212 protein-coding genes, 1 pseudogene and 1 riboswitch (1 of these 214 cut by a window edge) are annotated in these 227,269 nt (G+C 72.1%); of the genes and pseudogenes, 89 read left to right on the plus strand and 124 right to left on the minus strand.

Going from position 1 to position 227,269, the window contains the following annotated elements; all coding sequences use genetic code 11:
- The 5 genes from ACIOD2_RS04610 to ACIOD2_RS04630 form a co-directional block, all read right to left on the minus strand.
- Positions 1–1,050 carry the 5' portion of an MFS transporter gene (locus ACIOD2_RS04610; RefSeq protein WP_400534386.1) on the minus strand. The gene continues 420 nt to the left of window position 1, outside the view, so 1,050 of the gene's 1,470 nt are visible here — the first part of the coding sequence; the start codon lies at positions 1,048–1,050; the stop codon falls past the left edge of the window.
- A 166-nt stretch (positions 1,051–1,216) separates the two neighbouring features.
- Entirely contained in the window at positions 1,217–2,470 is a 1,254-nt protein-coding gene (locus ACIOD2_RS04615; RefSeq protein ID WP_400534389.1) for a glutamate synthase-related protein, read from the minus strand.
- On the minus strand, positions 2,467–3,462 hold the full coding sequence (locus ACIOD2_RS04620; protein WP_400534392.1) for an asparagine synthetase A: 996 nt from the start codon (positions 3,460–3,462) through the stop codon (positions 2,467–2,469). The genes ACIOD2_RS04615 and ACIOD2_RS04620 overlap by 4 nt, the downstream gene beginning before the upstream one ends.
- Before the next feature lie 35 nt (positions 3,463–3,497).
- On the minus strand, positions 3,498–4,784 hold the full coding sequence (locus ACIOD2_RS04625; protein WP_400534395.1) for a methylaspartate mutase: 1,287 nt from the start codon (positions 4,782–4,784) through the stop codon (positions 3,498–3,500).
- The gene (locus ACIOD2_RS04630; RefSeq protein WP_400534398.1) at positions 4,781–5,266 is read right to left on the minus strand and encodes a cobalamin B12-binding domain-containing protein; all 486 of its coding nucleotides are present in this window, start codon (positions 5,264–5,266) and stop codon (positions 4,781–4,783) included. Before ACIOD2_RS04630 ends, ACIOD2_RS04625 begins: the two co-directional genes overlap by 4 nt.
- Positions 5,267–5,707: 441 nt before the next feature.
- Between ACIOD2_RS04630 and ACIOD2_RS04635 the strand changes: the two genes are divergently transcribed.
- The 8 genes from ACIOD2_RS04635 to ACIOD2_RS04670 all read left to right on the plus strand — a co-directional run bounded on the left by ACIOD2_RS04635 (position 5,708) and on the right by ACIOD2_RS04670 (position 14,680).
- A complete protein-coding gene (locus ACIOD2_RS04635) occupies positions 5,708–8,563 on the plus strand; it encodes a type 2 lanthipeptide synthetase LanM family protein (protein WP_400534401.1) in 2,856 nt (951 codons plus the stop codon).
- Between the two features lie 39 nt (positions 8,564–8,602).
- A complete protein-coding gene (locus ACIOD2_RS04640) occupies positions 8,603–8,782 on the plus strand; it encodes a hypothetical protein (protein WP_400534404.1) in 180 nt (59 codons plus the stop codon).
- 49 nt (positions 8,783–8,831) lie between these two features.
- Positions 8,832–9,008 carry a hypothetical protein gene (locus ACIOD2_RS04645; protein ID WP_400534407.1) on the plus strand — a complete coding sequence of 59 codons (177 nt, stop codon included), beginning with the start codon at positions 8,832–8,834 and terminating at the stop codon, positions 9,006–9,008.
- A 42-nt stretch (positions 9,009–9,050) separates the two neighbouring features.
- On the plus strand, positions 9,051–9,224 hold the full coding sequence (locus tag ACIOD2_RS04650) for a hypothetical protein (RefSeq protein WP_400534410.1): 174 nt from the start codon (positions 9,051–9,053) through the stop codon (positions 9,222–9,224).
- Between the two features lie 68 nt (positions 9,225–9,292).
- Positions 9,293–12,193 carry an AAA family ATPase gene (locus ACIOD2_RS04655; RefSeq protein WP_400534413.1) on the plus strand — a complete coding sequence of 967 codons (2,901 nt, stop codon included), beginning with the start codon at positions 9,293–9,295 and terminating at the stop codon, positions 12,191–12,193.
- An 89-nt stretch (positions 12,194–12,282) separates the two neighbouring features.
- Positions 12,283–12,723, plus strand: a complete 441-nt coding sequence (locus tag ACIOD2_RS04660) for a MarR family winged helix-turn-helix transcriptional regulator (protein WP_400534415.1) — start codon at positions 12,283–12,285, stop codon at positions 12,721–12,723.
- An 8-nt stretch (positions 12,724–12,731) separates the two neighbouring features.
- A complete protein-coding gene (locus ACIOD2_RS04665; protein ID WP_400534418.1) occupies positions 12,732–14,117 on the plus strand; it encodes an MFS transporter in 1,386 nt (461 codons plus the stop codon).
- An 11-nt stretch (positions 14,118–14,128) separates the two neighbouring features.
- Entirely contained in the window at positions 14,129–14,680 is a 552-nt protein-coding gene (locus ACIOD2_RS04670; protein ID WP_400534421.1) for a cysteine hydrolase family protein, read from the plus strand.
- Positions 14,681–14,686: 6 nt separating this feature from the next.
- On the opposite strand, the gene ACIOD2_RS04675 is transcribed toward ACIOD2_RS04670, so the two are convergent.
- Complete coding sequence (locus tag ACIOD2_RS04675; RefSeq protein ID WP_400534424.1) at positions 14,687–16,120, minus strand: amidohydrolase family protein; 1,434 nt, start codon at positions 16,118–16,120, stop codon at positions 14,687–14,689.
- A gap of 145 nt (positions 16,121–16,265) precedes the next feature.
- On the opposite strand from ACIOD2_RS04675, the gene ACIOD2_RS04680 reads away from it, so the two are divergent.
- The 4 genes from ACIOD2_RS04680 (at position 16,266) to ACIOD2_RS04695 (ending at position 19,976) form a co-directional block, all read left to right on the plus strand.
- Entirely contained in the window at positions 16,266–17,072 is an 807-nt protein-coding gene (locus ACIOD2_RS04680) for an IclR family transcriptional regulator C-terminal domain-containing protein (RefSeq protein ID WP_400534427.1), read from the plus strand.
- Positions 17,073–17,144: 72 nt separating this feature from the next.
- Positions 17,145–18,314 carry a CaiB/BaiF CoA transferase family protein gene (locus ACIOD2_RS04685; RefSeq protein WP_400534429.1) on the plus strand — a complete coding sequence of 390 codons (1,170 nt, stop codon included), beginning with the start codon at positions 17,145–17,147 and terminating at the stop codon, positions 18,312–18,314.
- Entirely contained in the window at positions 18,307–19,104 is a 798-nt protein-coding gene (locus tag ACIOD2_RS04690) for a citryl-CoA lyase (RefSeq protein WP_400534432.1), read from the plus strand. The genes ACIOD2_RS04685 and ACIOD2_RS04690 overlap by 8 nt, the downstream gene beginning before the upstream one ends.
- 11 nt (positions 19,105–19,115) lie before the next feature.
- Entirely contained in the window at positions 19,116–19,976 is an 861-nt protein-coding gene (locus tag ACIOD2_RS04695; RefSeq protein ID WP_400534435.1) for a dioxygenase, read from the plus strand.
- Between the two features lie 60 nt (positions 19,977–20,036).
- Here the strand turns inward: ACIOD2_RS04695 and ACIOD2_RS04700 are convergent, their stop codons facing one another.
- Both ACIOD2_RS04700 and ACIOD2_RS04705 read right to left on the minus strand, forming a co-directional pair.
- Positions 20,037–20,570, minus strand: a complete 534-nt coding sequence (locus tag ACIOD2_RS04700) for a carboxymuconolactone decarboxylase family protein (RefSeq protein ID WP_400534438.1) — start codon at positions 20,568–20,570, stop codon at positions 20,037–20,039.
- 140 nt (positions 20,571–20,710) lie between these two features.
- A complete protein-coding gene (locus ACIOD2_RS04705) occupies positions 20,711–22,426 on the minus strand; it encodes a glycosyl hydrolase family 18 protein (protein ID WP_400534441.1) in 1,716 nt (571 codons plus the stop codon).
- 291 nt (positions 22,427–22,717) lie between these two features.
- On the opposite strand from ACIOD2_RS04705, the gene ACIOD2_RS04710 reads away from it, so the two are divergent.
- Genes ACIOD2_RS04710 through ACIOD2_RS04720 form a run of 3 tightly spaced genes read left to right on the plus strand, consistent with a single transcriptional unit; the run spans position 22,718 to position 26,665 of the window.
- Positions 22,718–25,294: an FtsX-like permease family protein gene (locus ACIOD2_RS04710; RefSeq protein WP_400535406.1), complete on the plus strand. Its 2,577-nt coding sequence runs from the start codon at positions 22,718–22,720 to the stop codon at positions 25,292–25,294.
- Positions 25,287–25,979 carry an ABC transporter ATP-binding protein gene (locus tag ACIOD2_RS04715; RefSeq protein ID WP_400534443.1) on the plus strand — a complete coding sequence of 231 codons (693 nt, stop codon included), beginning with the start codon at positions 25,287–25,289 and terminating at the stop codon, positions 25,977–25,979. The genes ACIOD2_RS04710 and ACIOD2_RS04715 overlap by 8 nt, the downstream gene beginning before the upstream one ends.
- Positions 25,980–26,002: 23 nt before the next feature.
- Positions 26,003–26,665: an ATP-binding cassette domain-containing protein gene (locus ACIOD2_RS04720; RefSeq protein ID WP_323328867.1), complete on the plus strand. Its 663-nt coding sequence runs from the start codon at positions 26,003–26,005 to the stop codon at positions 26,663–26,665.
- Here the strand turns inward: ACIOD2_RS04720 and ACIOD2_RS04725 are convergent.
- Entirely contained in the window at positions 26,662–27,501 is an 840-nt protein-coding gene (locus ACIOD2_RS04725; RefSeq protein ID WP_400534445.1) for an oxidoreductase, read from the minus strand. The two genes, ACIOD2_RS04720 and ACIOD2_RS04725, sit on opposite strands and share 4 nt — an antisense overlap.
- A 98-nt stretch (positions 27,502–27,599) precedes the next feature.
- On the opposite strand from ACIOD2_RS04725, the gene ACIOD2_RS04730 reads away from it, so the two are divergent.
- Positions 27,600–28,502 carry a LysR family transcriptional regulator gene (locus ACIOD2_RS04730; RefSeq protein WP_400534448.1) on the plus strand — a complete coding sequence of 301 codons (903 nt, stop codon included), beginning with the start codon at positions 27,600–27,602 and terminating at the stop codon, positions 28,500–28,502.
- Here ACIOD2_RS04730 and ACIOD2_RS04735 read toward each other — a convergent pair.
- Complete coding sequence (locus ACIOD2_RS04735) at positions 28,499–29,128, minus strand: FMN-dependent NADH-azoreductase (RefSeq protein WP_400534450.1); 630 nt, start codon at positions 29,126–29,128, stop codon at positions 28,499–28,501. The genes ACIOD2_RS04730 and ACIOD2_RS04735 overlap by 4 nt on opposite strands.
- 61 nt (positions 29,129–29,189) lie before the next feature.
- Between ACIOD2_RS04735 and ACIOD2_RS04740 the strand changes: the two genes are divergently transcribed.
- Both ACIOD2_RS04740 and ACIOD2_RS04745 read left to right on the plus strand, forming a co-directional pair.
- Complete coding sequence (locus ACIOD2_RS04740) at positions 29,190–29,825, plus strand: TetR/AcrR family transcriptional regulator (RefSeq protein ID WP_400534452.1); 636 nt, start codon at positions 29,190–29,192, stop codon at positions 29,823–29,825.
- A gap of 59 nt (positions 29,826–29,884) precedes the next feature.
- Positions 29,885–30,964: a GDSL-type esterase/lipase family protein gene (locus tag ACIOD2_RS04745; RefSeq protein WP_400534455.1), complete on the plus strand. Its 1,080-nt coding sequence runs from the start codon at positions 29,885–29,887 to the stop codon at positions 30,962–30,964.
- Between the two features lie 224 nt (positions 30,965–31,188).
- On the opposite strand, the gene ACIOD2_RS04750 is transcribed toward ACIOD2_RS04745, so the two are convergent.
- From ACIOD2_RS04750 to ACIOD2_RS04765, 4 genes are read right to left on the minus strand one after another with little or no spacing between them, the layout of a single operon-like run.
- The gene (locus ACIOD2_RS04750) at positions 31,189–31,488 is read right to left on the minus strand and encodes a hypothetical protein (protein WP_400534458.1); all 300 of its coding nucleotides are present in this window, start codon (positions 31,486–31,488) and stop codon (positions 31,189–31,191) included.
- Positions 31,475–31,699: a hypothetical protein gene (locus ACIOD2_RS04755; RefSeq protein WP_323328284.1), complete on the minus strand. Its 225-nt coding sequence runs from the start codon at positions 31,697–31,699 to the stop codon at positions 31,475–31,477. The genes ACIOD2_RS04750 and ACIOD2_RS04755 overlap by 14 nt, the downstream gene beginning before the upstream one ends.
- Positions 31,700–31,745: 46 nt before the next feature.
- Positions 31,746–32,201, minus strand: a complete 456-nt coding sequence (locus ACIOD2_RS04760) for an Lrp/AsnC family transcriptional regulator (protein WP_247051868.1) — start codon at positions 32,199–32,201, stop codon at positions 31,746–31,748.
- On the minus strand, positions 32,198–33,340 hold the full coding sequence (locus ACIOD2_RS04765; protein ID WP_400534461.1) for a M24 family metallopeptidase: 1,143 nt from the start codon (positions 33,338–33,340) through the stop codon (positions 32,198–32,200). Before ACIOD2_RS04765 ends, ACIOD2_RS04760 begins: the two co-directional genes overlap by 4 nt.
- A gap of 105 nt (positions 33,341–33,445) precedes the next feature.
- Here ACIOD2_RS04765 and ACIOD2_RS04770 point away from each other — a divergent pair, with 105 nt between their 5' ends.
- A complete protein-coding gene (locus ACIOD2_RS04770; protein ID WP_400534464.1) occupies positions 33,446–34,393 on the plus strand; it encodes a 5'-3' exonuclease H3TH domain-containing protein in 948 nt (315 codons plus the stop codon).
- A 712-nt stretch (positions 34,394–35,105) separates the two neighbouring features.
- On the opposite strand, the gene ACIOD2_RS04775 is transcribed toward ACIOD2_RS04770, so the two are convergent.
- The 5 genes from ACIOD2_RS04775 to ACIOD2_RS04795 all read right to left on the minus strand — a co-directional run bounded on the left by ACIOD2_RS04775 (position 35,106) and on the right by ACIOD2_RS04795 (position 41,755).
- On the minus strand, positions 35,106–36,323 hold the full coding sequence (locus ACIOD2_RS04775; protein ID WP_400534467.1) for a GNAT family N-acetyltransferase: 1,218 nt from the start codon (positions 36,321–36,323) through the stop codon (positions 35,106–35,108).
- A 43-nt stretch (positions 36,324–36,366) separates the two neighbouring features.
- Positions 36,367–36,714: a DUF4333 domain-containing protein gene (locus tag ACIOD2_RS04780; RefSeq protein WP_400534469.1), complete on the minus strand. Its 348-nt coding sequence runs from the start codon at positions 36,712–36,714 to the stop codon at positions 36,367–36,369.
- Positions 36,715–36,738: 24 nt separating this feature from the next.
- Positions 36,739–37,941, minus strand: a complete 1,203-nt coding sequence (locus ACIOD2_RS04785) for a GNAT family N-acetyltransferase (protein WP_400534472.1) — start codon at positions 37,939–37,941, stop codon at positions 36,739–36,741.
- Between the two features lie 78 nt (positions 37,942–38,019).
- Entirely contained in the window at positions 38,020–38,802 is a 783-nt protein-coding gene (locus ACIOD2_RS04790; protein ID WP_400534475.1) for a DUF4333 domain-containing protein, read from the minus strand.
- 157 nt (positions 38,803–38,959) lie between these two features.
- The gene (locus ACIOD2_RS04795) at positions 38,960–41,755 is read right to left on the minus strand and encodes a DEAD/DEAH box helicase (RefSeq protein ID WP_400534478.1); all 2,796 of its coding nucleotides are present in this window, start codon (positions 41,753–41,755) and stop codon (positions 38,960–38,962) included.
- A 193-nt stretch (positions 41,756–41,948) separates the two neighbouring features.
- Here ACIOD2_RS04795 and ACIOD2_RS04800 point away from each other — a divergent pair, with 193 nt between their 5' ends.
- Complete coding sequence (locus ACIOD2_RS04800) at positions 41,949–42,515, plus strand: hypothetical protein (protein ID WP_400534481.1); 567 nt, start codon at positions 41,949–41,951, stop codon at positions 42,513–42,515.
- Positions 42,516–42,535: 20 nt separating this feature from the next.
- Here the strand turns inward: ACIOD2_RS04800 and ACIOD2_RS04805 are convergent, their stop codons facing one another.
- From ACIOD2_RS04805 to ACIOD2_RS04835, 7 genes are all read right to left on the minus strand, one after another.
- Entirely contained in the window at positions 42,536–43,423 is an 888-nt protein-coding gene (locus ACIOD2_RS04805) for a diacylglycerol/lipid kinase family protein (RefSeq protein WP_400534483.1), read from the minus strand.
- Positions 43,423–44,397 carry a twin-arginine translocase subunit TatC gene (gene tatC / locus ACIOD2_RS04810; protein WP_400534486.1) on the minus strand — a complete coding sequence of 325 codons (975 nt, stop codon included), beginning with the start codon at positions 44,395–44,397 and terminating at the stop codon, positions 43,423–43,425. The genes ACIOD2_RS04805 and tatC overlap by 1 nt, the downstream gene beginning before the upstream one ends.
- Positions 44,398–44,480: 83 nt before the next feature.
- Entirely contained in the window at positions 44,481–44,810 is a 330-nt protein-coding gene (tatA, locus tag ACIOD2_RS04815) for a Sec-independent protein translocase subunit TatA (RefSeq protein WP_400534489.1), read from the minus strand.
- 31 nt (positions 44,811–44,841) lie between these two features.
- The gene (locus ACIOD2_RS04820) at positions 44,842–45,054 is read right to left on the minus strand and encodes a bacteriophage holin (protein ID WP_400534492.1); all 213 of its coding nucleotides are present in this window, start codon (positions 45,052–45,054) and stop codon (positions 44,842–44,844) included.
- 9 nt (positions 45,055–45,063) lie between these two features.
- Positions 45,064–46,044: a helix-turn-helix transcriptional regulator gene (locus ACIOD2_RS04825; RefSeq protein ID WP_400534494.1), complete on the minus strand. Its 981-nt coding sequence runs from the start codon at positions 46,042–46,044 to the stop codon at positions 45,064–45,066.
- Positions 46,041–47,033: a helix-turn-helix transcriptional regulator gene (locus ACIOD2_RS04830; protein WP_400534497.1), complete on the minus strand. Its 993-nt coding sequence runs from the start codon at positions 47,031–47,033 to the stop codon at positions 46,041–46,043. Before ACIOD2_RS04830 ends, ACIOD2_RS04825 begins: the two co-directional genes overlap by 4 nt.
- Positions 47,034–47,043: 10 nt before the next feature.
- A complete protein-coding gene (locus ACIOD2_RS04835; RefSeq protein WP_400534499.1) occupies positions 47,044–47,475 on the minus strand; it encodes a winged helix-turn-helix transcriptional regulator in 432 nt (143 codons plus the stop codon).
- 106 nt (positions 47,476–47,581) lie between these two features.
- Between ACIOD2_RS04835 and ACIOD2_RS04840 the strand changes: the two are divergent.
- Positions 47,582–48,491 (plus strand): annotated as a pseudogene (locus tag ACIOD2_RS04840) (NADP-dependent oxidoreductase).
- 20 nt (positions 48,492–48,511) lie between these two features.
- Positions 48,512–49,210, plus strand: coding sequence for an SDR family oxidoreductase (locus tag ACIOD2_RS04845; protein ID WP_400534501.1), 699 nt, complete (start codon positions 48,512–48,514; stop codon positions 49,208–49,210).
- On the opposite strand, the gene ACIOD2_RS04850 is transcribed toward ACIOD2_RS04845, so the two are convergent.
- Together ACIOD2_RS04850 and pafA are read right to left on the minus strand one after the other, a co-directional pair.
- Positions 49,207–50,232 carry a WD40/YVTN/BNR-like repeat-containing protein gene (locus tag ACIOD2_RS04850; RefSeq protein ID WP_400535408.1) on the minus strand — a complete coding sequence of 342 codons (1,026 nt, stop codon included), beginning with the start codon at positions 50,230–50,232 and terminating at the stop codon, positions 49,207–49,209. The two genes, ACIOD2_RS04845 and ACIOD2_RS04850, sit on opposite strands and share 4 nt — an antisense overlap.
- 114 nt (positions 50,233–50,346) lie before the next feature.
- Positions 50,347–51,705, minus strand: a complete 1,359-nt coding sequence (gene pafA, locus ACIOD2_RS04855) for a Pup--protein ligase (protein ID WP_400534503.1) — start codon at positions 51,703–51,705, stop codon at positions 50,347–50,349.
- A 143-nt stretch (positions 51,706–51,848) separates the two neighbouring features.
- Here pafA and ACIOD2_RS04860 point away from each other — a divergent pair, with 143 nt between their 5' ends.
- The 4 genes from ACIOD2_RS04860 (at position 51,849) to ACIOD2_RS04875 (ending at position 54,947) form a co-directional block, all read left to right on the plus strand.
- Complete coding sequence (locus tag ACIOD2_RS04860; RefSeq protein ID WP_400534506.1) at positions 51,849–53,330, plus strand: bifunctional phosphatase PAP2/diacylglycerol kinase family protein; 1,482 nt, start codon at positions 51,849–51,851, stop codon at positions 53,328–53,330.
- Positions 53,331–53,438: 108 nt separating this feature from the next.
- On the plus strand, positions 53,439–54,626 hold the full coding sequence (locus tag ACIOD2_RS04865) for an alpha/beta hydrolase (protein ID WP_400534509.1): 1,188 nt from the start codon (positions 53,439–53,441) through the stop codon (positions 54,624–54,626).
- 24 nt (positions 54,627–54,650) lie between these two features.
- The gene (locus ACIOD2_RS04870) at positions 54,651–54,818 is read left to right on the plus strand and encodes a hypothetical protein (protein WP_400534512.1); all 168 of its coding nucleotides are present in this window, start codon (positions 54,651–54,653) and stop codon (positions 54,816–54,818) included.
- Positions 54,819–54,821: 3 nt separating this feature from the next.
- Positions 54,822–54,947 (plus strand): hypothetical protein, encoded by a 126-nt coding sequence (locus ACIOD2_RS04875; protein WP_400534515.1) that lies wholly within the window; start codon positions 54,822–54,824, stop codon positions 54,945–54,947.
- Between the two features lie 54 nt (positions 54,948–55,001).
- Here ACIOD2_RS04875 and prcA read toward each other — a convergent pair whose 3' ends face one another.
- The 4 genes from prcA to dop all read right to left on the minus strand — a co-directional run bounded on the left by prcA (position 55,002) and on the right by dop (position 58,652).
- A complete protein-coding gene (prcA, locus tag ACIOD2_RS04880) occupies positions 55,002–55,811 on the minus strand; it encodes a proteasome subunit alpha (protein ID WP_400534517.1) in 810 nt (269 codons plus the stop codon).
- Positions 55,812–55,866: 55 nt separating this feature from the next.
- Positions 55,867–56,724 carry a proteasome subunit beta gene (gene prcB, locus ACIOD2_RS04885; RefSeq protein ID WP_323328326.1) on the minus strand — a complete coding sequence of 286 codons (858 nt, stop codon included), beginning with the start codon at positions 56,722–56,724 and terminating at the stop codon, positions 55,867–55,869.
- 144 nt (positions 56,725–56,868) lie between these two features.
- On the minus strand, positions 56,869–57,063 hold the full coding sequence (locus tag ACIOD2_RS04890; protein ID WP_013226725.1) for a ubiquitin-like protein Pup: 195 nt from the start codon (positions 57,061–57,063) through the stop codon (positions 56,869–56,871).
- Between the two features lie 86 nt (positions 57,064–57,149).
- Positions 57,150–58,652, minus strand: coding sequence for a depupylase/deamidase Dop (dop, locus tag ACIOD2_RS04895; protein WP_400534522.1), 1,503 nt, complete (start codon positions 58,650–58,652; stop codon positions 57,150–57,152).
- Between the two features lie 42 nt (positions 58,653–58,694).
- Between dop and ACIOD2_RS04900 the strand changes: the two genes are divergently transcribed.
- On the plus strand, positions 58,695–59,213 hold the full coding sequence (locus ACIOD2_RS04900; protein WP_400534525.1) for an NUDIX domain-containing protein: 519 nt from the start codon (positions 58,695–58,697) through the stop codon (positions 59,211–59,213).
- Here ACIOD2_RS04900 and ACIOD2_RS04905 read toward each other — a convergent pair.
- The 3 genes from ACIOD2_RS04905 to ACIOD2_RS04915 all read right to left on the minus strand — a co-directional run bounded on the left by ACIOD2_RS04905 (position 59,204) and on the right by ACIOD2_RS04915 (position 61,154).
- A complete protein-coding gene (locus ACIOD2_RS04905; RefSeq protein WP_400534527.1) occupies positions 59,204–59,815 on the minus strand; it encodes a hypothetical protein in 612 nt (203 codons plus the stop codon). The genes ACIOD2_RS04900 and ACIOD2_RS04905 overlap by 10 nt on opposite strands.
- A 68-nt stretch (positions 59,816–59,883) precedes the next feature.
- A complete protein-coding gene (locus ACIOD2_RS04910; RefSeq protein ID WP_400535409.1) occupies positions 59,884–60,813 on the minus strand; it encodes an aldo/keto reductase in 930 nt (309 codons plus the stop codon).
- Between the two features lie 5 nt (positions 60,814–60,818).
- Positions 60,819–61,154: a hypothetical protein gene (locus ACIOD2_RS04915; protein ID WP_323328337.1), complete on the minus strand. Its 336-nt coding sequence runs from the start codon at positions 61,152–61,154 to the stop codon at positions 60,819–60,821.
- A gap of 90 nt (positions 61,155–61,244) precedes the next feature.
- Between ACIOD2_RS04915 and ACIOD2_RS04920 the strand changes: the two genes are divergently transcribed.
- Together ACIOD2_RS04920 and ACIOD2_RS04925 are read left to right on the plus strand one after the other, a co-directional pair.
- Positions 61,245–61,580 carry a metalloregulator ArsR/SmtB family transcription factor gene (locus ACIOD2_RS04920; RefSeq protein ID WP_323328339.1) on the plus strand — a complete coding sequence of 112 codons (336 nt, stop codon included), beginning with the start codon at positions 61,245–61,247 and terminating at the stop codon, positions 61,578–61,580.
- Positions 61,581–61,646: 66 nt separating this feature from the next.
- Positions 61,647–62,540: a TIGR03620 family F420-dependent LLM class oxidoreductase gene (locus ACIOD2_RS04925; protein WP_400534530.1), complete on the plus strand. Its 894-nt coding sequence runs from the start codon at positions 61,647–61,649 to the stop codon at positions 62,538–62,540.
- Here ACIOD2_RS04925 and ACIOD2_RS04930 read toward each other — a convergent pair.
- The gene (locus ACIOD2_RS04930; protein ID WP_400534533.1) at positions 62,517–63,365 is read right to left on the minus strand and encodes a DUF3626 domain-containing protein; all 849 of its coding nucleotides are present in this window, start codon (positions 63,363–63,365) and stop codon (positions 62,517–62,519) included. The genes ACIOD2_RS04925 and ACIOD2_RS04930 overlap by 24 nt on opposite strands.
- Before the next feature lie 97 nt (positions 63,366–63,462).
- Between ACIOD2_RS04930 and ACIOD2_RS04935 the strand changes: the two genes are divergently transcribed.
- Positions 63,463–64,389: a DMT family transporter gene (locus tag ACIOD2_RS04935; protein WP_400534535.1), complete on the plus strand. Its 927-nt coding sequence runs from the start codon at positions 63,463–63,465 to the stop codon at positions 64,387–64,389.
- Between the two features lie 57 nt (positions 64,390–64,446).
- Here ACIOD2_RS04935 and arc read toward each other — a convergent pair whose 3' ends face one another.
- Positions 64,447–66,249 (minus strand): proteasome ATPase, encoded by a 1,803-nt coding sequence (gene arc, locus ACIOD2_RS04940; RefSeq protein WP_392771924.1) that lies wholly within the window; start codon positions 66,247–66,249, stop codon positions 64,447–64,449.
- A 361-nt stretch (positions 66,250–66,610) separates the two neighbouring features.
- On the opposite strand from arc, the gene ACIOD2_RS04945 reads away from it, so the two are divergent.
- Both ACIOD2_RS04945 and ACIOD2_RS04950 read left to right on the plus strand, forming a co-directional pair.
- Entirely contained in the window at positions 66,611–67,474 is an 864-nt protein-coding gene (locus tag ACIOD2_RS04945) for a hypothetical protein (protein WP_400534537.1), read from the plus strand.
- A gap of 13 nt (positions 67,475–67,487) precedes the next feature.
- Entirely contained in the window at positions 67,488–67,937 is a 450-nt protein-coding gene (locus ACIOD2_RS04950) for a hypothetical protein (RefSeq protein ID WP_400534538.1), read from the plus strand.
- Here the strand turns inward: ACIOD2_RS04950 and ACIOD2_RS04955 are convergent.
- The 3 genes from ACIOD2_RS04955 to ACIOD2_RS04965 all read right to left on the minus strand — a co-directional run bounded on the left by ACIOD2_RS04955 (position 67,934) and on the right by ACIOD2_RS04965 (position 70,787).
- A complete protein-coding gene (locus tag ACIOD2_RS04955; RefSeq protein WP_400534539.1) occupies positions 67,934–68,734 on the minus strand; it encodes a pentapeptide repeat-containing protein in 801 nt (266 codons plus the stop codon). The genes ACIOD2_RS04950 and ACIOD2_RS04955 overlap by 4 nt on opposite strands.
- Before the next feature lie 3 nt (positions 68,735–68,737).
- Entirely contained in the window at positions 68,738–69,568 is an 831-nt protein-coding gene (locus ACIOD2_RS04960) for a tRNA (adenine-N1)-methyltransferase (protein ID WP_392771934.1), read from the minus strand.
- A gap of 64 nt (positions 69,569–69,632) precedes the next feature.
- Entirely contained in the window at positions 69,633–70,787 is a 1,155-nt protein-coding gene (locus ACIOD2_RS04965; RefSeq protein ID WP_400534541.1) for a site-2 protease family protein, read from the minus strand.
- A 263-nt stretch (positions 70,788–71,050) separates the two neighbouring features.
- Here ACIOD2_RS04965 and ACIOD2_RS04970 point away from each other — a divergent pair, with 263 nt between their 5' ends.
- The 3 genes from ACIOD2_RS04970 to ACIOD2_RS04980 all read left to right on the plus strand — a co-directional run bounded on the left by ACIOD2_RS04970 (position 71,051) and on the right by ACIOD2_RS04980 (position 73,777).
- A complete protein-coding gene (locus ACIOD2_RS04970; RefSeq protein ID WP_400534543.1) occupies positions 71,051–71,986 on the plus strand; it encodes a RecB family exonuclease in 936 nt (311 codons plus the stop codon).
- Positions 71,986–72,777: a thioesterase family protein gene (locus tag ACIOD2_RS04975; protein WP_400534545.1), complete on the plus strand. Its 792-nt coding sequence runs from the start codon at positions 71,986–71,988 to the stop codon at positions 72,775–72,777. The genes ACIOD2_RS04970 and ACIOD2_RS04975 overlap by 1 nt, the downstream gene beginning before the upstream one ends.
- A gap of 64 nt (positions 72,778–72,841) precedes the next feature.
- Entirely contained in the window at positions 72,842–73,777 is a 936-nt protein-coding gene (locus tag ACIOD2_RS04980; RefSeq protein ID WP_400534547.1) for a ParA family protein, read from the plus strand.
- A 49-nt stretch (positions 73,778–73,826) separates the two neighbouring features.
- Here the strand turns inward: ACIOD2_RS04980 and hisG are convergent, their stop codons facing one another.
- The 6 genes from hisG to metH form a co-directional block, all read right to left on the minus strand.
- Positions 73,827–74,672, minus strand: a complete 846-nt coding sequence (gene hisG, locus ACIOD2_RS04985) for an ATP phosphoribosyltransferase (protein ID WP_400534549.1) — start codon at positions 74,670–74,672, stop codon at positions 73,827–73,829.
- 50 nt (positions 74,673–74,722) lie between these two features.
- Positions 74,723–74,986, minus strand: coding sequence for a phosphoribosyl-ATP diphosphatase (locus ACIOD2_RS04990; RefSeq protein ID WP_247023247.1), 264 nt, complete (start codon positions 74,984–74,986; stop codon positions 74,723–74,725).
- Positions 74,987–75,099: 113 nt separating this feature from the next.
- Positions 75,100–75,591 carry a methylated-DNA--[protein]-cysteine S-methyltransferase gene (locus ACIOD2_RS04995; RefSeq protein ID WP_400534551.1) on the minus strand — a complete coding sequence of 164 codons (492 nt, stop codon included), beginning with the start codon at positions 75,589–75,591 and terminating at the stop codon, positions 75,100–75,102.
- 23 nt (positions 75,592–75,614) lie between these two features.
- Positions 75,615–77,084, minus strand: coding sequence for an AlkA N-terminal domain-containing protein (locus tag ACIOD2_RS05000; RefSeq protein ID WP_400534553.1), 1,470 nt, complete (start codon positions 77,082–77,084; stop codon positions 75,615–75,617).
- 58 nt (positions 77,085–77,142) lie between these two features.
- Positions 77,143–77,775 (minus strand): HAD family hydrolase, encoded by a 633-nt coding sequence (locus ACIOD2_RS05005; protein ID WP_400535410.1) that lies wholly within the window; start codon positions 77,773–77,775, stop codon positions 77,143–77,145.
- A 49-nt stretch (positions 77,776–77,824) separates the two neighbouring features.
- On the minus strand, positions 77,825–81,367 hold the full coding sequence (gene metH / locus ACIOD2_RS05010; protein ID WP_400534555.1) for a methionine synthase: 3,543 nt from the start codon (positions 81,365–81,367) through the stop codon (positions 77,825–77,827).
- Between the two features lie 38 nt (positions 81,368–81,405).
- On the opposite strand from metH, the gene ACIOD2_RS05015 reads away from it, so the two are divergent.
- Entirely contained in the window at positions 81,406–82,311 is a 906-nt protein-coding gene (locus ACIOD2_RS05015) for a PAC2 family protein (protein WP_400534557.1), read from the plus strand.
- 1 nt (position 82,312) lies between these two features.
- Here the strand turns inward: ACIOD2_RS05015 and ACIOD2_RS05020 are convergent, their stop codons facing one another.
- Positions 82,313–83,260 carry a phosphotriesterase gene (locus tag ACIOD2_RS05020; protein WP_400534559.1) on the minus strand — a complete coding sequence of 316 codons (948 nt, stop codon included), beginning with the start codon at positions 83,258–83,260 and terminating at the stop codon, positions 82,313–82,315.
- 37 nt (positions 83,261–83,297) lie between these two features.
- Here ACIOD2_RS05020 and ACIOD2_RS05025 point away from each other — a divergent pair, with 37 nt between their 5' ends.
- Complete coding sequence (locus ACIOD2_RS05025; protein ID WP_400534561.1) at positions 83,298–83,849, plus strand: CGNR zinc finger domain-containing protein; 552 nt, start codon at positions 83,298–83,300, stop codon at positions 83,847–83,849.
- A 138-nt stretch (positions 83,850–83,987) separates the two neighbouring features.
- Here ACIOD2_RS05025 and ACIOD2_RS05030 read toward each other — a convergent pair whose 3' ends face one another.
- From ACIOD2_RS05030 to ACIOD2_RS05040, 3 genes are read right to left on the minus strand one after another with little or no spacing between them, the layout of a single operon-like run.
- Entirely contained in the window at positions 83,988–84,821 is an 834-nt protein-coding gene (locus tag ACIOD2_RS05030; RefSeq protein ID WP_400534562.1) for a metallophosphoesterase family protein, read from the minus strand.
- On the minus strand, positions 84,785–86,059 hold the full coding sequence (locus ACIOD2_RS05035; RefSeq protein ID WP_400534564.1) for an MFS transporter: 1,275 nt from the start codon (positions 86,057–86,059) through the stop codon (positions 84,785–84,787). The genes ACIOD2_RS05030 and ACIOD2_RS05035 overlap by 37 nt, the downstream gene beginning before the upstream one ends.
- Positions 86,056–86,643: an ArsR/SmtB family transcription factor gene (locus ACIOD2_RS05040; RefSeq protein WP_400534566.1), complete on the minus strand. Its 588-nt coding sequence runs from the start codon at positions 86,641–86,643 to the stop codon at positions 86,056–86,058. The genes ACIOD2_RS05035 and ACIOD2_RS05040 overlap by 4 nt, the downstream gene beginning before the upstream one ends.
- A gap of 145 nt (positions 86,644–86,788) precedes the next feature.
- On the opposite strand from ACIOD2_RS05040, the gene ACIOD2_RS05045 reads away from it, so the two are divergent.
- Together ACIOD2_RS05045 and ACIOD2_RS05050 are read left to right on the plus strand one after the other, a co-directional pair.
- Positions 86,789–87,265 (plus strand): MarR family transcriptional regulator, encoded by a 477-nt coding sequence (locus tag ACIOD2_RS05045; RefSeq protein ID WP_323328876.1) that lies wholly within the window; start codon positions 86,789–86,791, stop codon positions 87,263–87,265.
- Positions 87,266–87,422: 157 nt separating this feature from the next.
- Entirely contained in the window at positions 87,423–89,057 is a 1,635-nt protein-coding gene (locus tag ACIOD2_RS05050) for an ABC-F family ATP-binding cassette domain-containing protein (RefSeq protein ID WP_400534568.1), read from the plus strand.
- Between the two features lie 77 nt (positions 89,058–89,134).
- Here ACIOD2_RS05050 and mshC read toward each other — a convergent pair whose 3' ends face one another.
- Together mshC and ACIOD2_RS05060 are read right to left on the minus strand one after the other, a co-directional pair.
- Positions 89,135–90,373: a cysteine--1-D-myo-inosityl 2-amino-2-deoxy-alpha-D-glucopyranoside ligase gene (gene mshC, locus ACIOD2_RS05055; protein ID WP_400534570.1), complete on the minus strand. Its 1,239-nt coding sequence runs from the start codon at positions 90,371–90,373 to the stop codon at positions 89,135–89,137.
- Positions 90,374–90,443: 70 nt separating this feature from the next.
- Positions 90,444–91,202, minus strand: coding sequence for a MerR family transcriptional regulator (locus tag ACIOD2_RS05060; RefSeq protein ID WP_400534572.1), 759 nt, complete (start codon positions 91,200–91,202; stop codon positions 90,444–90,446).
- Positions 91,203–91,326: 124 nt separating this feature from the next.
- Here ACIOD2_RS05060 and ACIOD2_RS05065 point away from each other — a divergent pair, with 124 nt between their 5' ends.
- A complete protein-coding gene (locus ACIOD2_RS05065) occupies positions 91,327–93,444 on the plus strand; it encodes a tetratricopeptide repeat protein (protein ID WP_400534573.1) in 2,118 nt (705 codons plus the stop codon).
- Positions 93,445–94,227: 783 nt separating this feature from the next.
- Here the strand turns inward: ACIOD2_RS05065 and ACIOD2_RS05070 are convergent.
- On the minus strand, positions 94,228–96,192 hold the full coding sequence (locus tag ACIOD2_RS05070) for a VWA domain-containing protein (protein ID WP_400534575.1): 1,965 nt from the start codon (positions 96,190–96,192) through the stop codon (positions 94,228–94,230).
- On the minus strand, positions 96,189–97,586 hold the full coding sequence (locus tag ACIOD2_RS05075) for an ATP-binding protein (protein ID WP_400534577.1): 1,398 nt from the start codon (positions 97,584–97,586) through the stop codon (positions 96,189–96,191). Before ACIOD2_RS05075 ends, ACIOD2_RS05070 begins: the two co-directional genes overlap by 4 nt.
- 100 nt (positions 97,587–97,686) lie before the next feature.
- Here ACIOD2_RS05075 and ACIOD2_RS05080 point away from each other — a divergent pair, with 100 nt between their 5' ends.
- A complete protein-coding gene (locus tag ACIOD2_RS05080; protein WP_323328394.1) occupies positions 97,687–98,487 on the plus strand; it encodes a hypothetical protein in 801 nt (266 codons plus the stop codon).
- A gap of 245 nt (positions 98,488–98,732) precedes the next feature.
- Here the strand turns inward: ACIOD2_RS05080 and ACIOD2_RS05085 are convergent, their stop codons facing one another.
- Complete coding sequence (locus tag ACIOD2_RS05085) at positions 98,733–99,776, minus strand: ferrochelatase (RefSeq protein ID WP_400535411.1); 1,044 nt, start codon at positions 99,774–99,776, stop codon at positions 98,733–98,735.
- 87 nt (positions 99,777–99,863) lie between these two features.
- Here ACIOD2_RS05085 and ACIOD2_RS05090 point away from each other — a divergent pair, with 87 nt between their 5' ends.
- Positions 99,864–100,445, plus strand: a complete 582-nt coding sequence (locus ACIOD2_RS05090) for a TetR/AcrR family transcriptional regulator (protein WP_400534579.1) — start codon at positions 99,864–99,866, stop codon at positions 100,443–100,445.
- A gap of 68 nt (positions 100,446–100,513) precedes the next feature.
- Positions 100,514–101,680 carry a Cmx/CmrA family chloramphenicol efflux MFS transporter gene (locus ACIOD2_RS05095; protein WP_400534581.1) on the plus strand — a complete coding sequence of 389 codons (1,167 nt, stop codon included), beginning with the start codon at positions 100,514–100,516 and terminating at the stop codon, positions 101,678–101,680.
- A 3-nt stretch (positions 101,681–101,683) separates the two neighbouring features.
- Here ACIOD2_RS05095 and fabI read toward each other — a convergent pair whose 3' ends face one another.
- Together fabI and ACIOD2_RS05105 are read right to left on the minus strand one after the other, a co-directional pair.
- Complete coding sequence (fabI, locus tag ACIOD2_RS05100) at positions 101,684–102,451, minus strand: enoyl-ACP reductase FabI (protein WP_400534583.1); 768 nt, start codon at positions 102,449–102,451, stop codon at positions 101,684–101,686.
- Positions 102,452–102,487: 36 nt separating this feature from the next.
- Positions 102,488–103,192, minus strand: a complete 705-nt coding sequence (locus tag ACIOD2_RS05105) for a beta-ketoacyl-ACP reductase (RefSeq protein WP_323328402.1) — start codon at positions 103,190–103,192, stop codon at positions 102,488–102,490.
- A gap of 356 nt (positions 103,193–103,548) precedes the next feature.
- Here ACIOD2_RS05105 and ACIOD2_RS05110 point away from each other — a divergent pair, with 356 nt between their 5' ends.
- From ACIOD2_RS05110 to ACIOD2_RS05145, 8 genes are all read left to right on the plus strand, one after another.
- Positions 103,549–104,889 (plus strand): MFS transporter, encoded by a 1,341-nt coding sequence (locus ACIOD2_RS05110; RefSeq protein WP_400534585.1) that lies wholly within the window; start codon positions 103,549–103,551, stop codon positions 104,887–104,889.
- A 7-nt stretch (positions 104,890–104,896) separates the two neighbouring features.
- A complete protein-coding gene (locus ACIOD2_RS05115; RefSeq protein WP_400534587.1) occupies positions 104,897–105,565 on the plus strand; it encodes a response regulator transcription factor in 669 nt (222 codons plus the stop codon).
- A gap of 3 nt (positions 105,566–105,568) precedes the next feature.
- Positions 105,569–106,957, plus strand: a complete 1,389-nt coding sequence (locus tag ACIOD2_RS05120) for a sensor histidine kinase (RefSeq protein WP_400534589.1) — start codon at positions 105,569–105,571, stop codon at positions 106,955–106,957.
- Positions 106,954–107,898, plus strand: a complete 945-nt coding sequence (locus ACIOD2_RS05125; RefSeq protein ID WP_400534591.1) for a TAXI family TRAP transporter solute-binding subunit — start codon at positions 106,954–106,956, stop codon at positions 107,896–107,898. The genes ACIOD2_RS05120 and ACIOD2_RS05125 overlap by 4 nt, the downstream gene beginning before the upstream one ends.
- Positions 107,899–107,914: 16 nt before the next feature.
- Positions 107,915–108,340: an acyl-CoA thioesterase gene (locus ACIOD2_RS05130; protein ID WP_400534593.1), complete on the plus strand. Its 426-nt coding sequence runs from the start codon at positions 107,915–107,917 to the stop codon at positions 108,338–108,340.
- A 4-nt stretch (positions 108,341–108,344) separates the two neighbouring features.
- Positions 108,345–108,812: a tRNA (cytidine(34)-2'-O)-methyltransferase gene (locus ACIOD2_RS05135; protein WP_400534595.1), complete on the plus strand. Its 468-nt coding sequence runs from the start codon at positions 108,345–108,347 to the stop codon at positions 108,810–108,812.
- Positions 108,813–108,836: 24 nt separating this feature from the next.
- Positions 108,837–109,352 carry a hypothetical protein gene (locus ACIOD2_RS05140; RefSeq protein WP_400534597.1) on the plus strand — a complete coding sequence of 172 codons (516 nt, stop codon included), beginning with the start codon at positions 108,837–108,839 and terminating at the stop codon, positions 109,350–109,352.
- A 99-nt stretch (positions 109,353–109,451) separates the two neighbouring features.
- On the plus strand, positions 109,452–109,655 hold the full coding sequence (locus ACIOD2_RS05145; RefSeq protein WP_400534599.1) for a hypothetical protein: 204 nt from the start codon (positions 109,452–109,454) through the stop codon (positions 109,653–109,655).
- A 49-nt stretch (positions 109,656–109,704) separates the two neighbouring features.
- Here the strand turns inward: ACIOD2_RS05145 and ACIOD2_RS05150 are convergent, their stop codons facing one another.
- The 4 genes from ACIOD2_RS05150 to ACIOD2_RS05165 form a co-directional block, all read right to left on the minus strand.
- On the minus strand, positions 109,705–110,685 hold the full coding sequence (locus ACIOD2_RS05150) for a VWA domain-containing protein (protein ID WP_400534600.1): 981 nt from the start codon (positions 110,683–110,685) through the stop codon (positions 109,705–109,707).
- A complete protein-coding gene (locus ACIOD2_RS05155; RefSeq protein ID WP_400534602.1) occupies positions 110,682–111,626 on the minus strand; it encodes a DUF58 domain-containing protein in 945 nt (314 codons plus the stop codon). Before ACIOD2_RS05155 ends, ACIOD2_RS05150 begins: the two co-directional genes overlap by 4 nt.
- A 7-nt stretch (positions 111,627–111,633) precedes the next feature.
- A complete protein-coding gene (locus tag ACIOD2_RS05160; RefSeq protein WP_400534604.1) occupies positions 111,634–112,707 on the minus strand; it encodes an AAA family ATPase in 1,074 nt (357 codons plus the stop codon).
- Positions 112,708–112,868: 161 nt separating this feature from the next.
- Positions 112,869–113,414 carry a molybdenum cofactor guanylyltransferase gene (locus ACIOD2_RS05165; RefSeq protein ID WP_400534606.1) on the minus strand — a complete coding sequence of 182 codons (546 nt, stop codon included), beginning with the start codon at positions 113,412–113,414 and terminating at the stop codon, positions 112,869–112,871.
- A 29-nt stretch (positions 113,415–113,443) separates the two neighbouring features.
- On the opposite strand from ACIOD2_RS05165, the gene ACIOD2_RS05170 reads away from it, so the two are divergent.
- Positions 113,444–113,842: a DUF1801 domain-containing protein gene (locus ACIOD2_RS05170; RefSeq protein ID WP_400534608.1), complete on the plus strand. Its 399-nt coding sequence runs from the start codon at positions 113,444–113,446 to the stop codon at positions 113,840–113,842.
- A 2-nt stretch (positions 113,843–113,844) separates the two neighbouring features.
- Here the strand turns inward: ACIOD2_RS05170 and ACIOD2_RS05175 are convergent, their stop codons facing one another.
- Both ACIOD2_RS05175 and ACIOD2_RS05180 read right to left on the minus strand, forming a co-directional pair.
- On the minus strand, positions 113,845–114,555 hold the full coding sequence (locus tag ACIOD2_RS05175) for an SAM-dependent methyltransferase (RefSeq protein WP_400534610.1): 711 nt from the start codon (positions 114,553–114,555) through the stop codon (positions 113,845–113,847).
- 43 nt (positions 114,556–114,598) lie between these two features.
- A complete protein-coding gene (locus tag ACIOD2_RS05180; RefSeq protein ID WP_400534612.1) occupies positions 114,599–115,951 on the minus strand; it encodes an NlpC/P60 family protein in 1,353 nt (450 codons plus the stop codon).
- 292 nt (positions 115,952–116,243) lie between these two features.
- Here ACIOD2_RS05180 and ACIOD2_RS05185 point away from each other — a divergent pair, with 292 nt between their 5' ends.
- Entirely contained in the window at positions 116,244–119,075 is a 2,832-nt protein-coding gene (locus ACIOD2_RS05185; RefSeq protein WP_400534614.1) for an aconitate hydratase, read from the plus strand.
- 71 nt (positions 119,076–119,146) lie between these two features.
- On the plus strand, positions 119,147–119,944 hold the full coding sequence (locus tag ACIOD2_RS05190; protein WP_400534616.1) for an alpha/beta fold hydrolase: 798 nt from the start codon (positions 119,147–119,149) through the stop codon (positions 119,942–119,944).
- Here the strand turns inward: ACIOD2_RS05190 and ACIOD2_RS05195 are convergent.
- The 8 genes from ACIOD2_RS05195 to ACIOD2_RS05230 all read right to left on the minus strand — a co-directional run bounded on the left by ACIOD2_RS05195 (position 119,934) and on the right by ACIOD2_RS05230 (position 128,475).
- On the minus strand, positions 119,934–120,641 hold the full coding sequence (locus ACIOD2_RS05195; protein WP_400534618.1) for an MgtC/SapB family protein: 708 nt from the start codon (positions 120,639–120,641) through the stop codon (positions 119,934–119,936). The two genes, ACIOD2_RS05190 and ACIOD2_RS05195, sit on opposite strands and share 11 nt — an antisense overlap.
- 232 nt (positions 120,642–120,873) lie before the next feature.
- Complete coding sequence (locus tag ACIOD2_RS05200; RefSeq protein ID WP_400534620.1) at positions 120,874–122,478, minus strand: alpha/beta hydrolase; 1,605 nt, start codon at positions 122,476–122,478, stop codon at positions 120,874–120,876.
- A 140-nt stretch (positions 122,479–122,618) separates the two neighbouring features.
- On the minus strand, positions 122,619–123,041 hold the full coding sequence (locus ACIOD2_RS05205) for a nitroreductase family deazaflavin-dependent oxidoreductase (RefSeq protein WP_400535413.1): 423 nt from the start codon (positions 123,039–123,041) through the stop codon (positions 122,619–122,621).
- 46 nt (positions 123,042–123,087) lie between these two features.
- Positions 123,088–124,065: an L-histidine N(alpha)-methyltransferase gene (gene egtD, locus ACIOD2_RS05210; protein ID WP_400534622.1), complete on the minus strand. Its 978-nt coding sequence runs from the start codon at positions 124,063–124,065 to the stop codon at positions 123,088–123,090.
- The gene (gene egtC / locus ACIOD2_RS05215) at positions 124,062–124,820 is read right to left on the minus strand and encodes an ergothioneine biosynthesis protein EgtC (RefSeq protein ID WP_400534624.1); all 759 of its coding nucleotides are present in this window, start codon (positions 124,818–124,820) and stop codon (positions 124,062–124,064) included. The genes egtD and egtC overlap by 4 nt, the downstream gene beginning before the upstream one ends.
- 5 nt (positions 124,821–124,825) lie before the next feature.
- Complete coding sequence (egtB, locus tag ACIOD2_RS05220; protein ID WP_400534626.1) at positions 124,826–126,163, minus strand: ergothioneine biosynthesis protein EgtB; 1,338 nt, start codon at positions 126,161–126,163, stop codon at positions 124,826–124,828.
- The gene (locus ACIOD2_RS05225) at positions 126,160–127,428 is read right to left on the minus strand and encodes a glutamate-cysteine ligase family protein (protein ID WP_400534627.1); all 1,269 of its coding nucleotides are present in this window, start codon (positions 127,426–127,428) and stop codon (positions 126,160–126,162) included. Before ACIOD2_RS05225 ends, egtB begins: the two co-directional genes overlap by 4 nt.
- Before the next feature lie 120 nt (positions 127,429–127,548).
- Positions 127,549–128,475 carry a LysR substrate-binding domain-containing protein gene (locus ACIOD2_RS05230; protein ID WP_400534629.1) on the minus strand — a complete coding sequence of 309 codons (927 nt, stop codon included), beginning with the start codon at positions 128,473–128,475 and terminating at the stop codon, positions 127,549–127,551.
- A gap of 117 nt (positions 128,476–128,592) precedes the next feature.
- On the opposite strand from ACIOD2_RS05230, the gene ACIOD2_RS05235 reads away from it, so the two are divergent.
- Complete coding sequence (locus tag ACIOD2_RS05235) at positions 128,593–129,792, plus strand: Glu/Leu/Phe/Val dehydrogenase dimerization domain-containing protein (protein WP_400534631.1); 1,200 nt, start codon at positions 128,593–128,595, stop codon at positions 129,790–129,792.
- A gap of 47 nt (positions 129,793–129,839) precedes the next feature.
- Here ACIOD2_RS05235 and pip read toward each other — a convergent pair whose 3' ends face one another.
- The 5 genes from pip to ACIOD2_RS05260 form a co-directional block, all read right to left on the minus strand.
- A complete protein-coding gene (pip, locus tag ACIOD2_RS05240) occupies positions 129,840–130,787 on the minus strand; it encodes a prolyl aminopeptidase (protein WP_400534633.1) in 948 nt (315 codons plus the stop codon).
- Between the two features lie 77 nt (positions 130,788–130,864).
- Entirely contained in the window at positions 130,865–131,593 is a 729-nt protein-coding gene (locus tag ACIOD2_RS05245) for an ESX secretion-associated protein EspG (protein WP_400534635.1), read from the minus strand.
- Positions 131,594–131,627: 34 nt separating this feature from the next.
- The gene (locus tag ACIOD2_RS05250) at positions 131,628–133,013 is read right to left on the minus strand and encodes a WXG100 family type VII secretion target (protein WP_400534636.1); all 1,386 of its coding nucleotides are present in this window, start codon (positions 133,011–133,013) and stop codon (positions 131,628–131,630) included.
- Positions 133,014–133,016: 3 nt separating this feature from the next.
- Positions 133,017–133,655: a DUF3558 domain-containing protein gene (locus ACIOD2_RS05255; protein WP_400534638.1), complete on the minus strand. Its 639-nt coding sequence runs from the start codon at positions 133,653–133,655 to the stop codon at positions 133,017–133,019.
- 11 nt (positions 133,656–133,666) lie between these two features.
- The gene (locus ACIOD2_RS05260) at positions 133,667–134,062 is read right to left on the minus strand and encodes a hypothetical protein (RefSeq protein ID WP_400534639.1); all 396 of its coding nucleotides are present in this window, start codon (positions 134,060–134,062) and stop codon (positions 133,667–133,669) included.
- Positions 134,063–134,248: 186 nt separating this feature from the next.
- On the opposite strand from ACIOD2_RS05260, the gene ACIOD2_RS05265 reads away from it, so the two are divergent.
- The 6 genes from ACIOD2_RS05265 to ACIOD2_RS05290 all read left to right on the plus strand — a co-directional run bounded on the left by ACIOD2_RS05265 (position 134,249) and on the right by ACIOD2_RS05290 (position 141,100).
- Positions 134,249–134,833: a TetR/AcrR family transcriptional regulator gene (locus ACIOD2_RS05265; protein WP_400534640.1), complete on the plus strand. Its 585-nt coding sequence runs from the start codon at positions 134,249–134,251 to the stop codon at positions 134,831–134,833.
- A gap of 23 nt (positions 134,834–134,856) precedes the next feature.
- Complete coding sequence (locus tag ACIOD2_RS05270; RefSeq protein WP_400534641.1) at positions 134,857–135,423, plus strand: TIGR03086 family metal-binding protein; 567 nt, start codon at positions 134,857–134,859, stop codon at positions 135,421–135,423.
- Positions 135,424–135,648: 225 nt separating this feature from the next.
- Positions 135,649–137,004: a hemolysin family protein gene (locus ACIOD2_RS05275; RefSeq protein WP_400534642.1), complete on the plus strand. Its 1,356-nt coding sequence runs from the start codon at positions 135,649–135,651 to the stop codon at positions 137,002–137,004.
- Entirely contained in the window at positions 137,001–138,044 is a 1,044-nt protein-coding gene (locus ACIOD2_RS05280; RefSeq protein ID WP_400534643.1) for a hemolysin family protein, read from the plus strand. The genes ACIOD2_RS05275 and ACIOD2_RS05280 overlap by 4 nt, the downstream gene beginning before the upstream one ends.
- On the plus strand, positions 138,041–138,922 hold the full coding sequence (locus ACIOD2_RS05285) for a 3-methyladenine DNA glycosylase (RefSeq protein ID WP_400534644.1): 882 nt from the start codon (positions 138,041–138,043) through the stop codon (positions 138,920–138,922). Before ACIOD2_RS05280 ends, ACIOD2_RS05285 begins: the two co-directional genes overlap by 4 nt.
- Positions 138,923–139,048: 126 nt before the next feature.
- A complete protein-coding gene (locus ACIOD2_RS05290) occupies positions 139,049–141,100 on the plus strand; it encodes a hypothetical protein (RefSeq protein ID WP_400534646.1) in 2,052 nt (683 codons plus the stop codon).
- A gap of 3 nt (positions 141,101–141,103) precedes the next feature.
- Here ACIOD2_RS05290 and ACIOD2_RS05295 read toward each other — a convergent pair whose 3' ends face one another.
- Complete coding sequence (locus ACIOD2_RS05295; RefSeq protein WP_400534648.1) at positions 141,104–141,892, minus strand: aldo/keto reductase; 789 nt, start codon at positions 141,890–141,892, stop codon at positions 141,104–141,106.
- Positions 141,893–141,940: 48 nt separating this feature from the next.
- Complete coding sequence (locus ACIOD2_RS05300) at positions 141,941–142,750, minus strand: helix-turn-helix domain-containing protein (protein WP_400534650.1); 810 nt, start codon at positions 142,748–142,750, stop codon at positions 141,941–141,943.
- A gap of 189 nt (positions 142,751–142,939) precedes the next feature.
- On the opposite strand from ACIOD2_RS05300, the gene ACIOD2_RS05305 reads away from it, so the two are divergent.
- Positions 142,940–143,299 carry a nuclear transport factor 2 family protein gene (locus ACIOD2_RS05305; protein ID WP_400534652.1) on the plus strand — a complete coding sequence of 120 codons (360 nt, stop codon included), beginning with the start codon at positions 142,940–142,942 and terminating at the stop codon, positions 143,297–143,299.
- Between the two features lie 51 nt (positions 143,300–143,350).
- Here ACIOD2_RS05305 and ACIOD2_RS05310 read toward each other — a convergent pair whose 3' ends face one another.
- Entirely contained in the window at positions 143,351–144,505 is a 1,155-nt protein-coding gene (locus tag ACIOD2_RS05310; RefSeq protein ID WP_400534654.1) for an NAD-dependent epimerase/dehydratase family protein, read from the minus strand.
- Positions 144,506–144,684: 179 nt separating this feature from the next.
- On the opposite strand from ACIOD2_RS05310, the gene ACIOD2_RS05315 reads away from it, so the two are divergent.
- Positions 144,685–145,182: a GtrA family protein gene (locus tag ACIOD2_RS05315; protein WP_400534656.1), complete on the plus strand. Its 498-nt coding sequence runs from the start codon at positions 144,685–144,687 to the stop codon at positions 145,180–145,182.
- 65 nt (positions 145,183–145,247) lie between these two features.
- Here the strand turns inward: ACIOD2_RS05315 and ACIOD2_RS05320 are convergent, their stop codons facing one another.
- The 4 genes from ACIOD2_RS05320 to ACIOD2_RS05335 all read right to left on the minus strand — a co-directional run bounded on the left by ACIOD2_RS05320 (position 145,248) and on the right by ACIOD2_RS05335 (position 152,299).
- Complete coding sequence (locus ACIOD2_RS05320) at positions 145,248–147,416, minus strand: glycosyltransferase (RefSeq protein ID WP_400534658.1); 2,169 nt, start codon at positions 147,414–147,416, stop codon at positions 145,248–145,250.
- Between the two features lie 8 nt (positions 147,417–147,424).
- A complete protein-coding gene (locus ACIOD2_RS05325; protein WP_400534660.1) occupies positions 147,425–148,372 on the minus strand; it encodes an NAD-dependent epimerase/dehydratase family protein in 948 nt (315 codons plus the stop codon).
- Between the two features lie 151 nt (positions 148,373–148,523).
- Positions 148,524–151,400 (minus strand): aminomethyl-transferring glycine dehydrogenase, encoded by a 2,877-nt coding sequence (gene gcvP, locus ACIOD2_RS05330; RefSeq protein WP_400534662.1) that lies wholly within the window; start codon positions 151,398–151,400, stop codon positions 148,524–148,526.
- A 178-nt stretch (positions 151,401–151,578) separates the two neighbouring features.
- Positions 151,579–151,678, minus strand: a riboswitch (glycine riboswitch).
- 42 nt (positions 151,679–151,720) lie between these two features.
- Positions 151,721–152,299, minus strand: coding sequence for a MerR family transcriptional regulator (locus tag ACIOD2_RS05335; RefSeq protein WP_323328493.1), 579 nt, complete (start codon positions 152,297–152,299; stop codon positions 151,721–151,723).
- Positions 152,300–152,577: 278 nt separating this feature from the next.
- Here ACIOD2_RS05335 and ACIOD2_RS05340 point away from each other — a divergent pair, with 278 nt between their 5' ends.
- Complete coding sequence (locus ACIOD2_RS05340) at positions 152,578–153,210, plus strand: TetR/AcrR family transcriptional regulator (protein WP_400534664.1); 633 nt, start codon at positions 152,578–152,580, stop codon at positions 153,208–153,210.
- Here ACIOD2_RS05340 and trxA read toward each other — a convergent pair.
- The 8 genes from trxA to ACIOD2_RS05380 form a co-directional block, all read right to left on the minus strand.
- Entirely contained in the window at positions 153,162–153,536 is a 375-nt protein-coding gene (gene trxA / locus ACIOD2_RS05345) for a thioredoxin (protein WP_400534666.1), read from the minus strand. The two genes, ACIOD2_RS05340 and trxA, sit on opposite strands and share 49 nt — an antisense overlap.
- Positions 153,537–153,548: 12 nt before the next feature.
- On the minus strand, positions 153,549–153,950 hold the full coding sequence (locus ACIOD2_RS05350) for a MerR family transcriptional regulator (protein WP_400534668.1): 402 nt from the start codon (positions 153,948–153,950) through the stop codon (positions 153,549–153,551).
- A 41-nt stretch (positions 153,951–153,991) separates the two neighbouring features.
- A complete protein-coding gene (locus tag ACIOD2_RS05355) occupies positions 153,992–154,465 on the minus strand; it encodes a bifunctional nuclease family protein (RefSeq protein WP_009078856.1) in 474 nt (157 codons plus the stop codon).
- A gap of 216 nt (positions 154,466–154,681) precedes the next feature.
- Complete coding sequence (locus ACIOD2_RS05360) at positions 154,682–155,428, minus strand: MerR family transcriptional regulator (RefSeq protein ID WP_400534670.1); 747 nt, start codon at positions 155,426–155,428, stop codon at positions 154,682–154,684.
- Positions 155,425–155,895, minus strand: a complete 471-nt coding sequence (gene garA, locus ACIOD2_RS05365; protein ID WP_247051972.1) for a glycogen accumulation regulator GarA — start codon at positions 155,893–155,895, stop codon at positions 155,425–155,427. Before garA ends, ACIOD2_RS05360 begins: the two co-directional genes overlap by 4 nt.
- Positions 155,896–156,044: 149 nt before the next feature.
- Positions 156,045–156,431 carry a glycine cleavage system protein GcvH gene (gcvH, locus tag ACIOD2_RS05370; RefSeq protein ID WP_323328507.1) on the minus strand — a complete coding sequence of 129 codons (387 nt, stop codon included), beginning with the start codon at positions 156,429–156,431 and terminating at the stop codon, positions 156,045–156,047.
- A gap of 100 nt (positions 156,432–156,531) precedes the next feature.
- Complete coding sequence (locus ACIOD2_RS05375) at positions 156,532–157,143, minus strand: CDP-alcohol phosphatidyltransferase family protein (protein WP_400534673.1); 612 nt, start codon at positions 157,141–157,143, stop codon at positions 156,532–156,534.
- A 23-nt stretch (positions 157,144–157,166) separates the two neighbouring features.
- Positions 157,167–157,391 (minus strand): hypothetical protein, encoded by a 225-nt coding sequence (locus tag ACIOD2_RS05380; protein ID WP_400534675.1) that lies wholly within the window; start codon positions 157,389–157,391, stop codon positions 157,167–157,169.
- A 318-nt stretch (positions 157,392–157,709) separates the two neighbouring features.
- On the opposite strand from ACIOD2_RS05380, the gene ACIOD2_RS05385 reads away from it, so the two are divergent.
- Together ACIOD2_RS05385 and ACIOD2_RS05390 are read left to right on the plus strand one after the other, a co-directional pair.
- Positions 157,710–158,219, plus strand: coding sequence for a hypothetical protein (locus ACIOD2_RS05385; RefSeq protein WP_400534677.1), 510 nt, complete (start codon positions 157,710–157,712; stop codon positions 158,217–158,219).
- A 30-nt stretch (positions 158,220–158,249) separates the two neighbouring features.
- Positions 158,250–158,648: a hypothetical protein gene (locus ACIOD2_RS05390; RefSeq protein WP_400534678.1), complete on the plus strand. Its 399-nt coding sequence runs from the start codon at positions 158,250–158,252 to the stop codon at positions 158,646–158,648.
- Between the two features lie 18 nt (positions 158,649–158,666).
- On the opposite strand, the gene ACIOD2_RS05395 is transcribed toward ACIOD2_RS05390, so the two are convergent.
- Positions 158,667–159,638, minus strand: coding sequence for a helix-turn-helix transcriptional regulator (locus ACIOD2_RS05395; RefSeq protein WP_400534679.1), 972 nt, complete (start codon positions 159,636–159,638; stop codon positions 158,667–158,669).
- Positions 159,639–159,721: 83 nt separating this feature from the next.
- Between ACIOD2_RS05395 and ACIOD2_RS05400 the strand changes: the two genes are divergently transcribed.
- Entirely contained in the window at positions 159,722–160,114 is a 393-nt protein-coding gene (locus ACIOD2_RS05400; protein WP_400534680.1) for a RidA family protein, read from the plus strand.
- Positions 160,115–160,158: 44 nt separating this feature from the next.
- On the opposite strand, the gene ACIOD2_RS05405 is transcribed toward ACIOD2_RS05400, so the two are convergent.
- Entirely contained in the window at positions 160,159–161,868 is a 1,710-nt protein-coding gene (locus ACIOD2_RS05405; RefSeq protein WP_400534681.1) for an AMP-binding protein, read from the minus strand.
- Between the two features lie 12 nt (positions 161,869–161,880).
- Positions 161,881–162,723 carry a crotonase/enoyl-CoA hydratase family protein gene (locus tag ACIOD2_RS05410; protein ID WP_400534682.1) on the minus strand — a complete coding sequence of 281 codons (843 nt, stop codon included), beginning with the start codon at positions 162,721–162,723 and terminating at the stop codon, positions 161,881–161,883.
- Positions 162,724–162,857: 134 nt separating this feature from the next.
- On the opposite strand from ACIOD2_RS05410, the gene ACIOD2_RS05415 reads away from it, so the two are divergent.
- The gene (locus tag ACIOD2_RS05415; protein ID WP_400534683.1) at positions 162,858–163,736 is read left to right on the plus strand and encodes an alpha/beta fold hydrolase; all 879 of its coding nucleotides are present in this window, start codon (positions 162,858–162,860) and stop codon (positions 163,734–163,736) included.
- Here ACIOD2_RS05415 and cobA read toward each other — a convergent pair.
- The 9 genes from cobA to rpmB form a co-directional block, all read right to left on the minus strand.
- Complete coding sequence (gene cobA, locus ACIOD2_RS05420; protein WP_400534684.1) at positions 163,724–164,953, minus strand: uroporphyrinogen-III C-methyltransferase; 1,230 nt, start codon at positions 164,951–164,953, stop codon at positions 163,724–163,726. The two genes, ACIOD2_RS05415 and cobA, sit on opposite strands and share 13 nt — an antisense overlap.
- Before the next feature lie 52 nt (positions 164,954–165,005).
- Complete coding sequence (locus ACIOD2_RS05425; protein ID WP_400534686.1) at positions 165,006–165,134, minus strand: hypothetical protein; 129 nt, start codon at positions 165,132–165,134, stop codon at positions 165,006–165,008.
- Between the two features lie 37 nt (positions 165,135–165,171).
- Entirely contained in the window at positions 165,172–165,564 is a 393-nt protein-coding gene (locus tag ACIOD2_RS05430) for an ankyrin repeat domain-containing protein (RefSeq protein WP_400534687.1), read from the minus strand.
- Positions 165,565–165,576: 12 nt separating this feature from the next.
- Positions 165,577–167,463: a hypothetical protein gene (locus ACIOD2_RS05435; RefSeq protein WP_400534689.1), complete on the minus strand. Its 1,887-nt coding sequence runs from the start codon at positions 167,461–167,463 to the stop codon at positions 165,577–165,579.
- Positions 167,460–168,521, minus strand: coding sequence for an ATP-binding protein (locus ACIOD2_RS05440; RefSeq protein WP_400534691.1), 1,062 nt, complete (start codon positions 168,519–168,521; stop codon positions 167,460–167,462). Before ACIOD2_RS05440 ends, ACIOD2_RS05435 begins: the two co-directional genes overlap by 4 nt.
- A gap of 88 nt (positions 168,522–168,609) precedes the next feature.
- Complete coding sequence (gene rpsR, locus ACIOD2_RS05445; protein WP_400534693.1) at positions 168,610–168,867, minus strand: 30S ribosomal protein S18; 258 nt, start codon at positions 168,865–168,867, stop codon at positions 168,610–168,612.
- Positions 168,864–169,169, minus strand: coding sequence for a 30S ribosomal protein S14 (gene rpsN / locus ACIOD2_RS05450; protein WP_400534694.1), 306 nt, complete (start codon positions 169,167–169,169; stop codon positions 168,864–168,866). Before rpsN ends, rpsR begins: the two co-directional genes overlap by 4 nt.
- Complete coding sequence (gene rpmG, locus ACIOD2_RS05455) at positions 169,169–169,336, minus strand: 50S ribosomal protein L33 (RefSeq protein WP_285451482.1); 168 nt, start codon at positions 169,334–169,336, stop codon at positions 169,169–169,171. Before rpmG ends, rpsN begins: the two co-directional genes overlap by 1 nt.
- Entirely contained in the window at positions 169,336–169,572 is a 237-nt protein-coding gene (rpmB, locus tag ACIOD2_RS05460) for a 50S ribosomal protein L28 (RefSeq protein ID WP_400534697.1), read from the minus strand. Before rpmB ends, rpmG begins: the two co-directional genes overlap by 1 nt.
- A gap of 78 nt (positions 169,573–169,650) precedes the next feature.
- Between rpmB and mrf the strand changes: the two genes are divergently transcribed.
- From mrf to ACIOD2_RS05480, 4 genes are read left to right on the plus strand one after another with little or no spacing between them, the layout of a single operon-like run.
- Positions 169,651–170,901, plus strand: a complete 1,251-nt coding sequence (mrf, locus tag ACIOD2_RS05465) for a ribosome hibernation factor-recruiting GTPase MRF (protein WP_400534699.1) — start codon at positions 169,651–169,653, stop codon at positions 170,899–170,901.
- A complete protein-coding gene (locus ACIOD2_RS05470; protein WP_400534700.1) occupies positions 170,898–171,152 on the plus strand; it encodes a type B 50S ribosomal protein L31 in 255 nt (84 codons plus the stop codon). The genes mrf and ACIOD2_RS05470 overlap by 4 nt, the downstream gene beginning before the upstream one ends.
- Positions 171,152–171,301, plus strand: coding sequence for a 50S ribosomal protein L32 (gene rpmF / locus ACIOD2_RS05475; RefSeq protein ID WP_400534702.1), 150 nt, complete (start codon positions 171,152–171,154; stop codon positions 171,299–171,301). Before ACIOD2_RS05470 ends, rpmF begins: the two co-directional genes overlap by 1 nt.
- Positions 171,298–172,356: a GTP-binding protein gene (locus tag ACIOD2_RS05480; RefSeq protein WP_400534704.1), complete on the plus strand. Its 1,059-nt coding sequence runs from the start codon at positions 171,298–171,300 to the stop codon at positions 172,354–172,356. The genes rpmF and ACIOD2_RS05480 overlap by 4 nt, the downstream gene beginning before the upstream one ends.
- Before the next feature lie 2 nt (positions 172,357–172,358).
- Here the strand turns inward: ACIOD2_RS05480 and ACIOD2_RS05485 are convergent, their stop codons facing one another.
- Entirely contained in the window at positions 172,359–173,483 is a 1,125-nt protein-coding gene (locus ACIOD2_RS05485; protein WP_400534706.1) for an FAD-dependent oxidoreductase, read from the minus strand.
- Between the two features lie 106 nt (positions 173,484–173,589).
- Positions 173,590–173,886 carry a hypothetical protein gene (locus ACIOD2_RS05490; protein WP_400534707.1) on the minus strand — a complete coding sequence of 99 codons (297 nt, stop codon included), beginning with the start codon at positions 173,884–173,886 and terminating at the stop codon, positions 173,590–173,592.
- 146 nt (positions 173,887–174,032) lie between these two features.
- Between ACIOD2_RS05490 and ACIOD2_RS05495 the strand changes: the two genes are divergently transcribed.
- The 4 genes from ACIOD2_RS05495 to ACIOD2_RS05510 are packed head-to-tail and all read left to right on the plus strand — an operon-like array spanning position 174,033 to position 177,182.
- Complete coding sequence (locus ACIOD2_RS05495; protein ID WP_400534708.1) at positions 174,033–174,467, plus strand: MarR family winged helix-turn-helix transcriptional regulator; 435 nt, start codon at positions 174,033–174,035, stop codon at positions 174,465–174,467.
- Complete coding sequence (locus tag ACIOD2_RS05500) at positions 174,464–176,161, plus strand: MFS transporter (RefSeq protein ID WP_400534710.1); 1,698 nt, start codon at positions 174,464–174,466, stop codon at positions 176,159–176,161. Before ACIOD2_RS05495 ends, ACIOD2_RS05500 begins: the two co-directional genes overlap by 4 nt.
- Positions 176,158–176,898, plus strand: coding sequence for a dienelactone hydrolase family protein (locus ACIOD2_RS05505; protein ID WP_400534712.1), 741 nt, complete (start codon positions 176,158–176,160; stop codon positions 176,896–176,898). Before ACIOD2_RS05500 ends, ACIOD2_RS05505 begins: the two co-directional genes overlap by 4 nt.
- Before the next feature lie 11 nt (positions 176,899–176,909).
- Positions 176,910–177,182, plus strand: a complete 273-nt coding sequence (locus ACIOD2_RS05510; RefSeq protein WP_247051995.1) for a DUF6295 family protein — start codon at positions 176,910–176,912, stop codon at positions 177,180–177,182.
- Between the two features lie 52 nt (positions 177,183–177,234).
- Here ACIOD2_RS05510 and ACIOD2_RS05515 read toward each other — a convergent pair whose 3' ends face one another.
- The 6 genes from ACIOD2_RS05515 to ACIOD2_RS05540 all read right to left on the minus strand — a co-directional run bounded on the left by ACIOD2_RS05515 (position 177,235) and on the right by ACIOD2_RS05540 (position 185,034).
- Positions 177,235–178,650, minus strand: a complete 1,416-nt coding sequence (locus tag ACIOD2_RS05515) for a pyridoxal phosphate-dependent decarboxylase family protein (RefSeq protein ID WP_400534714.1) — start codon at positions 178,648–178,650, stop codon at positions 177,235–177,237.
- A complete protein-coding gene (locus ACIOD2_RS05520) occupies positions 178,637–179,950 on the minus strand; it encodes an MFS transporter (protein ID WP_400534716.1) in 1,314 nt (437 codons plus the stop codon). Before ACIOD2_RS05520 ends, ACIOD2_RS05515 begins: the two co-directional genes overlap by 14 nt.
- Positions 179,951–179,984: 34 nt before the next feature.
- On the minus strand, positions 179,985–180,935 hold the full coding sequence (locus ACIOD2_RS05525; RefSeq protein ID WP_400534718.1) for a sphingomyelin phosphodiesterase: 951 nt from the start codon (positions 180,933–180,935) through the stop codon (positions 179,985–179,987).
- Between the two features lie 11 nt (positions 180,936–180,946).
- Positions 180,947–182,962, minus strand: a complete 2,016-nt coding sequence (locus tag ACIOD2_RS05530) for a neutral/alkaline ceramidase (protein WP_400534720.1) — start codon at positions 182,960–182,962, stop codon at positions 180,947–180,949.
- A 119-nt stretch (positions 182,963–183,081) separates the two neighbouring features.
- Entirely contained in the window at positions 183,082–184,107 is a 1,026-nt protein-coding gene (locus ACIOD2_RS05535) for an LLM class F420-dependent oxidoreductase (RefSeq protein WP_400534722.1), read from the minus strand.
- Positions 184,108–184,116: 9 nt separating this feature from the next.
- Entirely contained in the window at positions 184,117–185,034 is a 918-nt protein-coding gene (locus ACIOD2_RS05540) for an oxygenase MpaB family protein (RefSeq protein ID WP_400534724.1), read from the minus strand.
- Between the two features lie 85 nt (positions 185,035–185,119).
- Between ACIOD2_RS05540 and ACIOD2_RS05545 the strand changes: the two genes are divergently transcribed.
- The 5 genes from ACIOD2_RS05545 to ACIOD2_RS05565 all read left to right on the plus strand — a co-directional run bounded on the left by ACIOD2_RS05545 (position 185,120) and on the right by ACIOD2_RS05565 (position 189,950).
- Complete coding sequence (locus ACIOD2_RS05545; protein WP_400534726.1) at positions 185,120–185,716, plus strand: TetR/AcrR family transcriptional regulator; 597 nt, start codon at positions 185,120–185,122, stop codon at positions 185,714–185,716.
- A gap of 48 nt (positions 185,717–185,764) precedes the next feature.
- On the plus strand, positions 185,765–186,550 hold the full coding sequence (locus ACIOD2_RS05550; protein WP_400534728.1) for an IclR family transcriptional regulator: 786 nt from the start codon (positions 185,765–185,767) through the stop codon (positions 186,548–186,550).
- A 106-nt stretch (positions 186,551–186,656) separates the two neighbouring features.
- Positions 186,657–188,480, plus strand: a complete 1,824-nt coding sequence (locus ACIOD2_RS05555) for a glycosyl transferase (RefSeq protein ID WP_400534730.1) — start codon at positions 186,657–186,659, stop codon at positions 188,478–188,480.
- Positions 188,481–188,500: 20 nt separating this feature from the next.
- Positions 188,501–189,364: a DUF4397 domain-containing protein gene (locus ACIOD2_RS05560; protein ID WP_400534732.1), complete on the plus strand. Its 864-nt coding sequence runs from the start codon at positions 188,501–188,503 to the stop codon at positions 189,362–189,364.
- Entirely contained in the window at positions 189,354–189,950 is a 597-nt protein-coding gene (locus ACIOD2_RS05565) for a class F sortase (protein WP_400534733.1), read from the plus strand. Before ACIOD2_RS05560 ends, ACIOD2_RS05565 begins: the two co-directional genes overlap by 11 nt.
- Here the strand turns inward: ACIOD2_RS05565 and ACIOD2_RS05570 are convergent.
- The 8 genes from ACIOD2_RS05570 to ACIOD2_RS05605 form a co-directional block, all read right to left on the minus strand.
- Complete coding sequence (locus ACIOD2_RS05570) at positions 189,947–191,098, minus strand: LLM class flavin-dependent oxidoreductase (RefSeq protein WP_400534735.1); 1,152 nt, start codon at positions 191,096–191,098, stop codon at positions 189,947–189,949. The two genes, ACIOD2_RS05565 and ACIOD2_RS05570, sit on opposite strands and share 4 nt — an antisense overlap.
- Positions 191,095–192,108, minus strand: coding sequence for an ABC transporter substrate-binding protein (locus ACIOD2_RS05575; RefSeq protein ID WP_400534737.1), 1,014 nt, complete (start codon positions 192,106–192,108; stop codon positions 191,095–191,097). Before ACIOD2_RS05575 ends, ACIOD2_RS05570 begins: the two co-directional genes overlap by 4 nt.
- Entirely contained in the window at positions 192,095–192,814 is a 720-nt protein-coding gene (locus ACIOD2_RS05580) for an ABC transporter ATP-binding protein (protein ID WP_400534739.1), read from the minus strand. Before ACIOD2_RS05580 ends, ACIOD2_RS05575 begins: the two co-directional genes overlap by 14 nt.
- A complete protein-coding gene (locus tag ACIOD2_RS05585; protein ID WP_400534741.1) occupies positions 192,799–193,623 on the minus strand; it encodes an ABC transporter permease in 825 nt (274 codons plus the stop codon). The genes ACIOD2_RS05580 and ACIOD2_RS05585 overlap by 16 nt, the downstream gene beginning before the upstream one ends.
- A gap of 58 nt (positions 193,624–193,681) precedes the next feature.
- Complete coding sequence (locus tag ACIOD2_RS05590; protein ID WP_400535415.1) at positions 193,682–193,762, minus strand: putative leader peptide; 81 nt, start codon at positions 193,760–193,762, stop codon at positions 193,682–193,684.
- Between the two features lie 96 nt (positions 193,763–193,858).
- Positions 193,859–194,569 carry an MBL fold metallo-hydrolase gene (locus ACIOD2_RS05595; RefSeq protein WP_400534742.1) on the minus strand — a complete coding sequence of 237 codons (711 nt, stop codon included), beginning with the start codon at positions 194,567–194,569 and terminating at the stop codon, positions 193,859–193,861.
- A gap of 164 nt (positions 194,570–194,733) precedes the next feature.
- Positions 194,734–195,831, minus strand: a complete 1,098-nt coding sequence (locus ACIOD2_RS05600) for a hypothetical protein (RefSeq protein ID WP_400534744.1) — start codon at positions 195,829–195,831, stop codon at positions 194,734–194,736.
- A gap of 290 nt (positions 195,832–196,121) precedes the next feature.
- On the minus strand, positions 196,122–196,634 hold the full coding sequence (locus ACIOD2_RS05605; RefSeq protein WP_400534746.1) for a DinB family protein: 513 nt from the start codon (positions 196,632–196,634) through the stop codon (positions 196,122–196,124).
- 84 nt (positions 196,635–196,718) lie between these two features.
- Here ACIOD2_RS05605 and ACIOD2_RS05610 point away from each other — a divergent pair, with 84 nt between their 5' ends.
- The 3 genes from ACIOD2_RS05610 to ACIOD2_RS05620 all read left to right on the plus strand — a co-directional run bounded on the left by ACIOD2_RS05610 (position 196,719) and on the right by ACIOD2_RS05620 (position 201,061).
- Positions 196,719–197,564, plus strand: a complete 846-nt coding sequence (locus ACIOD2_RS05610; RefSeq protein ID WP_400534748.1) for a hypothetical protein — start codon at positions 196,719–196,721, stop codon at positions 197,562–197,564.
- Positions 197,565–197,642: 78 nt separating this feature from the next.
- Complete coding sequence (locus ACIOD2_RS05615) at positions 197,643–199,313, plus strand: ABC transporter ATP-binding protein (RefSeq protein WP_400534750.1); 1,671 nt, start codon at positions 197,643–197,645, stop codon at positions 199,311–199,313.
- Complete coding sequence (locus ACIOD2_RS05620; protein ID WP_400534752.1) at positions 199,310–201,061, plus strand: ABC transporter ATP-binding protein; 1,752 nt, start codon at positions 199,310–199,312, stop codon at positions 201,059–201,061. Before ACIOD2_RS05615 ends, ACIOD2_RS05620 begins: the two co-directional genes overlap by 4 nt.
- A gap of 364 nt (positions 201,062–201,425) precedes the next feature.
- Here ACIOD2_RS05620 and ACIOD2_RS05625 read toward each other — a convergent pair whose 3' ends face one another.
- From ACIOD2_RS05625 to ACIOD2_RS05640, 4 genes are all read right to left on the minus strand, one after another.
- The gene (locus tag ACIOD2_RS05625; RefSeq protein WP_400534754.1) at positions 201,426–201,635 is read right to left on the minus strand and encodes an MbtH family protein; all 210 of its coding nucleotides are present in this window, start codon (positions 201,633–201,635) and stop codon (positions 201,426–201,428) included.
- A gap of 11 nt (positions 201,636–201,646) precedes the next feature.
- Positions 201,647–202,669 (minus strand): ABC transporter substrate-binding protein, encoded by a 1,023-nt coding sequence (locus tag ACIOD2_RS05630; RefSeq protein WP_400534756.1) that lies wholly within the window; start codon positions 202,667–202,669, stop codon positions 201,647–201,649.
- A gap of 112 nt (positions 202,670–202,781) precedes the next feature.
- Positions 202,782–203,192 (minus strand): aspartate 1-decarboxylase, encoded by a 411-nt coding sequence (gene panD, locus ACIOD2_RS05635; protein WP_400534758.1) that lies wholly within the window; start codon positions 203,190–203,192, stop codon positions 202,782–202,784.
- Positions 203,192–221,281, minus strand: a complete 18,090-nt coding sequence (locus ACIOD2_RS05640) for an amino acid adenylation domain-containing protein (protein WP_400534759.1) — start codon at positions 221,279–221,281, stop codon at positions 203,192–203,194. Before ACIOD2_RS05640 ends, panD begins: the two co-directional genes overlap by 1 nt.
- A 136-nt stretch (positions 221,282–221,417) precedes the next feature.
- Between ACIOD2_RS05640 and ACIOD2_RS05645 the strand changes: the two genes are divergently transcribed.
- From ACIOD2_RS05645 to ACIOD2_RS05660, 4 genes are all read left to right on the plus strand, one after another.
- Positions 221,418–222,455, plus strand: a complete 1,038-nt coding sequence (locus ACIOD2_RS05645) for a FecCD family ABC transporter permease (protein ID WP_400534760.1) — start codon at positions 221,418–221,420, stop codon at positions 222,453–222,455.
- 1 nt (position 222,456) lies between these two features.
- The gene (locus ACIOD2_RS05650; RefSeq protein WP_400534761.1) at positions 222,457–223,506 is read left to right on the plus strand and encodes a FecCD family ABC transporter permease; all 1,050 of its coding nucleotides are present in this window, start codon (positions 222,457–222,459) and stop codon (positions 223,504–223,506) included.
- Positions 223,507–223,510: 4 nt separating this feature from the next.
- Entirely contained in the window at positions 223,511–224,317 is an 807-nt protein-coding gene (locus ACIOD2_RS05655; protein WP_400534763.1) for an ABC transporter ATP-binding protein, read from the plus strand.
- A gap of 63 nt (positions 224,318–224,380) precedes the next feature.
- Positions 224,381–224,866 carry a DinB family protein gene (locus tag ACIOD2_RS05660; protein ID WP_400534764.1) on the plus strand — a complete coding sequence of 162 codons (486 nt, stop codon included), beginning with the start codon at positions 224,381–224,383 and terminating at the stop codon, positions 224,864–224,866.
- Here ACIOD2_RS05660 and ACIOD2_RS05665 read toward each other — a convergent pair.
- Entirely contained in the window at positions 224,853–226,175 is a 1,323-nt protein-coding gene (locus tag ACIOD2_RS05665; protein WP_400534765.1) for a lysine N(6)-hydroxylase/L-ornithine N(5)-oxygenase family protein, read from the minus strand. The genes ACIOD2_RS05660 and ACIOD2_RS05665 overlap by 14 nt on opposite strands.
- 115 nt (positions 226,176–226,290) lie before the next feature.
- Here ACIOD2_RS05665 and ACIOD2_RS05670 point away from each other — a divergent pair, with 115 nt between their 5' ends.
- On the plus strand, positions 226,291–227,235 hold the full coding sequence (locus tag ACIOD2_RS05670) for a methionyl-tRNA formyltransferase (RefSeq protein WP_400534766.1): 945 nt from the start codon (positions 226,291–226,293) through the stop codon (positions 227,233–227,235).
- The last annotated feature ends 34 nt before the right edge of the window (positions 227,236–227,269 follow it).

Raw genomic sequence — 227,269 nt, forward strand, 5'->3', positions numbered from 1 at the left:
CGCGCCGAGCGTCATGGCGGTGAGCAGCCAGCCGGCGCCTTTCTGGCCGCCGAGCAGGACGAGCCCGAGGTTGATCGGCCCGGCTCCGCTGAGCTCGAGGAGCCCGGTGACGATCATGGCGGTACGCAGTGCCGGCCGGACAGCGACGTAACGGCAGCCTTCACCGACGTCTTTCAGGAGCTGCTTGAACCGGACGCGTTCGCGGGGTTGTGCCGGTGCGATGGTCTTGGTGTTCCCGGCGGCGATGGCCGAGACGAGGAAGCTGACCCCGTTGACCACGGCGACGGTGACGAGCCCGCCGAGCCCGGCCAGCCACGACCCGAGGGCGCCCCCGGCAGCCTGCCCGCCGCGCACGGCGGCGAGGTAGACGGCGTTGCCCCGCACGAGGTGCTCGGGCGGCAGCAGGTTGGGCCGCAGCGCGTCGGAGGCCGGGATGAAGAAGGCGCTGGCGACGGCCATGACGACGATGAGCCCGGTCAGCAGCGGCAGCGAAGGCCCGGCGAAGAGCACGCAGACGGCCCCGGTGACCATGGCGGCCGCCCGGACGAGATCGGTGGTGATCAGGACCCGCCGAGGCCCGGTGCGGTCGGCGACCGCACCGCCGACGAGCAGGGTCAGCACCTTGGGCAGCGAGCCCAGGGCGAGCACGAGCCCGGCAACCGCGGGCCCGGCGGATCCGACGAGGGTGACGGAGAGGGCGATCAGCCAGACGGCATCCCCGAAGGAGGACAACCCCATGGCGAGCACCAGTCCGAGGAAGGGAGCAGGCAGCACAGACCGCGGCTGGCCCCCGGCCACCGCAACACCCGATCCGGCGGCGTTGCGCGGCCCAGCGGCGGCTCCGGATCCGGCAGCGCTGCGCGGCAAATCGGCAGCAGCACTCTCGGCCACCGCAACACCCGATTCGGCGACGTTGCGCAGCCCAGCGGCGGTTCCGGATCCGGCAGCAGCACTCCCGGCCGCGGCGACGCCCGGCTCGGCCAAGACAGGCAGCACCTTCGCCGGTCCGGCCGGGGAGACCGGCGGCAGGCTCGCCGGCTCGGCGGTCATGCCACACCTCCAGCGGAGTCCGATGTGGACAACCCGGCCGGGCAGACAACCCCACCCGGAGCACAGCCCCGCCTGGATGCGCCGGCCCGGGGTCGTGAGTGGGAAACAGGGTTAGAACACTGTTTCCCACTCACGACAAGCCGCGGCAGACTCCACAACCGGGCGGTCATGACAGCACCTGCTCACGAACCGCGTCCGCCTGGCCCGGGAACCAGACGTCTTCCGGGGTCAGAGCGTCCGCGCGGTACTGGCCCAGCGCGCTGATCAGCAACCGCAGTTCCAGCGCCAATGCCTCCACGAACCGGACCAGACCCTCGCGCGGGTCGGTGTCCACCGCCAGCAGTGCCGCCCGCCCCAGGCCGGCCGCGCGCGCTCCCAGGGCCAGGACCTTGGCGACCCGGGTCCCTTCCCACATCCGGCCGGACGCCAGCAGGCAGCCCTCCGGCGTCCCGATCCGCGAAAGGCACTCGGCCAGCGGAAGGCCGACGCCGAGGAACGCCGTCGGTGCCCAGCCGGTGCCGCCTTCGGCGCCGTCGACCGTCACGGCGTCCGCACCCGCCGCCCAGGCCACCGCGGCCGCCGCAGCGACGTCACGGCCCGGGAGCAGCTTCACCCACACCCCGGCACGCGGGAAGTTGTTGCGCATCAAGCGGATCTGCTGACGCAGGATCTCCGAGGTGAACGTCCCGGGGCTGCTGCTGCGCAGGACACCCTCGCCCAGCGCGAGGTCCACGGTGTACAGCTCGGCGAGCCGGTCCGCCGAAGAGGAGTCGACCAGCGTCATCCCACCCAGGCCGGGCTTCGCGCCCTGGCCCACCTTCAGCTCGAACGCCAGCCGCCCGGAGTCCAGCAGCGGGGCCGCCGACGGGTCCGAGTACACGAGGTTCCAGACCTCGGCGTCGGCGTCTTCCGTGCTCTGCTGCACGACGACGCCGCCGAGACCGTCCGGCACCGCGTCGCCGTAGGCCCGCAGGCGCTCCAGCAGCGTGCCCGCCTCGGCGCCACCGGTACGGCCGTGGCCGTGGACCGGGACGACGTTCTCGCCGACCACCATCGGGATGCCCAGACGCGCGGCCTGGGCGCTCGCCGCCGCGCCGAGACCGGCGCCGGCGACCTGCGTCGAGCCGAACGCCGAGAGGTACAGCGGCAGGGCCGAAGCGAACCCGCCGATGACGGTGTCCAGCGCGACGTCGCCGTACAGCGGCTCGCGGCCCAGCTCGATCAGCTTCTCCAGCCGCCGCGGCATGAACACCGGCGGCACCAGCCGGGCCGACTCCAACGAGTCAGCACCACGAAAGGAGGTAAACCCGAACAGCGTCGTCCCGTACTCGCCCGCGGGCGGGAAGACCGCGGCGGCACCCAGCCGGGCGCGCGCCCGGACGTCGTCCTCGGGGAAGCCCCCGGCGTGCAGCGCGGTCACGGTGACACCACGCCCGGCAGCTTCGGGAACGCCGTGGCCTGCCACACCGCGTCGAGCCCGGCGACGTAGCGGGTGAACCGCTGGACGCCGAGGCCGAACCCGGCGCTGGCCGGGATGCCTTCGCGGACCAGGTCGAGGTACCAGGCGTACTTGGCCGGGTTCTCCCCCGTCTCACGCATCCGCGTGACGATCCGGCCGTACTCATGCTCGCGTTCGCTGCCGCTGCACAGCTCGCCGTAGCCCTCCGGCGCGATCAGGTCGAAGTTGCGCAGGATCCCGGGCTGGGACGTGGCTTCGCGGTCGTAGAACCCGCGCGAGCCCTTGGGGTAGTCGACGAGGAAGAACGGCCGGGCGTGCTTCTCCGAGAGAATCGCCTCGCCCGCCCAGTCGATCTCGGCGTCGGCGCTCTGCGGGTGGCCCAGTTCGCGCAGGGTCTCGACGGCGGTGGTGTGCGACAGCCGGCCGAACGCGCCGCCGAGCAGGTCGGTGAACGCGCCCGAGTCGCGGCCGAGGGCCTCCAGGACGTCACCGGCGTCCTGGACGACCCGGCGCACGACGTGGGCGACGAGGTCCTGCAGGAGGTCGAGGACGTCGTCGCGGGACGCGCCGGAGACCTCGACGTCGAGCTGGTGGAACTCGGCCAGGTGGCGGCTGGTGTTCGCCGTCTCCAGCGGCTCGAGGCGGACGTTCGGGGCGACGTAGAAGATCTTGTCGAAGCCCAGCAGCGACGCCTGCTTGTAGAGGATCGCGCTGGTCATCAGCTTGTAGCGGTGGCCGTAGTAGTCGATGTCCACCTGCTTCGCGCCGCGGCCGCCCGGGTCGGTGACCGGGCCGATCACCGGCGGCAGCAGCTCGACGAAGCCGCGGCCGCCGAGGAACGCGCGGGCCTCGGAGACCATGCGGTGCTGCAGCCGCAGCACGTGCTTGGTCGTCTCCGCGGTCAGGTGCGTGCGCGGGTCCGGCGGCACGGCGGCGGGATCGGTGTACTCCATGGCGATTTCACTCCCAGCTGGGTCGGCAGAGGTGGTCAGGCGCGGGCGGGTTCGGCGCTCGGGCCCGGCAGGACGGGATCGAGCCGCCGCCGGTGGTAGGACAGGTCGGCGAGCATCCGGGTCGCGCTGACCCGGTCGCGGCTGCGGCGGCCGCCGAGCGCGGCCGGCAGCGGCATCCGCCCGGTGTGCCACCACTGCAGGCGGCCGTCGTCGTCGAGCACGCACCGGGTTTCGTTGCCGTTGTCGGGGTGCAGGCAGTACGGGACGTCGAGCAGGCCGCGTTCGAACGCGGCCGGCAGCGCCTCGGTCAACGTGGGCGCGAGCGAGCGCACCTCGTCGACGAGCAGGCGGGCCTGCAGGTAGACCTCGGTGTCGCCGGACGGCGGCAGCGCGGGCGCGGGCTGGTCGAGCGCGGTGGCGTGGGCCAGCCGCAGCGCGTCGACGTTCTCCTCGACGGTCGGGATCCGGTGGGCCTCGGCGGTGGTCTTGACGATCAGCCGCTCGGTGCCGGTGCGCACGGCCAGCCGCACGCTGTCGGCGAGCAGCTCCCGGGCCCCGGCGGGGCTTTCCGGGAACAGGCCCATGTAGGTGTAGAGGACGACGTGGTAGTCCACGCCTGCGAGTTCCTCGGCGCACAGCCGCCGCATCGCCCACAGTGCTTCGGCGTCCTGCTCGGGGCTGGTCTGCTGGGCGTAGCTGGCGGACACGCTGCGGACGCCGTGTTCGGCGAAGAACAGGCACTCCAGCACCGAAAGCGCGACGAGCAGGCCGGGCGGGCACAGCTGCCCGAGCATGCAGCCGCCGAAGCTCTCCAGGTGGCAGAGCACCCCGCGGTCGGCCTGGGAAGCCAGCAGAGTCGCCGACCGGGACCAGGACGCCGTCGCCGTCCGCAACGGCACGCTGCTGTAGGGCAGGCAGTAGGACACCGGGCCGCCTTCGGAGGCGTCCAGGCCGGATTCGAGCATCGCGGCGAAGATGTCCTCCGGCTGCGGCGAACCGTGCCGCACCTGGATCGGGAACCGCGGGCCGAAGAGGCCGTCCAGGACCTCGGCGGTGACGCCGGTGCCGAGGGCCACGAGCGGGTAGCCGTTGAGCTGGACGCCGGACTCGATCGACATCGCGGCGAGGTCGTGCTGCCCGGTGCGGGTGTAGCTGTCGAGCGTCACGGTGCCGACGGCCGGCACCCCGGCCCCGGCGACCGCGTGCAGCCCGCGGCGCATCATGGCGGGATCCGAGAACCCCATCCGCGGCTGGACGAGCAGCGTCCGGCTGCGGCGGTGCTCGGCCACGAAGCTGCTGAACACCGACCGGGCAGCGCTCACCGCAAGGTCCGGACGTTCGCGGCGACGAACTCGCGGAAGGACTCGATGGCCTGGCCGGAGTCGCCGGCGCCGACGTGGAAGACCGCGTCGTAGCCCAGGGCCAGCAGCTCGGCCTGCAGCTCGCTGTTGGCGTCGCCGCGGACGCCGAGCTTGCCGCCGATGACGGCGGGCAGCCCGGTCAGCCCGGGGTCGGCGCGCAGGGCGGAGATCACCCGGGCGCCGTCGACGTGGCCGTGGCCGTTGATGGTGCTGATCACCAGGCAGTCCGGCCGCTCGTCGCGGCAGGCGGCCAGCAGCCGCTCGACCGGGACGCAGGCGCCGAGGTTGACCACCTCGTGCCCCATCTCCTCCATGATCAGCTGGAGGGCGACGAGGTTCCACATGTGCGAGTCGGACTGGACGCTGGACAGGACGAACTTGAGCGGTGGCCGCCCGGCCACGCCGGGCCGGTCGGGGTGCTGCTCGATCTGGAAGGTGGTCATCGTGCGCTCGCTCCCTTGAGATCGGGGAACGTCCGCGGCGCGGCGGGTGCTGGCCACGAACTGTCACGACGAATAGTCATCGGCTCGCGGCCGGCGCACATGGGTGCCGCGACCCCGCATTCCGGCGGCGCCGCGAGCCCCCATGGCCGCCTCGCGCGCGGGCGTCGCGGCCGCGCGCGCGAGTGCGGAACCCGGTGCGCCGGGGTGCCCCACGTGGGTGATCCACGACATTCGCCGGGGGCTCGTGGCCCGCCCGCACCCGTCCAGGCCCGCCCGCCGAACGGCCCAACCGCCACGTCCGTCCGGCGCAGTCCGCGGGTTCGCGACCAGGCGTTTTCCCGCTCGCACCCCTATGAGCCCCCATGGCGCCCCCACAAGCCGCCGGAATGCGGGCGTAGCACCCCCATGTAACCCAGGTCACCCGCTGTCATGCTCGATCTCGTGACTCCCCCGCAGCCGAACCCGGCGACGACGACGCTCCCGCCCACTTGGTGGGCGGCCGGCCTGACCCCGCGTGAGCGGCGGTCCGGCGGCCTCCGCCCCGCGTGGGTGGACTTCGCCGAGGCCGCGCTCGCGACGGCGGCACCCGCCGCGCCGGCGCCGGGCCCGAGCTGGCGCACGGCGTTCGCGTCCGTGTTCCACCCGTTCGTCGGCGCGGTCCGCGCCGCGATCGCCGACGCCGCAGCGGGTGCGCCCGCCGTCGACGTCGCGCCGGTCGCGGACGGCTGCGCCGCGCAGCTGGGTCACCAGCTCGCCGGGCTCGCCGCCCGCACGCTGGTGCTGGAGCTGGGCCGGGCCCGCCGCGCCGACCGGCTCACCGGGGAGACCGGCGAAGAACGCTTCGCCGACTTCATCCGCCTGGTCGGCACCACCGCCGGGCTGACCGACCTGCTGCACCGCTACCCGGTGCTGGCGCGGCTCGTCGCGCAGGCCGGGCTGTACGCGATCGAGTCGGCCACCGAGCTGCTCGGCCGCTACACCGCCGACCGCGACGCGCTGGCCGGGCTGATCGGCACCGGCGAGCTCGGCCGGCTGATCGAAATCACCGGCGGCACGGGTGACGCGCACCAGCGCGGCCGCTCGGTCCGCGAACTCCGCTTCGACGGCGGCGCCCGGGTCGTCTACAAGCCGCGGCCGCTGGGCCTGCACGCCGCGTTCTCCGACGTCGTCGCGTGGCTCAACCCGCGCGTCCCGGGCCTGGAGCTGCAGACGGTCGACGTCCTGGTCCGGCCCGGGTACGGCTGGCTCCGGTTCGTCGAGCACCGGCCGTGCGCGGACCTCACCGAGGTCGACCGCTTCTACCGCCGCCAGGGCGTGCTGCTGGCCCTGCTGCACGCCCTCGACGGCACCGACGTGCACTTCGAGAACATCATCGCCGCCGGCGACCAGCCGGTGCTGATCGACATCGAGACGCTGTTCCAGCCGGTGCTGGCCGCGGAGGAGCTCGACATCAACGCCGATCCCGCGTCGATCCTGCTGGCCCGCTCGGTGCACCGCACGATGCTGCTGCCGCAGATGATCGTCGGCGAGCACGGCGCGGTCGACATCTCCGGCCTCGGCGGCGGGCGCGTCACGACCCCGGCGCTCGAGCGCGTCGACTGGCTCGACGCGGGCACCGACCGGATGCGGCTGGCCCGCGTCCCCGGCGGCCCCGGTGCTGGCGTCAACCGGCCCACCCTCGGCGGGGTCGACGTCGAACCGGCCGAGCACGGCGCCGCCCTGCTGGCCGGGTTCCGCGCCGGCTACGACGCCATCGCCACCGGCGCGGCGGAACTGGCGCCGCTGCTGGAGCGCTGCGCCGCGCACCAGATCCGGATCCTGGTCCGCCCGACCAGCTTCTACGCCCGGATGCTCGACGAGACGACCCACCCGTCGCTGCTGGCCGACGCCGCCGCGCGCGACGACGCCTTCGCGCTGCTGCACGACGACAGCACCGACGACGTCCGCCGCGCGCTGGTCGAGTCCGAGCTGACCGACCTGTGGGCCGGCGACGTCCCGATGTTCACCGGCGAGCCGGGTTCGGCCGACCTGCAGGACACCAAAGGCACGCGGCTGCCCGGGCTGCTCGACACGACGCCGCTGGCGTCGGTGCTGGCGAAGACCGCCGGGATGACCACGATCGACCGGCGGGACCAGGAGTGGCTGATCTCGGCCGCGCTGGCCACCAGCCCGGCCGAGGAGACCCACGCGGGCACCGGCGTCACCGACGGCGTCCTGCCGAGCAAGAGCCCCGAACCCGCGCACCTGCTCTCGGCCGCCTGCGGGATCGCCGACGCGATCATCGCCCGCGCGTCCTCGGCGGGCGGGCGCGTCAACTGGGTCGGGCTCGAGCTCGTCGACGAGAAGTACTGGACCGTGCTGCCGATGGGCGCCGGGCTCGGCGAGGGGTACACCGGGGTGGCGCTGTTCCTGGCCCAGCTCGCGGACCTGACCGGCATCGACCGCTACCGCGACCTGGCCGGGAAGGCGCTTTCCGGCCTGCCGTGGCTGGTTTCCACGCTCGAATCCGACCCGGAGCTGGCGGACGCGGCCGGGTGCGGCGGGCTGCTCGGGCTCGGCGGCGTGGCCTACGCCCTGGCCCGCCTCTCGCGGCTGCTCGACCGCCCCGGCCTGCTGGAGCTGGCCGCCCGGACCGTCGCGGTGATGCCGGCCGCGACGCCGGCGACGTCGCCGCGGTTCACCACCGGCCTCGCCGGCGGCCTGGTCGCGCTGCGGTCGGTCGCCACCCAGACCGGCCTGGAGAGCGCGACCGTGCTGGCCGACGCCTACGCCGCCGAGCTCGCCGGCCGCTCCATCGACCCCGACCTGGCCGACCCCGGGTTCGCGCACGGCGCGGCCGGCGTCGACTGGGCCCTGATCGGGCACCCGCGGGAGACCGCGACCCTGCCGCCGGCGACCGCGGCGACCGGCCACGGCTGGTGCTCCGGGCTGGCCGGGCAGGTGCTCGCCTACGCCGGGGACCCCGACGTGCTGGGCGGTCTCGACGAGCAGGTCCGGCGCCTGGCCGCCCAGGACCCGCTGCGCGACCTGAGCCTGTGCCACGGCGAAACCGGCATCACCGACGTGCTCGGCGTCCTGGCGGAGCACGGCCACGCCGGGGCCGCGGCCGCCGTGGAGCGCCGGACCGGGCAGCTGCTGACCGCCGTCGAGCAGGACGGCGCGCGCTGCGGCACCCCGGACGCCGTGCCGTCGCCGGGCCTGCTCACCGGCCTCGCCGGGATCGGCTACGGCCTGCTGCGCCTGGGTTTCGGCCCGCGCGTCCCGTCCGCGCTGCTGCTGCAGCCACCGACTCGCTGACCCTTTTCCCCACCCCACCCTCCAGAGGAGAAACGCACGATGCCCGAAATCACCGCCGAGACCGTCGAAGCCACCGTCGGCGCACTGGTGCTCCCGAGCGCGAACCGCTCCGGCGCGCGCAACCAGGCGCTGGCCGGGTCGCGGCCCCGGTTGTCCGGGGTCACTTTGGACACGCTCGGCACCCCGACCGTCGTCACCAACGGCACGTTCGCCCTCTGACGTCTTTCGCCCCGCACGCCCGAGAACTACCGAGAGCGGAGTCAGACCCATGATCGAGCAGGACTTCTCCGGCCAGGACAACCCGATCGGCGACTTGACGCTTCCCCGGACCTGCCGGTCCGGCGCCCGCAACCGCGCCCTGTCCGGGCGGACGGCGCGGCCGAGCCAGCACGACATGAGCACCCTGGACATCACGCCCGTTTTCACCGTCGGTTTCCCCAAGTAACCCCTCACCTGCCCCAGTACTACCGAGAGTGGAGCCACCCGCATGACCGAGCACGACTTCGCCGGCCAGGACAACCCGATCGGCGACTTGATCCTCCCCCGGACCTCCCGCACCGGCGCCCGCAACCACGCCCTCTCGGGCAAGGCGGCGCGCGTGAGCCAGAACTCCCTGACCACGATGGACATCACGGTCGTCACGGGCGGTTTCGCCGAATAGTGAGACGCTCCGGGCGTGGGCAATTCGGCCTACGTCCGGAGGCGTCCCGTCCGGTTATAGTGACCGCGATGGGCATCCGATCTACGCGCCTGATCGGGCGCGACAGGGAGCTCGACGCCCTGTCCCAGGCTTTGGAGGAGGCCCGCACCGACCACGGTGGGGCCTTCTTCCTTGTCGGCGAGGGCGGAATCGGCAAGTCCCGGCTCGCGGCCGACATCGCCTCGCGGGCGCTGGCGACCGGGCTGCCGGTGCTGCGCGGCCGGGCCAGTTCCATCGGCCCGATGGTGCCGTTCCGGCCGCTGGCCGAAGCGCTGCTGTCGCACTTCCGCGGCGGGCTCCCGCCCTCGGCGCCCGAGCTCGACCCGCTCGTGCCGGTGCTCGCCCGGCTCGTGCCCGACTGGTACCGCGGCGACCGGCCGCACGAGAACGGCAACCTGCTCGTGCTGGCCGAGGCGGTGTTCCGGCTGCTGTCGGTGGCCGGGCGCGACGGCGGCTGCCTGATCGTGCTGGAGGACCTGCACAACGCCGACGCCGAGTCGCTGTTCATCGTCGAATACCTCGTCGACAACCTGGCCTCGAGCCAGGTGATGCTGATCGGCACGCTGCGCAACGAGCCGGGTGAGGCGCTGCGCCTGGCGACCGCGGCGGCGCAGCGCTCGTCGAGCCACACCTTCGAGCTGACCCGTCTCGACGCCGGGCGCACCCGCGAGTTCGCGGCCGCCTGCCTGGAGACCGAGCCGGCCATGGTCCCCGCCGCCGTCGCGAACCTGTTGTGGCAGAACAGCGAAGGGGTGCCGTTCGTCGTCGAGGAGCTGCTGCACGGCATGCTCGGCGACGGCCTGCTCGTCGGCGGGCCGTCCGGCTGGCAGGTGGTCGGCGAGCTGCAGGCCCGGGTGCCCGAGGCGTTGATCAGCAGCATCGCCGCCCGGGTGGACGCGCTCGGCGCGGACGGCGAGACGCTGCTGTCGGTGGCCGCGGTGCTGGGCCGGCGGTTCCCGCTGTCGGTGGTGCAGGCGGTGACCGACATGGACGACCGCATGCTGCACAACCACATCAGCGCCAGCGTCGCCGCCCACCTGGTCACCACCGACGAGACCACCCCCGGCTGGTACGCCTTCCGCCACCCGCTGACCGCCGAGGCGCTGCTGGCCCGGCTGGTGCCCTCGACGAAGGCGAACCTGGCGCGCCGGGCGGCCGACGCCGTCGAGCAACTGCACCCGGGCCTGCCCGGTGAGCTGTGCGCGCTGGCCGCGGCGCTGCGGCTGACGGCGATGGACCATCCCGGCGCCGGCCGGCTGTACGCCGAAGCCGGGCGTCGCGCACTCGACGGCGGCGCGGCCGACACGGCGGTGACGATGCTGACCCGCGCCGTCGAGCTGCTGGCCACGGCGGGCCCCGACGACCGGGCCGACGCCCTGGAGTCGCTGCTGCACGCGCTCGGGCAGACCGGGCAGTTCGACCGGGCCGTCGAGTTCTCCGCCCGCTTCGCCGAGATCGGCCGCCTGGAACGGGCGGTGGACCTGCACATCCAGCTGGCGTGGGCGGCCTACATCGGCGGGCGGCACGACGAGTGCCTCAACCAGATCGAGCAGGCCCGCGCCCCGCTCGGCGGCGAGATCACCGAAGAGCAGAAGGCGGGCCTCGACGCCGTCGAAGCGTCGCTATGGCTCGACATCCCGGGCCCGGCGCACACCGAGCGGGCCCGGAAGCTGGCCGAGCAGGCGTGGGAGGTCGCCGAGCGCGCGGGCGTGCCGTTCGTGTCGTGCCAGGCGCTGCAGGTCCTCGGCATGGTGGCGCTGGAGACGGACCTGGCCGAGGCCGAGCGGTACCTGCAGCTGGCGCGGCGGATGGCCGAGCGGCACCAGCTGACGCACCTGCGCACCCAGGTGCTCGTCCGCCTCGGCGGGCACCGGATGCTCGCCGAGGGCGACGTCCGCACGTTCGACCTGGCCCGCGCGGAGGCCCAGCGCACCGGCGCGATCACGCTGACCTGCGCGGTCGACGCGAGCCGCGCGGTGCACGCGGTGATGCGGGGCGAGTTCGCGCAGGCCGAGACGATCCTGAGCGAGAACCTCGCGGTGCTCGGCCGGCTCCGGCTGGTCGCCCTGCAGCAGTACACGCACATGACCCGCGCGATGGTGGCCGCGCACCAGGCGGACCGGCCGGGGATGGAACGCGCGCTCGAGGACTTCCGCGCGGAGGGCGGCGCCGGCGCGCAGGAGCTCGTGCTGAGCGTCGGGCTGGCGCAGGTGTTCTGTTCGCTGCTCGAAGAGGACGCCGACCGCGCGCGCCGGGAGCTGGCGCAGGTCATGGCGCTCGAAGAGCAGCAGCCGAGCCGGTTCCACCTGGCGGGCCAGCACGGGTTGCGGCTGCTGATCGAGGCGCTCGACGGGACGGAGACCGATCCGGACGGCCCCCGGGCCGCGGTCAGCGGGATGCGCTGGAACCGCCAGTTCGTGTTGCTGGGCGAGGCGGTCCGGCACGGCCGCGCGGGTGAGGCGGGCCTGGCCGACGAGGCGCTCGCGCGGGCCGTCGACACCGCCGCGCCGTTCCCGGTCAGCCGGCACCTCGGGCTGCGCATGATCGCCGAGTCCGCCGCGGCCGACGGCTGGGGTGACCCGGTGACGTGGCTGAAGGAAGCCGAGGAGTACTTCCACCAGGCCGGCATCACCGCGGTGGCGAGTGCGTGCCGGGGTCTGCTGCGCAAGATCGGCGCGCCGGTGGGCCAGCGCCGTGAGGGCTCGGACCGGCTCCCCGCCGACCTGCGTTCCGCGGGGGTGACGGTGCGGGAGTACGAGGTGCTGCAGCTGCTGGCGGACAACATGGGCAACAAGGACATCGCTCGCCGCCTGCACATCTCGCCGCGCACGGTGGAGAAGCACGTGGCGAGCCTGATGGCGAAGTCGAACCTGCAGAACCGCACCGCGCTCACCGAATACGCGTCGAGCACGCGGAACGCCTCGAGGTAGCACGCGACGCACTCGTCGCGGTTTTGTCGAGCCCGAAAAATACGCAGGCAAGCTGGACAGTTTGAGGTGCGCAGCCTAAGCTGCACATTGTGAGTGAAGACTTTGCGCCGTCCTCCGTCCAGGGCTCCCAGGTGGTCCGCACGGTCATCGGCCGGCTGCGGCGCCGCATCCTCAACGCCGCGCAGGACGAGGACCTCACCTTCGGCCAGGCCTCCGTCCTCGCGCGCCTCAGCGGGTGGCAGGGCGTCACGGCCAGCCAGCTCGCCGCCGCGGAAGGGGTCCGGCACCAGTCGATGACCTCGACGCTCGCCGCGCTCGCCGCGCTCGGGCTGATCGAGCGCAACCCCGACCCCGACGACGGGCGGCGCGTGCTGATCGGCCTGACCACCGAGGGGCTCAAGCGGGTCGAGGAAGGGCGCCAGGCCCGCAGCGAATGGCTCGCCGGGCAGCTGCAGGAGCGGTGCACGGAAGAAGAACGACAGGTGGTGATCGCCGCCATGGACGTGCTGGAAAGGCTGACCGATGACTGAGCCGACCGATGAGTGAGCGGACTTCGACCGCGACCAGGTTCGACCGGCGGCTGCTGCCGCCGATGCTGCTGGGTTCGGTGCTGAACCCGATCAACTCCACGATCATCTCCGTCGCGCTGATCCCGATCGGGCGTGCGCTGGGGGCACCGCCGTCGAAAACGGCGTGGCTGGTGTCCGCGCTGTACCTGGCCACCTCGCTCGGGCAGCCGGTGATGGGCCGGCTCATCGACCTCTTCGGCCCGCGGCGGCTGTTCCTCGCCGGCACCACCCTCGTCGGACTGGCCGGGGTGCTGGGCACGTTCGCGCCGAACATGGAGGTGCTGATCGCGTCGCGGGTCCTGCTCGGGTTCGGGACCTGCGCCGGTTATCCCGCCTCGATGGCGTTGCTGCGCAGCGAGTCCCGGCGCACGGGCGAGGACAACCCCAACGGGGTGCTGACCGCGCTGGCCGTGGCCAACCAGACCATCGCCGTCATCGGCCCGCTGCTGGGCGGGCTGCTGATCGGGGTGGGCGGCTGGCGGGCGACGTTCGCGCTCAACGTGCCGCTCGCGGCCGCGGCCGTCCTCTTGGGACTGCTCCGCCTGCCCAAGCACACCGGCGAGTCACCCGGGCGCGGGCAGCTGGCCGCGCGGCTGGACCTGCCCGGTATGGGCCTGTTCGCCGCGATGCTGGTGTCGCTGCTGCTGTTCCTGATGAACCTGCACCTGCGCAACTGGTACCTGCTGGTGATCACCGTCGCCGCGGGTGCCGCGTTCGGGGTGCGGGAGCTGCGGGCCGCGAGCCCCTTCATCGACCTGCGGGTGCTGGGCGGCAACACCCCGCTGCTGGCGACCTACGCCCGCGCGGTCGTCGCCTACGTGGTGGCCTACTCCTTCCTCTACGGCTTCAGCCAGTGGACCGAGGAGGGGTTCGGGCTCTCGGCGTTCCACGCCGGACTGGTGCAGATCCCGATGTTCGTCACGGCGATCGGCGTCTCACTGGTGGCCGGGCGACGCCGGGGCGTGCGGGGCAAGCTCCTGGTCGGCGCGGTCGGGCAGATCGTGGCCTGCCTGGTGATGCTCACCCTGGGCGGGGAAAGTCCACTGTGGATGCTGCTGCTGGTCGCGCTGATCTTCGGTGTCCCGCAGGGGCTGAACAACCTGGCCCTGCAGAACGCCGTCTACTTCCAGGCCGATCCCGAGCGCACCGCGTCCTCGGCCGGGCTGCTGCGCACCTTCGCCTACGTCGGCTCGATGATCGCCTCCGCCACGACCGCGATCTCCTTCGGCGACCGCGCCGACACCGGCGGCATGCACGAGCTGGCCTGGGTGATGCTCGCCGCCGGCGTGCTCTACCTGCTCGTCACGCTCTTCGACCGCACCCTCGGCCGTGTCCGCGCGCCGGGAACCGACTGAAAGGCACCACCTTGTCCCGCACCGCCCTGCTGCTGATGGACCTGCAGCGCGCCAACCTCTCGCACGTTCCCGACGACTACCTGCCCCGCGCCGTCCAGGCGCTCGAGGCCGCCCGGGCCGCCGGGATCCCGGTCATCCACATCGTCGTCCAGCTGCGGGAGGGGCACACCGACGCCCACCCGCGCAACAAGATGTTCGGCTCCCTGCCCGGCCACCTGTTCACCGCCGACGACCCCAACGCCGCCATCCACGACGACGTCGCGCCCGCCGACGGCGAGCTCGTCGTGGTCAAGAACCGCGTCAGCGCCTTCGCCGGCAACAACCTCCGGCAGCTCCTCGACGCGCAGGACATCACCTGCCTGGTGCTGGCCGGGATCGCCACGAGCGGCGTCGTCCTGTCCACCACCCTGCAGGCCGTGGACCTCGACTACGCGGTCACGGTGCTGTCCGACGCCTGCGCCGACCGCGACCCGGCCCTGCACGACACGCTGGTGAGCGACGTCTTCGCCCGCCGCGGCGACGTCGTGACCGTCGAGGAGTGGGCGAAGAGCCTCGCCGGCTGACCGGTGTCAGCCGCCGTGGGTGGAGTCGCTCTGGTAGGTGGTGTAGGTGTACGGGTTGTCGAGCACCTTCGTCTCCGGGACGTCGGGGTTCATCCCCTGCCGCCACGCTTCCTCGCCCAGCCGGGAGCGCAGGTAGTCCACAGTGGACTCCACCTCGCGGCGGACCGCCGGGAGGTCCACGCCGACGAGCCGGCCGTCGGCCTTCACGATGCGGCCGTTGACCAGGACGGTGTGGACGTCGGCCCGCTGGGCCTGGAACGCCACGTGGCCGTACGGGTTCAGCAGCGGGAACGACACCGGCGAGGCATCGTTCTTCAGCAGCACCACGTCCGCCTTCTTGCCGACCTCGAGACTGCCCAGGTCATCCGAGCGGCCCAAGGCCGTGGCGCCGCCCCGGGTGGCCCAGTCCACGACCTGCTCCGCGCGCAACGCCGCGTGCGTGACGGTCTCGCCCAGCTTGTGGGCCTCCAGATGCTCGCGCGAGCGGTCCGCGCCGAGGGTGGAGCGCATCGCCGAGAACAGGTCGCCGCTCCACCAGACCGACGTGTCCATCGACAGCGACACCGGGATGCCGTAGGCGCGCAGGGCCCAGGTGGGCGGGTAGCCCTGGCCGGCGCTCTGCTCGCTTTCGGTCGACACCGACACCGAACCGCCGGTGGCCGCGATGCGGTGGTAAGAGTCGGACGAGAGGGACGCGCTGTGGACGTAGACCGTCTCCGGCGTCATGAAGCCGTTCTCGTACATCAGGCGGATGCCGTCGTCGCCGGTCGCGCCCCACACACCCGCGTGGGTCGTGACCGGCACGCCCAGTTCGCGTGCCACCTCGAAGGCCGGCTTCTCGGGGAACGCCGGGTCGCCGGTGACGTCGAAGGCGACCTGGAAGCCGAGGTCGCCGCCGGCGCGGCGGGAGACGAAGTCGCGGAACTCACGCGTGCCCGTCCACGTCGCCGGGGCGTCCTGGATGTTGCCGTAGGCCAGCACGAACCGGCCGGGCACGGCCTCGAGGGCGTCGGCCGCGGCGTCGGCGTGCTGGGTGGTCTGCAGGCCGTGTGACCAGTCCACGGTGGTCGTGACGCCCGCTTCGAGGGCTTCCCACGCACCGAGCAGGTTGCCGGCGTGGATGTCCTCGGGGCGGAAGATCTTGCCCCACTCCAGGTAGTACCAGACGAAGTACTGGGTCAGTGTCCAGTCGGCGCCGTAGCCGCGCATGGCGGTCTGCCACATGTGCCGGTGGGTGTCGATCATGCCCGGCATGACGATCCCGCCCGCCGCGTCGATCTCGACCGCGCCCGGCGGGGCCTCCAGGGCGGGGCCGATCGCGGCGATCCGGTCGCCGGTGACCAGGACGTCGGTGTCGGTGAGGACCCGCCGCGTCTCGTCGAGGGTCAGCACCGTGCCGCCCCGCAGGAGTACGGGTCTGCCGTCGGTGGGCTGCGTCATCGCTGCCTCTTCTCTGCGCATTTTCTGCGTACACTCGTCCGCTGGACGGACACAGGCTGGGCGCAGTCACTTTTGCCCAGTGCCGGGCCGGTGTCAATCCCCGCCGCTACGCTGCCCGTGGCGGCTACGCAAGAGGGAGGTCGCGATGCCACGCGAGGGAACCGGTCCCGACTTCATCGAAGCGCTCGCGCGCGGGCTCGAGGTCATCACGGCGTTCCGCCCGCACCAGCAGGCGATGACGCTGGCCGAGGTGGCCACGGCGGCGAACCTGGCCCGCCCGACGGCCCGGAGGATCCTGCTGACCCTCGAAGAGCTCGGTTACGTCCGCACCGACGGCCGCGGTTACTCCCTGACACCCCGGGTGCTCGACCTCGGGGTCGCCTACGTGCGCTCGGCCGGCCTGTGGGACGTCGCCCGCCCGCACCTGGAACGGCTGGTCGCGCGCACGAACGAGTCGTGCTCGATCGCCCAGCTCGACGGCTCCGACATCGTCTACGTGGCGCGGGTGGCGGTGCCGAAGATCGTGGGGCTCACCGTGCAGATCGGCACCCGGTTCCCGGCGCTGCCGACGTCGCTGGGCAAGGTCCAGCTCGCCGCGCTGCCGCCGGACGAGCTGGACGCAGTGCTGGCCGAGCCGACCCGTTCCGGGCTGGTCGCGCGCTGGCAGCCGGACCGGGCCGAGCGCGACACCGAGCTGCGGGAGGTGCGGGCCCGCGGGTGGGCGCTGACCGACGAGCAGCTCGCGCTGGGCATCCGGTCGGTCGCCGCGCCGCTGCGCGACGGGTCGGGCCGGGTGATCGCCGGGGTCAACGTCAACTGCCACGCCGCCGAGACGCCGGTCGACCGGCTGCTGGAGCACCACCTGCCGCTGCTGCTGCAGGCCGCCGGGGACATCAGCGCGGACTTCGCCCGGCTGGCCGACGTCCCGCACGTGACGGTCCCGGCGTCTTGACCGCGGTGAGCTACTCCCCCAGACTGAGCGGACATACGTCCGACTGACGGACATCGGAAGGCGAGGGTTCGGGTGGACAACAACGCGGCCGGTCCGTTGACCGGGCTGCTGGTCGCGGACTTCTCCCGGGTGCTGGCCGGGCCGTACGCCACGATGCTGCTGGCCGACCTGGGCGCGGAGGTCGTCAAGGTCGAGGGCCCGCAGGGTGACGAGACCCGCACGTGGATGCCGCCGGTGCGCGGCGACGTTTCGACCTACTACCTGGGGATCAACCGCGGGAAGCGCTCGATCGCGCTGGACCTGCGCGAGGAGGCCGATGCGGTCGTCGCGCGCGAGCTGGCGGCCCGCGCGGACATCCTGATCGAGAACTTCAAGCCGGGCGGGCTGGCCAAGTACGGCCTCGACTACGACAGCGTCCGGGCCGCCAACCCGGGGTCGGTGTACGCGTCGATCAGCGGGTTCGGCTCGGGCGAGGGCCGGCACGTGCCCGGGTACGACCTGATGGTGCAGGCGATCTCCGGGCTGATGAGCCTCACCGGCGACCCGGACGGCCCGCCGTACCGGGCCGGGATCTCGGTGTTCGACGTGATGGCGGGCAACCACGCCGTGATCGGCATCCTGGCCGCGCTGCGCCACCGCGACGCGACCGGCGAAGGTCAGCACGTCGAGGTGAACCTGCTGTCTTCGGCGCTGACCGGGCTGGTCAACCACAGCTCGGCCTACGCAGCGGGCGGGGTGGTGCCGTACCGGATGGGCAACGCCCACCCCAGCGTCTTCCCGTACGAGCCGCTGCCCACCGCGGACAACGACCTGATCGTCGCCGCGGCCAACGACGGCCAGTTCCGCCGGCTCTGCGAAGTCCTGGACCTGCCCGGCGTCCCCGACGACCCGCGGTTCGCGCGCAACGCCGACCGCACCAAGAGCCGCGAAGAGCTCCGGCCGATCCTCGTCGAGCGGCTCGCCACCCGCGGCGCGGTCGAGTGGTTCGAGGCCCTGACGAAGGTCGGCGTGCCGTGCGGGCCGATCAACACCATCGACGGCGGCTTCGCGATGGCCGAACGCTTCGGCCTCGACCCGATCGTCGAGGTCGGCGAGGGCGACCGCGCGGTGCCGACCACCCGCCACCCCATCCGCTTCTCCGCCACCCCGGCCGCCTACCGGCTGCCGCCGCCGGAGCTCGACGAGCACGGCGCCGAGCTGCGGGCGTGGCTGACCATCCCACGGGAGGACGGCGATGGCTGACCAGCCGGTCTACGAAACGGCGCTGGGTGCGTCCACTCGCGACAAGATCACCCTGCTCGGCCACGACCTCGCCCAGGACGTGATGGGCCAGGTCGGCTTCGGCGAGCTGGCATTCTGGCTCGCCACGCAACGACGTCCGTCCCAAGGCGAGACCCGGGTCTTCGAAGCGGTGCTGGCCGCGCTCGCCGACCACGGGTTCACCCCGACCGCGATCGTCACCCGGCTGACCTACCTCTCGGCGCCCGACTCGGTCCAGGGCGCGCTCGCCGCGGGCCTGCTCGGCGGCGGTTCGCGCTTCCTCGGCGTCACCGAAGACTGCGGCCGGTTCCTCCACGACGTGCTCGTCGAGGCGGAACCGCGGCCCACCGATGACGCGGGCTGGGACACGCTCGCCCTCAAGACCGTCGAAAGCATGCGGGCGCAACGGAAGTTCGTCCCCGGGCTCGGGCACCACGTGCACAAGGACGGCGACCCGCGCACGGCGCGGCTGTTCGAGATCGCCGCCGAAGAGGGCCTGCGCGGCCCGCACCTGGAGCTGTTCGCGGCGATCGGCCGGGTGCACCCGCGGGTGCTCGGCAAGACGCTGCCGCTCAACGGCGCAGGCGTCTGCGGCGCCGCGCTCGCCGACCTCGGCCTGCCGCTGGAGCTGCTGCGCGGGTTCGCGTTGCTGGCCCGGACGGCCGGGCTGATCGGGCAGCTCGCCGAGGAGCTGCGCCACCCCGTCGCGAACGACATCTTCCTGTCGGTCGACCTGAACAACCGGTCCGTCGCCCCGGACCCGGAATCCTGAGAGGAACGCCGATGCAGCTGGTCACCGAGGACAACATCACCGAGCTCGCCGCGCGGCGCTGGGCGAGCGCGCACGACCCGCGGACCGCCGAGCTCATGTCGGCACTCGTGCGTCACCTGCACGCCTTCGCCCGCGAGGTGCGGCTGAGCGAGACCGAGTGGATGGCCGCGATGAAGTGGCTCACCGAGACCGGGCAGATCAGCAACGAGAAGCGCGAAGAGTTCATCCTCGCCTCCGACGTGCTGGGCCTGAGCATGCTGGTCGTGCAGATGAACCACGCCTTCGACGCCAAGGCCACGCCCGCGACGGTGCTCGGCCCGTTCCACATCGACGGCTCACCGGAGAAGGACTTCGGCGGCGACATGTCCGACGGCCTCCCGGGCGCGCCGCTCTACATCACCGGCACCGTCACCGGCCTCGACGGCTCCCCCGTCGGCGGCGCGGTCCTCGACGTCTGGCAGGCCGACGAGGAAGGCGCGTACGAGTCGCAGATCCCCGGCATCGACGAGGCGCGGCTGCGCGCGAAGTACGGCACGCGCGCCGACGGGTCCTACTGCCTGCGCACGATCGCGCCGAAGGGGTACTCGATCCCGATGGACGGCCCGGTCGGCGAGCTGATCAGCGGCACCGACATCAGCCACTACCGGCCGGCGCACGTGCACTTCCTGATCAACGCGGCCGGGTACGAGCCGCTGATCACGCACCTGTTCCAGGAGGGCGCCGAGTACCTCGACAGCGACGTCGTGTTCGGCACCAAGCAGGAGCTGGTCGTCACGTTCGAGCCGCGCGAGCCCGGCCCGACCCCCGACGGCGGGCACTCCGACGAGCCGTGGCTCGAAGCCCGCTACGACTTCGTGCTGCAGCCCGCGTAGCGATGTCCTGAAGGGCACCCTCATGGCTTATACGTCCCTGAGGGTGCCCTTCACGACTCGTCAGCGTCCGTAGCCCTCGGCGGCCAGGACCTTCCCCATCTGCTCGTAGGCCGCGGGGTCTTCGGGCGCGACCGTGGCCAGCCCGTCGACGTAGCGGTTGTACATGCAGAACGCGGCCGCGATCAGCACGGTGTCGTGCAGCTCGAGGTCGGTCGCGTCCTGGGCGCGGGCCGCCGCGACGAGCTCGTCGGTGACGTTGCGGCCGGTCTCCCGCACGGCCAGCGCGATCCGCAGCAGCGCCTTGATCTTCTCCGACACGGGCGCGTCGTCGACCCCGGCGCACGCCGCGTCGACCACCGCACGGCCGCCGTCGAGGGTTTCGGCCGCCGCGGCGGCGTGGCTGCCGTGGCAGAAGCGGCACTCGTTGCCGTTCGACACGACCGCCGCGATCAGCTCGCGCTCGCCGACCGTCAGGCTGCTCGGCCCGCGCAGCAACGTCTGGGCCAACAGGTTGAGCGGGACCGCGGTCTCGGGCCGGTAGGCCATCAGCGACCGGATCCCGGGCAGCTCCGGGTCGAGCGGGATGTGGGGCATGGAGTCCTCCTCGCTGGCGGGAGATCCAGTCTTTCGGCCCGCGGTGCCCCGGCCAACCTCCACCTTGCGCAGCGGGGATACCGCCGAACGGCCCGGTCCACCCCGCGGGCAGGTGCGGGGTGGACCGGGACCGTCCTTCCTCAGCCGACGGTGAAGTCGTCGGCGTAGACCGACCCCTGGCCGTACCAGCCGTGGACGTAGATCGTCACGGCTCCCGACGCACCGGTCGTGAACGGCACCGACAGCTGCGTCCAGCCACTGGCCGAGGTCCACGTGCTGGCGTTCGCGCCGCCCCGGACCCCGAGGTAGGCGTAGCTGCCCTGCACCCACGCCTTGAGGGTGTAGGCGTGGTTCGGCGCGAGCGTGATGTTCTGCGCGGCCTCACCGGTGGACGACGCCGTCGCTGCCACCTGCAGTGCCTTGGTGCCCGAGTGGGCGGGCGAGGAGACGACCGAGTCGCCCGCGCCGACCCACGGGCTCAGCGCCCCGGTCTCGAACCCGCCGTTGACGACCGAGCCGGTCGGCACGGTGCCGTTGACGGTGAGGGTGAAGGTCGCACTGTGGCTGCCGGAGGTCCCGGCGCCGGTGACGGTCAGCGGGTAGACGCCGGGAACGGCGGCCGAGGTCGTGCTGACCGAGAGCGTCGCGCTGCCGCCGGCGGTGACCGAGCCGGGGCTGACCGACGCGGTGACCCCGGCGGGTGCGCCGGAGACGGAGAGCGCCACGGACTGGGCGGCGCCGGACGTCACGGCGGTGCTGACCGTCGCGGACGTCGAGGCACCCGGGTTCACCGCGGCCGAGGACGGGTTCGCGGCGAGGGAGAAGTCGTTGCCCGGCACGGTCGTGCCGCCGGTGAACGGCTCGAAGGCGTGGCTGAAGAACCACTGGGACTGGCTGATGCCGGAGCAGTTGTCCGCCGCGGCCCCGCCCGGGCAGCCGCCGTTGTCCCGCTGCAGCGCCCAGAAGGACAGTTCGTTGATGCCCTTGGAGACGGCCCAGTTGTAGACGGTGGCCGCGTCGGCGGTGGTGAAGGTCTCGGCGGGGCCGAAGTCGTCGACGCCGATCATCTCGGTGATCCCGACGCTGGCCCACAGCTGGGCCTGGGTCTTGCCCGGGTACAGGCCCGCGAGCTGCGAGACCAGGCCGTTCGCCGAGGTCTGGGTGTCGGTGGCCATCTCGTGGGCGGCGTTGTCGTAGTAGTCGAAGGTCATCATGTTGACGACGTCGACGCGGGTGCCGTTGGAGACGGCGTTGCGCAGCACGGCCAGGCCGCTGTCGGCCAGGCCCTGGGTGGTCGTGGGCAGGGTGTAGGAGATCTGCAGCGACCGGCCCGAGGCCGCGGCCCAGTCCTGGACCTTCTTGATCGCCTTGTTGCGCCGGTCAATGCCGGCTGAATTGGTGAGCGAGTTGTCCTCGATGTCCATGTCGAGGCGCGGGACGTCGTAGGTGGTGATCACCGATTCGTAGGCGGCGGCGATCGAGTCGACGTTGGTGCAGCTGTCGGCGATCTCGGTGCCGGTGTTGTCGGCGGTGTAACCGCCGAAGGACGGGATGACGTCACCACCGCGGGAGCGGATGGTGGCGATGTCGGAGCCGAAGGTGCCGTTGGCGATCGGCATCCCGGTGTCACCGTTCCAGTAGACGGTGCACGAGCCCTTGGTGGCGGCCTGGATGAACGCCATCGTCAGGTGCTTGGCCCCGGACGCCTGGGCGAGCGCGGCCGGGCTCTCCCCCGTCCACGCCTCGAAGTAGGGGGCGAAGACGTGGGAGGGCAGCGGCGTGGCGGCCTGGGCGGTGCCGGCCGCGGCGACCAGCGAGCCGGCCGAGAACGCCGCCAGGGCAAGGGAAACGGACAATCGGGAGAAAGGTCTGCGTCGACGCACTTGCGCTCCAAAGCCGGCGGGGAGCCGTGCTGCGGCGTCGCACGGCGGGACGTCCCCAGGATTGGATCAGACCAATCCTGAGTCAAGGTCTAGACCACTAAACCGGCCGGATGGCGGCACCCCTTGCGCCGGTCCTTTTCGACACCTTCGACCACACCCCGTGAGCAACGATCGGGAGAAAAACGTTCCGGTTCCTGGGGCCTCCCGGTAGCGTGCGCGTCCATGCGGGTGATGTGGGGGAAGATCGAACAACTCAGAGTGACCATGCCGTGGCGTGCGGCACCGAAGGCCGCTCTCACCAGCCCCCTGACGCTGATCGTGGCCGCGGTGACCTCGCTGCTGGCCTGCTTCCTCGGCACCGCGGCGGTCCTGCAGGCCTCCGCGGCCGGCGGCGCCGCGGTGACCTACCAGAGCGGGATCGTCTGCCCCGACGCCTACGGCCCGGTCTTCGGCAAGGGCAACATGCCGGTCAAGGACATCCCCGCGGTCACGGCCGCCGTCCAGCGGCACGCTCCCGCACACGGCTTCGGCGCCCCGGTCGTCGGGCAGTACACCACCGTCCTGACCGGGACCCAGTTCAACGGCGACCCGAACTACAAGATCCGCCTCGGCTACCGCGACCAGACCGGGCTGGACCACCTGAGCCTGCAGCAGGGCACCCGCGCCCCCGGGCTGTGGCTGGGCAACGTCGTGGCCGACGCCGAGCACATCGGGGTCGGCGCCCGCCCGAGCATCCGGGGTGACGGGCTGCCGCCGGTCACCGGCATCTACCAGGACCTGCTCGACCCGCCGCCGCGGTGGTGGTGCTCCCAGCAGTCCGGCGCGGTGGTGGACCGCCTCGCGAACGACCCCATCGACTCGATCGTCTTCGCCACCGACCAGCGCACCTTCGACACCGCGATCCACGCCATCGGCCTGCCGACGATGCAGTACTTCCACATCTCGTTCTACGTCCCGCCGCCGACCACCCTCAGCGGCGCCGAAGACCTGCTGCAACGCTCCCAGGACCTGGTCGCCGACGTCCGCGCGGACCTCACCGCCCAGGGCCTCGGCTCGGCCATCGCCGCCGACGTCCCGACGTTCGAACGGTCGGTCACCATCGCCCGCCAGGCCCAGGACAACGTGTTCGTGTCGATCCTGCCGCTCGCGGTGATCAGCGTGCTGGTCGGCTGCGCGGGTCTCGGCTCCGTGGCCCTGCAGTGGTACCAGCGCCGCCACGCCCAGCTGCGGCTGCTCTCCGCCCGCGGCGCCGGACCCGGCGCCCTGGGGTGGCTCGCGATCGCCGAGCTCGGCCTGCCGATCCTGCTCGGCGGCGCGGCCGGCGCGGTCGCCGCCCGGCTCCTGCTCGGCGTCTACGGACCACCCGGCATGCCCGACCCGGACGCCGAACTGCGCGCCGGCGTCGTCGCCGCGGCCGTGCTGCTGGTGTCCCTGGCCCTGCTCGGCCTCGTCGTCGCCGTGCGGGCGCACCGCGAGTTCGAACTCGGCCGGGTCCGCCGCAAGGGCAACCGGGTACGGCTGCTGGCGTACTTCCCGTGGGAGCTGGCGACCGCGGGCATGGCCTGGCTCGGCTGGACCCGCCTGACCCACTACAGCAGCGGCTCACGCCTCGGAAATCCATTACCCCAGATCGACCCCCTGGCCCTGACCTACCCGGTGTTCGTCGTGCTGACCGTCGGGCTGCTGACCGCACGCCTGGCGTGGCTCGCACTGCGCGCCTCCCACCGCGCCCGCTTCTGGTCCCGGCCCGCGCTGCAGCTGGCGATCCGGCGCCTCGCCGGAGCCCGCGCCCCGGTGACCGGGGTGCTCGTCATCGGCACCCTCGCGATCGGCACGCTGGCCACCGGGATCGGCATCGCCAACGGCCAGGAGGACGCCCTCGACACGAAGTCGGCGATCTTCGTCGGCAGCGACGCCCGCCTCGACACCGACAGCCCGATCGGCATGGGCGCGGTCGCGATGCCGGCATCGCTGGCCGGCACCAGCACCGTCGTCGGCGAGCTGACCGGCACCGGCAGCGTGGTGCTGGTGATCGACCCCGCGACGTTCGGCAAGGTCGCCGCGGTCGGCAGCATCCCGTCCGGCGACCTGGACGGCCTGCTGCGCAAGATCTCCCAGCCCGGCCCGCGCGGCACCCCGGCGATCCGGATCGGCCACCGTCCCGGCCAGTCCGCGCAGCTGCCCGGCGGACTGGCGGACGCCGCGCCCGTCGGCGACCTGCCGGTGTTCCCGATGATCGGCACCTCACCCGGCTACGTCGTCTCCCGCACCGCCCTCAGCCACGCCCAGCTGGACCGGATTCCCAAGTGGAGCGTGCTGACGACGTCACCGATGGCCGACGCCACGGCCGAGCTGCGCGCCGCCGGGGTGTACATCCCGAACCGCGTCAGCCGCGAAACCGCGCTCGACGGCCTGCCCTTCTTCGTCGTGTCCTGGACGTTCTCCTTCGTCGCACTGCTCGGCGCGGTCCTCGGTGTCGTCGCGATCCTCGCCCTGCTGGTGGCCGTCGAGGTCCGGCGACGGCAGAACGCCCTCGCCGGGGCCCTGGTGCTGCGGATGGGCATGCGGCCACGGACCCTGCTGGCCAGCCACCTGATGGAGCTGGGCGCACTCAGTGGCCTGGCGATCGCGGTCGGGGTGGTGTGCGGGATCTCCGTCGCGGGCCTGTCCGTGCCGCGCTTCGACCCCGCGACGTTCCTCGCCCCCCGCTCGGAACTGCCGGACCCGCTGCCGTTCGTGCTGACCGTGCTGGCCGTGGGCGTGCTCGTGGTGGGCCTGGCCGGCTGGATCGCGGTGCGCTCGGTGCGCACCGCCCGGACCGCGGAGCTGATCCGTGCCTGAGAAACCGATCTTCCAGCTGCGGGGCATCGGCGTCGACTACCAGACGCCCGCCGGGATCGTCACCGGCGTCGACGACGTCAGCATCGACGTCCCGGCCCGCGGCATGACCGTGCTGGCCGGGCCGTCCGGCTCCGGGAAGTCCACACTGCTGCGCGTGCTCGGGCTGTTCGAGCAGCCCGCCCGCGGCAGCCTGACGTTCCAGGGCGCCGACGTCCGCAAGCTCAAACACCGCGAACGCCGCGCGCTGCGCCGCCACCACCTGGGGCTGGTGTTCCAGAACCCGTCCGACAACCTGCTGGCCTACCTGTCGGTCGCGGACAACCTGCGCGCGGCCGCCGAGTCCGCCGGGACCGACTGCCGGCCGGACGACATCCTCGGCCAGCTCGGCCTGCACGGCACCGGCGGCTGGAAGATCTCCGCACTCTCCGGCGGCCAGCAGCAACGGCTCGCCTTCGGGTGCGTGCTCGCGGCCCGCTCCACGGTGATCCTGGCCGACGAACCGACGTCCCAGCTCGACGAAGCGTCGGCCGACCTGGTGCTCGACACCCTGCAGTACCTGGTGGACCAAGACTTCGCGGTGCTGGTGGCCTCCCACGACGAACGCCTCATCGACCTCGGCGCCCGCGTCGCCCGCCTCCACAAGGGCGCCCTCGAAGGCATCGAAGAACGGGAGCCCCGGCTGTGACCACCGACGAGATCGCCCCGTCGATGCTGGAGGCCGTCGGCCTGCGCCGCAGCTTCGCCCACCCCAGCGGCGACATCGAGGTCCTGCGCGGCCTCGAACTGCGCGTCGCCGCCGGGGAGCTGGTCACCGTGTCCGGCCGGTCCGGATCCGGCAAGAGCGCGCTGCTGGCCCTGCTCTGCGGGTTCGACTCCCCCGACTCCGGCTGCGTGCTCCTCGACGGCGTCCCGATCAGCGGCGCGCCGCCGTGGCACACCTGCGCGGTGCTGCCCCAGGCCCTCGGGCTGGCCAACGAGCTGACCATCGCCGAGAACGTCGCCCTGCCCCTGCGGCTGCGCTCCGACATCCCCCGCCCGTCCCGCACGGCGATCCAGGACCGCGTCACCGAACTGCTCGACGACCTGGGCATCGGCGACCTCGGCGACCGCTACCCCCTGGAGGTCTCCTTCGGGCAGCAGCAGCGGGTCGCCCTGGCCCGCGCGGTCGCCGGACGCCCCCGCGTGCTGCTCACCGACGAACCGACCGCCCACCTCGACGCCGGCAGCACCCCCCGCGTGCTGAAGCTCCTGCGCCGGTGCGCGGCGGAAGGAGCGGCGGTCATCGTCGCCACCCACGACGACGAGGTCCACCGCATCGCCGACCGCCGCGTCCGCCTCCTCGACGGCGTCCTGACCGCGCTGCTGGACTAGCTCAACGCGGTCGCGCGGCTCACGTCCTCCCAGGCGGCCAGATCCGCCGCCAGGGACTCGTGGTGACTCCGGATCGCTTCGACGGCGTCCGCGCCCAGAGCCAGCCGCAGCGGGGCGTCGTCGCTGTCCACGGCCCGGACGATCGCCGCGGCCGCCTTCGCCGGGTCGCCCGGCTGCGAGCCGTCCATGGCCTCGACGGCGTCGCGCGTACCCGAGGTCGACACCGCGTAGGCGTCGATCGTGCGTGAGCGGTGCATCCGGCCACCGCCGAACTCGGTGCGGAAGGCACCCGGCTCGACGATCAGCACCCGCACCCCGAACGGCGCCACCTCCGCCGCCAGCGCCTCCGACAGCCCTTCCAGCGCGAACTTCGCCGCGCAGTACGCCCCGAAGCCGGGCATCGACAGCTGCCCGCCCATCGAGCTGATCTGCACGATCGTCCCGCTGCCCTGCGCACGCAGGTGCGGCACCACCGCCTTGGTCACCTCGACCGCGCCGAAGAACATCACCTCCATCAGCGTGCGCAGCTCGTCCATCGTGAGTTCCTCCACCGCGCCGACCGACCCGTTGCCCGCGTTGTTGACCACGACGTCGATCCGGCCGAACGTCTCGAGCGCGAGCTTCGCCGCCGCGTCGACCTGACCGGTGTCGGTGACGTCCAGGGCCGCCGTCCGGACCCGATCTCCGCCCGCCGTCTCCAGGTCCGCCAGGGTCTCCGGCCGCCGGGCCGTGGCCAGTACCCGGTCGCCGGCGGCGAGAGCGGCCAGCGCCACCTCCCGGCCGAAGCCGGAAGAGCAGCCGGTGATCAGCCAGACGCGGCCGTCGGTGTTCGTCATCTCCGTGTTCCTCCCAGTGCGTTTCCTCCCTCCATCCTGGGGACGATCACCGGCACACCGCCAACACCGATCCACTGCCACGGCTACAGTCGGAGCCTGTGACCCCCGAGCTGCGGCAGCTGCGCTACTTCGTCGCCGTCGCCGACGAAACCAGCTTCACCCGCGCCGCCGCCGGACTCCACATCGCCCAGCAGTCCCTCTCCCAGCAGATCACCGTGCTCGAACGCACCCTCGGCGCGCGGCTGTTCGACCGCGACGCCCGCGGCACCCGCCTCACCGCCGTCGGCGCCCTGTTCCTCCCCGAAGCCCGCGCGGTGCTGACCCGCGCCGACGAGGCCGTCGCGACACTGGGCCGGGCCGTGCGCGGCGAGATCGGCCACGTCCGGCTCGCGTTCCTCACCACCACGGCCAACTACCTGCTGCCACCCGTGGTCCGCGCGGTCCGCGAACGGTTCCCCGGCATCGAGGTCCACACCGCCGAGGCCTCGATCGCCGAACTCGTCGACGGCCTGCGCGAGCACCGCTTCGACCTCGCCTTCACCCGCCCACCCCTGGTCGACGGCCTCGACTCACGCACCCTGATGACCGAAGAGGTCTGCGCGGTCCTCCCCGAAGACCATCCCCTGGCAGACCGCGCCACCCTGACCCTCGCCGACCTCGCGGGCGAGCCGTGGGTGCTGACCCCGCGCAGCAGCTGGGAACCCTGGCACCGCAGCTACGACGACGACTTCGCCACCGCCGGCTACACCCCGCGCGTCGTGCAACGCGCCGCGACCGTGCAGGGACTGCTCGGCCTCGTCGCCGCCGGGGTCGGCGTCACCCGGCTTACCCGCTCGTCCCACAGCCTCCGGCGCACCGGAGTGGCCTTCGTGCCCTTGGAGGGCGACATCGCCCGGACCGAGCTGGTCTGGTTGCCCGGCAACGACAACCCGGCGCTGCGCACCATCACCGACGTCGCCGTCGAACTCGCCGCCACCACCGACCTCACCGAAGCCGGCTAGAACGTCTTCGCCGCGTCCCGGGCCGCCTCGTGCGCGATCTGGCTCAGTTCCGCCGCGTCACCGGTCAGCGTGGGGTGGAACCGGATCTCCGTCACGTCGTCAATGCCCGTCCAGTTGAGCCAGCCGGTGAAGAACGGCGCCTGGAAGTCGTCCCCGAACTCCCGCCCGAGCCCCGGCCCCCAGACCGCGCTCGTGTAGACGACGGCGGCGCGCTTGCCCCGCCCCGCGAGCAGGTGCTCGTACCCGGTCGCGGCATCGACCCCGAACACCCAGCCCGGCTGCGACACGACGTCGACGAACTGCTTGAGCACGTACGGCACACCCGAGTTCCACATCGGCACGCTGAACAGGATCCGGTCGGCGGAGTCGAACCGCGCGAAGGCGTCACGAGCCGCCTGCCACGCCACGGCCTGCTCACCCTGCGGCGTGCCGCCACCGAAGACCGTCATCTTGGCGCCCGCCGCGGCGGGACCGAACTCGGGCAGCGAACCGTCCCAGAGGTCCCACTCGTCGATCTCGGCGCCCGGATGGACCGCGCGGTAGGTGTCCAGGAAAGTAGCTGCCAAACGCAGCGACTGGGACTCTTCCCCACGTGGGGACACGGAAATGTGCAGCAGATCAGGCATGACGATGCTCCTCGAGGGGTGTCGGCTTTCGCCGGACCAGAATTCGGACTAGAGTCCGCTTATGCCTTCGAACGTTAGCGGACCAGAGTCCGCTTCGTCAACGCCGACCGAGCTCCCGGTGCTCGGCGCGCCCGTCCGCGAACGCGCCGACGCCGCCCGCAACCGGATCCGGGTCCTCACCGCCGCCGAAACCCTCTTCGCCGAACGCGGCGTCGACGCCGTCACCATGGACGACGTCGCGGCCGCCGCCGGCGTCGGCAAAGGCACGCTCTACCGCCGCTTCGGCGACAAGGGCGGTCTCGCCATGGCCCTGCTCGGCGAACGCGAACGTGAGCTACAGCAACGGATCCTCACCGGACCACCCCCACTCGGCCCCGACGCCCCACCCGCCGACCGCCTCGCCGCGTTCATCGAGGCCTACCTCGAACTCCTGGGCCGGCAGCTCGACCTCGTCCTGCTGTCCGAGACCGCCACCACCGGCGCCCGCTTCCGCACCGGCGCCCACACCCTCTGGCGCAGCCACTGCCGCCACCTGCTCGAAACCGGCGGCGCCACCGACCCGGAGATCGCCGCCGACGTCCTCCTGGCCGCTCTCTCGGCCGAACAGGTCCGGCACTGGCTGCACGACCGCGAACTCGGCCCCGAAGCCCTCACGAAATCCCTCGTCGGGCTGACCCGAACCTGGCTGCCCCTGTGACCGGTCACGCACGGTGTCCACCACCGGAACCGATCACCTGATCCGTAGAATCAGCCGTGATGCGACGACTTCGGTGGTACTGGGGAGCGCTGGTCCTCGTCAGCGTGGCCCTGCTCGTAGGCCTCTTCGCCTTCTTCGGCTCCGAAAGCAAACCCGGGCAACCCCAACCCCGCCAAGGACCACCGGGCACCGGCCCCCTCACCGTCGTCGCCATGGGCGACAGCACCGCCTCCGGCGAAGGCGCCGGCCAGTACACGCCGGCCACCAACGGCCAAGGCGGCGACTGGTGCCACCGCTCCCCCAACGCCTTCGTCGAGAATATCGCCGTCCCCGGCATCACCGCCCACGTCAACCTCGCCTGCTCCGGCGCACCCGCCGAACAGGTCGCCCTCGGCGGCGTCAAGCAGTGGACCGAAGGCTCGCAGGCCCAGCAGCTGGCCGCCCTCGTCAAGGACCACCGCGTCGCCGCCGTCGTCATCGCCGTCGGCGCGAACGACGACCCGAAGTTCTCCAACCAGGTCACCGACTGCTTCAAGGCGTGGTTCAGCCCCGGCGGCCCGCCGTGCAGCGACGCGCTCAAGCTGAGCTGGCAGTCCAAAGTGGACGCCATGGTCCCGAAGGTGACCGCCGCCGTCTCCGACGTCAAGAAAGTACTGGCCCAAGCGGGATACGTGCCTGCGGACTACCAGCTGATCCTGCAGTCCTACGCCGCCCCGATCGGCCCGGACGTCCCCGAAGAACTACGCAGCCTCAACGGCTGCCCGTTCCGGGTCGAGGACCTGCGCTGGATCTCCCAGACCGGCATCGGCGTCCTGTCCTCCGGCATCAAGACGGCGGCCCAGCGCACCGGCGCCCGGTTCCTGGACCTGGCGAAGGCGGGCGTGAAGCACGAGGCGTGCAGCGGCGGCGCCAACCCCGCGACCGAGTGGTTCACCCGCCTGACGCTCCAGCTCGCCGACCTCGGCCAGGCCGACCGGGCGGGCCACGCGCTGCAGGAGTCTTTCCACCCCAACGCCGCCGGCCACACCGCGATCGCGAACTGCCTGACGGAGTTCATGGCCAGCCGTGAAGGCAACGCGTCCTGCCTGGCGGGCGCCGACGGCAAACTCCACCCGGCCCCGGAGGTCGTGGCCCGCTGACTTCCGCCGTCTTTTGCTTCGCTTATGAGGTGGCGTAGCCGCTTACGGGACCAGCTGGTTTTTCACCAGCGCCGGACAGTATAGGGCGTTATACACTTAATGAAGACAGTTGATCGCGCCACTTCAAGCCCTGCCTCGGGTTCTTGTCGCGAGGCAGCGCTCAGGGACTCCCCTGTTCGGAGGTGAGAGGCCCTCCAGGAGGGCACTCCCCTACCCCGGGGTGGTCAGAGGTCGAGGGCGGCGCGGAGCGCGATGTCGATGCGCTCCTGGACCTCCTGGTCGATCTCCGCGAGGCGCTCGTCGAACCACGGGCGGTAGAGCCGCGTGAGGTTCAGCGTCGACACCCAGTAGCGGGCGTCGATCGCCACCCCGAGGATGTCCTGCGGGTCGCGGTCGAGCAGTTCGGTGCCGAGCAGCCAGGGGCGCTCGGACTCGTTCACCCCGTCCGAGGACAGCAGCACCACGGTGCGTTGCCGGGCCGGTTCGGTCGGGGGGTGGTACGTCCAGACTTCACCCCTGCGCACGCAGATCCTTTTCCGCCGCGCTGCGCTCGGCCTCGTCGAACTCCGCGGTGGCCGGCTCCGGCTTCTGCGGGGTGTAGCCCGTGCGTACCGCCTCGCGCCGGGCCGCCTTCGACAGCCAGGACGAGACCGAGATCCCGTGTGCTTTCGCGGCTCGTTCGGCGAAATCCAAGGCGCCGCTGTCCAGCGAAAGAGTCACCTTACGTGTTGCCATACCTTTTACCGTACCAGTGCCCCGGTGACCGGCCACCCCGCCGGTGTCAGAACGTAGGCGAACGTCCCTCGAACGGCGTAGAGAGCACCACCGTAGTGCGAGTGGACACCTTCGCGGCCTCCCGGATCCGCCGCAGCAGGTCCTCCAGCGCCAGCGGCGACTGGACGCGCACCAGCAGGATGTAGGACTCGTCGCCGGCCACCGAGTAGCAGGACTCGATCTCCTTGATGTGCTGGATCCGCTGCGGGTAGTCGTCGGGCGCACCCGGGTCGTTCGGCGTCAGCGAGATCAGGGCCGTCAGCGGCAGCCCGATCTGCTCGCCGTCGAGCCGCGCGGTGTACCCGAGGATGACACCGCGCTGCTCGAGGCGGCGCACCCGCTGGTGCACCGCCGACACCGAAAGCCCGACGCGTTCGGCGAGGTCGGTGAAGCTGCGGCGCCCGTCGGCCGCGAGTTCCTCGACGATCGACTGGTCGAGCGGCTCCAGGCCACCGGTGGTCATGCGTCCAGCACGACGAGTTCGTGCGGCTGGTTGTTGACGGACTCGACGCCGTCGGCGGTGACGATCACGATGTCCTCGATGCGGGCGCCCCAGCGGCCCGGCTGGTAGATGCCCGGCTCGACGCTGAAGGCCATGCCCGGCTCCAGCGGCAGCGTGTTGCCCGCGATGATGTAGGGCTCCTCGTGCACGTCCAGGCCGATGCCGTGCCCGGTGCGGTGGATGAAGTACTCGCCGAACCCGGCCTCGGTGATGACGTCGCGCGCGGCGGCGTCGACCTGCTCGGCCGTGACACCCGGCTTGACCGCGGCGACGGAGGCGGCCTGGGCGCGCTGCAGCACCGCGTACGTCTCGGCGACGTCGGCGTCGCGCGGCTCGCCGACGGCGTAGGTGCGGGTGGAGTCGGAGTTGTAGCCGGCCGGCAGCGGGCCGCCGATGTCGACGACCACGACGTCACCCTTGGTGATCACGCGGTCGGAGACGTCGTGGTGCGGGCTGGCGCCGTTCGGGCCGGAGCCGACGATCACGAAGTCCGCCTGGACGTGCCCCTCCTCCACGATCGCCGCGGCGATGTCCGCGCCGACCTCGGCCTCGGTGCGCCCGGCGCGCAGCCACTCGTGGACGCGGGCGTGCACCCGGTCGATGGCCGCGCCGGCGTCACGCAGGGACGCGATCTCGGCGGCGTCCTTGCGCATCCGCAGCTCGCGCACGACCGGGCCGGCCAGGGTCTGCTCGGCCTCGCCGAGCGCCGCGCGCAGGGCCAGCACGTGCAGGGCCGGGGTGAAGTCGCTGACCGCGACGCGGCCGGCCTTGCCGAGCCGGTCCGCGACGAGCTTGTACGGGTCGTCGCCGTCCACCCAGGTCAGCAGGTCGACGCCGAGCTCGTCGGTCGGCACGTCGGCGTAGCCGGGCGCCTCCAGCTTCGGCACGACCAGCGCGGGCGTGCCGTCGGCCGGGACGACGAGGGTGGTGAGGCGCTCGAACGAGCCGCCGGCCTGGCCGATCAGGTAGCGCAGGTCGGAACCGGGCGCGATCAGCAGGGCGTCGGTGTCCGCGGCGGCCGCGGCGGTGCGGGCGCGGTCCAGGCGGGCGCGAAGGGCTGCGGCGTCGGGGGCAGGCGTGTGGAGGGAACGGCGCGACATGGGACGAGCCTAGCCGGGCCGTCCCGGTGATCCACTCGCCCCGGCCCGCGACATGCCGGACCCGAGCGCTACGGCACACCGGCGGGTGCGTGGGAGGCTGTGCGGGTGACCGGACCCCTTGCGCTGCTCGACTCCGCGAGCCTGTACTTCCGTTCGTTCTTTGCCCTGCCCGACTCGATGCGGGCCGCCGACGGCACCCAGGTGAACGCCGTGCGCGGGTTCACCGACACGATCGCGCGGATCCTCACCGACCGGCACCCGTCGCGGCTGGTGTGCTGCCTGGACGCGGACTGGCGGCCGAAGTTCCGGACCGACCTGCTGCCCAGCTACAAGGCCCACCGCGTGGCCGAGGAGACCACCGGCGCCGACCCCGACGTCGAAGAGGTCCCCGACACCCTCACCCCGCAGGTGCCGATCATCCTCGACGTACTGGAGGCGTTCGGTTTCGCCACCGCGGAGGCCGCCGGCTACGAGGCCGACGACGTCATCGGCGCGCTGGCCCACCGCGAGAAGACCGACGCGGTCGAGGTCATCACCGGCGACCGCGACCTGTTCCAGCTGGTCCGCACGAAGCCGACCCCCACGTCGGTGATCTACGTCGGCAAGGGCTGGGCCAAGGCTGAGCAGTTGGGCCCCGACGAGATCGCCGAGCGCTACAGCCTCCCCCGCGAGACGGCCGGCCAGGCATACGCGGACATGTCCATGATGCGCGGCGACCCCTCGGACGGGCTGCCGGGCGTCGCCGGAATCGGCGAGAAGACCGCGGCCAAGCTCATCACGGAGTTCGGCTCGCTGGACGCGCTCTTGAAGGCCTCCGCGGCGAGCGACAACCGGGTCCCGCTCAAGACCCGGTTGCGGCTGGCCGACGCGGCCGACTACCTGGCGGTGGCGCCGACGGTGGTGCGTGTCGCGGTCGACGCGCCGGTGGAGCAGTCCCGCCCCGACGCGGTGCCGACTTCGCCGGCGGACCCGGATCGGGTGGCCGAGCTGGCGGAGCGGTGGAATCTGGGGAATTCGGTCGAGCGGCTGTTGAAGGCGCTGCCGGGGGCTTAGAGGTCGGGCGTCCTTAGGTGATTCGACCCTCGATGGAGGATTCGGGACGCTGGACGGCCAGAATCCTCCATCGACGCCTCGCGGCTGTGTCCCACTCGGAAATTGCCCCGGTCGTGGGCCGCCCCGGATACGGATGCTCGCGGCCGAGCCACGGTCCGCGGCCACTCCGGGGCGCGAATGGCCCTTTCGCGCCCCAGCGGGTTCGGCACGAACGGCCCGTTGGCGCCGAAACGGTCACGAACGGCCCCTTCGCACCGGGTGCGGTGCGCGCGAGCGGCCCTTTCGCACCGGGGTGAGCGTGCCGACGCTCCTTCAGGCAGCAGGGCGCGAACGGTCCTTTCGTGCCCCGGATGAGGGCGCCAACGGTCCCTCAAGGCAGCGGGGCGCGAGCGGCCCTTTCGCGCGCGAGCAGGTGCTGCGCGAACGGTCCGTTCGTGCCGAATCGGTCACGAATGGCCCTTTCGCGCTGGGTGCGGTGTGCGCGAGCGGTCCTTTCGTGCCGGGGGGTGAGGGTGCGAACGATCCTTCAAGGCGGCAGGGCGCGAGCGGCCCATTCGCGCCCCCAGCGAGTGCCGCGCGAACGGCCCGTTCGTGCCGAATCGGTCGCGAACGGTCCTTTCGCGCTCGGGCGGCGAGGTGCAAACGGGCCGTTCGCGACCGGCAGGGATCCCTCACCCACCGGCACCGACCACCACCGTGAACCGCCAGCCTCCTAGAAGTACGTGCCGCACCACGGCGCCGTGACCGTGGTGAACAGCTCGTCCGCCCGGGCGACCGCCGCCGGGTCGTGGACCGTGATCCGGCCCGCCTCCACCAGGGCCGTCGCGCTCCACTCCCCCAGGTACAGCATCGCCAGGCTGTCCACGTCCAGGGTCAGGTGCGCCGCGGCCTCCGTGCGGCGGGCACCCGACGGGCCGACCTCGTAGTGCCCGGTGTTGGCCGGCAGCTTCGCATCGGCCACGGCGAGGACCACGGGCGCGGCATCGCGGTAGGTCCGGGCCTCGAGGGCAGTCGGGACGTCGACCAGGCGCACCCACAGGTCGTCCTCGACGTCGGCGGTGAGGGCGTGCCGGTGGTCGGCCATCATCGCCGCGAGGGGTTCGTCGACCGGGCGGAACCGCGCGCGGATGCCGGAGACCAGGTCCACCGACAGCAGGAACCGCCACAGCGCGGCGCGGGCGACCGGGTCGGCCGCGTGCAGCTCGCGGACCTTGAGCATGACGCCCTTGTCCGGCGACTCGGGGGTCCGCCGGTCGACGGTGAGGTACACCGCGAAGCCGTCGTCCCCGTCCGGTCCACTGTGGACGACCGTGACGTGGTGGCCGTCCGGGCCGACAAGCCGGTCGTGCGAGATCGGCCACCACACGTCCGGGCGGCCCATCATGCCGGCCCGGTGCAGTCCGATCCGCTGGTACAGCCCGGGAATCTCCTTCACGGCCTCGTCCGGGGTGAGCATCCGGACCCGCCCGCCGGCCGGGACGCGCTCGTGCAGGCGCGCCGCGGGCCGGTTGATCCACACGGTCTTGCCGAGCGCCGCGGAGCCGTAGCCGAACCGGCCGTAGATGGTCGGCTCGCTGGCGTGCAGCGCGGCCAGCGGCAGGCCGCGCGCGGCGACGTCGGCCAGCTGCGCGGCCATCATCGCGCTGAGCACCCCGCGGCGGGTCCAGTCGGCGCGCACCCCCACCCCGTCGACCGCGGCGACGCCGAGCGTGCGCCCGCCGGGCACGGCGACCTCGGTGTCGTAGGAGCTCGCGATGCCGATCGGGACCTCGCCATCGAAGGCGGCGAACTTGTGCTCGGCCGGCCAGGACTCCCCGTAGCGGGACCAGTCCTCGTCGCTGACCCGGTTGCTGTGCAGCGAGCGGCCGAGCAGGTCGAACGTGCTGCGGCGTTCGTCTTCGGTGATCAGGCGGACGTCGAAGTCGGTCATGGGCCCGATGATGCCGGGACCTCCGCCCGTCGGCATCCCGTTTTCAGTGCGGCGGGTCCACCCGGTAGCGGCCGTCGGCCCCCAGGACGGTGACCGGGACCAGTTTCGCCGTCCCCCCGATCCGCGCGGTGCAGGCGAACGCCCGGCCGATGACGACCGGCTGCCCCGCGGGGCAGGTCACCCCCTCGACGCCGGTGATCCGGAAGCTGTCCAGGAGGATCTTCCGGACCCCGTCGCCGACCGCGGCGGGGTCGAGCACCCGCACCGGCGCGGCGGTGGGCGCCGCCGTGCTCCGGCTCGGCAGCACCGGCGCCGGGACCGGCTCGGCCGTCGTGTCGCAGGCCGTGAGCACGCAGCAGACGCCGAGGGACACGAGGAAACGCCTGGTCACGGTGCTCACCCCCGGCGGTGCGGCTCAGAAAAAGGTACCGCACCAGGACTCGACGCGCGTGCCGAAGAGGACGTCGGCGGCCACGAGGGCGGCCGGATCGCGGACCTCGATCCGGCCCGCGGCCGCCAGCGCCGACGCCCGCCAGGTCCCCAGGTACAGCATCGCCAGCGTGGTGACGTCGAGGGCGAGCGCGGCCGGTTCGCCCGTGCGCCCGGCGCCGTCGGCGGTGATCCGGTAGGTGCCGGTGTTCGCGGTCAGCAGCGGGTCCGCGACCTCGATGACGACGGGGGCCGCGTGGCCGTACTCGCGGGCGGCGAGGGCCTTCGGGACGTCGACGAGCCGCAGCCAGTGCTCGTCACCCACCCGGTCGACGTTGCCGCGCCGGTGGTCGTCGAGGATCAGCTCCATCGGCTCGTCGAGCGGCCGTCCCGGGGCGACGATCTTGTCGACCAGGTCGACGCCCAGCAGGAACCGCCACAGCCCGGTGAACGCGGCCGGGGTGCCGGCGAACATGTCGAACACCTCCAGGTTCTTCGTCCACGGGTGCTCGTGCAGGCCGCCGACCGAGTAGCTCGCGAAGCCGTCCGGCCCGTCCGGGCCGTGGTGCACGACGCTCTTCACCACATCGGTCGCGCGACGGGCGTGGCTCTCGTACAGCCGCCACAGCACGTCCGGCCGCGTCATCATCCCGGGCCGGTGCTCGAGCCGGTCGTAAACGCCCGGCAGGGCCGCCACGGCGTCGTCCAGCCCCAGCAGCTCGACCTCCCCGGCGAACGGGAGGTCCGGCCGCAGCCGCGCGCGGTGCCGGTCGAGGCTGTAGGTCCGGCACCGCGTCGCCAGGCCGTAGCCGAACCGCCCGTAGATGCCGGCTTCGGAGGCACCCAGGTTCGCGAACACGAGACCGCGCGCGGCGAAGTCCTCGAGCTGGGCGGTCATCATCGCGCGCAGCACCCCGCGCCGGGTCCGGTCGGCGCGCACCCCGACCCCGGTGACCCCCGCCTGCGGCAACCGGGCACCGCCGGGCACCGTCATCTCGGCGTCGAAGGAGCGGGCCGTCCCGATGAAGGCGGGGTCGAACGCACCGATCGCGCCACCCGGCTGGTAGGCCCGCCCCGCGCGTTCCCACTCGGTGTCCGTGCTGGGCGCGGCGTGCACGGTCTCCCGGAAGAGGTCGCTGGCCGCGCGGTGCTCGTCGTCACGCAGCGTCCGGATGTCGAAGTCGGTCATACCCGGATCATCGCCGGAAACAGCGAGGTCCGGCCACCGGTATTCGCGGTGGCCGGACCTCGGCCGAACGGGATGAAGCTACTTCGCGGCCGGTGGCGACACCTCGTAGTTGCCGCCGTCGCCCTTCACCGTGATCGGGATCTGCTGCGGCTTCCCGGCGATCGTGGCGGTGCACTCGAACTTCGCACCGTCCTCGACCTTCTGCTCGGCCGGGCAGGTGACGCCGGTGACGCCGTCGATCTTGTACGTGTCGGTCAGCAGCTTCTGCACGTCGGTCTGCATCTGGGTGTTGTTGAAGACCTGCGTCTTGAAGAACCCGGGCGCGACGAAGCCGAGAATGCCGACCACCGCGACGACCACGACCAGCACGATGATGCCGATCAGCAGGCCCTTCTTGGACTTCGCCGGCTTCTCGCCCTCCGGATCCGGAGTCGCGCCGGGGAACTGCTGCTGCCCGTAGTCGTACTGGCCCTGCTGCCCGGGCGGCTGCTGCCCGTACTGCGGCTGCTGCTGCGGCCCGCTCTGCGGGTACGCCCCGCCGGGCTGCTGGCCGTAACCGGGCTGCTGCTGCGGGCCGCTCTGCGGATACCCGCCGCCGGGCTGCTGCCCGTAGGGCGGCGGCTGCTGGCCCCACTGCGGCTGCTGCGGCGGGGTGTAACCACCGGGCTGCTGACCCCACTGCTGCGGCTGCTGGGGCTGTTGCGGCTGACCCCATTGCTGCTGCTGGTTGGGGTCGTACGGCGGCGGCGGCTGCTGGCCCCATTGGGGCTGCTCCTGCGGGCCGCTCGGCGGGTACGCGCCGCCCGGCTGCTGCCCGTACTGGGGCTGCTGTGGGTCGTTGCCGCCATACGGCGTGCTCATCGTCTGCCTCCGCCTGCTTCGTTCATCTCATGCCCAACCCGATATCGCCGCCGAGCCGCGTACGCACGGTTCGTCGCCGATCCAACCACAGGTCCGAGCCGAGCACACGGGTCCACGCTCACCCGCTGCGCCGTCCGGACCAGCCCTCACACCAAGCTCACGCCGCACCCGCGGCGACAACCCCGCGACGCAGCGCCTTGACCGCTTCGGCCGCCGTCGCGCCGACCCGGTCGGTCTTGCCCAGCACGTCCCGGATCTGGTCGAGCAGGTCGATCACCTGACGCGACCAGCGCACGAAGTCACCCGCCGACAGCTCCTGGCCGTTGGCCTCCGCCGCCGTGAGCACCTTCTCCAGGGACTCACCACGCGCCCAGCGGTAGACCGGCCACGCGAAGCCCGCGTCGGGCTCGCGCGTGCGGTCGAGCCGGTGCCGCCGCTCGTCCTCGGTCAGCTCCACCCACAGCCGCGCGGTCTCCTCCCACGCCTCGGGAACCGCGCCGCCGGGCAGCCGCGGCTCCCCCGCGGTGTCCCGGCGCGCCTCGAAGACCAGCGTCGAGACGACGGCGGCCAGCTCGGCCGGGCCGAGCTTCTCCCACACGCCGTGCCGGATGCATTCGGCGGCCAGCAGATCGGACTCGCTGTAGAGCCGGGTCAGGCGGCGGCCGTGCTCGGTGACGCGGTCCTCGCCGTCACCGGCCGACTCCGGCCCGAGATAGCCACGCTCCCCCAGCAGCGCCAGGATCCGGTCGAACGCCCGCGCCAGCGAGTGCGTGGTCGCCGCGACCTTCCGCTCCAGCTGCTCGGTTTCGGTGGTGAGCCGCTGGTACCGCTCGACCCAGCGCAGGTTCGCCTCCCGCTCGGCCAGCCCGTGGCACGGGTGCGCCCGCAGGGCCCGCCGCAGCGCCGCCAGCTCACCGTCCTCATTGGCCCCCGACTGCCGCTTCTGCCTGCCGGGCAGGGAAATCCCCGCGCTGCGCAGCGTCGAAGCGATGTCACGACGGGTCTTGGGCGAACGCAGCTCGATGTGCTTGGGCAGCTTGATCCGCCCCAGCGCCTCGACCGGCGCCGGGAAGTCCGCCACCGACAACGGCCCCGACCAGCGATCCTCGGTCACCACGACCGGCCGCGGCTCCCGGATCGGGTCGAGCCCCGGGTCGACCACCACGGCCAGCCCGGCACGACGGCCCGCCGGCACCGCGATGACGTCACCCTTGCGCAGCTTCTCCAGCGACTCGGCCGTGCCGGCGCGGCGCACGGAGGTGTTCTGCCGCGACAGCGCCTTCTCCCGCGCCGAGATCTTGGCCCGCAGCTCGACGTACTCCTGCATCTCGTCGAAGTCGCCGGTCACCGCGTTCGTGTAGCCCTTGAGCGCTTCCCGGTTCCGCTCGATCCGGCGGGCGGTCCCCACCACCGACCGGTCGGCCTGGAACTGCGCGAACGACTGTTCCAGCAGGTCACGGGCCTGCTCGGCACCGACTTGGGCGACCAGGTTCACGGCCATGTTGTAACCGGGCCGGAACGACGACCGCAGTGGATACGTCCGGGTCGAGGCGAGCCCGGCGACCTGCTTCGGGTCGACCCCCGGCTGCCACGCCACGACGGCGTGCCCCTCGACGTCGATACCGCGGCGCCCGGCCCGGCCGGTGAGCTGCGTGTACTCCCCCGGCGTCAGGTCGACGTGCGCCTCGCCGTTGTACTTGACCAGCCGTTCGAGCACCACGGTCCGGGCCGGCATGTTGATCCCGAGCGCCAGGGTCTCGGTGGCGAACACGGCCTTCACCAGGCCGCGGACGAACAGCTCTTCGACCGTCTCCTTGAACGCCGGCAGCAACCCGGCGTGGTGACCGGCGATGCCGCGTTCGAGCGCCTCACGCCATTCCCAGTAGCCGAGCACCCCGAGGTCACCCTCCGGCAGCTCGGAGGTGCGCTCCTCGATGACCCGGCGGATCTCCTCGACCTCGTCGGGACCGTTGAGCCGCAGCCCCGCCCGGACGCACTGGTTGACGGCGGCGTCACACCCGGCACGGGAGAAGATGAACACGATCGCGGGCAGCAACCCCGCCCGGTCCAGCTGCTCCACGACCTCGACCCGCGACGGCGGCCGGAACCGCGGCATCCGCGGCCCGCCCCGGCGGGCCCCGCGCGGGCCACGGAAGCCGGCGGGCGCGTACTGGCGGCCGATCTCCTCGGTGCGCCGCACCAGGGTCGGGTTGATCCGCAGCTCGGCCCCGGGCGCGTGGACGTCCTCACCCGCGAACAGGTCCATCATCCGGTTCCCGACGAGCATGTGCTGCCACAGCGGCACCGGCCGGTGCTCGTCGACGACCACCGCCGTGTCGCCGCGGACCTCGACCAGCCACTCGCCGAACTCCTCGGCGTTGCTGACCGTCGCCGACAACCCGACCACCCGGACGTGCTCCGGCAGGTGCAGGATCACCTCTTCCCAGACCGCGCCGCGGAACCGGTCGGCCAGGTAGTGCACCTCGTCCATCACGACGTACCCGAGGTCGGTGATCGTCGAGGACCCGGCGTACAGCATGTTCCGCAGCACCTCGGTGGTCATCACGACCACCTGCGCGTTGCCGTTGATCGACGTGTCCCCGGTGAGCAGGCCGACCGCGTCCGCGCCGTAGCGCGCCACGAGGTCGCCGTACTTCTGGTTCGACAACGCCTTGATCGGCGTGGTGTAGAAGCACTTGCGCCCCTCGGCCAGCGCCAGGTGCACGGCGAACTCGCCGACGATCGTCTTCCCCGCCCCGGTGGGCGCGCAGACGAGCACACCGTGGCCGCCCTCGAGGGCCTCGCACCCGCGGATCTGGAACTCGTCGAACTCGAAGGAGGACTCCGCGGCGAAGCGGGTCAGCTGGGGGTACTTCCCCCGGCGCGCGGAGGCCGCATAGGCCTCGGCCGGAGAAGGAGAAGGGCTACTGGCCACCTCGTCAGGGTTCCACATGCCCCCGACAGTTTGCACGCGGCGTGACCGACGGCGTGGCGTGACGTGGTCATCCGTCCCCCGGTCTCTGCCTGTTTGTTCGTGGCTGTCCGGGCCGGAGGCCCGAATCAAGCCCGGTGGTATAGGTCGTTATACACATCCAGAGGGAACCTGCTTGGCCGTTTCGGCGTCGGAGCGGCTGAAGGAGGCCACCATGACCGCACCCTGTCCGAGCTGTGGGCAGCTGGACCAGGTCCAGCACGTGCCCGCGGTCTACTACGGCGGGCACTCCTACTACCGGGGCCAGGGCCCGACGGTGGCCGTGCCGGCCGGCGACGGGGTCATTTACACGAGCAGTCAGGTGTCCGGGGTGACCGTGACCGGGGTCGCGCGGGCGCTCGACCCCTTCCCTCCCCGGCGCCGCAACGGTGGTCTGGTCGCCGGCATGGTGCTGCTCCTGATGGCCGGGAGCTGTTTCCTGTGGCTGCCGTTCTCCGCGGTCGACGATCCGCCGCCGGGCGGGACGGGTGCCCTGGTGCTGGGGATCGTGCTGCTGGCGCTGCCGTCGGCGGCCGTGTTCGGCGGGATGGGGACGCTGATCTGGCTCTACGTGCGGCGGCTGCGGGCGTACCGGCGGCGCCGGGCCGGGGTGCCGGCCGCGCAGGCGTTGTGGCAGCAGGGCTGGTTCTGCCACCGCTGCGGTGGGGTCTACCTGGTGCAGGGGCAGCTGATGGCGCCCGCGCGGTTCCGTGAGCTGGTCGGCGAAGCCGGGGGTTACTGAGCGCCAGCGCCGTCAGGAGATCACTGAGGAGCCAGGACGGTCAGGGCGCCGGGGACGCAGCTGACCGTCACCGGGACCGTGCCCTGGGGCTCGCCGTCGGCGTAGGCCGGCCAGGTGTTGCCGGTGAGGGTGACCGAGGCGGCCCGGAAGGTGCGGACGGCCGGGTGGGTGACGTGGTTGCCGGTGCGCAGGCCGGGGAGCATGCGGATCAGGCCGCGGCGGGTCGCGTGACCGATGACCGTGACGTCGAAGACGCCGTCCTCGGGGTCGGCCGTGGGGCAGATCGGGACGCCGCCGCCGTAGAACCGGGTGTTGCCGATCGCCACCAGCGTCGCGTCGAGCTCCAGGCGTTCGGTGCCGGTTTCGACGACCACCGGGCGGGAGCGGAAGGCGGCCAGCTCGGCGAGGATCGCCAGGTCGTAGCGGCGGGGCCCGGACGGCCAGCGCATCCGGTTGGCTCGTTCGTTGACGCTCGCGTCGAACCCCGCGCACAGGACCGTCGCGAACCAGGTCTCGCCGACGCGGCCCAGGTCGATCCGGCGGCGAGCGCCGGAGCGCAGGGCCGCCACCAGCGCGTCGACCGCGGGCAGGGGCTCCCCCGGGACGCCGAGGGCGCGGGCGAAGTCGTTGCCGGTGCCCGCCGGGACCAGGCCGAGCGCGACGTCGTGGTTCGCGCAGAACTGGACACCCTGGTGCGCGGCGCCGTCACCGCCGAGCACGATCAGGACGTCGAGGCCCGCGTCGTGCGAGGTCCGCATCAGGGCGCGGGACTCCTCGACGGTGTTGGCCACGAGGACGTCGAGGCGGTCGACGGCGGTGCGGAGCCGCTCGGCGACCGTGTCCGCGATCCGGGCGGCGGCGCCGTGCCCCGAGGCCGGGTGCACGGCGAGCGCGGCGTGGATCCCCACTACGTGATGTCGTCGGTGCCGGAGGACCGGCCGCCGGAGGCGCTCGGCGTGGCGGGCTCGTCGTCGACCTTGCTCGGCGTGTAGTCGAACGGCGCGGCCTCGTCGTCGGCCAGCTTGTCCCAGCCCTCTTCGGACCGGAGCTTGTCCTTCTTGCGGTCGTGGAAGCGCGCCATCTGGACGGAGATCTCGAACAGCACGGTGAGCGCGGCGGCGAGCCCGAGCATCGAGAACGGGTCGGAGCCGGGCGTGGCGAACGCGGCGAAGACGAACAGCGCGAACACGATGCCGCGACGCCACTTCTTGAGCTGCGTGTACTTGACCACGCCGACGCGGTTGAGCATGACCACCAGCAGCGGCAGCTCGAAACTGATCCCGAAGATGATCAGCAGCGACAGCAGGAACGAGATGTACTTGTCCGCGGTGAGCGCGGTGACGAACGCGTCCTGGCCGAAGCCCATCAGCAGCTGCAGGGCGTGCGGGAAGAGGATGTAGGCGAGCACCGCGCCCGCGGCGAACAGCACCGAGGCGAACGAGACGAACGTCAGCGCGTACCGGCGTTCCTTCGTGTACAGGCCCGGGGCGATGAACGCCCAGATCTGGTAGAGCCAGGCCGGGGAGAGCAGCACCGCACCCGCCGCGAGGCCGACCTTCAGCTGGGTCATGAAGGCCTCGAACGGCACCGTCTGCAGCAGCCGGCACCCCGCCGCGCTGTCGAGCCGCCGGCTCGGCGGGATGGCGCAGTACGGATCCTTGACGAGGTCACCGAGCGACGGGATCGGGCCGACCTTCGTGCCGAACCAGATGAACCCGAGGATCCCGCCGATGACAACTGCGAGCAGCGCCAGGCCGAGCCGGCGGCGGAACTCGTAGATGTGCTCGATGAGCGTCATCGTGCCGTCGGGGTTGGCTCGGCGGCCGCGCTTGCGCCGCTTCGAGCCGCTCTTCTCCCCGTTTCCGGAGACGGCTTCCGCCACTGGGGTTTCCGTTCTCGTCGGTGTCCGCCGGAGCGCGCCTGGCTAGACGCGCTCCGTGGACCAGGGACCGATGGTGGGCTGGCTCAGCTGGCGTTCTTCTGCTCGGCGGCCGGCGCCTGCTGCTGCTTCTTCAGCTCGTCGAGCTGCCGCTGCAGGTCCGCGACCTGCTGGTCGGTGGCCGTCGGGGCGGCGGGCACGACCGGCGTGGCCGGGATCTGCTTCGTCTCGACCGGCTCGGCGTCTTCCTGCGCCGCGGCCTTGTGCTCACCGGTGAGGTCCTTGGTCTCGGCCTTGAAGATCTTCATGGACTTGCCGATGGACCGGGCCGCGTCGGGAAGCCTCTTGGCCCCGAACAACAGCACGACGACGAGCACCAAGATGATCAAATGCCACGGCTGCAATCCGTTCAGCATGGTGGCCTCCTATCTGCGTCTGGTAGGGATGTTACTGGTTTTCCGGGCTCCGGCGGCGCTGCGCGAACGCGACACGTAACGCTGCCGACCGGGCGCGGACGAGTCCGGCCCGGTCCTGGGTGTTCGTAGCCACCATGCTTGCGGTCTGCTTGAAAGCACGCAAGACCCGCGCGGTGCGCACCAGCAGGAACACGAGCAGCAGCAGGCCGGCGGCGGCGAGCACGATGGTGGGCAGGTACGGCACGCGGTCAGCCTAGTGGTCGCAGGTTGACGGAAGGTGACGGGCTCGGGCCACCGCGTCGGCGGCCCGGCGGCCCACGTCGGACGCCAGGTCGGCCGGGCTTTCGACCAGCGCTTCCCCGCCCAGGCCCAGCACGAGGCGCACCATCCAGGACTGGTCGGCGTAGCGCATCCGGATCCGGAGGCGGCCGCCGTCGAGCTCGTCGAGCTCCTCGCACGGGTAGTACTCGGCTACCCAGCGTGCGTCCGGGTCCAGGACGAGCACGGCCTCCCGCTGATCGGGACGCTCGCGAAAGACACCTTCGGAGATGTCGGTCGGGTGGGCGTGGGCGGGCGGCCGGGACGGCTCGTCGAGCACGGTCAGCTCGTCGATCCGGTCGAGCCGGAACAGCCGGACGCCCTCGGCGCGGCGGCACCAGGCTTCGAGGTACCCGACGGCCTGCACGATGAGCAGCCTCATCGGGTCGACGGTGCGCTCGGTGACCTGGTCCTTCGACGCGGTGTAGTAGCGGATCCGCAGCGCCCGCCCGTCCCGCAGCGCCCGGGCGACCTCCTCGCGGGTCCGCGCGGTCTTCTTGCCCTCGCGGACCCCGCCGCCCACGATCACCCCGGCCGGCTGGGCCTGCCCGGCGGCGGCCTCGATCTTGGCGATGGACCGGCGCACGGCGTCGCCGTCGACCACGCCCGGGGTCTCCCCCAGCGCCCGCAGCGCGACCAGCAGCGCGGTCGCCTCGCCGCCGGTGAGCCGCAGCGGCCGGTTCATCCCGGCGTCGTGGGTGACGACGATGGTGTCACCCTCGAAGGACAGGTCGATCAGGTCGCCGGGGCCGTAGCCGGGCAGCCCGCACATCCAGAGCAGCTCGAGGTCCTTGCGCAGTTGCTTCGGCGTGACGTCGAAGTCCTGCGCGGCCTCGTCGACGCGGATCCCGGGCCGGGCGAGCAGGTAGGGCACGAGCGCCAGGAGCCGGGGCATCCGGTCGCCGGAGCCGCTCATCGGACACTCCCCTGCTGCTGCCGGGCGACGACGGCTTCCAGCCGGTCCTGGACCGTCTTGGCCAGGACGTCGGGCTCCAGCACGACGACGTCGGGGCCCTGCGCGGTGATCCAGTCGGCGGCCGACTCCGGGAAGAGGAGCCCGATCTCGACGAGGTCTCCCTCCTGGCCGTCGACGGCGGAGCGCCCGATGACGGTGCCACGGCGGCGGACGCCGGCGGCGCGGCCGTCGGCGACCCAGAGCCGCGCGGTGGTGACCGGGGCCGGCTCGGTGTCGCCGGAGGTGGCCGACACGAGCTGCAGCAGGTTGACGCCGTCCGGGCGGTGCACCGCGCCGGGCTTGCCGACGGGCCGGACCTGGCCGGTGACGCGGGAGAGGCGGAAGCAGCGGGTGGCGCCGCGGTCGCGGTCGTGCCCGACGACATACCAGCGGGCCTTCCACGACACCACGCCCCACGGTTCGAGGGTGCGCATGATGCGCTCCGGCGAGCCGCTGCGGCGGTATTCGAAGCGCACGGCCTGGCCGCTCTGGACCGCCGCGAGCAGCGGCCCGAACGCCGGCTCGGCGCGCACGCGGGGTTCGATGACGGTCCGGGCCTGGTCGTCGACCTCGAGGCCGGCGGCGCGCAGCTTGACCAGCGCGCCCTGGGCCTGCCCGGTGAGCTCCGGGGAGTCCCACAACCGGGACGCCAGCGCGACCGCGGCGGCTTCGTCGGGGGCCAGGTCGACCTCGCCGAGCTCGTAGTCGCGGCGGGCGATGCGGTAGCCCTCGATGGCGTCGAAGGCGGAGTTGCGGCCGGTCTCCAGCGGGATGCCCAGCTCGCGCAGCTCGGTCTTGTCCCGCTCGAACATCCGGAAGTAGGCGTCGTCACTGGACGCGTCGCCGTATCCGGGCACGATGCCGCGAATCCGCTCGGCAGTGAGGTACTGCCGGGTGGACAGGAGGGCCAGCACCAGATTGACCAGCCGTTCGGCGCGTGCGGTGGACACCCGGTAGAGCCTAGCCCGCTCCGCCCGGCCCGATCGTGAGGTCCGGCGTACGCGCGTCGTAATCGTCGCGCGCGGTGCTGACCTCGTCGAAGTTGGCCTCGGCCCAGTCCTTGAACGCCGACATCAGCGCGCGGAGGCTTTCGCCAAGCGGCGTAAGGGAATAGTCGACGCGGACGGGCACCGACGGAGTCACCTCGCGGTGCAGCAGGCCGTCGCGTTCGAGCACCCGCAGGGTCTGGGTGAGCATCTTCTGGCTGACCCCGGCGATGCGCCGCGAAAGGTCGCTGTAGCGCATCGGGCCGTCACCGAGCGCGACCAGGACGAGGCTGACCCACTTGCCGGCGATCTCGTCGAGCAGCTTCCGGGTGGGGCAGGCGGCGAGATAGGCGTCGTAGGCGGCCTTTTCGGCCAGGCGCTTCTGCTCCGCCGTGCGGGTGGGCACCGGGCGAACCTCCTCGTACGACAGGCACCTCCGGGTGCGTACTTCCCAATGGAGAGTAGCTCCCCATACGTTCGCGGGGAAGATCGGACCCGCGAAGGAGCGAGAGATGCGTGCGATGGTGGTCCGCCGGTTCGGCGGCCCGGAAGTGATCGAGTCCGTCGAGGTCCCGGTGCCGGAGCCCGGCCCCGGCCAGGTGCGGATCCGGGTGGCGGCGGCCGCGGTCAACCCGGTCGACGCCGCGACCCGGTCCGGGATCCTGACGGAAGCGGGGGTGATCCCGCCGCGGGAGGTGCTCGGCCTGGGCTGGGACGTCGCGGGCGTGGTCGAGGCCGGCTCCGGTTTCCGCGCAGGCGAATCCGTCATCGGGCTACGCGACCGGATCACCACGCCGCTGGGTGCCTACGCCGAGCAGATCGTGCTGGACGCCTCGGCCGTCGCCCCGGCGCCGGAGGGCTTCTCCCCCGCCGAAGCCGCGACCCTGCCGCTCAACGCGCTGACCGCGGCGCAGGCCCTGGACCTCGTCGAGACGACCAGAACCCTGCTGGTCACCGGCGCGGCGGGCGCGGTCGGCGGGTATGCCGTCGCGCTGGCGCACGCCCGGAACCTGCACGTCGTGGCCGTCGCGGCCGAGGCCGACGAAGCCGCCGTCCGGGACTTCGGGGCGGATGAGTTCGTGCCGCGCGGGACGGACCTCGCCGACCGCGTGCGCGCCCTGGTCCCGGGTGGGGGTCGACGCCGTCCTCGACACCGCGTTGCTCGGACTGGACGCGCTCGATGCCGTCCGCGGTGGCGGCGAGTTCGTCGCCTTCGCCGCCGGGGCCGCGCCGCTTCCCCTCCGCGGGATCCGCGTACACAACGTCTGGATCCGCGCCGACGGCCGACGGCTGGCCGAACTCACCGCGACCGGCATCCTGCGCCCGCGCGTCGCCGGCGTGCTGCCGCTCTCCGCCGCGGCGGAGGCCCACGAACGGCTGGCCGCGGGCGGGCTGCGCGGGCGTCTCGTGCTGACGCCGTGAACTCTCCCTAGCCTGGGGGCATGGATGATCGTGTTCTCCTCATCACCGGTGCCTCCCGCGGCCTGGGTGCCGCGACCGCGCGGCTGGCCGCCGCGTCCGGCTTCAAGGTCGCCCTCGTGGCCCGCAAGGCCGAGTCCGTCGCGCCGCTGGCGGCCGAGCTCGGCGAAGACCGGGCGCTGGCGCTGGGCGCCGACGTCGCGGACTGGGCGGCCGTCTCCGGCGCCGTCGCCGAGACCGTCGGGAGGTTCGGGCGGCTCGACGCGGCCTTCGCCAACGCCGGGATCGGCGTCGGGACGTCGTTCTTCGGCACCGGCGACCCCGACCCGACGGCGTGGGAGGAGATGGTCCGCATCAACGTGCTCGGCGCGGCCTACACCGCCCGCGCGGTGCTGCCCGCGCTGGCGGAGTCGACGGGGCACCTGCTGATCACCGGCTCGGTCGCCGGTCGCTACATCCGCAACGCGAGCCTGTACTCGGTGACGAAGTGGGCGGTCACCGGGATGGCCGGGGCGATCCGCGAGGAGGCCGTCGGCACCGGCGTGCGGGTCACGCTGATCCAGCCCGGGATCACCGACACCGACATCCTCAACGAGGAGCAGCGCAAGAAGCCGCAGCTGGTGCCGGACGACATCGCCCGCGCGGTGCTCTACGCGCTGCAGCAGCCGCCGTCGGTCGACGTCAACGAGATCATGGTCCGCCCCACCGGGCAGGTGCTCTAGCCGAGCCGGGCGACGCGGCCGCCGACCCCGCTGGCCCAGCAGCTGCCCAGCGGGGTGCAGTCCACGCTGTCGAAGCTGCCGGCGTCGAACGACGTCCAGTGCCGGCCGCCGTCCGGGCTGAGGTCGCTCCCGCCGGGGCCGACAGCGAGGACCGTGCCGCCGCGCCAGGCCAGCCCGGAGCGGTACCCGGCGGGGTACTGCCCCGGGGTGCGCCAGGTGCGGCCGCGGTCCGACGAGAGCGCCACGGCGGGGCCGGGTGCCGTCGGGTTGGCGAAGTCCCCGCCGATCGCGACGCCCTGCCACGGCGTGCGGAAGGCGAGGGCGAAGACGCCGGCCGACTGGCTGCTCGGCAACGGCGTGGCCGACGCCGTCCAGTGGCGGCCGCCGTCGCCGGAGTGCAGGACGCGGGCGGTGGCGCCGCCGCCGGTGGCCAGCCAGGCGTCGAACGGGCCCGAGGTGGTGACGCACTGGCCGCTGGCGGCGAACCCGGCCTCACCGGGCAGGGCGGGCGGGAAGCCGTTGTCGGGGACCTGACGCCAGCTGCGGCCGCCGTCGACGGTGGCCTGCACCCGGAACCTGCCGTCCACCGGGTCGCTCATCGCCAGGCCACGCCACGGGTCGAAGAAGGCGAGGCAGTCGTAGAACGCCGCGGCGTCGGTGTTCTGGAACGTCTGGCGCCAGTGCGTGCCGGCGTCGTCGGTCCGGTAGACGCGGGAGTCGGTGCCGGGGCCGATCGAGAGGATCACGGCGTGGTCGGCGTCGAAGGCCTCGACGTCGCGGAACTCGAGGGTGCCGGTGTCCGGCGGGCCGACGGACTTCCAGGTCCGGCCGCCGTCGACGGTGCGCAGCACGGTGCCCTGGGTGCCGCTGACCCACGCGACCCGGGCGCTGACCGCGGACAGCCCGCGGAACTGGGCGGTGACGCCGGTCGGCGTCAGCTCCCACTTCGGCAGATGCCCGGACGCGGACGCCGGCACCGCGAGCGCCACCAGAAGACCGACCACGAGAACCACCGCACGCAGCACACGCATGGCCAGATCCTGCCGCACCCGCCCAGCGACTTTCGTAGCGTTTAAAGCCGTGAAGGCCACATTGAGGGACTCAGAGTCCCTCAATGTGGCCTTCACGGACCTTGGCTAGAGCGAGCTGATCAGGCGTTCGACGCGCTCGTCGACCGAGCGGAACGGGTCCTTGCACAGCACCGTGCGCTGGGCCTGGTCGTTCAGCTTCAGGTGCACCCAGTCGACGGTGAAGTCGCGCCCGGCGGCCTGGGCGGCGGCGATGAAGTCGCCGCGCAGCTTCGCCCGGGTCGTCTGCGGCGGGGTGTCCTTGGCCGCCTCGATCTCGCCGTCGTCGGTGATCCGGCGGACCAGGCCCTTGCGCTGCAGCAGGTCGAAGATGCCCCGGCCACGGCGGATGTCGTGGTAGGCCAGGTCGAGCTGCGCGATGCGCGGGCTGGACAGGTCCAGGTCGTGCTTGTGCCGGTAGCGCTCGACCAGCCGGTGCTTGATCGCCCAGTCGATCTCGGTGTCGATCTTGCCGAAGTCCTGCTGCTCGACCGCGTCCAGCGCGCGGCCCCACAGCTCGATGACCTTGTCGTTGGCCGGGCTGGAGCCGTTGTCCTTGAGGTGCTGCACCGCACGGGCGTAGTACTCGCGCTGGATGTCCAGCGCCGAGGCCTCGCGCCCGCCGGCCAGGCGCACCTGACGGCGGCCGGTGAGGTCGTGGCTGATCTCGCGGATCGCCCGGATCGGGTTGTCGAGGGTGAAGTCGCGGAACTGGACGCCGGCCTCGATCATCTCGAGCACCAGGTTCGCCGACCCGACCTTGAGCATCGTCGTCGGCTCGGCCATGTTCGAGTCGCCCACGATGACGTGCAGGCGCCGGTAGCGCTCGGCGTCGGCGTGCGGCTCGTCGCGGGTGTTGATGATCGGGCGCGAGCGGGTCGTGGCGCTCGAGACGCCCTCCCAGATGTGCTCGGCCCGCTGCGACAGGCAGTAGACCGCGCCACGCGGCGTCTGCAGGACCTTCCCGGCGCCGCAGATGAGCTGGCGGGTCACCAGGAACGGGAGCAGCACGTCCGCGATCCGGGAAAACTCACCCGCGCGGGTCACGAGGTAGTTCTCGTGACAGCCGTACGAGTTGCCCGCCGAGTCCGTGTTGTTCTTGAACAGGAAGATGTCGCCGCCGATGCCCTCGTCCGCCAGCCGCCGCTCGGCGTCGACCAGCAGGTCCTCGAGGATCCGCTCGCCGGCCTTGTCGTGCGTGACGAGCTGGACCAGGTCGTCGCACTCGGCCGTCGCGTACTCGGGGTGCGAGCCGACGTCGAGGTAGAGCCTCGAGCCGTTCGACAGGAAGACGTTCGAAGAACGGCCCCACGAGACGACCCGCCGGAAGAGGTAGCGCGCCACCTCGTCGGGAGAGAGCCTGCGCTGGCCGTGGAAAGTGCACGTGACCCCGAACTCGGTCTCGATGCCAAAGATCCGCCGCTGCATCCCACCAGAGTAGGCGCTGCACCCCCCTCGACGGTGGGCCGTTCGGGCGTCGACACGCCCCCAGTAGGCCACAGACGGTGAAAAGCCCCCGAATCAGGCACGATTGGAGCACAACCCTTGACGTCGCGCGGAAGGCGGACCTCTTGTCACACCAGCTCATCCGGGCGTTCCGGCGGGTCGGCCGGACCGACCGCGCCCTGATGCGCCGAAGTGCGCGTCTTCCGGCCACGAAGGCCGACGACGCGCTGATGGCGCTGTCCCGGTCGGCGAACAAGTCCCGCCTCTGGTGGGTGGTCGCCGGAGGGCTGGCGGTCCGGCCGGGCGCCACCCGCCGCGGAGCGCTGCGCGGGATGGTCGCCATCGCCGGGGCGAGCGCCGTCGCGAACCTGCTCGGCAAGCCCCTCTTCCCCCGCCGCCGCCCGGCCGAAGAAGAGATGCCGATGCACCGCCGCCTGCGGAAACGCCCGACGTCGTCGTCGTTCCCCTCCGGCCACTCCGCCTCCGCGGCCGCCTTCGCGACGGCGGTGGCCATGGAGTCGCCGCGCGCCGGGCTCGCCGTCGCGCCGCTCGCGCTCGCGGTCGCCTACTCGCGCGTCCACACCGGCGTGCACTGGCCCTCCGACGTCGGCGTCGGCATCGCCATCGGCACCGGCGTGGGCCTGGCGACCCGGCACTGGTGGCCGCTGCACGACGACGTCCCCGGCCGCACCGCCCACGACGCGGACGCGCCCGAGATGGTCGACGGCGAGGACATGCTCGTGCTGGTCAACCCCGGTTCCGGGGTGCCGGGCCAGGACCCGACCGAGGACGCGCGGTACGCCTGGCCGAAGGCCGAGATCCTCTACCCGGACCCCGAGCGGGACCTGCGCGCCCAGCTCGAAGCCGAGATCGACGCGCGCGGCACCGTCCGCGCCCTCGGCGTCGCGGGTGGTGACGGGACCGTCGCGGCGGTCGCCTCCGTCGCGGCCGAACGCGACCTCCCCCTCGCGCTGATCCCGGCGGGCACGCTCAACCACTTCGCCCGGGACATCGGCATCCACTCCATGCCCGACGCCGACGCGGCGACCGAGATCGGCAACGCCGTCGGCATCGACCTCGGCGAGGTCCAGGTCGAGGGGGGCGACGGCCCGGCGCACCGCTGGTTCGTCAACACCGCCAGCCTGGGCGGCTACCCGGAGATGGTCCGGCTCCGCGAGAAGCTGCAGGAAAAGCACCCGAAGTGGCCCTCGGCCGCGATCGCGCTGGCCCGGACGCTGCGGCACGCGAAACCGCTGACCGTCCGGCTCAACGGCAAGCTCACCCAGGTGTGGCTGCTGTTCGTGGGCAACGGCACGTACGCGCCGAAGGGGTTCGCGCCCAGCCGCCGTCCCGCGCTCGACACCGGCCTGCTGGACATCCGCTACCTGCGCGCCGACCTGCCCTACTCGCGGGCCCGGTTCCTGCTGGCCATGGTCACCCGCACCCTCGCGGCCAGCCACGTCTACCAGGAGCTCGACCTGCCCGAACTGGACGTCGAGCTGCTCGACGGCCACCGCCGCGTCGCCACCGACGGCGAGGTCGGCCCGCTCGGCAACCGGTTCCGCTTCCGGTCCCGGCCCAGCGCCCTCACCATCTACCGCCTTTAATCTTCTTTTACTTTCTCTCAACGAACCCACAGGGTCCCCTGGCTAGCGTCAAGATCGAGATGCGGGCCGTCCTGCCCGCGGCCAGGGGACAAGCGGGGTTTTGATGGAGTGGCGCGCGTGAGCCCGCAGGTCGCCGTCGATCCGGTGCTGCCGGGTGACGTCACCGCGCGCGCCCGGGACCTCGGGCCGTTCGAATCGCCGTTCATCTGGCTCACCTTCGCCACGGTCGCGGTGGCCGTGCTGGCGGCGGTGATCGCGCTCTCTTATCGGCGGCGCGCCCGCCGCTGGGGGTGCACGGCCGTCGGCGTCCTCCTGCTGCTCGCCGCGGTCACGGCGGTGAACAGCTACGTCGGGTACGTCCGCACGTCCGACGACCTGGCCCGGCTGCTCCAGCGCGGCCCCGGCGCCGTCAACCTCGACGGCCGGCTGCTGGACGACGACCACGAGGCCCCAGAGGCCCCGTCGGCGCCCCACGGCGGCACCGGCGTCGCGGCCGCGGGCCAGAAGATCGACGTCGTCCCGCTCCCCGACCCCGCGCACGGCATCCCGTCGGGCAGCAACTACGTCATCCTGCCGCCCGGTTACGGCGACCCCGCCAACGCCGGCCGCCGCTACCCCGTCGTCTACCTGATCCACGGCTACCCCTACGGCGGCCCGCGTGACTGGCTAACCTCCGGCGACGCCCCGGGCACCCTCCAAGCGCTGCAGCAGGCGGGCGCCGTCAACCCGATGATCGTGGTCAGCGTGGACATGACCGCCGGTGTGCCCAGCACGGACTGGGAGTGCCTCGACGTCCCCGGCGGCCCGCGGCTGGAGACCTACCTGGCGAGCACGGTCGTCCCGGCGATCGACCACCGCTACCGCACCCTCGCCGACCGCAGCCACCGCGCCCTCGGCGGCATGTCCGGCGGCGGGTTCGGCGCGCTCAACATCGGCCTGCACCACGTCGACGAGTTCGCCACCCTGGTCATCGCCCTGCCCTACGACGACCTCAACGACTCGGTCGGCGTCCTCGGCGGCGACCAGGCCGCCATCGCCGCCAACACCCCGCGCCGCTACCTGCCGACGATGAGGTTCCCGGCCCCGATCTCGGTGATGCTCGCCGTCGGCACCGGCGCGCCCACCGACGTCACCACCGCCCACCGCATCGCCGACGCCCTGCACGCCCGCGGCCAGGACGCGGTCGTCCACGCCGAACGCGGCTTCAACCACACCTGGCACACGGCCCGGGCCACCCTGCCGTACCTGCTCGCCTTCGCCGACCGGGCCTTCCGGCAGTCCCCCGCCACGTCCTGAAAGCCGGGTGCCCGGGTTGCGATCATGGACCTCGACACCCACTACCTGCGCACCCGGGAGCTGCTGCGCCGGTTCCTCCCCTGTCACGCCCGGATCCTCGACGTCGGCGGCGGCACCGGGGGTGCACGCCGCGTGGCTCGCCGCGGCGGGCTTCACCGGCACCGGCGTCTACGGCGTCGAGGGCCCGCGTGACCCGTGCTCGACGAAGCCGGGCTCACCGCGTTCGACGACCATGCCGAAGCCGCCCTGCGCGCCGAGCAGGACCCGCACCTTGTCCACACCAGCGCGCACCTGCTCGCGATCGCCCGCTGGCCGGCCTGACCGCGGACACGAAACGGGGGCGCGGCCACCGGCCACGCCCCCGTTTCGCACGGACTATTCGCCTTCGGGCTTCTCCGGCTCGTCGACCACCGGGTCCGGCACCGGCAGCAGCGCGTCCAGCGCCGCCCCGGTCAGGCGGCGGAACGCGCGCCGCGGGCGGTCGCGGTCCAGCACCGCGACCTCCAGCTTGATCGGGGGGTCGGTCTCGCCGTTGCCGTTCGCGGACGTGCTCGCCGACGCGGACGAGGAAGACGACGACGAACCGGCCGACGCGGACGTCGTCGCGGCCGGCTGGGTCGGCGTGCGCAGCGCGGCGACCGCCACGCCCAGCGCCGCCTGCAGGTCCAGGCCGTCCTCGAACGTCTCCTTGAGCTTCGTCGCGATCTTCTCGGTCAGGCCGCCCATCACGATGTACTGCGGCTCGTCGAAGATCGAGCCGTCGTAGGTCAGCCGGTACAGCTGGTCCTCCGCGGCGCTCGCCCCGACCTCGGCCACGCAGATCTCCACCTCGAACGGCTTCAGCTGCTCGGTGAAGATGCTGCCCAGCGTCGCCGCGTAGGCGTTCGCCAGGCCCCGCGCGCTCACGTCGCGCCGGTCGTACTGGTAGCCCTTGAGGTCGGCGTGCCGGATCCCGGCCACCCGCAGGTTCTCGAACTCGCTGAAGCGCCCGACCGCGGCGAAGCCGATCCGGTCGTAGATCTCGGAAACCTTGTGCAGCGTCGCCGACGGGTTCTCGGCCACGAACAGCACGCCGCCCGCGTACTTCAGCACCACCACGCTCCGGCCGCGCGCGATGCCCTTGCGCGCCAGCTCGGAACGCTCCCGCATCAGCTGCTCGGGAGAGGCATACAACGGCATCGTCACGGTGTGCGCTCCAGGTCTTTCGGTGTTTCGGCGTTCACTGGTTCAGTCCGGCGCTTCAGGAGAGCCGCTGCTGCTGGCGCTCGATCCGGCCGGCCACCACGGCCTCCGCGACCGCCGCCGTCTCCGACTCGGGCAGCTGCACGGCGCCGTGCTCCGCGGTGATCGTCACGACGCTCGGGAAGATCCGGCGCACCAGGTCCGGCCCGCCCGAAGCGGTGTCGTCGTCGGCCGCGTCGTACAGCGCCTCGACCGCCACACGCGTCGCGCCCTCGACGTCGGCGTCCGGGTCGTGGAGCTTCTTCAGCGCGGATTTCGCGAACAGCGAACCCGAACCAATCCCGGCGTAACCGCCGTTCTCCTCGTAGCGCCCGCCCGCGGCGTCGTACGAGACGATCCGGCCGGCGTGCTTGGCGTCCTCGGCCTCGAGGTCGTACCCGACGAACAGCGGGATCGCCGCCAGCCCGGCCATCGCCATCTCGAGGTTCGCCTTGACCATCCCGGCCAGCTTGTTCGTCTTGCCGTCCAGCGACAGCGAAACGCCCTCGATCTTCTCGTAGTGCGCCAGTTCGACGGCGTACAACCGCACCATCTCCACGGCCAGCCCGGCTGTGCCCGCGATGCCCACCGCCGAGTACTCGTCGGTAACGTGCACCTTTTCGATGTCGCGGCTCGCGATCAGGTTGCCCGACGTCGCCCGCCGGTCGCCCGCGATCAGCACACCGCCCGCGAACGTCAGCGCGACGATCGTCGTCCCGTGCGGCACGCCCAGCTCCGCCACACCACCACCGGACACCCGGCGCTCAGGGAGCAGCTCCGGCGCCTGCACCCGCAGGAAGTCCGAAAACGACGACGACGCCGACGAGAAGTACGCGGCCGGCAGCGCGGGACCCGAGATGCCCCTGGTGTTGTCCATACGTGCTCAAAAATCCCATCTGTGCGGGCCATGGGGGCCGGCGCCCCGCGCCCGGCGACCCCGGCCCGCACGGACCACGGTCACCACCACGCGGAACCCCGGCCGCCGGCTGAACGGTCGGCAAGGGCACGGGTGCCCGAGCGGCTACTCGCCGCCCTTCTGCACGTAAGCGCGGACGAAGTCCTCGGCGTTCTCCTCGAGCACGTCGTCGATCTCGTCGAGGATCGTGTCGACGTCCTCGCCGAGCTTCTCGCGCCGTTCCTGACCCGCCGCGCCGGTGTCGTCGAACTCCTCGTCGGAGTCACCACCGCCGTGCTTTTCGATCTTTTCCTGGGCCATCTCGCCTCCCGGTGTGGCTGATGTTTCCTAGCCTACCCAGCGGCCCCGACATTCGGGGTCAACGCCGCGTTCCGTGTGCGTACCGCCTAGTCCGAACCGGTGAGCGCCTCCACCAGCTCCTCCGCCGTCGCCGCGTTGTCCAGCAACTTGCCGACGTGCGCCTTCGTCCCCCGCAGCGGCTCCAGCGTCGGGATCCGCACCAGCGACTCCTTGCCGACGTCGAAGATGACCGAGTCCCACGACGCGGCCGCGATCGAGCTCGCGTACTTCTCCAGCGCCCGGCCCCGGAAGTAGGCCCGCGTGTCCGACGGCGGCGTCGTCACCGCGGCCAGCACCTCTTCCTCGGTCACCAGCCGCTTCATCGACCCGCGCGTGACCAGCCGGTTGTACAGGCCCTTCGCCAGCCGCACGTCCGAGTACTGCAGGTCCACCAGGCGCAGCCGCGGCGCGCCCCAGGCCAGGCTGTCCCGCTGGCGGTAGCCCTCCAGCAGCCGCAGTTTCGCCGGCCAGTCGAGCCGGTCCGCGCACTCCTGCGGGTCGCGTGCCAGCGCGTCCAGCACCTCGCCCCAGACCCGCAGCACCTCCTTGGACGCCTCGTCCGCGCCTGTGCGCTCCAGGTTCTGCGAAGCGATCTCGTGGTAGGCGAACTGCAGGTCCAGCCCGGTGTACTTCTTGCCGTTGGCCAGCGCGACCTGCGCCTTCAGCGTCGGGTCGTGGCTGATCTGGTGCACGGCCTTGACCGGCTCGTCCAGCTTCAGGTCGTCGAAGCGGATGCCGGACTCGATCAGGTCCAGCACCAGTGCCGTCGTGCCGACCTTGAGGTAGGTCGAGTACTCGGACATGTTCGCGTCGCCGATGATGACGTGCAGCCGCCGGTACTTGTCCGCGTCCGCGTGCGGCTCGTCGCGGGTGTTGATGATCCCGCGCTTCAGCGTCGTCTCCAGGCCGACCTCGACCTCGATGTAGTCCGCACGCTGGGAGAGCTGGAACCCGGCTTCCTCGCTCTGCTGCCCGATCCCGACCCGGCCCGACCCGGTGAAGACCTGCCGCGACACGAAGAACGGCGTCAGCCCGGCGATGATCGCGGTGAAGGGGGTCGACCGCGCGCACAGGTAGTTCTCGTGCGTGCCGTAGCTGGCGCCCTTGCCGTCGACGTTGTTCTTGTACAGCTGGAGCGGGGGCTGCCCGGGCACGGACGCCGCCTTCAGCGCGGCCTCCTCCATCACCCGTTCGCCCGCCTTGTCCCAGATGACCGCGTCCCGCGCGTTCGTCACCTCGGGCGCCGAGTACTCCGGGTGCGCGTGGTCGACGTACAACCGCGCCCCGTTGGTCAGGATGACGTTCGCCGCCCCGAGGTCCTCGACGTCCGGGTCGTGCCCCGGCCCGCCGGGGCCGGTCAGGTCGAACCCGCGCGCGTCGCGCAGCGGCGACTCCACCTCGTAGTCCCACCGCGCCCGCCGCGCGCGCGGGATGTCCGCCGCCGCCGCGTAGGCGAGCACGACCTGGGTCGAGGTGAGTACCGGGTTCGCCGTCGCGTCGCCCGGCACCGAGATGCCGTACTCGACTTCGGTTCCCATGATCCGCCGCATGTCCACCACCCTACGGGGTGGGCCTAGTGGGACGATGCACCCATGCCAGGCAGTGACGAACTCGTTGCCCTCTATGACCGGAGCGGCTCGGTGGTCGGCTCGACCACCCGCTCCCGCGTCCGCGCGGAGGCCCTGTGGCACGCCGCCGGCGTCGTGCTGGTCCGTTCGGGTGATGGAAACGCGGTCTACGTGCACCTGCGCACCCCCGGCAAGGACGTGTTCCCGTCCACCTGGGACTGCTGGGCCGGCGGCGTGGTCGCCGCCGGCGAGTCACCGGCCGAGTGCGCCCGCCGCGAACTGGCCGAAGAGCTCGGCGTCCAAGGGGTGGAACCCGTTCCGCTGTTCACGAAGGTGTACGACGACGGCCGCAACCGCTGCCACAACTTCGCCTTCGAGGTCCGCTGGGACGGCCCGATCCGCCACCAGGCCGAAGAGATCGCCGAAGGCCGCTGGATCCCCCTGGCCGAGCTGCGCGCCTGGATCGACGATCCGGCACCGGAGCTCCCGTTCATCCCCGACGGCCGCGAGGGCGTCCAGGAGTGGTTCCGCCGCTACGGCTGAGAGGCCGGCGCCGTCAGCTTCGCCGTCATCGCGGGCAGCAGCCGCTTCGCCGCGTCGATCGCCCGTGCCTCGGTGCTCGCCGAGACGGTCAGCCCGGACACCAGGGCGCCCTTCGCCAGCAGCACGGTGCACGTCTTGCCGTCGCACCAGGCGCCCTGGCGGTCGACCCCGGCCTGGGCGGGGATCTCGACCTGGTGCCCGGCGCACTGCGCGTTCGCCAGGACGTCGGCACCCGGCCGGTCCGGGTACGCGGCGACCCGGTGCCGCAGCACCGACCCGCTCGGGTACCGCCAGCTGGCCGTCCGGCTCGTCGCCGACACCTCGTCCGACAGGCATCCCGACACCGCGTCCGAGCCGCGCTGCACGCCCTCTTCGACGACGTCCCGATCGGTCAGCAGCGCCCGCTCCGCGAGCGGCCCGGGATCCGGGGCCGCCGGGGTGACCGGAGCCGCCTTCGGGGCCGGCACCTGGACTTCGGGTGTCCGCACGGGCTGCTGCGTGGCCGAGGAGGCCGGATCGTCGTAGTACGTCTCGAGGTTGTTCGGGTCGGGCCCGTCGCATCCCGTGAGGCCGACCAACGCGACCGCGGCCAACGCAACCACCTGGCGATGACGCACCTGCTCCGGCCCTCCCGTTGTCCGTGTGTGCCTGCGAAGAGTAGTGCAGCCGCTCAGTGCCACCCCAAAGAGGACCGGTGACGCCAGTACTCCCCTGGATCCTCCGCCAGCCCGGCCAGCGCCGCTTCCTCGTCCGTGCTCAGGGAAAGCGTGGTGGCCCGCAGGTTCGCCGCCAGCTGCGGCGAGCTCGCCGGCCCGAGCACGACCGTGTCCGCCCAGTCGTTCGACAGCACCGCCGCGACGGCGACCGCATCCGGGCCCGTGCCGTGCGCCTCGGCGATGTCCAGCACCGCCCGCGGCGCCTCGACCGCGAGCCTGCCGTTGGCCAGCGTTTCCTTGACCAGCACCCGGTTCCCGGCCGCGTGCGCCGCGGCCAGCGCCGCCCCGGCCGAGGGTTCCAGGGGGTTCCACGTCGACTGCACCGCCGAGAACACCGGCCGCCCGGCCACTTCCAGCCCGAACGCCCGCTCGATCGCGTCGGCCTGGGCCGGCCCGGACGTCGAGAACCCGACCGCGACGCCGTTCGCGGACAGTTCCGCCAGTGCCTCGATCAGCGGCTCGTCGGTGAACAGTGGACTGTCCACAGTGAGCGAATGGACCTGGTAGAGGCGCACCCGATCCCCCAGCAGCGCCAGGGTTTCCGCCCACTGCGCGGCGAACCGCGCCGCCGAGTGCTCCTTCACCTCGTGCACCTCGGCGTCGATCCGCCACCCGCCGACGTAGGCGTAGCCCCACTTGCTCGAGACGTCGACGTCGGTGTGCCCGCGCTCGTCGAGCCAGCCGGCCAGAAACTCCTCCGAGCGCCCGTAGGAGCGGGCGACGTCGACCCGCCGGATCCCGGCGGCGTAGGCGTCGTCGAGCACGGTGAACGTCGCGGCCCGCATCGACGCGACGTCGCGCACGGCCGGCAGCGCCCCGTCCCGCCCCAGGTTGATGTAGGCGGGCCGGCCCAGCGCCGCCAGGCCGAGTGCGATGCGGTCCATCGGGGTCATCCGTTCTGCTTGTGCCGGAGGATGGCGAGCCACTGGCCGGCCGTCTGGGCCTGGCGGTGCAGCTTCTCGAGGCGGGCGGCCGGGGCCCGGACGTACCCCTTGCCGAAGACGGGGGCGATCTGGCGGAGGCTGGCGCCGCCTTCGCGGGCGGCGAGCAGCGCCCAGTCGGACGCGTCGGCGCAGGCCGCGGAAGCGCGGCGCAGCTCGCCGAGGATGTCGATCAGCTCCTGGGCGCTCACCTCCTCCGCGTCGACGGCGGCGGCCGTCGTCTCCAGCCAGGCCATGACGTCGGCTTCGGTGATGGGCGCACGGGGCCGGGTTTCTTCGCTCACGGCCGGGAGTATAGGTCGTTATACGCAAGCAGGTGGGTAGCCACGCCGGTGTCGCATCGGACTGTCGCGATCTGATCTACCATCGGCACGATGACGACGCGCACCGGCTCCGTGCCGGAGGTCGAGCAGCTGCTCGAGGTGTTCAAGGCGCTCGCGAACCCGGTGCGGTTGCAGATCCTCGGGTGGCTGCGGGAGCCGGAGGAGAACTTCCTCGAGGAGCGCGGCCGGATGGTGGTCGAGGCCGGGGTGTGCGTGAGCCACATCCAGGCGAAGGCCGGCCTGGCCCAGTCGACCGTCTCGGCCTACATGGCGTCCCTGCAGCGCGCCGGGCTGGTGCGCGCGACCCGGGTCGGCAAGTGGACGCACTACCGGCGCGACGAGGAGCGGATCGCCGGGATCGTCGAGATCCTCGGCCGCTCACTCTGACCACTCCCCTCCCCCGCCGTGCTCGCGGCCGTTGACTCATATCGACTTTCTGCGATACTTCGATCCATGAGCACGCTCGAGAACACGCGGCTGGGCCGCTACGGGATCTGGACGTTCGACTTCGAAGACCAGCCGGCAAGCCGGATGCGCGACACCGCGCAGGAACTGGAGGACCAGGGCTGGCCGGCGCTCTGGATCCCGGAACGCGACGGCCGGGAAGCCCTGACCCACGCGGGGTTCCTGCTGGCCTCGACCCGGCGCCTCACGGTCGTCAACGGCATCGCGCAGATCTGGGCCCGGGAGCCGCGGTGGGCGCGCGGTGCGGCCCTCCTGCTGGCCGACGCCTACCCGGACCGGCACATCCTGGGGCTCGGCTTCGGCGGCGGCCGTCCGGGGACGACGAGCCCGCTGCGAGCCATGAGCGAGTACCTCGACGCCATGGACGCCGTCACCAGCGCCAACCCCGCGCCGAGCGGGCCCGAGCGGCGCATCCTGGCCGCGTACGGGCCGAAGATGCTCGAGCTGGCCCGTGACCGCACCGCCGGCGCGCACACCTACCACGTGACCCCGAAGCACACCGCACAGGCGCGGGAGATCCTGGGCGGCGCGTTCCTCGGCGTCGAGCAGGCCGTGCTCTTCGAGAGCGACCCCGCCCGGGCCCGCGAGATCGCCCGGACGCACCTGCACCCGTACCTGACGCAGAAGTACAACGTCGCCAAGTTCCGGCGGCTGGGCTACACCGAGGCCGACATCGACGGCGGCCGCGGGAGCGACCGGATCGTCGACGACCTCGTGGTCTGGGGCGACCTCGCCACGATCACCGCCCGGCTGGGCGAGCACCTCGACGCGGGGGCCGACCACGTCGGCATCCAGGTCATCGGGATCGAGCCCGGCGGGTCGGCCATGTCGCAGTGGCGGCGGCTGGCCGAGGCGCTGCTACCGGCCGGCGTCACCGCGTAGCCCGAAGCGCGCGGTGCAGTGCCAGACGCGCTTGAGGGTCTGGGGATCGTGCCGGCCGGCACGCACGGCGTCGCCGATGACGCGGGCGTCGAGCCACCCGCGCTCGGCGATTTCCTTGCCGGCCCGCACGACGTCCTCACCCCGGTAGTCCGCGTGCTCGGCGAGGATCGCGACCGGGAGCCGGAACCCGTGGTGCCATTCGACGGGGAACGGCAGCCCGGCCGCGGCCGTCTCGACGTCGGTCCCGCGGAACGCCGGGTCCAGCACCAGCGCCTCGACGTCCGCGTCCAGCCGGAGCGGGCCGTGCACGTGGGCCTCGATGTGGTCGTCGAGTTCGTCCGACTCGGCCGCTTCGGCGAGCGGCACCAGCGGGAGGTGCTCGGCGGTGCCGAAGTCGGCCGGCTCGGCGAAGCTGTCCGGGTAGCAGAAGGTCGTCCGCCGCAGCACGTCCCGCTTGACCCGCAGGTGGGACGAGCCGAACCGGACCGAGCCACCGGCCGGGCGGCGGCGGTAGTTGAGCGAGCCGTACTTGGGCCGCGCGGACGCCGGCCCGTCGTCGTAGGCACCGCCGAAGATCCGGTGCTCCCAGCGCCAGCGGTCGCCGCCGGGGTGCGCGGTCAGCCCGCCGTTGCTCGTGCCGGTCTCGAACTGCGAGCGGTAGACGCCGTCGTCGAGCAGGTGCCGCAGCAACGGCACGTCCCCCACCAGCCGGTCCGGGTGGAAGTGCACCGTGACGTCCAGGTCGGCGGCCAGCGGCGGCCCTGACACCAGGCCGGCGACGTGCTCGATCGCCCGCTTCCATGATGTGTTGTTCTCAGCCCCCATGGGCTGGATCCTACCCCGGCGGTATAGGTCGTTATACACACGACGAGGTCCGAAAACCGCTGGCCCCGAGGGCACTCGCCCGGCTTGACTGCGTGTCATGGGTTTCGGGGTGACCGTGCGGTTCGCGTTGCTGGCGATCGTGTGGGGTGCGAGCTTCCTGTTCATCAAGGTGGGCCTCGACGGCCTCTCCCCCGCCCAGATCGCGCTGGCGCGGGTTTCGCTGGGCGCGCTGGCCCTGGCCGCGGTGCTCGTCGCCCGCCGTCGCGCGCTCCCCCGCGATCCCGCCCTGTGGGGTCATCTCGCGGTCGTGTCGGTGCTGCTGTGCGTGGTGCCGTTCCTGTTGTTCTCGTGGGCGGAGCAGTACATTTCGTCCGGTTTGGCCAGTATCTTCAACGCGACGACGCCGCTCATCACGATGCTACTGGCCGCGGCGGCGCTGCCCGAGGAGCGGTTCACGCCACCGCGGGTGCTCGGGCTGCTGCTCGGTTTCCTGGGTGTGCTCACGATCGTCGGGGTGTGGCACGGCGTCGACGTCTCGCACCAGCTGACCGCCCAGCTCGCCTGTCTCGGCGCCACGACGTGTTACGGCGCCTGCTTCGTCTACATGCGCCGGTTCGTCTCCCCGCGCGGTGCGGACCCGGTGGTCGTCGCGTTCGGGCAGACCGCGTCCGCGACGGTCATCCTGGGCCTGCTGGCGCCGGCCATCGCGACCGCCCCGATCCACCTGACACTCCCGGTCGTGCTGAGCATGGTGGCCCTCGGCGTCTTCGGCACGGGCATCGCTTACGCGTGGAATGTCCGGATCATCGCGGCCTGGGGCGCGGCCAACGCGTCGGCGGTGACCTACCTCACACCGGTCGTCGGCGTGCTCCTGGGCGTGCTGGTGCTGCACGAGCCGGTGAGCTGGAACCAGCCCGCCGGCGCGATCTTGGTGGTGCTGGGCATTCTCGCCGCACACGGACGGCTGCGTGTCCGCCGCAAGACCGAGTTGCCGTCGCCCGAAGCCGAACTGGTCCGGGACTGACCCCGGACACGCCGATGGGGCGGCCGCCGTGGCGACCGCCCCATCGGATGTTCGGTATTACAGGTACTGCCCGGTGTTCGTGGCGGTGTCTATCGCCCGCCCCGAGTCCTGGTTCTTGCCGGTGACGAGCGTGCGGATGTAGACGATCCGCTCGCCCTTCTTGCCGGAGATCCGGGCCCAGTCGTCCGGGTTGGTGGTGTTCGGCAGGTCCTCGTTCTCCGCGAACTCGTCGACGATCGCGTCCAGCAGGTGCTGCACGCGCAGGCCGGGCTGGTTGGTCTCCAGCACCGACTTGATGGCCGACTTCTTCGCCCGGTCCACGATGTTCTGGATCATCGCGCCCGAGTTGAAGTCACGGAAGTACAGGACCTCCTTGTCCCCGTTGGCGTAGGTCACCTCGAGGAACCGGTTCTCGTCGCTCTCCTCGTACATCCGCTCGACCGTGTGCTGGATCATCGCGTCGAACGTCGCCTTCGAGTCCCCGCCGAACTCGGCGAGGTCGTCGGCGTGGATCGGCAGGCCTTCGGCCAGGTACTTGGAGAAGATGTCCTTCGCGCCTTCGGCGTCCGGACGCTCGATCTTGATCTTGACGTCGAGCCGGCCCGGCCGCAGGATCGCCGGGTCGATCATGTCCTCACGGTTCGAGGCACCGATGACGATGACGTTTTCCAGGCCTTCGACACCGTCGATCTCGGAGAGCAGCTGCGGGACGATCGTGGTCTCCACATCGGACGAAACGCCCGACCCACGGGTCCGGAAGATCGAGTCCATCTCGTCGAAGAACACGATCACCGGGGTGCCCTCGGAGGCCTTCTCCCGCGCCCGCTGGAAGATCAGGCGGATGTGCCGCTCGGTCTCCCCGACGAACTTGTTGAGCAGCTCGGGACCCTTGATGTTCAGGAAGTAGGACTTCCCGTCCTCGTTGTCGCCCCGCGCCGCCGCCACCTTCTTGGCCAGCGAGTTCGCGACCGCCTTGGCGATGAGCGTCTTGCCGCAGCCCGGCGGGCCGTAGAGCAGGACGCCCTTCGGCGGGCGCAGCTGGTACTCCTGGTAGAGGTCGGCGTGCAGGAACGGCAGCTCGACCGCGTCCCTGATCTGCTCGATCTGCCGGGTGAGGCCGCCGATGTCCTCGTAGCGGACGTCCGGCACCTCCTCCAGCACCAGGTCCTCGACCTCCGCCTTCGGCACGCGCTCGTACGCGTAGCCGGCCTTGGAGTCGACCAGGAGCGAGTCGCCGGGCTTCAGCGGCTGCTCCGCCAGCAGATCGGAGAGCAGGACCACCCGCTCCTCGTCCGCGTGCCCGACCACCAGCGCACGGGGGCTGGCGCCCTCGACGTCGGGGGCGAGCACCTCGCGCAACGCGCACACCTCGCCGGTGCGCTCGAAGTCGCCGCCCTCGACCACGGTCAGGGCTTCGTTGAGCCGCAGCGCCTGGCCGCGTCGCAACGACGAGATCTCCACCGCGGGCGAAACGGACACCCGCATCTTCCGGCCGGCCGTGAACACGTCCACCGTGTTGTCCTCGTACGACGTGACGAACACGCCGTACCCGGACGGTGGCTGGGCCAGCCGGTCGACCTCTTCACGGAGAGCGAGGAGCTGTCCTCGCGCTTCGCGCAGGGTTTCGACCAGTTTGGTGTTGCGCTCGGTGAGCTGGCTCACCCTTTCCGAGGCCTCGGCGAGCCGCTGCTCGAGAACGCGGTTCTGCCGTGGCGAGTCGGTCAGTTTGCGGCGCAGCAGCGCCACTTCCTCTTCGAGAAAACGGATCTGGCGAGCCTGTTCGTCCGCCGTCGTCCCAGCTCCGGATGTCGCTGAAGGGTCGGCCTCCTCGCGCCGACCTCCGGGAAGGTCATGATGCATCGGGCACCTCCTCGGAGTGCTTTTCATTCCACGGTACCGGCGATCACCGACAAGAAAAGGCCTTTCCGGATCACAAGATCGGCGCGTCGCGGTTTCTTCACCTGGTCCAGCACGGACATTCCCGCAGCACAAGGGGCCATTTGTGTGCCGTGACACGAAGTCGGAGCGGGGTCTTCCGGTGCCGGACGAAGCAAGCACGACGGGAGTACCCAGCCCCCGGCGCCGCCAACCGTGCCGAAGCCGGGCAATTCCGGCCAGTTCCGCCCTAACCGCGCGGCGAGCACGCGCGGTGACTAGCATCGGGCCGACGCGGCCACCGGATGGCCGAATCTCGGCGAAGGAATGCTAGGGGGCATCACTCATGACCTACCCGCCGCAGCAACCGGGCGGCTACGGCCAGCAGCCCGGCGGCCACGGGCAGCAGCCCGGGCCCTACGGGCAGCCCCAGCAGGGTGGCTACCCCCAGAGCGGCCCCCAGCCCCAGCCCGGCTACGGCGGCACCCAGCAGTTCGGCCAGCCGGATCCCTACGGGCAGCAGCCGCAGCAGGGCGGTTACCCGCCCCAGCCCCAGTACGGCGGCCAGCAGGACCAGTGGGGGCAGCCGCCGCAGCAGGGTGGCTACAGCCCGAACCAGCAGAACTTCGGCGGCTACGACCCGTACGGCGGCGGTGGCGGCGGCTTCGGTGACCCTCCGCCGCCCAAGAAGAAGAAAACCGGGCTCATCATCGGCATCGCGGTGGGCGCGGTCATCGTCGTCGGCGGTGGCGTGACGGCGCTGGTGCTGGCCCTGAACGGCGACGACAGCACCACCGCCGCGCCGCCCGCGAGCAGCAGCTCCCCCGCGCCGACGTCGGCGCCGAAGACCACCCCGAAGAAGTCCACCTCGCCGACCAGCCCGTCGACGAAGAGCACGAAGCCGGTCGGCGGCCCCGCCCCCGGCGGCAAGCCCAGCTCGCCGGAGCTGTTCGCCTCGACGATCGACGCGTACAACGCGGGTGACGAGAAAGCCCTCGGCAACGTCATCTGCCGGAGCGTCTACGAAGGCACCACCGGTGACATCCCGAAGGTCACGGTGAAGCTCACCGGCGACCCGCAGGAGACCGGGGACAAGGCCACGGTCCGCTACTCGGCCACCGACGGCAAGGCGACCAAGGTCGGCACGATGTCGGCGGCCAAGGAGTCCGGGCTCTGGTGCCTGTCCAACGTGCAGGCGGACGGCTCGTGAGGCCGCGCCGGCGGTGAACCGCGCGCTGACCGCCGGGCTCGTCCTGGCCGGCGTGGCGGTGGCGGGCGTGGTGCTGGGACTGCTGCTCGTCGCGCCGTCGGGATCCACACCCCCGCCGGCGTCCACGCCGCCCCCGGCGACCCGCACCTCGACGTCCGCGCCCCCGGACGAGGTCGACACGGCGGCGGTGACCGTGCTGGCCAAGGCGATCGTCGATGCGATCGCCCGGCACGACTCGGCGGCGTTCGGCAAGCTGACCTGCCGCCCGCAGAGCACCGAGGCGCTGGCCGGGCTGCAGCGGACCTGGGACGCGGCGGGCCCGGTGACCGCGACCCTCCCGAAACCCCCGGAACTGCGCGGCGAGTCGGCGACGGCGGTGGTCCACGTCGAGGCCGCGGGCGGCACCAAGGACACGCCGTTCCCGCTGCACAAGGAGAACGGCAAGTGGTGCGTACCGGGTTAGCCCGGCGGCTCGAACCCCGCCGGCCAGCGGGTGGTCCCGTCCGACTCGACGCCGTCGAGGATCGCGCCGGTCAGGTCGGCTCCCGTGAGATCGGCCCCGCGCAGGTCGGCTCCTCGTAGGTCCGCGTTCTGCAGGATCACGTCCGTCAGCGTCGCTCCGGTGAGTTTCGCGTCGCGCAGCTTCGCGTCTGCGAGGTTGGCCCCGGCGAAGCAGACCCTCGGGATCGCGAGGCCGTTCAGGTCGGCCCCGCGCAGGTCCACCCGTTCCAGCTCCGACGCGGCCCCCGGCCCGATCACCGTGCCGCGGTTCAGCACCGACAGCGCGGCCGCGACGTCGTTCGCGATGCCGCCGCCGTCGCGGAGCGGGGTCCCGGGCTTCCACGGCGCGCGCAGGCCGACGAACGACGTCAGCAGGGCGTGGACGTGCCCGTTGTAGCGGGGATCCAGCTCGGCCAGCCACTCCAGCGCGTACACCGCGCCCTGCCGGGTCGCCTCGTTCTCCCCGGCGAGCAGCTCGATGGCGTTCGTGAACATGTCGATCGAGCGGCCCTCGCGGTTGAGCACGAGCTGCCGGGACGTCAGGTACGCCCCCAGCGCCACGCCGCCGAGCGCAAGGAGGCCACCGAACGCCTGCAGCAGTGTCGACCGGACGTCGTTGACCGCCTTGAGCCGCTCCGCCGTGCTCAGCCCCGGGGTGGCGCCGACGAGCCACGCGGGCGCGAACACCACGCAGAGCGCGACCAGCACGGCGAAGACGAGCACGCCGGCCGCGAGCCGGAGCCGGCCGCGCTGGGCCAAGACTCAGCCCTTGCCCTTGGCGGGCCTCCGCGACACGCGCGGGGACACCGTGCCGTCGGCCAGGCGCCGCGCCGTCAGCAGGAACGCCGTGTGGGCCACCATGCGGTGGTCGGGGCGGACCGCCAGGCCGACCACGTGCCAGGGGCGCATCAGCGTCTCCCAGGACTCCGGCTCGGTCCAGCACTGCTGCTCGCGCAGCGACTCCGTGACGCGGGACAGCTGGGTGACCGTCGCGACGTAGACCGTCAGCACGCCGCCCGGCACCAGGTGGGCGGCGACGTTCGGGAGCTGGTCCCACGGGGCCAGCATGTCGAGCACGACCCGGTCGACCTCGCCCTCGTGGGTGGCCAGGTCCGCGACCGTGAGCGACCAGTTGGCCGGCTTTTCACCGAAGAACTTCACGACGTTGTGCTCGGCGTGCACGGCGTGGTCGTCGCGGATCTCGTACGAGCTCACGTGCCCGGTCGAGCCGACCGCCCGCAGCAGCGAGCACGTCAGCGCACCCGACCCGGCGCCGGCCTCGAGCACCCGCGCGCCCGGGAAGATGTCGCCCCACATGACGATCTGGGCGGCGTCCTTCGGGTAGATCACCTGCGCGCCGCGGGGCATGGAGAGCACGTAGTCCGGCAGCAGCGGCCGCAGCGCGAGGTAGGTCGAGCCGCCCGCCGAGGTGACCACCGACCCCTCGGGACGGCCGATCAGGTCGTCGTGGGCGAGACCGCCGCGGTGCGTGTGGTACTCACCGCCGTCGGCCAGCGTCAGGGTGTAGTGCCGCCCCTTCGAGTCGGTCAACTGAACCCGATCACCCGCACGAAACGGTCCGCTGACCGACAACACTTCCTCCAGAACCCCGGAAACGACCGACGACAGATCTTCGCAGGCCGCCCGGGTCGTGACCTCAGCGGGTGCGGCGGTTCAGGGCGGCCCGCAGGTCGTCCCGGCGCAGCACACCCGCGGGGCGGCCCTCCTCGTCGACGACGAGGAACTGCCACGCCGGGGTCTCGCGGACCCGCTCGACGATCTCCTCCCCCGGTTCGGAGGCCAGCAGCACCGTCTCGGCCCGGATCGGCTCGGCCGCCAGCTCGGCCGGCGCGTGCGGCGACGTGCTCGCCAGCCGCTCCGCCGCGCCTTCGTCCAGCAGCCCGGCCGCGACGCCGTCCGCGCGCACCAGCACCACGCCCCGGCCCGCCGACGCGGCCAGCGCGTCCGACACCGGGCTCTCCGCCGGCAGCTGCAGCACCGGCCGGACCAGCTCGCCCAGCACCAGGCCCTCGGGCCAGCCGCGACGACGTTCGGCGGCCAGTTCCGACCGCGCGCCCAGGATCACGAACCACGCCGTGACGACGCAGACGCCCAGCCGCAGCCAGCGGTCGGGACTGCCGGTCGCCAGGCCCCACAGCGCCCACACGAGCAGCCCCGCGGCCACCACCGCGCCGCCGGCCACCGCGGCGCGGGTGCCCTTGGCGCGGACGCCGGTGGCCGCCCAGACGCCGGCGCGGACCAGCCGCCCGCCGTCCAAGGGCAGGCCGGGCAGGAGGTTGAACACGCCGACGGCGAGGTTCGCGACCGCGCATTCGGCGACCAGCAGCCAGACCGCGCCGTCGGGCGGCACGGCGAACATCAGCAGCCCGCAGAACCCGCCCAGCACGAGCGACACGGCCGGGCCCGCGGCGGCGACCAGGCCCTCGTCGCCGGGCCGTTTCGGCGTGCGGGCGACTTCGGACAGCCCGCCCAGGAGGAACAGGCGCAGCCGCCGGACCGGGATGCCCAGGCGCAGCGCGACCAGGCAGTGGCCGAGCTCGTGGGCCAGCACCGACAGGCCCAGCAGCAGCGCGAACGCGGCGGCGAGCAGCCACGACATCACCGGGGAGACGTCCGGGAGCAGCCGCCCGACCAGCGGCGCGTACAGCACGACGACGATCAGCGAGCCGATCCACCACGACGGCGCCAGCAGGACCGGGACACCGGCGACGCGGAACAGCACGAGGCCGCCGCCGTCCCCGAGGACGGCCTGCCGGGGGCCCCCGGTGCCCTGCTCACTGGTCGCGGCCATGCCGGAGAGCCTAGAGCCCCGCGTGTCAGGAGCGGGTGATCCGGCCCCGCCCGCGACCGGGTCGTGTCAGTACTCACCCGAATCGGACGACACGCGTACCCAGCTGGACGACACGCGTACCTGGACGGACGACACGGCCACCGGCGTCGTGTCGTCCGCCGGGGTACGCGTGTTCGCCGTTCAGGTACGCGTGTTCGCCATCCGGGTACCGTCCGGGCGTTGCGGTCGCCGGAACTGTCGTACCCCGGCGTTACGCTCTGCCCATGCCCGACGCCGACACCGTCACCACGGACCCGCTCGTTCCCGTGCAAGCCGAGCAAGCCGTGCACACCGCGGACTCCGCCGTCGCCACGCAGGTGCGGCGGCGGCCCGCCCTGTCGCCGTCCCGGGCAAGTGACTTCAAGCAGTGCCCCCTGCTCTACCGGTTCCGCGCGGTCGACCGGCTGCCGGAGGTGCCGACCAAGGCCCAGCTGCGCGGCACGCTCGTCCACTCGGTACTGGAGCGGCTCTTCGCGCTGCCCGCGGGCGAACGGGTGCCGCCGAAGGCGCGTGAGCTGCTGGGCCCGGCGTGGACCGAGCTGTCGGCCGACCGTCCGGAGTGGACCGAGCTGTTCGACGCCGAAAAGCCGGATGACCACGCGGAATGGCTGCGGTCGGCCGAAAAGCTGCTGGACGCCTACTTCGGCCTCGAAGACCCGCGGCGGCTCGAACCGGAGGCCTGCGAGCTGCACGTCGAGATCGAGCTCGGCTCGGGGGTGCTGCTGCGCGGCTACATCGACCGGGTCGACGTCGCACCGACCGGCGAGATCCGGGTCGTCGACTACAAGACCGGGGCCGCGCCGCGCGAAATCGGTGAGGCCAAGGCGATGTTCCAGATGAAGTTCTACGCCGTGGTCCTGTGGCGGCTGCGCGGGATCGTGCCGCGGCAGCTGAAGCTGATGTACCTGACCGACGGCCAGTCGCTGGCCTACACCCCGGACGAGGCCGAGCTGATCCGCTTCGAACGGACGCTGGAAGCGATCTGGCAGGCCATCCTCAAGGCGGGCAAGACCGGCGACTTCCGGCCCAACAAGAGCAAGCTGTGCAACTGGTGCGACCACCAGGCGCACTGCCCCGAGTACGGCGGCACCCCACCGGTCTACCCCGGCTGGCCGGAGCCCGACGCGGGCGAAGAGACGCCCCTGGACCGGGCCGACTGATGGCCGACGCGTTTTTCGTCCCCCTCGGTGAGGGCCGGTACTCCGCCACCGCGCACACGGCCGGGCCGTGGTCGCCGGACTCCCAGCACTTCGGGCCGCCGTCGGCGCTGCTGGTCCGGGCTCTCGAAAACGTCGAACAGCAGCACCCGGCCGAACTCGCGCGGGTGACCGTGGAGATCCTCGGGCCGGCGCCGGTCGCCGAGCTGCTGGTCCGCGCCCGGGTGGAGCGGCCCGGCCGGTCGGTCGAGCTGCTGCAGGCCGAGCTGGCCTCGGCCGAACGGGTCATCGCGCGGGCCTCGGCGTGGCGCATCGCGACGTCGGACACCGCGGAGGTGAGCACCGACGGCGGCCCGCTGATGCCGGCGCCGGACACCGTCACGGAGTCGGCGTGGCCGGAGGGCTGGAACGGCGGCTACCTCGACGCGCTCGAGTGGCGCGCGGTCCGCGGCGCCATGGACGTGCCCGGCCCGGCCGCGGTGTGGGCCCGCCAGCGCGTCCCGCTGGTCGACGGCGAGGAGCCGAGCGGCCTGCAACGCCTGTTCGCGGTCGCCGACTCCGGCAACGGCGTGTCCAACTACCTCGACCCGCGCAAGTGGTGGTTCATCAACTCCGAGCTCACCGTGCACCTGCGCCGGCCGCCCGCGGGCGAGTGGATCGGCCTCGACGCCGTCACGCTGGTCGGCAAGCACGGCGTCGGCACGGCGACCAGCATCCTGCACGACGCCGAGGGCCCGGTGGCCACCGGCGCGCAGGCGCTGATGGTCCGCCCGCGACAGGCCGGGGGCGGATAGCCACCCACAACGGGCCCGCATCCAATAACCTTCGCGGAACGACCGACATGAGGAGCGCTCCGGCATGCAGATCACCTCGGTGGTCAACCAGAAGGGCGGGGTCGGCAAGACCTCGCTGAGCGTCGGCACCGCGGCGGCCTTGGCCGAGCGCGGCCGGCGGGTGCTGCTGGTCGACCTCGACCCGCAGGGACACGCGACCACCGAGATGCTCGGCCTGGCCGAGGTCCGCGGGGACGCGCCGACCCTGGCGAAAGCCCTGGCCAAGAAGTGGAAGGGGCCGATCGAAGAGCTCGTCGTGCCGCATCCGCGCAGCAACCTCGGCCGCGGCGGCGCGCTCGACGTCATCCCGACCTCACCGGGGATGTTCGACCTGATCCGGCGGCTCGACTCGTTCCGCGTGCCCGGCTGGCAGCTGGCCCGGGTCATCCAGTTCGCCAACTACGACCACTGCATCATCGACTGCCCTCCGGCGCTCGACGTGCTGACGAACAACGCGCTGGCGGCGTCGCACGGGATACTGGTCCCGGTGCAGCCGGACAAGACGTCCATCCGCGCGCTGCGGCTGCTGGCGGACCAGGTCCGCTACGTCGAGCAGACCGTCGGACGGCAGCCGCTGTCGTGGTTCGGGCTGGTCCCGAGCCTCTACCGGCGGCCGATCTCGCACTACGCGGCCGCGGCGCTGCAGGAGATGTACGAGTTCGGCATCCCGATGCTGTCGCACCTGCCGCTGGGCGTGGTGATGAACGAGGCGGCCGCGCACGGCGTCCCGGTGACCACCTACGCCCCGGAAACGCTGCAGGCGCTGTCGTTCCGCGAGATCGCGGGCACGCTCGACACCTACCTGGAGCAGAACTCGGCGCCCGCGGTGATCCCGGCCGACGAGGAGTTCGTCTTCGAGGACTTCATCTCCGAGGTCTCGGTGGCGCGCAACAACAACGACAACGGCGCCCGCAAGGGCCTCTACGACCTGCTGCCGAAGAAACCGCACCGGCCTCGCTGATCCCCGGCCGCGGGCGGGAAGCGGTTTCCCGCCCGCGACCGGGTGCGGTTCAGAGGCGGCAGGAGCGGATGTCGGACGCCAGGATGGCCTTCGCGCCCACCTCGGCGAGCTCGTCCATGACCCGGTTGACGTCCTTGCGCGAGACCATCGCGCGCACCGCCACCCAGTCGTCGTCGGCGAGCGGGGCCACCGTCGGCGACTCCAGGCCGGGCGTGATGCCGATGGCGCGCTCGACGAGCGTCCGCGGGCAGTCGTAGTCCAGCATCAGGTACTGCTGCGCGAACACGACACCGCGCAGGCGCGCCGCGAGCTGGCTCTTCGCCTTGCTCTGCTCGCTGCCCTTCCGCTGCAGCAGCACGGCTTCCGAGACGCAGATCGGGTCGCCGAAGGCCACCAGGTTGTTCTGGCGCAGCGACCGGCCGGACTCGACGACGTCGGCGATCGCGTCCGCGACCCCGAGCTGGATCGAGATCTCGACCGCACCGTCGAGGCGGATCACCTCGGCGGTGACGCCGTGGCGCGCGAGGTCGTCGCGCACCAGCCGCGGGTACGACGTCGCGAGCCGCTTGCCCTGCAGGTCGGCCGGCTTCCAGTCCTGGCCCGCCGGGGCGGCGTAGCGGAACGTCGAGCCGCCGAAACCGAGCGCCTGGAGCTCCTCGACCGGCGCGCCGGAGTCGAGCGCGAGGTCGCGGCCGGTGATGCCGAGGTCCAGGTCACCGGAGCCGACGTAGATCGCGATGTCCTTGGGGCGCAGGAAGAAGAACTCGACCTCGTTGATCGGGTCCAGCACGGTCAGGTCGCGCTGCTCATGCCGCTTCCGGTAGCCCGCCTCGCCGAGCATCTCCGTCGCCGCTGCGGCGAGGGCTCCCTTGTTCGGCACGGCAACACGCAGCATTTCGCTTCTCTCCTCGTTCAGCGGTGGACGTTCAGCGGCGGACCACCCGATCACAGGTAGCGGTAGACGTCCTCGGTCGACAGGCCGCGGCCGAGCATCAGCACCTGCACCCGGTACAGCAGCTGGGAGATCTCCTCGGCGAGGCGGTCGTCGGACTCGTGCTCGGCGGCGATCCACACCTCGCCGGCTTCCTCCAGCACCTTCTTGCCCTGGGCGTGCACTCCCGCGTCGAGGGCGACGACGGTGCCGGACCCGTCGGGACGGGAACGCGCGCGCTCGGCAAGCTCCGCGAACAGCTCATCGAAGGTCTTCACGGTCTGCAGATCCTTCCACCCCGGCCGGGCCGGTGCCGCCCCGGGCCGGTGCGGATGCCGCCGATGTCACACGACCGTGGACGTCTGCTCCCGAAGAGTGGGATCTGCCGAGGTCAGAAGAGCGTTTCGTGCTCCTGTTCGAAGTCGAGGAGGTAGCGCTTGCGCTCGATGCCGCCGCCGTAGCCGGTCAGCGAGCCGTTGGCCCCGACCACGCGGTGGCACGGCACGATGATGCCGATCGGGTTCCGGCCGTTGGCCAGCCCGACCGCGCGCGACGCCGACGGCTTGCCCAGCCGGTCGGCCAGCTCGCCGTAGGAAGTCGTGGTGCCGTACGGGATCTTCCGCAGCTCGGCCCAGACCAGCTGCTGGAACGGCGTGCCGACGAACGTCAGCGGCACCTCGAACTCGTGGCGCTGCCCGGCGAAGTACTCCTTCAGCTCGGTCTCGGCGCGGGCGAAGATCCCGGCACCCGGGTCCGGTTCGCCGAAGGTGAGTTCGTCCGGGCGGTGCCGCTGCCGGACCATGTACAGCCCGCAGAGCGCGTCGCCCTGGGCGACGAGGGTGAGCGGGCCGAAAGGGCTGTCGACGACAGCGTGGGAACGCATGGTTCTCCTGTCTTGACGGCGGTTCAGGCCGCGGGCATGCGGTTGATGGCGTGGTCGCCGGTGGCCCACAGGTGCTGGGTGGCGTACGCGCGCCACGGGCGCCACGCCGCGGAACGGGAGACGATCGCGGCCTGGCCGCCGAGGCCGAGCGTCTCCGCCGCGTACTTGATGCCGAGGTCGGTGGGCAGGAACGCGTCCGGGTCGCCCAGCGCGCGCATCGCGATGCTCTCGACGGTCCACGGCCCGAAGCCGGGCAACGCGCTCAGCGCGGCCCGGGTCCCGGCCCAGTCGCTGCCCGCGCCGAGGTCGAGGCCGCCGCCGGTCAGGGCCTCGACCAGGCCCAGCAGCGTGCGACGGCGGCTGCGCGGCATGGCGAGGGTCTCCGGGTCGAGCTCGGCCAGTGCCTCGGGTGACGGGAAGAGATGCGTCAGGCCGCCTTCGGGGTCCTCGACCGGGGTGCCGTGCGCGACGACGATCCGGGCGGCGTGCGTCCGCGCGGCGGCGGTCGACACCTGCTGCCCCAGCACCGCCCGCACGGCGAACTCGGCGCCGTCGACCGTGCGCGGCACCCGGCGGCCCGGCGCGGCCGCCACCAGCGGCGCGAGCAGCGGGTCGGTGGCCAGCTGATCGTCAACGGCCACCGGGTCCGCGTCCAGGTCGAGCAGGCGGCGGCAGCGGCTGGTGGCGGCGGGCAGGTCACGCAGGTCGGTCAGGGTGAGCCGGCAGGCGATGTGCCCGTCCTCCGGCCGCAGCGCGACGACGCCATGGCCGTGCGGCAGCCGCAGCGTCCGGCGGTAGGCGCCGTCCCGCCACTCCTCCACGCCCGGCACGCCGGTGGCCACCAGGTGCCCGAACAGGTTGTCCGGGCACAGCGGCCTGCGATACGGCAGCCGCAGCGGGATCGCCGCCCCGGCGGCGGCCGTCGGCTTGCCCTTGGCGCGGGCGCGCAGCTCGGTCGGCGACAGGGCGAACACCGCCCGAACGGTGTCGTTGAACGTCCGGATGCTGCCGAACCCGGCCGCGAGCGCCAGCTCGGTCATCGGCAGGGTGGTCGTCTCGATGAGGGTCCGCGCGGTCTGCGCGCGCTGGGCCCGCGCGACCGCCAGGGGCCCGGCGCCCAGCTCCGCGAAGACCTGGCGCTCGATCTGCCGGACGCTGTACCCGAGCCGGCCGGCGAGGCCGCGCACGCCCTCGGTGTCGACGACGCCGTCGGCGATCAGCCGCATCGCCCGCGCGACCAGGTCGGAGCGCTCGTTCCACAGCGGCGAGCCCGGGCTGGCGTCCGGGCGGCAGCGTTTGCACGCCCGGAAGCCGGCCTGCTGGGCGGCCGCGGCGCTGGGGTAGAACCGCATGTTCCGCCGTTTCGGCGGCACCACCGGGCAGCTGGGGCGGCAGTAGATCCGGGTCGTGACGACGGCCGTGTAGAACCACCCGTCGAACCGGGCGTCCTTGCTCAGGACGGCCCGCACGCACCCCTCGAAGTCTTCGTGCACCACCCCAGCATCACCGAGCCCACGGGCCGGGGCTAGCGGAAAAGCGACATGGTCGTGCTCAGCCCAGCAGGGCCGCCAGCGCCGGCACGTCGACGCCGACGAGCGTGTCGCGGAAGACGCGCCGCTCCCCCGGCTCGACCTCGACGTCGTTCGGGATCACCAGCACCGTGCAGCCCGCGGCCACCGCCGACGCCGTCCCGGGCGGCGAGTCCTCGACCGCGACACAGCGTTCCGGCGCGACACCGAGCAGCTCGGCGGCCTTGAGGTACGGGCGCGGGTGCGGCTTGTTGTGGCCTTCGACCTCGTCGCCGCACACCGTGACGTCGAAGAACTCGCGGCCGATCGTGTTGAGCGCCAGGTCGGTCAGGTCCCGCTCGGTGGAGGTGACCAGCGCCGAGCGCAGGCCAGCCGCGCGCACCGCGGCCAGCACCTCGCGGGCGCCGGGACGCCACGGCAGCGCGTCGTCGAACAGCCCGGCCGTGCGGCGGCGGATCAGGGTCCCGGTCTCGGCGATCGCCTCGCGCGTCACGGCCCGGCCGGCGACCTCGAGCAGGCACGCGGAGGTGTCGTCCATGTTGGACCCGACGAGCGTCATCCGCGTCTCTTCCGACAGCTTGCCGCCGAGGGCTTCCGCCGTCTCGTAGAGCGCGACGTCCCACAGCTTCTCGGAATCGACCAGTGTTCCGTCCATGTCGAACAACACGGCGTCGAGACCGTCCACAGTGGATCCCCTCCAGGGCTTAGGTGTTGAAGTACTTGGCTTCGGGGTGGTGGCAGACGATCGCGTCGGTCGACTGCTCGGGGTGCAGCTGGTACTCCTCGGACAGCTTGACGCCGATGCGGCCCGGCTCGAGGAGCGCGACGATCTTCGCTCGGTCCTCGAGATCGGGACAGGCGCCGTAGCCCAGGGAGAACCTCGCTCCACGGTAGCCGAGCGCGAAGAACTCCTCGACGTCCTCGGGGTCCTCTGAGGCGACCGCCACACCGCCGGGGAAGGTCAGCTCCTGCCGGATGCGGCGGTGCCAGTACTCGGCGAGCGCCTCGGCCAGCTGGACGCCGAGGCCGTGCACCTCGAGGTAGTCGCGGTAGGCGTCGGCCGCGAATAGCTCGTTCGCGTGGTCGGCGATCGGCTGGCCCATGGTCACGACGGTGAACGGCACGACGTCGACCTCGCCCGACTCCCGCGGCCGGTAGAAGTCGGCCAGGCAGAGCCGCCGGTCGCGGCGCTGCCGCGGGAACGTGAAACGCAGCCGCTCCGGCGCGTCCGGCGCGGGCTCGGTGAGCACGACCAGGTCGTCCTCCTCGGCCACGCACGGGAAGTAGCCGTAGACGACGGCCGCGTGCGCCAGGACACCGCCGGCGGTCAGCCGGTCGAGCCAGTACCGCAGCCGCGGCCGTCCTTCGGACTCGACCAGCTCGTCGTAGGTCGGCCCGTTGCCGCCGCGGGCGCCCTTGAGGCCCCACTGCCCCATGAACGTCGCGCGTTCGTCGAGCATGGCGGCGTAGTCGGCCAGCGGGACGCCCTTGACCACCCGGCTGCCCCAGAACGGCGGCGCCGGCAGCGGGACGTCGGTGGCGACGTCCGAACGAGCGGGCGGCGGCCCCTCGTCGGGCTGGCGGGCCTTGCGCGCTTCGGCGATCCGCAGCGAGCGTTCCCGCCGTTCCTTGCGCTCCCGGCGTTTCGCCTCCGCCTCGGCATCCACAGTGGACGGTTCACCGCGCTTGGCGGCCATGATCGCGTCCATCAGCCGCAGGCCTTCGAACGCGTCCCGCGCGTAGCGGACGTCGCCGGTGTAGAGCTCGCTCAGGTCGTTCTCGACGTAGGAGCGGGTCAGCGCGGCGCCGCCGAGCAGCACCGGCCACCGCGCGGAGACGCCCCGGGAGTTCATCTCCTGGAGGTTCTCCTTCATGATCACCGTGGACTTCACCAGCAGCCCGGACATCCCGATCGCGTCGGCGCCGTTCTCGGCCGCCGCGTCGAGGATGGTCGTGATCGGCTGCTTGATGCCGAGGTTGACGACCTCGTAGCCGTTGTTGGACAGGATGATGTCGACCAGGTTCTTGCCGATGTCGTGCACGTCGCCGCGCACGGTGGCCAGCACGATCCGGCCCTTGCCGGCGTCGTCACCGGTCTCCATATGCGGTTCCAGGTGGGCGACGGCCGCCTTCATCACCTCGGCGGACTGGAGCACGAACGGCAGCTGCATCTGCCCGGAGCCGAACAGCTCCCCGACGGTCTTCATCCCGGCCAGCAGCGTGTCGTTGATGATCTCCAGGGCGGGCCGCTGCTCCAGGGCCGCGTCGAGGTCGCCGGTCAGGCCGGTGCGCTCGCCGTCGACGATCCGGCGTTCCAGCCGTTCGAACAGCGGCAACGCGGCCAGCTCCTCGGCCCGTGACGCCTTGGACGACGCCGCGCTGACGCCCTCGAACAGCGCCATCAGCTCCTGCAGCGGGTCGTACCCCTCACGGCGGCGGTCGTAGACGAGGTCGAGGGCCACCGCGCGCCGGTCGTCCGGGATCCGGGCCATCGGCAGGATCTTCGACGCGTGCACGATCGCGGTGTCCAGCCCGGCCTGGACGCACTCGTGCAGGAACACCGAGTTGAGCACCTGCCGCGCGGCCGGGTTGAGGCCGAAGGAGATGTTCGACAGGCCGAGCGTGGTCTGCACGCCGGGGTGGCGGCGCTTGATCTCGCGGATCGCCTCGATCGTCTCGATGCCGTCGCGCCGCGACTCCTCCTGGCCGGTGGCGATGGTGAAGGTCAGGGCGTCGATGACGACGTCGGAGGTCCGCAGCCCCCAGGTGCCGGTGATGTCCTCGATCAGCCGCGTCGCGATGTCGGCCTTCGTCTGTGCCGTCCGGGCCTGGCCCTCTTCGTCGATGGTCAGCGCGACGACGGCCGCGCCGAACTCGCTCACCAGCGCCATGACCTGGGTGAACCGCGAGTCGGGGCCGTCACCGTCCTCGTAGTTGACGGAGTTGACCGCGCACCGGCCGCCGAGGCGTTCCAGGCCGGCCCGCAGCACCGGGACCTCGGTCGAGTCCAGCATGATCGGCAGCGTCGAGGCCGTGGCCAGCCGCCCGGCCAGCTCGGCCATGTCCGCCGTGCCGTCCCGGCCGACGTAGTCGACGCAGAGGTCGAGCAGGTGGGCGCCGTCGCGGGTCTGCTCGCGGGCGATCTCGACGCAGTCGTCCCAGCGCCCGTCGAGCATCGCGGTGCGGAACGCCTTGGAGCCGTTCGCGTTGGTCCGCTCGCCGATCATCAGCACGCTGGCGTCCTGCTTGAACGGGATCGCCTGGTAGAGCGACGACACGCCCGGCTCGGGACGCGGCCGCCGCGGGACCGGGGCGGTGCCCGCGACGGCGGCGGCGAGCTGCCGGATGTGCTCGGCGGTGGTGCCGCAGCAGCCGCCGACCAGCCCGACGCCGAACTCGCGGACGAACCCGGTCAGCGCCTCGACCAGCGCTTCCGGCCCCAGCGGGTAGACCGCGCCGTCCGGGCCCAGCTCGGGCAGGCCGGCGTTCGGCATCACCGACAGCGGTATCCGCGAGAGCTTGGCCAGCTGCCGCAGGTGCTCGCTCATCTCGGCCGGGCCGGTCGCGCAGTTGAGCCCGATGACGTCGATGCCCAGCGGCTCAAGCGCGGCCAGCGCGGCGCCGACCTCGGTGCCGAGCAGCATCGTGCCGGTGGTCTCGACGGTGATCGAGGCCAGGATCGGCACCCGCCTGCCCTCGGCGGCCATCGCCCGGTGCGCCCCGATGATCGACGCCTTGGTCTGCAGGATGTCCTGGGTGGTCTCGACGATCACCGCGTCGGCGCCGCCGGCCAGCAGGCCGCGGACCTCCTCGCGGTAGGCGTCGCGCAGCGTGGTGAACGGCGCGTGCCCGAGCGTCGGCAGCTTGGTGCCCGGGCCGACCGAGCCGAGCACGAACCGCGGCCGGTCCGGCGTCGCGAACTCGTCCGCCGTCTCCCTGGCCAGCCGGGCACCCGCTTCGGCCAGCTCGAAGATGCGCTCGGTGATGTCGTATTCGGCGAAGTTGGCAAAATTCGCCCCGAAGGTGTTGGATTCGACCGCGTCCGCCCCGGCCTCCAGATACCCCCGGTGGACCGACCGCACCACGTCCGGACGGGTGACGTTGAGGACCTCGTTGCAGCCTTCGAGGCCCGCGAAGTCGTCCAGGCTCAGGTCGTGGGCCTGCAGGGCCGTGCCCATCGCCCCGTCGGCCACCAGCACCCGGGCGGCCAGGGCGTCGAGGAACTGCGACGACAGGCGGTCGGACATGCTGAACAGCCTAAGGCCGGTGGTCGTAGGCTGGTCCGGTGAGTGAGCCCGTCGACGAGACCCCGCGGCCGCCTGGCGACCGCCCCGAACCCTCCCGGCCCCTGATGGTGGTCGCCTTCGAAGGCTGGAACGACGCAGGTGACGCGGCCAGCCGGGCCGTCGAGCACCTGCAGCTCAACTGGGACGCCACACCACTGGCCGAGCTGGAACCGGACGAGTACTACGACTTCCAGGTCAGCAGGCCCACGGTCCGGATGGTCGACGGCGTCACCCGCCGCGTCGACTGGCCGACGACGACGTTGTCGGTGTGCCGCCCCGACGGGTTCGACCGCGACGTGGTGCTCGTGCAGGGCCCCGAGCCGAACATGCGCTGGCGCGCCTTCTGCGCCGAGCTGCTCGAACACATCCAGCAGCTGGACGTCGCCACGGTCGTGACGCTGGGCGCGCTGCTCGCCGACACCGCGCACACCCGGCCGGTCCCGGTCACCGGGACGGCCTACGACAAGGACACCGCGTCCCTCTACGGGCTCGACCTGAACAACTACCAGGGCCCGACCGGCATCGTCGGGATCCTCCAGGACTACTGCGTCCAGGCCGGCATCCCCGCCGTCTCGATCTGGGCCGCGGTGCCGCACTACGTGTCGCACCCGCCGTCCCCGAAGGCGACGCTCGCGCTGCTGCACAAGCTGGAAGACATCCTCGACGTCGAGATCCCGCTGGGCGCGCTGCCGGAGCAGGCCGAGGAGTGGCAGCGCACGGTCAGCGAGATGGCCGACGAGGACGAAGAGATCAGCGAGTACGTCCGCGGTCTCGAAGAGCGCGGCGACGCGCAGAGCGAGGTCGAGCCCGAGGAGGTCAGCGGCGACAAGATCGCCGCCGAGTTCGAGCGCTACCTGCGCCGCCGCGGCCGTGGCGGGGGCCAGGAGGGCTTCGGCCTCCGCTGAGCTACCCGAGCCAGCTGGTGGCGAACACCCGGGCGGGGTTCGCCACCAGCATGGCCGTGACGACGTCGCCGCCGAGCAGCTTGACCAGCCGCGGTGCGAGCGTCGTGAGCAGGTAGGGCGCGCCCGGGCCGCCGCCGGTGACCAGCCGGGCCGCGGCCGTCGTGGTGTCACCACCCAGCAGGATCTGCCCGCCGTGGCCCGCCTCGACGAGAGCCTCCAGGCCGTCGAAGAGCCGCCAGTCGGTGGCGTGGTTGGCCCGGGACGGGCCGTCGAACCCGAGGAACACGCCGGTTTCGGCGATCTCCCGCTGGAGCCGGGCGTCCGGGTTGCGGTTGAGGTGCCCGAGGATCACCCGATCCGGTGAAACGTCCAGCTGGTCGCAGAGCAGGTGGACCGTCTCGAGGGCTGCGGTCCCGAGCTCGAGGTGCACCGCGATCGGCGCGCCGGTCTCCTGGTGGGCGACCGCGGCGGCAGTCATGGTCAGCCGGGCGTGCGGGTCGATCGTGTGGAAGGCACCGGCCACCTTGATCAGCCCGGCGCGCGGTCCGGTCCGCGGCTCGTCGGGCAGGTCGGCCGGTTGGGTGCCCTCGGTCAGGTCGGCGACGAACACCTTCACCAGCTCGTCGACCACGCGGTGGAGGATCGCGGGTGCGTAGTGGTCCGCCCGGTGGAGGCCGGTGGCCGCGACCACGTGCACCCCGATCTCCCGCGAGATCCAGGCGAGTTCCCGGGTCCGGCGGGTGAGGCCGTACGGCGTCCACTGGACCAGCGCCGCGCCGCCGGCGGTCTTGAAGTGCACCAGCTCCTCGATCGCCGCGGTCGGGTCGTCCAGCTCCTGGCCCGGCAGCAGCTTCGAGGTGAAGAAGAGGTGGTCGTGGGAGTTCGTGACACCCAGCTCGGCCGGGTCGATGTCACCCAGCACCGTCCGTACCCGCGGTTCCCCAGTCATGCCGCCACTGTAACGCCTCACCCGTTACACTGCCAAGGTGCCCGACGACCTCGCCTTCCGCTTCGACGGCGGCGCCCCCTGGCTGGACCTGCTCGCGACGCGCGGCCGCCACTTCGGCGCCAACCCGGTCGAGCGCATGCCGACGACCGACCGGCTGGCCGAGTGGCTCACCCGGGTCGGGCTGACGCCGCTCGCCCGGATCACCGACGCCGACCTCGACGCGGCGCACCGGCTGCGTCAGGCGCTGCGTGAACTGGCGCTCGGCGCGGTCGACGGGGTCGCGCCGCGGGCGGATCAGGTGCGGGCGCTGACGGTGTTCTTCCGGGCCGAGCCGGTGCACCTGGCCGCGCTCGACCGGCTCCACCGCAGCGCCCCGGCGACGGTGACCGACGCGTTGAGCAGGCTCGCGCTGCAGGCGGCCGACTGGCTCACCGGCCCGCTGCGTGACGACCTGCGGGCCTGCCCCGAGCAGGACTGCCGGGGCGTGTTCGCCGACCCGGGCGGGCGGCGCCGCTGGTGCCCGTCCCCCGCGTGCGCCAGCCGCGGCCGGGTCCGCGCGCTCCGGGAACGCCGACGCGCCGAGTCCTGACCACCACGCCACCCGTTCACTCTTCCGAGCGACGCCAGGATCCGGAGGTCGTGACTCCGCAACACTTTCACGGCGAAAGTGACGCGCAGGGCGTCGATTCGCGGTACTTTCACGGCGAAAGTGCGGCTTGGGGGTCGGTCAGGAGGGCCAGAGGATGCGGCGCATCGGCACGGCTCCCCGTGCGCGCTTGCGCCACTCGCGCGGGTAGCCCAGCGAGACCTCCTCGAAGCGGACGCCGTCGGCTTCCGTGGTGCGCGGGATGTGCAGGTGGCCGTACACGGCGATCTCGGCGCGGTAGCGCAGGTGCCAGTCCTCGGTCTTGGTCGAGCCGCACCACAGGGCGAACTCAGGCCAGTACAGCGGCTCGGTCGGATGCCGGTGCAGCGGCCAGTGCGACATCAGGATCGTGCCGTGGTCCTCGGGGATCGCGTCGAGCCGCTCGGTGCTGATCTTCAGCCGGTCCTCGCACCACGCCTGGCGGCTCGGGTACGGGTCCGGGTACAGGAAGTACTCGTCGGTGCAGACGACGCCGGCCTCGCGGGCCTGGCGCAGCGCCTCCTCGAGCGACTTGCCCTCGGCGGCGGGGGTCCGCCAGCTGTAGTCGTAGAGCAGGAACAGCGGGGCGATCGTCAGCGGCCGCGGACCGTGCGTCCAGACCGGGAACTCGTCCTCGGGGGTGAGCACGCCGATCTCGCGGCACCCCTCGACGAGGTACTCGTACCGCGCCTGGCCGCGCAGCTGGCACTCGTCGTTCTTCGTGGTCCACAGCTCGTGGTTGCCCGGCACCCAGACGACCTTCGCGAACCGCTCGCGCAGCGTCTTGAGCGTCCCGATCGTGGCTTCCGCCTGCTCGGCGACGTCGCCGGCGACGAGCAGCCAGTCTTCCGGGGTTTCGGGGACGACGGCGTCGAGGATCGGGCCGTTGCCCTCGTGGGTCACGTGGAGGTCGCTGGTGGCGAAGAGGTGCGGCACCCCTCCACCGTAACCACCGCGCTCACCGGAACGTCCTGGATCCGGCGGATCCGGCGGGTTTTCCGCACGAGCACCAGTACTCCGGCGACGACGTAGACGCCGGCCTGCACGTTGAGCAGCACTTCGGGCCCGGTGGCCGCGACGAGCGTCCCGGCCAGCAGCGCCCCCACGGTGCTGAAGGTCGCCATGCCGGCGAACGCCGTGCTCAGCACCCGGCCCGCCCGCTCCGGCGGCACCGCGCTTTGGATCTCCGAAAGCAATCCCGCACCGACGACCACCCCGGGCGCGCCGACCAGCGCGAACAAGCCCACGTAGACGCCCAGCGCCGTCGTCGCCAGCGCCAGGTTCCAAATCAGCGCCGACAGCAGGCCCAGCGCGAGCACGCCCCAGCCGAGCAGCGCGGCCGGGGCCACCCGGCGCGCCACCGTGGCCAGGGCGAACCCCGCGGCCAGCCCGCCGACCGCCTGGACGCCCCGCAGCAGGCCCGCGTCGGCCTCGCTGCCGCCGAGCACGTCCAGGACGTACACCACGAACAGGACCAGGAACATGCCCTGGGCCAGGGAGGTGAGCGCCAGGGCGAGCCCGGTCCGCCACAACCGCCGGTTGCGGGTCAGCTCCCGCAGCCCGTCCAGCCAGGCCCGCACCACCGGTTCGCGCGCCGCGGCGGGCGCCGGTGCGCTGACCCGGCGGAACGGCTTCGCCAGCAGCGCCGCGGCGACGGCCAGCACCGCGAGGTAGCCGGTGATGACGTCCACGAGCCCGCCGAAGCCCAGCAGGGCGCCGCCGGCCCAGCCCCCGGCCAGCCGGGCGACGCTGCCGTTGACGCTCATCAGGCCGTTCGCGCCGGTGACCTCCTCGACGCCGACCAGCTCCGGCACCAGGGCGTTGCGCGCGGGCTCGAACACCGACGCGAGCGCCGCCTGCCCGGCCATCACCGCGTACACGACCCCGATGCCCGGCTCACTCAGCAGCGGCAGCGCCACGAGGGCGAGCCCGCAGCAGACGCCGAACAGCACCGCGCGCCGGTTCCAGCGGTCGGCGACCACCCCGGCGACCGGGCTGAGCAGCACCGCGGGCAGCAGGCCGAGCACGATGCTCAACGCCGTCGTGGCCGCGGAGCCGGTGCGCTGGAAGACGTAGACCGGCAACGCGACCTGCAGCATCCACTCGGCCGTCTCGCCGAAGAACGCGGCCACCCACAACCGCGCGAACGCGGGTACCCCCAGCAGCTGTTTCATCCCTCCGCCTTCCCGGTGTGGTCGATGCGCGGGAACGCCCGCAGGCCGACGTGCACCGAGCGGGCGTCGGCGGGGGTGTCCGTCCGGATCGGGGTGATGTAGGGCCGGACCAGGGCGTCGATCGCCTCGGTCAGCCGGGTCAGCTCCGCCGGCGTGACGCGCAGCGTGTACGTGCTCAGCCCGGCCGCCGCCCGCCAGGCCGGGTCGAGGCCGTCGAGCGAGTCCAGGTACCGCTGGGTCAGCTCCTGCTCGTGGCCCAGCGTCGCGCCGACCATGCCGAGCTGCGCGGCCCGGTGGGCCGGGTCGTCGGCCAGCTCCCCCATGTCGAGCCCGACCTGCCGGGCGCGCCACGGCCGCTCCCGGCCGTCCTCGGCGTCGGACCGCTCGACCAGGCCGTACTGCGCGAGCTGGCGCAGGTGCCAGCTGCAGTTGGACGCGGTCGAGCCGACGGCGTCGGCGCACTCGCTCGCGGTACGCGGGCCGACGGCCGTGAGGTGGTTCAGCAGCGCCGAGCGCAGCGGGTGCGACAGCGCCCGCAGCAGTTCGACGTCCTCGATCCGCTTGCGCGGCGGCAGCTCGGCCATCGGTCCCCTACCTGAAAGAGTTGTTTCGAAAGTTTTCTTTCATAGTTGGTCCCGCCTGCGGGTTTGTCAACCGGCTCCGCTATCGTTCGCCGGGCAGCGGCTGCGCCGAGCAGTGACTGCGTCGTCACTTCACCTTGGATGGATGTTGCCCGACCAGCGCGAACTCGCCACCGCCGCCGCTCTCGCCCTCCCCCGGTTCGTGGGTTCGACCGCGCTCTTCCACGCCGCGGTCGCCGAGCGGATGGCCGTCACCCCCACCGAGCTGCACTGCCTGCACCTGCTCCACGGCGGCGTCAGCGACTCCCCGACCGAGCTGGCCCGGCTGCTGGGCGTGACCACCGGCGCGTTCACCCGGCTGCTCGACCGGATGGAGCTGCACCGGCTCGCCGAGCGCGCGCCCGACCCCGCCGACCGGCGCCGGCTCGTCGTCCGGCCCCTGCCGGACCGGATGGCGGAGCTCGCCGAGCTGTACGCGCCGATGGCCCGGTTCGTCGGCGAGCGGCTCGCCCGCCTGGACCGGCGCCAGCTCACCGCCCTGCTCGGGTTCCTCACCGACGGCACCACCGCGGCCGAGCAGGCGGCCGCCCACGTACCGGATGTGACCCACGTCATATCGAGTTGACTAACTCTACAGTCGTTGCGTTAACCTGGCTCCACTATGAGGAACTGAACCGCGCCCATCCCGCTTCCGAGGCGGCACCCGGTCGAGCCGACGCTCCCGCGTGCCACGACGCCCGGCGGGATTTCCGCATCTTCTCGCCAGGGCTCGGTGATCGTGCATGTCCACTCTCGTTTTTCCCTTGCAGGCCAAGGACGTCGTCTTCGGCTACGGCACCCGCGTGGTGCTCGACGGCGTCTCGCTGACCGCGTCCGCCGGGCAGCGCCTCGGCCTGGTCGGTGAGAACGGCACCGGCAAGTCCACCCTGCTGCGCCTGCTCTCCGGGCTCGAAGAACCCCGCTCCGGCGAGGTGCTTCGCGGTCCGGACGTCGGGTTCCTGCTGCAGGAGCTGCCGTTTCCGATGGACGCGACGTTCGCCGACGTCGTCGACGGCGCGCTCGCCGAGATCCGCGCCGCCACGATCCGGCTCGACGAGCTGACCACCGCGATGACCGAGCGGCCCGACGACGCGGCCGTGCTCGACGAGTACGGCCGGGTCCTGGAGTGGGCGCAGGCCCACGACCTCTGGGACGCCGACCGCCGCGCGAAGCTCGTCTGCGACGGGCTGGGCCTCGGCGGCATCGAGCCGGATCGGCGCCTCGGCACGATGTCCGGCGGGCAGCGCTCCCGGCTCGGGCTGGCCGCACTGCTGATCCGGCGGCCGGAAACCCTGCTGCTGGACGAGCCGACCAACCACCTCGACGACGCCGCGATGGAGTTCCTGGAACGCCACCTCGCCGAGCTGACCGGGATCGTCGTGCTGTCCTCGCACGACCGTGTGTTCCTCGACGCGGTGTGCACGGACATCGTCGACCTCGACCCGGCCGCGGCCGACCGCCAGGCCGGCGGCGCGGTCCGGTACGGCGGCAGCTACACCGACTACCTCGGGCACAAGAAGGCCGAGCGCGCCCGCTGGGAACAGCGCTTCGCCGAAGAACAGGAGGAACTGAAGGAGCTGCGCGAGACGGTCGCCGTCACCGCGCGGAACGTCGCCTACGGCCGGGCGCCGCGGGACAACGACAAGTTCATCCACCACTTCAAGGGCGCCCGCGTCCAGAAGACGATCTCGCGGCGGGTGCGCGACGCCGAGCAGCGGCTCGAGAACCTCGAGCGCGACCAGGTGCGCAAACCCCCGGCGCCACTGCGGTTCCGGGCGTCGCTCACCGGCCGCCCGGCGGGCGACGGCCCGGCGATCTCGGTGCGGGAGCTCGACGTCCCGGGACGGCTGCACCTGCCACGCCTGGACGTCGACGGCTCGGCCCGGCTGCTCGTCACCGGCGGCAACGGCGCCGGGAAGTCGACGCTGCTGTCCGTCCTGGCGGGACAGCTGACCCCTGCGGGCGGCACGGTCCACTTCGGACACGGGGTGCGGGTCGGCCTGCTGGAGCAGGACGTCGCGTTCCCGGACCCGGCGCGGTCGGCGCACCAGGTGTACCGGGACGCACTCGGCGAGGAGGCTCCCCCGCTCAGCCGCCTCGGCCTGCTGGCGTCACGCGATCTGGGTCAGCCGGTCGGCGCGCTTTCGGTGGGCCAGCGCCGCCGGCTGGCACTGGCGGTGCTGCTCGCCGAACCGCCGGACGTCCTGCTGCTGGACGAGCCGACGAACCACATTTCGCTGACCCTGGCGGAAGAGCTGTTCGCCGCGCTCGGCACGGCGCCGGGTGCCGTCGTCATCGCGTCCCACGACCGATGGCTGCGCCGCGACTGGGCAGGCGACCACCTGGCACTGGCCGACGGCCACCCCGCCGCCGTATAGGCCGTTATACTTCGGCCGATGTCCGTGAAGGCCACCTTGAGGGACTCTGAGTCCCTCAAGGTGGCCTTCACGGCATTTCAGAGGGTGATGCCCAGGAGGGCGTCGACCGCGATGCGGATCAGGCCCGGCGCTGCCGGGTCGGTGCCGTCGCGGCGGAGTGCCTCGTTCGCCCACGCGTCGACGGCGGCGAGGGCCTTCGGCGTGTCGAGGTCGTCGGAGAGGTGGTCACGCAGCCGCGTGATCGTGTCCTCGGCGGACGGGCCGGTGGCCAGCGAGACGGCCTCGCGCCAGCGCGCCAGCCGCGTCTCGGCGTCGGCGAGCAGAGAATCCGTCCACGCGCGGTCGGCGCGGTAGTGGCCGGCGAACAGGGCGAGCCGGATCGCGCCCGGGTCGACCTGGTCGGCGCGCAGCCGCGAGACGAACACCAGGTTCCCGCGGGACTTCGACATCTTCTCGCCGTCGAGGCCGATCATCCCTGCGTGCACGTAGTGGCGGGCGAACTGGCCGTCCTTGGCGACGGCCTCGGCGTGCGCCGCGCTGTACTCGTGGTGCGGGAAGATCAGGTCGGAGCCGCCGCCCTGGAGGTCGAAGCCGAGGCCGAGGCGGTTGACGGCGATCGCGCTGCACTCGATGTGCCAGCCCGGCCGGCCCGCGCCGAGCTCGGACTCCCACGACGGCTCACCCTCGCGGGCGACCCGCCACAGCAGCGCGTCCAGCGGGTGGCGCTTGCCGACGCGGCCGGGGTCGCCGCCGCGCTCGGCGAAGAACTTGTTCATGGTCGGCTCGTCGTAGTTCGACTCGTAGCCGAACTTGCCGGTCGCGGTGTGGTCGAAGTAGACGTCCGGGAACTCGGCGTCGTCGGCCCGGTACGCGCTGCCGTTGGCCAGCAGCTTCGCGATCACCTCGACGATCTCCGGGATGCTCTCCACCGCGCCGACGAACTGGTTCGGCGGGATGACCCGCAGCGCGGTCATGTCCTCGCGGAACAGCGCCGTCTCGCGCATGCCCAGCACGACCCAGTCGTCCTGGTCCCGCTGGGCCCGCTCCAGCAGCGGCTCGTCGATGTCCGTCACGTTCTGCACGTAGTGGACGTCGTGCCCGTTGTCCCGCCAGATCCGGTTCACCAGGTCGAAGGCGAGGTAGGTCGCGGCGTGCCCCAGGTGTGTCGCGTCGTAGGGCGTGATGCCGCAGACGTACATCCGGGCGGTGGCGCCGGGCGCGGTCGGGCGGACCTGCCCGGTGGCCGTGTCGTGGAGCCGCAGCGGGCGGGGGGTGCCGGGGATGCGGGGCACGTCGACCGATGACCAAGTCTGCATACCCTCGACTGTAAGCGTTCGCTCCGCCACCCTCCCGCCCGGTGGGACACGTCCCCCACCTGGGGCAGTGCTAGCCCCGGCGCGCCGCGTTCGCCCTGATCGCGTCGCGGACGAACGCGCCTGAGCCCGGCCGCTGCTCGTCCTCGCGGACCAGGAAGCCCAGCTGGACCGGTTCGGTGACGTACAGCTCACCGATCCGCGCCTGCGTCTCGTACGAGCACTCCCCCATCACCCGGCCCAGCATCGCCCGGTGCTCCTCGGCCAGGTCCATCGCCTCGGCGCTGTCCGCCGCGGCCCCGGCCTCGAGGACGGCGTTCAGCCGGCCCACCCAGTCCTGCCGGGCCGCCTCACCCGCCGCCAGGTCCTCCTTGGACGGTGCCGCCGCGCCCTGCCACTCGGGCGTGCCGCCCCAGCGCTGGGCGGCTTCCTCGGCGTAACCGTCCGGCTCGGTGAACCCGCCGAACACCGCGAACTTCTCCTCGGGCGTCAACGCGTTGCCCATGGCTCTCGCCTCCATCACACGATCGACGGCCGCGACCATCCGCCCGAGCTCGCCCATCCGCGTCACCAGCAGCTCCCGCTGCCTCTTGAGGTGCGCGTCGGCGTCGGTGCCCGGGTCGTCGACGAGGGTCGCGATCGTCTCGAGGGGAAACCCGAGCTCCCGGTAGAACAGGATGCGCTGCAACCGGTCGAGGTCCTCGTCGCCGTAGCTGCGGTACCCCGACGGCGTCCGCCCGCTCGGGCGGAGCAGGCCGATCTCGTCGTAGTGGTGCAGTGTCCGGACGGTGACCCCGGCCAGTGCGGCGACCTTGCCCACGGGATGCCCCATCGTTTCCCCTCCTCTGCGGCCTGTGGCCCTTGCGGAGACCACGGTGGTGCCTCACGCGGCGTCAGGGTCAAGCGTCACCCTTCCGTAGCCGTCGCCCGGCCGCGAGCGCGGTTAACCTTGCTCGATGAAGGCCCTGGTCACGGCGCTCGCCGCCCGGTTCCGGCCGCGCCGGAACCGGGCGCCGGGGACGCGGGTCGTGCTGGGTCGCGTCCCGGCCGAGCCGGCACCGTACGTACGGCGTGGCCCGCTCCTGGCCAAGATCGACGAGGCCTTCGGCGAGGGTGGCTTCTGCGTCCTGCTCGGCCCGTGCGGGGCCGGGAAGACCCACCTCGCCGCCGCGTACGCCCGCGCCGCGGCGTCCACTGTGGTCTGGGTCGCCGACCCGGCGTACATCGTGCTGTCCTACGCGGAACTGGCCCGGCGGGTAGGCGTGGCCGACTGTGTCGTCGACGCCGAGGCGGCGGCGCGCACCGGGCTGGCGTGGCTGGACGCCGCGGACCGGCCCGTCGTGGTGGTCGACGGCGCGACCGACCCCGACGCGCTCAACCAATGGCTGCCCGCACGGGCCCGTGTGCTGATCACGACGTCCGTGCCGGCCTTCGAGATCCTCGGCGGCACGGTCGTGGTGAGCGGGTTCGGCGAGGCCGAGGCAGCGGGGTTCCTGGGCGTGCGGTCGGGTCGTGACGACGACGCCCTCGGACTCGCGCGGGAGCTGGGCTGCCTGCCGCTCGCCCTGGCCCAGGCCGGGGGTGTGCTCAAGCGGCGGGGCACCGGCTTCGCGTCCTACGTCGAAAGCTTGCCGCACGCGTCGCTTTCCCTGCCGGAGCGGGAGCCGGGGTGCGTCGAGGACACCGTGCTGGAGGCGCTGCGGCTGGTCGTCGCCCGCGACGGGCGCGCCCGCGGCGTCGCGGAGTTCCTGGCCCTGCTCGCCCCCGGCGTCCGGCGGGAGCGGGTGCACCGGCTCGGGCCCGACCCGGTCGCGGTGGACGCCGTCCTCGGGGCGCTGGCCGAGGCGTCGCTCATCGGCTTCGACGTCCGCGGGGAGACCGTCACCATGCACGACCTGACCCGGCGCGCCCTGCTGAGCCGGGTCCACGCCGAGGACCGCCTGGCGGCCGCGCTCGACCGGGCGTGCGCTGTCCTCGACGACTGGGCGGACGCCACCGATCCCGGCCTCGCACGGCACGTGAGCGCGCTGTGGCCGCACTTCCGCGCGCTGCTCCCGGCCGAGGCGGCGCCGCGGCTCGCGCGGATCATGCGGCTGCGACGCCGTTCGGTGCGCGCCCTGACCGCGGCCGGCGCGTTCGCCCAGGCCCGCGCCCTCGGCCGCGAGGTGGTGGCCGACCACGACGCCTACCTGCAGCCCCGCCACCCCGGCACCGAACGGGCCGCGCGGGCCCTCCGGAAAGCGTGCCTCGCGAGCGAGCGAGGCGCCGAAGCCGTGACGCTCTCCGAGCGCGTCCTCGAACGCCGCGTGCGGGTGCTCGGACCCGACGCCGAAGCCACCCTCGACGCGGTGGAGGCCCTGGGCATCGCCTGCGAGGGCGCCGGGCTGCTCGACCGCGCGCTCAAGGTGCACGAGACGAACCTCGACCACGCGGCGCGGGTGCTCGGCCCGGACCACCGCATCACGCTGCGCTCCCGCGCCGGTTTCGGCCGGGCGCTCCGGTCCGCCGACCTCGCCGGGGTGGCCGTGCCGGTGTTCGAGGAGAACCTGCGGGAGCACGTCCGCGTGCACGGACCGGAGCACCCGGCCACGATCGAGGCGCGCTCGGACCTGGCCCGGACGTATACCCGTGCGGGCCGTTCCGCGGAGGCCATCACCCTGCACGCCACCGATTCGCCTTGGCTGGCCGTGGCCTACCAGGAGGCGGACCGTCTTGACGACGCGATCCGCTTACTGCGGCGGCTGGTGTCCCAGCACGAAGACCTGGGTGCCGTCCGGATCCGGCTGTTCCTGGCCCGGGCGCTGCTGGCGGACGGGCAGTCCGCGGAGGCGCTGGAGCTGTTCGCACGGACGGTCCGGGACCGGACGCGCCTGCTCGGCCCGGACCACACGGCCACCCTCAACGCCCGGCGCAACCTGGGCCTGGCGCAGGGCCCGGCCGGCCGGGAGACGCTCACCGCCGTCGCCGCGGACTACCGGCGGGTGCTGGGGACGGCCCACCCGTACACCCGGCAGGCCGCGAAGGATCTCGCGGAGCTGCCGGAGCCGGGTCAGCGGCGCCGGGTGCGCAGGTAGCCGCCGACCACTGCCGCGGCGGATAAGGGGCCGGGCAGCGACGGCACCGGTCGGGTAGAAGCCTTCGCGAGTTCGGGCCGCGCCCAGGCGCCCGCAACCGCCGATCTCGCGCGCCCTTCACCGATCGCGAAGTACCACCGAACAGCGGCGCAGGGTGTGCGGGTAGCCGCCGACCGACCTCCGCGCCCAGGCCACTCAGGTACGGGCAAACCGGACCGACCGCGGACCATCCAGCCGCCGCGGTGCGGATCAGGTGTCCCAGAGCACCGGCCGGGCCGCAGCCGGCGCGCCTCGAAGGCGCCGTTCGGCGACCGCGGACCAACCCAAAGCGCTGTCAGCGCCGGTCACCAGCCGCGCGACACCGAGCCTCGCCCGGTGCCGCAGCCGACGAGTCATTCCTTCAGCGACAGCGGATCACCACCAAACGCTGTCAGAGCGCCGCGTGCGCAAGTCCCTCCGCCGCCGCGGCGCGGATGAGGGGCCGCACATCGCTGGCACCGGCGACAGCCCCGCGAAGCCACCCTCCAACACCGAGCAGGGGCCTCGCGCCGTAACCGGCCCGCGGCCGCCAGATCACCGTCCAGCGACCGCGGACCAAAACGCTGTCAGAGCGCCGCGTGCGCAGGTCGCCGCGGCCAGGCCATCCGCCGTGGCGCGGATGAGGGCCGCACAGCGCCGGCGACAGCCCGCGAAGCCACCCTCCGACACCAGGCAGGGACCTCGCGCCGTAGCCCGCCCGCGGCCGCCAGACCATCGTCCAGCGACCGCGGACCGAAAACGCCGTCAGCGGCGCCGGGTGCGCAGGTAGTCGCCGACCACCGCGGCGCCCAGGCCGTCCAGGTCCGGGGCCACCACCCGGCCGCCGGAGCGGCGGGCGATGACGTCCACGAACGCCGTCAGCCTCGGGTCGTCGCCCAGGCGGAAGACCGTCACCGACGCGCCCAGCTTGGCCAGGCGGTCCACTTCGGACAGTGTCTTGTGGAGGGTCCGCGGCTGGGGCGGGTAGTCGAAGACCGCCTCGCCGTCCGGTTCCAGGTGCGCGGTCGGCTCGCCGTCGGTGACCATCAGGACCACCGGCTGCGCGTCGGGATGACGCCGCAGGTGCTGCCCGGCCAGCAGCAGCGCGTGGTGGGCGTTGGTGCCCTGCTCCCACGCGCCCTCCAGCCCGACCAGCTCCGGCAGCTCCACCGACGTCGCGTAGCGGCCGAAGGTGATCAGCTGCAGCGCGTCGTTGCGGAAGCGGGTGCTGATCAGCTGGTGCAGCGCCAGCGCGGTGCGCTTCATCGGCAGCCACCGGCCTTCCTGCACCATCGACCACGACGTGTCGACCAGCAGCGCCACCGCGGCGCGGGAGCGGTGCTCGGTCTCCACCACCTCGACGTCCTCGACGTCCAGCCGGACCGCGTTCTCCCCCACCGAAACCGTGCGCAGCACGGCGTTGCGGATCGTCCGCGGCACGTCCCAGGGCTGCATGTCCCCGAACCGCCACGGCCGCGACGCGCCGGTCGGCTCGCCCGCCGCGCCCGCCGACTCGGTCTCGCGGTCGCCGGTCTTGCCGCGCAGCGCGTTCACGATGTCCGACAGCGCTGTCTCGCCGAGACGCCGCAACGCCTTGGGCGACAACCGGAGCGTCCCGTCGGCGGCGCGTTCGAACAGGCCCTGGCGGCGCAGCTCACGCTCCAGTTCGGACAGTCGCCGCGCGTCCACGCCGGCGTCCTTCCCGAGCTGGCGCTCCAGCGCCTCCAGGTCGATGTCCTCCAGACTCGCCCCGGGGTACGACTGGCTCAGCTGCTCGGCCAGCGCGTCCATCTCGGCGAGGTCCGCCATGGCCTGGGCACCTTCGCCCATGCCCAAGGGGTTCTTGCCGCGGAAGCGTTCCGACGACGTCCAGTCCTCACCCGGCCGCGCCGCCCGCAGCTGGGAGTCCAAATTGGACAGCTGCTGCGCCAGACGCGGGTCGCCGAAGGCCTGCTGCGTCAGCTCGGCCAGCTCCGCGCGCTGCTCGGCGGACATCGAGTTGAGCATCCGCTGGGCCGCGGCGGACCGGGCCGCCAGGGCGTCGATCAGTTCCTCGACGTTCTGCGGGTTCTCCGGGAAGAACTCGCCGTGCTTGTCCATGAAGCCGTCGAAGCGCTCCTGGATGTCCTCGGCGCCCTGGGCGTGCGCGGCGAGCAGGTCGTTGAGGTCGCCGAGCATCTCGTTGATCCGCTCGACGTCCTCGGGCCCGGCGTTCTGCAGCGCCTGCTTCATGCCCTGGAACCGCGACTCCATCAGCTCCTGGCCGAGCAGGTCACGGATCTTCTGGTAGTTCTCGCGGCCCTGTTCGGAGCGCCAGTCGTACTCGGACAGCTCGTTGACGGCCGCGGCCGTGCCGGGTGGCAGGGCGTCCAGCTGGGCCTCGCGGAAGCGGGCGTCGTCGTCCGGATCCGGGAACAGGTCGCGGCGCTCGGCGTCGAGGGCCTCCTGCAGCAGGCGCTGGACCTCCCGCAGAGTGCCGTCGAGGTTGTTGCGCCGCTGGATGCGGGACCGTTGCTGCCACAGGCGCCGGGTCAGCTCGTCCAGGCCCGCGGTGCGGTCGGTGCCGCGCCGGAGCAGTTCCTCCAGCGCGGCCCGCGGCGACGAGCCGGCCATCACGTCGCGGCCGATCTCGTCGAGCGCGTCCCGCAGGTCGGCCGGGGGCGCGAGCGGGTCCGGCCCGTCGTGCCACGGGCCGTAGGAGTAGCCGTCGGGAAGCGGGACCGCGGTCATCGGCCGTAGACGGTCGTCGTGTCGTCGGAGTCCTTGGCGAGCCGTCGCGCCAGGAACAGCGATTCGAGGGCGAGTTCGACGGCGGCCGCGATCCGGCCGGCGGGCTCGTCGGCACCGACCCCGGCGCGCTCGGCGACCTGGTGGAGCACGGGCAGCTCCGGCAGGGCCTTGAGGACGTCCTCGCCGGGCACGCGCTCGCCGGTGGCGACCAGGTGGCCGTCGGCGACCGCGTCGGCCAGCGGACGCAGGTCGAGCCCGGCGAACCGCTCGCGCGCGGTCTCGGCGATGGCCCGGCGCAGCAGGTGCACGAGGTGCTCGACCTCACGCCCTTCCTCACCCGGCTCGAACTCGATCTTGCCGCGCAGCACCGAAGGCACCGCGTCGAGGTCGACCGGCCGGGCCACGGCGGGCTCCTCGCCGGTCAGCGCGGAGCGTCGCAGCGCCGCGGCCGCCACGGTCTCGGCCGCCGCGACGGCGAACCGCGCGGAGACACCCGAGCGTTGATCGATGACCGGCGATTCGCGCAGGTTCCGGACGAACCGGGCGATGACCTCCAGCAGCGGCTCGCCGACCTCGGCGACCAGGTGGGCCTCCTGCCGGACGACGGCCACCTCGGACTCGACGTCCAGGGGGTAGTGCGTGCGGATCTCGGCGCCGAAGCGGTCCTTCAGCGGCGTGATGATCCGGCCGCGGTTGGTGTAGTCCTCGGGGTTCGCGGTGGCGACGAGCAGGACGTCCAGGGGCAGCCGCAGCGTGTAACCGCGGACCTGGATGTCGCGCTCCTCCATCACGTTGAGCAGCGCGACCTGGATGCGCTCGGCGAGGTCGGGCAGCTCGTTGATGGCGACGATGCCGCGGTGGGCGCGCGGGACGAGGCCGAAGTGGATGGTCTCGGGGTCACCCAGGCTGCGGCCTTCGGCGACCTTCACCGGGTCGACGTCGCCGATCAGGTCGCCGACCGAGGTGTCCGGCGTCGCCAGCTTCTCGGTGTAGCGCTCGGACCGGTGGCGCCAGGCCACGGGCAGCTCGTCACCGAGCTCGGCGGCGCGGCGGATCGACGCGGGCGTGATCGGCTGCAGGGGGTGCTCGCCCAGCTCGGAGCCCTCGATGACGGGCGTCCACTCGTCGAGGAGCCCGGAGAGGGTGCGGAGCAGGCGGGTCTTGCCCTGGCCGCGTTCGCCGAGCAGGACGACGTCGTGGCCGGCCAGCAGCGCACGTTCGAGCTGCGGCAGCACGGTGCGGGAGAACCCGACGATGCCCGGCCAGGCGTTTTCGCCGGTGCGGAGGGCGTTCAGCAGGTTGTCGTGGATCTCTTGGGCGATCGGGCGGGGCTCGTACCCGGCCGCGCGCAGGGCCCCGGCGGTGCGGGGAAGAGCGTCTGGAACTACGTTCACCCGTTCGACGCTACTGCCGGATCGTCGGGGAGTCGACGTGGAGCGACTCCAGCGTGGGCGCGCTCGGCGGACTTGGAGCCGCCCGGTAAAATAGGGCGTCGTGTGCCGACCCAGTGCGACCTTCGCCGTCTGGTCCAGTGCGTGGCTCAACGGAGCCGCCGCATCCGACGATGTGCTCGACGCCCTGCTCGCGTGGGGTGAGGCGCACGACGTCGTGGCCGCCGACGCGCCCGCCGCGGAGGCGTTCGAGCTCCCGCTGGCCTTCAACCGAGCGGCCACCCCCGTGCAGCTGCTCATGGCCCTGCGTTCGCAGGGAGCGAAAAGCATGCGGCTCGTGCTGCCGGTCCCGGGCGACGTCCGCGGCCTCGGCGGCGGCGGGCCGTTCACCGAGGCCGCGTTGCGCGCGGGCGACGCCGTGGTGCTCCCCGAACTCGGGTTCGGCCTGGTGCCGGAACCGGTCGCCGAAGGCCTGATGCGCTGGACGGTGTTCTCGCTCGTCCCGCTGGCGGCACCGCCGGAGTACGTCGCGCTGGGCGAAGCCGAGCACGGCCTGACGGACGCGATCCGCGCGAGCGCCGGCGCGCTGCAGGCGCTGAACGTGGCGTCGGACCGGCCGGGGGTGCGCGCGGAGCTGACGGCGCACCTGCGTTCCCGCCCGGACGTCGACTGGCCGGCGGGCACGCCGGGGCGCTCGCTGCGGGTGCTGCAGCGAGCGGAAGAGATCTCGGCGATCCTGGCGATCGCGGAGACGGACGACCCGGGTGGGGCGCTGTCGGCGTCGGCGTCGAACCTGCGGGCGCAGGCGTTGAAGCCGCTGTCGGACGCCGTGCGGATCGCTCGCTGCGCGGCGGTCAACGAAGCCGTGCGGGTCTTCGCGGAGCAGACGGCCCGCGAAGGCTGACCAACAGGGGACACATAATCCCTTGGCTTCCGGCACCCACAAGCAGCACGCCGAGCACAGCGCGGCGTCCGCGCGAATGACAAGCTCCGCGGAGCGTGGCCATCGTCCCACATGCACAGACTCTGAAGGCGCTGTCGGACGCGGTGCGGATAGCTCGGTGCGCGGCGGTCAACGAAGCGGTGCGGGTGCTCGCGGAGCAGACCGCCCGCGAGCGCTGACGCCACAGCGCCCCAATGGGGCGTTTGTCAGCGACTGGGGCGCTTCGCGGGCTCGCAGCAGCCGACCGCGCAGGGAGCCCCGTTGATCGTGCAGCCGCCCGCCGGGAACGGGGACAGCTTGCGCGGCGCCACCTCGTGGGTGTGCTCGCGGATCAGCTCCACCACCAGCTCCGCGAAGCGCGGGTCGGTGCCCGCCGTGGCCGCGCGGGCGAAGGCCATTCCGTGCTCGGCCGCTCGTTCGGCGGCTTCGTTGTCCAGGTCCCAGATCACCTCGAGGTGGTCCGAGACGAAGCCGATCGGCGAGACGACCACCCCGGGCACGCCCGAAGCGTGCAGCGCGTCGATGTGGTCGACGATGTCCGGCTCCAGCCACGGGACCTGCGGCGGGCCCGACCGCGACTGCCACACGACGTCGTAGGTCTCGATGCCCGCCTCGGCCGCGACGAGCCGCGCCGCTTCGGCGATCTGGCGGGAGTAGCGGCGGCCGCCCTCCGCCGGGGGGCCCGAGGCGAGGTCCGCGCTGTCCGGCACCGAATGCGCGGTGAACACCGTGCGGATGCCCGGCACATCTCCCAGCGAGGCGTGAGCGGCGCGCACGGCGTCGGCTACCGCCGAGACGAACAGCGGGTGGTCGAAGAAGTGGCGCAGTTTCACCAGTTCGGGGGCACCGTCGCCGACCGCCGCGCGGGCGCGCTCGATGTCCTCGTCGTACTGGCGGCACGCCGAGTAGCCGCCGTACGCGCTCGTGGGGAACACGAGAACCCGCTTCGCGCCGGCCCCCGTCAGCGACGCCAGGGTGTCTTCGACCATCGGGTGCCAGTTGCGGTTGCCGAAGTGCACCGGCAGGTCCACACCGGCGGCCGCGAGCTGCTTCTCGACGGCCGCGATCGCGTCGCGGTTCAGCTTGTTGATCGGCGAAACGCCGTCGAAGTGCCGGTAGTGCTCGGCGACCTCCAAGAGCCGCTCGCGCGGTACGCCGCGACCCTTGGTGACGTTCTCCAGGAACGGCATGACGTCGTCAGGCCCCTCCGGACCGCCGAACGAAAGCCACAGCAACGCGTCGTATCCCACCTCGGTCATCTTGCCGCTGTGGCGCCCCGCACGCTGACGCGGCCCCGTTATGAATCGACCAGTCCAAAACCCTGGTAAGGTGTCCCCATGGCCAGGCCACGGGAGTTCGACGAGTCCGCCGCCGTCGAGAGCGCGATGCACGCGTTCTGGGCGCACGGCTACGAGGCGACCTCGACGCAGGACCTGTGCGAAGCCACCGGTCTCGGCCGCAGCAGCGTCTACAACACCTTCACCAGCAAGAAAGCGCTGTTCGAGCGGTCGCTGACGCACTACACGGACAGCCAGCTCACGGCCCGGCAAGCGCTCCTCGAAGGACCGGGCACGGCCGCCGAACGGCTCACGGCCCTGCTCACCACGACCATCGACAGCGAACTCGAGCGGAACCGCCGCGGCTGCCTGGTCGTGAACACCCTCGCCGAGCTCGGCATGCCGGACGACGGAATCGGTGCCGCCCTGCGCGATGACACCGAGCGAAATCTGGCGATGCTCACCGAGTGCGCCCGGGAAGGCGTGCTCGACGGCAGCCTGCGGCCCGGCCGGGACCCGGCCGACGTCGCGCAGTTCGTCCTCAACACCGTCACCGGCCTGAAGGTGATGTCCCGGCGCGACACCAGCCGCGAGGCCATGTACGCCGTCGCCGATCTCGCGCTGTCGGCCCTCGTCGCCTGAACCCCAGCCCTGAAGCGCCGAAGCCTGCCCAAGTTTTGTACTGATCGATCCACAACCAAGGAGGACCCGTGCCCCTGGCCGTCTTCGTCCTCGGGCTCAGCGTGTTCGCGCTGGGCACGTCCGAGTTCATGATCACCGGCCTGCTCCCGGGCATGGCCGCCGACCTCGGCGTGAGCATCCCCGACGCCGGGCTGCTGATCTCCGCCTTCGCCATCGGCATGGTGGTCGGCGCGCCGCTGCTGGCCATCACCACGCTGCGGCTCCCCCGCCGCCGGACGCTGCTGGTGCTGCTCGCCGTCTTCCTCGCCGCGCACGTCGTGGGCGCGCTCGCCACCGGGTACGCGCTGCTGTTCGCGACGCGGGTCGTCGCCGCGCTGGCCTGCGCGGGCTTCTGGGCCGTCGCCGTGGCGACGACGATCGCGCTGGTCCCCGTCGAGCGGCGCGGGCGCGCGATGGCGGTGCTGGTCGGCGGCCTGACCGTGGCGAACATCGCCGGGGTGCCCGCCGGCACGTTCATCGGGCAGCACGCGGGCTGGCGGACGGCGTTCTGGGCGGTGGCGGCGGTGACGCTGCTGGCGGCGGCCGGCGTGGCCGCGCTGGTGCCCGAGACGACCGGCGGCGGGATGAGCGTCCGGTCCGAACTGCGGCTCTACCGGCGGGGCCGGGTGTGGCTCGCGCTGGGCGTGATCGCCTTGTGCCAGGCCATGATCTTCGCCGCGTTCAGCTACCTCGCTCCCCTGCTGACCGAGACGGACGGCCTTCCCCAGTCGTGGATCCCGGGTGTCCTCGCGCTGTTCGGCGTCGGCGCGCTCATCGGGATCACGGCCGGCGGGCGGCTGGCCGACCGGCACCCGTTCGCGACGCTCTACAGCTGCATCGGGCTGGCGCTGGCGGCCCTGCTCGTCCTGGCGCTGACCACCGACCCGGTGGTCGCCGTCGCGGCCGTGCTCGTCTTCGGGGCCGCCGGGTTCGGCGCGAACCCGGCGCTGAACGTGCGGACCTACGCCGTCGCCGGAGGCACGTCGACGCTCGTCGGCGCCAGCACGACGGCGGCGTTCAACGTCGGCAACACGATCGGGCCGTGGCTGGGCGGCGTCGCGATCGGCGCCGGGCTGGGTTTCCCGAGCGTGGCGTGGACGGGCATCCTCCTCGGCGCCGCGACGGTCGTCGCCCTCACCGTCGCGGTCGCCGTCCAGCGGAACGACGACCGCGACCGTGAGCCGGTCACCGTGTGAGGCTCAGATGCCGAGGGCGTGGACCCCGCCGTCGACCATGATCATCGAGCCGGTGGTCGCCGGGAGCCAGTCCGACAGCAGCGCGCAGACGCTCTTCGCCGTCGGGTCCGGGTCCGAGCTGTCCCAGCCGAGCGGCGCGCGGTCGCCCCAGCCGTCTTCGAGGTCCGAGAAGCCCGGGATGGACTTCGCGGCCATCGTCTTCATCGGGCCGGCGCTGACCAGGTTGACGCGGATGCCCTGCGGGCCCAGTTCCTTGGCCAGGTACCGGTTGACCGACTCGAGCGCGGCCTTCGCCACGCCCATCCAGTTGTAGACCGGCCACGCGACGCGGGCGTCGAAGTCCATGCCGACGATCGACGCACCGCGGCCCAGCAGCGGCAGGCACGCCTTCGACAGCGACATGAACGAGTACGCCGAGACGTCCACGGCGACCTTGACGTCCTCCGCGGGAGCGTCCATGAACGGCGCGCCGAGGCAGCTCTGCGGGGCGAACCCGATCGAGTGCAGCACCCCGTCGAGGCCGTCGACGTGCTCACGGATGTTGTCCGCGAGGCCGTCGAGGTGTTCCTGGTTGGTGACGTCCAGCTCGATCACCGGCGCGGGCTCGGGCAGCCGCTTCGCGATGGTCTTGACCAGCGACATGCGGCCGAAGCCGGTCAGGACCACCTTCGCGCCCTCCTGCTGCGCGATCTTGGCCGCGTGGAAGGCGAGTGAGGCGTCGGTGATGATGCCGGTGATCAGCAGGCGCTTGCCTTCGAGCAGTCCGGGCACAGGTCCTCCAGGTCTTGGTTCGGGATAAGGGGAAAGTCAGTGGCCGAGGCCGAGGCCGCCGTCGACGGGCAGCACCGCGCCGTTGACGTAGCCGGCGTCGTCCGAGGCCAGGTAGCGCACGGCGGCGGCGATCTCCGACGGCTCGGCGTACCGGCCGGAGGGCACCTGCGCGAGGATCTGCTTCTTGCGCTCCTCGGGCAGCTCGTCGGTCATGTCGGTGCGCACGAAGCCGGGCGCGATGACGTTCGAGGTGATGTTGCGGGAGCCCAGCTCACGGGCGAGCGAGCGCGCGAAGCCGACCAGGCCGGCCTTGCTCGCCGCGTAGTTCGCCTGGCCCGCGGAGCCGGAGAGGCCCACGACCGAGGAGATGAAGACGAACCGGCCCCACTTGCCGCGCAGCATGCCGCGCGAGGCGCGCTTCGCGACGCGGTAGGCGCCGGTCAGGTTGGCGTTGATGACCCGCTCGAACTGCTCGTCGCTCATCCGCATGAGCAGCGTGTCGTCGGTCAGGCCGGCGTTCGACACGAGCACCTCGACCGGGCCCTGGTGCTCCTCGACGAGCTTGAACGCCGCGTCGACCTGCTCGGTGTCGGTGACGTCCGCCTGCACCCCGAAGAGCCCCTCGGGCGCGCCGGAGCCCCGGTGCGTGACGGCGACCTGGTGGCCCTGTTCGGCGAGATCCCGGGCGATCGCCAGACCGATACCCCGGTTGCCCCCGGTGACCAAGACCGACCGTCCCACAGCTTTCTCCCTCTTTCGACCGTGCGCGTTTGACGGCACGAGGTTATCGGCAGGCCGCTCCGGGCGCGCAGCCGCGCCCGCCATACCTGCAGGTAACCGGCGTCGTCCGGGACGGGTGTCAGCAACACCACAGGACAGGCGCGCGCTCCGGCCAGCGGAACGTGAGTGCCGAGGGTGGGTACCGGCCGGTAGGTCGACGGAGCGTGACGTCGCGGCCGCCGATGCGTTCTTTCTTACATTCCGGGTCGCTCGCGGTGTTAGACCACCGTGTCCTAAGCGGGTGTAAGGAACCGCCGCCTGGTCTTGCCGGTCCTCCGCGACGTGGTCACCGTGAGTCGCAACACAGGAGGTCGACGATGACAACCCGGATCAGCGGCACCGGCGCCGCGGGCGTGAGCGAGAAACGCGTGATCGGCAACGTGCTGCGCGGCTCGATCGGCAATCTGGTCGAGTGGTACGACTGGTACGCCTACGCGGCGTTCACCACCTACTTCGCCAAATCCTTCTTCCCCACCAGCGACACGACGGCGGCCTTCCTGGGCACCGCCGCGGTGTTCGCCGTCGGGTTCCTCATGCGGCCGCTCGGCGGCTGGATGCTCGGCCGGTTCGCCGACCGGTTCGGGCGCCGCAGCGCGCTGGTGCTGTCGGTGACGCTCATGGCCGGCGGGTCGCTGCTGATCGCCGTCACGCCCGGCTACCAGACGATCGGGATCGCCGCGCCGATCCTGCTGCTCATCGCCCGGCTCATCCAGGGCCTGTCGGTCGGCGGCGAGTACTCCACCTCGGCGACGTACCTGTCCGAAGTGGCCACTCCCGGCAAGCGCGGCTTCTACTCCAGCTTCCAGTACGTGACGCTCTACGGCGGCCAGCTGCTGGCCCTCGGCCTCCAGCTGATCCTGCAGGCGCTGCTCACCGAGCAGCAGCTCACGTCGTGGGGCTGGCGGATCGCGTTCGGCGTCGGCACGGTCGCCGCGCTCAGCGTGATGTGGCTGCGCCGCGGGATGGACGAGTCCGAGAGCTTCACCAAGGAAAAGGGCAGCGCGGCGGCCGGGGACCGCGGCACGCTGCGCGCGCTCGCCAAGTACCCCAAGGAGATCGCGCTCGTCGTCGGCCTCACCCTCGGCGGCACGGTGGCGTTCTACACCTTCGCCACCTACAGCCAGAAGTTCCTCGAGAACACCGCCCACATCCCGCGCCGCACGGTCACGATCATCCTGTTCTCGGCGATCCTGCTGGCCGCGATCCTGCAGCCCGTCGCGGGGAAGCTGTCCGACCGGATCGGCCGCCGGCCGCTGCTGCTGTTCTTCGGCATCGCCGGCACGCTGCTGACCGTCCCGATCATGACGGTCATGGGCTCGACGCGGAACCCGGTCGGCGCGTTCTTCCTGGTCCTGGCCGGGCTGGTGGTCGTGGCCGGGTACACGTCGATCAACGCGATCGTGAAGGCCGAGCTGTTCCCGACGAAGATCCGCGCCATCGGCGTCGGCCTGCCCTACGCGCTGACCGTCGCGATCTTCGGCGGTACCGCCGAGCTGATCGCGCAGGCGCTGAAGAGCGCCGGGCACGAGTCGATCTTCTTCTGGTACGTCGCGGGCTGCGTCCTGGTTTCCCTGATCGTCTACGGCACAATGCGGGAGACCTCGAAGAGCTCCGAGCTGGAGGAACGGCCGGAGCCGGTGGCCGCAGGCGAACGCTGAGAAAGGGATGGCCGTGCGCGTGCTCCTCGTCGAAGACGACGCCGGGGTCGCCGGCGCGCTCGCCGAGTCGCTGCACGCGCGCGGCCATCCGGTCACCAGCGTCGGCCGGGGCGCCGACGCGCTGCACCGCCACCGCGACGCCGACCTCGTCCTGCTCGACCTGGGCCTGCCCGACATCGACGGCCTCGACGTCCTCCGCAAGATCCGCGCGGTCTCCCCGGTGCCGGTGATCGTGCTGACCGCCCGCGGTGACGAGCGTTCGGTCGTGCGCGGCCTGCGCCTCGGCGCGGACGACTACCTCACCAAACCCGTACGGCTGGCGGAACTGCTGGCCCGGATGGACGCCGTCGCGCGGCGCGCGATCACCCGGGATGCCCCGGCCGGTGACGTCGTGCACGTCGAGGACGTCGAGATCGACCTGGCCGCGCGCCGGGTTCGGGCCGGCGGCGCCGACATCGCGTTGACCACCAAGGAGTTCGAGATCCTGGCCGTGCTCGCCGCGCGCCTCGGCACCGCGGTCAGCCGCCAGCAGCTGATGGACGAGGTCTGGGGTGACGCCTACCTCGCGGTCTCACGCTCCCTCGACGTCCACCTCACCGGGCTGCGCGCGAAGCTGGACCGGCCGGGCCTGCTCACCACGATCCGCGGCTTCGGCTACCGGCTCGGCCGGGACTGAGCCGTGCGCACCCGCCTGCTGGTGGTCCTGGTCGCCCTGGCGCTGGCCGTGGTGGCCGCGTTCGCCGTGCCGCTGCTGCTTTCCACGGCCGAGCAGCGCACCCAGGAGCTGGTCATCTCCCGCACGGCCGACGTCGACCGGTTCGTCGTGCTGGCCCAGCAGGCCGTCGACACCCGGGATCCGGCCGCGCTCAACGCCGACGCGACGCGCTACGCCGATCTCTACGGCGAAGGCGTCGTCATCGTCGACGCCCGGCGCCTGCCGCTGGTGCAGGCGGGCGGGCTGACCGCCGCCGATCCCGCCGTCCACGCACTGGTCGAGGCGACCATGCGCAACGAGCCGGGCCCGCGCGTCGACCGGCTCGGGCCGCTGTCGACCGAACCGGCGTACTTCGCGCGGCCGGTCGGGACCGGGACCCGGGTGGCCGGCGTGGTCGTGCTGCGGGCTTCGGTGACGGCGGCCGCCGCGGACGTCGCCGCCCGCTGGGGCACCATCGCCGCCGGCGCGCTGCTCGTCGCGGTCGTGTTCGTGCTGCTCGCGGTGCTCCTGGCCCGGTGGATGGTGCGGCCGCTGCACGAACTGGAGACCGGCGTGCTGGCCGTCGCCGCCGGGCACCGGGCGCACGTCCCGGAACGCGCCGGGCCGCAGGAGCTGCGGTCGCTGGCCGCCGAGGTCAACCGGATGTCCGAAGCCGTGCTGGAGGCCGCCGACCAGCAGCACCGGCTGGTCGCCGACGCCTCGCACCAGCTGCGGAACCCGATGGCCGCGCTGCGGCTGCGCGTCGACTCCTTGGCCGGCCAGGCCGAAGGCGCCACCTACCGGGCGACCGTGGCCGAGGTCGAACGCCTCGAGAAGCTCCTGGACGGGCTGCTGGCGCTCGCGCTGGCCGAGAGCACCGCGACGTGGGTCGCGGCCGGGGCCGCCGACGAGCCGTGCGATCTCGCGGCCGTGCTCGCCGAGCGGGTCGACGCCTGGCGCCCGGCCGCCGACGACGCCGGGGCGGCGCTCGTCCCGCCGCCGGGCCACGCCGAGCCGGTGACCGTCCGCTGCCCGGAAGGCGAGCTGGCGCAGATCCTGGATGTGTTGCTGGACAACGCCGTCCACTACGCCGGGCGCGGCGCGAAGATCACCACGGACTGGGAAGCCAGTGCCGAAACCGCGACGCTCGTCGTCCGCGACGACGGCCCCGGACTGTCCACTGAGGACCGGGCGCGGGCGACGGAACGCTTCTGGCGTGCGGGTGGCGAAGGGGCACCACGCGGGACCGGGCTCGGCCTCGCCATCGCGCACCAGCAGGTGCGCACCCGTGGCGGTGTGCTCGAGCTGCGCCAAGCCGAGCCGCACGGCCTCGAGGTCCGTGTCACGCTGCCGCTCGCGGAGGAGGTGCCATGACGCTCACCCGGCGCACCGCGCTGCTCGGCGGTCTCGGCCTCGCGCTGGCCGGGTGTTCGTCGTCCGGGTACGCCGGTCCCGAACGGACACTCACCATCGCCGCCGGGGAGCGCGGCGGTTTCTACCTCGCCTTCGCCGAACTGCTGGCGACGGAGCTGAGCCGTGCGGAACCGCGGCTGCACGCCACCGCCGTGCCGACCGAGGCGAGTGTCGCCAACGTCGACCTCGTGCGGACCGGGCGGGCCGACCTCGGGCTGGTGCTCGCCGACGTCGCGCAGACGGCGATCGGCGGCGGCATGCCGTTCACCGGGAAGGTGCCGCTGCTCGCCCTCGGCCGCGTCTACGAGAACTACCTGCAGCTGGTGGTGCGTGCGGACGGCCCGGCCCGGCGGCTCGTCGACCTGGCGGGCCGTCCGGTGTCGCTGGGTGCGGGCGGGTCCGGCGCGGCCCAGCTGGGCGAGCGCGTGTTCGCCGAAGCCGGCGTGGTCGTCGACGCTCAGCACCTGCTGTTCGACGACGCCGTCCACGCGCTGGCCGACCGGCGGGTCGACGCGATGCTGTGGTCGGGCGGCGTGCCGACGCCGAAGCTCGCGGACCTCACCCGCACGACACCGATCGCGCTGCTCCCGCTGGACGCGCTGGTCCCCGCGCTGCGCAGCACGTACGGGCCGGTGTACGACCAGGTCCAGGTGCCCGAGGGCGCCTACCGGGGTGTCGGCGCGCTGGGCACGATCGGCGTCGCGAACCTCCTGGTCTGCTCCCCCGCCCTCCCCGACGACGTCGCCGCCGCGGTCGTCCGGCTGCTGGTCGAGCGGGCCACCGACCTGGTGCCCGCGGAGGCCGTCGGGACGCAGTTCCTCGACGTCCGCACGCTGATCGGCACCCAGCCGGTGCCGCTGCAGCCCGGCGCGGCCACGGCCTACCGGGCCCTGCACGGCTGACCGCTAGATTGGCCCGGTGACCGAACCTCGCCGCCCGATCGCCAAGATGCCGCTGCGCGTGCGCTACCACGAGTGCGACGGCCAGGGCATCGTCTTCAACGCCCACTACCTGGCCTACGTGGACATGTGCGCTTTCGAGGCGGAGAAGGCCCTGTTCGGCTCCCACGACGAGTTCCTCGCCCACCGCACGGACGTCGTGGTCGCGGAGGCGAACCTGAAGTTCCGCGCGCCGGCCCGGTACGACGACGAACTGGTCGTCGCCCAGTACCTGAGCCACCTCGGGACGACGTCGATGATCCACGACTTCGAGATCCGCCGCGGCGGCGCGCTCGTCGGCGAGGCGACCGTGCGCTACGTGTTCATCGACCCGGCGACCCTGCGCCCCGCCGCACCACCCGACGCCGTCCGCAAGGCGTACGCCGGTTTCCTCCCCGAGGTCTGAGCCGATGTTCCGCGTTCTCTTCTACCACCCCGAAATCCCGCCCAACACGGGCAACGCGATCCGCCTCGCGGCCAACACCGGCTGCGAGCTGCACCTGGTCGAACCGCTCGGGTTCACCCTCGAGGACAAGCAGCTGCGGCGCGCCGGGCTCGACTACCACGACCTCGCGCGGGTGCACGTCCACGCGGACCTCGACGCGGCCTGGCAAGCGCTGCTGCCGGCGAAGGTCTACGCGTTCAGCGCGTCGGCTTCCCGCCTGCACGTCGACGTCGCCTACACCCCCGGCGACGTCCTGCTGTTCGGGCCGGAGTCGGTGGGGCTGCCCGCCGACGTCCAGCAGGCCCCGGAGGTCACCGACCGGGTGCGGCTGCCGATGCTGCCGACCAGCCGCTCGCTCAACCTCGCCAACACCGCCGCGATCGCGATCTACGAGGCCTGGCGGCAGAACGGGTTCGCCGTCCCGGAGGCCTGATCGGGCGTCCGGTAGGTTCGCCGGGTGCGACAGCAATTCCTGGGGGCGCTCATCGGCGCCGCGTTCGGTGCCGTGTTCGTCCTGGTCAACTCCGGTGACCCGCTCCCGGCGGTGGCCGGCTGGATCCTGCGCGGCCTCGCCGTCGTGGCGCTGGCCGCCGTGGTGGTCCTCGGGTTCCGCGCGGGCGGGCGCCCCACCCTGGACGACCGGCCGATGTTCGGGCCGAGCTACCGGGTGATCGTCATCGGCGAAGTGGTGCTGCTGATCGCCGGGTTCTTCGTGCTCAGCCTGCTGGACGCGCCGGTGCAGGCCAACGTCGCGTGGATCGCCACGATCGTCGGCCTGCACTTCGTGGCGCTGGCGTCCGCTTGGAAGACCCGGTCGATCCTGGTGGTCGGCGCGGTCCTGACGGTGCTGGGTGTGGTCGGCCTGGCGCTGCTCGGTTCCGCGGCCCTGCCGTGGGTCCCGTTCGTCAGCGGCACGCTCTCCGGTGTCACCCTCCTCGGCGGCAGCCTCTACGGCGTCCGCCGAGAACGGTGAACGTGCTCACGTCCAGGGCAGTTGCCCAACGGGATCGGAGAATCCTGCCTGGGCCGGCTTGTCTCCGATAAAGGAGTACGAGCCGGCCAAGGAGATTTCATGATCGATGTACCCGGCGCCGACGTCGTCTTCGCTCCTCGCCAGCGGGAACGACAAGCTGCGGCTTTGTACGACCGGTCCAAGCGAGAAGGGCTTCCAGCTTCGGTGATCAGTCAGATCCTCGATGACCACGATCGGCACCTGATCCGCGAGGCCGAAGCAGCAGGTATCGACACCAGTTGCCTTGCGAGCGCGTGGAGTTAACACCCGAGCTTGAGAAGGGCGGCACTTTCACGTGAAAGTGCCGCCTTCGCTACGGGAGTCTCTGGCCGTAGAACAGGCTGGCCGCGGCGCCCAGCATGAGGATCAGCGTGCCGACCACCAGCCACGGCTTGCTCGCGTCGGCGTCCTTGATCTCGTAGCCGATCTGCTCGCCCAGGTCGCCGTAGACCTTCTTCAGCTCTTCCGCGCTGGCCGCCTTGTAGAACTCGCCGCCCGAGAGCCTCGCGATCTCGCGCAGCGACTCGTCGTCCACGCTCACCGGCTGGGCCTTGCCCTCGATGTCGACCGAGCCGTGCGTGGTGCCGAAGGAGATCGACGAGATCGGGACGCCCGCCTGCTTCGCCGCCTGCGCCGCGGTGTAACCGCCGCGCGCCGCGTACAGGTCCTCCGGGACCGTCTGCTTGCCGTCGGACATCAGCACTATGCGCGCCGGCGGGGGGCCGTCGGCGCCGCCCACGACGCTGGAGAAGCTCTCCACCGACTGCAGCGCCGCGAAAATGCCTTCACCGGTGGCCGTGGACTGCGCCAGCTTCAGGTTCTCGATCGCCTTGATGACGCCGTTGCGGTCGGTGGTCGGGTTGACCAGCACCGTCGCCGTGCCCGCGAAGGAGATGAGCCCCAGGTTGATCCCCGGGGTCATGTTCTGCGCGAACTGCGTCGCGGCGTCCTGGGCCGCCTTCAGCCGCGTCGGCGCGACGTCGGTGGCCTCCATCGACAGCGACACGTCGATCACCAGCACCACGGTCGCCCGGTTGCGCGGCACCTTCTGCTCGGCGGTCGGACCGGCCAGCGCGACGGTCAGCAGCAGCAGCGACAGCACGATCAGCACCGCCGGCACGTGCCGCACCCAGCCCTGGCTCTTCGGCGCGACCTTCTCCAGCAGCTCCAGGTTCGCGAACCGCATGGTCCGCTTCCGGCGCGCCCGCTGGGCCAGGACGTACCCGATCGCGACCGCGGCCACGGCGATCAGGAGCAGGAACCACCACGGCGCGGTGAAGCCCGTCAAGCTCACGCGACACCCCCCGACCAGCGCCGCTTGCGGGCGACGACGAACCGCACCATGTCGGCGATCCAGTCGCCGTCGGTGCGCAGCGTCAGGTGCGCCGCACCCGCTCGCCGCAGGCCGGCCGCCACCGTCTGCCGGTGGGCGTGGGCCGCGGCCCCGAACTCCTTGCGCAGCAAGGCCGAAGCGTGCACTTCGCGCTGTTTCCCTGTCTCCGGGTCGGCCAGCACGACGGTCCCCACCTCGGGCAGGTCGATGTCGCGCGGGTCGAGGACTTCGATCGCGATCAGTTCGTGGCGCCCGCCCAGCGCGCGCAGCGGCCGCTCCCAGGTGGGCTCGCCCAGGAAGTCCGAGATCACCACGGCCAGGCCGCGGCGGCGCGGTGGCCGTCGCAACGCCTCCAAGGCGTCCGCGAAGTCACCGCGGGTGCCCTCGGGGGCCCGCGGGGTCGCGGCGATCTTGCGGACCAGGCCGCGGGCGTGCGCCAGCCCGCCGCGGGCGGGGACGCGGGTGGTCTCGGCGCCGTTCGACAGCAGCGCGCCGATCCGGTTGCCGCCGCCCCCGGTCAGGTGCGCGACCGCCGCGACCGCGCAGACCACCAGGTCCCGCTTCTCGCACAGGGCCGTGCCGAAGTCGAGACTTGCCGACAGGTCGGCGACCACCCAGGTCTCCAGCTCGCGGTCGGCCACCGTCTCGCGGATGTGCGGGGTCGTCGTGCGGGCGGTGACCGCCCAGTCCATCCGGCGCACGTCGTCACCGGGCTGGTAGGGCCGCGCCTCGCCGGGCTCGGACCCCGGCCCCGGCACCAGGCCGAGGTGGTTGCCCTGGAGCAGCCCGTCGAGCCGGCGGCGGACGTCGAGCTCCAGGGTCCGGAGCCCGGCCTCCATCCGGTCGCCGCGCAGGATCGGCGGCGCCCAGGAAGGGCGTTCGCCCGTGTCCTTCTTCGCCATCGCCGGGTTACCTGACCGGCGCGCCCGCCGGGACCGGGCCGCCCTGGCCGGTCCCGCCCTGCGGCCGGGCCGAGACCTGCGGCAACGGCACGGTCTGCAGCACGCGGGTGATGATGTGGTCGATGGGCACGCCGTCGGCCAGCGCGTCGTAGGACAGCACGAGGCGGTGGCGCAGCACGTCCGGCACGACGTCGACGACGTCCTGCGGCAGCACGTAGTCGCGGCCGCGGACCAGGGCCAGCGCCCGCGCGGCGGCGATGATGCCGAGGCTGGCACGCGGCGACGCGCCGTAGGACACCCAGCCCGCGACGTCGGCGAGGCCGTGCTCGTTCGGCGTGCGGGTGGTCAGCACGAGGCGGACGACGTAGTCGACCAGCGCGTGGTGCACGAAGACCTGCGCCGCGACGCCCTGCAGCCGGACCAGCTCGGCCGGGCTGAGCACCTCGTGCGGGGTGGGCGGGGTGACGCCCATCCGGTAGATGATCTCGCGCTCCTCCTCGGCGGAGGGGTACTCGACGAGGATCTTGAACAGGAAGCGGTCGCGCTGCGCCTCCGGCAGCGGGTACACGCCCTCGTTCTCGATCGGGTTCTGCGTGGCGAGGACCAGGAACGGGTCCGGCATCGGGAACGTCTGCCCGCCGATCGAGACGTGCCGCTCGGCCATCACCTCGAGCATCGCCGACTGCACCTTCGCCGGCGCGCGGTTGATCTCGTCGGCGAGCACGAAGTTCGCCACGACCGGGCCGAGCTCGACGTCGAACCGCTCGGCGCCCTGGCGGTAGATCCGGGTGCCCAGGATGTCCGCGGGCACCAGGTCCGGCGTGAACTGCACGCGCGAGAACGAACCGCCGACCACCCGGGCGAACGTCTCGACGGCCAGGGTCTTCGCGACCCCGGGCACGCCTTCGAGCAGCAGGTGGCCCTTGGCCAGCAGCCCCACCAGCATCCGCTCGACCAGGCGGTCCTGGCCGACGATGATCCGCTTGACCTCGAACACGGTCCGCTCCAGCAACTGGGCGTCCCGCGCCGGCGTCGCGGCCTGCTGGCCGTTCCCGCCCTCGGCGTAGCCGGGCTCGGTCACTCTGCCTCCTCATAAGTCCGTGCGCCGCCCCCGCGACGTTGATCACGCGGTGCGACCGTACTGCGTCCCCCGGTGGTTCGTCCGTCCGGCACGCGGACGCACGCGTAGGCCCGTGCGAGTAGCCAACACCGTGCCCGGTGTGACATCTGTGAAGGACCGTGTCAGGACAGCCGGTCCAGGTCCTCGGGGGTGTCGATGTCGTCGGCCTCCCCCGGCTCGGCCGGGACGTCGACGATGTCCAGCGCGCCGAGCGTCCGCCGCAGCGCCGCGTTCTCCAGCTCCTCGGGCAGCGCGGCCCGCAGCGCCGCGACCCGCCAGACGCCGAGCAGCCACTGCCGGGCGCCCGCGGCGTCGACCAGCACCGCGCCGTCGGCCCCGCCGACCGCGGCGACCAGCCGGTCCACTGTGGACCGGCGGACGCCGGGCAGGTCGGCGGCGAGCACCGCGACCGCTTCGACGTCCTCGGGCACGAAGGCGAGCCCGGCCGCCAGCGCGGCGACCGGCCCGGTGCCCGGCACGGGCTCCCGGGTCCACACGACGTCGAAGCCGGGACGCCGCGGGCCGACCGCGATCACGCGTTCGGCGCCCTCGAGGGCGTGGATCGCGCGGGCCAGCAACGGCTTGCCGCCGACGGTCAGGGCCGGCTTGTCCACACCGGACAGTCTGCGGGCCGACCCACCGGCCACCACGATCCCCGCGTAGCGCATCCGGCGCACTTTAGCGGCATACTCGACGCGTGTCCTACACCGCCGAGCCCCGCGTCGACGCCTACATCGACGCGCTGCCCGGGTGGCAGCAGGTGATCTGCCGGGAGGTCCGGGAGCTGGTCCACGCGGCCGACCCCGAGGTGACCGAGACCATCAAGCGCACGCGGCAGCCCTACTTCGTGCTCGAGGGCAACATCTGCGCTCTGCTGGCGGCGAAGGACCACGTCAACGTGTTCGTCTACGACGGCGGCATCGTCCCCGACCCGGACGGCATCATCACCGCCGGGCACGGCAACAAGACCGCCCGGACGGTCGCCTTCGGTGAAGGCGAGCCGATCAACGCGCCCGCGCTCACCGCGATGTTCCGGCAGATCATCGCGAACAACCGGGCCGGCGGCTGGCGCAAGCTGAAGCGCGAACAGGCCTGACCTCAGCGGCCCAGCACGAGGTAGGCCAGGCCCAGCACACCCCGGTAATCGCGGACGTACTGCCGCTGCCGTTCGCCGAGCCAGGCACGCACCTCGGACGCCCGCGGGTCGTCCGGGTGCGCCAGCAGCCACTCCTGCCAGGCGCGGCGTGACGACGACTCGAAGTCGTCCCACTCCAGCTGGTCGGCGGTGCTGAGGTGCAGGACGCGCCATCCGGCGGCATCCACGGCATCGAGCAGGTCTGGAAGGGTCAGCGTGTCCGGGCCGAAGATCTCCGCCGCCGCGGGGTTCGGCGGAGCCGCCCAGAAGCCGTCGCCGTAGAGAACGCGGCCGGACGGCACCACCCGCGCGAGCCGGGCGAGCGCGTCCTTCGTCGAGCCGAAGGCGTGCGCGGCCCCGACGCAGAACACCCGCTCGGCCGGTCCGTCCCAGCTCGCGGCGTCCGCTTCGGTGAACTCGACGGCCAGCCCGCGTTCCCGGGCCGCGGCGCGCCCGCGGTCGAGGCCGGTCACGTCGGTGTCGACGCCGGTCCCGTGCAGCCCGGGCACCCGGGCGACGGCCCTCAGCAGCAGCTCACCCCAGCCGCAGCCGAGATCGACGAGGTGGCCCGCGCCGAGGTCCATCCGGTCGAGCAGCAGCTCGGCGTGGGTTTCGGAAAGGGGCGTGTTCCAGCGCAGCCGCGTGCGGCGCAGCGCGTTCAGTTCGTCGTCCACCGGGCGATCCTGGCGGCCGGCGGCGACGACGTCGAACGGGTTTTCAGCCGATCAGGCGGGTCGCGTACGGCATGATGCCGCCGTAGCGCACCGGGGCGACCCGGACGCGCAGCCCGGACTGCGGGGCCTCGACCATCTGGCCGCCACCGAGGTAGAGCGCGACGTGGTGGATGCCGCCCGCGCCGCCGTAGAACAGCATGTCGCCGCGGCGCATCTGCGACAGCGGGACGCGGCGCCCGGACGTGTACTGGTACCCGCTGTAGTGCGGCAGCGACCGGACCCCGGCGAAGGCGTAGATCATCAGGCCGGAGCAGTCGAAGCCGATCTTGTTGTAGTCGCCGTAGCGGTCGGCGACGCCGCCGTCGCGGATGCCGCGGGTCGCGCCGCTCGCGTTGCCGCCGCCCCAGGCGTAGGGCATGCCGAGCTTGGACAGGGCCCGGGCGACCACGGCTTCGATGGACGCGCCGGCCGGGGCCGAGGGCGCGGGCCCGCCGGCCGGTCGGCCACCGCCGCCCCCGGACGAGCCGAGCGCGGCCTGGCGGGCGCGCTCGTCGTCCTCACGCTGCTTCTGCGCGAGCCAGTCCTGGTAGCGCTGGCGCTGCCCCTGCAGGCCGTTGACCTTGGCCTGCGCGGTGTAGAGCTGCTGCTCGACGCTCGACTTGTTGGCTTCGAGAGCCGAGTTCTGCGTCTGCTGGTTGTCCTGCGCGCTGACGGCGGCGGTCTGGGCGGCGTCGGCGCCGTCCTTCGCCTTGCGCGCGGCGTCCTGCTTCTGCTGGGCGATCTCCGCGGCCTTGCGGGCCGCGGAGTCCTTGTTCGACTTGTCGGTCTGCGCCTGCTGGAGCCGGTCGAGGGCGTTGAGCCGGTCGCCGCCGACGGCGTCGAGCAGCTGCGCGCGGGCCAGCATGTCCTTGGGGCTGTCGGCGCTCAGGTACGCCGAGAGCGAGCCGACCGTGCTGCCCTGCTGGAAGCTGGCGGCGGCGAAGGTCTTCAGGTCGTTGCGGGCCTTCTCGATCGCCGCGGCCGCGGCGTCCGCCTGGGTCCGGGCGGCCTTGGCGTCGTTCTCCGCCTGCGCCGCGGCGTCCTGGGCGGACTGCAGGTCGACCAGGGCCTTGTTGGCCTCTTCCTGCTTGAGCTCGACGTCGTCCTGCAGCTGCGACAGCTTCTGCTCGGCCTGGGCCAGCTGGTTGGTCAGCCGGCCGACCTCACCGGCCTTCGCGTTCGCCTGGGCCTTGCTGTTGTTCAGGTCCGAGTCGCTCGGGTTGGGCGGCGGCGGGGGCGCCGCGAGGCCCGTGCCGCCGGCGCCGAACAAGATCACCAGGGCCAGGGTGCTCACGGTCAGTCCACGGCGCGCGCCCGGCACCTTCCAGCCACTGCGCCGTTCCGGCACGACCGCCACCTCCGCTCACCTGCGCACATCGCGCGTCACTGCAGTCACACCACTATCACAAGCCTCAGCGGAAACTTACACACCGTAGGCACCAATTCCCCTTATTGAGGGACCCCCGTCGCGGATGGCGCAGCCCACACCGCGTGTCGCCTTGTCCCTCAAACAGGACGCGCGTACTGTTTGAGGCACCGCGAGGTGTGCCATCCCGAATCCGGTCCTACGGTGGGGGTGCGCAAGACTCGCCTCACCGAACCCGACCGAACTGACCCGGGACTCGACCGCCGCACCGGCGCGGAAGTCCATGCCACTGGAGTTAGACGTGACCGCACCTGCCAGCAAGGACAGCTTCGGCGCCAAAGACACGCTGAAGGTCGGCGACGCCTCGTACGAGGTGTTCCGCCTGAACAAGGTCGAGGGCGCCGAGCGCCTGCCCTACAGCCTGAAGATCCTGCTCGAGAACCTGCTGCGCACCGAGGACGGCGCGAACATCACCGCCGACCACATCCGCTCGCTCGCCTCGTGGGACCCGAAGGCCGACCCGTCCATCGAGATCCAGTTCACCCCGGCCCGCGTGATCATGCAGGACTTCACCGGCGTCCCCTGCGTCGTCGACCTCGCCACCATGCGCGAAGCGGTCACGGACCTCGGCGGCGACCCGGACAAGGTGAACCCCCTCGCCCCGGCCGAGCTGGTCATCGACCACTCGGTCATCATCGACGTCTTCGGCCGCCCCGACGCCTTCGAGCGCAACGTCGAGATCGAGTACGAGCGCAACCGCGAGCGCTACCAGTTCCTGCGCTGGGGCCAGGGCGCCTTCGACGAGTTCAAGGTCGTCCCGCCGGGCACCGGCATCGTGCACCAGGTCAACATCGAGCACCTCGCCCGCACGGTCATGAGCCGCAACGGCCAGGCTTACCCCGACTCCTGCGTCGGCACCGACTCGCACACCACCATGGTCAACGGCCTGGGCGTGCTGGGCTGGGGCGTCGGCGGCATCGAGGCCGAGGCGGCCATGCTGGGCCAGCCGGTGTCGATGCTCATCCCGCGCGTCGTCGGCTTCAAGCTGACCGGCGAGATCCCCACCGGCGTCACCGCGACCGACGTCGTGCTGACCATCACCGAGATGCTGCGCCGCCACGGCGTGGTCTCCAAGTTCGTCGAGTTCTACGGCGACGGCGTCAGCGCGGTGCCGCTGGCCAACCGCGCCACCATCGGCAACATGAGCCCCGAGTTCGGCTCCACCGCGGCGATCTTCCCGATCGACGAGGAGACGGTCCGCTACCTCAAGCTGACCGGCCGTTCCGCCGAGCAGGTCGCGCTGGTCGAGGCCTACGCCAAGGAGCAGGGCCTCTGGCACGACGCTTCCCACGAGCCGGAGTTCTCCGAGTACATCGAGCTGGACCTTTCGACGGTCGTGCCGTCGATCGCCGGCCCTAAGCGCCCGCAGGACCGCATCGAGCTGACCGACGCGAAGTCGTCGTTCCGCAAGTCCGTGCACGACTACGTGGACGGCGAGGACGCCACGCCGCACACGAAGATGGACGAAGCCTCGGAGGAGTCCTTCCCGGCCAGCGACGCGCCGTCGCTGTCGTTCGCCGAGGACGACGCCGCCCCGGTGATCGTGTCCGCCGCCAACGGTGCCTCGGGCCGCCCGACCAAGCCGGTCAAGGTCTCGACCGCCGACCGCGGCGAGTTCGTGCTCGACCACGGCGCCGTCGTGATCGCCTCGATCACCTCGTGCACCAACACCTCGAACCCTTCGGTCATGCTCGGCGCCGCGCTGCTCGCGCGCAACGCCGTGGACAAGGGCCTCGCGGTCAAGCCGTGGGTCAAGACGTCGATGGCGCCGGGCTCGCAGGTCGTCACCGACTACTACACCAAGGCCAACCTGTGGCCGTACCTGGAGAAGCTGGGCTACCACCTGGTCGGCTACGGCTGCACCACCTGCATCGGCAACTCGGGCCCGCTCTCGGACGAGATCTCCGCCGCGATCCAGGAGAACGACCTCACCGCGGTGTCGGTGCTTTCGGGCAACCGCAACTTCGAAGGCCGGATCAACCCCGACGTCAAGATGAACTACCTGGCGTCGCCGCCGCTGGTCATCGCCTACGCGCTGGCCGGGACGATGGACTTCGACTTCGCGAACCAGCCGCTGGGCCAGGACAGCGACGGCACCGACGTGTTCCTGAAGGACATCTGGCCGACGCCGCAGGAGATCCAGGAGACCATCGACTCCTCGATCACGCAGGAGATGTTCACCAAGGACTACGCGGACGTCTTCGACGGCGGCGAGCGCTGGAAGGCGCTGCCCACGCCCGAGGGCAAGACCTTCGAGTGGGACGCCGAGTCCACCTACGTCCGGAAGCCCCCGTACTTCGAGGGCATGACGCCGGAGCCGGCCGCGGTCACCGACATCTCCGGCGCGCGCGTGCTGGCGAAGCTGGGCGACTCGGTCACCACCGACCACATCTCCCCCGCCGGCGCGATCAAGCCGGGCACCCCGGCCGCGCAGTACCTCACCGAGCACGGCGTCGAGAAGAAGGACTTCAACTCCTACGGCTCGCGGCGCGGCAACCACGAGGTGATGATCCGCGGCACCTTCGCGAACATCCGGCTGCGCAACCAGCTGCTGGACGACGTGCAGGGCGGCTACACCCGCGACTTCACCCAGGACGGCGCCCCGCAGGCGTTCATCTACGACGCGGCGGAGAACTACGCCGCGGCCGGCACCCCGCTGGTCGTGCTGGGCGGCAAGGAGTACGGCTCCGGCTCGTCGCGCGACTGGGCGGCCAAGGGCACCTCGCTGCTGGGCGTCCGCGCGGTGATCACCGAGTCGTTCGAGCGCATCCACCGGTCCAACCTGATCGGCATGGGCGTCATCCCGCTGCAGTTCCCGCAGGGTGAGTCGGCGGCGTCGCTGAAGCTGGACGGCACCGAGACGTTCGACATCTCGGGCATCACCAAGCTGAACGACGGCGAGACCCCGCGCACCGTGCACGTCACCGCGACCAAGCAGGACGGCGGCAAGGTGGAGTTCGAGGCGGACGTCCGCATCGACACCCCGGGTGAGGCGGACTACTACCGCAACGGCGGCATCCTGCAGTACGTGCTGCGGAAGATGACCAACGCGTAAGGGTTTCCGCGTTCCCGAAAGGCCTCCCCGCCGGTTCCGGCGGGGAGGCCTTTCGCGTTACCGTGGCGGGCATGGGGGAACGCATCGAGCTCGGCGACGGCCACCTGTCCTACGAAGAGCGCGGCGAAGGTTCACCGGTGGTGTTCCTGCACGCGGGCGGCATGACCCGCGCGATGTGGGAGGAGCAGTTCACCCGTTTCGCGCGCGAGCACCGCGTGATCCGTTACGACGCCCGTGGTGCCGGCGGCTCGTCGGACCCGGCGGGGCCGTTCTCGCACCGCGAAGACCTGAAGCAGCTCCTCGACGCCTTGGACGTGGAGCGCCCGGTGCTGGTCGGCTGCTCGCTCGGCAGCCGGGTGTTCCTCGACTTCGCCCTCGCCCACCCCGACCGGGCGGCCGGGCTGGTCCTCAGCTCGCCGGGGATCAGCGGGATGGAGTTCCAGGACCCGTACGTCCTGGGCCTGCTGGCCGAGGCGGGCGAAGCGGCCCGGTCGGGCGACGGCGCCGCGGTCCTGGAGTGCGTCCTGCGGTTGTGGGTCGACGGCCCGCACCGCGCGCCCGCCGACGTGGACCCGGCGGTCCGGCAGCACTGCCGGGACATGCTGGTCGGCAACTTCGGCCAGGGCCACGGCGCCCCCGATCCGGGTACCGAGCTGGACGCGATCGGCCGGGTGGCCGAGATCGGGACGCGCGCGCTGGTCGTCACGGGCGACCTCGACTCCACCGACATCTTCGCCGTCGCCGACCTGGTGGAGCGCGAGGCACCGCACGCGCGCCGGGTCCGGGTGCCCGGCGCCGCGCACCTGGTGAACCTCGACCGGCCCGCCCGGTTCGGCGAGCTGCTCGAGGAGTTCCTCGCTACACCGTGACGGCGTCCCAGCGCACGCTCGACACCGCGGGCTCCAGGGAAAGCCGGGACACCGCGGACTCCATCTGGGCGTCGTCGCGCTGGTCGGCGGCCAGCTCGGCGCGGACCTCGACGGTACGGTCCTCCGGGCGGTCCGTGCTCAGCACCGACAGCAGCCGGAAGTCCGTGCGGGCCAGCGCTTGCACGAGCAGGGCCCGGACGGGGGCCTCGCTGTCGTCGCGGGTCACCGCCTGGAACTCGTAGCGCGCCGGGGTCTCCTCGCCCGAGTCCGGGCGGCGGTCGACAACGCGGCCGAGCGGCCGCAGCAGGACGTTCACCCCGACGACGACCACGGTCCCGGCCAGCGCCACGGCGTACAACCCGGAGCCGGCGAGCGAACCCACGGCCGCCGAGCACCACAGCGTCGCCGCGGTGTTGAGACCCCGGACGTTGAGGCCGTCACGCAGGATCACGCCGGCACCGAGGAACCCGATGCCGGAGACGATCTGCGCGGCCACCCGCGTCGGGTCGGCGTCCGCGCTGCTCGCGAGGCCGCCGAAACCGTGGGCGGACAGCAGGACGAACAGCGTCGCGCCGACCGCGACGAGGGCGTTGGTGCGCAGCCCGGCCATCCGGGCGCGGAACTGGCGCTCGAACCCGATGACGGCGCCCAGGCCGACCCCGGTGCCCACGCGCAGCAGCATTTCGAAGATGGTCATGATCCGGCTCGTTTCCGGCGTGCGCGCACTGCCGGACAGGAGGAGACCGGACGAGCTCAGCCCAGCCGGAAGCCTCCGGTGAGCGCACGCCCGGTCGTCCGCTGACTGTCCGCTGGCATGTGCCGCTCACCTCGCTTCCGTTGCTCGTGGTTGATCAACTCCCGCACTGTACCGGGCACGAAGAGGCCGGGGCGACGCGAGGTGCGTCACCCCGGCCTCGGTCCGGTATCCGCTACGGGGTTTCGAACGGCTGGACGTTCGGCTGGAACACCTGGCCGCCCGCCGGCACCTTGAGGTCGGTCAGGTACGCCGCCACGGCCTGGTCGACACCGAGGGCGTCACCGAGGATGCAGTGGCCGAACGCGTCGACCGACAGCAGCCGGGTGTTGCCGAGCTCGGCGGCCATCCGCTGGCCGAACAGGTAGCGCGTCGCGGGGTCGTAGTAGTTGCTGACCACGACGACCGGGACGTCGGTCTTCGCCTGCCACGGACCGCGGTAGACGTCCGGCTTCTTCGCCGGCCACACCGGGCAGCCCGCCGTGTCGGCGAAGGCCTGGTAGCGGCCGAAGGTGGGCGACTCGCGCTCCCAGCTCGCGGCGATGCCCGGCACCTGCTCCTGCTTGATCTTGAACGGCTTGTCCGAGCAGTTGACGCCGAAGTACGAGTCGTCACTCGTGTAGGGGCTGTCCGGGGACTGGTCCGCCAGGCCCTGCTTGCCCTTCGTGATCACCTTGAGCTGCCGGGCCTGCAGGGTCTGCGCCTGCGCGCCCGCCGGGTGGATCGCGTCGTAGAGCGCCTGCAGGTCCTCGGCCAGGCCGGGGAACGCCGACGGCGAGTACAGGATGCTCGACACCGAACCGGTGAACGTGTTGATGTCGACCGAACCGCCGCCGGGGACGGTGATCGGCTGCTTGCGCAGGTACTCGCGCAGCTCGTCGAACTTCGCCCGCGGCGTGCCGTCGCTGAACGCGCACTTCGCGCCGACCTGGTCGCAACGCTTGAGGAAGCCGTCGAGCGAGACCTCGAAGCCCTGCGCCCGCTCGCGGTCGTACTCGACGCCGTCCTTCGTGCGCAGCTGCGGGTCGACGTTGCCGTCGATGACGATCGCGCGGGACTGCTTCGGGAACATCGACGCGTAGGTCGAGCCGATCAGCGTGCCGTAGGAGAAGCCGACGTAGGTCAGCTTCTTGTCGCCGACCGCCGCGCGCAGCGTGTCGAGGTCACGCACGACGTCCTTCGTGGACATGTGGTTGAGCAGCGAGCCCGCGTTGTTCTTGCAGAACTGCCCGTAGTCGCGGTAGCTGGCCAGCGTGCCGGAGATCTCGGCGCGGCTCAGCGGCACCGGGATCTGGGCGCCGAAGACCTCGTCCGCGTCCTCCTGCGTGGTGAAGCAGCGCAGCGGGTTGCTCTGCCCGACCCCGCGCGGGTCGAAGCCGACCAGGTCGAAGCGGTCGAGGACCTGCGGCTGGAAGTAGAACTGGCCACTGATCGGCATCCGCAGGCCCGAACCGCCGGGGCCGCCGGGGTTGAGGAACAGCGAGCCGACCCGCGCGTCCGGGGTGCGCGCGGCGCGCTTCAGCAGCGCGATGTCGATGGTGCCCAGCGCGGCGTTGTCGTGGTCGATCGGCACGCGGTAGCGCGCGCAGCTGTAGAGCTTCACCTGGTCCGCGGGCACCCCGGCGAGGGTGTCGGCCGAGCAGGTCCCCCAGGCGACCGCCGCGGTCGCCCCGACGACGGCGGGCTTGGCCGCCGCGTCCGGCGCCGCGGCCGCGGTCCCGGCCGTGCCGGCGAGCCCGATGCCCGCCACGAGCGCCCCCACCAGCGCGAACGAGCGCACCCGGCCCCTTGTGGATCTCCGCAAGACGTTCCTCCCTAGGTCACGCATTCGCCGCGCGCTCGAGGCGTCACGGCGCGTTACCCGGGAGAGACTGGCACAAACCGGTGAAAGCCGTCACCGTCCAAACGGATGGTGCGAATCTATCGGGCGACCCGATTCAGGACGAAAACGGGCAACGGGCGCCCGGCCTCCTCCTGCTCCATCGCGTACCCGGGCCAGAACGCGAGCAGCTCGCGCCACATCGCGGCGTACTCCTCGCCTTCGAGCTCCCGGGCGACGACCGTGACGGGGCGCCCGGCGAGCGCGACCTCGGCCTTCGGGTCGGCACGCAGGTTGAGGGTCCAGGCCGGGTTGTTCGGCCGGCCCCAGTTGGACCCGGTCAGCACGAAGTCGCCGCCGTGCGGGAAGTAGAGCAGGTTCGTGCTGCGGGGCAGCCCGCTCTTGCGGCCGGTGGTCGTCAGGCGCAGGGACGGCAGCCCGGCGAGCGCCACGAGGCTCACCCGGCCGCCGAACACCTTGTGCAGTTTCTTGTCCGCCCAGACGACCACGACGGCCGAACGCATCAGCCACGGCTTCGTGCCGAGGGCCCGGGCCAGTGCCCGGAGAGGATTAGCCACGCACAGATCTTGCCAGGCTCACCCCGAAGCGCTGCTGGGAGTCGGTCCACCACCGGTCGAGGGCGAACCCGGCCGCGGCCAGCTCGGCCTCGACCCCGGCGGGCCGGAACTTGGCGGAGATCTCCGTCCGGATGTGCTCCCCCTCGGCGAACCGCACGGTCAGGTCCGCACCGGGGATCTCGACGGTCAGCTCGCGCCGGGCGCGCAGCCGCATTTCGATCCACTCGTGCTCGGCGTCCCAGTGCGAGACGTGCTCGAACTCGTCGAGGTCGAAGTTCGCGCCGAGCCGGGCGTTGATCACCCGCAGCACGTTCATGTCGAACTCCGCCGTGACCCCGGCCGCGTCGTCGTACGCCCGCTCCAGCGTCTCGGCGTCCTTCACCAGGTCCGTGCCCAGCAGCAGCCACTCCCCCTCGTCCAGGACCTCCCGCACCGACCGCAGGAACCCGGCGCGCTCGGCGGGCAGGAAGTTCCCGATCGTGCCGCCGAGGAAGGCCACGACCCGCGGCTGGCCGCCGGGCAGCAGGTCCAGGTGCTGGGTGAAGTCGCCGACGACACCCCGGACCGCCAGCCCCGGGTAGTCCGCCGAGATCGACCGGGCGGCGTCGGCCAGCGCGGACTCGGAGACGTCGAGCGGGACGAACGCCTCCAGCGTGCCGTGCGCGGTGAGCGCGTCGAGCAGCAGCCGGGTCTTCTCGCTCGACCCGGAACCCAGCTCGACGAGGGTGTGCGCGTCGGTCAGCTTCGCGACGTCGCCGGCGTGCGCGGCCAGCACCTCACGCTCGCTGCGGGTCGGGTAGTACTCCGGCAGCTGGGTGATCTTCTCGAACAGCTCGCTGCCCTCGGCGTCGTAGAACCACTTGGGCGGCAGCCACTTCCGCTCGGCGGTGAGCCCGGCGACGACGTCCGCACGCAGTTCGCCGGTGACGGCGTCGCCGGAACGGTGGTGGTCGAGATCGGGTTCGGTCACGAGATGTCCTCCTCGGTCAGGGGAAGCAGTTCCACGCCGGCCGCGGTGGCGCGCACGGCGTGGTGGTCCGGGACGGGCGTCCAGCGCGGGTCGCCGTCGACGGGTTCGGACGCCAGCAGCACGCCCTCCGGGGTTTCCAGCAGGGACAGTGCGTGCGTCCAGGTGGTGCCGATCAGGGTTTCGCCGTCGGTGAGCAGGAAGTTGAGCCGGGAGCCGGGCGCGGCCGCCTCCACGGCGGTCGTCAGCCAGACCACCGCCGAGAGCGGGTCTTCCCCGGCCGCGAGCCGGGCCCGCAGCAGGACCCAGAGCACGACCGAGTCCGTCGGCGCCTCCAGCGTCAGCAGCTCGGTGATGGGCAGGGTCTTGGCCAGTTCGGCCAGCGAGTCCGGGAAGCCGCGGACGACACCGTTGTGGCTGAACAGCCACCGGCCCGTGGTGAACGGCGCCGCGGCCGCCTCGGTCACCGGCATGCCGGTGGTGCCGTTGCGGGCCGCGGCGACGAACGCGTGGGTGGTGAGCGCCGCGGCCAGCGGCGGCAGCGCCTCGTCCGTCCACAGTGGAGTCGAGCGCCGGTGCCGCAGGGGCGCCGCGTCCGGGCCGAGGTACCAGCCCAGCCCGAAGCCGTCGGCGTTCACGGTGCCGCCGCCCCGCATGTCCGCCGGTGCGTAAGCCTGCACCAGCAGCGAATGCGGCGCGCGAAAAACCGCCTCGGCGGGGGAAACGGGCGCGCCGAGGTACGCGATGTGCCTGCACATGGCCCCTAGCCCACCTCGCCCGGGCCCGCGTCGCGGGCCGTGCGGAAGCCGGCGAAGATCTGCCGCCGGATCGGGTAGTCCCAGTTGCGGAACGTGCCCCGGATCGCCGCCGAGTCGGTGCCGAACGAGCCGCCGCGCAGCACCTTGTACTCGGGCCCGAAGAACACTTCGGAGTACTCCCGGTACGGGAACGGCGCGAAGCCCGGGTAGCCGTACAAGTCGGTGCTCGTCCACTCCCAGACGTCACCGATCAGCTGGTGCACGCCGGTGGGTGACGCGCCGGCCGGGTACGCGCCCGCCGGTGCCGGGCGCAGGTGCCGCTGGCCCAGGTTGGCGTGCTCGGCACCCGGTTCCTCGTCACCCCACGGGAAGCGGCGCGACCGGCCGGTGGCCGGGTCGAACCGCGCGGCCTTCTCCCACTCGGCCTCGGTCGGCAGCCGCCGGCCCGCCCAGGCCGCGTACGCCTCGGCCTCGAAGAACGAGACGTGCACGACCGGCTCGTCGGCCGTGATCCGCTCGTAGACCCCGAACCGGGTGCGCCACCAGCCGTCCTGCTCCCGCTTCCAGAACCGCGGTGCGGTGATGCCGTTCTGGCTGCGGTAGGCCCAGCCTTCCGGGCTCCACCAGGCTTCGTCGTCGTACCCGCCGCTGTCGAGGAACTCGGCGTAGGCCCCGGAAGTGACCGGTGTCGTGTCCATCCAGAACGCCTCGACGGCCAGCTCGTGCGCCGGGCGCTCGTTGTCCAGCGCCCACGGCTCGGCCGAGGTGCCCATGGTGAACGCGCCGCCGGGCACCAGGACCTCGGCGGGCAGGGCGCCCGACCGCGCGGGCGGCGGCTCGGGCGCGTGCAGCACCGGGTCGCCCTGGCGCAGCTGGTGGGTGGCCAGCATGGTTTCGTCGTGCTGCTGCTCGTGCTGGGTCACCATGCCGAACGCGAAGGCCCGCTCGGTGAGCCGGCGCCCCTGCAGCGGCACCCGCTCCAGCACGTCGAACGCCTTTTCCCGCACCTCGCGGACGTAGCTGCGGGCCTCGGCCGGGCCGAGCAGCGGCAGCGCCGGCCGGTCGGCGCGGGCGTGCTGGAACGCGTCGTAGATGTCGTCGATGTCCGGGCGCAGCGGCTCCCGGCCGCCGACGTCGCGGACCAGCCACAGCTCCTCCTGGCTGCCGATGTGCGCCAGGTCCCAGACCAGCGGCGACATCAGCTTGGAGTGCTGCTTGATCAGGTCTTCGTCGTCGACCGCGTCGGTCAGCGCGATACTGCGCGCCCGGGCCCGGGTCAGTGCCTCCGCCGCGCGGGCGCGCAACTGTTCGGCGCCCAGTTCGTTCGACTCCGTGGTGGTCATGCTTCGCTCCTCGATCGGTACGCGCGCCCCTGCACGCTCTCGCTGATCTCGGTTACGGATTCCGTGCTCAGCCCGGTGCTGCCCAGCTCGGCACAGCCGAGGTCGGCCAGCGCGGCCGCGACGGCCGCGATCTCCGGATCGGCCAGGCCGCGGCCCGCCGCCCTCGTCCACCGGTCCGCCACCGGCGCGCACAGGCCGCGCACCTTGTCCACCGTGGACGGACGGGCGAGCAGCGCGGCGACCAGCGCGGTCGGTGCCAGCCAGTCGGCCGGCGGCTGGGCGTCGAGGTACCGGATCTCCAGGTACCCCTGCGGGCGGACGGGGGTGAACATGGTGCTGAGGTGGTAGTCGAGGTCCGCCGACGTGGGCCTCGGCAGCAGCGCCGCCGAGCCCCGGCCCTCGATCCAGTCGGCGAACGTCAGCCCCTCCGGCGCGTCCCACGGCCGGTCTTCGCGGGGCAGCACCATCAGCGGGGTGTCCATCATGCGCGTGGCCCACTCCGCCGCCGGGTCGTCCGGCACGCCCGCCGTGCGCGTGCGGATCGCCTCGGTGTCGTGCACCGCGAGCCAGCGGGCGGAGGCGTGCCCCGTGTCGCGCCCGGCGTGGACGCGGGAGTTGGCGAAGAGGGCGAGCAGCGGCGGGCCCATGGCGTGCGCGGCCGCCCAGCGGGCCGCGTGGTGCTCGGCCTCCCCGGCGTCGAGGCACACCTGCAGGCCGGCGGTGCTGCACATCATCGTGATGCCGCCGGGACCGATCGGCGCGAACCGGCGTTCCATCGCCGCGTAGCGCGGCGTGTTCAGGACCCGGCGCGGCGCGCGGTGCGCGTCGATACCGGATTCACCGAGCTGGAGGCCGCGGGAGGCGAGGAGTTCACCCAGGTGGCGGAGATCGGCCGAGACGACCGCGTCGAGTTCACGCAGCGTGGCCTGGGGATGAGCGGAGATTTCGACCTGGCCCCCGGGCTCGAGGCTCACTGGTGAACCTGCCGGGAGGGGGGTCTCGGGGCTGTCGGGGCGGAGTGTCCGCGGGGTGTGCGGGCCCAGCGCCGTGGCGAGGAGGTCGGGATCGAGCGGTCTTGCCGGGTCGTCGGCGTGGTGCACGGTGAATTCCAGCTCGACGCCGGTCAGGCGCGGCGGGCCGTGCTTGAAGCACACCGATGCCACGTACGCCTCCCCGGCCGCACGGTCCGCCAGGACCCGCGCGGTGCGGTTGGACGCACTACCCGACTTCTCGGGAAACTCGTGCACCGTAGACGCTTCTGTCATGTCAATCCTGTCCCGTGTGATGGAACTTTCTCGACATCGGACGCTACACGCGGGGTACGACAAATTCAGGGGTGATCCTGCCCCTCAGGACGGGGTCACCACTCCGTAAGAAGTCCCGGATCAGGGCAAAGAGGATTCCGTGCCCAGCCCCAGTTCGGCGGCCGAGGCCCGGACGGCCTCGATCACCAGGTGCAGCGCCGGACGGCGGAACGCGGTACGCCGGTAGGCGATCGACACCGTTCGGAGCAACGGCGTCGTGAGCGTCACGACGTCGATCCCGGGCGGGCGCAGCAGGCGCAGGCCCAGGTCGGAGACGAGGGTGATGCCGAGCCCGGCGCCCACCATGGCCATCGCCGTGGACTGCTCCTCGACCTCGTGGTTGATCTTCGGGGCGAACCCGTGGCGCCGGCACGCCGTGCGCATCGCCCGGCCGAAGTGCGACTTCGGGCTGGCCAGGATCCAGGGGTGCTCGGCGAGGTCGTCGAGCGAGGCCGAGCCGGAGGGCACCGCACCGCGCGGTACCGCCGCGTGCAGCCGTTCGACGGCCACGACCGCCCGCTCCAGGCCGGCGTCCCAGGGCATCGGCGCGTCGGAGTAGTCGATGACGAAGGACAGGTCGAGCACGCCGTCCCGGACCGCCTCGGCGGTGTCCTCCGGGGCCAGTTCCCGGGTCCGGACCTCGATGCCCGGGTGCGAACCGGCCAAGGTGTTCAGCGCCGTCGGGAGCAGGCCGGAGGCCACCGACGCCCACACCCCCGCGGTCAGCCGGACGGTCCGCGCGTCCTGCGCCTCCTCCAGCGCGAGCGTGGCCCGCTCGACCGAGCCGAGGATCTCCTCGGCGTGCTCGGTGAGCAGCTTGCCCAGCTCGGTGAGCTGGACCCGGCGGCCCAGCCGTTCGAACAGCTTGGCCCCGACGTCCCGTTCCAGCTGCGCGAGCTGCTGCGACACCGCCGACGCGGTGTAGTGCAGGGCCGCCGCGGCGGCGGTGACGGTGCCCCGGCGGTGCAGCTCGCGGAGCATCTTCAGCCGATGCAACGAAAGCTCCATGCACCAAACCTAAACGAGATCGTGCAGCAGCGTTAAATGGACGCGAAGGCCACCCGGGGCGCACGCTCGTGGTGGCGGTCACGAGGCCGCCCCGACTCCCCGGAGGTAGTGGCCCTGATGACCCCCCGCAACGCCGAGCCGCTGATGCGACTCTCGTGGACCGACCCCGTCACCGGCGCGAACGGCTACCTCGTCGTGCACAGCCTGGTTTCCGGCGTCGCCACCGGCGGCACCCGCATGCGGGCCGGCTGCACCATGAGCGAGGTCGAGGACCTCGCCCGGGGCATGGCCAACAAGACCGCGACCTTCAACCTGCCGGTCGGCGGCGCGAAGGGCGGCATCGACTTCGACCCGAAGGACCCGCGTGCCTTCGGCGTCCTGACGCGCTTCTGCTCGTTCCTCCGCCCCTGGCTGGACGCGCACTGGGTGACCGCGGAGGACCTCGGCGTCCCGCAGCACCTGATCGACGCCGTGTTCGCCGACCTCGGGCTGGAGCAGTCGTACCACGCCGCGATCGGCCGGTCGGCCGATCCGGAGCGCACCCTGCGCCGGGTGCAGGCCGGCCTCAACGCCCCGGTGCCCGGCGGGCTGCTGCTCGGCGACGTCGTCGGCGGTTACGGCGTGGCGCAGGCGTGCCTCGGCGTCGCGTCGGCGTGGGACTGGGACGTGCGCGAGACGACCGTGGCGATCCAGGGCATCGGCACCATGGGCGGCGGCGCAGCCTACTACCTGCACGAAGCCGGGATGAAGGTCGTCGCGGTCGCCGACGCCGCGGGCACCCTCTACGCACCCGAAGGCCTCGACATCCCGGCCCTGCTGGACCTGCGCGACCGCTTCGGCGAGGTGGACCGCAAGCGGCTGCCGTCCGGGATCAAGGTGCTCCCGCGGGACGCCGTCGTGTCCACGGACGCGGATATCTTCGTGCCGGCGGCGATCTCCTACGCGCTGCGGCCCGACAACGAGAACCTCGTCAAGGCGAAGGTCGTCATCGAGGCGGCCAACGCGGCGACGACACCGGAGGCCGAAGCAGCGCTCTCGGCTCGTGGGGTGGCCGTCGTGCCGGACTTCGTGGCCAACGCCGGTGCCGCGGCCTGGGCGTGGTGGCTGCTGCTGGGCGAGGTCGGCGCCGACCCGGCCGACTCGTTCCTGCGGCTGCGCACCGAGATGCAGGCCAAGGTGGCGCTGCTGCTGGCCGACTGGAAGATGGACCGGATGCCGCTGCGGGTCACCGGCCTGAAGCTGGCCGAGACGAACCGGGCCGCGCGCGCCGAAGCGGCGCTCACCCCCGAAGGTGAGCCGGCGCTGCTCATCCCGTGAGCCGGGTCCGCGCGGCGCCTCGTCGGGGAGGCGCCGTGCGGAAGCCCTCAGCCCGCGAACCGGTCGGTCGCGCCGACCAGGACGTCCTGCATCGAGACGTCCCCGGTGGAGTGCCCGACGTCGTTCAGCATGACCAGCTCACTCCCCGGCCAGCCGTGGTGCAGCAGCCACGGGGTGCCGACGATGTTGGCGGTGTCCAGCACCCCCTGGGCGAGCACGGCGGGGATGTCCGCGAGCTTGCCGACGTTGCGCAGGATCTCGCCGTCGGGCAGGAACGCCCGGTTGCCGAAGTAGTGCGTGACCAGCCGCGCGAAGCAGAGCCGGTAGGCCGGGTCCTCGAAGACGTCGTGCGGCGGGACGCCGGGCAGCATCGCGTCTTCCCAGGCGCACCAGTCCGCGGCCGCCTGGTGGTGGACCTCGGGATCCGGGTCCAGCAGCAGCCGGTTGTAGGCGGCGGAGAGATCACCGTCGCGTTCGTCCTCCGGAACGCCGTCGCGGAACTTCGCGAAACCCTCCGGGAAGTACGCGCCGAGGCCGCGGATGAGCATCTCGACCTCGAGGAAGCGGTCGGTCGCGAGGCCCATCAGGACCATTTCGCTGACCCGGCCGGTGTGGCGCAGCGCGTACGTCAGGCTGAGCACGCACCCCCACGAACCGCCGAACAGCAGCCACTTCTCGATGCCGAGCCGGGTCCGGAGCAGTTCGAAGTCGGCGACCAGGTGGTCGGTGGTGTTGGCCGACAGGTCGGCGGCCGGGGCCCCGGCGTGCGGGGTGCTGCGGCCGCAGCCGCGCTGGTCGACGAGCACAACGCGGTACTTCGCCGGGTCGAAGTACCGGCGAAGGTTGGTCGAGCACCCGGAGCCGGGCCCACCGTGCACGACCAGCGCGGGCTTGCCGTCGGGGTTCCCGCAGGTCTCCCAGTAGATCTCGTGTCCGTCGCCGACGTCGAGCAGGCCGTGCTCGTACGGTTCGATCGCGGGATACAGCCCAGCCATCAGCGCGTCCTTCCCAGCGGAATACAACAGCGCTGTCACATTAGCGGCGACGCGCTCTCTCCGCGCTGCCTTTTGGCTCAGTTGAGCGAGCCGGCCAGCTCGTCGAGGGTGTCCGCCAGCTCCCGCGGGCCCGCCGGGCCGATGTGGATGACCTCGTCTTCGCCCGCGCCGGAGGTGTAGCTGAGGTAGCGGCCCCAGTCGGTGTCGGCGTAGTGCAGCGGCTGGCGCAGGCAGGTGTGGCGGCCGACGTCGTCCCGGCGCCCGACGTAGAGCTCCCCGCTGCCGGTCACCGGCCGCTGCACCAGGCTGACGACGTCGGCGATCGCCGGGGGCAGCGGGTAGGCCTCGGACCCTCGGCGGGCGGCCTCGGTCAGGTCCGCCACCCGGACCGTGCGCGGGTTGCCGCCGCCGGGCCCGACCGGCGGCAGCTGCTCGACGAGCGACTCGGCGAGCCGGTTGCGGTCGATCTCCTGCACGCCGACGTGTGTCCCGTCGGAAACGGCCAGGATCGCCTGAAGCCCCTTCGCCGCGGCGAGCACGCCGTAGGTCTGGCCGCCGGTGCCGACCCAGCCGTAACACTCCCGCGCCGGCGCCACCAGCAGCGGCAGCCAGTCGAGGAAGTCGACGGAAGCCCGCCCACGCCCGTCGACCAGCCCGGCCTCCGCCAGGGCGTCGTCGATCCGCTGGCCGGCCTCGTCACGCTCCTCGTCCGAGAGCCACAGCGGCTCCGGGCGCAGGGTGATGTGCAACTGGCCGACCTGTTCGCGGTCGGCCAGCGCGGCCAGTGCCTCGACCGGAACATCCACCCGGCCTGTAACCACGTCCACCCGCCTATTCGCTCTACTCGCCGATGACCGGCGGACTGGTCCGCTGGTCGGTGCCGAAGATGGCGTCCGGGTCCGCCTCGATCAGGTAGTCCGGCCGCTGGTGTTCATCATCTTCCTCACCCTCGCCGCGCCGCCCGCCGGCACCCATCGGGCCGCCCGCCTGCCCGGCGCGCCCGCCGGCCGACCGAGCGGCCGCGGCCTCCGCGGCGGCCGCGTTCCCGAGACTGCCCATGCCGGAGCCGCGCCCGCTGCCGAGCCCACGCTCCCCCGCGGCGCCGGATCCACTGCCCGTGCCGCCGGCACCGCTGCCGGAGCCGGTTCCGCCGATCGGCCGGCCGCTGGAGTCGAGAAGCCGTCCACCGGCACTGCCACTGGACGGACCACGCCCGCCGGGACCGGTGCCGGTGCCCGTACCTGTGCCGCCGGGTTCGCCGAAGGTGTTGGAGTAGTTCTGGCCACCGCCGCCCCCGCCGGTACCGGTCGGGTAGAAGTCGACGCCCCCGGTTCCGGGCGGCGTCTTGCCGGGCCGGTCGGATCCGGTCGTCTGGCCGGGCTTGGTGCCGGTGGGCAGGGTCGTCGAGCCGGTCGGCCGGGTCGTGTCCTCGCCGATCCCGACGGGCCGGTCCGTGCCGCCCGGCCGATCGGTCCCGCCGGGGCGGTCCGTCCCGCCTGGCCGATCGGTGCCACCGGGCCGGTCCGTGCCACCGGGCTGGTCTTTCCCGCCGGTCTGCGTGGTGTCGACGCTGGAGGTCGAGGTGTGGTCGTTGTTGTTCTCGGTGGTGTTGTTGAAGTGCTCCACGTGCGCGGGCGGCGTGGGCGGCGGCGGCCCGACCGGCGGCGGTCCCGCCGGGGTTTTGACGGAGATCGCGGCGCCGTCGGACTCGAGGACACCGTATTCCGTCGGCAGGGCGGACCGGGTGCTGTCGGTGGCGCTGCTGTACTGGTCCATCACGCGGACGTTGGTCTCGTTCGCCGCGTTGTACTTCGTCATGCCTTCTTGGTAGTTGTCGATGTCGTCCTTGGCCATGAACGGCCCGGCGATCGGGATGGCGGCCTTCAGGCCGACGCTCCAGGCGCTGGGCTTGTCAGGCTTTGGCGGCACGACGACGACGGCGTTGCTCGAATCTTCGAACACCGCAGCTTGGGTCTTGACCGAAGCCGTGGTCGCATCCAATGGCTCCGAACTGTCACGAAAGGCCTGTTCCATGGGCCCCGCACCCGCACTCGCGGCCTCCGCCGCGGTACCGCTCCAGGAGCTCACCATGCGCTCCTGCAGCGCTTTGATGCTCGCCCCGTGCTCCATGTAGGCGTCGGACAGCTCCTGGACCGTGTCCGCCATCTGCTGGAGCCCTCGGGTGTCACCCTGTCTGAAGTTGTCGAAGATCTGCTTGCCGTCCACCCGTCAAGCCCCCTTGAGTGTCTTCATGATGCTCGCCGCCACCTGGTTGGCCGCCCCGCAGGAGTCGTCCGGTCCCTGGTAGCCCTGGGCGTACACGTCGAATGTGAGATCGTCGGCGATGCCGACACCGAGGCCGCAGTTCCCCGTCGACCTTGCGTCCGCGATGTCGTAGTAGACAGCCGGGTAGCCCTCGACGTCCGGGGCGCGCTCGAGGAACCGGATCAAGGTCTTGTTCTCGTAGCCGCGATAAAGCCCCGCCAGGCCACCCGCACCCCGGTCGCGGTTTCCCGTCGCGAGTGTCACGGACAGGCCGATGCCCTCACCACGCAGCTTCCACGAGCAAGACGGCCCGGCCTCGGTGAAGGCCGTGTCGCCCTTCGCCTGGTACACACCCGGGTCGGTGTAGCGCAGCGGGGTGAGTACGTCCGGCGGGACGATCGCGCAGGTGTCGGAGACGTACTTGCCCGGGTCCAGGGGAACGGCGACCTTCGGCACATCCGGATCCGCCGACGGCGCGTCGGTCGCCGACGATCCCGCCGTCGACGGCGAAGCCGTACCACCGGTCGTCGTCGTGCACGCGGTCGCGAGCCCCGCCGAAACGGTCAGCAGGAGTGCCAGGACACCCAATTTGCTTCGGAACAAGTTCAGCTCGCCTATGCCTTGAAGGTGTCGGACAGGTCCTGGTCGGTGACCACGGTCTTCGACTGCGCTTCCTTGAGCTTCTTGATGTAGTCCTGCGCGTACTTCTGCATGGACGTGTTCTGGCTGTACAAGGCGATGATCGAGTCGGTACTGGTGGAGGCGAAGCTTCCGCTGGCCGGGTCGTTGCCGGGCGCCATCCCGCTCGCGACGGCGAGCTGCCGGATCTTGGTGCCGTCGTCGACGATCTTGTCGAGGACGTCCTCCCACTGGCCGATCACGGCGTTGAGCTCCTCGGGATCCATCTGGAACTGGCCGCCCTGGCCCCCGCCGCCGTAGACCGGCGCCGAGCTCGTCAACGCATCGCCCCAGAGCGCTTGCGCCGCCTGTCCGGCTTCGCCGATGATCACGACCCGCCCCTTCCCCTCAGTTCACCCACCGTGATGGTGCAAAGACTAGCCAACCGTCTCACTCCGTGTCAGCGAATCGGCGCAAGCTTCAGACGATGGGGACTTCCGGGCGGTTCCCGGCGACTCCGGGTCACAAGACGTACGTACGGATTGCGAGATCCCGGTCCGCGATGCCAGGATTCGAGGATGCCACGCGTAAGCCAGGATCACCTCGACGCAAGACGGCGCCAGATCCTCGACGGCTCGCGGGTGTGCTTCGCGCGCTACGGCTACGAAGGTGCCACAGTTCGCCGGCTCGAGGAAGCCACCGGACTCTCCCGCGGCGCCATCTTCCACCACTTCCGCGACAAGGAATCGCTCTTCCTCGCCCTCGCCGAGGACGACGCCATCCGGATGGCCGACGTCGTCGCCGAGCAGGGCCTGGTCCAGGTCATGCGTGACCTGCTGGCCGGCGAAGGCGAGCACCCCGCCGACTGGCTCGGCACCCGCCTCGAGGTCTCGCGGCGGCTGCGCACCGACCCGGAGTTCCGCGCCCGCTGGGCCGAGCGCTCCGAGCAGCTGACCACCGCGACCCGGCTGCGGCTGCTGCGGCAGCGGGAGGCCGGGAACCTGCGTGACGACGTCGACGTCGACGTCCTCACCGCGTTTCTCGAACTGGTCCTCGAAGGACTCGTCTCGCACCTGGCGATGGGCCTGCCAGGCGCCGGCCTCGGCCCGGTGCTCGACCTCGTCGAGGAGACCGTGCGGCGGCACCGGCCCGGCACCGCCTGAGCCGCCGTGTTCCAATGGCCCGCGTGGATCTCCTCGAGGCGCACGGCCAGGCCATCCGGGCGTTCGGCGACGCGGTGCACGCCGCCGGGGCCGGCGACTGGGGCCACCGGACGCCGTGTACGAAGTGGACCGTCCGCGACCTCGTGAACCACCTCGTCGCCGAGCAACTCTGGGCGCCTTCGCTGCTCGCCGGCGCCACCCTCGACGACGTCGGCGACCGGTTCGACGGCGACGTCCTCGGCGACGACCCGGCCGAGGCCTGGGACACGGCCGCCGAAGCCGCGCGGGAAGCCTTCCTCGACGACGGTGTGCTCGAACGCGCCGTGCACCTTTCCTACGGCCTGGTCCCCGCTCGCGAGTACGGCTGGCAGATGACCGTCGACGCCGCCGTGCACAGCTGGGACCTCGCGACCGCGCTCAGCCTGCCGAGCCCCGTCACCGAGCCGCTGGCCGAACGGCTGATCGACGTCGTGCGCCCGTGGGTGGACGACTGGCAGGGCCTCGGCCTGTTCGACCCGCCGGTCGCGGTGGGCCGCGCGGCCGGGCCCACGGCCCGCCTCGTCGCCCTGCTCGGGCGCCGTCCGCGCTGAAACACCCGGCATCGCCCGGCGAGGTGAGCGCGCCGACACACCGATATCCGGCACCCCGCGCGCGGGGACACGTTAGGATTGTCCGCATATCCGCAGTACACGCCGATTTCCCGCTAGGAGTGACCGTTTCGTGCGCGCAGCGCAGTCACCCGGTGACAGTACCGGGCCGGGTGACCGACCCGGCTGTCCGATAGGTTCGCCCACCGCCACCACGGCGGGTGCGGAATGATGCAAATCCTCTTCGCCGTGCTCGGCGTCCTCGTCTTCGTGCTGCTCACGGTCGGCACCGGACTCGCCGTCGCGGCCGAGTTCTCCCTGACCGCGCTGGAACGCAGCACGGTGGACGCCAACGTGCGCCAGGTCGGCGACCGCCGTTCCCTGACCGTCCAGAAAGCCCACCGGACGCTCTCGTTCCAGCTCTCCGGCGCCCAGGTCGCGATCACGCTGACCACCCTCATCACCGGTTACCTGGCCGAGCCGCTGATCGGCGAGCTCGTCCGGCCGGTGCTGACCGGGATCGGCCTGCCGACGGCGTTCGCCGCCGGCGCGTCGATCGTGCTCGCCCTGGTCATCGCCACCTCGCTGTCGATGATCCTCGGCGAGATGGTGCCGAAGAACCTCGCGATCGCCCGGCCGCTGCCGACCGCCCGCGCGGTCACCGGCTACCACTCGCGCTTCTCCCTGCTGTTCCGCTGGCTCATCACGCTGATGAACAACAGCGCGAACTTCCTGGTGCGCAAGTTCGGCGTCGAACCGCAGGAAGAACTGCGGTCGGCGCGGTCGCCGCAGGAACTGGGCTCGATCGTGCGGTCCAGCGCCGAGAGCGGCACGCTCGACACGTCCACCGCGGAGCTGCTGGACCGCTCGCTGCGGTTCGGCGAGCGCACCGCGGAGGAGCTGATGACCCCGCGCGTGCAGCTCGAGGCGCTCGAGGTCGACGACACCATCGAGGACCTCATCGCCATCTCGAACCGCACCGGGTTCTCGCGGTTCCCGGTGCACGCCGAGGACCTCGACGACGTCCGCGGCGCGGTGCACGTGAAGCAGGCCTTCGCCGTGCCCGCCGCCGACCGCGCGAAGGTCCCGATCGGGTCGGTCATGCGGCCGGTGCCGACCGTGCCCGAGTCCCTGCCCGGCGACGACCTCCTCAACCGGCTGCGCGATTCGCGGTTCCAGCTGGCGATCGTCGTCGACGAGTACGGCGGCACCGCCGGGCTGGTGACGCTGGAGGACGTGGTCGAGGAGATCATCGGCGACGTCCGCGACGAGCACGACGACCGCGAAGCTCCGGCGTCGCAGCAGGTCGGCACCGACAGCTGGCTGGTGTCCGGGCAGCTGCGCCCGGACGAGGTCACCGACGTCACCGGGTTCCGGATGCCGGACGGCGACTACGAGACCATCGCCGGCCTGATCCTCGAACGGCTGGGCAAGATCCCCGCCGAGGGGGACGCCGCCGAGGTCGACGGCTGGCGGCTCACCGTCACCACGATGGACAAGCGCCGGGTCGCCGAGGTCGAGGTGGCCCCGGTCCGCACCGAGGAACCGGCGGACCGGCCGGCGGAACAGGAGGTGGCCTCGTGAGCGACTGGCTGAACATCGCCCTCGTGGTGCTCCTGCTGCTGCTCAACGCCTTCTTCGTGGGCGCGGAGTTCACGCTCATCTCGTCCCGGCGCGACAGGCTGGAAGCGCTGCTGGAGCAGGGCAAGACCCGCGCGAAGATCGTGATCAACGCGAGCAAGCACGTCTCGCTGATGCTCGCGGGCGCGCAGCTGGGCATCACCATCTGCTCGCTGCTGCTCGGGCGGCTCGGCGAACCCGCTGTCGCGCACCGGCTCTCGGCGTTCTTCGACCTGCTCGGGCTGCCCGAAGGGCTGCTGCACCCGATCTCGTTCGCGATCGCACTGGCCTTCATCACCGTGCTGCACGTGCTGATCGGCGAGATGGTCCCGAAGAACCTCGCGATCGCCGAGCCGGAGAAGCTCGCGCTGTGGCTGGTGCCGGTGCACGTCGGCTGGGTGAAGATCGCGAACCCGTTCATCTGGCTGCTGAACTTCGTCGCGAACTCGCTGCTGCGCGCGGTGAAGGTCGAGCCGAAGGACGAGCTGGAGACGGCCTACACCTCCGACGAGCTGGCCGAGCTGCTCAGCGAATCGCGCCGCGAAGGCCTGATCGACCAGTCCGAGCACCGGCGGCTCACGCAGACGCTGTCCTCGGTGCAGAAGACGGTGTCCGACGTGCTGGTGCCGACGGCGGATCTCACGACCCTGCCGTGCGGGCCGACGCTCGGCGACGTGGAGCGGGCGGTCTCCTCCACCGGCTTCTCGCGGTTCCCGGTGTGCACCGACGACGGGCGGCTGACCGGCTACATCCACGTGAAGGACGTCCTCGACCTGGCCGGCGAGGACCCGGCGACGATCGTGCCCGCCTCCAAGACGCGGGCGCTGACCGAGCTGCGGGCCGACGCCCGGCTGGACGTGGCGCTTTCGGCGATGCGCAAGGAGGGCAGCCACCTGGCGCGGGCCCTCGACCTCACCGGCAACGCCGTGGGCGTCGTCGCGCTCGAGGACCTCGTCGAGGAGTACGTGGGCACCGTGCGCGACGGCACCCACGTGGGCGCATGACCGCGCTCGACGTGCTCACCGAACCGGACTGGCTGGCCCGGGAGGCGGCGCACGCCGGCCGGATGCGCCGGTGGACGGTCCCGCACCAGGAGCGCCAGTCCCGGGGCGAGAAGCACCCGGTGCTGGACTTCCTGTTCACCTACTACTCGCACCGGCCGGGTCACCTCGAACGCTGGCAGCCCGGGCCCGGCGTCGCGCTCGCCGGTCCGGCGGCCCGGCGTTTCCTGGACCGGAAGGGCTATCTCGAGACGGCCGACGGCGTCGTCCTCGATCCGGCGGGCTTCACCGAGCGCAAGGCGAAGACGGCCGAGTTCGTGCTCGGCCTGCTGAGCGCGACGGCGTCGCGCGCGCCCCGGCTGAGCTGTTTCGGGCTGCACGAGTGGGCGATGGTCTACCGCGAGCCCGCGGATTCGGTGCGCCACGACCAGGTTCCGCTGCGCCTCGGGTCCACGGGCACCGACGCGGTGGTCGAGTCGCTGGAGATCAGGTGCGGGCACTTCGACGCGTTCCGGTTCTTCACCCCGCCCGCGCGGCCGCGCAACGCGCTGGAGCCGACGCGGGCGACCCAGGTCACCCTCGAGCAGCCGGGGTGCCTGCACGCGAACATGGACCTGTTCAAATGGGCTTACAAGCTCGATCCATATGTGCCGGCGGAGCTCGTCGCCGACTGTTTCGAGCTCGCCGCCGAGATTCGTGAACTGGACATGCGGGCGAGCCCGTACGACCTGGCGGACCTCGGCTACCCGCCGGTGCGGATCGAGACTCCGGAGGGCCGGGCCGAATACGCCCGTGCGCAGGCCGGTTTCGCCCGCCGGGCGACGCCGTTGCGTGCTCGGCTGATCGCGCATTGCCATCGCCTGGTCAGCCCAGCCGAGTGAGGAGAGCACAGGCAACACGACTGTGAGTCAGATTATTCCGGGGCCGCTGATCACCTGTTAGGGTGATAACGGTTTCATTGCATAGCTGCGCGTGCTTGACATGCGCTCACCCTCGAAAGGACGACGATGGGGCGACACGCCCGGGAGGACGAGCCGGTGCCGCACCCCGTGGACCGCACCGGGGCGCAGCGCGTCCCCGGCGAGGGCAGGCCCGCCACCCCGCGGCGCCCGCGCCCGGGCGAGTCCACCGGATCCCATCAGCCCGCCCGCCCGAGTGAGCCGAACGGTGACTTCCAGGCTTTCGGCCCCGGCGAAGAGGCCCGCCGCCGTAGTGACGTGAGCGGTTCTTTCCAGGCCTTCGGCCAGGGTGAAGCCACCGGTCCACACCGGACTCCGGGCCGCGCTGAAGGCCGCGGTGAAACCAGTGGCGCCTTCGAGGCGTTCGGCCAGCCCGAAGTCACCGGCCCCCGCATCTCCGACCCGCACGCCCCCGGCCGCGGCGACGCGAGCGGGGCGTTCCAGGCCTTCGGTCAGGCCGAGGGCACCGGTCCACACCGGACTTCCCGCCGTGGCGAAGCCAGCGGAACCTTCCGCGCCGCCACGCGAGCCGAGTCCCCCGGCGCTCCGGCTCGTGGCACCTCCGGCACTCCGGCCCGCGGAGAAGCGAGCGGCACGTTCCGCGCCGCCACCCGAGGCAAGGCCGCCGAGTCGCCCAGTGCCCCGACCCGAGGCGAATCCACGGAATCCTCCCGCACTGCCGCTCACGGCGAAGCCAGCGGCACCTTCCGCGCCGCCACCCGAGGCAAGCCCGGCACCCCGGCCCGCGGCGAATCCACCGAATCCTCCCGCACCACCGGACACGGCGAAGCCAGCGGCACTTTCCGCGCCGCCACGCGAGGCAAGCCCGGCACCCCCGCCCGCGGCGAATCCACCGACTCCTCCCGCACCACCGGACACGGCGAAGCCAGCGGCACCTTCCGCGCCGCCACCCGAGGCAAGCCCGGCACCCCGGCCCGCGGCGAATCCACCGGCTCGTTCGACACCGGCGCTCGAAGCAAGGGGACTCCCGGGCGAGGCGAAGCCAGCGGCACTTTCCGCGCCCTCACCCGAGGCAAGTCCAACACCACCCCCGCCCCAGGCGAGTCCGGCGGTTCCCCCGAGACTCCCGCCCGCGGCAAGTCCACCGGCACCTTCCGGGCCCCCGCGCGCGGGGAATCCCCGGACGGCGGCGAATCCACCGGCTCGTTCCGCACCCCGGGCCGGGGCGGTTCCACCGGGGCCTTCCCCGCGTCCGGCAAGAGCGAAGGCTCCCGCCGGGCCGGCCGGAAGGACACCCCCGGCTCGCGCCGGGCCCCCGGGCGTGGCGAAGGCACCGGGCCCCACCGCCGCGGCGAAGACTCCCAGCGCGCCGTCAGCGACCTCGAAGAGACCACCGTCCTGCGCGCGACCGGCCGCGGCGACGACACCGGCTCCCACCGCGTGGCCGGCAAGACCGAGGACACCGGCTCCCACCGGGTCGCGGTCAAGAGCGAAGAGACCGGCTCCCACCGGACCCTCGGCAAGGGCGAGGCGACCGGCTCCCACCGCATCGTCGGCAAGAAGGCCCCGCGCCGCAAGATCGCCGGCTGGCCGATCGCCTGTGTCGTGCTCGCCGCGCTCATCGGGCTCGGCATCGTCGGCTGGAACTGGGCCGACAGCGAGCTCAACAGCCGCGCCGAGGCGCAGGCCGCCAGCTGCTCCGGCGGCACCTCGCAGATGCGCGTGATCGTCACCCCGAGCGTGCAGAAGCCCCTGGACGCCGCGGCGAACCGCTGGAACCAGGCGGCGACCGTCGTGCACGGCCAGTGCGTGCACGTGACCATCGAGGCCAAGCCCTCGGCGCAGGTGCTCGACGCGCTGGTCGGCCGGGCCAACATCAACGCGATCGGCGGGCTTCCCGCCGCGTGGCTGCCCGAGTCGACGTACTGGGTCAGCGAGCTCACCACCAAGAAGCCCGAGCTGATCGGCTCGCCCGCCCAGTCGGTCGCCACCGCGCGGTCGGCCGACTACCCGTTCATCGGGCTGACCGGGCCGGGCATCGACGACACCGTGCTGCGCGCCGCCCAGACCTTCCGCGAGTACCTGGAGCAGCCGGCCCAGCAGGCCGACTTCACCGCCGCCGGGATCAAGGCCGCCTGAGGCTCAGGCCGGGCCGACCCGCGTGCCGTTGTCGAGCTCGGTCAGCACGGCCAGGTCGTCGTCGGCCAGCTCGAAGTCGAACACGCCGAAGTTCTCGCGGGTCCGGGTCGTGGTGGCCGACGCCGCCACCGCGACCGTGCCGCCCTGCAGGTGCCACCGCAGCACGATCTGGGCCGGGGTCTTGCCGTACTTGGCCGCCAGCGCGGTGACCGTCTCGTCGGACAGGAGCGCGCTGTTCGCGGCCGGGCTCGAAGCGCCGGTCACGATGCCGTGCTCGTCGTGGAACTCCCGCAGCGGGACCTGCTGCAGCCACGGGTGCAGCTCGACCAGGTTGAGGGCCGGGACGGTGCTGGTGGAGTCGATCAGGCGGCGCAGCTCGGCCGCGCTGAACCCGGCCACGCCGATCGCGCGGGCGCGGCCGTCGCCCCGCATCCGGGACAGGGCGCGCCAGGTGTCGGTGAACGCGCCGTTGGTGCCGTCCACCAGGACCAGGTCGACCCGTTCGGCCTGCAGGCCGGCCAGCACCTGGTCGGCCGCGCGGCGGGTGGCGTCGTAGCCCTGGACGGGCATCTTGACGCTGACGAAGACCTCGTCGCGCGGGACGTCCGACGCGGCGAGGACCGCGCCCAGCGCCTCCTCGGTGCCCGGCGACGTGTCGATGCCGCGGTAGCCGGTGTCGAGGGCGATGCGGACGGCGCGGCCGGTCTCACTGGCGGTCAGGCCGCCGACGCCGAACAGCAGCTGGGGGATGCGGACTCCGTCGGACAGGGCTAGCGAAGGCGGAACGGCCATCAACCGGTGATCCTCACTTCGGATGCTGCGCGGGGCTACCGGAGCCCATCATTCCACCAGGGCGGCCCGCTCGCGCAGGTACGCGGCGGTCGCCGGGTCGGCCGGGAAGAACGACTCGATGACCAGCTCCGCCACGGTGACGTCGAGTGGTGTGCCGAACGTCGAAACCGTGCTGAAGAACGTCAGGTCGGTGCCCTCGTGGCGGAACTTCAGCGGCACGAAGATGTCACCCGGTCCGGGGACCTCCACCTCGGGCACCGGCTGGTCGCACGGGTAGGCGCGCAGCTCGGCCAGCAGTTCGGCGAGGCCGGAGTCGGCGGTCTGGCCGACCTGACGGCGCAGCCGGCCCAGCAGGTGGGCGCGCCACTCCCCCAGGTTGAGGATGTGCGGCGCCATGCCGTCGGGGTGCAGGGTCGCGCGGAGCACGTTGGTGGTCAGCTCGGGCGCCAGGCCGGCGACGAACAGCCCGGTGGCGGCGTTGGCGTCGACGAGGTTCCAGTTCCGGTCGACGACGGCGGCCGGGTACGGCTCGTGCCCGGTGAGCAGCTGCCGCACGGCCTGGCGGACGGCGGACATCTCGGGATCCCCCAGCGCGCTCTCGGTGTAGGCGGGCGCGTACCCGGCGGCGAGCAGCAGCCGGTTCCGGTCCCGCAGCGGGACGTCGAGGTGCTCGCCGAGGCGCAGCACCATGTCCCGGCTCGGCCGGGACCGGCCGGTCTCCACGAAACTGAGGTGGCGGGTGGAGATGTCGGCGGAGATCGCCAGGTCGAGCTGGCTGATCCGGCGCCGGTCGCGCCATTCCCGCAGGAGCTCACCCACCGGCCGCTGCCGCGCGGCCGCCCGCACCGAAGTCGTCACGGGAGCGACGCTACGACGATCACGGGGGCACTGCCATTACTTCGGGGGTAATGGCTCGACTTCTTCGAACGCGGCCCGTCCGCCGCGGTTTTACCTCACGCGTAATCGACGCGCCGCCGCCGCGGCGCCAGAGTTGCTCTCAGCGAGGGACGGCGACAACCCGTTGTCCCCCAACCGAAGGAGCAACCCATGAGCGACGTCCGGACCATTGTGGAGCAGTACATCGCCGTCTGGAACGAGACCGACGCCGAGAAGCGGCGGGCGCTCGTCGCCGACGTCTTCACCGAGGGTGCCGGGTACACCGACCCGCTCGGGTCGGTCGCCGGCCACGACGGGATCGACCAGTTCGTGGCCGGGGCGCAGGCGCAGTTCGGCGGGCTCACCTTCAGCCTGCCCGCCGAGCCCGACGCCCACCACGACCTCGCCCGGTTCCAGTGGCACCTCGGCACGCCCGGCGCCGAGCCGGTCGCGATCGGCTTCGACGTCGTCGAGCTGGAAGACGGCCGGATCGCGAAGGTGCACGGTTTCCTCGACAAGCTGCCCGGCTGAACGCGCGAAAGGGCGGGCTCCCCCGTGAGGAGGAGCCCGCCCTGAACCCGCTCAGCTCTTGAGCGCGCCCCGCCAGCGGACGGTCGGGCGCAGCTTGTCCATGTTCACCCGGTGCTTGTTGGCCCCGACGATGTCGAACATCGACTCGATGAGCGTGTCCGACAGCAGGTGCGGGTCCAGGCCGAGGCCGACCAGCCCGGTGTGCTGCACGTTGTAGTAGTGCTCCGGGGCCTCGCTGCGCGGGTTCTCCAGCTGCTCGATCTGCACCGGGCCGGGGAACCGCTCGGCCACGAGGTCGGCGATCGCGGCGACCGACAAACTCTCGGTCATCTGGTTGAAGACGCGGAACTCCCCCGCGTCGGCGGGGTTCTCCACGGCGAGCCGGATGCACTCCACGGTGTCGCGGATGTCGATCAGGCCGCGGGTCTGGGCGCCCTTGCCGTACACCGTCAGCGGCTGCCCCAGCACCGCCTGGATGACGAACCGGTTGAGCACCGTGCCGAACACCGCGTCGTAGTCGAAGCGGGTGGCCAGGCGCGGGTCCAGCGCGGTCTGCGGCGTCTGCTGCCCGTAGACGACGCCCTGGTTGAGGTCCGTGGCCCGCAGCCCCCAGGCGCGGCACGTGAACTCGATGTTGTGCGAGTCGTGCACCTTCGTCAGGTGGTAGAACGAACCCGGCCGTTTCGGGAACAGCACGCGGTCCTTGCGGCCCTTGTGCTCGACGTCGAGCCAGCCTTCTTCGATGTCGATGTTCGGCGTGCCGTATTCGCCCATCGTGCCCAGTTTGACCAGGTGGATCGACGGGTCGATTTCGGCGATCGCGAACAGCAGGTTCAGGTTGCCGACGACATTGTTGTGCTGCGTGTACACCGCGTGTTCACGGTCGATCATCGAATAGGGCGCGGACCGCTGCTCGGCGTAGTGGACCACGGCGTCCGGCGCGAAGTCGCGGACCGCGTCGAAGAGGAAGTCCGCGTCGAGCAGGTCACCTTCGTAGCTGGTGATGCGCCGTCCGGACACCTCCTCCCACGCGGCGATCCGGTCCGGGAGCGTCTCGATCGGGACCAGGCTTTCGACGCCGAGCTCGACGTCGTAACCCCGGCGGGCCATATTGTCGAGAACGGCCACCTCGTGGCCTTTGTCCGATAAGTGCAACGCGGTGGGCCAGCCCAGATAACCGTCACCGCCGAGAACCAGCACTCGCATTGTGCCGCCTTTCCTGCTCGTTTACGCGCCAAGCATGCTGATTCCACCATGTAGCAGAGGCTTGCAAGAACCCGACGTTATCGATCACGTGCTGATGAGCACCTGGCAATGACCTGTGAATCTCCTATGCATAGGGGGGTCGGACGGCGGCGCGCGCGACCCGCGGGGAGGATGGGGGCATGACGACCGTAACCGGCGATGTGCGCCGGCGCACAGCGGAGCCGACACGCCGCCGGGGTTGGGCCCGCCTGGGCCGCGCCGCGGCGACCTCGGTCGCCGCCACGGTCGTCAGCCAGGTCGTGCTCCTGGCGGTGCTCGCCACCGGCGGGGCCGCGGTGCTGGCCAGCACCCTGGCCTGGGCGGCCGGCGCGGTGCTGAACTTCGTGATCACCCGCCGCTGGGTGTGGGGCCGCACCGGGCGCCCCCGCGTCCGCCGCGAACTGCTGCCCTACCTGGCGGTCATCGGCCTCGGCGGGCTCGCGTCGATCGGCCTGACGACGCTGTCCGGCTCACTGCTGACGCCGCTGAACCTGCCCCACGTGTGGTGGGTCGTCCTGGTCGACGGCACGTACGTGGCCAGCTACGCGCTGGTGTTCGTCCTGAAGTTCGCGCTGCTCGACAAGCTGGTGTTCGGCCGCGACGCGGCGCGCGTCCCGGCCACCACGTCCGCCTCGTAACCGGCGGGTTGGTCAGGCCACCGCACCAAGCACACGAGTCGTGCGTCCGGCACCGTGACCAGCGGTTATGCCCCGCGCGACGGCCGGCCGCGGCGCAGGACGTAGCCCCGCCACCACGTCCCCGTCATGACCCTCGCGTAGTTGGCGCCGTAGACGACGCTGCCGCCCTTCTTGCTCTTGCCCGCCTTGCGCAGCCGCATGCTCATCGGCAGCTCGACCACCCGGGAGCCGCGCGCGGTGATGCCGAGCAGCAGTTCCGACGACTGGTACTGCGGCTCGTTGAGCGGCACCGAGCAGGCCAGGTCGGCGCGCATCGCGCGGAAGCCGAACGACGTGTCCGTGATCCGGCGCCGGGTCAGCACCGACGCCAGCACCGCGAACACCCGGACACCGAGCCAGCGAACCCGGCTGTCGGCCTCCTCGTGGCCGAGCCGGCGGGAGCCCGTGACGAAGTCCGCCGTGCCGTCGACGACCGGGCCGACCAGGGCTTCCAGCTCGCTGTTGTCGTACTGGCCGTCGGCGTCGGTGGTCACGATGTACTCGGCGCCCGACTCGGCCGCGAGGTGGTAGCCCAGCCGCAGGGCCGCGCCCTGGCCGCGGTTACGCGGCGCGACGCAGACGTACGCGCCGTGGTCCTCGGCGATGGCAGCCGTGTCATCCGTGCCGCCGTCCACCACGACCAGCACGTTCACCGGCAGGCCGAGGCACTCGTCCGGCATCTTCTCAAGCACCCCGCCGATGCCGCCGGCCTCGTTGTAGGCGGCGATGACCACGACCAGTGACGACATCCGCAGGTCGGGGTGGCGGCCGCGGAAGTCGTCGAGCGCGCCGGTGTCGACGTCGTCGGGGAAGGCGCCCAGGCGTTTCCGGCTGGCCGAGGTGAGCGTCGTGAAGCCGAGCGCGCCCGCGACGGGCAGCAGCACGAGCGCCGGGATCTGGTAGCGCCACGAGAACTGGAACACCGCCGAGGCGAACAGCAGGACGAGCCCGCTCGTCGACGCCAGCAGTGCGCCCGCCCGCGCCGCGTCCAACGGCCGTTTGCGCCGGAAGACCGTCAGCAGCCCCAGCAGCGCGCCGAAACCGAGCACCGCGCCCGGGACGTAGCCGCCGTTCAGCTGGTAGTCGCGCAGGAACACGGCCAGCGGCTCGTCGACACTCGCCTTGACGCCATCGTTCTGCAGCGTCACCAGGTCGATCAGGGACTGGTCGGCCCACTGCGGGTAGGTGAGCTGGAACTGCCAGCGGTCGAGCGGGACGTCGGTCGGGTCCTGCTCGCGGGTCCAGGCGAAGCTCTTGGCGAAGTCGTCCAGCACCGCGCCCGCGACGTCGCCGGGCTGGGCCTTGAGCACCTCGATCGCGAACTGGTGCGCGAGCGCCGCCTTGTCCGCGCCGGGCGGCAGCGGGCCGGGCCAGTTCGGGTCGAGGTCGGCGTGGGTGTAGTTGTCCACGAGCCGCGTCTCGCGCGGTTCGGCCGGGCAGAACACCTGCAGTTCGGGTGTCAGGTGCAGGTTCGCGCAGTCGGCGACGGCGGCGGTGCGGCCGTAGAGCATGTTCCCCGACGGCCCGGTCAGGCCCCACTTGCCGGTCTCGGAGTGCACCCGCGCGGAGTAGGGCACGACCACGACGAGGATCCCCAGTAACCCGACACCCGCTCGGCGCCAGCCGGCCCACTGCCGCCACGCGCCCCCGGCGACGACCAGGTACACGAGCAGCGGCAGGGCCAGCGAGATCCCGATCAGCCGCACCAGCACGGCGAACCCGACGAGCAGCCCCGCGATCCCGGCGCGCTTCCAGCCGGGGGCACCGCGGCCGAGCAGCACCCACAGCAGCCCGAGCAGCACCGCCTCGAAGACGACCTCGGACATGATGTTCTGCTCGATCTGCAGCTGGTACGCGTCGAGCAGCACCGGGGCCGCGGCGAGCGCACCGACCCACGGCCGGCCGCCGAGGCGCAGCACGAGCGCGTAGACGCCGATCGCGATCAGCAGACCGCCGGCGTGCTGCGCCGCCGCGACCCACGCCAGGCCGCCGACCGCCAGCAGCGGGCGCAGCACCAGGTCGTAGCCGATCGGGTCGAGCTGGTCGGCGCGCAGCGCGTGCAGGTTGTCGATGTAGCGGAAGGAGTCGATGTACAGCAGGGCCGGCCGGTAGGCGAGCCAGGTGAGCACCCGCAGGACGATCGCGGGGATCAGCAGGAGGAGCAGAAGCCAGTGACGGCGGAGGAAACCGGACACGCCCGCGGTCACTCCGTCGCGTTCGGACGCTCGAGACCGGAGAAGTACTTCCACGCCGTCGCGAGCCCGTCGGTCAGCGACGTCGACGGCCGGTAGCCGATCGTCTCCGCGCTCCCCGAGACGTCGACGACCACCGCGGGCATCTCCCCCGCCGGCGCCTCGACGTGCTCCACCGGCAGCTCCGCGCCGGTCACCTCGCGGACGGCTTCGACCATCTCCAGCACCGAAACCGACTTCCCGGCCCCGACGATCGCGGTGCCGGAGTAGCCGCTGTCGACGGCGAGGGTGATCGCGTGGACGACGTCGTCGACGTGCACGAGGTCGCGGCGCTGCTGCCCGTCGCCGTAGACGCGGACGCCGGTGCCGGTCAGCGCCGCGCGCATCATCCGCGGCACGAAACTGTCCTTGTGGGACATTCCCGGGCCGTAGACGTTGGTGAACCGCAACGCACACGTCGTCATCCCGTACGCGCCCGCGTAACCCGACAGCAGCATTTCGCACGCCGCCTTGGTGGCGCCGTAGGGCGTCAGTGGCCGCGGCGGCAGGTCCGGCGTGATGGTCGCGCCGCCGACGTTGCCGATCACGGCGTTGGTCGACGCGAGCACGAAGCTCGGCACTTCGAGGCGCCGGGCCAGTTCCAGCAGTTCCTGCGTCACGAGGACGTTGTCGGCGAAGGTCTGCTCCGGCAGTTCGACCGAGCGCAGCACGGAAGTCAGCGCGGCGAGGTGCACGATGGCCGCGGTTTCCGGCGTCACGGCCTCTTCGCGGACGGCGGCGTCGCGGAGTTCGCCGGTGACGACGCGGACGCCGGACAGGTCGTCCGGGAACGGCACCCGGTCGACGACGGTGACCGGGACGCCCCGCTCGCGGAAGGCACGCACGACGGCGCGGCCGATGAAGCCGCTGCCTCCCGTCACGACCACGGACGTCCGTTCCGGACCACCACCACTCACCATGGCGTCAACCTACCCGCCGTTCCTGTGCGGCCTTCGCAGGCCCGCGCACAGGTCACGCCACCGATCCGGGAAAGCCGTGAATGGCCCATCGAGGGACTCTGAGTCCGTGAATGGGCCATTCACGGCTTGCGGAAGTACGGGGCCGGAACGCCTAGGCGAACGCCTCCGGCGGCGGGCACGAGCAGACCAGGTTCCGGTCGCCGGCCGCGCCGTCGATGCGGCGGACCGGCGGCCAGATCTTCGCGCCGCCGGGGCCGGCCGGGAACACCGCCGTCTCGCGGCTGTAGGGCCGGTCCCACTCGCCGGTGACGCAGCGCGCGGTGTGCGGGGCGTGCCGCAGGGGTGATTCCGCCAGGGGCCACTCCCCCGCCGCGACGCGGCCGATTTCGCCGCGGATGGCGATCATCGCCGCGCAGAAGCGGTCCAGCTCGGCGAGGTCCTCGCTCTCGGTCGGCTCCACCATGAGCGTGCCCGGCACCGGGAACGACATCGTGGGCGCGTGCAGGCCGTAGTCCGCCAGCCGCTTCGCGACGTCGTCGACCGTGACACCGGTTTCCTTGGTCAGCGGCCGCAGGTCGAGGATGCATTCGTGGGCCACGAAGCCCGAACGGCCCGCGTACAGCACCGGGTAGTGCTCGGCGAGCCGGCGCGCGACGTAGTTGGCGTTCGCCACCGCGGCCAAGGTCGCCCGGCGAAGGCCGGACGCGCCCATCATCCGGACGTACGCCCACGAGATCGGCAGGATCGACGCGCTGCCCCACGGCGCCGCGCTCACCGGGCCGACGCCGGTCTCCGGGCCCGCGGCCGGCTGCAGCGGGTGGTTCGGCAGGAACGGCGCGAGGTGCGCGCGGACGCCGATCGGGCCGACACCCGGCCCGCCACCGCCGTGCGGGATGCAGAACGTCTTGTGCAGGTTGAGGTGCGAGACGTCGGCGCCGAACCGGCCGTACTGGGCCACGCCGATCAGGGCGTTGAGGTTGGCGCCGTCGACGTACACCTGGCCGCCCGCGTCGTGCACCAGCGCGCAGACCTCGCCGACGGTGTCCTCGTACACCCCGTGCGTCGACGGGTAGGTGATCATGACGGCCGCGAGGTCGGCGCGGTGCTCGTCCACTGTGGACTTCAGGTGCCCGAGGTCGATGTTGCCGCCGTCGTCGCAGCGGACCACGACCACGCGCATGCCCGCCATCACGGCGCTGGCGGCGTTGGTGCCGTGAGCGCTGGCCGGGATCAGGCAGACGTTCCGCTCGCCCTCGCCGCGTGCGCGGTGGTACGCGCGGATGGCCAGCAGCCCGGCGAACTCGCCCTGGCTGCCGGCGTTGGGCTGCAGGGAAACCGCGTCGTAGCCGGTGATCCGGGCCAGCCAGGCACCCAGGTCCGCGACGACCGTCAGCAGCCCGGCCGCGTCCTCGGCCGGGGCGAACGGGTGCAGCCCGGCGAACTCGGGCCAGGTGACCGGCTCCATCTCCGCGGTGGCGTTGAGCTTCATCGTGCACGAGCCGAGCGGGATCATGCTGCGGTCGAGCGCCACGTCCTTGTCCGACAGCTCACGCAGGTAGCGCAGCAACGCGGTCTCGGAGCGGTGGGCGTGAAACACCGGATGCGTGAGAAACCCGCTCGTGCGCCGCAGCGGCGCCGGGAGCGCGTCCGCCGTGTCCTCGTCCAGGCCGTCCACATCGGACACCGAGACGCTGAACGCCTTCCACACCAAGGAGAGCCGTTCGCGGGTGGTCGTCTCGTCGCACGCGACACCGACGTGGTCGTCGTCGACCCGCCGCAGGTTCACGCCGAGGTCACGGGCCGCCGCGACGACCGCGTCCGCGCGGCCGGGCACCGCCGCGGTGATCGTGTCGAAGAACTCGCCGTGCACGACCTCGACGCCACCCTCGCAGAGGCCGGCCGCGAGCACGGTCGCCATCCGGTGGGCCCGCAAAGCGATCCCCCGCAGGCCGTCGGGGCCGTGGTACACCGCGTACATCGACGCCATCACGGCCAGCAGGACCTGGGCGGTGCAGATATTCGACGTCGCCTTCTCACGGCGGATGTGCTGCTCGCGGGTCTGCAGCGCCAGCCGGTACGCGCGTGCGCCGTCAGCGTCCTTCGAGACGCCGACCAGCCGCCCGGGCAGCTGCCGTTCCAGGCCTTGGCGGACGGCCAGGTACGCCGCGTGCGGCCCGCCGAAGCCCATCGGGACGCCGAACCGTTGTGTCGAGCCGATCGCGACGTCGGCACCCAGCTCCCCGGGCGGCCGCAGCAACGTCAACGCGAGCGGATCCGCCGCGACGATCACGGCCGCGCCGTGCTTCTTGGCGTCGGCGATGGTGAAGTCGAACTCGCGGACGGCGCCCGACGCACCCGGGTAGGACAGCAGGATCCCGAAGAAGTCGCCGCCGAGGCCGAGCCCGGTCAGCCCCTGGGACAGGTCTTCGACGACCAGCTCGATGCCCAATGGCTCGGCGCGAGTCCGGAGCACGGCGAGGGTCTGGGGCAGCGTGTCCTCGTCGACGACGAACCGGTTCGACGCCGACTTCCCGGCGCGGCGGACGAGCGTCATGGCTTCGGCGGCCGCGGTGGCTTCGTCGAGCAGGGACGCGTTCGCGACGGGCAGCCCGGTCAGGTCGGCGACCATGGTCTGGAAGTTGAGCAGCGCCTCGAGCCGTCCTTGCGAGATCTCCGGCTGGTACGGCGTGTAGGCGGTGTACCAGGCCGGGTTCTCGAGCACGTTCCGGCGGATCACCGGCGGGGTCACGGTGTCGTGGTACCCGAGGCCGATCATCTGGGCCATCGGCCGGTTCCGCGCGGCCAGCTCCCGCAGTTCGGCGAGCGCTTGGGTTTCAGTGGCCGGCGGCGGCAGTTCCAGCGGCCCGGCGGACGCGCGCAGCGACTCGGGCACGGCCCGCTCGGCGAGTTCGTCGAGAGAGGCGACGCCGATGGCGTCGAGGATCTGGCGGAGTTCGTCCGGACCCGGCCCGATGTGCCGGTCGGCGAAGGGAGTGCCCTGTTCCAGGGAGGCGAGTGACGGCTGCACGATGGCCTCCCGAGGACGGCGGACCTGGACAGCATCCGCGAAACGCTGTCGAGGAACCCTCCCCACTCTGTCCGTACCCATTGCTGGGCGCCTGAGAGTTTCGCCCGAGGTTGAGCCGGGCTTGCACCGTCGGCGGGGCCATCAGGCTGTGTCCTGACGACCCGCTTTCCAGAGGCGTCTAGACCGCGCGGTCCAGGGTGCCTGAGAGGTTCCGGGGAGGACTTGCTCCTTCGGCGCCGGACTCGAGGTTGTGGTCCGGACTCTCCCGCGCGGTTTCGTCGACTGCGTGGATCAGCTTACTCCGGCGGCCGCGGAGATGATCACCCGGTACGGCGGGCGTTGCGGCGCTGGGTCAGCTCGTCCGGTTCGTGCGTCTCGACGATGCCGCCGTCGGCGCGTTCGGCCGGGAACTCGTGGATGGTGCCGCTGATCTCCTGCATCGCCCCGCTGACCGCGATGCCGAACACACCCTGGCCGCCCTGGAGCAGATCGACGATCTCCTCGGGCGAGGTGCATTCGTAGACCGTGGTGCCGTCGGAGAACAGCGTGACCTTCGCGAGGTCACGGACCCCGCGGACGGACAGGTGGTCGACCGCGACCCGGATGTTCTGCAGCGAGACCCCGGTGTCCAGCAGCCGCTTGACGACCTTGAGGACCAGGATGTCCTTGAACGAGTACAGCCGCTGGGAGCCGGAGCCGTGCGCGGTGCGAATGCTGGGTGCGATCAGCTTCGTCCGGGCCCAGTAGTCGAGCTGACGATAGGTGATCCCGGCGATCTGGCACGCGGCCGGACCGCGGTACCCGACCAGCTCGTCAGGCAGCGAGTCGTCGGGGAACAGTTCACCCTGCTCACCAGCCGCGACCTGAACAGGCTGCTTCTCTGAACCAGCCTCGACCACGCAAGCCTCCCCTCGCCCGACCAGGCGGCCGGCGAATGACAGCCGGACAGGACCCAGAACGGGACCCACCGGAGATCAACCGCCACGATCCGGCCCCAGACCGTGAATCACATCGTGGCGATTTACCTTCTTCGACGGTAAGCGCCTAGACAGGGCGGGTCAACGCGACGCGCGGCAAGCCTCAACGGTCGGATGAGCGTTTGAGCCGTTCGCCGTACCCCGAGACCAGTGGTTCAAACCTCCTGGACACTTTTACTCAGCCGTGTTAATTTTTACGCATGCAAGTAAACACCGAACTGATGGCCGAGATGGGCCTCAGCGTGACCGAGGCCGCCCGCCGCGCGCAGATCATCGGCGCGACGATCGGCGTCATCAACGACCTCGGCTACCGCAAGGCCACGTTCGCCAAGATCCGCGAACGCGCCGGGCTGAGCAGCACCCGGATGATCTCCTACCACTTCACCAACAAGGCCGGGCTGATGCAGGCGGTGCTCAGCACCGTCGTCGAGACGAAGAACGAGTTCCTCAAGGAGCGCACCGGCGGCGGCCTGGACCCGGCCGACCGGGCCGGCTACCTGCGGGCGCACATCGAGACGTCGATCGCCTTCCTGCGCGCGTACCCGGACTGCGTGCGGGTGCTGACCGAGATGGCCGTCAACGCCGACGACGCCGACAACTGGGTGATGACGAAGATCCTGGTCGACGACCTGCGGGTGCACGGCCTGGCCCGCCAGCTCAAGCAGGGCCAGGCCGAGGGGGTGTTCGGCACGTTCACCCCCGAGGTGATGGCGATGTCGATCGCCCAGGCGGTCGACGGCGTGGCCGCGGCCTACGCGGCCGACCCGTCGCTGGACCTGGAGCTCTACGGCCGCGAGGTCGCGGACACGTTCGTCAGGGCCACCGCCGCCTGAGACTCGAGGGCCCGGTCGAGACGCTCCTCGAGCCGGGCCTTCGGGAGCGCGCCGACGATGGTCAGCACCGGCTCGCCACCGCGGAAGAGGATCATCGTCGGCAGCGACATGACCTGGTAGGACCGGGTCGTCTCCGGGTTCTCGTCGGAGTTGATCTTGCGCACGGCCAGCGTCCCGGCGCGTTCCCGGGCCAGCTCGGCCAGCACCGGCGCGATCATCCGGCACGGCGGGCACCAGGTGGCCCAGAACTCGACCAGCACCGGGACGTCGCTGCCGAGCACGTCGGCGGTGAACGTCGTATCGGTGACTTCGGTAATTTCGGACATGACAAGGCTCCTTCAGAGACGTTCGGGGACGACACACGGATCGGGAGCGCGGCCGGGATCCTGCCTGGCCAGCGCGTCGGCGAGCTTCCCCGCGAGCTCGGCGCGGATGGCGCCGAGGCGGGCGAGGACCGCGTCGGCCTCGGCGAGCTTGCGCCGGTACATCTCGATCGAGCTGGCGCAGCTGTCGCCGGTCTCGTGGCCGCTGCGCAGGCACTCGACGAACGGCCGGGTCTCGTCGAGGGACAGCCCGACGGTCTGCAGCTTCAGGATCTCGGTGACCAGCTGGAGGTCGTCCTCGTCGTACTCGCGGTAGCCGTTGGCCGCGCGACGGGCCGCGAGGAGGCCCTGGTCCTCGTAAAAGCGAAGCGCACGGGTGGTGGTACCCGTGCGCTTGGCCAGCTCTCCGATCCGCATGCCCCGACGCTAGACGTTGACGTCCGCGTCAAGGCAAGTGTCTACGTGTCGGCGCCGCGGAAGTCCTCCGGCGAAACGGAGTCGAGGAACTCGCGGAACTTCTCGACTTCGTCCTCCTGCTCGTCCGGGATGATCAGGCCGGCTTCCTCCAGCACCGCGTCCACGGCGTGGATGGGGACGCCGATCCGCAGGGCCAGCGCGACCGAGTCGCTCGGCCGGGCGGAGACCCGGATGTCACCGTCGAAGACGAGTTCGGCGAAGAACGTGCCTTCCTTGAGGTCGGTGATCACGACCTGCTCGAGCTCGCGGCCCAGTGCTCCGATGACCTCTTTGAGGAGGTCATGCGTGAGCGGGCGGGCGGGGCGGACCCCCTGCTGCTCCAACGCGATGGCGGTCGCTTCGACCGAGCCGATCCAGATCGGCAGGTACCGTTCGCCTTCGGTCTCCCGCAGCAACAAGATCGGCTGATTCGCGGGCAGCTCGACCCGCACACCGACGACGCGCATTTCGCTCATCGGGCTTCGCCTCCCTCTCGTGCACACGGGCTTCAGCGCTGGAACGCCTCGCGCCGTTCACTCCCGACGCTACCCGTCATCCGTGCGCTGTGCTCGCTGTCCGGACACTCTCGGCTCGCCTACCGCAAACCGTTGTTCTCACGGTACGGCATGAGGTGCCGAACATTCAGTCATTGACATGGGACCGCAAAGAGGATCTCACCGTCCCGTTACGGCTCAACAACCCGTGACGCCACGGATTCCGGCCTTCACGAGCAGCGTGTGCAGGGTCACGGACAGTGCCGCGAGCTCTCGCACGACCTCGTCGGCCCGCGCTTTGGCCTCCGGGTCACGATGCCGGTACACCGGGGTCACGATCTGCTCCAGCAGCCCCACCTCGCGGTCGGCTGCGGCGCGGAAGGCGCGCAGGTGTCTCGGCTCGATACCGAATTCCGTCAGCGCCTTCACCGTCCGCGCGAGCTGCACCGCGTCGGGGTCGAAGAACCCCGCGGGACCGGGCCGGACCAGGCCGTACTGCTGGAACTCGGCCAGCTCGGCCGCGTCGACGCCGGCCTGCTCCAGGAGCTCCTCCTGGGTCAGGCGCAGCTCCCGGCCGGGGGCGAAGTCGTCCGCCACCGGCAGGCCCACGTTCTCGGCCGGCGCGTCGATCGGCACCAGCCGGCGCGGTGGCCGGGGCAGGGCCGCGACGGGCCCGGCACCCGAGTCCGCCGCGTCCAGCTGCTCCTTGATGACCTTCAACGGGAGGTAGTGATCCCGCTGGGCGGCCAGGACGAACTTGAGCCGCTCCACGTCCGCCGCGGCGAACTGCCGGTAACCCGAGGGCGTCCGGCCTGGCTGGACCAGGCCTTCCGCTTCGAGGAACCGGATCTTGGAGATCGTGACGTCGGGGAAGTCGTGGCGCAGCTGCGCCAGAACCGCCCCGATGCTCAACCCGTCCCGTTGTGGCCGCCCGGCCGCCGTCACTGCGCCCCCTGGCCCCCGTGCCCCGGGCCGGTCAGGAAGACCAGGCGGAACTTCCCGATCTGGACCTCGTCGCCGCCCGCGAGGACGGCCTGGTCGACCGGCTCGCGGTTGACGTAGGTGCCGTTGAGGCTGCCGACGTCGATCACGACGAACTCCCCGCCTTCACGGCGGAACTCGGCGTGCCGCCGCGAGACCGTGACGTCGTCGAGGAAGATGTCGCTGTCCGGGTGGCGCCCGGCGCTGGTCGTGTCCCGGTCGAGCAGGAACCGCGAACCCGCGTTCGGGCCGCGCTTCACGACCAGCAGGGCCGAACCCGCGGGCAGGGCGTCGACGCCCTGAACCGGGGCTTCGGCGGCCGGGGCGGGCTCATGGCCTTCGGCTTCGGCCAGGAAGTCGGCCCGGAAGACAGAGGTCCGCTCCGGAGACTGCTCCGGGGGAACGCCGCCCGGCCCGTCGTTCGTGCTCACCTGAGCTCTCCTCCACACATGCTGTGTTGCCAGTACTTCAAGAACGTGTAGCCGCCAACGTACCGTGCCTGATCGCTTCTCCGAGCCCCGGGCCGGAGAACCGTGAGCAGAACGTCCCCACCGGCCGGAATCCGAGGTCGGACGGGGGTTCAGCCCTTGATCAAAGCGTCGTACGCCTCGGCTTCGAGGAGCGCTTCGAGCGCCGACGGGTCCTCGAGCCGGATCTCGATGAGCCAGCCCTCGCCGTAGGGGTCGCTGTTGATCAGCTCGGGCGAGTCGGCGACGGCGTTGTTGACGGAGACGATCTCGCCGTCGACCGGCGCGAACAGCTCCGAGACGCTCTTGGTCGACTCGACCTCGCCGAAGACGTCGCCCGCGCCGACCTGGCGGCCGACCTCGGGCAGGTCGACGAACACCACGTCGCCGAGCTGGTCCTGCGCGTACTCGGTGATGCCGATCCGGACGAGGGTGTCCTCGCCGCGGGTGGCGACCCACTCGTGTTCCTCGGTGTAACGAAGCTCTTCAGGAGCGGACACCGCCGGTCCCCTTTCATGCCCTCACTGGCGAAACGTGCTGGGCGAAGTCTTACACCCACACGGCGCAGCGGCACGGCACGACCCGGCGTAACGGTTGCGCTCAGTCGTCGGCGGACCCGCGCAGGGCGTTGCGCGCCTGCACGACGTAGAGGACACCGGACCAGACGTAGAGGACGCCGCCCCAGATGGTGAAGGCGTAGCCGATGGGCCGGGCCACCGCCGCGACGTCCGAGCCACCCTGCGCGAGCAGCAGGAACGGGAAGGCGTACATCAGGACGAACGTCGCGCCCTTGCCGATGTAGGTGACCTCCGGCGGCGCGAAGCCGCGGCGGCGCAGCGTCAGGACGCACACGCCGAGCACGGCCTCGCGCAGCACGAGGGGCACCACGACCCACCACGGGATGATCTCGCGGACCAGGAACGCCACGAGCGTCGCGAGGATGTAGAGGCGGTCGGCCGCCGGGTCGAGCAGCGCGCCGAGCCGGGACATCTGGTTCAGCCAGCGGGCCAGCTTGCCGTCGAGCCAGTCGGTCAGCGCGCTGAACACGAGCACCGCGAGCGCCCAGCCGTCCTCCTCCGGCCCCAGCAGCAGCCAGAGGAAGACCGGCACGCCGGCCAGCCGCAGCAGCGACAGCATGTTGGGGACGTTGAAGGCCTGTCGCAGCAGGGACGGCTCGGCGCTCGGGGTGTCTTCGGGTGCGGCGGTGCTCACCTGCTCACCCTAGAGGCGGCGGCTCAGCACGCGCGGCGGTGGCTCCAGCCGCGTCGCTGCAGTTCGGCGCTGCTCAGGGCCTCGGGGCGGCCGCGGTGGTCGTTGCCCATCCAGCGGGCGCGGCCGGGGCTCGCCTCGAGGACGTAGGGGCGGCCGCAGCACCAGACGACGGTGCTGGGCACGGTCGGCGGGCTGGACGGGGCGTCGGGGCTGGTCACATCGGGGCTGGTGACTGCTTCGGCGTTCATCGCTCTCACGGGGTTCGGTGCGGGTCGGGGACGGGAAGCTCTGCGGCCTCCACCCAGTTCGTCGGCACGCGCGGCCGGGACGTTAACCCGCGCAGCGTGAATTAGACCGATCGATTCTTGATGACAGCCTGGTGTTTCAGAGCGTGAACGGAATGTTAATCGTCCATTGTGGACACACAATCCGCGACCACCGGACCCGGCCGCCACCCGGCTGGAGTAATCTCCGGCACACCCCTGGGCGAGTCGATCCCCGGGCCCCGGCCCGGATGGGCCAGAATGACCGGGCCAGCCAGCCCGACCGGGGAGGTAAGGATCGCGGTGCCCCATCCGACCACCACGAGGACGTGGCGGCCGCTGCTCGCCGCCTGCCTCGCGCTGCCCGCGCTCGCCGCCTGTTCCGGCGATCCGGCGCCGTCCGCCGCTCCCCCGCCGCCGTCCCCGACGTCCGCGGCACCGTCGTCCACCGCGACCGGGACACCCCCGCCGCCGCCCGCCACCGGCGGCCCGGCCACCCCGGCCCCGCCGTCGAAGCCGGCCGGCGCGCCGCCGACGGTCCCCGGCGCGTGCGGCACCATCACCGCCGCCAGCGGGCTGACCCTCTACGTGTTCGACAGCGGTTCGTCCGGCGTCAGCTGCGTCGCGGCGACCCAGCTGGTCACCGACTTCCACCGCAGGATCGCCGGGCGCCAGGGCGCCGGGTCGAACGACGCGGTGAACGAGACGGTGGACGGCTGGCTGTGCACGTCCGGCCCGCCCGCCGCGCAGGGCGGCACCACCTGCACCAAGGGCGAGCAGACGGTGTTCGCCGCCGTCGTGCCGTCCGAATGACGTCCCGTCCCGTCCGCTCCTGAAGGGCCCATGAAGACACTCGCCTACCCCCTGCTGCTCGTCGCCGCGACCGCCGCTCTGGCCGGCTGCGGCAGCGCCGACCCGGCGCCCGCGGCGCCGTCCGCTTCGAGCGCGGTCCCGGCCGAGGCGGCCGCGGCGGCGTCCACGGCCCCGGGCGTGCCGTGCGGCGACGTCACCGGAACGGGCGGCGCCAAGACGGCGGTCGTGGCGCACGGCAAGGTCGACTGCGCCGCGGCGACGACGCTGCTGAAGGACTACTTCACGAAGCTGACCCCGGCCGAGGCCAGCTCGGCGGACGGTCCGGGGCCGGTCGTGCTGGACGAGTGGACGTGCGGCAGCGGCGCGAACGACCCGGTGACGGTCTGCTCGACGGAGGACGGCCGCCAGGTCGAGGGCACCCGCGCCTGACCGTTCGGGATCCGGGGGTCAGGGTCCGGGAGCCGCGGCGTCTTCGTAGCGAGCGGCGATCGCGGCGGCGCGGTCCCGCAACGAGGTGCGCAGCGACGCCGGGCCCAGCGCCTCGGCGTCCGGGCCGAGCTGCCACAGCGCCCACTCGGCGTGGCGCAGGTCCTGGAACGTCGCCTCCAGCCGCTGCCAGCCGTCGTCCGTGGCGGGTTCCGCCGTGCGGACGGCCACGGCGGTGCTCAGCACGTCCTCCCGCCGCGCCGGCCGCACCCGCAGCGGCACCGCGATGTGGCCGGTGGCCAGGAACCGCGCGCAGCGGTCCCGCCACACCTCGTCCAGGTCGATCCCGTCCGGGCGCTCGGCCGGCTCCGGCAGCTGCTCGGCGGCCGACACCCGGGAGAGCCGGTAGGTGCGGTCCGCGCCGGACCTCGTGGCCAGCAGGTAACCTCGGTCGCGGACGGTGACCAGGCCGATCGGGTCCACCGTGCGCCACCGCGGTTCCTGGTCCGCGGCCGCGTAACGGATGCGCAGCTTGCGCCCCGTGAGCACCGCGCGCCTGATCTCGGCGATCGCCGGGCCGGGAAGCTCCTCGGTGGCCGAGCGGCGGGAGAGCAGGTCCGTCTCCGGCTCGACGAGGATCCGCCGGGCCGCGTCGCTCGCGGTGGCCCGATGGCCTTCGGGCAGCGCGTCGATCACCTTCCGCCGGGCCGACGCGAGTGCCGGGCCGAGCCCGAACGCCTGCTCGGCCGTCAGCAGGGCCAGGGCCTCGTCGTGGTTCAGCCCGGTGAGCTCGGTCCGGAAACCGGGCAGCAGCGCGAACCCGCCGTGCCGGCCGCGCTCGGCGTAGACCGGGACGCCCGCCGCGGACAGCGCTTCGATGTCGCGCAGCACGGTCCGCGTGGACACCTCCAGCTCGCGGGCGAGCGCGTCCGCGGTGAGCCGTCCGCGGTGCCGCAGCAGCAGAACCAGCGAAACCAGCCGGTCGGCACGCATCCGCGAACCCTAGCGAATACGTGACAGAAGATGTCGTGATTCCCGGCGAAGCTCGCGTTCTCGACAACTCGAAGGGAGCTGATGTGGCAGTCGAACGAACGGCGGTCAACCCGTGGCCGTGGTCGGCGGAACTGGGGTTCGACCAGGGCACGGTCGTCTCCGGGCAGACCCGGACCCTGTACTGCTCCGGGCAGACCGCGATGGACGCCGACGGCAAGCCGCAGCACGACGGTGACGTGGCCGCGCAGCTGGCGCTGAGCCTCGACAACCTGGAGGCCGTGCTCGCCGAGGCCGGCATGACGCCGGCGAACCTCGTCCGGCTGATCGTCTACACCACGGACGTCGACCTGCTGTTGCCCCACTACGGCGTGCTGGTGGCGCGGCTGGGCACGGCTCCGGCCACCACGATGCTCGGGGTGACGCGGCTGGCGATCCCCGGCCAGGTGGTCGAACTGGAGGGCACGGCCGTCGCGTGAGCGTCCCCGATGCGGCGTCCCGGGACGCCGCATCGGGGCACCACTCAAGCCTTGAGGTCCGGGAAGTCCTCTTCGCGGAACTCCGTGCCCGCGCCGCGCGCCGGGTCACTCTCGCGGCCGCGCAGCTCGACGCGACGGATCTTGCCCGAGATCGTCTTCGGCAGGTCGGCGAACTCGAGACGGCGGATCCGCTTGTACGGCGCCAAGTGCTCGCGGCAGTACGCGAGGATCGCCTTCGCCGTGTCCGCCGTCGGCTCGTGGCCGGCCGCCAGCACGACGTACGCCTTCGGTACCGCGAGCCGGATCGGGTCCGGGGCCGGGACGACCGCCGCTTCGGCGACCGCTTCGTGCTCGATGAGCACGCTCTCCAGCTCGAACGGCGAGATCCGGTAGTCCGATGCCTTGAAGACGTCGTCGGTGCGCCCGACGTAGGTGATGTAGCCGCGTTCGTCGATCGAACCGACGTCACCGGTGTGGTAGAAGCCGTTCGCGAAGGCCGTGGACGTCCGCTCGTCGTCGTCCGCGTAGCCCGTCATCAGGCCCACCGGGCGGTGGTCGAGATCGAGGCAGATCTCGCCTTCCGGCGCCCGTTCGCCGCTGACCGGGTCGACCAGCGCCACCACGAACCCGGGCAGCGGACGGCCCATCGAGCCGGGCACGACGTCCTGGCCCGGTGTGTTGGCGATCTGGACGCTGCTTTCGGTCTGGCCGAAGCCGTCGCGGATCGTGATGCCCCAGGCCTTTTCGACCTGGTCGATCACCTCGGGGTTCAGCGGCTCGCCCGCGCCGACGACCTTCTTCGGCGGCGTCTTCAGCGCCGTCAGGTCGGCCTGGATGAGCATCCGCCAGACCGTCGGCGGCGCGCAGAAGCTGGTGATGCCACAACGGTCCATTTGGGACATCAGGGCGTTCGCGTCGAACCGGCCGTAGTTGTAGAGGAACACCGTCGCCTCGGCGTTCCACGGCGCGAAGACGTTGCTCCACGCGTGTTTCGCCCAGCCCGGCGAGGAGATGTTGAGGTGGACGTCGCCCGGTTCCAGGCCGATCCAGTACATCGTGGACAGATGGCCCACCGGGTACGAGACCTGCGTGTGCTGCACCAGTTTCGGCTTCGCCGTGGTGCCGGAGGTGAAGTACAGCAGCATCGGGTCGCCGGCCTTCGTGGGGCCGTCCGGGGCGAACTCGGGCGATTCGGCGAACGCCGTCGTGTACGAGTGCCAGCCCTCGACCGGCTCCCCCACCGCGATCCGGGTGTAGTCGCCGTCGACATCGGCGAACTTCCCGGCGTCCACCGAGCGGACCACGACGTGCTTGGCCGCGCCGCGCTCGACGCGGTCGGTCAGGTCGGCCGGGCCGAGCAGGGTCGACGCCGGGATGATCACCGCGCCGAGCTTGATCGCGGCGAGGATCGTCTCCCACAGCTCACCCTGGTTGCCCAGCATGAGGATGAGCCGGTCGCCGCGGCGCACGCCGAGGCCGCGCAGCCAGTTGGCCACCTGGTTGGACCGGCCCGACATCTCCGGGTAGGTCCAGCGGTTCTCGGTGCCGTCCTCCTCGACGATCCACAACGCGAGCCGCTCGGCGTTGTCCGGATCGTGGGCGACGACGTCGAACCAGTCGATCGCCCAGTTGAAGTGGTCGAACTCCGGCCAGGCGAAGTCCCGATACGCCGTGTCGTAGTCCTCGCGGTGCTGCTGCAGGTAGTCCCGCGCCACGCGGAACGCGTGGTGGACTTCCGAAGCGCCGTTGCTCACCTGCTGTCTCCTCTACTCGCCCTTGAACTCCGGCTTCCGGCGCTCCATGAAGGCCTGCACCGCCTCGCCGAGGTCCTTGCTGGGCAGGAACGCCGAGTTCCACGCCGCGACGTACCGGAGGCCGTCGGCGACCTGGCGCTCGGTGTTCGCCGCCAGTACCTGCTTCGTACCCTGCACCACGAGCGGCGGGTTCGCAGCGATCTCGGCGGCGAGTTCCCGCGCGGCCTTCAGCAGCGCGTCCTGGTCGGGGTAGACGTCGTTGACGAGGCCGATCTTCTCGGCGCGGGCGGCGTCGATGTCCTTGCCGGTCAGCGCCAGCTCGCGGACGTGACCCTCGCCGATGATCGGGGCGAGCCGCTGCAGGCTGCCGATGTCGGCGACGATCGCGACGCGCACCTCGCGGACGCTGAACTTGGCGTCCGCGCTGGCCAGGCGGATGTCGGCGGCCGTGACGACGTCGACGCCACCGCCGATGCACCACCCGGAAACCGCCGCGACGACCGGTTTGCGGCATTCGGCGATGGAGCTGACCGCGGCCTGCAGCCGCCGGACCTCGGTGTGGAACTCGCTGCGCGGGCCGGCGAGCGCGTCACCGGCCAGCAGCGGCGCCCAGCCGCCCATCATCGCGGGCAGGTCGAGGCCGTAGGAGAAGTGCGCCCCGCTGCCGGTCAGCACCACGGCCCTGACCTGCGGGTCCGCGTCGAGGGCGGCGAACACCAGCGGCAGCTCGCGCCAGAAGTCCGGGCCCATCGCGTTGCCCTTCGAAGGGCCGAGGAGCGTCACCTCGGCGACGTGGCCTTCGATGTCGACCTTGAGGGAGACCAGGTCGGGCAGACTGTCAGCAGTAGCGGTCATGAGGTCATCTTGACCCATGCCCGCGGCCGATCGCCATTGGCACGTTGTCAATTGACATACGGGTCACTGTGCCAACGTGGTCTTGAGATGCTTTCCTGAAGAGAGTGACCACGACGCGGGGAGGACGGTGGGACATGAGCCCGGCCAGCAGCGCGACCCTGATCGAGCCGGAACCCCCGGCCCCGCCCGCGCGGCGCTCGTCCCGGCCGATCGAGCTGACCGGCTCGTTCGACCACGAGGGGCATCGCCTCTGGTACACCGAGTTCGGCAGCGGCGACAAGGTCGTCGTGCTGACCCACGGCATCATGCTGACCCGCCGGATGCACGCGCCCCTCGCGCGGCGGCTGGCCCGCGCCGGGTTCCGCGTAGTCACGCTCGACCTGCTCGGCCACGGCGACTCCGACCGCCCGACCGAGTCGTGGCTGTACTCGATGCCGTCGTTCGCCGAGCAGACCCTCGCGCTGCTGGACCACCTCGAGGTCTCTTCGGCCGTGATCGGCGGGACGTCGCTGGGCGCGAACGTCTCCCTCGAAGTCGCCGTGTCGGCGCCGGAACGGGCCCGCGGGCTGATCGTCGAGATGCCGGTGCTGGACAACGCGATCGTCGCGGGGCTGTTCACGTTCGCTCCGCTGCTGATGGCCGCCCGCTTCCTGCCGGTGACGGTGCAGGCGGTGGCCCTCGGGGCGTCGCTGGTCCCGCACGGCAACCAGTGGGTCGACGTCATCACGGACACGCTCTCGCAGCGCCCGGCTCCGATGGCGGCCCTGCTGCACGGCGTGCTCTTCGGCCGGATCGCGCCGCCGAAGGCGGTCCGCCGCAAGATCACGACCCGCGCGCTGGTGATCGGCCACCAGGGTGACCCGATCCACCCGTTCGGCGACGCGGACACCCTGGCCGTCGACATGCCGGACGCCGAGTTCGTCCAGGCCCGCAGCCCGGTCGAGCTGCGGTTCGACCCGACCCGGCTGTCCGACGCGATCCGCGACTTCGCCGCGAGCTGCTACGAGGACTGAGCGGGCTGGGCCAGGCCCGCCACCGGGCCGATCACGATCACCGCGGGCGGGCGGACTCCCGAGGCCGCCGCGTCGGTGACCACCGTGTCCAATGTGGACCGCAGCGAGCGCTGGGTGCGCATCGTGCCGTCCTCGATGATCGCCACCGGGGTGCCGGCCGGGCGGCCGCCGTCCAGCAGGGCCTTGGCGAACTGCGGGAGCCGCTCGACGCCCATCATCAGGACGATCGTGCCGCGCATGCGGGCCAGCAGCTCCCAGTCGACCAGCGAACGGTCGTCTCCCGGGGCGACGTGACCGGAGACCACCACGACCTCGTGGGCGACACCGCGGTGCGTCACCGGGACGTCGGCGACCGCCGGGACCGCGAACGCGCTGGTGATGCCCGGGACCATCGTCACCGGGACACCGGCCTCGGCGCAGGCCAGCACCTCCTCGAAGCCGCGGCCGAACAGGTACGGGTCGCCGCCCTTGAGGCGGACGACGAACTTGCCCTCCTTGGCCCGCTCGATCAGCGTGCTGTTGATGAAGTCCTGGCTGGCCGCCCGGCCGTACGGGATCTTCGCCGCGTCGACGATCTCCACCTCGGGCGCCAGTTCGTCGAGCAGCTCGCGGGGCGCCAGCCGGTCGACGACCACGACGTCCGCGCGCGAGAGCAGCCGGCGGCCGCGGACGGTGATCAGCTCCGGGTCGCCCGGGCCGCCGCCGACCAGCGCGACACCGGGCAGGCTGCCCTCCGGGTGGGGGCGGCGGCCGTCCTCGACGGTGCCCGCGTGCAGGCCGTCGAGGATCGAGTCGCGGACGGCGGCCGAGCGCAGCGGCTCGCCGCCCGAGAGCACGCCGAACAGCAGGCCGCCGTGGCGGCCGGACGCCGGGGTCACGGCGCTGCCGGACTCACCCTCGTCGGCGCGGACGCAGAACACGCGCTCCCGCTCGGCCTCGGCGCAGATCGCCGCGTTGACCTCGGCGTCGTCGGTGCAGGCCAGCGCGTACCAGGCGTCGCGGAGGTCGCCCTCGTCGTACCGGCGTTCGTGCCAGACCAGCTCACCCGCGTCCACCATGCCCTGCACCGACGGTGTCGTGTGCGGCGACACCAGTTCCACGCGCGCGCCCGCGCGGATGAGCCGGGGCAGCCGTCGCTGGGCCACGCTGCCGCCGCCGAACATCACGACGCGGCGGCCGGTCAGCTGGAGGCCGGAAAGGTAGTGCGGGTCGTCCATTCGCGGGAGTTTATTGACGGTGTGGGTCAGCACCAGCCGGGCGTGCGAAGAGTCACCGTTCGAGCAGGGCCAGCAGGTCGGTGTTGCCGAACATCCTCGCCGTCTCGATCGCCGACGGCTGCCCGGCGCATGAGTCGGCGACGCCGTCGAGCGGGGCGCGCAGGCCCGGGTTGACGAACATCCCCGCCGCGTCGACCGCCCAACACGACAGTCGGCCGTCACCGTTCGAGCAGGCCGAGCAGGTCCGTGTTGCCGAACATCTTCGCCGCGTCGATCGCCGACGGCTGGCCGGCGCGTGGGTCGGCGCCGCCGTCGAGCAGCGCGCGTACGACGTCCGGCTCGTTCTTGAAGACGGCTCCCGCCAGCGGGCTCTGGCCGCGGTCGTTCTCGCGGTTCGGGTCGGCGCCGCGCTCGATCAGCGCGGCCACCGTCTCGGCGTGGCCGTGGTAGGCGGCCAGCATGACCAGCGAGTCGCCGCTGTCGTTGGTGAGGTTGGCCGGGATTCCCCGGTCGACGTACGCAGCCAGCTCCGCGGTCCGGCCCTCGCGCGCGAACCCGAAGATCCTGGCCCACAGCGCCAGCATCTCCGGGGTGATCTCGTCGTCACTCATGCGTCGAGACTCTCACGAAACCCGGAACACCGGCCCGCGGGCGGGGAACGGCAGCCGTGCGCCGCGGGGTACCAGGTACGCGTGCTCGCGCCGCGGCCGGACGTGGTCGCACAGCGCGTCCGTGATGATCAGGATCGGGCCGTCCGGCGGGAAGTCCGGTGCGCGCTGCAGCAGGTCGACGCCGGGCTGCAGGATCGTGCCGCCGCGCCCGCGCACCTTGACGCGGCCCGCGATGTCCTCGACGGCCAGGTACCCGGCGTCGTAGGCGACGGCGTCGCAGAACACCACGCGCGCCGCCGGGACGTCGCGGGCCCTCGCGTAGGAGGCGATCGCACCCAGCGCCTTGCCCAGCAGCTCGGCGTTCATCGAGCCGGACGTGTCGAGCACGACGCCGAAGGTGGCGCGCTTGTCCAACTGCTCGGGACGCACCTTGCCGGGGCGCGGGATGCCGGGCGTCGACGACTGGCGGCGGGACGCGCGGGCGTAACTGCGCACCGGCAGCTCGACGCGGACGTGCTCGTCGAACCAGCGGGCCAGCTGCGCGTCCCACGGCAGCGGCGGGTGCTCCAGGGCCCGGATCTCCTGCTCCAGCCCGGCCGGCAGCCGCCCGCGCCCCTGGTTGCGGTGGTACTCCAGCCCCTGGGTGAGCGCGCGGCGGTAGAACTCGTCGAGGTCGACACCCCGGACGCGGTCCGCCCACGGCATCGGCCGGGTCTCACCGCGGCGCGACGAGCGGCGCTGCGCGGCGTCGGGCTCGGACAGCCAGCCGCCCAGGACGTCACCCGCTTCGCGGCCGCCCAGCGTCAGGAGCTTGCGGGCGCGCCGGAGGTCGGTGGTGAGCGTGTCGTACACCGATTCGGCCGACATGCCGGTCAGCTGCGGGTCGTGCAGCGTGCCCTCGGGCAGTTCGCCGACGGCCATCGCGACCAGCCAGCCGTTGATCACGTAGTCGCAGGCGACGTTCCACAGGTACGGCTCGCGGCCGAGCGCGCGGCGGTCGTGGCCCAGCGCGGCGTGCAGCATCTCGTGCGCCAGCACGAACCGCCATTCCTCCGCGGTCAGCGCCGCGTGCGGGTTGACGTAGATCTCGCCGTGCTCGGTGTCGACCGCGGCCACGGCGATGTCCCAGGCCCGGACGACCTCGGCGTCGGCGACCAGGGTGAAGCCCGCGGCCATCGCGCCGAGCAGCGGGAACGAGGAGACGAACCAGCCGAGCGCGCGGTCCCACTCCCCCAGCGCCCGCCGGTGCCTTGTCTGGCCGCGGGCCTCGGACGCGCGTTCCATGGCTTCGGTGGCCGACGCGATCAGCCCGCGGGCGAACCGCTCGGTCCACGGCTCGGGCTTCCCGTTGTACTTGACGTGCCAGGCGCTCCGCGGGGGCCCGAGCCGGACACACGGCCGTGCGCCACCCGTGCCCAGTGCCGTGAACGCGCCGGGGACGCCGGTTTCGCGCCACGTGCCGGCCAGAGAGAACTCGTCGCCGCCCGGGAGCTCCGGCAGCAGCACGACGGGCTCGCCGACGTGGACGGCCTCGGCGAACCGGTGGACGGCCACGCAGCAGGCGGCGCCGTAGGCCGCGTCGATCGCCCGATCGGGCGTGACGGCCTCGGCGTCGCGCAGTGTTTCCTCGTCGAGGTGCCCGAGACCGAGGTGCAGCAGCAGGTGGGCGAAGACCCACGCCCACTCCGCCGGTTCGGCGTCGCGGGCGCGGTTCGCGGTGATCATCCCGTGGTCGTTGACGACCGCCCAGCTGCCCACGCCGGTCAGGCTCTCCTTGTTGAGGCTCGCACCGCGCATCAGGTGGTCGAGCACGAGGTGCTCGCGGGCCAGCGCCCAGCCGGCGTCGAGCGCCTTGGCCCGGCGCTCGCGGCGCTTGGCCTCGGCCTGCGCGCCGCTCACGCGCGGGCGTCCACGAGTCGCGGCAGGTCGCGGGCGGCCTCGACCAGGAACCACGACGGCAGCCGCGCGTGGCCCGCCTCGTCGTCGGCGATGACCAGCTGGGCCATCTCGAGGGAGATCTCGGCCAGCTCGACGAGCAGGCTCTTCGCGCGGAACGCGAACTGGCGGACGGCGGCCGACGCGTGCCGCTTGTCCGCGGGCAGGTCCTTGACCAGCCGCGCGCGGAACGTCTCGGCGAGGAAGTACAGCAGGTCCCGGTCACCGGCGTCGGCGGGCCAGCGGGCATCACCCTTGACGATGGCCTCGAGGTCGAAGGCGTGCCGGGCCACCTTGAGGTACGCGCGGAACGAGCCGGCGTGCTGCGGAGTGAGCGTCGCGTACGCCAGCAGCGCGATCGTCTCGTCGCCGGCGGAGTCGCCGTAGGAGTGCAGCAGGTCCGAGAGCATGTGCCAGGACCGCGGCGTCGAGAACGGCTCCTCGGTCTTCGGCGGCGGGCTCCACAGGTGGTCCGGGCGCTGGGTCAGGTACTCGACGACCGACGGGTGGATGTCGTTGCCCATCGCCCAGGTCAGCCAGTCGGCGGGCGAGGCCCGCAGGTGCACGTGGACGAGCCGGTTGACCAGCGCGGACGCCATCGGGCGCGCCAGGGCCTGGTCGGTGGCGCGGTTGCCGGCGCCGATCACGACCGAGCCCGCCGGCAGCTCGTACGAGCCGGTGCGGCGGTCGAGGATGAGCGAGTAGAACGCCTTCTGGACGTCGGGCGCGGCGGCGTTCAGCTCGTCGAGGAACAGGCAGTACGGCTCGTCGCGGGCGATCTGCTCCGGCGGGCAGAACCGGCTGCGGCCGTCGACGATCTGCGGGACGCCGATCAGGTCCTCCGGCGCGAGCTGGGTGCCCAGCAGCGAAACGCAGTCGAGGCCGAGCGACGCCGCGAACTGCCTGACGAGGGACGACTTCCCGATGCCCGGCGCGCCCCAGAGGAACACCGGCCGGACGACGGCGGCGTTGAGCAGGACTTCGGGCAGCTGGGCGGGCGTGACCGTGAGCTGGGCGTGCACGCGGGACCTCCTGAATTCAGGACATCCTTCTGTGACGCCCCCTTTCGTGCACCCATGATCGCGCGCCCGCCCAGCGGCCGCACCTGATTTATCCGCCCGCGCGGCCCGAGCCCGGGTAGGGCAGCAGGGCCATCTCACGTGCGTTCTTGATCGCCGTGGCGACCTGTTTCTGTTGCTGCGGTGTCAAACCCGTCACCCGGCGGGCGCGGATCTTGCCGCGGTCGGAGATAAACTTCCGCAGCAGGTCGGCGTCCTTCCAGTCGACGTGGGTGATCCGGTTGGCGTGCAACAGGTTCACCTTGCGCTTGCCCGGGCGGTCCCGAATCGGCTTCGGCATCCGGCTCACCAGCTCGACTTCGTGACGCCGGGCAGCTCGCCGTGGTGCGCGGCCTGGCGCATCTTCACCCGCGACAGCCCGAACTTGCGCAGGTACCCGCGCGGGCGGCCGTCGGCCGTGTCCCGGTTGCGGATCCGCGTCGGGCTCGCGTCGCGCGGCAGCTTCTGCAGCGCGACCACCGCTTCGGCCTTCTCGGACGGCGAAGACGAGGGCGAAGCGATGACGGCCTTCAGCGCACGACGACGTTCGACGTACCGGGCGGCCACCACCTTTCGCTGCTCGTTCTTCGCGATCTTCGACTTCTTCGCCATCAGCGCTCTTCCTTGAACTCGACGTGCTCGCGCGCGACCGGGTCGTACTTGCGCAGGACCATCCGGTCCGGGTCGTTGCGGCGGTTCTTCTTAGTGACGTACGTGTAGCCGGTTCCCGCGGTGGACCGCAGCTTGATGATCGGCCGGACGTCGGTGCTCTTCGCCATCAGAACTTCACCCCCTTCGCCTTCAGCTCGGCCAGGACGGCCTCGATGCCCCGTTTGTCGATCGTCTTCATCCCCTTGGCGGAGACGCGCAGCCGCACCCAGCGGCCCTCACCCGGAACGAAGTAGCGGCGGTTCTGCAGGTTCGGCTCCCATCGCCGGGACGTACGGCGGTGCGAGTGCGAGACCTGCTTGCCGTACCCCGGCTTGCGGCCGGTGACCTGGCACACGGCGGACACGGACCCTCCCAAGTTGATAGTGGTTGTCGTTTTCATCTACTGTAACCACCGTACCCCGCCCGTATTCCTGGAGCCCATGTGACCCACCCACCCCAAGTTCCGCTCGTGCTCGTCAGCGGCCTGGCCCCGGGCGCGAACGCCACGCTCGCCGAGCTGCTGCGCGTGGCCGAGCCCGGCACCGCCGTCGTCCACCACGACCTGCGCGACATCCACTCCGGCGTCGTCCGCCGCCGGCTCCGGCTCGAGCAGCGCGACCAGCTGACCGTCCTCGAGCTGGCGCACGGCTGCGTGTCCTGCACCCTGCGGGAGGACCTGCTCCCCCTGCTGCGGCGGCTGGCCCGGATGCCGCAGGTGCGGCGGATCGTCGTCCGGCTCGACGAGGCGATGGAGCCCGAGCCGGTGAGCTGGGCGATCCGGAACGTCCTGGTCGGCGACCACCCGGTGCACGACGACGTCGACCTGCGGGCGGTGCTCACCGTCGTCGACTGCGCGACCTGGCTCGCCGACGTGACCGGCGACGACGCCCTGGAGGAGCGGAACCTGCAGGCCAGCCCGGAGGACGACCGGACCGTCGCGCAGGTGGCGCTCTCCCAGGCCGAGTTCGCCGACGTCCTCGTGCTGGCCGGCGCGGCCACGGACGCGTGGCAGGCGGCCAAGGCGTCCGCCGTCCTCGACCGCGTCGCGCCGTCGATCCCCCGGGTCGAGCTGGCCCGGGTGGACGGGCACAGCGTGCTCGACGCCGTCCCGGCCGACGCCCGGCGCGGCGAGGTCACCGACATGCACGGCGCGCTGCTGCGCGGCGAACCGCCGTTGCACGCCGACTGCGGCATCGAGCTGCTCACGTTCACCGCGCGGCGGCCGTTCCACCCGCAGCGGCTGCACGACGCCCTGGACGTGCTGCTCGACGGCGTCGTGCGCACCCGCGGGCGGGCCTGGGTGGCCAGCCAGCCGGACGTCGCGTTCTGGATCGAGTCGGCCGGCGGCGGGCTGGGCATCGGGCACGCCGGGCCGTGGCTCGCGTCGCCGGGCGGTCCGGAGTGGACGGACGTCTCCCCCGAGCGCCGCACCCTGGCGTCCCTGCGCTGGGACCCGGTGCACGGCGACCGCGCGCAGGAGCTGGTCGTGGTGACGGACCAGACAGCGCCCGTTGAGATCGACGCGGCCCTGCGCGGCGCTCTACTGACCGACGAGGAACTGACGGCAGGCCCCGGGGTTTGGGAGCACTATCCCGATCCGTTCGGGGACTGGCACGAGGAACCCTGCGAGGACACCGAAACGGACCCGGCGCGCCAGGACGCGGCCGCGGTGAACCGAAAGGAAGACCGATGAAGAACGGTATCCACCCCGACTACCACCCCGTGGTGTTCAAGGACTCGTCCACCGGCGACGCGTTCCTGACCCGCTCCACCCTCACCTCGGACAAGACGATCGAGTGGTCCGACGGCGCGACCTACCCGCTGGTGCAGGTCGACATCAGCTCGTGGTCGCACCCGTTCTGGACCGGCACCCAGCGGATCATGGACAGCGCCGGCCAGGTCGAGAAGTTCCACCGCCGCTACGGGAAGCGGGGGACGCGCTGATGGCCGTCCCCAAGCGCAGGAAGTCGCGCAGCACCACCCGGTCCCGGCGGTCGCAGTGGAAGGCCGTGGTCCCGGACCTGGTGCCGATCAAGGTCGACGGGCAGACGCAGCTCGTCCCCCGCCGGCTGATCCGCCACTTCCACGCGTGAGCGTCCCGGTCACCGTGCTGTCGGGCTTCCTCGGCGCGGGCAAGACGACCCTGCTCAACCACATCCTCGCCAACCGCGAGGGCCTGCGGGTGGCGGTGATCGTCAACGACATGAGCGAGGTCAACATCGACGCCGCGCTCGTGCGCTCCCAGGAGCGCCTGGTCGAGCTGACCAACGGGTGCATCTGCTGCACCCTGCGGGAGGACCTCCTGGAGGAGGTGGCGGCGCTCTGCACCGGCGGCCGCTTCGACCACGTGCTCATCGAGTCGAGCGGGATCTCCGAGCCGATGCCGGTGGCCGCGACGTTCACCTTCCTGGACGCTCTCGCCCGGCTCGACACGATGGTGACGGTGGTGGACGCGGCGAACTTCGCCCGCGAGCTGGCGGCCGGCGACTCCCTGGTGGAGCGCCGGCTCGACCAGTACGCGGAAGACGAACGGACCGTCAGCGACCTGCTGGTGGACCAGGTCGAGTTCGCCGACGTGCTGCTGCTGAACAAGACCGACCTCGTGTCCCCGGACGAGGCGGCCCTGCTCGTGGCGGTGCTCCGGCGGCTCAACCCGGCCGCCGACGTCGTCACGAGCAGCTTCGGGCGGGTGCCGCTGGAGCGGGTGTTCGGCACCGGGCGGTACGACGCCGTCAAGGCACAGGAGGCGCCCGGCTGGGTGGCCGAGCTGAACGGCGACCACGTGCCGGAGACCGAGGAGTACGGCATCTCGAGCGTGGTGTTCCGCGCGTCCCGGGCGTTCGACCCGGTGGCGCTGTGGGACTTCGTCGCCCGGCGGCTCGACTCCGGCGAGTTCGGGACGGTGCTGCGGTCGAAGGGGTTCTTCACGCTGGCGTCCCGGCCCGGGGTGACCGGCCTGTGGTCCCAGGCCGGGACGGTCGCGCGGTTCGAACCCCAGGGCGTCGCCGGGAAGGCGAGTCAGGAGCTGGTGTTCATCGGCGTCGACCTGGCCGGTGACGCGCTGCTCGGCGCGCTGCGGGCGTGCCTCGCCGACGTGGCGAGCGGACCGGACCCCTTCCCCGCGTGGGGTCCGGTCCACGCGCACTGAGGTCAGGACGACTTGAACAGGTCCAGCAGGGCCTGCGGGAGTTCGTCGCCGAACAGGCTCTCCATGAGCTCCTCTTCGTCGACGGGCGTTTCACTGCGGACGAACATGGCCTGCTCGTAGGCGGCGAGGGCCGCTTCGACGTCGCCGGGGTGCGCGGCGAGGGCCTTTCCGAGCTCGGCGCCGTCGAGCATGGCCAGGTTCGCGCCTTCGCCGTTCGGGGCCGTGAGGTGGGCGGCGTCGCCGACCAGCGTCACGCCCGGCACCCGCTCCCAGCGGTGCCCGAACGGCAGCGTGTAGTGCGGGCGCAGGACCAGCGGGGTGTCGGCGTCGGTGATCAGGGCGGTGACCTCCGGGGCCCAGCCCTCGAACTCGCGCGCGATCGCGGCGGTGGCCGCCGCGGCGTCGGCGAAGTCGATGGCGGCGAACCACTCCAGTGACCCGGTGAACGCCACGTAGGCGTGCAGGGTGTCGCCGCTTTCGCGGTGCGCGTTGATCGACCGCTCCGGGGACGGCCCGTTCGCGACCATCGACCCGCCGCCGACCGCCTTCGCCGTGGCGGGGTGCCGGGTGTCGGCGTCGAAGAGGTAGGTCTCGACGAACGCCGTGCCGACGTACTCGGGGGTGACGCCGGTGAGCAGCGGCCGGACCCGGGACCACGCGCCGTCCGCGCCGACCAGCAGGTTCGCGACGACGGTGGTGCCGTCGGCGAAGGTCACCTCGTGGCCGCCCCCGGCGAGCGTGCGGGTGCCGCCGACCTTGTGCCCCCAGCGGACGGTGCCTTCCGGGAGCGCGTCGAGCAGCAGCTGCCGCAGCTCCCCGCGCTGCACTTCGGGACGGCCGCCCGTGCCGTCGTCGGTCTTCTCGAACAGGAGCTTCCCGTCCTGGTCGAGGATCCGCATGGCCTGGCGGCCCTCGAGCACGAGGGACGGGAACTCGTCCATCAGCTCGGCCGCCTCGAGGGCGAGCTGCCCGTTGTAGTCGTGGATGTCGAGCATCCCGCCCTGCATCCTCGACGTCGGCGACGGCTCGGCTTCGTACACCGTGACCGGGAAACCGTGGACGTGCAGGACGCGGGCCAGGGTGAGACCGCCGAGGCCGGCGCCGATGATCGTGACGGGAGTGCGCATGATCGCTCCTTCTCTGGAATCGTGTTCCAGATCAGGGTGGCGCCCGCCGCTGGCAGGGGCCGCACACCGCGCTGACACCGGTCTGACACCCCGTGCCAGACGTCGATCAGTGGTCGTCGTAGTGGTCCTCGTGGGCCGCGTGGCGGTGGCCGTCGTGCAGGTAGTCGACGTGCTCGCCGTGCGGGACCGCGACGTGGCCGCAGCCTTCGCCGTGCGCGTGGTCGTGGCCGGTGTGCGGCACGTGGCCGGCGATCTCGCACTCGTCGAAGTGGCCGTCGTGCGCGCGGTGCAGGTGTCCCTCGTGCGCGTAGTCCACGTGGTCGCCGTGCGGCACCGCCGGGTGCCCGCAGCCCTCGCCGTGGACGTGGTCGTGGCCTGCGTGCACGGCGTGCGGGAGCGTCATCGGTACTGCCTCCTGGGATGCGTGTAACTGCATATGTCCACTTCGGACGCTAACACCGGCCACCCGCCGCGACCGGGCGAAACCTCCCGCCTCACCCGATAGGTCCGAGTTGATCAACCCAGGTTTATCAGTCTAGGTTGACGAATGTGACGGACGAGGAGCTGCTCCAGGCGAGCACCGACCTGCGCGTCGCCCTGGGCCGGCTGATCCGGCGGCTGCGCCAGGGCTACGTGGTCGGCGAACTGACCCTGCCCGAACGGTCGGTGCTGTCCCGGCTCGACCGGGAGGGCCCGGCCACGCCGGGGTGCCTCGCCGACCTCGAACGCGTGAAGCCGCAGGCCATGGGCGTCACCCTCGCCGGGCTGGTCGAGCGCGGGCTCGTCGCCCGCCGCAAGGACGACTCCGACGGCCGCAAGGTGCTCATGTCGGTGACCGGCACCGGCGTCAAGCTGCTCACCGACCGCCGTTCGCGGACCACCGAGCGGATGGCCACCGCGCTGGCCGAGAAGTTCACCGCGGCCGAGCAGCGCAAGATCCTGGCCGCCATCCCGCTGATCGAGCGGCTGGCGGGAGAGCTGTGACCGCCACCGAAACGGCGCCGGACCGCTACAAGTGGGTCGCGCTGTCCAACACCACGCTCGGCGTGCTGATGTCGGCGCTCGACGGCTCGATCGTGATCATCTCGCTGCCGGCGATCTTCCGCGGCATCGGCCTCGATCCCCTGGCCCCGGGCAACATCGGCTACCTGCTCTGGATGATCCTCGGCTACCTGCTGGTGCAGGCCGTGCTGGTGGTGACGCTCGGGCGCCTCGGCGACATGTTCGGCCGCGTCAAGATGTACAACCTGGGCTTCGTCGTGTTCAGCGTGGCCTCGGTGGCGTTGTCGTTCGACCCGTTCCACGGCGGGAACGGCGCGTTGTGGCTGATCGGCTGGCGGGTGGTGCAGGCGGTCGGCGGCTCGATGCTGACGGCGAACTCGGCGGCGATCCTCACCGACGCGTTCCCGACCGAGCAGCGCGGCATGGCGCTGGGCGTCAACCAGATCACCGCGCTGGCCGGGCAGTTCCTCGGCCTGGTCGTCGGCGGGCTGCTGGCCGAGATCGACTGGCGCGCGGTGTTCTGGGTGAGCGTCCCGTTCGGCCTGCTGGGCACGATCTGGTCGATCCGCAGCCTCCGCGAGGTCGGCGTGCCGAAGCGCGCGAAGGTCGACTGGGGCGGCAACATCACCTTCGCCGCCGGCACCGCGATCCTGCTCGCCGGGATCACCTACGGCATCCAGCCCTACGGCGGCGCCGCGACCGGCTGGGGCAACCCGCTGGTGCTCGGCGGCATCGGCGGCGGGGTGCTGCTGCTCGTGGCGTTCGGCATCATCGAGACGCGCGTGGCGGCGCCGATGTTCCACCTCGGGCTGTTCAAGATCCGCGCGTTCGCGGCGGGCAACATCGCCGCGTTGCTGACCTCGGTCGCCCGTGGTGGCATGCAGTTCATGCTCATCATCTGGCTGCAGGGCATCTGGTTGCCGCTGCACGGCTACGACTACGAGCGGACGCCGTTGTGGGCGGGCATCTACATGCTGCCGCTGACCGTCGGGTTCCTGCTCGCCGGGCCGGTGTCGGGGTACCTGTCCGACCGGTTCGGCGCGCGGCTGTTCTCCACCGGCGGCCTGCTCCTGGTCGCGGCGGCCTTCCTGGGACTGCTGGCGCTGCCGGTGAACTTCCCGTACCCGGTGTTCGCCGCGCTGCTGGTGGTCAGCGGGATCGGCCAGGGCATGTTCTCCGCGCCGAACACCTCGGCGATCATGAGCAGCGTGCCGACCGAGCAGCGCGGGGTCGCCTCCGGCATGCGGGCGACGTTCCAGAACTCCGGGACGTCGCTCTCGATCGGCGTGTTCTTCTCGCTGATGATCGCCGGCCTCGCGAGCTCGCTGCCGCAGACGCTGACCAGCGGCCTGCAGGCCCACGGCGTCCCGGCCAACGTCGCCGATGGCGTTGCCCAGCTGCCGCCGGTGAGCACGCTGTTCGCGGCGTTCCTCGGCAGCAACCCGGTGGGCCACCTGCTCGGCCCGGACGTCCTCGCTGGGCTGACCCCCGGCGACCGGGCCACCTTGACCGGCGGCGACTTCTTCCCGCAGCTGGTCTCCGGGCCGTTCCACCACGGCCTCGTGGTCGTGTTCACCGCCGCCGCGATCATGGCCGTCGTCGCCGCGGTGGCGTCGGCTTCACGCGGTGCCCGTTATTTCCACCAGAACCCCGAGGGAACGAAGGAGAACCGATGACCGACGAACTCATCGCCGGAACCGTCACCATCACCGGGAACGGCGGCGACGAGATCGAGGCCTACGCGGCGAGGCCCACCGACGCCGCACCGCGCGGCGGGGTCGTGGTGATCCACCACATGCCCGGCTACGACGCGTCGACCAAGGAGATGGTGCGCCGCTTCGCCGCCGAGGGCTACAACGCGATCTGCCCCAACCTCTACGCCCGCGAAGCCCCGGGCGCGGACCCGGACGACGCGGCCGCCACGGTCCGCGCGGCCGGCGGCGTCCCGGACGACCGGCTCGTCGGCGACGTCTCCGGCGCGGCCGACTACCTGAAGGCACTGGAGAACGCGAACGGCCGGGTGGGTGTCATCGGGCACTGCTCGGGCGGGCGCCAGGCGTTCCTCGTCGGCTGCTCGATCGACGTCGACGCAGCGGTGGACTGCTACGGCGCGTTCGTCGTCGGCGACCCGCCGGAGGCCATGAAGTTCATGAAGCCGTTGCTGGGCAAGGCCTCGGACCTGTCCTGCCCGCTGCTGGGCATCTTCGGCGCCGACGACAAGTTCCCCAGCCCGGACGAGGTCGCCGTGCTCGCGGCGGAGCTGGAGAAGCTCGGCAAGGAGCACGAGTTCCACACCTACGCCGACGCCGGCCACGCGTTCTTCGCCGTCGACCGGCCGAGCTACCGGCCGGAAGCCGCGAAGGACGGCTGGGAACGCATCCTCGACTTCTACTCCCGCACGCTCAGCGCCTGAGAGGACCCGCCATGTGCACCTACCTCACCGAGAAGTTCGCCCTCGAAGGCAGCGGCAAGGGCGCCCGCGGCTGGTTCCGCCTGAACGAGGGCACGGTCTACGTCGACCACCCGGTCCACGCGCCGTACGCGCACACCGTCAACATCGACTTCCGCAACCCGGACCTGGGCGCCTCGGCCCGCGTCGCCCTGGAACTGACGGAAGAAGACGCCCTGGCCCTGGCCGACGCGATCATCGCCGCCGTCAAGTCAGCCCCCGCAGGCCTCGCCTCCCGCAACCAGTAGCCAAAAGCCGTGAATGGCCCATTGAGGGACTCTAAGTCCCTCGATGGGCCATTCACGGCGTGTAGAGGGCGCCGAGGAATTCCAGGAGGAGGCGTTCGCGGAGTGGGGCGGGCGCGGTGGCGAGGAGGGCGTTGACCGGGGCCATGCGGTCTGGCAAGCCTGAGGTGCCGCCTAGGCCCGCGGCGGCCAGGAGGCCCGCGAACTGTTCGGACGTCAGGGTTGCCGGGTCCAGGGCCGCGACGAACTCCGCCACCGCCGGGTCGATCACCACCGGGCCCGACGCGCGAGCCGCGTCCACTGAGGACGCGAGGTCCGTCAGGAACTCCTTCTCGCTGCCGTGGTTGGCCGCCGTGACCGTGAGGTGCAGGTTCGCCGGGGACGCTTCAAAAGCGAACTGCGGCTGGACGTACCAGCCGCGTGTCTTCATCTCGTCGGCCACCGTGAACAGGTCGAAACCGTCGTCGCCGGTGAACGCGATCAGCGTCGAGACCGGATCGCCGAGGATGCGCAGGCCCTCGATTTCGGCGACCCCGGCACGGATCCGCGAGACGGCTTCACGCGTCGACGTGGCCAGGCGCAGGTAGCCGTCTTCGCCGAGGTGGCGGACCACCGCCCACGCCGCGGCCAAGGGACCGCCGGAGCGGGTGCTCTGGATCGTCGTGTTCAGCATCGTGTAGCCCGGCCACCCCGCGCTCGCGAAGTAGTGCGTCCGCCGCAGCTCCGCCGACGCGTGCAGCAGCACCGAAGTCCCCTTGGGGCAGTACGCGTACTTGTGCAGGTCCACCGAAATGCTCGTGACGCCCGGGACGCGGAAGTCGAACGGCGGGACGTCGGCGCCGAGGCGCGCGAAGTACGGCAGCACCCAGCCGCCGATGCAGGCGTCGACGTGCATCCGGACGCCCCGGGCCGCCGCGGCCGCCGCGATCTCGGCGATCGGGTCGAGCACGCCGTGCGCGTACGACGGCGCGCTCGCCACCACCAGCACCGTCGAGTCGTCGATGGCGGCGGCCATCGCGGCCGGGTCCGCGCGGAACGTCACCGGGTCGACCGGGACGTCGATCCGGCGCAGCCCGAACAGGTGCGCCGCCTTGTGGAACGCCGCGTGCGCGGTCGTCGGCAGCACGATCGACGGCGCGGCGATCTCCGGGTGCGCGTCACGCGCGGCCAGGACCGAGAGCAGGCACGACTCGGTGCCGCCCGACGTCACCGAGCCGACGACACCCGGCACGTCACCGAGCAGCCGGGACGCCGCCGCGACGAGGTCGTTCTCCATCCGCAGCAGGCTGGGGAACGCCGTCGGGTCGAGGCCGTTGGCCGACGACGCCAGCGCGTGCGCGGCGGCCCCCAAGGAGTCCACTTCGGACAGACCGCTGTCGTAGACGTACGCCAGGGTCCGGCCGCCGTGGGTCGGGAGGTCACCCGCGCGCAGCTCCCGCAGCGCCGCGAGAACGTCCTCAGGCGGGTTCATGACGCGGCTCCAGCACCGAGCGCCGCAGCAGCGGCAGGGCCAGCGCGATCAGCACACCCGGGATGATCGACGAGCCGAGCAGGATCGCGACGATCGCGCTGTGCGGCTGGTCGGTCGTCGCGTCGGTGCTCGACACGTACCCGCCGAACGCCAGGATCGCGCTCCACAGCCCGGCGCCGAGCGCGAGGCCGAGCGTCTCCCCCGCGGTCCACACGCCGGCCGCGATCCCCGCGCGGGTCTCGCCGGTGCGCTCCTCCTCGGCCGTGATCAGGTCCGGCAGGATGGCCAGCGGGAACACCGAGATCCCCGCGTAGCCGACGCCGCACAGCGCGACGAACACGAGGATGACCACCAGCGGCAGCGACTGGGCGAAGATCAGGCCCAGCAGGCCGACCGCGAACGCCGCCGTGGCGATCCGGAAGCCGTTGAGCTTGCCGACGCGGGCGCCGAGGCGCGGCCACAGCGGCATGGTGACCAGCGCCGGGCCGACGAAGATGACGAACAGCAGCGTGCCGTAGGCCTCGCTGCCGAGGATGCGCTGGGCGAAGAACGGGATGGCCGCCAGCACCGTGCCGATCCCGAGCGCCTGGATGAAGTACGTGCCGAGCAGCCAGCGGAACGGCCGCCATCCCGCGATGGTCCGCGAGAGGTCCTTGAAGCTCACCGTGTTCGGCCGCAGCGACCCGACCGGCGCGCCCTTGAGGCCGAAGTACACGAGCAGGGTCGCGGCCAGCACGATCAGCCCGATCACGACGGCCATCACGCGGTAGCCGGCGACGCCGCCGATGCCGGAGGTGATCGCCGGGGCGCCGCCGCCGCAGATCAGGATCGTCACGGCCAGCACGCCGATGCGCACGCTGGTGAGCTTCGTCCGCTCGTCGGCGGACTCGGTCAGCTCGGCGGGCAGGGCGTTGAACGGCACCTGGAACAGCGCGTACGCGGTCGCGCAGAGGGTGAACAGGACGGCGACGTACAGCGCGTCCGGCGTCGGCGAGCCGAAGCCGGGGTGGGCGAACATCAGCGCGAAGAGGATCGCGACGCCGATGCCGCCGATCAGCAGGAAGCGGCGCCGGCTGCCGGTCTTGAGCAGGTCGGCGTCGGACATCCGGCCGGCGATCGGGTTGAACAGCACGTCCCAGGCCTTGGGGATGAACACGATGACACCCGCCGCGGCGGCGGGCACGGCCATCGTGTCGGTCAGGTACTTGACCAGGATCAGGCCGGGAACCGTGCCGAAGGACCCGGTGACGAACGAGCCGAGCGAATACCTGAACCGCGTCCGGCCGGACAGCGTCGTCATGGTCCTCCTCGCGAAATGAACACCGATGAGGCACTCAGTAGTGGATCTCGGCCCGCACCGGGTAGTGGTCGGAGGGAATCGTGCCACCGTCGTAATGCACCAGCTGTACCGGCCCGACCTCGGCGCGTCGCAGCGAGCCGACGTAGTCCAGGGAATCGCGGTAGGTGGCCGGGACGGACTTCGCCGCGTCCGGGTTGGTGACGGCGTCGAAGCTGTACTCCCCCGCGCCGGCCGTCCGCAGCGTCCCGCCGAGCACGGCCTCGCCCTGCTCGGACTGGGAACGGCCCAGAGCGTCACGGCGGCCCTGCCCGGCCCAGTACTCGATGTTGAGGTCGCCGGCGATCGCCACCGGATCCGCCGCCGGGACGTGCGCCGCGGCGAGGTCGCGCAGCTCGCCGAGCTGCGCCATCCGGATCTGGTGCGCCTTGGGCAGGGTGTCGGGGGCTTCGTCGGCCTGCAGGTGCGTGCCGGCCAGCCAGAGCGCCTTGCCGTGGGCGAAGATCCGGACCAGCGCCGCGCCCTTGTTGGACAGGTGGTCGGCGGTGCCGGAGTAGGAGCTGCGGTAGACGAGCTGGTGCTTCTCGGTGATCGGGTACTTGCTCAGCACCGTGACCCCGCCGTTGACGACGATCGGCGAGTTCGAGCAGTTGCCGCTCACCGTCGTCCAGCCCGGCGACGTCGAGCAGGACTGCCCGACCAGCGGCGTCTGGAACGGGTAGGCGTCGATCAGCCGGCCGCGCAGATCCTCGGCTTGGGCGCTGAACGCCTCTTCGAGCACGACGACGTCAGCCGCCTGGGTCCGGATGACGTGCTCGGCGGCCTGGGCCCGGGCTTGTTTGTCCGACGTGTTCGGGTTGGCGATCCACGGCAGCTGCCACAGGTTGAAGCTCAGGACGGACACACTCGCGGCCGCGGCCTGGGCGGGTGCGGTCACGAGGGCGAGGAAGGCGCAGACGACAGCGGCGAGAATGGCGGTTCTCCGCACGGAGTGTCCTTTCAGGAGACGACGAAGGCGCGGGAAGTCCCGCTCAGCTGGGCGATCGCGCCGGTCAGGCCGTGCTTCCACGCTCCGAAGTGGACGACGCGGTACTTCCCGACCGGCGTGTTCGCCGGGATGTCCCAGGTGACCTCGGCGCGGGACTCGGACACGAACGTCCGGGTCCAGCGGAACTTCGTCGCCCAGTCGCCGTCGTCGGCGTAGCGGACCCAGCGGCCGTCGGCGTACTGCTGGATCTCCAGGAACGTGCCGTCGCGGCGCAGGTCGTTCTTCGGGTGGCCGGTCACGAACGCGACCGAGACCTGCTCGCCGCGCCGGTAGCTGCTCTTCGCGTCGGTGACGACGTCGCCGAAGCTCTTCAGCAACGGCGCGCTGTCGAAGACCACGCCGGGCTGGAAGTTGACGAGCTTGCCGCGCAGGTCGCGCGGGACCGGGCCGTGCGGCACCGAAGCGCCCGCCTTCATCGCCGCGGCGAGCTTCCCGAACTCCTGCTGGTACGCGGGCAGCGTGTAGCGGCCGAAGAGCGTCGACGCGCCTTCGTACTGCTGCGAGTCGTACTCCTCCGGCGTCGTGACGTACTGGCTGTAGGCGTTGGAATAGCCCTGCATGAGGACGTTCTCCAGCGGCACGCCCAGCTCGGCCGCGACGGTCTGCCGGATCCGCAGCCCGGCGACGATCGTGTACTCCGCCGGCCCGGCGACCAGGTGCAGCTGCCCGATCCGGACGATCTGCAGCGGCAGCACCTCGGGCGCCCACGGGTAGGGCTTCATCGCGCCGAACGGCACGGCGACGACCTTCGGCGCCTGCGCGTCGGCCAGGGCCTGCGGGATCGGCGCGTCGATGCCGCCGAGCCAGTCGATGAACGGGTTCTTGACGCCCTCGGGCAGCGGCAGGCCGGGGCCGTCTTCGGTGCTGCCGGCCAGCATCGAGACGCCGATGGCCGCGGTGCACGTCCGGTGCGGGCGGCCGTCCGGAGTGAACCGCGGGTCGACGTCGACGGCGGACATGTCCACGTAGGTCATCCGGTGGTCGACACCGCCGGTCACGGACTCGGTCGCCGCGTCGAACGCGCGTTTCGCCGCCTGGAACTGGAGTTCGCCGATGCGCTGGGTGTTCTGGAACTCCGTCTCGGGCGTGCCGGGCTGGAGGTCGAGGTTCGGCGTCATGTCGCCGGAGTTGGTCTGGGCGAACGCGGCGACGAACCCGGGCGGGCCGTCGAGGTAGCGGACGCCGGCGTGGTCGTGCTCCCACGTGTAGGCGGCGTACCCCTTGTTGTCGCTGCTGATCAGGTGGTTGCCGTTGCTCATCGACGTGCCGTGCGTGGCGAACCAGGTGATCGCGCCGACGTCCTTGCCGCCCTGGCGGAACCGCAGCACGGTGACGGCCGGGTCGATCGAGAGCGGGAAGTGGTCCTTGTCCGGGTTGAGCTCGAACGCGACGCGCGAGCGGTTCGCGCTGGCCTCGGTCAGCTCGGTCCGGCCAAGGCTGAGTTCGCCGGGCGCAAGGGTGTCGTGCGCGTGGCCGATGGCCTCGACGATCCCGGCGACGACGGCGTCGTAGGTCTGCTGCTGGAACCCGAGGATCGACAGGTCGTAGGCCGCGTAGTGCGAGTCGCCGCCGCACGCCGAATGCGTGTGGGTGGCGTTGAGCAGCACGTTCTGCTCGGTGTAGGTGTTCCCGTACTTCCGCGCCAGCTCACGCAGGACACCCTGGTGGACCGACTGGAACAGCGCGCCCAGCTCGGCGGTGACGAAGACGATCCGGTTCGTCCCGTCGTCCACGACGTAGGCGCGCGCCCGGGTGCGCAGGTGGATGCCGGCGGTCTGCTGCTGCGGCATCGAGTAGCCCATCATGCCGTTCTCGGCGGCGGGCCCGGTGACGTCGCCGATCCCGGCGCCGACCCTGAGCCCGGCCTCGGCGGCCTCGGCGGGTCTGGCCACGGGAGCACCGAAAGGCAGGGCAGCTAAGGGCAGAGCGGCGGCTCCGGCCAGGACGTGACGACGACTCACCCGCATACGGTCTCCCGACTAACGTGAACGACTTTCGCGTTAGTTGCGGACCGTACGTGACCCCGGCCACCCGGGCAACCCGACAAAAGTGCCGTCAAGCCGCCCGGGCGCCGTCGATTCGCAGGTCAGCCGAGGGCTTCGGCGATCTTCTCCAGGGTCGCCGCGTCCCCGCGCAGCAGCAGCTGGGTGACGACCGTGTCCTCCCACGCCTTCAGCTCTTCGCGGATCTTCGCCGCCGGCCCGATGAGCGAGGTGTCCTCGACGAGCGACGTCGGGATCGCCGCGACGGCCTCCTCCTTGCGCCCCGCGAGGTACAGCTCCTGGACCTTGTCCGCGACGTCCTCGTAGCCCAGCCGCGCGAAGACGTCGTGGTGGAAGTTCACGCTCTTCGCGCCCATGCCGCCGATGTAGAGCGCGAGCGACGGCTTGATCCAGCTCGCCGCCTCCTCGACGTCGTCGTGCACGATCACCGGAACCGACGCGGGCACCTCGAACGTCTCCAGCGTGTGCCGCGCGCCCGGGCGCGCGAAGCCTTCTTCCAGCGCGGCCTTGTAGAAGTCGTTGCTCTTGGGCGAAAAGAACAGCGGGAGCCAGCCGTCGCAGATCTCGGCGGCGAGGGCGACGTTCTTCGGGCCCTCCGCGGCCAGGTGGATCGGGACGTCGGCCCGCAGCGGGTGCACGGTCGGCTTGAGCGGCTTGCCCAGCCCGGCACCCCCCTTCAGCGGGAGCTGGAAGTGCTGCCCGTCCAGGGTCACCGGCGCCTCCCGCGCGAGCACCTGCCGCACGATGTCGACGTACTCCCGCGTGCGCGCCAGTGGCTTCGGGTACGGCTGGCCGTACCAGCCCTCGACGACCTGCGGACCGGACGCGCCGAGCCCGAGCACGAACCGGCCGCCCGAGAGGTGGTCCAGGGTCAGCGCGCTCATCGCCGTCGCCGTCGGGGTCCGCGCGGCCATCTGGACGATGTTGGTGCCGAGCCGGATCCGGCTGGTCGACGACCCCCACCAGGCCAGCGGCGTGAACGCGTCCGAGCCGTAGGCCTCCGCCGTCCACACCGAGTCGAAGCCGAGCTCCTCGGCCTTGAGGACCGCCTCCAGCGCACCCGGGGTCGGCCCGCTGCCCCAGTACCCGACGTGGAATCCCAGCTTCACGAAGACCTCCTAGACGTTCGGTGCGTAATGCTCCGGCTTGCCACGCTCGGACAGCGGCGGCAGGTTCCTGGGTGGAGTCTCGACCAAGGCGGCGTCCGGAGCCACCTCTCCGCGGACGCGCTGCCAGCCGGCCCGGGCGCGCGGGTGGTAGCGGCGATCGTGCGGGACGAGCTTGAACACGGCGTTGATCAGCTTCCCCGCCCGGCGGTGGCGGCGCGCGTCGCGCTCGGACCAGCGCAGGCCGAGCAGGTCGCGGATCTCGCGGTCGTACAACCCCGTCGTCAGCCAGGCGAAGTTGCGCGCGACCAGCACGCTCACCGGCCGCCAGAGCGCGTCCGGCAGCCACGGCAGGAACGGCGGCTTCGCGATCCCGGTGAGGTCGAGGACGTCGCGGGTGGCCTTGTTGTCCTCCAGGACCTCGGCGCACATGTGCTTCCAGTAGCGCTGGAAGTCCTCCCAGCTCGCCGGCACCGGCCGCATGGTCATGTCGTACATCCGCCACCAGGTGACGTGCTCGTCGAACAGCCGCCGCTTCTCCGCCTCGCCGATGCCACCCATGAAGTGGTCGGCGATGAGGATCGTGCTGACGAAGAACGTCGAGTGCGCCCAGTAATAAGTGTCGGGGTCGAGCGCGTGATACCGCCGTCCCCGGGCATCGACGCCCTTGATGCGGTCGTGGTAGCCGCGGACCTCGAGGGCGGTCCGGTGCGCGCGCGGGCCGTCGTAGACGACCCCGCCGATCGGGTAGAGCGAGCGGAAGAGCCGCTGCCAGCGCTCCTCGAAGAACCGCGAGTGCTGCTCGACGCCGGCGCCGAGGCCCGGGTGCATGTTCTGCATCGACCCGGCCCACAGCGCGATCAGCAGGCCACGCCAGTCGCCGAAGTACTTCCAGGTCAGCGAGTCGGGGCCCAGCGGCTGGGGGTTCATCGGCGGCTCCTCGTCGAGTCTCAACTGACTACGGCTGTTGTCAGGCTAGGATCTGACAACAGTTGTAGTCAACCGAGGAGCGGGTATGCCGGGCCGGACCTGGGCGGGCACGACACTGGACGACCGGAAGGCGCTGCGGCGCGAGCAGCTCGTCGCCGCGGGCCTCGAGCTGCTGGGCACCGAAGGCTCGGCCGCGACCAGCGTGCGCGCGGTGTGCCGGCACGCGAAGCTCACCGAGCGTTACTTCTACGAGAGCTTCGCCGACCGCGAGGAGCTCGTCGCCGCCGTCTACGAGCACGTCGGCGAACAGGCGCGCCAGGCCCTCGTCGACGCCGTCCGGGACGCGCCGAACCCGACGCTGCGGGCCGAGAACGCCGTGCGCGCGTTCGTCGAGCTGATCGTCGACGATCCTCGCAAAGGCCGGGTCCTGCTGCTCGCCCCGCTCACCGACCCCGCACTCACCCGGCGCGGCCTGCACCTGCTGCCGGTGTTCGCCGCCGTCGTCGGCGAGCAGCTTTCGCGCGGGGACGAGACCGAACGGCAGCTCGTCGCCGTCGGGCTGGTCGGCGCGCTGAGCAACGTCTTCATCGCCTACCTCGACGGCTCGCTGAAGGTGACGCGCGAGCGGCTCGTCGCGCACTGCGTCAAGCTCGTGCTCGGCGCCGACGACCTGTCCCGCTGACCGCACCACCAGCTGACAGTCCCGCGCCGGATCGGGCACACTCAACCCATGCGTACCGCTGGGCGGAACGAAGGAGCGAGCGGCGACGGTCTCGTCGCGGCCCGGCTCGCCGCGCTCCTCGAGGCTTTCCGCCCGGGCGACGAGTCACTCGGCGTGTCCGAACTGGCCCGCCGGACCGGGCTCGCGAAGACCACCGTGCACCGGCTCGTCGGCCACCTCGCCGAGACCGGACTGCTGACCCGGGAGGACGGCGCGGTGCGCCTCGGGCTGCGGCTGTTCGAAATCGGCCAACTGGCCTCACCCCGGAGAGGACTTGTCGAAGCGGCCCGGCCGTACCTCGCCGATCTCCGGGAGGCGACCCGCAACACGGTCCACCTCGCGATCCTGGAAGGCACCGAGGTCGTCTACCTCGACGTGCTGCGCGGGCCGGACGCGCCGACGCTGCCGTCGCGCATCGGCGGCCGGTTTCCCGCGCACGCGACCGGCGTCGGCAAGGCGATTCTCGCGTTTTCCGCGGAATCGGTGGTGGACAAGGTCATCGACGCCGGATTACCCCGGATGAGCCCGAAGACGATCACCGCGCCCGGGCTGCTTCGCCGCCAGCTCACCCGGATCCGCGAAGACGGGATCGCGCTGGAACGTGAGGAATCGGGCGTCGGTGTCGTGTGCGCGGCCAGCCCGCTGCTCGACGCGCGCGGCGTCGCGGTCGCGGCCGTGTCGATCTCGGGCTGGGCCAACCGGATGCGGACCGAACGGGTGGCCCCGGCCGTCCGCACGGTCGCGCTCGCGTTGACCCGGACACTTTCCGGATCCACTGCGGACAGTCGGAAATAATCTTGCAGGACAAGGGTTTTTGATCTTTCCGAAGATCTCTAGGCCGTCCGGATGACGTGACCTCCCCGAGCTGTACGGGTGATCCGCAGCGACTACGATCCGTCGAATGGCCCAGCACAGCTGGGGGACGACGTTCTCGGGCCACTCCCCCGCGACACTTTCCGAGCAGTCGGGTGCGCGTCCCTCGGCCGCGCACCGGCTGCTGTCCCTCGACATCGTGCTGGCGCTGCTGGCCCTGGCCGGCGGCCTCCGCGTGCTCTACCTCGCCGCCACGACGCCGGCCCTGCCGTCGGAAGCGGCGACCGTCGCCCACGCGTACGCGCTCGGCCACCTCACGCCGTTCACCGACGCGGGCGGCGCCGGGCTCAGCCGGTTCGGCTGGCTGCAGCTGTCCGCCTACACGATGGTCTCCGACGCGTTCGGCCGCTCGGCCACGGCGCTGGCGGCCGTCCGCGAGACGATGCTGGTCGCGGCCGTGATCGGCACGGTGCTGCTGTGGTTCCTCGCGCGCCGCCTCGGCCTGGCGCGCTGGGCGGCCACGGCGGCCGTGCTGCTGGTCGCGGTGTCACCGCTCGCACTCGGCCTGCAACGGCTGGTCGTCGTCGAGCACCTGGCGGCGGTCTGGGCGCTGGGCGCCCTGGTGCTGATCACCACGCCCGAGGCCAAGCTCCGCCACGACATCTCGGCCGCGGTGTGCCTGCTGGCGGCCGTGCTCACCTCACCGCTGGCGCTGTTCCTGCTGCCCGCCGCCGGCTGGCTGCTCATCCGCCGGTCGCCGGTCCGGGCGGCCCTGGTGGGCGTGCTGCTCAACCTCGGGCTGGGTGTCGCGTTCGGCCCGGCCGCCGCCGTGCTGCGGCCCCACCTCGCCGCCGCGGGCCGCCCGTCCGTCGCCGACTGGGTCGCACTGGACCCGGCGTGGGCGGTGCTGTCGGCCTTCGCGCTCGTCGCCGCGCTGGCCGTCGCCGCACTGCGGCCGTTCGCGGTGTCCGGCCTGCTGCTCGTCGCGATGCTGCTCGTACCGGGTGTGCCCGGTACAGCGGTGCTCGCGCTGCTGCTGCCGGTGACCCCGCTGCTGGTGGCCGGGGTCGCCCAGGCCGTCACCCGGCAGCGCCGGGCGACGCACCACGCCTCGGGCGGGGGGCGCACCGGGCTCGTGGTGGCCGCCACCGCCTTCGTGGTCGTCGTCGGAGTCGGCTGGGCGTACGGGTTCACCGCCCTGAAGCCGTCCCCCGACCGCAGCGGGCCGCTGACCGACGCCCAGGGATGGTTGCGGGACAACGCTTCCGGTGCCCGGCTGCTCGTCGACGACGCGGCCTGGGCCGAGCTCGCGAACGGGGGCTGGCCCACCGGCATGATGGCGGCGCCCGCCGCGTGCGCGGCCACCTGCCCGGCCGCCGAATGGGCGGTCTTCACCCGGGACGCCGACGACCTCCGGCAGCGCTACCCCGCCCTCGACGGCGCACTGACCGACGCCGGGGTGGTCGCGGCGTTCGGCTCCGGCGACCAGCGCGTCACCGTCTCCCGCCTCGATCTGCCCCCGGTCGACCCGGGCGCGTCGTCGGAGGACTCGGCCCGCGCCCACGCCGGGGCCGCACTGGCCGCGTCCACCCGGATCACCGTCAGCCAGGACGCCGCCGCCGTGCTGCGGGCCGGCCGCGTCGATCCCCGGCTCATCGCGACCATCGCCGCCCTGGCGGCCCTGCAGCCGGTGAAGATCACCGCGTTCCCCGAAGTCCCCGGCGAAGAATCCGCCGGACAGCCTCGCCGCCGGGTGCAGTTCGCCGGCGGCGGGGACGGCCTGGCCGCGTTCTACACCGGCCAGCGCGACCTGTTCCGCCCCTCGTCCGTCGCCCGGACCCGCGACGGCGTGCTCGTCACCTACCCGTTGTTCGCGCCCTCGGGACTGCTGGTCCCGTTCTCCTCTCCCTGAACTCCCCGAAAGGCCCTCTCATGCGCACCAGGCTCCTGCTCAGACCCGCCGGGCTGATCGCCGCGGCCCTGCTGATCGGCGCGCTGGCGCCGGTTCCCGCGTTCGCCGCGGCGAACGCGCCCGGGCCGGGCGTCGGCTGGATCCGCGTCGGGCACCTGTCCCCGAAGGTCCCGCCGGTGGACATCTACTTCGCGCCGTTCGGGCAGGCCGAGAAGGTCGTCATCCGCAAGGCCGGCTACGGCGCGGTCACGCCCTACTCGTCGCTCGACCCCGGCAAGTACACCCTCTCGATGCGGCCCGCCAACGCCGCGGCGACCACCCCGCCCGCGCTGTCGGCCACCATCGACGTCGCCGAGCGCAACGCCTACTCGCTGCTGGTCTTCGCGAACGGCCCGGACGGCACGCTGCACGGCCAGCTGGTGACCGACGACCTGACCCCGCCCGGCCCGGGCCAGGGCCGGGTCCGCGTCGTCGAGGGGTCGGCGGCCATCGCCCCGGTCACCGTCGACGGCCCGCAGGGCATGGCGATCGCCAAGGACGCGGCGTACGGCATGACGTCCAACTACGTCGACGTGCCGCAGGGGCGCTACCCGCTGCAGCTGAGCGGGGGCTCGGTGAAGTCCACCGCCGACGTCGACGTCAAGGCGGGCACGTCGACGACGCTGCTGGTCACCGAGGACGGCGGGGCGCTCAAGGCGAACGCGATCGCCGACGGCGCGTCGCTGCCCGACCCGCCGAAGTTCGGCGTCGAGACCGGCGGTGGCGGCACGGCGCCGGTGCCGTCGGGCACGCCGTTCTGGCCGGCGGCGTCGGTGGTCGCGCTCCTGGCCGCGCTCGCCGCGTGGCCGGTGCTGCGGCGGCGCCGGACCTTGCGTGCGCGCTGAGCTCGGCGCGCTCCTCGTCACGGCGCTGGTGGTCGCGGGCTGCTCGACGGCGGCCCCGGCCACCCCGCCGCCGACGGTGACGTCGTCCTCCACCCCGGCGGCCGCGGCCGGTCCGCAGCCGTTGCCGACGGCCGTCGAGGTCCTCCCGGTGCACCTGCGGATCCCGGCGATCGCCATCGACGCGCCCGCGCTCGTCCCGCTCGGGCTCGGACCCGACCACCAGCTCGAAGCGCCGGCGAAGTTCGGGGACATCGGCTGGTACGCCGACGGCCCGGTGCCGGGCGACCCCGGCCCCGCGGTGATCGCCGCGCACGTCGACTCCCGCTCCGGCCCGGCGCCGTTCTTCCGGCTGCGCGAGCTGAAGGGCGGCGACGAAGTGTTCGTCACGCGCTCCGACGGCCAGGAGGCGCGGTTCGTCGTGGACCGCGTCCAGCGCTACCCGAAGAACGCCTTCCCCACCGACGCCGTCTACGGTCCGGCGCCGGGCAGCGCGCTGCGGCTGATCACCTGCGGCGGCAGCTTCGACGCGGCCAAACGCTCCTACCGCGACAACATCGTCGTCTACGCCTCCACGCGCTGGGGTTAGAGCGCGGCGACGTTGCGTTCGGGGTGGGACGGCCGGTGCAGCGCCGGGACGTCGGCCAGCAGCCCGCGCCGGGCCAGCTCCGGCCGGACGCCGTCCCCGAACCAGTACGCCTCCTCCAGGTGCGGGTAGCCGGACAGCACGAACTCGCTGACGCCGACCGAGTGGTACTCCTCGATCAGGTCGGCGACCTCGCTGTGGCTGCCGACCAGTGCGGTGCCCGCGCCGCCGCGGACCAGGCCGACGCCGGCCCACAGGTTCGGGTGGATCTCCAGGCCGCGGACCCCGCCGTCGGTGCGGCCGCCGTGCAGCGCGACCATCCGCTGCTGCCCGACGGACTCGCTGGCGGCGAGCTGCGCCTGGGCCTTCGCGACCTGCTCCGGGCTCAGCGCGTCCAGCAGCTTCTGCGCCTCCGCCCACGCCTCGGCCGACGTGTCGCGCGAAATCGTGTGCAGCCGGACGCCGAACCGGATGTCCCGGTCCCCCGCCAGCGCCTTGACCTTGGCGATCTTCTCGGCGACCTGCGCGGGCGGCTCGCCCCAGGTCAGGTAGACGTCGGCGTGCTTCGCGGCCACCGGCAGCGCGGCCGGCGACGAGCCGCCGAAGTAGATCGGCGGCAGCGGGTCCGGCGCGGCCAGCGTCGTCGCGCCTTCGACTTTCAGGTGCTCACCTTCGAAGGTGAACGGCTTCCCGGACCACACGCCGCGGACGATCGTGAGGAACTCGTCGGTGCGCGCGTACCGGGCGTCGTGGTCGTGCCAGTCGCCGAACCGGCGCTGCTCGACCGCGTCGCCGCCGGTGACGATGTTGAGCAGCACCCGGCCTTCCGACAGGCGCTGGAACGTGCCGGCCATCTGCGCGGCGAGCGTCGGCGAGATGACGCCGGGGCGGAAGGCGACCAGGAACTTCAGCTTGGTCGTCTCGCGGATCAGTGCGGCCGTGGTGAGCCAGGCGTCCTCGCACCAGGTCCCGGTCGGCGTCAGGACGCCTTCGAAGCCCTGCCGTTCGGCGGCGCGGGCGACCTGGGCGAGGTAGTCGAGATCGGGGTCGCGCTGCGCGGCCGGACCGGCGGACCGGTTGGCGTGGAAGCGTTCCACGATCGTGCGGCCGTCACCGCTGGTGGGCAGGAACCAGTGCAGCCTGATGCTCATCCGTTGCTCCTAGCCGTCTCGAGGTCCGGACCGAACCGCCGGTCGGCGTACGCGGCGAAGTCCACCTTCCCCGGCAGAGTCTTGTCGTCGGTGAACGCGTCCGCGAGCTGTTGCTCCGATTTCACGATCGAGTCGTCCAGCGGAGCCGGCAGGTCACGGCCCGCGTCGACGGCCTTCTGCGCCACGTCGAGCTTCAGCCCGGTCTCCTTGGCCCACGCCGCCGCCCACTCCGGACGGTGCGCGTCGGCCCACTTCTGCGCCTTGACCACCCGGACCACGAAGTCCCGGATGGCCGAGTTCTTGCCGGGGTCGGCCAGCGCGGCGGTGCTCGCGGTCTGGAAGCTCAGGCCGTTGGACGAGCCCCGGCCGTCGGCCAGCACCCGCGCCTTGGCCTCGATCTGGGCCTGCGCGGTGTAGGGGTCCCAGATCGCCCACGCGTCGATCGTGTGCTGGGTGAACGCGGCGTAGGCCTCGGCCGGCTGCAGGAAGCTGATCTTGATGTCCTTGGTGGACAGTCCGGCGTTGTGCAGCGTGTTCAGCAGCTGGCCGTGCGCGGAGCTGCCCTTCGCGACCCCGACCGTCTTCCCCTTCAGGGAGGCGACGTCCTTCAACGGCGAGTCGTCCGGGACCAGGATCGCCTCACGTTCGACATTGCTCTTCGAGACGCTCACGACGGCGATCTTCGCCTTCGCGGCGGCGGCGAAGATCGGCGGCGTGTTGCCGACGCGGCCGATGTCGATCGCGCCGGCCGACGCCGCCTCGAGCAGCGGCGGCCCGGAGGTGAACGTCGACCATTCGATCTTGTACGGCAGGTTGTCGAGCCCCTTCGCCGCGGTGAGCAGCGACTTCACGCCGCCCTTCTGGTCGCCGACCTTGAGCGTCACCTTCGCCAGGTCGGCCGCGCTCACCGGCGGCGGCACCGCGGCCGGACCGGCGTCTTTCGCTGCCGAACCGCACCCGGCCAGCGCCAGAGCGGCCGCGACGGCGAGGACTCCCTTACGCCAGAGCATCTTCGGTCACTCCCAGGTCCGCCAGCACGCGGCGGCGGACGTCGATGTGGTCGGCGGGGTTGCGCGGCCGGGAGCCGCCCGGCCGGTGTTCGGCGACGATGCGGCCGCCGTCGAGGACGAGGACCCGGTCGGCGAGCAGCAGGGCCTCGTCGACGTCGTGGGTCACCAGCAGGACCCCCGGCAGGTGCCGGCGCCAGAGGTCCTCGACCAGCCGGTGCATCGCGATCCGGGTGAGCGCGTCGAGCGCGCCGAACGGCTCGTCGAGCAGCAGCAGGTCCGGCTCGCGCACCAGGGCACGGGCCAGCGACACGCGTTGCGCCTCACCGCCCGACAGCGTCAGCGGCCAGTCGTCGGCGTGGTCGCCGAGGTGGACCTCGGCGAGCGCCTTGTCGGCCAGCGCGCGGTTGCGGGACTTCGAGACGCCGTCCTGGCGCAGGCCCAGAACGACGTTGCGCCAGACCTTCCGCCACGGCAGCAGCCGCGGCTGCTGGAAGGCGACCGAGACGGTCCCGTGGACGTCGGCCTTCCCCTCGACGGCACCGTCGAGCCCGGCCAGCACCCGCAGGAGCGTCGACTTGCCGGAGCCGCTGCGGCCCAGCAGGGCGACGAACTCCCCGCGGTCGATGGTCAGGTCGAGTCCACTGAGGACGGTCCGGTCGCCGAACCGCTTGGTCAGGTTTCCGACGTCCGCTACCGGGTTCGCCACCGCAGCACCTTCCGTTCCAGCAGCCGGACCAGCGCGTCGGTGACCAGGCCGAGCAGGGCGTACAGGATGAGGCCGACGACCACGACGTCGGTGCGCAGGAACTCCCGCGCGTTGTTGATGAGGTAGCCGACACCGGCGTCGGCGTTGACCGTCTCGCCGACGATCAGCGCGAGCCACGCGAGGCCGAGCGACTGCCGCAGCCCGACCAGGGCTTGGGGCAGCGCACCGGGCAGGATCACGTGCCAGAGCCGTTCCGCCCGGCTGAACCCGAGCGCCCGCGAGGCCTCGACGAGGTTCGGGTCGGCGCCGCGGATGCCCGAGTGGACGTTCAGGTAGAGCGGGAAGGCCACGCCGAGCGCGACCAGCACGATCTTCGTCTCCTCGCCGATCCCGAACCACAGGATGAACAGCGGGATCAGGCCGAGGAACGGCAGCGTGCGCAGCATCTGGACCGGCGGGTCGACCAGCGCCTCACCCCAGCGCGAGAGCCCGGACACGATGCCGAGCAGCACCCCGACGATCGCGCCGATGGCGAACCCGGCCCCGACGCGGCCGAGCGACACGGCGAACGCGTCACCGAGCTCGCCGCTGCGCGCGACTTCGACGCCGGCCTGCAGGACCGTCCACGGTGAACTGAGCTTGTCGGGGGGCAGCAGGCCGGTGCCGCTGGCGATCTGCCAGACGGCGACCAGCACCACCGGGCTGATCCACCGGCGCAGGTCGAAGCGGCGCCAGGTGGGTGTCTTGCGGGGCGGTCGTTCGGCGGCCGGTTCGGCGCGCGCCAGCACGCCCGTGGTGGAAATCGACACGGATTTCTCCCGGGACTTCAGTGTTCGGGCTCAGCGGTATTCGCGCTTCAGCGCGGGATCAGGCGAGCGGACACGCCGCGCTCGCCTGCCGCCGGAGGTCGACGTGCAGGCGGGCGACGAGGAGTGCGCCGTGATGCATGGTCCCGAGCTTCGAGCCACGAACGGGTGAAGTCAATCCGTGGACGCGGACTCTCAGTCCGTGAAATAGCCGTGTTTCAGTCCGTGGAACGGCCTCTCAGCCGCCGAACATGACCTTCCATTCGTCGAGCGAGCGCGGCCGGTAGACGAAGTTGGTGCGCTTGACGTCCGACAGCGGCGCCGACGGCTCGGCGGAGTACTGGTGCCCGGGGTAGACGACGGGGTCGCCGGCCAGCCCGGCGAGGGCCTGCAGGCTGCGGTAGATCTCCTCGGCGTCCCCGCCGGGGAAGTCGGTGCGGCCGCAGCCCTCGAGGAACAGCGTGTCCCCGGAGACGAGCTTGTCCTCGACGAGGAAGCACTGGCTGCCCGGTGTGTGGCCGGGGGTGTGCAGCAGCCGGATCGGGATCGCGCCGACCTCGAGGACGTCGTCGTGGTCGTGCGCGCGCAGGTCGGTGTCTGACACCCCGGTGACCCGCCGGACCCACTCGCTCTCGGCGCCGTTGACGTGGATCGGCACCTGCTGGACGGCGAGCAGCTCGGCGATCCCGGGCAATGAGAAGCCCATCATGTCGCCACCGACGTGGTCGGGGTGGTGGTGGGTCGCGAGCACCCCGGTGAGCCGCATCTCGTCGGCGGCGAGCACGTCCAGCAGATCCCGCACGGCGTAGGCCGGGTCGACGATCACCGCGTCCCGGGTCTCGCGGTCGCCGATCAGGTAGGCGAAGTTCACCATTTGCGTCGCCACCGGGTCCCCGACCGCGAAGTCGCGGCCCGCGAGCAACTGCCGGAAGTAGAGCCGATCCGTCATGCCCGCCACCCTACGGCCACGCACCGGACTCGCCGACCAGGCCCGCACCCGCTCCCGTCCCGGGTGGCGCCCCGGCTGGCCACCCGCCTCGCCGGTCGGTGGCGCAGCCTCGGGGCACCGGCCGACCGGCAAGGGCCGCATGTGTCGGCCGAGGTCGTCCCCTGTCACTCCGCGGCCCACTGATGGACGCTGCCCCGGTGCAGAGCGGCGTAGACGCGGTCGCGCAGGACGTTGGCCTCGTGGTCGGACAGCGTTGCACCCATCGGGCGGAGTACCAGGCGTACCAGCAGGTTCTTCTGATCGGCGCTCGCGCCGAGCCGGGCGAGGGCCTGCGGCGGCAGGTCCGCGCACGGCGTCTCCTGCCGGATCTCGACCGTCTCGACGACGTCGGCGTCGGCGCCCAGCGCGTCGCGGACGCGGTCGCCGAGGTCCTCCGCGAGGTCGTCGGCAGCGACGGCGATCGAGAGGTCGCGGCGCACCGGCGGCATCGCCGACACCGGGCGGTAGGGCTCGAGGTCGAGCATCTGGCCCGCGACCGCGGGTTCGGCCGAGCGCAGCAGCCGGATGTCCGGAACGCCCTTGAGCAGCATCAGCATCCGGTCCAGGCCCATCCCGAGGGCGAGCCCGGACCAGCCGTCAAGCCCGGCCCGCGCGAGCACGGCGGGACCAGCCAGCCCGCATTCGGCGACCTCCACCCAGGCGCCGTCGTGCTCGACGGCGAGCTGGGCACCGTCCACTGTGTACGGATGCCGCCGGTCCGCCAGCCGCCACCGGCGGCCCGGCAGGAGCGCACCGGCCAGTTCTTCGAGGTCGGCCCGCCCCATCGGGCGGCGGGTGATCCGCCACAGGTCGAGCTGGTGCGGCGTGCCGCTGTGCAGCCGGTCGATGCTGTCGCGGCGGTAGATAACACCCGGGCACACGAGCAGGACGTCGTCGGCCGGGTTCGCGGCCAGCGCGCGCAGCGCCGCCGGGATCAGCGCGCTGGAATGGCTGCGCAGCATGCGCTCCGCGTCGACGTAGCGGGTGTAGCGCGCGTCGCGGGTGACGTCGGCCGGGTCGTAGCCGAGGTTGTCGTAGTTGTCGGCGACGGTGACGATCCGATCCCCGGGCCACCACCGGACGGCGCACGACCACCTCGCGGTGAGCGCGGCGACGGCCCGGTCGACAACGAGCTGGATCGCGTGCGGACCGGCGGCCGGATCGGTCAGATCACGGACGGCGAGGTCGCGGGTGAGCTGGGCCGGGGTGAGCGAAGCAGGCATGACGGAACCTCCGAGGTGAGCGGGACGATGGGGCGACTGCTCCCCCTGGCCCGGACACCCGGTGAGGTCGGCGCGTACGCGGCCGTTCCGGCACGCTTCAACCGGTCGAAGCGCACGGTGGAACGAAATCCGATCAGGCAAGCCCGATCAAGCCGGACCGCCCGCGGACATGGCACCGCAACCCCACTGACATCCGTGAAGGACCAGGGGGCCGGTAAATCGGCGGTACTCCGCGACGACGGCCACACACCCACGCTATCCCGCGTGTCACCCGTTTTTCCTGCACGCCGTCATTCACCCACCTCCCCGTCGGCCAGCTCCCGCAGGACGTCCAGGTGCCCCACGTGCCGAGCCGTCTCCTGGACGACGTGCGCCAGCACCCACCGCACGGTGAACTCCGAACGCCGCCTCGTGCGGTCGTCGGGGGTGAGCCCGTGGAGGGCCTTCTCCACCCGGGCCCACTCCGCCTTGTACGCCGCGACGACCGACGCCGGGGTGTCGTCCTCGGTCAGGTCCCAGCTCGGGTCCGGTTTGCCCGCCCAGAGTGACGGCAGGTCCGCACCACCCGCTTCGATCGCCAGCCACCACCGCTCGACCGCGGTCAGGTGCTTCAGGACACCCAGCGCGCTCATCCGCGGTGACGTCGGCAGCAACGTCGCGGCGGCGGCCTCGGGGGTCAGCCCGGCGACCTTGTTGACCGCGGTGGCGCGGAGGAACTGCAGGAAGTCCAGCTGCACGCGCAGCTCGTCCCAGGCCAGGCGAGCGGGCCAGGAACGGCGCATCTTCGAACTCGTGTTCGACATGAAGACAAGATAGCGAGGGGGTCCGACAAAATCCGGAGCGCCGCCAAGATCACGCCGGACGCGAACGGTCCTAGGGTGGGTGGCATGTGGTGGGGACTCCTCTGCGCCTTGGGCGCGGCCTGCGCGTACGGCGTCGCGTCGGTCATGCAGTCGGTCGCCGCGCAGGCGACCGACACCGGCGCCGACGGCGTCGACCCGAAACTCCTGGTGCGCGTGCTCGGCCAGTGGAAGTTCGTGCTCGGCCTCTCGCTGGACGTCCTCGGGTTCGTGGCGCAGATCGTGGCCCTGCACGTCCTGCCGCTGTTCGTCGTGCAGGCCGCGCTCGCGGCGAGCCTCGCCGTGACCGCGGTCGCCGCGCGGTTCCTCGGCGTCCGGCTGGGCAAACGGGAGTGGGGCGCCATCGTCGTCGTGTGCGCCGGCCTGGGCCTGCTCGGCGCGGCCGCCGAAAGCGAGGGCTCGGACCCCGTCGGCCTCGGGTTCCGGCTGGTGCTGATCGGCGCGGTCGTGGTGCTGGCCGGGGCCGGGATCGTCGCCGGGAAGGCGCCCCGCCGGGTGCGGACGCCGGCGCTCGGCCTGGTCGCCGGGCTGGGCTTCGGCGTCGTCGCGATCGCCGGGCGGATCATCCCCAGCCTCGCGCCGCTCGACCTGCTCAAGGACCCGGCGACCTACACCGTCGCCGTCGCGGGCGGGATGGCGATGCTGTTCTACGCGACGGCGTTGCAACGCGGCAGCGTCACCACCTCGACCGCGATGATGGTGCTCGGCGAGACGGTGTTCCCGTCACTGGTCGGCGTGCTCGTGCTCGGCGACCGCACGCGGCCCGGGTTCGTGCTGGTCGCGGCGGCCGGGTTCGTCCTGGCCGTCGCCGCCGCGCTCGCCCTGGCGCGGTTCGGGGAACCGGCGACCGACCCCGTCGCGGCCGTCAACTGAGACGAAGCCGACCGTTTCCCCGTAAGTTCTTTACTTAGACTAGCCTTACCTATCCCACGACAGGACAGGGAGGCGCGGGTGAGCACGACCGGACGGGAAGTCCTCCGCCGTTCGATCGCCGGGCAACGCAGGTCGGTGGCGCTCGCGTCGCTGCTGACGGCGTGCCACCAGGGCGGTGAGGCGCTGGTCCCGGTGGTGATCGGCGTCGTGATCGACCAGGCCGTCGCGGGCGGCTCGGTCTGGACCCTGCTCCTCTGGCTGGCGGTGCTCGGCGTGCTCTTCGCCGGCCTGTCGACCAGCTACCGGCTCGGCGCCCGCTCCGGCGAGCGCGCCGCGGAACGCGCCGCGCACGAACTGCGCCTCGACCTCGGCCGCCGCGTCCTGCACCCGGGCGGCGGCGCCGAAACCGGCAACCTCGCGGGCGAACTGGTGAGCATCGGGACATCGGACGCCAAGCGCGTCGGCCAGCTCAACGGGGTACTCCCGTTCGGCGTCGCCGGACTGGCCGGGCTGCTGGTCAGCGCCGTCGTACTGCTCACCATGTCGATCCCGCTCGGCCTGCTCGTGCTGCTCGGCACTCCGCCGATGCTCTACCTCGCGCACCTCATCGGAAAGCCTCTCGAACGCCGCAGCGAGGCCGAGCAGGAGCGCTCCGCGTTCGCCTCCGGGATCGCGACGGACCTCGTCGCCGGGCTGCGGGTGCTCAAGGGTGTCGGCGCCGAGCGCGCGGCCGTCGACCGCTACCGCCGCACCAGCCAGGACTCCCTGAAGGCGACGCTCAAGGCGGCCCGCGCCCAGGCCTGGCACAACGGCGCGCTGCTCGCCCTCACCGGCATCTTCATCGCGCTGGTCGCGCTGGTCGGCGGCAACCTCGCCGCGGCGGGCGACATCACCATCGGCGACCTGGTCGCCGCGGTCGGGCTCGCCCAGTACCTGATCACGCCGTTCTCGATCTTCTCGTGGGTCAACGGCGAGCTCGCCCAGGGCCGGGCGTCGGCAGGGCGGATCGCCGACGTCCTCAACGCGCCGCCCGCCGTCGGCGAAGGCACCGCGACGCTGCCGGCCCCGGCGCCCGGGCACGTGCGCCTGTCCGCGCTGGGCCGGGGTGCGCTGCGCGACGTCGACTTCGAAGCCCGGCCGGGCGAACTGCTCGGCGTGGTCGCCACCGACCCGGCCGCCGCGACCGACCTGCTCGACTGCCTCGGCCGCGCCGCCGACCCCGCCACCGGGTCGGTGTCGGTCGACGCGGTCGACCTGTCCACTGTGGACCCGAGCCGCGTGCGGGAGGTCGTGCTGGTCGCGGCGCACGACGCGGACCTGTTCGCGGGGACCGTCGCCGAGAACGTCGAGCCCGGGCCGCGCGTCGCCGAGGCGATGACCGCCGCCGCCGTCGACGAGGTGGCGAGCGCGCTGCCCGACGGCGTCGCGACCGCGGTCAGCGAGCGCGGCAGATCACTCTCCGGCGGGCAACGCCAGCGGGTCGCCCTCGCGCGGGCGCTGGCCGTCGACGCGCCGGTGCTCGTGCTGCACGACCCGACGACCGCGGTCGACACCGTCACCGAGGCCCGCATCGCCGCGGGCCTGGCGGAGCTGCGGCGCGGCCGCACGACCATCCTCGTGACCACCAGCCCGGCCCTGCTCGCCGCGACCGATCGTGTCGTGCTGCTCGACGACGGGCGGATCGCCTGCGAAGGCAGCCATTCCGAGCTGGCCGACCGGGCCGACTACCGGGCGGCGGTGCTGTCATGACCCGAGAACTCCTCCCCGTCGCCGACGGGCCGCGCATCCGCGCCGTCCTCGGCGAGCTGATCGGCCGGGCCAAGGGCCGCGCCATCGCCGCGTTCACCATGCTGGTCGCGGCCACCGCGATCGGCCTGCTCACCGCTCCCCTGCTCGGCCGCGTCGTCGACCTGGTCGCGTCGAAGCAGCCGGCGACCGAGCTCGTCACGCCGGTGGTCGCGCTGGTCCTCGTCGCGCTGGCGCAGGCGGTCGCGACCGCGCTCGGCGTGTCGATGGTGTCGCGCCTCGGCGAGACGATCCTCGCGGAGCTGCGGGAACGCTTCGTCGAGCGGGCGCTGGGGCTGTCGCTCGAACAGGTCGAACGGGCCGGGTCCGGCGACCTCACCGCCCGCGTGACGAACGACGTCTCGGTGGTCGCGGAGGGCGTCCGGGAGGCGCTGCCCGAGTTGGGCCGCTCGGTGCTGACGGTGGTCCTCACGCTCGGCGCGCTGGCCGTGCTCGACTGGCGGTTCTTCCTGGCCGCGCTGGTGGCCGTGCCGATCCAGCTGTGGACCGTGCGCTGGTACGTGCCGCGCGCGAAGCCGTTGTACGCCAGCCAGCGCGAGGCCGTCGGCGCGCAGCAACAGCAGTTGCTGGACACCATCGGCGGCGCGAAGACCGTCCGCGCGTTCAGCATGGGCGACGCCCACATCGAGCGGGTGCGCAAGCGCTCCGACAGCGCCGTCGAGCTGGCGCTGCGCGGGATCCGCCTGGTGACGCGGTTCTACGCACGGCTCAACCTCGCCGAGTTCGTCGGGCTGTCCGCGATCCTGGCGATGGGCTTCCTGCTGGTCGGGGCGAACGCCGTGACGGTCGGTGTGGCGACGGCGGCGGCCCTGTACTTCCACAGCCTGTTCGGCCCGATCACGACGGCGCTGGCCCTGGTCGACGACGCGCAGGCGGCCGCGGCCAGCCTCGCGCGGCTGATCGGCGTCGCCGACCTGCCGGCCGAGGCTCAGCCCGCGCAGCCGGCGCGCCCGGTCGACGCGTCGGTGAAGACGGCGGGCGCGGGTTACTCCTATGTGGACGGTCACCCGGTACTGCGGGAGGTCGACCTCGGCGTCGCGCCCGGCGAGCGGGTGGCGCTGGTCGGCGCGAGCGGCGCCGGGAAGACCACGCTCGCCAAGCTGATCGCCGGCATCCACCGGCCCGGCACGGGTTCGGTCACGCTCGGCGGTGTCCCCCTGGACGAGCTGGGTCCCGAGGCCACCCGCCGGACGGTCGCGCTGATCAGCCAGGAGGTCCACGTCTTCGCCGGGCCACTGGCCGAGGACCTGCGCCTGGCCCGGCCGTCGGCGTCGGACGACGACCTGCGGGCCGCCCTGACGAAGGTCGGGGCGCTGCCCTGGGTGGACGTGCTGCCGGACGGCCTCGCGACGGTCGTCGGCGAAGGCGGTCACCAGCTGACGGTGACGCAGGCGCAGCAGCTGGCGCTGGTCAGGCTGGTGCTGGCCGACCCGCCGATCGCGATCCTCGACGAGGCCACGGCCGAAGCGGGCAGCGCGGGTTCCCGGGTCCTGGAGTCGGCGGCCGCGGCGGCCCTCGAAGGCCGCACGGCCCTGGTGGTCGCCCACCGCCTCACCCAGGCGGCGGCGTCCGACCGCATCGTGGTCCTGGACGCGGGCGCGGTGGTCGAGTCGGGCACCCACGACGAGCTGGTGGCCGCGGACGGGCAGTACGCCAAGCTCTGGGCGGCCTGGTCCGGCCAGCGCGCCTGACGCTGTCCGTGAAGGCCACCTTGAGGGACTCTGAGTCCCTCAAGGTGGCCTTCACGGACAGACGACACGCCGGGAACCCAAGCGGCTCCCGGCGTGTCGTCTCTCGAATCACGTGTGTCGACCCCGCAATCACCCGTGTCGTCCCTCCAGGCACCCGTGTCGTCCGCCTGGGTACGCGAGTCGTCCATCCCGGTACGCGCGTCGTCCGGTCGGCACTGTGATCGAAACGCCGACACGCGTGATCAGAGGGTCGACTCGCGTGCTTGAAGGGACGACACGCGTACCTGGGCGGACGACACACGTACCGGGAAAGACGACACGCCGGGAGCCCCAGCGGCTCCCGGCGTGTCGTGTTCGGGAAGGGTCAGTTGTCCATGGCGTCGGCCAGGGACTTCGGCCGCATGTCCGTCCAGTTGGCTTCCACGTGGTCCAGGCACGCCTGACGGCCGGACGGGCCGAAGGAGACAGTCCAGCCGGCCGGGACGTCGACGGACTCCGGCCACAGGCTGTGCTGGTTTTCGGCGTTGACCAGGACCAGGTACGTGCCTTCGGGGTCTTCGAACGGGTTGGTCATCGGGGGCCTCCTCAGGCGGTGATGTCCGTGCGGGCGCCCTTCACGACCTCGGCCAGCTTCTGGATGACCGGGGCCGCGAGCACCGGGTTGAACCGCGGCTCGGTCGACCAGTCGGCGAGCTGGCTCGCCTTGACCGCGGGCAGCTGCGCCCACGTCGGGATCGCGGCGAGCTGCTGGCGCGAGAGGGCGAAGGTGCGGCTGTCGCTGAGGATCAGGTCGGCCGGGTACTTGCCGGCCTGCTCCCAGCTGAGCGTCTCGAAGTAGTCGTCCGCGCCGGCGCCGTTGATGATGTCCAGGCCCAGGTCGCGGTAGTACGCGAGGTCGGCGAAGAACTCCGGCTTGCAGACGTACAGGTTGTCCTTGTCGCTGGACACCACGAGCACCTTGAGGCCGGGCTTCGACTTGATCGCGGCCTTCAGGTCGTCGGACGCCTTCTGGAAGTCGTCCTTGCCCTTCTTGATGACGGCCGAGTTCGCGTCGCCGCCCAGTGCGACGGCGAGCTGCTCGTAGCGCTCGATCACCTTCGGCAGCGTGACCTTGTACTCCGACAGCGCGACGATCGGCGCGATCGCCTGCACCTTGGGGCCGAGGTCGTCCTTCAGCACCCACAGGTCGGTCGGCTTGGTGCCGGTGAGCCCGGTGACGACCAGGTCCGCCTTCAGCGCGGCGAACTTCTCCATGCTGAAGTCGTCCCAGGCGTTGCCGATCGAGGTGACGGCGTTCAGGTCGATGTTGCCGGCCTGGATCTCCTTGGCACCGTCGGCCGTCTTCTGCGGGCCGAACACGCCGACCGGGCGGACGCCGTAGTCCCAGAGCGCGGCGGCCGAGCTGGCGTAGGCGACGACCCGGGACGGGCGCTGGTCGCGGGAGGCCTTCTGGTTCCGGTCGTCGGTGAACTCCCACGGCCCGGAGGCGGCCGCCGCCGGCTTGTCGTCACTGCTGCCGCACGCCGTGAGCGCCGCGGCCGCGGCGAGACCGCCGGTGCCGATCAGGAATCCACGCCGGCTGAGCCCGGCGCCTTGAAACACGGACATGAGAACCTCTCGCCAAGCCTTTAGGATAGGCACACCTTATTTAGGTGAGCCTGCCAAAAGCAACCGTCGCGACCGACCTGTGTCCACCCCCACCTGTCCACCCCCACCTGCGTCAATTCCGGCCGGACAACTGCGCTTGCGCGCCAGGAACCGGCTCGGCCGGGTCGTGTCCCAGGTGGACCTGGCGGTTGCCGGCGTCGACGTGCACCACCCGCGGCCGGTGCGCGGCGCGCTCGGCCTCGTCGACCTGGGCGTAGGTGATGATGATGACCAGGTCGCCGGGGTGCACCAGGTGCGCGGCCGCGCCGTTGATCCCGATCACGCCGGTGCCGGGCTCGCCGGTGATCGCGTAGGTCTCCAGCCGGGCGCCGTTGGTGATGTCGACGATCTGCACCTGCTCGCCCTCGACGATGTCCGCGGCGGCCATCAGGTCGGCGTCGATGGTCAGCGACCCGACGTAGTGCAGGTCGGCCTGGGTCACCGTGGCGCGGTGGATCTTGGCGTTCATCAGGGTGCGCTGCATCAGTTTCCTCGCGTGTCGGTCAGCAGGGCGGCGAGCCCGGCCGCGGTGGGGGTACGGAAGAACTCGGCGATCGGGAGCTCGGTCCCGGTCCGTTCGGTGATCCGGTTGCGCAGGACCACGAGCAGCATCGAATGACCGCCGAGGGTGAACAGGTCGTCGTCGGCGCCCACGGCGTCGACGTCCAGCACCTCGGCGAACACTTCGCAGAGGGTCTTCTCCAGCGGCGTTTCCGGCGCCCGGCCGCGAGCCTCGAGATCCGGCACGGGCAGGGCCGCCCGGTCGAGCTTCCCGTTGGGCGTCACGGGGAACGCGTCCAGCGGGACGACCGCGGCGGGCACCATGTACTCCGGCAGCGAGCGGGCCACGAACTCCCGCAGCCGCGCGGGATCCGCGGACGCCGGTGTCGTGTACGCGACCAGCCGCTTGTCCCCCGGCCGGTCCTCGCGGACGATCACGAGCGCCTGTGCGACGTCCTCGTGGCGGGTCAGCGCCGTCTCGATCTCACCCGGCTCGATCCGGAAACCACGGATCTTCACCTGGTCGTCGGTGCGGCCGAGGTACTCGAGCTGCCCGTCCGGCCGCCAGCGCACCAGGTCGCCGGTGCGGTACATCCGCTCCCCCGGCGGCCCGAACGGGTCCGCGACGAACCGGTCCGCGGTCAGCGCCGGACGCTCGTGGTACCCACGGGCCAGCCCGGCACCGGCCAGGTACAGCTCGCCGGGCACGCCGGCCGGGACCGGGGTGAGGCCGCCGTCGAGAACGTACGCCCGGGCGTTGTGCACCGGACGGCCGACCACCGGCCGTTCGCTGTCCGCGACCCGGCCGACCAGAGCGTCCACTGTGGCCTCCGTCGGGCCGTACAGGTTGTACGCCTCGGTGCCCGGGAACGACCGCAGCTCCTCCCACAGCGACTGGGACACGGCCTCCCCGCCGACGCCGACCACACCCAGCGCGCACGAGCCGTCCTCGACGACGCCGGCCGCGGCCAGCTGCGCGAAGTGCGACGGCGTCAGCTCGAGGAAGTCGAGCCCGCGCTCGCGCACCACCGCGGCGAGCCGGTCCGGGTCGCGGCGGGTGTCCTCGTCGACGACGTGGACCTCGTGGCCGTCCAGCATCCACAGCTGCGGCTGCCAGGACGCGTCGAAGAAGAACGCCCACGCGTGCCCGACCCGCAGCCGCCGCCCGCCCGCCGCGGCGGCCGCCGGGCGGTAGAGCGTCTCGCGGTGGCTGTGGAACAGGTTCACCAGCCCCGCATGCGGGATCACGACGCCCTTGGGCTTGCCCGTGGAGCCGGACGTGTAGAGCACGTACGCCGGGTTGGCGGGTGACGGCGGGGTCAGCGCCGCGGCACTGTCCACGATGTCCTCAAGCAGGTCCTCGACGAACAGCACCCTCCCCTCGGGAACCCGGGAATCGAGGGCCCGCGTGGTCAGGACCAGCGAAGCCCCGGAGTCGGCGAGCACGGTCGCGATCCGGTCCGCCGGCTGGTCCGGATCCACCGGCAGATAGGCCGCGCCCGACTTGAACACGCCGAAAATCGCCTCGACGACCGCCGCCGACCGCGGCAGCACCAGCGCCACCACCCGCTCGAGCCCGGCACCGTGCGACACCAGCCATCGCGCGAGCCGGTCGGTCCGCGCGGCGAACTCGCGGAAGCTGACGCTCTCGTGCGCGTCGCTCAGCGCGGTCGCGTCCGGGGTCGCGGCCACCTGCGCGGCCAGCCGGTCGACGACTGTCGGCGCCGCCGTGGTCACCGGCGCGCCGGTGCCCCACTCGCCTAGGATCCGTTGCCGCTCAACGGGTTCCAGGATGTCGATCCGGCTCAGCGGCCGGTCCGGGTCGGCGACGACGGCGCTCATCAGCCGCACCAGGCGCTCGGTGAGCGTCCGGGCGGTCGGCTCGTCGAACAGGTCGAGGCTGAACTCGAGGTCACCCTCGATGCCGTCGGGCGTTTCGACCAGGTCGAAGGACAGGTCGAACTTCGCCTGCCGCAGCCCGGTGTCCCGGTAGGCCGCGTCGAGCCCGAGCAGCTTCTCCGGCTCGGAACCCGAGTGGTAGACCGCGAGCATGACCTGGAACAGCGGGTGCCGGGCCAGCGACCGGGCCGGGTTGAGCACCTCGACGAGGTGCTCGAACGGCAGGTCCTGGTGGGCGTACGCGGCCAGGTCGGCCTCGCGGACCCGCGCCAGCAGCTCGCGGAACGTCGGGTCGCCGCCGGTGTCCGTGCGCAGGACGAGCGTGTTGACGAAGAACCCGGCGAGGTCCTCCAGGGCGTGGTCCATCCGGCCGGCCACCGGGGTGCCCAGCGGGATGTCGGTGCCCGCGCCGAGCCGGGTCAGCAACGCCGCGAGGGTCGCCTGCAGCACCATGAACGTGCTGGTGTCGCTGCCGTGGGCGAGGTCGCGCAGGCCGCGGTGGACCTCACCCGGGACGGTGAACGGCACCGCCGCGCCACGGTTGGTCGAACGCGCCGGGCGCGGCCGGTCGGCCGGGAGCGCCAGCTCGTCCGGGATCCCGGCCAGGGTGCCGCGCCAGAACGCGGCTTGACGGCCGAGGAGGCTGTCCGGGTCGTCCGAGCGGCCGAACATCTCCCGCTGCCACAGCGTGTAGTCGGCGTACTGCACCGGCAACGGCATCCATTGTGGACGTTCCCCCCGCAGGCGCGCGGCGTACGCGGTGTCGAGGTCCCGCTTCAACGGCGGCAGCGACCAGCCGTCACCGGCGATGTGGTGCACCAGCAGCACGAACACGTGCCGCTCGGGTCCGGCGGACACCAGCGTGGCCCGGACCGGGATCTCGGCGTCGAGGGTGAAGCAGTAACCCGCCGCGGCGGTGACGCGCTCGTCGAGGTCTCCTGCCGTTTCCGTGATCAGCACCGGCCGGGCGCGGGCGTCACTCACCTCCAGGACGATCTGGCTGGGCGTGCCGTGCTCCTCGACCAGGATCGTGCGGAGGATCTCGTGGCGGGCCACGACATCGCCGAGCGCTGTCCGCAGCGCGCCGACATCGACCGGTCCGGTCAGCTCCCACGCCCACGGGATGTTGTAGGTCGCGCTCAACCCGTCGAGGCGGTCGAGGAACCACAGCCGCTGCTGGGCGAACGACAGCGGCAGCACCTCGGGACGGTCCGCCGGGACCAGCGCGGGACGGCTCTGCCGGCCAGGGTCGAGCAGCCGAGCCAGGCGGGCCGGGGTCGGGGCGTCGAACACCGCGCGAATCGGGACCTCGACGCCCAGCAGCGCGCGGATGCGGCTGACCAGCCGGGTCGCCAGCAGCGAATGCCCACCGAGAGCGAAGAACCCGTCATCCGCGCCGACGTGCTCGACGCCGAGGACGTCCGCGAAGAGGTCGCACAGGGCTTGTTCGGCCGGGGTCCGCGCGATCCGCCCCGAGGCCCGGACCTCGGGGTCGGGCAGCGCGGCTCGGTCGAGCTTGCCGTTGGCGTTCACCGGCAACTCGGGCAGCACGACGATCGCCGACGGCACCATGTACTCCGGCAGCCGCGCGGTCGACGACGCGCGCAGCGCGGCCGGGTCACCGGCCGGTGCGACATAGGCGACCAAGCGGTTGCCGCGGGCGATGACGACCGCGCGGGCCACCGACGGGTCGGCCGTCAGCACGGCTTCGACCTCACCCGGCTCCACCCGGAACCCGCGGATCTTGATCTGCTGGTCGGCGCGGCCGAGGAACTCCAGCGCGCCGTCCGGACGCCGCCGGACCAGGTCGCCGGTGCGGTACATCCGCTCTCCTGGCTCGAACGGCGAGGCCACGAACCGTTCCGCACTCAGCGCCGGACGGCCGAGATAACCTCGGGCCAGCCCGGCCCCGGCCAGGTACAACTCGCCTCGCACACCGTGCGGCACCGGCCGCAGCGCGGCGTCGAGGACGTACGCGCGGGTGTTCGCGACGGGCCGGCCGATCGCCACGGGCCCGCAGACCTGCGCCAGGCTGTCCCCCGCGACTTCCGAGCAGCCGTACAGGTTCACCAGTTTCGCCGACGGCCACCGCCGCGCCACCTTCTCGGCGAGGGCCGGGGAAAGCGGCTCACCACTGGTGATCCAGGTGGTCACGGAGTCGACGGGAGTGTCTTCCACGAAGGTGTCGAGCAGGCTGGGCACGACGGTCAGCACCTGGGCGCCGCTGCGGCGCACCAGTTCGGCGAGGGCGTGCGGGTCGGTGGCCGTGACGTCGTCGGCGAGGACCACCGGGTCACCCGCGACGAGGCCGCCGAGCAGCTCGGTCGAGCCGTCGATGAACGTCAGCGCGCTCTTCGCCACGCGCACACCCCGGGCGAGGTCACGGCCCCAGTGCAGGCGGTTCGCGAGCGCGAGCTGGGTGCCCGCGACCGCCTTCGGGCGTCCGGTCGAGCCGGACGTGAAGATCACGTACGCCGGGTTGCCCGGGCTGATCACCGGCCATGCGGCCGGTTCGGCGGCGGTCTCGTCCGGCCGCACCAGGCGATCACCGAAGCCGTCGTGGGCGACGACCAGGTGCGGTGCGGCGTCGGTGAGCATCAGCTCGACGCGTTCGGCCGGGTGGTTCAGGTCCAGGGGCAGGTACGCGGCGCCGGTCTTGAGCACCGCGACGAGCGCGGTGACCAGCTCGACCGACCGCGGCAACGCAACGGCGACCACCTTCTCCGGACCCGCACCCCGGGCGAGGAGCGCGCGAGCCAGTGCCGTCGCCCGGGTGTCCAGCTCGGCGTACGTCAAGCGCTCGTCGCCGAACACCAGCGCGGTCGCATCTGGGGTCCGGGCCACCTGGGCGGCGAACAGCTCCGCGGTCGACTCCGCGGGCAGCGGAGTCGCGGGATCGGCGGCGAGCTGGTCGTGCTCGGCGTCGGTGAGCAGGTCGATCGCGCCGATCCGGGTGTCCGGGCCGGCGACGGCCGCGCGCAGCAACGCTTGGAGCCGCCTGAGGATCGTCTCCACGGTCGTGCGGTCGAAGACGTCGCTGTTGTACTCGGCCGTGCCGCGGATGCCGGTCTGGTTGCCGGGCCGCTCGCCGACGAAGAACACCAGGTCGGCGCGGGCGGTGCCGGTGCGGATCGGCTCCTCCTCGACGGTCAGGCCGGGCAGGCCGAGGTCGGCGACGGCGTTGTTCTGCCAGGCGAGCATCGTCTGGAACAACGGCGCGTACGCCAGCGAGCGGGTCGGGTTGAGCGCCTCCACCAGGCGTTCGAACGGGACGTCCTGGTGCGCGTACGCGTCGAGGCTGCGGTCGCGCACCCGGGCGACCAGGTCGCGGAACGTCGGGTCGCCGTCGGTGCCGACGCGCAGCACCAGGGTGTTGACGAAGAACCCGACGAGGTCGTCGAGGGCCTGGTCGGTGCGGCCGGCGATGGACGTGCCGATCGGGACGTCGGTGCCCGCGCCGAGCCGCGTGAGGACGGCGGTGAGCCCGGCGTGCACAACCATGAACACGCTGGCGCCACACGCGCGGGCCAGGTCGACGAGTCCACTGTGGAGGTCGGCGTCCCAGCCGAACGAGAACTGTTCACCCTGGTAGGACGCCTCCGCCGGATGCGGCCGGTCGGTCGGCAGCTCGATCCGCTCGGGCAGGTCCGCGAGGGCCTCGCGCCAGTAGGCCAGCTGCGGTTCGATCACCTGCTCGCCGAGGACGTCCCGCTGCCAGAGCGTGTAGTCCGCGTACTGCACCGGCAACGGCGTCCACTCGGGACGCTCACCGCCGCGGCGGGCGGTGTAGGCCGTGGCGAGGTCGCGCCACAGCGGCGCGGTCGACCAGCCGTCCGAGGCGATGTGGTGGAACACCAGCACCAGGGCGTGCTCGTGGGCACCCAGTCGCAGCAGTTCCGCCCGCAACGGGACTTCCGACTCAAGCTCGAACACCGTGCGGGCCACTTCGGACACCGCGTCGGCGAGCGTGGTTTCGTTGACCTCGCGGGTGTGCAGCGGGATGATGACGTCGTCGAGGACCTGCTGCCGCGCCTCGCCGTCGACCTCCGGGAACACGGTCCGCAGGGCTTCGTGCCGTTCGACCACATCGGACAGTGCGGCCTGCAACGCCGTGACGTCGAGGTCGCCGGTGAGCCGGACTGCGGTCGGCATGTTGTACGTCGCCGACGGGCCCTCCAGCCGGTGCAGGAACCACAGCCGCTGCTGGGCGAACGACAGCGGCAGCGCGCCGGGCCGCGGGTCGGCGTGCACCAGGGCGGGCCGGGCGACCGACGAGTCCATCGTGGACAGCAAGGCGGCGAGCCCGGCCACGGTCGGCGTCTCGAACACCGACCGCACCTGCAGCTCGACGCCGAACACCGCCCGCACCCGGGCGACGAGACGCGTCGCCATCAACGAGTGGCCGCCGAGGGCGAAGAAGTCGTCGTCGACGCCGATCGAGGCCGCGTCCAGGACCTCGGCGAAGAGCCCGCACAGGACTTCCTCGACCGGGGTGCGCGGGGCGCGTCCGGCGGTGGCTTCCTGCTTGTCCGGGCTCGGCAGGGCACGGCGGTCGAGCTTGCCGGAGGCGAGCAGGGGCAGCCGGTCCAGCACGACGAACGCCGACGGCACCATGTACTGCGGCAGCCGGTCGCGGACGTGCGCCCGCAGCGCCGTCACCAGCGCACTCGTGTCGCGCTGGCCCGCGGGATGGTTGCCCAGGGTGCCCAAAGCAGCCCGGACCGGCCGCGAACGGTGGATCCGTACCGGCTCGCCGGTGGTGAACACGACCTCCAGCGCGCTCTCCTGTGTGGTGACGGTCGGATACACCCGGAAGCCCAAGCGCGCGCCCAGTTCCTGCAGCGTCTCGGGGTCCATTCCGGACGGCTCACCGTCCAAAGCGGACAGAGCTGCGTCCGCGTCCCCTGAGGCCAATGCCGCGACGGCGGCCAGCTCGACTGACAACCGGGCGTTTGGCACACCGGTGACCCGCAGCCGCGCGGGATGCTCGGTCAGCAGCCGCTCCAGCTCGGCCACGGACTCGAACGTGACGACGTTCTCGTCGACCGGGGCCGGTTTCGGCCCCTTCCGCAGCACGACGTCGTAGCGGTGCCGGGTCAGCTCGTTGTGCGCCTGGCCGCGCTTGAACCACAGGTCGACGTCGTCGAAGCCGTCCAGCTCGCGGGCCACCGCCGTGAAGAAGTCCGGGTCGAGCACGAGTTCGCCGTCGCGGGCGATCGCCTGGTCCACCGCGGCGGTGGTCCGGCGGCCGTGCCGCAGCTCGGTCGCCGTGCGGAACGCCCGCAGCGACCGCAGGTTCCGGATGTCCCCGAGGAAGAGCACCCCGCCGGGCCGGACGCGCGCGGCGGCGGTCCGGATGACCTCGGCGAGGTAGTCGACGCTCGGGAAGTACTGCGCGACCGAGTTGATGATCACGGTGTCGAACGGCTCGTCCGGCAGCTCGCCCAGGTTGTGCGCCGGCCGGGCCGCGACGTGCACCTTGCCGGCCAGGTCCGGCCGTCCGGCCAGCTCGCGGCGCAGGTTGGCGATCGCCTTCTCGGACAGGTCGACGCCCCAGTACGCCTCGGCATCCGGCGCGATCCTCGACAGAATGAGCCCGGACCCGACACCGATCTCGAGCACGCGCTTCGGCTGCAGCGCCTGGATGCGCTCGATCGTCGCCGTGTGCCACTCGCGCATCTCGCCGAGGGGGATTTCCGAGCCGTCGTAACTGGAGTTCCAGCCGGTGAAGTTCTCCTCGAACCCGCCCGAGGCCGCGTCGTCGAAGACGTTCTCGTGCAGCTCACGCCACTCGCCGACGTGGTCCAGCTCGGCCTCTTCGTCGCGGCTCGCGGCCGGGACGGCGTAGGCGATGAGCCGCCCGTCCTGCGCGAGCACAACGGACTGGGCGACGGCCGGGTGCTCGGTGATGACGGCTTCGATCTCACCCGGCTCGATCCGGTAACCGCGGATCTTGACCTGGTCGTCGGCCCGGCCCAGGAAGACGAGACGCCCATCCGGCAGCCATTTGACCAGGTCACCGGTGCGGTAGAGCCGTCCACCGCGACCGAACGGATCGGCCACGAACCGTTCCGACGTCAGCCCGGCACGGCCCAGGTAGCCGCGGGCCAGGCCCGAACCGGCGAGGTACAGCTCCCCCACCACGCCGGGCGGGACCGGCCGCAGCCCGGCGTCCAGCACGTACGCGCGGGTGCCCGGGTCGGGGATGCCGATGGGCACGACCGTCGCGTCGGCCAGTTCGACCGGGTCGCTCTCGCCGAGGGTCGAGTTGGTGGTCGCCTCGGTCGGCCCGTAGGCGTTGAACATCCGGCGGCCCGGCGCCCACCGCCGCACCAGCTCCGGCGACACGCGCTCGGTGCCCGCAAGCAGGACGCTGTCACGCGGCAGATCACAGTCCTCCGGCATCGCGTCGAGCAGTGCGGGCGGGAGGATCATGAAGTCCGCGCCGTGCTCGTGCACGTATTCGGTCAGGGCGGGCCCGGCGACCCGGCGCTCGGCCGGGACGACGATCAGCCGTCCACCGGAGAGCAGGCCGAGGCAGAGGTCCCAGAAGGCGACGTCGAAGCTCGGCGACGCGAACTGCAGGACCCGGCTGTGCGGCCCGATCCCGAACCGCTCGACCTGCGTCGCGACGAGCTTGGCGACGCCGGAGTGCTGCAGCACCACACCCTTGGGACGACCGGACGAGCCGGACGTGTAGATCACGTACGCCGCGTTCTCGGGTTTCACCGGCACGGCCGGATCCACAGTGGACATCGTGGGCAAGTCGTCCAGGAGCACACGCGGGACGTCCGCGGGCAGCTTGCCGTCGATCTCGCGGGTGGTCACCACGCACACCGGCGCGGCGTCGGAGACCATGAACGCGATCCGGTCGCCCGGGTAGTCGACGTCGATCGGCAGGTAGGCCGCACCCGCCTTGAGCACGGCCACCTCCGCGACGATCATCTCGACCGACCGCGGCACGGCCAGCGCGACGACCTTCTCCAACCCGGCGCCGCGCTCGATCAGCAGGTTGGCGAGCTGGTTGGCCCGCGCGTCGAGTTCGGCGTAGGTCAGCTCGACGTCCTCGAAGACCAGCGCCACGGCGTCCGGAGCCTCCCGGACGCTCTGGGCGAACATCCCGGGGAACGTCTCCGTCCCCGCCGGTTCAAGGGACCCGGCCCAGCGGGTCAGGACCAGGTCGCGTTCGTCGCCCGCGAGGAGGTCCAGTCCGCCGACCGCGCGGTCCGGCTCGGCCAGGGCCGCGCGCAGCAGGACTTCGAGGCGGCGAAGGATCGCGTCGGCGCCCGGGTGGTCGAAGACGTCCGCGTTGAACTCCAGGACCCCCGCGATCCCGTCTTCCCGCTCGGTCAGCGAAATCGACAGGTCGAACTTGGACGTCCCGGTCGTCACCGGGATCTCGGTGACGGTCAGGCCGGGCAGCGTGACCTCGGCGCGGGTGTTGTTCTGCCCGGCGATCATCACCTGGAACAGCGGGTGGTACGACAGCGACCGTGCCGGGTTGAGCACCTCGACCAGGCGCTCGAACGGGACGTCCTGGTGGGCGTACGCGTCGAGGTTGCGCTCGCGGACGCGGCCGACCAGGTCGCGGAACGTCGGCTCGCCCGCGGTGTCGACGCGCAGGACCAGGGTGTTGACGAAGAACCCGACGAGGTCGTCGAGGGCCTGGTCGGTGCGGCCGGCGATCGGAGAGCCGATCGGGACGTCCGTGCCCGCGCCCAGCCGCGTCAGCAGCGCGGCGAGGGCGGCGTGGACGACCATGAACACGCTGGCGCCGCACTCGCGGGCCAGTGTGGACAGTCCGGTGTGGAGGTCGGCCTCCCAGGTGAACGTGTGCAGCTCGCCGCGGAAGGTCGCCTTCGCCGGGTGCGGCCGGTCCAGAGGCAGCTCGATCCGGTCGGGCAGTCCGTCGAGGGTGTCGCGCCAGTAGTCGAGCTGGGCGGACAGCACGCTATCCGGGTCGTCCTCGCGGCCGAGCAGATCCTGTTGCCACAGCGTGTAGTCCGCGTACTGCACAGGCAACGGCATCCACTGTGGACGCTCACCGGAGCGGCGAGCGGCGTAGGCCGTCGCGATGTCCTGCCATAGCGGTGCCATCGACCAGCCGTCGGAGGCGATGTGGTGGAACACAAGCGCCAGCACGTGCTCGTCGTCGGCCAGGCGCAGCAGTGCCACGCGCATCGGCGCGTGCTGTTCGAGGTCGAACGAGCCCCGGACCAGACCGGTCAACGCGCTGTCGAGGTCGGTGACCTCGTGTACCGGCAGATCGACCTCGGCCGCCGGGAGGATGTCCTGGTACGGGACGCCGTCGTGCTGCGGGAACCGGGTCCGCAGCGCCTCGTGGCGGGCGACCACATCGGACAGTGCGGCGCGCAGGGCGTCGACGTCGAGGTCGCCGTCGAGGCACATGATCAGCGGCACGTTGTAGGTGGCGGACGGGCCTTCGAGGTGGTGCAGGAACCACAACCGCTGCTGGGCGCCCGACAGTGGCACCAGAGCGGGCCGCTCGACCGGGACCAGCGGCGGCCGGGCGGGGCCGCTGCCGGCGGAGATCAGCTCGGCCAGGCCCGCGGCCGTCGGCGTCTCGAACACCGAGCGGACTTCCAGCTCGGCGTTCAGGGTCGTACGGATCCGGGCGATGAGCCGGGTGGCCAGCAGGGAATGGCCGCCGAGGGTGAAGAAGCTGTCGTCCGGTCCGACGCGCGGCAGGCCGAGGACGTCGGCGAACAGCTCGCACAGCTGCCGTTCGACCGGGGTGCGCGGCTCGCGGTCGGACGTCGGCGCGACCGGGTCCGGCGAGGGCAGGGCGCGGCGGTCGAGCTTGCCGTTGGCCGTCACCGGCAGCGCGTCGAGCACGACGATCGCCGACGGCACCATGTGCTCGGGCAGGCTTTCGGCGGCCAGCGCGCGCAGGTCGGCGGACAGGGTGCTGATCCGGCGGAAGCGACCGGGGTTGCCGGTGTAGGACAGCAGCGGCTCCGACCCGGGCCGGAAGGCGCCCGCCACCGAGCCGGTCGTGAACAGGACGTCGACCGAGCCGTCACCTTCGGCCGACCAGGTGACGGCCGTGGTGTACCCGTGGGCGTCACCCAGGTCGTACCAGTCCTGCGGGTTGACGCCGTCGGTGCTGCGGCCGTTCGGCACGCCGTTGATCCGGACACCACCGTCGAGTTCGACGTCGTCCACTGAGGACACGTCTGTGCCCCACGTCAGCGTCTCGACCGCCGGCGCCTCGACGGGTGTCGTATGGAGGACGACGTCGTAGCGGAACTGGGTCAGTTCGTTGACCCCGCGGCCGCGCTTGACCCGGATGTCCGCGGTGACGCCCTCCAGTCCGGCAAAGAACTCCGGTGCGACGAGGAGTTCCTTCTCCCGCAACAAAGCCTGCTCGACGTCTCCCCCGCGCTGCCGGGCGACCTCGGTGTGGAACGCCCGCACCTGGCGCAGGTCGCGGACGTCGCCGACGAACACGGTCCCACCCGGAGCCAGCAGGCCGATCGCCTTGTCCAAGACGTCCAGGAGATAGGTCCCGCTCGGGAAGTACTGGACGACCGAGTTGAGCACGATCGTGTCGAAGTACCCGGCCGGCAACCCGGTGACGTCGGCGGCGTCGCCGGTCCGCAGCTCGACGCGGTCCGCGAGCGCCGGATCGGCGGCGACCCGGCGGCCGAGCGACGCGATGACCTCGGCGGAGAAGTCCGTGCCCCAGTAGGTCTCGCAGTGCGGGGCCAGCTCGGTCAGCAGCAGGCCGGTGCCGACGCCGAGTTCCAGCACCCGCCGCGGCCGCGTCTCGCGGATCCGCGTGACGATGGCGTCGCGCCACTCCCGCATCTCGTCCCGCGGGATCGGCTCGCCGGTGTAGCTGGAGTTCCAGCCTTCGAACTCGTCGGTGGCGCCGGAGTACATCGAGTCGTACAGCTCACGCCACTCGCCGACCTGCTCGGTCTCGTCGGTGGCCGACGCGGGCGTCTCGGCGGGCACGACGTAGCCGACCAGGCGGACGTCGCCCGGCCGGTCCTCCCGGGCGACGACCACGGCGTGGGCGACGTCGTCGTGCGCGGCCAGGGTCGCGGCGATCTCGCCGGGCTCGACGCGGAAGCCGCGGATCTTGATCTGCTCGTCGCCGCGGCCGAGGAACTCGAGGACGCCGTCAGTGCGGAACCGGGCGACGTCACCGGTGCGATACATCCGCGAACCCGGCTCGCCGTAGGGGTCGGCGACGAAGCGTTCCGCGCTCAACCCGGGTCGTCCCAGGTAACCGCGGGCGAGCTGGACACCGGCGAGGTACAGCTCACCCGGCGTGCCCGGCGGCACCGGCCGCAGGCCCGCGTCGAGCACGTAGGTCCGGGTGTTCCACACCGGACGTCCGATCGGGACAGTCGTCTCGACGGCCGAGGTGCGCCAAGACGTGACGTCGACCGAGGCTTCGGTCGGGCCGTAGAGGTTGTGCAGCTCCGCGTCCAAGACCTGCCCGAACCGCGTGACGGCCTCGGGCGGCAGTGCCTCACCGCTGCACAGGACCCGGCGCAGGCTCGTGCACTCCCCCGCGGCCGGCTCCTGGAGGAAGACCTGGAGCATCGACGGGACGAAGTGGACGGTCGTGACGTCGTGCTCGCGGATCAGCCGCGCGAGGTAGGCCGGGTCCTTGTGGCCGTCGGGCCGGGCCACGACCTCGGTGGCGCCGGTCAGCAGCGGCCAGAGGAACTCCCAGACCGAGACGTCGAAACTGGACGGCGTCTTCTGCAGCACCCGATCGTCGCTGGTCAGGCCGTATTCGTGCTGCATCCACAGCAGACGGTTGACGATGCCCGCGTGCGGCACGACCACACCCTTGGGCCGGCCGGTGGAGCCGGAGGTGTAGATGACGTAGGCCGGGTTCTCGGGCCGCAGGTCGACGTCCGGGGCCTTGGCCGGGAACCCGGCCGCCGTCACGGGTTCGTCCAGGTGCAGCGCGCCGGGGAGAGCGGTCTCCGTCGTGGCCAGGACCAGCGCCGGCTGGGCGTCTTCGAGCATGAAGGCGATCCGGTCGGCCGGGTAGCCCGGGTCGAGCGGCAGGTAGGCGGCCCCCGCCTTGAGCACGGCGAGGATAGCGGTGACCAGGTGCGTCGAGCGCGGCAGCGCGAGGGCGACCACCTTCTCGGGGCCGGCACCGCGGGCGACGAGGGCCTGGGCGAGGCGGTTCGACGCGGCGTCCAGCTCGGCGTAGGTGAGCCGTTCGTCCTCGAAGACCAGCGCCGGGTGGTCGGGTGTCCGCGCGACCTGCGCGGCGAACAGCTCGGGCACGGTGAACGCCGGAACGTCCTCGACGGCACCCGACCAGACGGCGTCGAGGCCGTCACGCTCGGCCGGGGTGAGGACGTCCAGGGAGCCGAGACGGCGATCCGGAGCCGAAACCACTTGGCGCAGCAGGACTTCCAGGCGCGCGAGGATGGCGTCCACAGTAGACCGGTCGAAGACCTCGGCGTTGAACTCGGCCTGGCCGCTGATGCCGTCGGCGTGCTCGGTGAGGGAGAACCAGAGGTCGAACTTCGACGTGCCGGTGCCGACCGGCTGCTCCGTGACGGTCAGGCCGGGCAGCTCGACGCCCGAGCCCGGCGTGTTCTGCCAGGCGAGCATGGTCTGGAACAGCGGGTGGTGCGCCAGCGACCGTGCCGGGTTCAGCGCCTCGACCAGGCGCTCGAACGGGACGTCCTGGTGGGCGTACGCGTCGAGGCTGCGCTCCCGGACCCGCGCGACGAGGTCGCGGAACGTCGGGTCGCCGCCGGTGTCGACGCGCAGGACCAGGGTGTTGACGAAGAACCCGACGAGGTCGTCCAGCGCCGGGTCGGTGCGCCCGGCGATCGGCGTGCCGATCGGGATGTCGGTGCCCCCGCCGAGGCGCGACAGCAGCGCGGTCAGTCCCGCGTGGACGACCATGAATGGGCTGGCGCCGCACGCCCGGGCGAGGTCCGCGAGTCCGGTTCGGAGCCCGGCGTCCCAGCCGAAGGTGAAGAACCCGCCGCGGTAGGCGGACACGGCCGGGTGCGGCCGGTCGAGCGGGAGGCTGATCCGCTCGGGCAGGTCGCGCAGGGTCGCGCGCCAGTAGTCGAGCTGGGCGGCCTCCTCGGTGGCGAGGAGTTCGCGCTGCCAGAGCGTGTAGTCGGCGTACTGGACCGGCAACGGCGTCCACTGGGGATCTTCACCCTGCCGACGCGCGCCGTACGCCGTGGCGATGTCACGCCAGAGCGGCGAGAGCGACCAGCCGTCGGCGGCGATGTGGTGGATGACCAGGACCAGGACGTGCCGGCGCGGATCGATCGTCAGCAGCTCGGCGCGGACGGGAACGCCGGCGCCGAGGTCGAAGACCGCGCGCACGAGAGCGTCCACAGTGGAGTCCACTGCGGACTCGGCGACCGTCCGGACCGCCAGGTCGACGTCCCCGGCGGGCAGGACCTGCTGGTAGGCCACGCCGTCCACGACCGGGAAGACGGTCCGCAGCGCCTCGTGGCGGCCGAGCACGTCGTGCAACGCGGTCCGCAGCGCCTCGACGTCCAGCTCACCGGACAGCCGCATGACGAGCGGGACGTTGTAGGTCGCCGACCCGCCTTCCAGACCGTGCAAGAACCAGAGCCGCTGCTGCGCGAACGACAGCGGCAGCCGCTCCGGCCGCTCCTCGACGCGTTCCAGCGGACGTCGTTGGGTGCCCGACACCGCGCCGGACAACAGGTCCGCGAGGGCGGCGACGGTTGGCGCGTCGAAGACCGCGCGCACCGGGATGTCGGCACCGACGGCCGCGCGGATGCGCTGGATCAGCCTGGTCGCCATCAGGGAGTGCCCGCCGAGGGCGAAGAAGTCGTCGTCCGGTCCGACGCGCGGCACGCCGAGGACGTCGGCGAACAGCTCGCACAGCAGCTGCTCGACGGGGTTGCGGGGCGCGCGGCCCGGCCCGGCGGTGAACCGCTCCGGCGCCGGGAGCGCCTTGCGGTCCAGCTTGCCCGAAGCCAGCACCGGCAGCTTGTCGAGCACGACGAACGCCGTGGGCACCATGTACTGCGGCAACCGGTCCCGGACGTGCGAACGCAGGGAGGCGACCAGCGCACCGGTCTCCCGGCGCGCGGCCGGGTTGTTGGCGTAGGACGCCGGGGCACCCGTGCCCCGCACCGGGCGGTAGGCCGCGTCCGGCGCGGAGCGACTGAAGACGGCCTCCAGCTCACCGGCCGCGGCGGGCGTGACCGCGACGCGGTATCCGGCCCGCTCGGCGAGCCGGTGCAGGTCCTCCGGGTCGACGCCGTCACGGCGTGCCAGAGAAGCCAGCGCAGCCGTCGCGTCACCCTCGTCGAGCGCGCGGACGGCGGCGAGTTCACCGGAAAGCCGCGCGTCCGGCACGCCGGTGACACGCAGCCGCTCCGGCGTCTCGGCGGCCAGGAACCCTTCCACCGCCGCGAGATCACCGAACGCGATGACCTGCTCTTCGGCCGGTGACGGCCGTGGTGCCTTGCGCAGGACGACGTCGTAGCGGTGCCGCGTCAGCTCGTTGTGCGCGTCACCGCGCTTGACCCACAGGTCGACGTCGTCGAAGCCGTCGAGGCCCCGGGCCAGCGCCGGGAAGAAGTCCGGGTCGAGGACGAGTTCGCCTTCACGGGCGATCGCCTGGTCCACCGCGGCGACGTCACCGCGGTCGTGCCACAGCTCGACGGCCGTGCGGAACGCGCGCAGCGAGCGGAGGTTGCGGATGTCGCCGAGGAAGATCGAGCCACCCGGGGCGAGGAGCCCGGCGGCGGTCCGGACGACCTCGGCGAGGTAGTCCGCGCTCGGGAAGTACTGGGCGACCGAGTTGACGATCACCGTGTCGAACGGCTCGGCCGGCAGCTCGCCGAGGTCGTGCGCGGGCCGCGCGGCGAGGTGGACCTTGCCGGCCAGCTCGGGCATCGCGGCGACCTCGCGCCGGACGTTCTCGACGGCGCTCTCGGAAAGGTCGACACCCCAGTAGGTTTCGGCGTCGGGGGCGATCCGGGAGAGGATGAGCCCGCTGCCGACGCCGATCTCCAGGACCCGCTTGGGCCGCAGCGCGCGGATGCGCTCGATCGTCGCCGCGTGCCACTCGCGCATCTCGTCGAGGGGGAGGTCCGAGCCGTCGTAGCTGGAGTTCCAGCCGGCGAAGTTCTCCTCGATGCCGGTGGAGCCGGCGAGCATCTCCTCGTGGACGTCGTGCCATTCGGCGACGTGCCCCTGTTCGGACGCGCGGTCCGGGACCGGCACGGCGTAGGCGTACAGGTGTCCGTCCTGCGCGACGACGACCGACTGGGCGACGCGCGGGTGCTCGGCCAGCACGGACTCGATCTCGCCGAGTTCGATGCGGTAGCCGCGGATCTTGACCTGGTCGTCGGCCCGGCCCAGGAACACCAGACGGCCGTCCGGCAGCCATTTCACCAGGTCACCGGTGCGGTAGAGCCGTCCGCCCGAGCCGAACGGGTCGGCCACGAACCGCTCCGACGTCAGCGCGGCCCGGCCGAGGTACCCGCGGGCCAGGCCGGAACCGGCGAGGTACAGCTCCCCCACCACGCCGACCGGCACGGGCGCGAGGAACGCGTCGAGCACGTACGCGCGGGTGCCGGGGTCCGGGACGCCGATCGGCACGGCCGAGCCCGGCGTGATCTCCGGGTCGCAGAGCCCGAGCGTCGAGTTGGTCGTGGCCTCGGTCGGGCCGTAGGCGTTGAACATCCGGCGGCCCGGCGCCCACCGCCGCACCAGTTCCGGCGACACACGTTCGGTGCCGGCCAGCAGGACGCTGTCGCGCGGCAGCTCGCAGTCCTCGGGGAACTCGGCGAGCAGCGCCGGCGGAAGGATCATGAAGTCGGCGCCGTGCGCGTTCGCGTAGTCGGCCAGCTCGGGGCCGGGCACGCGCCGTTCGGCCGGGACGACCACGAGGCGTCCGCCGGAGAGCAGGCCGAGGCAGAGGTCCCAGAAGGCGACGTCGAAACTCGGCGACGCGAACTGCAGCACCCGGCTCTGCGGGCCGATCCCGAACCGCTGGGTCTGCGTCGCGACCAGCTTCGCGACACCCGCGTGGGACACCACGACACCCTTGGGGCGTCCGGTGGAGCCGGACGTGTAGATGACGTAGGCCGCGTTGGCGGGGACGATCGCCGCGCCCGGGTCCGTCGCCGGCGCGTCGTCCAGGGAGATCTCGTCGAGGAGCAGGACGTCACCGTCGAACCGGTCGGCCAGCTCGCTCGTGGTCACCACGCACACCGGACCGGCGTCGGCGACCATGAACGTGATCCGCTCGGCCGGGTAGTCCTGGTCCAGCGGCAGGTACGCGGCGCCGGCCTTGAGCACGGCCAGCTCCGCCACGATCATCTCGACCGACCGCGGCACGGCCAGCGCGACCACCCGCTCGGGCCCGGCGCCACGGCCGATGAGGACGTGCGCGAGCCGGTTCGCCCGCGCGTCGAGGTCGGCGTAGGTGACCTCGACGTCCTCGAAAACCAGCGCGACCGAATCGGGTGCCTCGCGGACGCGGGCGGCGAACAGCTCCGGCAACGTCGACAACGGCGTGTCGAGGTCGGTGTCGTTCCACTCCTCGAGCATCCGGCGCAGTTCCGGCTCCGGCACCAGGTCCAGTCGCGCGACCGGCCACTGTGGATGTTCCAGGGCGGCGACCAGGAGGTGCTCGAGGTGGCCGAGCATGCGGTCCACAGTGGACTCGTCGAGGACGTCGGCGCGGTAGCGCACACCGCCGGTGGTCAGGTTCAGGTCCAGCGGCTGGTCCGTCTCGGCGCCGAAGCCGACGTTGACGAGCACCGATCCCCCACGCCCGGGCTCGGGCTGCAGCTCGGCGACGAGGTCACCGAATGGAACCTGGTGCGCCAACGCCGCTTCACGCGCCGCGCGCACGCGCTCGACCACTTCGGCGAACCCGGGCGAACCCCCCAGGTCGACCCGCACCGGCACCAGCGCGCCGATACCGACGACCACGTCCGAGGTTCCCGCGTACCGGGCCAGCAGCACCGTGAACGCCGCCAGCAACGTCAGCTCGTCGACCGCCGGGGACGACCAGGTCAGCCGAGCCGGAACGGGCTCGGCCGGGTACGGGCGGTCGACCGGCAACGGCAGTTCCTTCGGCGCCGACGCGAGGCGATCACGCCAGAAACCGAGGTCCGCGACCTGCTGCACAGCGTCACCGTTGCTCACCGGTAGACCAGCCTCCCGCTGCTAACGGCACCCCGATCGGGGTGCGAACTTAGGTGAACCTAACAAACCGAGGGTAAGGATGCACTCCTGTACCATCGGTTAGCCTTACCTAAAATTGGTACCAGTCGGAGGTGCGGTGCGAACAGACCCCGGAGGTATCGCTCTCACGCGACGCCCGCCACACACGGGCCGCGCGATCGGTTTCCTCGCCGCCCTCGCGGTCCTCGTTCTGCTGTGCCTGCTGAGCGTCTGGCTGGGTTCGAAGGAGATCTCGTTCGGCGCCGTCTGGCAGGTGCTGTGGCACGACGACGGCTCCGCGGACGCCGTGATCATCCACAGTGTCCGCATGCCGCGGACGCTCCTCGCGGTGCTGGTGGGCGCCGGTCTCGGCCTCGCCGGCTGCGTGATGCAGGCGCTGACGCGCAACCCGCTGGCCGACCCGGGCCTGCTCGGGGTCAGCGCCGGGGCCGCGTTCGCCATCGTGTTCTCGATCACCGTGCTCGGCGTCAGCTCCGCCTACGGCTACATCTGGTTCGCCTTCGCCGGAGCGCTGGCCGCCACGACCGTCGTCTACTTCCTCGGGACGCGCGGCCGGGCCGGGTCCAGCCCGGTGAAGCTCGCGCTCGCCGGAGCCGCCGTCACGGCGTTGCTCGCCTCGTTCACCAGCGCGATGGTCCTGTCGGACCCGGTGGCCCTCAACCGCTACCGCTTCTGGTCCGCGGGCTCGCTCGCCGGCGTCGACAGCTCCGCGTTGCTGCAGGTCCTGCCGTTCCTCGTGATCGGCGTGGTGCTGGCGATCTCGAGCGGACCGGCGCTGAACAGCCTCGCGCTCGGCGACGACGTCGCGATCGCGCTCGGCCGCAAGCTCGGCCCGCTGCGGCTGCGCGGCGCGCTGGCGATCACCTTGCTGACCGGCGCGGCCGTCGCCGTCGCCGGGCCGATCGTGTTCCTCGGCCTGATCGTCCCGCACGCCGTGCGGTTCGTCATCGGCCCGGACCACCGCTGGCTGCTGCCCTACACCGCGGTGCTCGCGCCCTGCCTGCTGCTGGCCGCCGACATCCTCGGCCGGATCCTGGCGCGGCCCAGCGAGATCCGGGCCGGGGTGATCGTCGCGTTCCTCGGCGCGCCGTTCTTCATCTACCTGGTCCGCCGACGCAAGCTCGCGGAGACCTGACATGGCCTTGCTCCAAGCGCGACGCACCTTCCGGCTCACGACACCGCCGGTGTCGGGCCGGTTCCGGCCGCGGCTCCTGGTCGTCTGCCTCGTGCTCACCGTGCTGACGTTCGTGCTGTTCTGCGTGGGCATGACGATCGGCGACGTCCCGATGAGCGTGTCCGACGTCCTGTCCGGCCTGTTCGGCGGCAGCGACAGCGGAAACGGCTACATCGTCCAGGAACTGCGGCTGCCCCGCGCCCTCACCGGGCTGCTGGCCGGGATCGCGTTCGGCGCGTCCGGCGCGGTGTTCCAGACGATCACGCGCAACCCGCTGGCCAGCCCGGACATGATCGGCATCAACGCGGGCGCGGCCACCGCCGTGGTCGCCGGGATCTCGTTCGGCTTCGGCGGCGGCCTCGGCACGACGACGCTCGGGCTGTTCGGCGGCCTGTTCACGGCGGTTCTGGTCTACGCACTCGCCTGGCGGCGCGGCACCACCGGCTACCGGATCCTGCTGGTGGGCATCGGGATCTTCGCGATGTGCACCAGCCTGACGGACTACCTGCTCAGCCGCGCGCAGATCACCGAGGCCCAGGCCGCGATCGGCTGGATGGTCGGCAACCTCGCCAACCGCGGCTGGGAGCACGTCATCCCGTTGCTGTGCGCACTGCTGGTGCTGCTGCCGGTGGTGCTGGCGCTGTCGCGGTGGATGAGCACGCTGCTGCTCGGCGACGACGTGGCGGCCGGGCTCGGCACGCCGGTGCAGCCGGTGCGGCTGGGGCTGCTGCTGGCCGGCGCGGGGCTGGTCGCGTTCGCGACGGCGTCGGCGGGTCCGATCTCGTTCGTCGCCCTGACCGCGCCCCAGATCGCGCAACGGCTGGCGAAGCTGTCGTCACCGCCGATCACGGCGTCCGCGCTCACCGGCGCGGTCGTGGTGCTGGGCAGCGACATCATCGCGCGCGAGATCACCGCGTCCGCGCTGCCGGTCGGCATCGTCACCGGCGTCATCGGCGCCCCGCTCCTGCTCTGGCTGCTGGCCAGGGCCAACCGATCCGGCTCCGGAGGCTGAGCACATGACATCGGACGCCCCCTCGCTGCGTGTGGAGCAGCTCCGGGTCGCCTACGACGACCGGGTGGTCATCGACGGCCTCGACCTCGACATCCCGCCGGGTGAGATCACGGCGATCATCGGCGCCAACGCCTGCGGGAAGTCGACGCTGCTGCGCACCATCGCCCGGCTGCTGACACCGAAGTCCGGCGGTGTGTTCCTCGACGGCCGGTCGATCCACGACCTGCCGACCCGCGAGGTCGCCCAGCGGCTCGGCATCCTCCCGCAGTCGCCGGTGGCGCCGGAGGGCATGACGGTGGCCGACCTCGTCGGCCGCGGCCGCGCACCGCACCAGAGCTGGTGGCGCCAGTGGTCCACTTCGGACGAAGGCGCGGTGCACGACGCGCTGGCGGCCACCGGGATGACCGACCTGGCCGACCGTCCGGTGGACGAGCTGTCCGGCGGCCAGCGCCAGCGTGCGTGGATCGCGATGGCGGTCGCGCAGGGCACCCCGGTGCTGCTGCTGGACGAGCCGACGACCTACCTGGACCTGGCCCACCAGATCGACGTGCTCGACCTGGTCGTCGACCTCAACCGGGACGAGGGCCGCACGGTGGTGATGGTGCTGCACGACCTGCCGCAGGCCTGCCGCTACGCCGACCACGTGATCGCGATGAAGGCCGGCCGGATCGCCGCGTCGGGCAAGCCGGTCGAGGTGATCACCGAGGAGCTGGTCGAGGAGGTCTTCGACGTCCGCTGCCGGATCACCCCGGACCCGGTGAGCGGGACGCCGATGGTGATCCCGATCAGCCGCCACCACCCGGCGCCGTAGAAGCCGCGCTATCCTGGGCTCTCGCCGGTTCCGGCACTCTCCCCGTTCAGGAAGTTGAAGCCCGTGTATGCGCTGCCCGAAAAGACTGCCGGCTTCGAGCGTGAACTGCTCGAGGCCATGCTCGACCGCAACCGCCTCGCACTCGTCGAGAACGCACGGGGCCTGTCGGAAAGCGACGCCCGGCGGCGGCTGGTCCGGTCGCTGACCACACCGATCAGCCTGGTCAAGCACGCCGCCGTCGCCGAGCGCCGCTGGTTCCAATGGCTGGTGGCAGGGTTGGACGAGTCGGAGTGCGACGGCCCGTCGCAACCCGGGGACGCAAGTTTCGCCGTCACCGAAGACGAGACGGTGGCCGACGTGATCGCCGAGTACGAGCGGGCGAGCGGGCGGTCCCGCGAGATAGCGGCGAGCCGCTCGCTCGACGACCGGTGGACGCACCCGGTCGTCGGCGAGGTCAGCCTGCGATTCATCTACCTGTTCCTGATCGAGGAGTTCGCCCGCCACACGGGGCACGGCGACATCCTCCGGGAGCAGCTCACCGCGCGCTGACCGCGTACGCTCCCTGCCGCGGCAGTGACGCCGCCCGCCGGTCCACAATGGACTGCAGGATCTCGCCCACGCGCACCGCGGTGTTGGACAGCAGCGACGACGTGATGCCGTGCGTGTGCTCGGTGCCGCCCTGCAGGTAGATCCCGCCGCGCAGCACGGGTTCCGTCGTGATCCGGTAGTCACGTTCGACGCGCAGCCTGCCCTCGTCGTCCCGGCCGCAGCTCGCGCCCAGCTCACCGAGCAGCGGCGTCGGGTCGGCGGGGCGGTAGCCGGTCGCGTAGACGACGGCGTCGGCCTCCAGCACCGTGCGCTCGCCCGTGGTGAGCGACTCGACGGTCGCCGAGACGGCCGTGCCGGTGTCGTCCACCTCGACCGGGCGCGAGACGTTGAACAGCCGCAGCCGCTCCACGCCCAGCACCTTCTCGCGGTAGACGCGCCGGTAGAGCTCGTCGATCAGCTCGACGTCGACGGCCGAGTAGTTCGTCGCGCCGTGGTAGCGCATCAGGCGGTCCTTGACCGGCTCACCCGCGCCGTAGAACTGGTCGACGGCCTCCGGGTCGAAGATCCGGTTGGCGAACGAGCTGTCGTCGGCCGGGCTGTAGCCGTAGCGCGCGAACACCGCGCACACCTGCGCGTGCGGGAACTCGTCGTGCAGCAGCGCGGCCACCTCGGCGGCGCTCTGCCCGGCACCGACCACGACGAACCGCTTCGGCTCGGTCTCGCGGAGGCGTTCGACGCGGAAGAGCAGCTCGCTGTTGTGCCAGATCCGCTCGCCCGCGGTGACCCCCTCGGGCAGCTGCGGCCGCAAACCGGTGCCCATCACCAGGTTGCGGGCCCGCAGCGAGCTGCCGTCGGAGGTCTGGACGTCGAAGAACTCGACCTCGTCGCCGTCGTACACCGGCTTCACGGACACGACTTCGGTGCCGTACGAGACGACGTCGTCGACCTTCGCGGCCGCCCACTCGAAGTAGTCGTGGAACTCGACGCGCAGCGGGAACAGGTTCTTGTGGTTGATGAAGTCCACGAGCCGCCCGGCCGAGTGCAGGTAGTTCAGGAAGCTGAACTCGCTGGTCGGGTTCCGCATGGTGACCAGGTCCTTGAGGAAGGAGACCTGCATGGTCGCGGTGTCGATCAGCATCCCGCGGTGCCAGCCGAAGCGGGGCTGCCGCTCCAGGAAGTGCGCGGTCACCGGCTCCCCCTGGCCGGCGTTGTGCTCGGCCAGCGCGATCGCCAGGGCCAGGTTCGAAGGCCCGAAACCCACCCCGACGACGTCGTAGATCGGGACCTGTTCGCCGGCCTCTGCAGTCATGTCGCTCCCTCGCACACTCCGGTAACGTTCAGGGAACCCTAACCTAACTTAGGCGAGCCTCGCCTAGTACGTTCGTGGTGATGTTCGTCCCCCGACTACGGAAAGGCACTCTCGAATGCGCGTGGCGATGTTCGGCTACCAGACCTGGGGGCACCGGACCCTCCAAGCGCTCGTCGACGCGGGCCACGAGGTCGCGCTGGTGGTCACCCACCCGAAGAGCGACCACGCGTACGAGCGGATCTGGGCCGACTCGGTCGCCGACCTGGCCGAGGAGAACGGCATCCGCGTCCTGCTGCGCAACCGCCCGGACGACGACGAGCTGCTGGCCGAGCTGAAGACGGCCGACCTCGACCTGATCGTGGCGAACAACTGGCGCACCTGGCTGCCGCCGGAGATCTTCGACCTGCCGCGCCACGGCACCCTCAACATCCACGACTCGCTGCTGCCGTCCTACGCGGGCTTCTCCCCGCTGATCTGGGCGCTGATCAACGGCGAGCCCGAGGTCGGCGTCACCGCCCACATGATGGACGGCGAGCTGGACGCGGGCGACATCGTGCTGCAGCGCGCGATCCCGGTCGGCCCGGCCGACACCACGACGGACCTGTTCCACCGCACCGTGGATCTCATCGCGCCGATCACGGCCGAGGCGATCCAGCTCATCGAGACGGGCTACACGCCGGTGCCGCAGGACCGGTCGAAGGCCAGCTTCTTCCACAAGCGTGCCGCGCGCGACAGCCTCATCGACTGGACGTCACCGGTGGCGGACATCGAGCGGCTGGTGCGCGCGCAGTCGGACCCGTACCCGAACGCGTTCGCCTACCACCGCGGCGAGCAGCTGCGGATCACGAAGGCGTCGGTCTCGCAGGGCCATTACGGCGGAACGCCGGGCCGCATCTTCATCAAGGAGGGTGACGGCGTCGTCATCGTCGCGGGCCCGGGCGCCCGCCGCGGCCAGTCCCCCGGCCTCCTGGTGGAGCGGGTCCGCACGGCGGACGGCACCGAGCTGCCGGCGGCCGAGTACTTCAAGACCATGGGCGGGTACCTGACCGACCGCCCCTGACGCATCAGCTGTCCTTGCCCGGCCCGGGCTCCGG

It is taken from the genome of Amycolatopsis sp. NPDC088138, from assembly GCF_044741685.1.
GTDB lineage: Bacteria > Actinomycetota > Actinomycetes > Mycobacteriales > Pseudonocardiaceae > Amycolatopsis.

Bases quoted from the DNA above. Each gene is read 5' to 3' on its own strand.
- ACIOD2_RS05600 (WP_400534744.1), bottom strand. From the start codon at position 195,831: ATGCCTGCTTCGCTCACCCCGGCCCAGCTCACCCGCGACCTCGCCGTC.
- rpmF (WP_400534702.1), top strand. From the start codon at position 171,152: ATGGCCGTCCCCAAGCGCAGGAAGTCGCGCAGCACCACCCGGTCCCGG.
- ACIOD2_RS05275 (WP_400534642.1), top strand. From the start codon at position 135,649: ATGATGCAAATCCTCTTCGCCGTGCTCGGCGTCCTCGTCTTCGTGCTG.
- ACIOD2_RS05530 (WP_400534720.1), bottom strand. From the start codon at position 182,962: ATGCGGGTGAGTCGTCGTCACGTCCTGGCCGGAGCCGCCGCTCTGCCC.
- ACIOD2_RS05185 (WP_400534614.1), top strand. From the start codon at position 116,244: ATGCCACTGGAGTTAGACGTGACCGCACCTGCCAGCAAGGACAGCTTC.
- ACIOD2_RS05315 (WP_400534656.1), top strand. From the start codon at position 144,685: ATGACGACCGTAACCGGCGATGTGCGCCGGCGCACAGCGGAGCCGACA.
- ACIOD2_RS04930 (WP_400534533.1), bottom strand. From the start codon at position 63,365: ATGGGGGCTGAGAACAACACATCATGGAAGCGGGCGATCGAGCACGTC.
- ACIOD2_RS05065 (WP_400534573.1), top strand. From the start codon at position 91,327: ATGAAGGCCCTGGTCACGGCGCTCGCCGCCCGGTTCCGGCCGCGCCGG.
- ACIOD2_RS04890 (WP_013226725.1), bottom strand. From the start codon at position 57,063: ATGGCCCAGGAAAAGATCGAAAAGCACGGCGGTGGTGACTCCGACGAG.
- ACIOD2_RS05430 (WP_400534687.1), bottom strand. From the start codon at position 165,564: ATGAGTGACGACGAGATCACCCCGGAGATGCTGGCGCTGTGGGCCAGG.
- ACIOD2_RS05125 (WP_400534591.1), top strand. From the start codon at position 106,954: ATGACGCTCACCCGGCGCACCGCGCTGCTCGGCGGTCTCGGCCTCGCG.
- ACIOD2_RS05035 (WP_400534564.1), bottom strand. From the start codon at position 86,059: ATGAAACAGCTGCTGGGGGTACCCGCGTTCGCGCGGTTGTGGGTGGCC.
- ACIOD2_RS05040 (WP_400534566.1), bottom strand. From the start codon at position 86,643: ATGGCCGAGCTGCCGCCGCGCAAGCGGATCGAGGACGTCGAACTGCTG.
- ACIOD2_RS04965 (WP_400534541.1), bottom strand. From the start codon at position 70,787: ATGGCCGCGACCAGTGAGCAGGGCACCGGGGGCCCCCGGCAGGCCGTC.
- arc (WP_392771924.1), bottom strand. From the start codon at position 66,249: ATGCATCATGACCTTCCCGGAGGTCGGCGCGAGGAGGCCGACCCTTCA.
- ACIOD2_RS04870 (WP_400534512.1), top strand. From the start codon at position 54,651: ATGGACCTCGACACCCACTACCTGCGCACCCGGGAGCTGCTGCGCCGG.
- pafA (WP_400534503.1), bottom strand. From the start codon at position 51,705: ATGCAGCGGCGGATCTTTGGCATCGAGACCGAGTTCGGGGTCACGTGC.
- ACIOD2_RS05425 (WP_400534686.1), bottom strand. From the start codon at position 165,134: ATGTTCGTCAACCCGGGCCTGCGCGCCCCGCTCGACGGCGTCGCCGAC.
- ACIOD2_RS04900 (WP_400534525.1), top strand. From the start codon at position 58,695: ATGCCAGGCAGTGACGAACTCGTTGCCCTCTATGACCGGAGCGGCTCG.
- ACIOD2_RS04620 (WP_400534392.1), bottom strand. From the start codon at position 3,462: ATGGAGTACACCGATCCCGCCGCCGTGCCGCCGGACCCGCGCACGCAC.
- ACIOD2_RS05340 (WP_400534664.1), top strand. From the start codon at position 152,578: ATGCAAGTAAACACCGAACTGATGGCCGAGATGGGCCTCAGCGTGACC.
- ACIOD2_RS05355 (WP_009078856.1), bottom strand. From the start codon at position 154,465: ATGAGCGAAATGCGCGTCGTCGGTGTGCGGGTCGAGCTGCCCGCGAAT.
- ACIOD2_RS05655 (WP_400534763.1), top strand. From the start codon at position 223,511: ATGACATCGGACGCCCCCTCGCTGCGTGTGGAGCAGCTCCGGGTCGCC.
- ACIOD2_RS05505 (WP_400534712.1), top strand. From the start codon at position 176,158: ATGACCGACGAACTCATCGCCGGAACCGTCACCATCACCGGGAACGGC.
- ACIOD2_RS05265 (WP_400534640.1), top strand. From the start codon at position 134,249: ATGCCACGCGTAAGCCAGGATCACCTCGACGCAAGACGGCGCCAGATC.
- ACIOD2_RS04710 (WP_400535406.1), top strand. From the start codon at position 22,718: ATGCCGTGGCGTGCGGCACCGAAGGCCGCTCTCACCAGCCCCCTGACG.
- ACIOD2_RS05110 (WP_400534585.1), top strand. From the start codon at position 103,549: ATGACAACCCGGATCAGCGGCACCGGCGCCGCGGGCGTGAGCGAGAAA.
- ACIOD2_RS05350 (WP_400534668.1), bottom strand. From the start codon at position 153,950: ATGCGGATCGGAGAGCTGGCCAAGCGCACGGGTACCACCACCCGTGCG.
- ACIOD2_RS05005 (WP_400535410.1), bottom strand. From the start codon at position 77,775: ATGGACGGAACACTGGTCGATTCCGAGAAGCTGTGGGACGTCGCGCTC.
- ACIOD2_RS05305 (WP_400534652.1), top strand. From the start codon at position 142,940: ATGAGCGACGTCCGGACCATTGTGGAGCAGTACATCGCCGTCTGGAAC.
- ACIOD2_RS05590 (WP_400535415.1), bottom strand. From the start codon at position 193,762: ATGCATCACGGCGCACTCCTCGTCGCCCGCCTGCACGTCGACCTCCGG.
- rpsN (WP_400534694.1), bottom strand. From the start codon at position 169,169: ATGGCGAAGAAGTCGAAGATCGCGAAGAACGAGCAGCGAAAGGTGGTG.
- ACIOD2_RS05115 (WP_400534587.1), top strand. From the start codon at position 104,897: ATGGCCGTGCGCGTGCTCCTCGTCGAAGACGACGCCGGGGTCGCCGGC.
- ACIOD2_RS04785 (WP_400534472.1), bottom strand. From the start codon at position 37,941: ATGACCGACTTCGACATCCGGACGCTGCGTGACGACGAGCACCGCGCG.
- ACIOD2_RS05665 (WP_400534765.1), bottom strand. From the start codon at position 226,175: ATGACTGCAGAGGCCGGCGAACAGGTCCCGATCTACGACGTCGTCGGG.
- ACIOD2_RS04690 (WP_400534432.1), top strand. From the start codon at position 18,307: ATGGCTGACCAGCCGGTCTACGAAACGGCGCTGGGTGCGTCCACTCGC.
- ACIOD2_RS05415 (WP_400534683.1), top strand. From the start codon at position 162,858: ATGAGCCCGGCCAGCAGCGCGACCCTGATCGAGCCGGAACCCCCGGCC.
- ACIOD2_RS04825 (WP_400534494.1), bottom strand. From the start codon at position 46,044: ATGAGCGGCTCCGGCGACCGGATGCCCCGGCTCCTGGCGCTCGTGCCC.
- trxA (WP_400534666.1), bottom strand. From the start codon at position 153,536: ATGTCCGAAATTACCGAAGTCACCGATACGACGTTCACCGCCGACGTG.
- tatA (WP_400534489.1), bottom strand. From the start codon at position 44,810: ATGCTGAACGGATTGCAGCCGTGGCATTTGATCATCTTGGTGCTCGTC.
- ACIOD2_RS04655 (WP_400534413.1), top strand. From the start codon at position 9,293: ATGGGCATCCGATCTACGCGCCTGATCGGGCGCGACAGGGAGCTCGAC.
- dop (WP_400534522.1), bottom strand. From the start codon at position 58,652: ATGCGGCGGATCATGGGAACCGAAGTCGAGTACGGCATCTCGGTGCCG.
- ACIOD2_RS05190 (WP_400534616.1), top strand. From the start codon at position 119,147: ATGGGGGAACGCATCGAGCTCGGCGACGGCCACCTGTCCTACGAAGAG.
- ACIOD2_RS04665 (WP_400534418.1), top strand. From the start codon at position 12,732: ATGAGTGAGCGGACTTCGACCGCGACCAGGTTCGACCGGCGGCTGCTG.
- ACIOD2_RS05155 (WP_400534602.1), bottom strand. From the start codon at position 111,626: ATGGCGAAGAAGGACACGGGCGAACGCCCTTCCTGGGCGCCGCCGATC.
- ACIOD2_RS04980 (WP_400534547.1), top strand. From the start codon at position 72,842: ATGCAGATCACCTCGGTGGTCAACCAGAAGGGCGGGGTCGGCAAGACC.
- ACIOD2_RS05235 (WP_400534631.1), top strand. From the start codon at position 128,593: ATGACCCCCCGCAACGCCGAGCCGCTGATGCGACTCTCGTGGACCGAC.
- ACIOD2_RS05545 (WP_400534726.1), top strand. From the start codon at position 185,120: ATGCCGGGCCGGACCTGGGCGGGCACGACACTGGACGACCGGAAGGCG.
- ACIOD2_RS05195 (WP_400534618.1), bottom strand. From the start codon at position 120,641: ATGACCATCTTCGAAATGCTGCTGCGCGTGGGCACCGGGGTCGGCCTG.
- ACIOD2_RS05165 (WP_400534606.1), bottom strand. From the start codon at position 113,414: ATGCGCTACGCGGGGATCGTGGTGGCCGGTGGGTCGGCCCGCAGACTG.
- ACIOD2_RS04645 (WP_400534407.1), top strand. From the start codon at position 8,832: ATGATCGAGCAGGACTTCTCCGGCCAGGACAACCCGATCGGCGACTTG.
- ACIOD2_RS04760 (WP_247051868.1), bottom strand. From the start codon at position 32,201: ATGACCACCGGTGGCCTGGAGCCGCTCGACCAGTCGATCGTCGAGGAA.
- ACIOD2_RS05670 (WP_400534766.1), top strand. From the start codon at position 226,291: ATGCGCGTGGCGATGTTCGGCTACCAGACCTGGGGGCACCGGACCCTC.
- ACIOD2_RS05410 (WP_400534682.1), bottom strand. From the start codon at position 162,723: ATGACCGCTACTGCTGACAGTCTGCCCGACCTGGTCTCCCTCAAGGTC.
- ACIOD2_RS05490 (WP_400534707.1), bottom strand. From the start codon at position 173,886: ATGACGCTCCCGCACGCCGTGCACGCAGGCCACGACCACGTCCACGGC.
- egtB (WP_400534626.1), bottom strand. From the start codon at position 126,163: ATGACCACCACGGAGTCGAACGAACTGGGCGCCGAACAGTTGCGCGCC.
- ACIOD2_RS04640 (WP_400534404.1), top strand. From the start codon at position 8,603: ATGCCCGAAATCACCGCCGAGACCGTCGAAGCCACCGTCGGCGCACTG.
- ACIOD2_RS05595 (WP_400534742.1), bottom strand. From the start codon at position 194,569: ATGACGGATCGGCTCTACTTCCGGCAGTTGCTCGCGGGCCGCGACTTC.
- ACIOD2_RS04800 (WP_400534481.1), top strand. From the start codon at position 41,949: ATGACCGCACCCTGTCCGAGCTGTGGGCAGCTGGACCAGGTCCAGCAC.
- ACIOD2_RS05020 (WP_400534559.1), bottom strand. From the start codon at position 83,260: ATGACTGGGGAACCGCGGGTACGGACGGTGCTGGGTGACATCGACCCG.
- prcB (WP_323328326.1), bottom strand. From the start codon at position 56,724: ATGGACAACACCAGGGGCATCTCGGGTCCCGCGCTGCCGGCCGCGTAC.
- ACIOD2_RS05395 (WP_400534679.1), bottom strand. From the start codon at position 159,638: ATGCGTGCCGACCGGCTGGTTTCGCTGGTTCTGCTGCTGCGGCACCGC.
- ACIOD2_RS04935 (WP_400534535.1), top strand. From the start codon at position 63,463: ATGGGTTTCGGGGTGACCGTGCGGTTCGCGTTGCTGGCGATCGTGTGG.
- hisG (WP_400534549.1), bottom strand. From the start codon at position 74,672: ATGCTGCGTGTTGCCGTGCCGAACAAGGGAGCCCTCGCCGCAGCGGCG.
- ACIOD2_RS05610 (WP_400534748.1), top strand. From the start codon at position 196,719: ATGTGGTGGGGACTCCTCTGCGCCTTGGGCGCGGCCTGCGCGTACGGC.
- ACIOD2_RS05605 (WP_400534746.1), bottom strand. From the start codon at position 196,634: ATGTCGAACACGAGTTCGAAGATGCGCCGTTCCTGGCCCGCTCGCCTG.
- egtC (WP_400534624.1), bottom strand. From the start codon at position 124,820: ATGTGCAGGCACATCGCGTACCTCGGCGCGCCCGTTTCCCCCGCCGAG.
- ACIOD2_RS05515 (WP_400534714.1), bottom strand. From the start codon at position 178,650: ATGAACCCGCCTGAGGACGTTCTCGCGGCGCTGCGGGAGCTGCGCGCG.
- cobA (WP_400534684.1), bottom strand. From the start codon at position 164,953: ATGGACGACCCGCACTACCTTTCCGGCCTCCAGCTGACCGGCCGCCGC.
- ACIOD2_RS05145 (WP_400534599.1), top strand. From the start codon at position 109,452: ATGATCGATGTACCCGGCGCCGACGTCGTCTTCGCTCCTCGCCAGCGG.
- mshC (WP_400534570.1), bottom strand. From the start codon at position 90,373: ATGCAGACTTGGTCATCGGTCGACGTGCCCCGCATCCCCGGCACCCCC.
- ACIOD2_RS04910 (WP_400535409.1), bottom strand. From the start codon at position 60,813: ATGGACCGCATCGCACTCGGCCTGGCGGCGCTGGGCCGGCCCGCCTAC.
- ACIOD2_RS04920 (WP_323328339.1), top strand. From the start codon at position 61,245: ATGACGACGCGCACCGGCTCCGTGCCGGAGGTCGAGCAGCTGCTCGAG.
- ACIOD2_RS05540 (WP_400534724.1), bottom strand. From the start codon at position 185,034: ATGAACCCCCAGCCGCTGGGCCCCGACTCGCTGACCTGGAAGTACTTC.
- ACIOD2_RS04700 (WP_400534438.1), bottom strand. From the start codon at position 20,570: ATGCCCCACATCCCGCTCGACCCGGAGCTGCCCGGGATCCGGTCGCTG.
- ACIOD2_RS04725 (WP_400534445.1), bottom strand. From the start codon at position 27,501: ATGACGAACACCGACGGCCGCGTCTGGCTGATCACCGGCTGCTCTTCC.
- ACIOD2_RS05470 (WP_400534700.1), top strand. From the start codon at position 170,898: ATGAAGAACGGTATCCACCCCGACTACCACCCCGTGGTGTTCAAGGAC.
- ACIOD2_RS04970 (WP_400534543.1), top strand. From the start codon at position 71,051: ATGCCCGACGCCGACACCGTCACCACGGACCCGCTCGTTCCCGTGCAA.
- panD (WP_400534758.1), bottom strand. From the start codon at position 203,192: ATGCAGCGCACCCTGATGAACGCCAAGATCCACCGCGCCACGGTGACC.
- ACIOD2_RS04695 (WP_400534435.1), top strand. From the start codon at position 19,116: ATGCAGCTGGTCACCGAGGACAACATCACCGAGCTCGCCGCGCGGCGC.
- pip (WP_400534633.1), bottom strand. From the start codon at position 130,787: ATGGCTGGGCTGTATCCCGCGATCGAACCGTACGAGCACGGCCTGCTC.
- ACIOD2_RS05380 (WP_400534675.1), bottom strand. From the start codon at position 157,391: ATGAACGCCGAAGCAGTCACCAGCCCCGATGTGACCAGCCCCGACGCC.
- ACIOD2_RS04790 (WP_400534475.1), bottom strand. From the start codon at position 38,802: ATGAGCACGCCGTATGGCGGCAACGACCCACAGCAGCCCCAGTACGGG.
- rpmG (WP_285451482.1), bottom strand. From the start codon at position 169,336: ATGGCGAAGAGCACCGACGTCCGGCCGATCATCAAGCTGCGGTCCACC.
- ACIOD2_RS05520 (WP_400534716.1), bottom strand. From the start codon at position 179,950: ATGACGACGCTGTCCGGCCGGACGCGGTTCAGGTATTCGCTCGGCTCG.
- ACIOD2_RS05650 (WP_400534761.1), top strand. From the start codon at position 222,457: ATGGCCTTGCTCCAAGCGCGACGCACCTTCCGGCTCACGACACCGCCG.
- ACIOD2_RS04675 (WP_400534424.1), bottom strand. From the start codon at position 16,120: ATGACGCAGCCCACCGACGGCAGACCCGTACTCCTGCGGGGCGGCACG.
- ACIOD2_RS04680 (WP_400534427.1), top strand. From the start codon at position 16,266: ATGCCACGCGAGGGAACCGGTCCCGACTTCATCGAAGCGCTCGCGCGC.
- ACIOD2_RS05325 (WP_400534660.1), bottom strand. From the start codon at position 148,372: ATGGTGAGTGGTGGTGGTCCGGAACGGACGTCCGTGGTCGTGACGGGA.
- ACIOD2_RS05485 (WP_400534706.1), bottom strand. From the start codon at position 173,483: ATGCGCACTCCCGTCACGATCATCGGCGCCGGCCTCGGCGGTCTCACC.
- ACIOD2_RS05555 (WP_400534730.1), top strand. From the start codon at position 186,657: ATGGCCCAGCACAGCTGGGGGACGACGTTCTCGGGCCACTCCCCCGCG.
- ACIOD2_RS05230 (WP_400534629.1), bottom strand. From the start codon at position 128,475: ATGGAGCTTTCGTTGCATCGGCTGAAGATGCTCCGCGAGCTGCACCGC.
- ACIOD2_RS05630 (WP_400534756.1), bottom strand. From the start codon at position 202,669: ATGTCCGTGTTTCAAGGCGCCGGGCTCAGCCGGCGTGGATTCCTGATC.
- ACIOD2_RS04745 (WP_400534455.1), top strand. From the start codon at position 29,885: ATGCGACGACTTCGGTGGTACTGGGGAGCGCTGGTCCTCGTCAGCGTG.
- ACIOD2_RS04845 (WP_400534501.1), top strand. From the start codon at position 48,512: ATGGATGATCGTGTTCTCCTCATCACCGGTGCCTCCCGCGGCCTGGGT.
- ACIOD2_RS05070 (WP_400534575.1), bottom strand. From the start codon at position 96,192: ATGACCGCGGTCCCGCTTCCCGACGGCTACTCCTACGGCCCGTGGCAC.
- ACIOD2_RS04720 (WP_323328867.1), top strand. From the start codon at position 26,003: ATGCTGGAGGCCGTCGGCCTGCGCCGCAGCTTCGCCCACCCCAGCGGC.
- ACIOD2_RS05560 (WP_400534732.1), top strand. From the start codon at position 188,501: ATGCGCACCAGGCTCCTGCTCAGACCCGCCGGGCTGATCGCCGCGGCC.
- ACIOD2_RS05570 (WP_400534735.1), bottom strand. From the start codon at position 191,098: ATGAGCATCAGGCTGCACTGGTTCCTGCCCACCAGCGGTGACGGCCGC.
- ACIOD2_RS05060 (WP_400534572.1), bottom strand. From the start codon at position 91,202: ATGGGGCATCCCGTGGGCAAGGTCGCCGCACTGGCCGGGGTCACCGTC.
- ACIOD2_RS05205 (WP_400535413.1), bottom strand. From the start codon at position 123,041: ATGCGTTCGGCCGTCGTGGTCGTCTGGGCGGACAAGAAACTGCACAAG.
- ACIOD2_RS04945 (WP_400534537.1), top strand. From the start codon at position 66,611: ATGACCTACCCGCCGCAGCAACCGGGCGGCTACGGCCAGCAGCCCGGC.
- ACIOD2_RS05390 (WP_400534678.1), top strand. From the start codon at position 158,250: ATGAAGACACTCGCCTACCCCCTGCTGCTCGTCGCCGCGACCGCCGCT.
- ACIOD2_RS05310 (WP_400534654.1), bottom strand. From the start codon at position 144,505: ATGCGAGTGCTGGTTCTCGGCGGTGACGGTTATCTGGGCTGGCCCACC.
- ACIOD2_RS05050 (WP_400534568.1), top strand. From the start codon at position 87,423: ATGTCCACTCTCGTTTTTCCCTTGCAGGCCAAGGACGTCGTCTTCGGC.
- ACIOD2_RS04650 (WP_400534410.1), top strand. From the start codon at position 9,051: ATGACCGAGCACGACTTCGCCGGCCAGGACAACCCGATCGGCGACTTG.
- ACIOD2_RS05285 (WP_400534644.1), top strand. From the start codon at position 138,041: ATGACCGCGCTCGACGTGCTCACCGAACCGGACTGGCTGGCCCGGGAG.
- ACIOD2_RS05510 (WP_247051995.1), top strand. From the start codon at position 176,910: ATGTGCACCTACCTCACCGAGAAGTTCGCCCTCGAAGGCAGCGGCAAG.
- ACIOD2_RS04925 (WP_400534530.1), top strand. From the start codon at position 61,647: ATGAGCACGCTCGAGAACACGCGGCTGGGCCGCTACGGGATCTGGACG.
- ACIOD2_RS04975 (WP_400534545.1), top strand. From the start codon at position 71,986: ATGGCCGACGCGTTTTTCGTCCCCCTCGGTGAGGGCCGGTACTCCGCC.
- metH (WP_400534555.1), bottom strand. From the start codon at position 81,367: ATGTCCGACCGCCTGTCGTCGCAGTTCCTCGACGCCCTGGCCGCCCGG.
- ACIOD2_RS05290 (WP_400534646.1), top strand. From the start codon at position 139,049: ATGGGGCGACACGCCCGGGAGGACGAGCCGGTGCCGCACCCCGTGGAC.
- ACIOD2_RS05225 (WP_400534627.1), bottom strand. From the start codon at position 127,428: ATGACAGAAGCGTCTACGGTGCACGAGTTTCCCGAGAAGTCGGGTAGT.
- ACIOD2_RS04755 (WP_323328284.1), bottom strand. From the start codon at position 31,699: ATGGCAACACGTAAGGTGACTCTTTCGCTGGACAGCGGCGCCTTGGAT.
- ACIOD2_RS05575 (WP_400534737.1), bottom strand. From the start codon at position 192,108: ATGCTCTGGCGTAAGGGAGTCCTCGCCGTCGCGGCCGCTCTGGCGCTG.
- ACIOD2_RS04740 (WP_400534452.1), top strand. From the start codon at position 29,190: ATGCCTTCGAACGTTAGCGGACCAGAGTCCGCTTCGTCAACGCCGACC.
- ACIOD2_RS05550 (WP_400534728.1), top strand. From the start codon at position 185,765: ATGCGTACCGCTGGGCGGAACGAAGGAGCGAGCGGCGACGGTCTCGTC.
- ACIOD2_RS04795 (WP_400534478.1), bottom strand. From the start codon at position 41,755: ATGTGGAACCCTGACGAGGTGGCCAGTAGCCCTTCTCCTTCTCCGGCC.
- ACIOD2_RS05295 (WP_400534648.1), bottom strand. From the start codon at position 141,892: ATGGCCGTTCCGCCTTCGCTAGCCCTGTCCGACGGAGTCCGCATCCCC.
- ACIOD2_RS04735 (WP_400534450.1), bottom strand. From the start codon at position 29,128: ATGCCTGATCTGCTGCACATTTCCGTGTCCCCACGTGGGGAAGAGTCC.
- ACIOD2_RS04995 (WP_400534551.1), bottom strand. From the start codon at position 75,591: ATGCGTTCCCACGCTGTCGTCGACAGCCCTTTCGGCCCGCTCACCCTC.
- ACIOD2_RS05090 (WP_400534579.1), top strand. From the start codon at position 99,864: ATGGCCAGGCCACGGGAGTTCGACGAGTCCGCCGCCGTCGAGAGCGCG.
- ACIOD2_RS05135 (WP_400534595.1), top strand. From the start codon at position 108,345: ATGTTCCGCGTTCTCTTCTACCACCCCGAAATCCCGCCCAACACGGGC.
- ACIOD2_RS05625 (WP_400534754.1), bottom strand. From the start codon at position 201,635: ATGACCAACCCGTTCGAAGACCCCGAAGGCACGTACCTGGTCCTGGTC.
- ACIOD2_RS05620 (WP_400534752.1), top strand. From the start codon at position 199,310: ATGACCCGAGAACTCCTCCCCGTCGCCGACGGGCCGCGCATCCGCGCC.
- ACIOD2_RS04630 (WP_400534398.1), bottom strand. From the start codon at position 5,266: ATGACCACCTTCCAGATCGAGCAGCACCCCGACCGGCCCGGCGTGGCC.
- ACIOD2_RS04775 (WP_400534467.1), bottom strand. From the start codon at position 36,323: ATGACCGACTTCGACGTCCGCCTGATCACCGAAGACGAACGCCGCAGC.
- ACIOD2_RS04765 (WP_400534461.1), bottom strand. From the start codon at position 33,340: ATGTCGCGCCGTTCCCTCCACACGCCTGCCCCCGACGCCGCAGCCCTT.